Below are 162988 nucleotides of genomic sequence, written 5' to 3'. Positions count from 1 at the left end.
TTCGCCTACGGCCTCGCCGGCCTCTACCGGATCGCCCCCGGGATCGGCTTCGTCGAGACCTACGTCTTCGTCGCCCTCGTCAATGCCGGTCTGATGGCGGCGGCCGTGCTCTGGCTGGCCCGGGCGGCCCGGGACACGTTCGGCGGGGGCGGACTCGGCGTCGTCCTCGTCGCCCTGTCGGCGGGGGGGCTGCACCTCGTCGGCTTCCCCATGGAATCCTGCCTCGTCATCGCCGCCTCCGCCCTGTCGTACCGGCTCGCCGCCGGGGCGGCACGGGGCGACGCCACCCCGGCACTCATGGCCGCGGCCGTCGCCACGGGGATCGTCGGCGTCCTCGCCCGGTCGGACTACGCCGTGCTGCCGTTCGCGCTCCTCGCCGGGTTCGCCGCGCACGCCCTCCGGCACCGGCGCTGGCCCGCCCTCCGCGTGCCCGCGATGCTGTGCCTCGGCGCCCTCATCGGCATCGGCCTCGTGACCCTGCACACCCACCACTTCACCGGTGGCTTCGTGCAGCGCAGCGCCAGCATCAAGCATTTCTGGGCATCGGTGTCGGGCTACACCCCGTGGCCGGGCGTGGCGCGGGTGGTCGAGCTGTTCGGCCCCTACGGCCTGCCGCGGGTCCTCGTCCCCGTGATCCTCGCCGGCCTCGCCGCCTGGATCGCCCTGCGCGGGCGCCTGCGCGCCCTCCTCGACCATCCCCTCAGCCTCGGCTCCCTCGCGGCGGTCCTCGCCTACGTCGCCGTCTACAGCCTCAACGGGGCGGTGCAGTACTGGTACGCCGCGACGCTGTTTTCCGCCGTCGCCGTCCTGGCCGCCGGCCTCGCGGCGAACCTTCCGTTGCGCGGGGCGGCGGTCCCGCTCCTCATCGGGCTCTACGCCGCCGGGGGCGCCTGGCGGGTCGCCAACCCGCCGTGGCCGTGGCAGGTCGCCACCATGGAGGCGGGGTTGATGCTCCGCGGCGAGCCCGGCCTCGCCCCGGTGGCGGCCTGGAACGCCGGCATCGTCGCCTATTTCGCCGCGCGCCCGGTGACGAACCTCGACGGCCTCGTCAACGACGACGTCTATCCGGCCGTGGTGCAGGGGCGCCTCGCCCCCTACCTCGCCGACCGGGGCATCCGCTATCTCGTCGATTTCCCGACCCTGTTCTCGGAGTCCGGCGGGCGGCGCGGCGGCTACGCCGACGGGACCCTGGCCCGCTGCGCCGTGCCGGAGCGGACCATCCGGCCGGATCTCCCCTTCGACGGCACGGCCCTGACCCTCTACGGGATCGCGCCGGCCTGCCTCACGGCGGCGCCGCGAATGGAGGCCGGAATGCCATGATTTTCTTCGCTGTGGTTCCCTCCGTCCCGATGGCCGCCGCCGCCGCGCGCGCCGCACGCTTCGAGGTCTAGCGCATGCTCGAACGGTCCCTCGTTCAGGACGGCCCCCATGACGGCCCCGCCGCCGTGGACGGCCCGCGCAGCGTCGCGCCGGAAAGCCCTGCACTGGGCCTGCCCCTGGTGGTCGACCTCGACGGCACCCTGATCCGCTCCGACCTCCTCATCGAGAGCTTCTTCGCCGAGATCGGCGGCGACCCGCGCGGAATCCTCGCCCTGGCGCGAACGGTCCCGCGCGGCAAGGCGGCGATCAAGCACCACCTCGGCACCGCCGCCCTCGACGCCGCGCGGCTGCCCTACGACCCGGCGGTGCTGGACTGCATCGCCGCGGCGCGGGCGGCGGGGCGGCCGGTCTACCTCGCCTCGGCCAGCAACGCCGTGCTGGTGGAGAAGGTCGCGGACCATCTCGGCCTGTTCGACGGCTGGTTCGCCTCCGATCACGCCCAGAACCTCTCCGGCGCCGCCAAGGCGGCCCGCCTGGTGGCGGCCTTCGGCGAGCACGGGTTCGACTACATCGGCAACCACGCCGACGACCTGCCGGTCTGGGCCCGCGCCCGCCGCGCCGTCGCCGTGCGCCTCGCGCCGGCGGCGCGCCGGCGCCTGCTGGCGCGGATGCCCGACGCCGTCTTCCTGCCCGAGGCCGGGACCGGCCCCGCCGCGCGGGTGCGGATTTGGGCCCGGCTCCTGCGGGTGCACCAGTACGCCAAGAACACCCTGGTGTTCGTGCCCCTGCTGATGGCGCACCGCTTCGACGGGCCGGCCTTCCTCGCGGCACTCCTGGCCTTCGTGGCGTTCTCGCTCTGCGCCTCGAGCGTCTACCTCATCAACGACCTCATCGACATCGAGGCCGACCGGGCCCATCCGACCAAGTGCCGGCGGCCGCTGGCGAGCGGCCGGGTGCCGCTGCCGCAGGCCATGCTGGCGGCGCCGCTGCTGTTCGGGGCGGCCCTCGCCGTGAGCCTCGCGGTGTCGGGCGCCTTCACCGCCGTGATCCTCGGCTACTTCGCCCTCACCAGCGCCTACTCGGTCTCGCTCAAGCGCAAGATGCTCGTCGACGTGGTGACGCTCGCCGGCCTCTACACCATCCGGGTGGTGGGCGGCGGGGTCGCCGTCGGCGCGGTCCTGTCGGACTGGCTGCTGGCCTTCTCCCTGTTCATGTTCATGGCGCTCGCCCTGATCAAGCGTTACACCGAACTCACGAGCCGCCTCGACCGCGGCCTGCCGAGCCCGACCAACCGCAACTACGAACTGTCCGATCTGCCCATCGTCGCCGCCCTCGCGGCGGCCGCCGGCTACAACGCCGTGGTGGTGCTGTCCCTCTACCTGTCGTCGGAGGCGGTGACGCAGCTCTATTCGCGCCCGAAGCTCCTGTGGTGCGTCGGCCCGGTGATCCTGTACTGGATCTCGCGGGCGCTGCTCATGGCGCACCGCCGGATGATGCACGACGACCCCATCGTCTTCGCCCTGCGCGACCGGGTCAGCCTCGTGACGGCGGCCACCGTCGGCGCCCTGGTGCTCGCCGCCATATGAGCGCGCCCGCCGAGTTTGAACCCATGATCGAGGCCGATTCCACGATGACCCGTCCCGGGCCCGTCGCCCTCGGCCTGCGCTACGTCGGCTTCGCCGTGCTCGCCACCGCGGCGAACCTCCTGGCGCAGGAGGCCACCGTGCGGATCGCCCCGTGGGCGCCCCTCCTCGTCTCCGTCGTCATGGGCACGGGCATCGGCTTCGTGGCGAAGTACGGCCTCGACAAGTATTTCGTGTTCTTCGACGCCTCGGCGAGCCGGCGCGAGGAAGCGCGCAAGATCGGCCTCTACGGCCTGTTTAGCGTCGTCACCACCCTGGTGTTCTGGGTGTTCGAATTCGGATTCTTCGCCCTCTGGGGCACGAGCACGGCGAAGTACACCGGTGCGATCCTCGGGCTCGCCGTCGGCTACGCGGTGAAGTACGGCCTCGACCGGCGCTTCGTCTTCACCGGGCGCGCCCCGTGAGCGCCGACACGCAGACGATCGCCGGCTGGGGCCGCTATCCGCGCCGCGCCACGCGGCTCATCGCCGTCCGCGAAGAGGCCGCCGTGGCGCCCCTCCACCGGGCCGAGACCGGGCTCATCGCGCGGGGCAACGGCCGGGCCTACGGCGACGCCGCCCTGGGCGACACCACCACCCTGGCGCTCGGCGGCCTCGACCGGATGATCGCCTTCGATCCGGAGACGGGCCACCTCGCCGTCGAGGCCGGGGTGCTGCTCGCCGACATCATCGACGCCTTCCTGCCGCGGGGGTTCTTCCCCGCCGTGGTGCCGGGCACGCGCTACGTCACCGTCGGCGGCATGATCGCGGCGGACATCCACGGCAAGAACCACCACGGCGCCGGCGGCTTCGGCGCCCATGTCGAGAACCTCACCCTCGCCCTGCCCGACGGCACGGTCCGCACCTGCGGGCCCGGCGCCGACCTGTTCGCCGCCACCGTCGGCGGCATGGGCCTGACGGGGACGATCCTGCGGGCGACCCTGCGCCTGCGCCGGATCGAGACCGGCTGGATCCGCCAGCGCACCGTGGCGGCGGCCGACCTCGACGCCGCCATGGCGGCCCTGGAGGCCGCCAACGGCTCGACCTACGCGGTGGCCTGGATCGATTGCCTCGCCCGCGGCGCCGCCCGGGGCCGCGCCCTGGTCTATGGCGGCGAGCACGCCACCCGGGCCGACCTCGCGGAACTCGCCCCCGGTGCGCCCCTGAACCCGCCCGCGGGCGGCGGCGCCCTGGCGGTGCCGTTCGACCTGCCGGCCCTGACCCTCAACCGCCTGAGCGTCGGCGCCTTCAACGCCCTGTACTATGGCCGCGGCCGCGCGGGCGCCGGGCGGGACAGCCTCGTCGGCTGGGCGCCGTACTTCTTCCCCCTCGACGGCATCCGCGACTGGAACCGCATCTACGGCGCGCGCGGCTTCCTCCAGCACCAATGCGTGATCCCCAAGGCCCGCAGCCGGGCGGCCCTGGCCGAGATCCTCGACCGCGTCGCCCACGCGGCCCCGTCGTTCCTCGCCGTGCTCAAGCTGTTGGGGCCGGGGGGGGGCGTGATGTCGTTCCCCCTCGCGGGCTACACCCTCACCCTCGATTTCCCCGCGAGCCCCGCCAACCTCGCGCTCCTGGATGACCTCGACGCCATCGTGCGGGCGGCCGGCGGCCGGCTCTACCTCGCCAAGGACGCCCGCCAGAGCCGCGACACCTTCGAGGCCGGCTACGGCGACGCCGCGACCCGGTTCCGGGCCCTGCGGCGCGACCTCGGCGCGGAAGGCAGGATCGCCTCCGGCCTGTCGCGGCGGTTGGGGCTGTGAAGGCCCGCCCGGATGCGTTCGGTGAATGGGTCGAGGGCGCGCGCGCCCGGCGATCCGCCCTGTTTCTCATGGGACCGGTGGTCGGCGCCCGGCACGACCGGCTCCCCCTCCCAAAAGGCTTTCGTCTCCACACCTCTCGCGGGATGCTCGGGTCCCCTCTCTTGAAAGGCTACGGCATTCACACATCTCGCGGGCAGCGCGGGTCCCCTCTCCTGGAAGGAGAGGGACAGGGTGAGGTGTGTGACTTATTCGGAGAGCCCACACACCTCACCCCAGCCCTCTCCTTTCAGGAGAGGGAGCACAGGTGCGCCTCCCGCCCGCATCCGGATGCCGTCTGCCCTGTCTCCGAACGAGATTGCCCCGCCGCCCAGGGGAGCGGCGCCGCCGCGCCTCACTCCGACATTCCTCCGGGGAAGCCGATCCGGCCGTTCCGGCCCCACCCAACCCGTCCGAGGCCGCATGACCCAGAACGCTCCCACCGTGTCGCGAAAACTCGTGCTCCTCGTCGGCGCCACCTCCGACATCGGCCACGCCACGGCCCTGGCCTACGCGCAGGCCGGATGGGACGTGATCCTCGCCGCCCGCGACCCGGCGGCGGCGGCCCGCAACGCCGCCGACCTGACGGCGCGCACGGGGCGGCCGGTGCCGGTCGTGGCCCTCGACATCACCGACACGCCGGCCTTCACCGCCTTCGTCGACGGCCTGCCGCGCCTGCCCGACACGGTGGTGAGCGTGGTCGGACTCCTCGGCGAGCAGGCCCGCGCCCAGTCCGACCTCGGCGCGGCCGCCGCGGTGATGCGCGCGAATTTCGAGGGGCCGTCCCTGCTGCTCGGCCTGTTCGCCGAACGCTTCGCCGCGCGGGGCTCGGGCACCCTGGTGGGGGTCTCGTCGGTGGCGGGCGAGCGCGGCCGGGCCTCGAACTACGTCTACGGCGCGGCCAAGGCCGGCTTCACCGCCTTCCTGTCGGGCCTGCGCAACCGGCTGGCGGCGAACGGCGTCCACGTGCTCACCGTGAAACCGGGCTTCGTCCGCACCCGGATGACGGCGGGGATGCCCCTGCCAAAGCCCCTCACGGCCGAGCCGCACGAGGTCGGCGCCGCGATCTTTCGCCATGCGGAGGTGAAGCGCCGCGACGTGGCCTATGTCCGCCCGGTCTGGGCCCTGGTGATGCTGGTGATCCGGGCCATCCCCGAGCCGGTGTTCAAGCGGCTGAAGCTGTAGCGCGACCTCCGATCGCGCGTACCGATCGCTGAAGGAGGCGCTGAAGCGTCGGCTCCCTCTCCCCTGCGGTCCCGCGGCACGCACGCCGAACGAAAAAAGGGCCCCGCGAGGGACCCTTTCCGTCTCGATCGCGACGCGATCGATCACATGCGGCGCATCATCCGGCGATGCATCATCTTGCGGTGCATGTGCCGACGCTCCATGCGGCGCTCCATCCGGCGATGCATCATGCGGCGCTCCATCCGACGCTCCATGCGCATCTGCACGGTGGACACGGTCTCGGGAGCGGTGACGCCCATGGGCGCGCCGGGGGCGGCCGAGGCGGAGGTGGCGAGGCTGGCGCCGCCGAGCGAGGCGAGCACGGCGATGGCGAAGGTCAGTTTCCTCACGTGGAACTCCCGTTGTCTTGTCCGAGTGCGGTGCCCGGTCTGCGCGTCCGGCCCTCGAGGGTGAAGGACACGTGGCGCGCACCGGAGTGAGCGGCGGGCCCCGCAGAAGCCCGCCGCTGATAACCCGCGACTCAGAGATTCGTTTCCTCGAAAGCCCGCACCCAATCAGCACAAATTCCCGAACGCACGATATCGTCCAGGGTGAATTCCACCACGGGGATGGGCATCATGCGGCTCTTGATGAGATGGATCACCGTGCGCAGGCCCGACGTCTCGCGCAGATCCGTCTGCGACACGTCGCCGTTGATGATCACCTGGCAATCGTCTCCGATGCGGGTGAGGAACATCTTGATCTCGGCGGTGGTGGTGTTCTGCGCCTCGTCGAGGATCACGAGGCAGTTCTTGAAGGTGCGCCCGCGCATCACCTCGAAGGGCACCACCTCGATGTCGCCGGTCTTGACCGCGATGTCGAAGGCCGCCGCGCCCATGCGCTCCTTCATGGTCTCGGTCAGGGGCGCGACCCAGGGGGCGATCTTCTCCTCCAGGGTGCCGGGGAAGTAGCCGAGGGACCGGCCCGACGGCACGTTGGGACGGGTGATGATCACCTTGCCGATGCGGCGCTGGCGGAGCTGGTCCGCCGCGCGGGTGCCGGCGATGTAGGTCTTGCCGGTGCCGGCGGGGCCGAGCACGATCACCTGCTTGTGAAGGGCCAGGGCGTCGAGGTACTGGGCCTGGCGGTCGGTGAGGGGCTGGATCGGGCTGAGGTTGCGTTCCTCGTCGAAGCGGGTCCGGTGCAACCGGACCGGGCGATCTTCCACCAGTTCAAGTCGTGTGCGCCGTCTCTTCATCGATCAATACTCCACCTGGACTTGGCCAACCGGACTCAATCTGAACTGCACCTGCTGAACGTGACGCGCCGAAAACCCTCTGCCTTGAACGCTCTTACGCTCCCTCGACCGGACGCCAGTGTCCGCCACCAGCCAATTCGGCCGCAAGTGGGCGGTTCCCGCCGGGAGGACCTTGCCTGTGGATGGCCGGTCCGCCGTCTTCGTCCGCCCCTCGATGGTTGCACGCACCATGCCGCGCCGGAAGCGACGGCGGCATGACGATCAATTATTCCCGTGCATTGATGTAGAAAGTCCGCACGGTTCCGGACTTGGGCGACGCGGGAGAGATTTCTTGTCGCGGTGCCGATGCGTCCCCGGAAAGCGCAGGGCGATCGCAGATGACCGCCGGTGTCATTCCGGGGCGCCGCAGGCGAACCCGGAATCCAGAGCCGCCGACAGCGCAAAACCTTGCAAAACCGGTGTTTCTGGTTCCCGGGTTCCGCTGCGCGGCCCCGGGATGACACAGCGTTGCGGAAGGTCCCAACGCCCCAAACGCCATCTGCGATCGCCCTGGCTGGAAGGAGAGGGTTGGGGTGAGGGTCGTGAACTTTCCGGAGAGTTCGCACACCTCACCCTGTCCCTCTCCTTCCAGGAGAGGGGACCCGTGCTGCCCACGCGATGGGTGGATGCCGTCATCCCGAGAAAGACGGGGCCGCTCGCGATTCAAATGCGATTGCCCTGCCTGGAAGGAGAGGGGACCCGTGCTGCCCGCGAGATGTGGGAATGCCGTAGCCTTCCAGGCGAAACGGCCCGAGGCCTCTTCTTCTTCTCTTGGCAGGTCTTCTTCTCTTGGCAGGTCTTCAGCCGAAGCGGGTGTCAGCATGCGCGGGCTTGGTCGCTCACGCCGGCTGAATGAAGCTATCCAAGACCATCTTCTGCCCGGCCTTGTCGAAATCGACGGTGAGCTTGTTGCCGTCGACCGCCGCGACGTCGCCGGGGCCGAACTTGGTGTGGAACACCCGCATGCCGACGGAGAAGGCCGAGGGGGCGCCGGTGGATTTCGCGATGAGCTCGCCCTCGATCTGGCGCGGGCCGGACCGGTTGGCCGGGTTGCGGGAGGGGCCGCCCCCGAAATTGCCGGTGTTGGCGGTGGCGGCCTGGGCCCGCTGCCAGCCCGGCGTGCCGTAGGACGAGCCGAACGGCGTCGGGTTGCGGTCGAAGCGCGAGGCGCCGGCCGAGAAATGCGCGGGGGCGTCGATGACGTCGACGCTGCCTTCCGGCAATTCGTCGATGAACCGGCTCGGCACCGTGGACGACCACAGGCCGTGGATGCGGCGGTTGACGGCGAAGGACAGTTTTGCGCGCTTGCGGGCGCGGGTGAGACCCACATGGGCGAGGCGGCGCTCTTCTTCGAGGCCGGCGCGGCCGCTCTCGTCCAGGGCCCGCTGGTTCGGAAACAGGCCGTCCTCCCAGCCGGGCAGGAACACCGTGTCGAACTCCAGGCCCTTGGCGGCGTGCAGCGTCATGAGCGAGACCCGGTCGGCGCCCTCCTGCTCGCTCGCCTCCATCACCAGGGAGACGTGTTCGAGGAAGGCCGCCATGTCGGGAAACTCCTCCATGGAGCGCACGAACTCCTTGAGGTTTTCGAGGCGCCCGGCGGCGTCGGCGGATTTGTCCTTCTGCCACATCTCGGTGTAGCCGGATTCCTCCAGGATGGTCTGGGCCACCTCGGAATGCGGCTTGGTCCCGACCATCCGGGCCCACCGCGAAAAGCTTTCCACCAGGGCGCGGACGCCCGTGCGGGCGCGGGGCTTGAGCTCGTCGGTCTCCGTGAGCAGGCGCGCCGCCTGGAGCAGGGGCACGCCCTGGCCCCGCGAATAGCCGTGCAGGATCTGCAGGGTGGCGTCGCCGAGGCCGCGCTTCGGGGTGTTGAAGATCCGCTCGAAGGCGAGGTCGTCGGACGGATTCATCGTGACGCGGAGATACGCCAGGGCGTCGCGGATCTCGGCGCGCTCGTAGAAGCGCGGGCCGCCGATGACCCGGTAGGGCAGGCCGAGCTGGACGAAGCGGTCCTCGATCTCGCGCATCTGCGCCGAGATCCGCACCAGCACGGCGATCTCGGACAGGGGATGCTGCTTGTGCTGAAGCGACTCGATGGCCTCGGCGAGCTGGCGCGCCTCCTCCTCCGAATCCCAGGCGCCCGCCACCGTCACCTTCTCGCCCGGCACGTCCTCCGTGCGCAGGGTCTTGCCCAGCCGGCCCTCGTTCTTGGCGATGAGGCCGGAGGCGGCGGCGAGGATGTGGCCGGTGGAGCGGTAGTTGCGCTCCAGGCGGACCACGGTGGCGCCGGGAAAGTCGTGCTCGAACCGCAGGATGTTGTCGACCTCGGCGCCGCGCCAGCCGTAGATCGACTGGTCGTCGTCGCCGACGCAGGCGACGTTGCGGTGGCCCTGCGCCAGCAGGCGCAGCCACAGGTACTGGGCGACGTTGGTGTCCTGGTACTCGTCGACGAGGATGTAGCGGAAGCGCTGCTGGTAGTTCTCCAGCACGTCCGGGTTCTCGCGCCACAGCTTGAGGCAGAGCAGCAGGAGATCGCCGAAATCGGCGGCGTTGAGGGTGAGCAGCCGGGCCTGGTAGGCGGTGTAGAGGGCGCCGCCCTTGCCGAAGGCGAAGGCCTGGGCCTCCCCCGGCGGCACCTGCTCGGGCAGGAGGCCGCGGTTCTTCCAGCCGTCGATGGCCGAGGACAGGGCCCGGGCCGGCCAGCGCTTCTCGTCGATGTTCTGATCGACGATGACCTGCTTCATCAGGCGTAATTGATCGTCCATGCCCAGGATCGTGAAGTCCGAGCGCAGGCCGACGAGTTCGGCGTGGCGGCGCAGGATCTTGGTGCCGATGGAGTGGAAGGTGCCGAGCCACGGCATGCCCTCGCCGGCCGGGCCGATGAGGGCGCCGATGCGGTGCTTCATCTCCCGCGCCGCCTTGTTGGTGAAGGTCACCGACAGGATGTCGAAGGGGCGCGCCTTGGCCGTCGCGATGAGGTGGGCGATGCGGGTGGTGAGCACCCGGGTCTTGCCGGTGCCGGCCCCGGCGAGCACAAGGACGGGGCCGTCCGTGGCCTCGACGGCGCGGCGCTGCTCGTCGTTCAGGCCCTCGAGGTAGGGCGAGCCCTGCGGCCTGAGGGAGGCCATGGCGCGGGCGGCGATGGAGGTGGGCGCGTCGGGCACCGGCCGCGAGGCCCCCGCCGTGTCGGGGTGTTGGGTCATGCCGCATCCCTGGACCAAAACGCGAACGGCGTCGAGGGTCGGGCGCGCGCGGGCGGCCCGCGACGCGCCATCGCGGGAACCCGGCTTTCGCCTCGGGCGTCGTCCCCGCACACGCATCGCCCCACAGGGAGGCCTCGCCATGACCGCTTCGCCCCGACTCCCCTCCGCCCGCGCCCTGGCGGGCCTCGCCCTGCTGGCGGCGGGCGCCGGCCCGGCCCTCGCCCAGCCCTCGGGCAACCCCAACAGCCTCAGCAACATGAACGAGCGCCTCGACACCCAGAGCCAGATCCGGGGCGTCCAGACCCAGCAGCAATTCGACAACAGCCAGAACCGGATGCAAATTCAGCGCAACGAGCTGTTCCGCCCGGAGCCCAACGCCGGGCCGGGCATCGTCGCCCCGCGGCGGTAGGGGCCGCCCTCACGGGTCCCGTCGATCGGTCGCCCGACCCGGCGACCGATCGACGGCCTCGGTGCACACAACCCCGGCCGGTGTGATATGCCGCCCCTCGGACGGGACCAGTTCCCGTGGGAACGGCCCCGCCTCCGGGGGCGCGGGGGAACGAGACGAGCGTGCGTGACATCCTGACCGCGCTGGCGGGACTCGTCGTCCTCCTCCTCGTCGCCGCCCTGGCGGTTCCGCCCTTCGTGGCGTGGGAGGGCCAGCGCGGCCTCATCGACGGCGCCGTGTCCCGGTCGCTCGGCCTGCCCGCCCGCAGCGAGGGCCGCATCGAGGTCCGGCTCCTGCCGTCGCCGCGCCTGCGCTTCGACCGCCTGCGCCTCGGGGACCAGCCGGCCCAACCCGGCCTCGATCTGCATTTCGTGAAGGCGGAGGTGGCCCTGTCGCCCCTCCTCACCGGCGCGGTGCGGTTCACCGAGACCCGGATCGGGCGGGCCGAGCTGCGCCTGCCGGTGACGGAGGGCGAGGCGATCCTGGTGCCCGCCGACCTCGCGGCCGGCCTGACCGGGCGCGATCTCGCCATCGAGGACCTCCAGGTCCGCCAGCTCCTCGTCACCACCCAGGTGCCGGCCACGGGCCGCACCGACCAGATCTACGCCGAGGCCGTGCGGCTCTCGGCCCCGCGCCTCACCGGGCCGTGGCGGGCGGAGGGCACCAGCCGGGGCGTCCCGTTCCGGGTCAGCACCGGCGAGCCGACGCCGGAGGGAATTCTGCCGGTCAAGCTCTCGGCCGGCGGCGACACCCGGCCCTATGCGGAGATCGACGCGACCCTCTCCCTCGCCGACGTCGCCGGGGCCGCCGGTCCGGCCGAGCGCGCGGTGATCCCCCAGGCCGAGGGCACGGCCCGCCTCGTCGTCGGCCCGCCGTCCCAGGCCGCCGGCGCCTACCTGCCGGTCTCCGTCGGCGGCGCGTTCACCGCGCGGGGCGCCGTCGCCCGGTTCAAGTCCCTCGACCTCGACATCGATCCGGGCGGGCGGGCCCTGCGCCTGTCGGGCACCGGCCGGGTCGACCTGCGCAACGGCCGCGCCGCCCTGGCGCTCGGCGCGCGCCGCCTCGACCTCGACGCCTTCCTGCTCTCGGCCGCCGGCCAGGCCCTCCTGGCCCGCGGCCCGCCGAGGGCCGGCCTCCACCTGCCCGTGAGCGTCGACGTCGAGCTCGCCATCGAGAGCCTCGCCCTCGGCCTCGACGACTGGTCGAACCTGGCGCTCGCCGGCACCCTCGAGCGCTCGGGCGGCCTCGTGCTGAAGCGGTTCTCCGCCACGGCGCCGGGGGCCGCGACCCTGAGCGCGTCCGGCGAGATCGACGCCGAGCCGGCCCCCCGCTTCACCGGGACCCTCGCCCTCGACGCCCCGGCCTCGGACGGGTTCGGCCGCTACCTCGGCAAGCTCGGCCTGGAGGGGCCGGGCATCGCCCTCATGGACGGGCGCCCGATCCGGGCCTCGGCCGACCTGTCGGCGGCGCCCCCGTCCGTGTCCCTGCGCAACCTCCGCCTCGACCTCGGCCCGGCGCGGGTCACCGGCAACGCCCGCTACCGCGCCCCCGAGGCCGGCACCCGCGGGCGCGTCGACGCGCAGCTCGCCGCGCAGGGGATCGACATCGCCGCCCTGCCGTCGTTCAGCGGGGCCCTGGCCGACCTCCGGGGCCACGATTTCGGCCTCGTGCTCCAGGCCCGCGACGTCCGCCACGGCCCGGCGGGGTCCGGCAACGGCACCATCGCGGCGAGCATCCAGTCGGACGGGGCGAGTCTCGCCATCGACAGCCTCGACGTCACCGACCTCGCCGGGGCCAAGGCCAGCCTGTCCGGCCGCATCGGCGCCGACGGGGCCGGGCGCATCGCCGGCCGGGTCTCGGCGCCCGTGGCGGCGCCCCTGCTGGCCCTCCTCGACAAGGTCTGGATCGCCGAGGCCCGCCTCGTGCCGCAGGCGTTCCGCGACGGCGGCCTCGACCTCGGCGTGACCCTGGAGCGCGAGGCGGGCGCCGCCGACACCCTGCGCACCACGGCCAAGGGGACGGCGGCGGGCGGCAGCCTCGACCTCGACCTCGTGAGCCGGGCCGGCCGCATCGGCCAGCTCGACCTCACCCTGGCGGCCCCCTCCGCCGCCACGTGGTTCGGCCGCGCCGGCGGGGCGGGGCTCGCCGGACCCGCCCGCCTCCACCTCTCCGGCACCCGTGCCGCCGGAGCCGAGGGCGACGCGGCGGGCCTCGCCCTCCGGGTGACCGGGACGGTGGCCGACCTCACCCTCGCCACCACCCGGCCGATCCTGCTGGAGGGCGAGGCCGGACTTGGCCTTCCGCGCACCGGCGAGATCCGCCTCGGCAGCCCCGACCTCGCGCCGTTCCTGCGGGTCCTGGGCGGCACCGCGCCGATCCCCGCGACCCTGCCCGCCGACCTCACCCTCGGCCTGTCCCGGGCCGGCGACGAGGCCCGCGTGGCGGTGGCCGGGCGCCTCGCCGGCGGTGCCGTGTCGGCCGAAATCGGGATCGCCCCCGGGGGCGAGATCACCGGCCGGGCCGGCCTCGGCCGCCTGTCCGTGCCGGCCCTCGCCGCCGCCCTGGTGATGCCCGAGGGGCGATCCGGCGCCGACGCGGCCTTCGCGCGCTTCGCCGCCCCGCCCGCCCTCCGCCCGCGCATGGTCCTCGCCCTCGGCGTCGAGAGCCTCGACCTCGGGCGCGGCCACGTCGCCACGGGCACCACCCTGACGGCGCGCCTGGAGGACGGGACCCTGGGCCTGACCGACCTCGCCGGCACCCTGGCGGGCGGGCGGCTCACGGGCGCCGTCACCCTGTCGCGCCAGGGCGGGGCGGCGTCCATCGCCGGGGAGGGCACCCTGAGCGGGGCGGCCCTCGCCGGCCTCGTCGGCCCCGGCCCGGTCTCCGGCCGCCTCGGCGCGAGCCTGCGCTTCGGCACCTCGGGCGAGACCCCGGCCGCCCTGGGCAACAACCTCGGCGGCAGCGGTTCCCTCACCCTGGCGGACCTCGCCCTGCCGGGCGCCGACCCGGCCGGCCTCGCCCGCGCCCTCGACCGGGCGCTGGCCGAGGACGATCCCCTGCGCGACGGCCGGCTCCAGGCCCTGGTGGCCGAGGAACTCGGCGCCGGGCCCCTCACCGCCGCCGGCCCCGTCACCACCCCCGTGACCGTGGTGGGCGGCACCCTCCGCGGCGGGCCCCTGACCCTCGACCTCGGGCCGGCGCGCTGGACCGGCACCCTGGGCCTCGACCTGCGCGGCGGCCGCCTCGACGCCCGCGGCACCCTCACGGCCGCCGCCGCCCCGAAGGCCTGGACGGGCGGGCCGCCCGCGATCCAGCTCGGCTTTTCCGGACCGGTGGCGACGCCCGAGCGGCAGGTCGATGCCGGCCCCGCCACCAACGGCCTCGCCGCCCTGGTGCTGCAGCGGGAGCTGGAGAGCATCGAACTGCTGGAGGCCGACCAGACCGAGCGCCTGCGCCGGCGCGCCCGCATCGAGATGGACAAGGCCCGCGCCGCCGCCCTCAAGGCCGCCGCCGACAAGGTTTTGGCCGAGAAGGTTTTGGCCGACAGGCTCGCGGCGGAGGAGGCGGCGCGTCAGGCCCGCCTGCGGGCCGAGAAGGCCGCGGCGGAGCGCGCCGCCGAGGCCGCCCGCCAGGCCCGCGCCGCCGAGGACGCGGCCCGGCGCCAGGACGCGCCCGAGCCGCAGGCCGCCCCTCAGCCCTGACGTCCCTTGAGAGATCAGGCGGCCGGGTTGAGTCCTTCCACCCCGTTGCGGGGGAGGACGATGCCCGATGGAGTTCACGGCTTGGAACGCACGTGAAGACGGGTGAAGACGTCGTGTCCCGGTTGCGCATCCCCTCGCCCCGCTTGCGGGGAGAGGGACGCGTCTCTCCCCTGCCGGGGAGCGCGTCGAGGCGGCAGCCGAAGGTGAGGGGGCGAATCCGGAAGAGGCTCCTCCGACGCAGCCCCCTCACCGTCGCTGCGGCTTCGCCTGCGCTCGCCGCCGGCACGACGGGGTGCCGGCGGCCCTCTCCCCGCAGGCGGGGAGAGGGGAATGCGCTCGGATCGTCCGCGTTCTCGTGCGGGAACGCGTAACCATCGGCCATCGCCCTGCTCGAAGGGGTCGGCGAGAGCCGGACCGAAGCGGGGCGGTCGAGGCCGATCGGCCCTAGCGCTCCGCCCGGCCCACGGCCATGAGGGCGAAGGCGTAGATGAGGGCGACTTCCTCCAGGCGGTCGAAGCGGCCGGCGGCGCCGCCGTGGCCGGCCTCCATGTTGATGCGCAGGAGCACCGGGCCGCCGCCCGTCAGGGTGGCGCGCAGGCGCGCGACCCATTTGGCCGGCTCCCAGTAGGTCACGCGCGGGTCGGTGAGGCCGCCGAGCGCCAGGATCGCCGGATAGGCCTTCGCGGCGACGTTGTCGTAGGGCGAGTAGGACAGGATCGTCTCGAAGGCCGCGATGCTCTCGGCCGGGTTGCCCCATTCGGGCCATTCCGGCGGGGTCAGCGGCAGGTCGGCGTCGAGCATGGTGTTGAGCACGTCGACGAAGGGCACGTCGGCGACGATGCCGGCGAACAGCTCCGGCGCGAGGTTGGCCACCGCCCCCATGAGCATGCCCCCGGCCGAGCCGCCATGGGCGACGATGTTGCCCTCGGCGGTGTAGCCGGCTTCGATGAGCGCCCGCCCGCAGGCGACGAAGTCCGAGAAGGTGTTGGGCTTCTTCTCCCGCTTGCCGTCGAGGTACCAGTTCCAGCCCTTCTCGGTGCCGCCGCGCACGTGGGCGATGGCGTAGACGAAGCCGCGGTCGACCAGCGACAGCAGGTTGGTGCGGAACGCCGCCGGCATCAGGGTGCCGTAGGAGCCGTAGCCGTAGAGCAGCAGGGGCGCCGCGCCGTCGAGGACGAGGTCGCGACGGTGCAGGAGGGAGATCGGCACGGTCTCGCCGTCCGGCGCCGTGGCGAACAGGCGGCGGGTGACGTAGTCCTCCGGCTTGTGGCCGCTCGGGATCGCCTGGCGCTTGCGCAGCTGCCGCGAGCGGGTGACGCAATCGTAGTCGTAGGTCTCGGCCGGCGTCGTCATCGACGAGTAGGTGAAGCGGATCACCGCCGTCTCGAATTCGTGGCCGGGCTGCAGCGAGAGCGAGTAGGCTTCCTCGGCGAAGGCCACCACGTGCTCGGAGCCCGCCATGTCGCGCACGACGATGCGGGGCCGGGCGTTCTCGATCTCCAGGCGCACGATGTGCTCGGCGATGATGTGCTGGTGGCGGATCATCACGCCGGCCCGGTGCGGCACCACGTCGCTCCAGTGGGCGAGGCCCGGCGCCTCGATCCGGGCGGTGGCGATCTTGAAGTCCACCGCGCCGCCGGCGTTGGTGAGGATGAAGAGGTGGGGCCCCCAGTTCTCGACGGAGTAGATCAGCAGGGGGGTCCGCGGCTGCACCACCACGGGCACGGCGTCGGCGGCGCCCCGGTCGACGAGGCGGACCTCCGAGGTCTCGTGGTCGCTCGCCGTGATGGCGAGGTAGTCGCCCGACTGGGTTTCCTCGATGTGGACGAAGAAGCCCGAATCGGCTTCCTCGTAGACGAGGGCGTCCTCGGCCTGCGCCGTGCCGAGGCGGTGGCGCATGACCCGGGCCGGGCGGTGGTTGTCGTCGAGCTGCACGTAGTGGAAGGCGCCGCCGTCCTTGGTCCACACCACCTCGCCCGTGGTCGCCTCGATGCGGTCGGGGCCGTCGAGGCCGGTGTCGAGGTCGCGCACCCGGATGGTGTGGAGCTCCGACCCGTTGGTGTCGGCGCTCCAGGCCAGCCGCGCGTGGTCGTCGGAATGGACCGCCGCCGCGATCTCGAAGAAGGCGAGGCCCGCCCCTTCCGTGTCGCCGTCGAGGAGGATCACCTCGCCCTCCTCGGGCCCGCCCTCGGCGGCGGTCTCGGCGCCCTGACCCGGGATCACCACGACGGTGCGGGGCCGCCGGCACACCAGGGGATGCTGCCCGCCGTCGCGGTGGCGGGTGTAGTAGGCGAACGGCCCGTCGGGCTCGGGCACGCCGCTGTCGTCCTCGCGGATGCGGCCGCGCATCTCGGCCACCAGGGTTTTTCGCAATTCGGCGACGGGCGCGAGGGCCGCGTCCGCGTAGGCGTTCTCGGCCTTCAGGTACGCGCCGATGTCGTCGGGCAGGGCGGCCGGGTCCTTGAGGACGGCGCGCCAGTTCTCCGCCTTGAGCCAGGCATAATCGTCGGTGATCGTCCGGTCGTGGACCGTGAAAGCGTGGGGCCGCGCCTCGGCCACCGGTGCCGCTGACGGAACTGTGATGGGAAGACGGTCGGATGCCATGGCCAAAATCCTCGGATCGGGCTGGCGCGGGACCGGGCGGAGGTGCTTGGCACGGTCCGGCCGGGTTCCGCACGCCATCGTCCCCGCCGTGTGCCGTGTCGGCGCCCGGTCGGCAAGGCGGAAGTCCCGGGCCGGCTCGGGAAACCCGCCCGGTCCGGCCGACCGCTTCGCGGCCAAACTCCTGTGCGGCCAAGCCCCCTTGCGGCAAAGCCGCCCGGGCCGCAATCGACTGGATCGATAGTACCTTGTCGCACCGGGCCGAAGCTTAGGGGTGCCACCCGTGCCGGGCCGCACGACGGAAACAAATGAATTATCGTTCAAACCAGTGTCGCACGGGGCGATGGGGTCGAATGCCTTGTTTCTCGACTTCGAACTGTCTATCTCACCAGTGCGCCATAGCATTGGACGCCGTCATAGATTACACTCCTGCGGGAGGGCGGCATTCAATGCTGTAAACCAGCATCAACCCATGAACGCATAGGCCACGGGATCGATTGTTCTGCATCGGTTCCGCGACGAGGGCGCATGGAAGGAAACCTTAAGTCTATGAGCGAAATCGAAAATTCGGTGGATTACGTGGAATTGACGGTCGATATCGTCTCGGCCTACGTGAGCAACAATCCGGTTCCCTCCGCCGAGCTGGCACAGCTCATCGCCCGGGTCCACGGTTCGCTGGTCCAGATCGGCAGCGGGCAGGAAGAGCCCAAGGCGCCCTCCGCCCCGCAGCAGCCGGCGGTGTCCGTGAAGAAGTCCGTGACCGCCGACCACATCATCTGCCTGGAAGACGGCCGTGTCTTCAAGTCGCTCAAGCGCCACCTGCGCGCGAAGTACGACATGAGCCCCGAGCAGTATCGCGCCAAGTGGGGCCTGCCGCCCGAGTATCCCATGGTCGCGCCGAACTACGCCAAGGCGCGTTCGGACCTCGCCAAGGCCATCGGCCTCGGACAGACCCGCAACGGAAACTACGACGAAGCCGCCTGACCGCGCTTCGATCCTCGATGAAGACGGGCGCCGCCGTTCCGGGTTCGGACGGGACGGCGCCCGGACCGGATGGACGTGCGGGGCCCATCCCGTCCCGCGGTCCCGCGGTCCGGCAATCGGTCGAGCGGCGTCGAACGGGGCTTGATTTAGGATTTATGTCCTTTACCATGGGTTGCAGGGCGGCCGGCGCCGCCCGCGCCGCTTATGGAACAAAACATGAACAGAATTCGCTCCGTCCCATCGGGGTCCCGCCTCCCGGCCCGTCCCGGCGGCCTCGCGCCGGTCCTCGGACGCGAGGCGGTGCGGTTGCTCGGCGCCCTCGCGGCGGAGGGGGCCTACGCCCTGCCGGACCCGGCGGCGCCGGGGGACGGCCTGATCATGCGCAGCGGCGGCGGCGGGATCTCCCTCGGGGCCGGACGCTTCGCGGCGGCGGCGGGCGCGGCGCTCCTGTCGGCCGACCTCGCCGAACGGACCACGGGCCGCCACGCGCGCCTCACCATCAGCCCGGCGGGGCGCGCCCGCCTGCGGCGCGAGCGGGCGGGGGCCCAGCCGCCCTACCTCGCCCAGCACCTCGACCTCGTCGCGGAGGGCGGGCGCGACGCCCCCGCGAAGGCCGGGGCCAAAGCCGGGGCCAAAGCCGGCGACCGGCCCGACCGCACCGAAGCCCGCCCCCTGCGCGACGCCGCCGAGAGTCCGCTGGCCTGGATGGCCCGGCGCCGGGACCGCGACGGCGTGCCCCTCATCGACGCGGCCTGCTACGAGGCCGGCGAGCGCCTGCGCCGCGACCTGACCCAGGCGGTGATGCTGCCGCGCCTGGGCCCGGACTGGAGCGGGATGAAGGTCGACGGCTCGGGCGCCCGCGATCCGTCGAGCGCCTCCGACGCCATGCTGGCGGCGCGCCAGCGCGTGCGCGCGGCCCTCGCCGCCGTCGGCAACGACCTGTCGGGGCTGCTCATCGACCTGTGCGGGTTCCTGAAGGGGCTCGAGCGGATCGAGGCCGAGCGGCGCTGGCCGGTGCGCTCGGCCAAGGTGGTGGCCCGCATCGCCCTCGGGCGCCTCGCCGAGCATTACGGCCTCGAGCGCGAGGCGGTGGGGCCGGACCGGGGCCGGATGCGCCTGTGGCGCGACACCCCAGCGGCCGGGCGCCCCTGACGGCGATGAAGTACGGAATCATACGACTGCGAACGGGCCGACCTTGTGCAGAGACAGCGCACCGGATGGCATCCGGATACGGGCGTGAAGCGCACGGGTGCTCCCTCTCCTGGAAGGAGAGGGCTGGGGTGAGGTGTGAGAACTTTTCGGAGAGTCCACGACCCTCACCCCAACCCTCTCCCAAACAGGCTACCGGATTCACACAACTGCGAATGGGCTGATTCCATGCAGCGGCAGGCATCCGGATGCGGGCGGGAGGCGCACCGGGGCTCCCTCTCCTGGAAGGAGAGGGTTGGGGTGAGGTGTGCGAATTCTCCGGAAAGGTCACACACCTCACCCTGTCCCTCTCCTTCCAGGAGAGGGGACCCGAGCATCCCGCGAGATGTGTGAATGCCGTAGCCCAAACAGGAGAGGGGGCCCGTCGCGGTTCATCTGCGATCGCCCTGCCGGCAAGGAAAGGGGACCCGTGCTGCCCGTGCGAGATGTGAACGTCGTCGCCGCGATGGGACCGGTTCGGCTCAGGCCGCCAGGAGCCGGGCCGCGTCGCGGTGGATGCGCTCGGCCATGGCCCGGACCCCGTTGGCCCGCTTCGACGTGAGGTGGGAGCCGAGGCCGATCTCCTTGAACACCCCGAACACGTCGACGTCCGCGATCTCCTGCGGCGTCCGTCCGTCGTGGAGCGCCATCACCAGGGCGATCAGGCCCTTGGTGACCACGGAGTCGCTGGTCCCGCGCAGGTTCAGCCGCGGCGGCGCCTGCGCCTCGTCCATGTGGGACGCCACCCAGACCTGGCTCTCGCAGCCGTGGACGCGGTTGGCCTCGGTCATGAGCGCGTCGGGGAAGGGCGGCAGGGCACGGCCGAGCTCGATCAGGTACTCGATCTGGTCCGGGCCCTCGTCGAGGATGCCGAAATTCTCGATGATGGTCGCGATGGGCGGCAGCATGGGCGGGAACGGTCTCGTGGCCGGCGGGAAGCCCCCGATATAGGGGACCGGCCGCCGGATGCGACCCCTCGCGAGGCCGCCGCCTACTCCACCGGATGCACCAGCACCTCGGGCAGCTGGAGGTGGAGGGGCTCGGCCCGGGTGCCGATGCCGCGGGCGGCGATCTCGGCCTGGGCGGCGTAGGCGGCGATGAGGCGGGGGCCGAGATTGGGCACCTCGGCCTTGCCGGAGGGGGCGGCCTCCGCGTCGCTGCCCGAGACGACGGACAGGCGCACGGGGGCGCCCGCCGCCGCGTCGATGGTGATGCCGATGGCGCAGGCGACGCTCTCGGCCGTGGTGTCGAGGCACTCGGAGACCACCTCGGCGACGATCATCCCGAGGGCGTTGGCCGTGCGCGGCTCGACGAGGCTGGTGCCGGACCCGTCGATGGTGACGCTGATGCGGCCGGCCCGGCGGAGCTGGCCGAGGCCCGAGGCGAGGCGGTGCAGGTAGTCGCGCAGGTCGATGGAGGCGATGTGGGGCGCCTCGTGCAGGTGCTGCTGCACCAGGGCGATGGCCCGCACCCGCTGGCCCAGGGCCTCGAAGCTGCCCCGGCACGGCGCCGGCGCCGCCCGGCCATAGAGGCCGATGAGGCTGACCATCACCTGAAGGTTGTTGCGCACCCGGTGGTAGACCTCGGCCAGGAGGGCTTCCTTCTCGACGAGCGCCCGTTCGGACTGGTCCTCGGCCAGCTTGCGGTCGGTGATGTCGAAGCTGGCGCCGATGAAGCCCTGGAACGCCCCGCCCTCGTAGACGGGCTTGGCGGTGTCGAGGAGCCAGCGATAGGCGCCGTCGTGCCGGCGCAGGCGGAACTCCACCGTGAAGGGTTTTCGCGCAAGGCGGGCGTCCTCGACGATCCGGGTGAAGGCGGCGACGTCGTCGGGATGGAGGCCCCGGAGCCAGCCTTCGCCGCGTTCCTCGGCCGGGGTGCGGCCGGTGAAGCGGAGCCAGGCTTCGTTGTGATGGATGGCGCGGCCCTCGGCGTCCGAGCGGCACATCATCACCGGTACGAGGTCCGAGAAGTGCCGGAACGCGTCGCTCAACGGAGTGTCCGCGGCCATATTGCTCCCGATCTGCGCTGTCGCCCGGCCCACCACATGCCGGACGCCCGTCAACGTGCCGTGTCCCGGCCCGTTCCGAGGTCAACCGCAGGTTCGGACCTTGTCCTCAGAGCATGCTGGGCAGGATGCGATCGGGCGGCCGGTGGCCGTCCATGAAGGTCTTGATGTTGATGATGACCTTCTCGCCCATGTCGATGCGGCTCTCGTGGGTGGCCGAGCCCATGTGCGGCAGGAGTACGACCTTGCCGGCGCGCGCGAGCTTGATCAGGCGCGGGCTCACGGAAGGCTCCTGCTCGAACACGTCGAGGCCGGCGCCCGAGACGTCGCCGGCCTCGATGAGGCGGGCCAGCGCGCTCTCGTCGATGACCTCGCCGCGGGCGGTGTTGACCACGATGGCCTCGGGCTTGAGCAGCTTGAGGCGCCGGGCCGACAGCAGGTGGTAGGTCGCCGGCGTGTGCGGGCAGTTCACCGAGACGATGTCGACGCGCGCCAGCATCTGGTCGAGGGATTCCCAGTAGGTGGCGTCGAGGTCGCGCTCGATGGTCGCCGGCACCCGGCGGCGGTTGTGATAGTGGATCTGCAGGCCGAACGCCTTGGCGCGGCGGGCCAGGGCCTGGCCGATGCGGCCCATGCCGACGATGCCGAGGCGCTTACCGGTGATGCGCCGCCCCAGCATCCAGGTCGGTGACCAGCCCGAATCCCAGGCGTCGTCGGGGATGATGCGCGCGCCCTCGGTGACCCGGCGGGCCACCGCCAGGATCAGCGCCATGGTCATGTCGGCGGTGTCCTCCGTCAGCACGCCGGGCGTGTTGGTGACGGTGATGCCGCGCTCCAGGGCGGCGGCGACGTCGATGTGATCGACGCCGTTGCCGAAATTGGCGATGAGCCGCAGGTTCGGACCGGCCTGAGCGAGCAGCCCCGAATCGATCTCGTCGGTCACCGTCGGCACGAGGACGTCGGCCTCGCGCAGGGCGGCGGCGAGGGCCTCCTGCGCCAGGGGCTTGTCGTCGGGGTTGAGGCGGATCTCGAAGAGTTCGCGCATGCGGGTCTCGACCACCTCCGGGAGGCGGCGGGTGACCACAACGAGCGGCTTGCGCTTGAGCGACTGCATGCACCCTCCTCGACGCGAACGATCCCCGGTTTCGCCCCGTCGGGGTCCGGCCAGGGTTTCGGCTCGCCCTTTGTTCGTTCCCGGGATGACGGGCTCGCCGGGATGGCGTGGCGGCTTACGGCGCGTTAACCACCATCGGCCAAGACAGATCGGGACAACCGGATCGACCCGGGGCCGAAATCGGCGGCGATGCGCTGCCCGTCTCCGGCCCCGGTGGCTTCTCTACCAGAGGGGCGCCGGAACACAATGCACGCCGCGCAAGGCCGGGCATGCCGGCCCGGATCGGCATGCCCCGCGCGGAAGGACCCCGGACGATGGCGCCTGATCTGCCCTCCCGATCGACCCTGGCCCCGACCCTGGCCCTCGCCCTCGCCCTCGCGGCGACCGGGGCGGTCGTCCCGGTGGCGCCGGCGCGGGCGGCGCCACCGGTGGCCGTTCCCGGCGCGTCCGTCGGCGCCAAGACCGGGCTGCCCCTGCCGCGCTACGCCAGCCTCAAGACCGACCGGGTGAACCTGCGCGAGGGGCCGTCGAAGGATCACCGCACCCTGTGGGTGTTCCAGCGCGCCGGCCTGCCCGTCGAGATCGTGGCCGAGTTCGAGACCTGGCGCCGCATCCGCGATTCGGAGGGCACGGAGGGCTGGGTGCTGCACTCCCTGCTGTCGGGGCGGCGCACCTCCATCGTCACGGCGCCCAGGGCGGGTGGCAAAGGGGACGGCAAGGGGGACGGCAAAAGTGAGGTGAAGGCCGAGACCTCCCTCTACGCCCGCGCCGACGACGCGTCGGCCGAGGAGGCGCGCCTCCAGGCCGGCGTCATCGGCAGCGTCAAGAGCTGCAGCGGCACCTGGTGCCGGGTCATCGTCGCCCTGCCGCAGAAGCGCGGCGACGTCGACGGCTACGTCCGCCAGGAGCGCCTGTGGGGGGTCTACCCCTACGAGAAGGTGGAGTGATCCCGGCCGAGCCCCGGCCGGACGGCGCCGGCGGTCACGCCGCGTCGTTGATGGTCCGCAGGCTCGCCACGAGGTCGGAGAAGCGGTCGCCCTGAACGATCACGTGGGCGCGCAGGAGCTCGGACGCGCCGGTCTCGTCCCCCGCCACGATGGCCGCCACGATGGCCTCGTGCTCGGCCAGGGACTGCCCGAGGCGGTGGCGCGCCCGCAGCTGCATCCGGCGGAACGGCGCGAGGCGCCGGTGCAGCAGCCGCGCCTGCTCGGCCAGGAAGGCGTTGCGGCAGGCCCGGTAGACCACCGTGTGGAAGACGTAGTTCTCTTCGTAGTAGCGCTCCGGGTCCTGGGCTTCCGCGGCCGCCCCGCAGGCGGCGAGCGCCGCCTTGAGGGCGGCTTCGTCGGCCGGAACCAGGCGGCGCGCGGCGAGGCGCCCGCAGGCGGCCTCGATCTCCGCCATGGTCTCGAACATGGCGATGAGCAGCTGCGGGTCCGGCGCGCTCACCAGGGCGCCCCGGCGCGGCTTGATCTCGACGAGCCCCGTCATCGCCAGCTGCAGCAGGGCCTCGCGGATCGGCGTGCGCGACACCCCGAACCGCTCGGCGAGCTCGGTCTCGTCGAGGCGGGCGCCGATGGCGAGGCGGCCGTCGACGATCTCCGTCTCGATGGTCTGGCGCAGGCGCAGGGACTGGTTCACGCGCTCGGGTTCCATCGCTCCGGTTCCTCTGCCACGGCCTCGCCCTCCGCCAGCCCGTTTACTTACCCCCACCTTATGCGGCCCGGTTGACAAAATATACAAGCCGTCGTTCTCTGGTATAAATAGCGGGCATCGCAGTATAAATGCTGCACCGCAAAAACCGGGTGGGCGGCCAGCCCGCCGAAGGAGGAAGACGCCATGACGTTGACACGCCGCACCCTCGTCGCCGCCGGCCTGGCCGCGCCCGCCATCCTGTCCCTCGGGTCGCGGGCCCGGGCCGCCACCACCCTGAAGATCTCGCACCAGTTCCCCGGCGGCACCATCGACGAGGGCGACTTTCGCGATCGGGCGTGCCGGAAGTTCGCCGCGGCCCTCGCCGAGCGCTCGAAGGGCGCCCTGGAACTCCAGGTCTATCCCGGCTCGTCCCTGATGAAGACGAACGCCCAGTTCGGCGCCATCCGCAAGGGCGCCCTCGACATGACCCTCTACCCGAGCCCCTATGCGGGTGGCGAGGTGCCGGAGATGAACATCGGCCTGATGCCGGGCCTCGTCACCTCCTACGCCCAGGCCACGGCCTGGAAGAGCGCCCCCGTCGGCCGCAAGCTCACGGAGATCCTCGAATCCAAGGGCGTCGTGGTGGTGTCGTGGGTGTGGCAGGCCGGCGGCGTCGCCAGCCGCGACCGGCCGCTGTTCACGCCGGGCGACGCCAAGGGCCTCAAGGTCCGGGGCGGCTCGCGCGAGATGGACCTGATGATGAAGGCGGCGGGTGCGGCCACCCTGTCGATCCCGTCGAACGAATCCTACGCCGCCATGCAGACGGGCGCGTGCGACGCCGTCATCACCTCCTCCACCAGCCTGATCTCGTTCCGCCTGGAGGAACTGTCGAAGTCCCTGACGTCGGGCGCCCAGCACACCTACTGGCTCATGTGGGAGCCGATCATGATGTCGAAGATCGTGTTCGACCGCCTGCCGAAGGACCAGCAGGACCTCATCATGACCATCGGCGCCGAACTCGAGACGTTCGGGCAGGCCGGCGCCAAGGAGGACGACACCCGCGTCGAGCAGGTCTTCGGCAAGGCCGGCGCCAAGGTGCAGCAGCTCGACGAGAAGACCCTGGGCCAGTGGCGCGACATCGCCAAGGACACCGCCTGGAAGGATTTCGCGGGCAAGTCCGCGAGCTGCGCCGAGCTCCTCAAGCTGGCGGAGCAGGTGTCGTGAGCCACGCCTTCGACGCGGCCTCGGCCGCCTCCGAATCGGCGCCCGCCGCGCCCGAACCCCGCGTCCCCGGCCTGCTCGGGGCCATCGACCGCGCGATGAAGGCCATCAACGGCGTGGTGATGGTCTTCGGCGGCCTCGCCCTCGTCGGGGCCTGCCTCGTGCTCAGCTACAGCGTGTTCGTGCGCTACTGGCTGAAGGAGCCCACGGACTGGCAGGACGAGATGGCGGTGTTCCTCATCGTCGGCGCCACCTTCTTCTCGGCCGCCGCCGTCCAGGCCCGGCGCGGCCACGTCGCCATCGAGGCGCTCAGCGGCCTGCTCTCGCCCCGGATCAACCGCGCCCGCCTGCTCATGGCCGACGTCATCAGCATCGTGTTCGTGACGTTCTTCGCCTGGAAAAGCTGGAGCCTGTTCCACGAGGCCTGGGTCGACGGGCAGGTGTCGCAATCGACCTGGGGGCCGCCCCTGTGGATTCCCTACGCCCTCATGGCCGTGGGCATGAGCTTCCTCGCCCTGCAGTTCCTGCTGCAGATCGCCGAGGCCCTGAACTACGGCCCCCGCGCCGCCGGCTGGGCCGATCCGAAGGTCGGGCTCGGGTCCGAGCTGAACTCCGAAACCCTCAAGACGAGCCCCCACCCATGAGCGTCGCGGCCATCGGCTTCCTCTATGCGGGTGCCACCCTCAGCGCCATGCTGGCCGGCATCCCCATCGCCTTCGCGCTCGGCTTCGTGGCGCTCGCCTTCATGTACTTCTTCATGCCGGGCGCCTCCCTCGATACGGTGGCGCAGAACGTCTACGAGGAGATGGCCTCCATCACCCTGCTGTCGATCCCGCTCTTCATCCTGAAGGGCGCGGCCATCGGCCGTTCACGAGCCGGCCAGGACCTCTACTCGGCCATGCACGCCTGGATGCACCGCATCCCCGGGGGGCTCGGCATCGCCAACGTCTTTGCCTGCGCGCTGTTCGCCGCCATGGCGGGGTCCTCGCCCGCCACCTGCTCGGCCATCGGTTCGGCCGGCATCCCGGAGATGCGCAAGCGCGGCTACTCGCCGGGCTTCGCCGCCGGGATCATCGCCGCCGGCGGCACCCTCGGCATCCTGCTGCCGCCCTCCATCACCATGATCCTCTACGCGGTGGCGGCCGAGCAGTCCCTGGGGCGCCTGTTCCTCGCCGGCATCGGGCCGGGCCTGCTCCTGGTCGGCCTGTTCGCCGCCTGGTCGGTCTACCGCTTCCGGGCGGAATACGCCGCCGCGAAGGCGGCCTACGAGCGCAACGGCACGACCTCGCCGATCCTCGCCGAGGACACCTACAGCATGCGCGAGCGCTTCTCGACGCTGCCGCGGGTGCTGCCCTTCGTGGTGCTGCTCACCGGCGTGATGGTCGCCCTCTACGGCGGCTACTCGACCCCCTCCGAGACGGCGGGCCTCGGCGGCCTCCTGGCCCTCGGCCTCATCGCCATCATCTACGGCGTCTGGCGCCCGAAGGATGTCAACCCGATCCTCGCCGCCACCCTGCGGGAATCGACCATGCTGATGCTCATCATCGGCATGTCCCTGCTCTACGCCTACGTGATGAGCTACCTGCACATCTCGCAATCGGCGGCCAACGCCATCGTGGCGATGCAGCTGTCGCCCTGGGTGCTGCTGGTGACGATCCTGGGGCTGGTGATCCTCCTCGGCTTCTTCCTGCCGCCGGTCTCGATCATCCTGATGACGGCGCCGATCATCCTGCCGCCCCTGAAAGCCGCCGGGTTCGACCTCGTCTGGTTCGGGGTCGTCATGACCATCACCATGGAGATGGGCCTGATCCACCCGCCGGTCGGCCTCAACATCTTCGTCATCAAGAACATCGCCCCCGACATCCCGCTCAAGGACATCATCTGGGGCACGCTGCCCTTCGTGATGCTCATGGCGGTGGCGATCCTGATCCTCTGCCTGGTGCCCGGCATCGCCCTGTGGCTGCCGAACTGGCTGCTGCCGTCGACGCGGTAGGGCGGGCCTGGAGCTGGCGACGCGCGGCCCGGACCCCTGGTTCGGGCCGTTCGCTTGCGTGCGACCGACGATCGATACCATTGTGTACCATCAAATTTGTCGTTACATTCGGATATGACGATTCGCTTCGCATGGGATCCGGCCAAGGCCGAGAGCAACCGGCTGAAGCATCGCATCACCTTCGAGGTCGCATCCCGCGTCTTTGCCGATCCCTACGCGTCGAGTTTGCAGGATCGGATCGAGGACGGCGAGCACCGCTGGCAGACCATCGGCCTCGTGGACGGCGTCACGATTGTGCTGGTTGCTCACACGATCCTCGACGCGGACGACGGAACGGAAATCGTTCGCATCATCTCGGCCCGGCGGGCCGACCGGCAGGAGCGCAGGCGCTATGAACAAGACCGATCCCGTCGTCTTTGAGCTCGATCTGCACCGGCCCGCCGCCCTCACGCCGGAGCAGGGCGCGGAGCTGGCGGCCCTTGCCGCCGCTCCGGACGCCGAGATCGACTACGGCGATATCCCGCCGCTCACGGATGCGTTCTTCGCCAATGCCCAGCGCAATCCATTCTATCGTCCAATCAAGGCCCAGGTCACCGTCCGCCTCGACGCGGATGTGCTGGCCTGGCTGAAGACGGGCGGGCGCGGCTACCAGACGAAGCTGAACGCCATTCTTCGCCGCGCCATGCTTCAGGATGCCGGGCCGAAATGATCCGGCCTCACCGCCCGGTCCAGTCCGGCGCGCGCTTGCCCAAAAACGCCTCCATCCCCTCGCGAAAATCGGCGCTGGTGTAGCAGAGGCGGATGAGGTCGTCGCCGGGGCGCTCGCCTTCCGTGTCGTCGGCATCCTGGATTCGGCGCAGGCCTTCCTTGGTGGCCTGCAGGGTCAGGGGGGCGTGGCCGGCCATGAGGCCGGCGAGTTCGGTGGCGCGGATTGCGAGGGCCTCGGCGTCCGCCACCACCTCGCCGACGAGGCCGATGGCGAGGGCCTCCTCGGCGCCAATAAGGCGGGCGGTGAAGATCATGTCCTTGACCCGCGCCGGGCCGACCAAGGCGGAGAGGCGCTTGAGGTTGGCGAGCGACAGGCAGTTGCCGAGCGTCCGCGCGATGGGAAAGCCGAAGCGAGCGTCGCGGGTGGCGATCCGGAGGTCGCAGGACGCCGCGATGGCCGCCCCCCCGCCGGTGCAGGCGCCCGCGATGGCCGCGATGACCGGCACGCGCAGGCGTTCCAGGGCGCCCATGACCCGGTCCATGAACCGCTCGTAGTCGAGGGCGTCCTGGGCGGACGAGAAGCCACGGAACTGGGCGATGTCGGTGCCGGCGGCGAACGCCTTGTCGCCGGCCCCGGTGATCACCAGCACCCGCACGGACGGGTCGGCGGCGATGCGGGCGCAGTGGTCGATGATCCCCTGGTACATGGCGAAGGTGAGGGCGTTGCGGGCCCGGGGCCGGTTGAGGACGAGGCGGGCGATGCCGGCCCCGTCCTGGGTGAACAGGATCTCGTCGGCGGCGGTCGGGGCGGCACTCATGGCGGGTCCGGGGTGGCGTGGGGGGTGCCCCCGGCATGCCCAGCCCGGCCGCCCGAATCAACCCGGCCGGGAACGCCCGCCGGACGCGTCCGTTGATGTCGGATTTGGCATTCGGCGCGCGACGGCGGCGCCCTCGGGAGACGATTCATGCGCGGATGGATGCGACACGCGGCCGGCGTCGCCGCGCTCGGGCTGGCCCTCGGCACGGCGCAGGCGGCGCAGGCCGGCTGCACCCGCCAGGTGATCAACCGGACGGTCCACGACGTGGTGTTCAGCCAGGATGGCGGCCCGGCGATCACCGTGCAGCCGCGCCGGGCCCGCACCATCCTCTACCGCCAGTCGGGGCGGGTCGACGTCGCGGTCTATTGCCGGTCGCGGCTCGCCGGCCTCGAACCCGTCCCGCAAGAGCCCGCGTTCCAGGCCGCGTTCGACACCGTGGCCGTGTTGGACCGGTGCTACGTCGCCGTCGGCCGCGGCGGCACCCAGCCCATCGCCCTCAACAACCCGCGCCAGGGCGACATCGTGGTGGCGCCCTACGGGCTCGCCTGCCCGTAGGGGCGGCAAGCCTCCTCCAGAACACCGCCTCAGAACACCGCCGGCACGAACATCTCCGGCGGCACCGGCTGGCGGGCGTAGTCGTTGTGGCGCTCGCGCTCGGGCAGGTGGACGGGCGGATGCTCGACCTCGCCGTAGGGGATCTGCGACAGCAGGTGGGCGATGCAGTTGAGGCGGGCCTTCTTCTTGTCCACGGCCTCCACCACCCACCACGGCGCCTCCGGGATGTGGGTGCGGGCGAGCATCACCTCCTTGGCCTTGGTGTAGTCCTCCCACAGGCGGCGCGACTGCACGTCCATGGGCGAGAGCTTCCATTGCTTCAGCGGGTCGTGGATGCGCATGGTGAAGCGCAGTTCCTGCTCCTCGTCGGTGATGGAGAACCAGTATTTCAGCACGATGATGCCTGAGCGCACCAGCATCCGCTCGAATTCCGGCACGGAGCGGAAGAACTCCTCGACCTCGTCGGGGGTGCAGAAGCCCATCACCCGCTCGACGCCGGCGCGGTTGTACCAGGAGCGGTCGAACAGCACGATCTCGCCGCCCGCGGGCAGGTGGCTGACGTAGCGCTGGAAGTACCACTGCGTGCGCTCGCGCTCGCTCGGGGCCGGCAGGGCGGCGACCCGGCAGACCCGCGGGTTGAGGCGCTGGGTGATGCGCTTGATGGCGCCGCCCTTGCCGGCGGAATCGCGGCCCTCGAAGATCACGACGACACGCAGCTTCTGGGTCTGCACCCAGTCCTGCAGGCGCACCAGTTCGTGCTGGAGCCGGAACAGCTCGCGAAAGTAGCGCTTGCGGTCCATCTGCGGCGGGCGCGGCGCCCCCCCGACGGCGTCGGCGAGCTGTTCGAGGCGCTCCTCGTCCAGCTCCATCTCGAGCTCCTCGTCGAAATCGTCGGCGACCTCCCGCCGGATCGCCTCGAGGTCGAAGCCGCCCGCCCGCTGCCCGTGATCCATGCCCGCCGTCCCGTCCGTCGCTCGAAGTCCCGATCGCGTTAAAGCAGCCGCATGTGACAGTCCTGATACGGCCGCCTGATACGGCTACCCGCGTCACGACACTGTCGCGCGGCTTTGCCATGTGCCGGAGGGGAATCCGGCATTTTGCCGGCACGGGACACGGCCAAAACCGATGCCGCGCCTTCTCACCGACGAGGCCGTCCTGCCGGGCGTGCTGTTCGCCCTGCGCTTCGACGGGGAGGGCCGCGCCGTGCCCATCGCGTCCGCCGCAGACCTGCCGGCACCGGATGCGGCGGGCGCGGGCTTCGTCTGGCTCCACGTCGATCTCATCGACGCCCGCGTCGCCGGGCTCATCGAGGCCGGGCGGTTCGGGCCGCCGCGCCTGTCGGCCGCCACCTTCGGGCGCGACGAACACCAGCGCGTGGTGGTGGAGGGCGCCTGCCTCGGCGTGGTCATCGCCGACCGCGAGCGCGCCTTCGACGGCGCCATCGGCGAGGAACCGACGGGGCGCCTGCACTGCGTCCTCGGCCCGAACGTCCTCGTCAGCGGCCGGCGCCACGCCACCGCCGGCGCCGAGGCCGCCCGCGACGCGGTGCTGGCCGGCGCCCGCGTGACCTCGCCGGCCCGGCTGCTGGAGCGCCTCGTCGAGGGCGTCGTCGCGTCCCTCGATGCCTGCGCCAAGCGCTTCTCCGACGAACTTGATATCATCGAGGACCGCGTCCTCGACGAGACCCGCGCCGCCGATCCGAAGCCCCTGGCCCCCATCCGCCGGCAGGCCGTGCGCCAGCACCGCCAGCTCTCGGGCCTGGCCGCCGTGTTCCACCGCCTCGAAGCCGAGACCGACGAGGACGACGACGCCCTGCCCGAGGCGGTGGTGACCATGGCCGCCCGCGTGGTCCAGCGCCTCGATTCGCTCCACCGCGACATGCACGTCCTGTCCGAGCGCACCCGCCTGCTGCAGGACGAGATCGCCGGCCGCACCGCCGCCGAGACCAACCGCCAGCTCTTCACCCTGTCGGTGCTCACCGCCCTGTTCCTGCCCCCGACCCTGGTGACCGGCGTGTTCGGCATGAACACCAAGGGCCTGTTCCTGGGCGAGTTCGAGAACGGCTCGTTCCTGGCGCTGGGGATCTGCGGCCTCGCGGCCCTGGCGGTCTACGGCGTGATCCGCCGCCTCGGGCTCGTCAAACGCCGCGCCCGGTCGTAAGCCGGCGTCCTGTCGCGCGGCGGAGCGCCTGAAATCCCCGCGCCCCGCCCACGTCCGTCATCGAAGCGTCACCTCCCGGCGCGAACGGTGCGCCCAACCCCGTCTGGAGCCTTCCCCGCATGGACTTCTTCCGCCGCTTCACCGTGCTGATGTGCGCGCCGAACTTCGATCCGGACGACCTCGAGGGCGTGCGCGTCCAGCAGATCCTCACCTCCATCGAGAAACTCGGCTTCGAGGTGGTGCGGGCCCGGCGCGTGGAGGACGCGGCCATCGCGGTCCAGACCGATTCCGCCATCGGCTGCATGGTGGTGGATTGGGGCAAGCGCGGCCTCGACGGCAAGGCGGCGGCGCTGATCAACCTCATGCGCAAGCGCGGGCTGGAAATGCCCATCGTGATCATGGTCCGCCGGAAGCGCCTGGAGGACATCCCCGTCGAGGTGCTGGACTTCATCGACGGCTACATCTTCCTCGCCGAGGAGACCCCGGACTACATCGCCCGCGGCCTCGTCAGCCGGGTGAAGCAGTACGCCGAGACCCTGAAGACGCCGTTCTTCGGGGCGCTCGTCGACTACGCCGAGCAGGGCAACCAGCTCTGGACCTGCCCCGGCCACAACGGCGGCATCTTCTACAACCGCTCGCCCATCGGCCGCATCTTCGTCGAGCACCTCGGCGAGGCGGTGTTTCGCGACGACCTCGACAACTCGGTCCTCGACCTCGGCGACCTCCTGGTCCACGAGGGCCCGGCCCTGAAGGCGCAGAAGGAGGCCGCCGTCATCTTCGGGGCGGAGAAGACCTACTTCGTCCTCAACGGCACCTCGGCCTCGAACAAGATCGTGCTCTCGGCCCTGGTGGCGGAGGGCGACCTCGTCCTGTTCGACCGCAACAACCACAAGGCGGCCCATCACGGCGCCCTGTTCCTCGGCGGCGCGATCCCGGTCTTCCTCGAGACCGACCGCAACTGCTTCGGCCTCATCGGGCCCATGTACCACGAGGCCCTCGACGAGACGCTGATCCGCGAGAAGATCCGCGACAACCCCCTGATCACCGACCCGGAGGCGTGGAAGCGCGAGCGCCCGTTCCGAGTGGCGGTGGTCGAGCAGTGCACCTACGACGGCACCATCTACAACGCGCAGATGATCGTCGATAAGATCGGACACCTCTGCGACTACATCCTGTTCGACGAGGCCTGGGCCGGCTTCATGAAGTTCCACCCGCTCTTCGCCGGGTGCTTCGCCATGGGGCTCAAGGGTCTCGACGAGACCTCGCCGGGCATCATCGCCACCCAGTCGACCCACAAGCAGCTGGCGAGCTTCTCCCAGGCGTCGCAGATCCACACCAAGGACAGCCACATCCGCGGCCAGACCCGGCGGATCGAGCACCGCCGCTTCAACGAGACCTTCCTCGTCCACGCCTCGACCTCGCCGTTCTACCCCCTGTTCGCCTCCCTCGACGTCGGCGCCCAGATGATGAAGGGCCGCTCGGGCGTGGTCCTGTGGGACGACACCATCCGCCTCGGCATCGAGTGGCGCAAGAAGGTCCGCGCCATCCGCCGCGAGTTCGAGGAGAAGGAGGGCGATCCCCAGAAGCGCTGGTTCTTCGACCCGTTCGTGCCCGACACCGTGAAGGGCCCGGACGGCAAGGTGCCGTGGGAGAGCCTCTCCACCGACGAGCTCGCCGGCAACGCCAAGTACTGGGAACTGACCCCGGGCGCGGCCTGGCACGGCTTCACCCACGTGGCGCCCGACTACGCCATGACCGACCCGAACAAGCTCACGGTGCTGACACCGGGCTTCGACCGGCGCACGGGCGAATACGCCGACCACGGCGTGCCGGCCCCCATCGTGGCGCAGTACCTCCGCGAAAACCGCATCGTGCCGGAGAAGAACGACCTCAACTCCCTGCTCTTCCTCCTGACGCCCGGCGTCGAATCCTCCAAGGCCGGCACGCTGATCTCCGGCCTCGTCGGCTTCAAGCGCCTGCACGACGAGAACGTGCCCCTGGAGGACGCCATGCCCGAGTTCGTCCGGCGCCGGCCCAACCGCTACAAGGGCGTGCGCCTGCGCGACCTCTGCGCCGACTTCCACGCCTTCCACCGCGAGGCCGGCACCAGCGCCCTGCAGCGCAAGCAGTTCGAGCCGGGCCACCTGCCCGAGATGGTGATGACGCCGAAGGAAGCGGTGCAGCAATTGACCCGCAACAACGTCGATTACGTGCCCATCGCGGAAGCCGAGGGCCGTGTGGCGACGACCTTGCTTCTGGTCTACCCGCCGGGCATCGGCACGGTGCTGCCGGGCGAGCGATTGGACGAGCGGGCCAAACCCATGCTGGACTACTTCAAGATGTTCGAGCGCTCGGCGAACCTGTTCCCCGGCTTCGAGGCCGAGATCCAGGGCGTGTTCCGCAACGTCGATCCCGACGGCACCATCCGGTTCCACACCTACGTCATGCGCGAGCCCCGCGTCATGCGCGAGACCCGCTGATGCCGGCGCGGGCCGCACCTTTGAGCGATCCCGACCTCGTCATCCGGCCCTCGTCGGATGCCGACGTGCCCGACATGGTGGACATCTACGCCCACCACATCCGGCGCGGGGTCGGCGACGTCGGCGACTTCGAGGAGGACCCGCTCCACCCGGACGACCTCAAGAAGCGCCGCAAGGCCATGCGCAAGAAGCGCCTGCCCCACCTCGTCGCCGACCGCGACGGGGTCGTGGCCGGCTACGCCTATGCCGTGCCGTTCCGCAAGCGTCCGGCCTACCGCTACACCCTCAAGCACTCGATCTACGTCCACCACGAGCACCTCAGCGCCGGCATCGGCCGGCGCCTGCTCCCGGCCCTCATCGAGGCCTGCGCGGCGGGCGGCTACCGCCAGATGATCGGCTACATCGACGCGAAGAACGAGGCGTCCTTACGCCTCCACGAGGCCTGCGGGTTCGTGCGCGTCGGCCTGCTGCCGGCGGTGGGCTACAAGTACGGCCGCTGGAGCGACAGCGTCATGGTCCAATGCGCCCTCGGCTCGGGCGCCACCGACCAGCCGGGCACGTGGACCCGCCCCGTGGAGGCGGTGGTGGCCGGGCACGACTGGATCGGGAAGTAAGGCGCGCTGCCCCCTCCGGCGGGCTACGGCATTCACACATGTCGCGGCCAGCACGGGTCCCCTCTCCTGGAAGGCAGGGCGATTGCAGATGAGGGTCGCGGCCTGAAGCCGCCGCCGAAGGGGCTGTCGAGGAAGCGGAGGCCCCGGTGCGCATCCCCTCGCCCCGCGTGCGGGGAGAGGGACGCGTCTCCCCCCTGCCGGGGAGCGCGTCGAGGCGGCAGCCGACGGTGAGGGGGCGAATCCGGATGAGACTCCTTCGACGCAGCCCCCTCACCGTCGCTGCGGCTTCGCCTTCGCTCGCCGCAGGCACGACGGGGTGCCTGCGGCCCTCTCCCCGCAGGCGGGGAGAGGGGGATGCGCGCAGACGCTCTGCGTCGCCGCAGGCACGACGGGGTGCCTGCGGCCCTCTCCCCGCAGGCGGGGAGAGGGGGATGCGCGCAGACGCTCTGCGCGAACGGGCAAGGGCCGGCCCGAACGCATGCACCCATCTGCGATCGCCGTGCCTGGAAGGAGAGGGAGCACCCGTGGGCCTCACGCCCGCATCCGGATGCCGTCAGCCCCGTCTCCGCACGAGATCGGCCCGTTCGCGATTGTGCGAATGCCGTAGCCCGCAAAGGGGAGACGGGCATGCGCACGGGGCGCCCGCGGAACGACTATTCCGCGTCCCGCCAGCCGGTGCCGTGCCACAGCCGCACCGTCACGGTGGCGGCGCCGTCCGCGATGACGATGCGGTTGTAGGCGTTGGGCTCCGAGCCGCGCAGGCGCGTCGAGGTGGCCGAACCCGCCTGGACCGCGAGCAGGTGCCCGCGCCGGCCGCGCATGACGCCCCGGTCCACCGTATCGTTCTCAGGCCCCGCCCCGTCGGCTTCCGCGAAGCGGGCGTAGTGGCGGTGGAGGTGGCCGGCGAGCGTCAGCCCGACGCCCTGGCGCCGGAAGGCGGCGAGCGCCAGGTCGGCGCGGCCGACGAGGCGGGCTTCCTCGTCCCAGGGCGGCGGCATGAACGGGTGGTGGCCGACCACAATCCGGAACACGCCCTTGGGCATCGCCCGTAGCCGCGCCTCCGCCTGGACAATCTGGCGATGCCGGATCTTGCCCTGCGACCAGTCGGCCTCGGGCGCCCAGGTCCGCACGGTGTTGAGGCAGACGATGCCGATCTCGTCGTCGAGGTGGGTCGGCTCCGTCGAGGCCGCGATGTAGCGGCGGTAGCGCGCGAACGGCCGCAGGAAGCGCTGCACCAGGTGGAACGGCGAGATGTCGTGGTTGCCCGGCACGGCGATCCAGGGCGCGTCGAGGCGGGCGAGGAAGGCGCGGGCGGCCTCGTACTCGACCTTGCGCGCCCGCATGGTGAAGTCGCCCGACGCGATGATGAGGTCGGGCCGGTCGCGGTTCAGCTCGGTGACGAGGCCCTCGACCACGGCCGGATCGGTGCGGCCGAAATGCAGGTCGGAGATGTGGGCGAGGCGCCGCAACGCGGGTCTATTGCTGCGCGCGGTTGATGATCGCCTGGAGCGCCCGGGCCACGGGCTCGGTGACGGTCTTGCGGTACTTGCGGTGGACGAGCTGGCCGTTGTGGTAGATGTCGTGCTCGACATAGAGCTTCTCGCCGTCCCAGCGGACGACGTTGTCGGTCTCGGTGGTCTCCTCGACGCCGAGATCCTCGCGAAAGGTCACGCCACCGGCTTGCGCAAACATGGTCGGTCCTGGGCTCGATACGGCTGGCGTCGCCGCGCCTCAGTGTAGGCATCCGCCGCGCCGGGCGCTACCCGCCGCGCGCCCTCAACGCACGGTGACCTGATCCTTGATCCGCTCGTAGGTGCTCCGGCTCAGGACCCGCTTCGACAGGAGCTGATCCACGGACGCGTAGGGGCGCTTCTGGACGATGGCGCGCCCGATCATGCCGCCGCCCTTCAGGCCGTTGAGGTCGGCGACGCTGGCGCTGTTGAGGTCGACGATGGCCATGGCCCGCGGACCGGCATTGTCGGAGGCGCTGGCGACGTCGTCCTCCCCGGCGGCGATGGAGGGCTCGAACGTCAGGGGCGCGGGCGCGGCGGGTGCGGCCGGGGCGGGGGCAGCGGGCGCGGGTGTGGCGGGCGGCGCGGCGGGCGGGATCGCCTGGGGGGCCGGCGCGGGCTGGACCGGGACCGGCGCGGCGGGCGGCGCCGGTGCGGGCTCGGCCCGGCGCACCGGGCGCGACGGCTCGGCGGTGGTCGCCACGGGCTCCGGATCGGCCTCCACCGGGGCGGGCGACCGGTAGAGCTGGACGATGCCCGCCAGTCCGGCCGCCACGATCAGGAGGACCACGACCCGCAGGAAGGCTGAACCGCTGAGCATCGAGGCGGACTCACGCACGAGAACAAGGCGTTTCGCTTACCATGGGGGACGAATCGGAGTCTCGACGCCGCCGCCGCCGGCCGCAAGCTCCTGTCGATAAGATCGCTTTTCCGTCGCCGGCGGGTTGTCCGGAGAAAAGTCCGCCCGAATCCCGCGCGCCGTGCGGGGCCTGCGACAGGCGCACGCGGCCGGGCGGGATCGACGCTCGCGCCCGCCGCCGCCATGGTCCGCGCCGATGCCCGCACCCCGCCCCGACCCATTCACTCCCCTGCCGGGGGCTGCCACTCCCCCGCCTGGGGCTGCGCCGCCGGGCGGCGCCCTCGCCGAGCGCTTCGGCGCCCTGCGCCACCTGCCGGCGCTGGCCCGCCTCGTCTACGCGGCGAGCCCGCGCCTGCTGCCGGCGAGCCTCGCCCTGCGCCTGGCTCGGGCGAGCCTGCCCGTCCTGATGCTCTACGTGGCGAAACTCATCCTCGACGCCATCGTGGCCGAGCACGCCCGCCCGCACCCCGTCGGCCTCGGCCTCGACGCCTGGACCTCCGACCCGGCGCTCGGGCGCCTCGCCGGCCTCGTCGCCCTCGAATTCGGCCTCGCCATCCTGTCCGATCTCCTCGGCCGGGCGAGCGGCCTCGTCGACGGGCTCGTCGCCGACCGCTACGGCAACGCCGCCAGCCTCCGCCTCATGCGCCACGCCGCCGCCCTCGATCTCGCCCAGTTCGAGGACGCGGCCCAGCAGGACCGCCTCGAGCGGGCCCGCCGGCAGGTCACCGGCCGCTCGAACCTGCTGTTCCAGCTGTTCGGCCAGGGCCAGGACCTCATCACCCTCGCGGCCTTCGCCATCGGGCTCGCCGCCTACGCGCCCTGGCTGATCCTCCTCGTGGCCCTGGCCCTGGTGCCGGCCTTCCTCAACGAGACCCACTTCAACCGCCAGGGCTACCGCCTCGCCTGGACCCGCACGCCGGAGCGGCGCCAGATCGACTACCTGCGGACCCTCGGCGCCAGCGTCGAGTCGGCCAAGGAGGTGAAGCTGTTCGGCCTCAACGGCTACATCGCCGAGCGCTACGCCGTGCTCGCGGAAAAACTCATCGCCGACAACCGCGACCTGGCCCTGCGCCGCGCCGCCTGGGGCGGCGGCTTCGCGGCCCTCGGGACGCTCGCCTACTACGCCGCCTACGCCACCCTGGTCTGGCGCACGGCGGCGGGGCAGTTCTCCATCGGCGATCTCGCCTTCCTCGCCGGCTCGTTCCAGCGCCTGCGCGCCCTCATCGAGGGCCTGCTCCAGGGCGTCTCGCAGATCGCGTCCGGGGCGCAGTACCTCGACGACCTGTTCGCCTTCTTCGCGCTCGTCCCGGCCATCCGCTCGCCGGCCGCCCCCGTGCCGTTCCCCACCCCCGTGACCCACGGCATCGTCTTCTCGGATGTGGGCTTCCGCTATCCGGGCACGGACATCTGGGCCGTGCGCCACCTCGACTTCCATCTCCGCGCCGGCGAGGTCCTGGCCCTGGTCGGCGAGAACGGCGCCGGCAAGACCACCATCGTCAAGCTGCTGACCCGGCTCTACGACCCCACCGAGGGACGCGTCCTCCTCGACGGCCGCCCCCTCGCCGACTACGACCTCGACGACCTGCGCGGCCGCATCGGCGTGATCTTCCAGGACTTCGTGCGCTTCAACCTCACGGCCGGCCAGAACGTCGCCGTGGGCCGCATCGAGGCCCGCGACGATCCCGAGCGCATCACCCGCGCCGCCGGGCGCAGCCTCGCCGACGCGGTCATCGACCGCCTGCCGCTGGCCTACGACCAGCCCCTCGGCAAGCTCTTCGCCGAGGGCGTCGATCTCTCCGGCGGCCAGTGGCAGAAGATCGCGCTGAGCCGCGCCTACATGCGCGAGGCCGAGATCCTCATCCTCGACGAGCCGACGGCGGCCCTCGACGCCCGCGCCGAGTTCGAGGTGTTCCGGCGCTTCCGCGACCTCGGTCGGGGCCGCACGGCGGTGCTCATCTCCCATCGCTTCTCGACGGTGCGGATGGCCGACCGCATCCTCGTGCTGGACGGGGGCCGGGTGCTCGAATCCGGCACCCATGCGGAGCTGCAGGCGAAGGGCGGGCGCTACGCGGAACTGTTCGAGCTGCAGGCCGCCGGGTACCGTTGAGGGCGCGGCGTCACGCCCGCATGTTCTCCCACTGCGCCCGGTAATCCGGCGCCAGGGTCAGGCCCAGGGGGGCTTCCATTCCGGGCGGCGGGTTGTGCACGCAGGCTTCGAGATACGCCATGGTGTCGAGGATCACCGCCTCGGTGAACGGCTTGGCGATCACCCCGGCCGCGCCCTCGAAATCGTCGGTGAAGCGGCGGGCGTTGGCGGTGACGAACACCAGCATGGCCGCGGACTCGTCCCGCAGGGCCCGGACGATGTCGAGGCCGGACGAGCCGTCGCGCAGCTGCAGGTCCACGAGCACGATGTCGGGGCGGGTCTCGCGCGCCAGGCGGATCGCCTCGTCCGCCGTGGCGGCCGTGCCGACGACCACGTGTCCGCCATCCTCGAGCAGGAACTCGAGCTGCATCAGGATGAGCGCCTCGTCCTCCGCGATCAGGACCCGAAGGGGTTCACTCACGCTGTCTCCCTGCTGGTGGCGGTCTCGAGGGGCAGTCGGATGTCGATCCGGGTTCCGGGCCGCGGTCCGGACCCGGCGGGTTGCCAAGCGATACGCGCGTTCAACTGGCGTGCCAAGCTTTCCACCAGGCGCTTGCCGAAGGAGCGATGGCCCAGGATGTCGGGCGGCATGCCGACGCCGTCGTCGACGATCCCGATCCCGAAGTGATCGCCGTCGGGCTTGACCGTGATCGAGAGCCGTCCGGGCGCGTCGCCCGGAAAGGCGTGCTTGAGGGCGTTGGTGATGAGCTCGTTCATGATCAGGGCGATGGGCGGCGCCTTCTCGACGGGGACCTCCACCGCTTCGAGGTCGCAATGCAGGCGGAGGCCGGCCCGGCCCGAGCCGCGCACGAGGTCGGAGGCGAGCTCGCGGGCGAACTCCGCCACGTCGAAGCGCTGGACGTCCTGCGACTGGTAGAGCCGCTTGTGCACCGTGCCCAGCGCCTCGATCCGGGTCAGCATGGTCTTCATCGCCGCGCGCGCCGTGGGATCGGCGATGGCGCGGGTCTGCATGGTCAGGAGCGAGGCGATCATCTGGAGGTTGTTCTTCACCCGATGGTCGACCTCGTGGACCAGCATGGTCTTCGCCGCCAGCGCCTCCGTCAGCTCGCGGGTGCGCTTGGCGACCTCGCGCTCGAAATGCTCCTTCTCGTCCCGAATCCGCGCCTGCGCGTCGACGCGGTCGGTGATGTCGAGCTGCGAGGCGAAGAAGTAGAGCAGCTCCCCCTCCTCGTTCGTCACCGGGCTCATGTAGAGCGCGTTCCAGAACGAGGACCCGTCCTTGCGGTAGTTCAGGATGTCGATGGCGATGTCGCGCCGCGCCGCGACGGCCTCGCGGATCTGCCGCACGGCGCCGCGATCGGTGTCGGCCCCCTGCAGGAACCGGCAATTGGTGCCCATGATCTCGTCGCGGCCGTAGCCCGACAGCTTCAGGAAGGCGTCGTTGACGAACACGATGGGGTTGTCGTCCCGGCGCGGGTCGGTGACGATCATCGCCATGCGCGTCGCCCGGATGGCGGCGGCGAAGGGATCGCCCTTGCCGTGCTCGACCATGAGGTCGTCCGTGAGGTGCCAGGCGTCGTCCCGTTCCATCGTCCTGCCTTCCGCCTGTGGCCCCAGGGCCGCAGGGCAATCCCATCCGTGCCGTTCGATCGCGTGCCGCACCCGCCCGGGACCGGCCCCTCGCGGGACGCTCCGACGTCGCGCTCCGTGGGAGGGAGCGGCTGAGGGTTTCGGGAGGGCACCGGACCTTAACCGTTGCCGTACCCCGCTTCAAATGCCGGAGGCGTGAAGAAGTTCAATTCGCACAGGGGTCCGGCGAAGGGGGTTCCGCGCCGGAATCTCCGGTGATCGTTCCAGCATCCGGGGATCATCTGTGACCGCGATGCAACGTGACCGCACGGAAGCTTTCGGCGGGTGGAACACCCGAACGGCCAAGCTGGTTTTTCGTGCTAGGCATGGGCCGTTGGGTCGGGCGGTTTTTTTAGGAAATGTCGATGTCTCGTCTCGGATGGTCGCGCGGTGTGCTGGCCCTGCTCGTGGCCGGTCAGCTCGGTGCCTGCGGCTCGACGCCCCGGATCGCGTACAGCGCCGGCGAGGCCGCCGCCGCCACGGTGCCGGGCATGGACCTCGCCGTGCGCGCCTACGCGGACGCGGCGGAGACGACCTTCACCGAGATGGCCGCGCGGCCCGAGAACAAGAAGGTGCCGTTCGCCTACCTCGCCCTCTCGGGCGGCGGCGGCGACGGGGCCTACGGCGCCGGAATCCTCAACGGCTGGACGGAATCCGGCAAGCGCCCGGAATTCTCCCTGGTGTCGGGGGTCTCCACGGGCGCCCTCATCGCGCCCTTCGCCTTCGTCGGGCCGGAATACGACGCGGTCCTGAAGGACATCTACACCAGCGGCGTCGCCTCGACCCTGGTGCAGTCGCCGAGCGTCGCCAACGTGCTGTTCGGCTCCGGCCTGTTCGGCGACGGGCGCCTGCGCGGCCTCGTGCGCCGCTACGTCACGCCCGAGCTCCTGGCGGCCGTCGCCGTCCAGCACGCCAAGGGCCGCCGCCTCCTCGTGGTGACCACGAACCTCGATTCCCAGCGCGCCGTGATCTGGAACATGGGCGCCATCGCGGCCAATGGCGGACCCACCGCCCTCGACCTGTTCGCCGACGTGCTGACCGCCTCGGCCAGCATTCCGGCGGTGTTCCCGCCCCAGCTCCTCGACGTGCAGGCGGAGGGCCGCGCCTTCCAGGAGATGCACGTCGACGGTTCGGTGGTGACGCCGGTGTTCACCCTGCCGCAATCGTTCCTCCTGCGCGACGGGCGCTTCAAGGCCGGCGCCAAGTCGGACATCTACGTCATCATCAACGGGCGCCTGGAGCCGGAATTCGATCTCGCGCAGAACAACACCCTGTCCATCGTCGAGCGCGCGTTCACCACGGCGAGCCGCGCCCGCAGCCGCGCGACCATGGCGACCACCTACGCCTTCACCCGCGCCAACGGCATCGGCTTCAACCTGACCTACATCGACGAATCCGCGCCCAACACCACGGCGGCGAAGGGCTTCGACACCGGCTACATGCGGGGCCTCTACGAGAGCGGCTACGCCGCCGGCCGCACGGGCACCTTCTGGCGCAAGAGCGTGCCGACCTCGCCCCTGCTGAAGACCGTGGCCGAGGCGCGCTGACGGGCGGACCGCGCGAACGAGGGCCATCCTTGCGGGGGTGGCCCGAAAATCCCAGCCCAAGAACGGGGGCCACCCCTGCGGGGGTGGCCCTCGTGTCCGATGCTGCAATGCGGTAGGAAGCCGTTCCCCGTGGGTCGCTCGTGAGCCCGCGCCCCCTCGGCGAACCGTGACCCCGCAATGATCCAGATCGAAGACCTCACCTTCAGCGCCTGGGGCCGGCGCTTCTTCGACCGCGCCAGCGTGGCGATCCCGCCCGGCTCCAAGGTCGGGCTGGTGGGCCGCAACGGCGTCGGCAAGTCGACCCTGTTCAAGATCATCCTCGGCGAGTTCCAGCCCGACGGCGGCGCGATCCTGCTGCCGAAGACCGCCCGCGTGGCGAGCGTCGACCAGGAGCACCCGGCCACCCCCATCAGCCTCATCGACACGATTCTGGCCGCCGACACCGAGCGCGAGGCCCTGAACGCCGAGCTCGAGACCGCCGAGCCCGAGCGCATGGGCGAGATCTACGGCCGCCTCATCGAGATCGACGCCGACCGGGCCCCGGCGCGGGCCGGCGAGATCCTGGCCGGCCTCGGCTTCTCCGTCGCCGACCTCGAGCGGCCCATGGCCGAGTTCTCCGGCGGCTGGCGTATGCGCGTGGCGCTGGCCGCCGCCCTGTTCGCCGAGCCCGACATGCTGCTCCTCGACGAGCCGACCAACTACCTCGACCTCGAGGGCGCCCTGTGGCTGGAGGCGCGGCTCAAGCGCTACCCGCACTCGGCCCTCATCATCTCCCACGACCGCGAACTCCTGAACAATTCCGTCGACGCCATCCTGCATGTCGCGGGGGAGAAGCTCGAACTCTACACCGGCGGCTACGACGACTTCGAAAAGCGCCGGGCCGAGAAGGCGCGCCTGCAGGCCTCGACCAAGGTGAAGCAGGAGGCCGAGCGCGCCCACCTCCAGAGCTTCGTCGACCGGTTCAAGGCCTCCGCCTCCAAGGCCGCCCAGGCCCAGTCGCGGATGAAGCGCCTCGCCAAGATGGAGCCCATCGCCACCACCATCGAGGAGCACGTGGCGCCGTTCCACCTACCGTCCCCGAAGCGCCCCCTGGCGCCGCCCCTGATGCATCTGACCGACGCCAGCATCGGCTACGGCGACGACGCGCCGATCCTGCGCGACCTCAACCTCACCCTCGATGTCGACGACCGCATCGGCCTGCTCGGCGTCAACGGCGCCGGCAAGTCCACCTTCGCCAAGATGGCGGCGGGTGCCCTGTCCGTGCGGGACGGCCGGATGGTGCGCGAGGGCCGGGTCCAGGTCGGCTGGTTCCACCAGCACCAGATCGAGGCCATGGACCCGAAGGACACGCCCCTGGCCATCATCCGCCGCGAGCGGCCGGACGACAGCGAGTCGGCGCGGCGGGCCAAGCTCGCGAGCTTCGGCCTCGCCTTCGACAAGCAGGAGACGACGGTGGACGCCCTGTCGGGCGGCGAGCGGGCGCGGCTGCTCCTGAACCTCGTGGCCATGCAGGCGCCGCACCTGCTCATCCTCGACGAGCCGACCAACCACCTCGACATCGACAGCCGGCGGGCGCTCCTCGACGCGCTCAACGATTACGCCGGCGCCGTCATCCTCATCACCCACGATCGCTCGCTGATGGAACTCGTCGCCGACCGCCTGTGGCTGGCGGCGGACAACACCGTCAAGCCGTTCGCCGGCGACATGGACGACTACGCCCGGTTCGTCCTCGACCGCACCCGGGCCGGCCAGCGCGCGCCGGGGCAGGGACGGGAGAAGAAGGGCAAGCGCCGGGCGGCCTGAACGGCGTCCTTTGGCGATGCAAGGCTGTCATTCCGCCGGGACGCGGAAAGCCGCGCCGCCGTCCTCAGGGGCGGCGGCGCTCCGACAAGGCGTTACTTGCGCAGCAGCTTGGTCACGAGGCGGCCGATGGGGCTGCTCGACTCGTAGTTGCGCTCGTCGCGCACCACGGGGCGGTCTTCGTTGCCGAGGATCTTGGTGACGAGGCGTCCGATGAGGCTCATGGCTGGCTCCGGGTGTGAGGGCGCCGACGACAACGGCGCAGCTTGACCCATCAACACGCGGGGTCCGGCCCCTGTTCCCGCGGATGCGCGCGGCGGCCGGCATCGACCCTACCGGCACGCCTCGAACCCGGCGGGGCCGTTCGCCGCCGCCCGACACGTTTTTCGCGCGGGGTGTGGTTCACACCCCGCGCGCTTCGGAACCACCGATCCGGGCTCAAGCCGCCTTGCGGGCCACCAGGGGGACGGGGAGTTCGATGTCGACGCCCAGCGTCGAGACGTCCTTGCCCCGGTCCAGGCGGATCTGGACCTTGTCCTGCTCGACGATGACGTGCTTGGCGATGACCGCCAGGATCTCCTCGCGAAGAATCATCACCAGGTCGGAGCCGCCGGCATTCCCGCGCTCATGCGCGAGGATGAGCTGAAGGCGGTCCCGCGCCACCGGCGCGGACCCCCGGCGGTTGAACATCTTGCGAAGGCTCATGCCGCCCTCCGGGTGAACAGCTTGTTGAGGAGGGATTTCTTGTCCGAGGGGACCGCCATCGGCACCGTGTCGCCCTTGAGGCGGCGGACCGCGTCGATGTAGGCGCGGGACGGGGCGCAGAGCGGGTTGTTGAGGGTCACCGGGCAGCCGACGTTGGAAGCGCGCAGGACTTCCATGCTCTCGGGGATGATGGCGAGCAGGGGGATCGAGAGGATCTCCAGCACGTCGTCGATCTTGAGCATGTCGCCCCGGTCGGCCCGGGCGGCGTCGTAGCGGGTGAGGATGAGGTGCTTCTCCATGGTCTCGCCGCGCTCGGCCTTGAGGGTCTTCGAGTCGAGGAGCCCGATGATCCGGTCGGAATCGCGCACCGAGGAGACCTCGGGGTTGGTCACCACCACGGCCAGATCGGCGTGGCGCATGGCCAGGGTCGCGCCGCGCTCGATGCCGGCGGGGGAATCGCAGATCACCCAGTCGAACTTTTCACGCAGCTCGTTCATCACCCGGGCGACGCCCTCGTCCGTGAGCGCGTCCTTGTCGCGGGTCTGCGAGGCCGGCAGCAGGGAGAGGTTCTCCAGGCGCTTGTCGCGGATGAGGGCCTGGTTGAGCTTGGCGTCGCCGTTGACCACGTTGATGAGGTCGTAGACCACGCGCCGCTCGGCGCCCATCACGAGGTCGAGGTTGCGCAGGCCGACGTCGAAATCGACCACCGCCACGCTCTGGCCCGCCTGCGCGAGCGCCGCACCGAGGGCCGCCGTCGTCGTCGTCTTGCCGACGCCGCCCTTGCCTGATGTCACGACCAGAATTTTGGCCATACGAGCTGTCTCCCTCAATCCAAGGATGCGAATTTGATGGCGCCGCCATCGAGCCAGATCTGCACGGCCTGGCCGCGCAGGTGGGTGCCCATGTCCTCGGCCGTGCGGACGAGGCGGTCGATGCCGAGGAGTTCGGGCTCGAACTTGCGGCAGCAGATGCGGGCGCGGGGGTTGCGGGCGGCGCCGGCAATGGCGCGCCCCCGCAGGGCGCCGTAGACGTGGATGGACCCGCCGGCGAGGATCTCGGCCCCCGAAGAGACCGAGCCCATGACGGTGACGTCGCCGGTGGGGTGGACGATGGACTGGCCCGACCGCACGGACCCCTCGATGGTGAGGGAGGTGGTGGCGGGCTCCGGGGGCGCCGGCGGCTCCTCCGGCACGGTGGGGATCTCGAGGGTCGAGACCGGTCGTCCCGCGTTCAGCAGGGGCGGGCGCCCCGGTCCGACGAGGGGAAGCGCCGTACCCTCGATGCCGAGGATGCGGATGCGACGGCTGCCGAGATCGGACAGCAGCGTGTCGAGGCTGGGGGCGTCCGGCGCCAGGGCCGCGACGTCGAGGATCAGGGCGCGCCCGTCGAACAGCGTCGGCGAGCGCTTGAGGGCTTCGTCCAGATCGGCGAACCAATCGGGAAGCGGCAGCTCCGGGGCCAGGACGAGCGCCTTGAAGGCACGGCCGCGAAGCTCAACGGATCGGCGGGGAGTGGGGGCGCTGGTCACGGCGTCTCGCGATTCCTTACCAGACCATTGATGCCCGGTATGGTTACCGCTTCGTTAACGACCCGTGTTCAAAGGATGAATGATTGCCCCTGTCCCGGGATACCGTGATCCCGGGACCACAGATCGCTCAGTCGAGCGCCGCCACCTTGATGGCGTCGCCGTCGAGGCGCACCTGCGCCGGCAGGCCGCGCTGGACGGGGCCGAGGTCGTCGGCCGTGCGGTAGAGCCCGTCGATGGCGATGAGTTCGGGCTCGAACTTGCGGCAGGTGATGCGCGCCTCCGGGTTGCCCGCCGCCCCCGCGATGGCGCGCCCGCGCAGGGCGCCGTAGACGTGGAGCGAGCCCCCGGCGATGACCTCGGCGCCCGACGCCACCGAGCCCATGACGGTGATGTCGCCCTCGAGGTGCAGCACCGTCTGCCCCGAGCGCACGGGGGCGTCGAGGATGAGGGAGCGGGCCGGCGCGGGCGCCGGGGCCACGGACATCCGGCCCTCGGGCGCCTCCGCCTCCGGGGCGGCGACCTCCTCCACGGGGCGCCCGCCGGCCAGGGGCGGCGGCAGGCCGTCGCCGAGGAGGCCGGGGCCGGCCCCCTCGATGCCCATGACGGTGACGGCGCGATCGGACAACGCGGCCACGAGGGCGCGCAGGCTCTCCCGGTCGAGGCCGGCCCCCGAGACCTCCAGGATCACCGGACGCCCGACGAAGAAGGCCGGCGAGCGCCGCGCCAGGGCGTCGAGTTCCTCCAGCCAGTCGGCCACGGGCGGCACGGGGGCCAGCACCAGGGCCATGAACGAGCGGCCGCGGAAGCGGATCGGGGGGCGGGCGGGGGTCGCGGGCGTGGGGGCGGAGCTTGCGGTCACGGCATCGATCTTCTGACGAGAGGGGCCGGGGTCCGTCCTCGACGGCAACCCCGCAGCATGTCCGGGCAGGTGTCTCTGTAGGCGTCGCTTGAGGCGTCTCGGCCGCCATCGTAGCCCGGAGTGGGACCGCACGTGGACACCCATTCGGGCCGTCAACACGATTTGGCGTGAGCGCCCCGGTGAAAGACCTGTCCCGCCGGAAAGTACCGCGACGGGAGATGTCAGCATGGACCATGGCACCGTGCGACAGCAACCTTGGAATGATTCCACAACATAGCGATTGCCGGCCGAAGACGCGGATCGCTATAGCGGGGCCGATCTCTTCCGTGACGGTGCGGCGTTTCCATGGGAATGCGCCCGGCTGCCGTCCCGCCCCGAGAAGGTGCCGCGATGCCGGACGAAGCCGCCCTGCGAAACCCCGGCCGAGGCCTCGGCTGGCGCGTCCGCGCCGCCGTCGCCGGCCGCGTCGTGCTGGCCACCTTCGGCGCCTACGGCGTCGCCGCCCTGTCCACGGCGTTCCTGTCCCTCGTCCTGCCCATGGTCCGCTCCGAGGCCGTGGCGACGGCGACGCTCCTCAGCTTCGCCATCATGGTCGGCGCCGTGGTCTGGGTGTTCGCCGCCCGGACCCTGGCCCGGGCCGCCCTCGGCCTCGCCGTGCCCGCGGCGCTCCTGGCCGGCGGCCTCTGGCTCGCCCTCGCCCTGGTGGATACGGCGCCCCCGGCATGAGACGCGGGTTTCGCCAATCCATGGCGTGGCTGCACACCTGGTCCGGCCTCGTGACCGGCTGGGTGATGTTCTGCGTGTTCGTGACCGGCACGGCGACCTACTACCGGACCGACATCTCCCTGTGGATGCGGCCCGAACTGCGCGCCGCCGCCGTCGCGCCGGGCGTCGCCGCCGAGCGGGGCGCGGCCTACCTCAAGGTCCATGCGCCCAAAGCCGTGTCGTGGTTCGTCTCCCTGCCACAGGAGGACCGCCCCCTCATCGGCGTGTACTGGCTCGACAGCTTCGAGGCGCCGATCCGGCAGGCGAGCCTGGATGCCGAAACCGGCCAGCCCACCACGGCGCGGGCGACGCAGGGCGGCGATTTCCTCTACCGCTTCCATTACGAACTCCAGATGATGCCGATGCTCGGCCGCTGGATCGTCGGCGCCAGCGCTCTGGTGCTGCTCGTCGCCCTCGTCTCCGGCATCGTCACCCACCGGCGCATCTTTGCCGACTTCTTCACCTTCCGGCGCGACCGCTCGGCCCAGCGCGGCTGGCTCGACGCCCACAACGTCACCGGCGTCCTCGCCTTGCCGTTCCACCTCATGATCACCTATACGGGCATCGTCACCCTCGCCTTCACGCTCATGCCCTGGGGCATCGCCTCGGCCTACAGGGGCGACGAGATGCGGTTCTACGTCGAGGCCGGCCAGACCCCGGCCTGGCGGGCCGCCGCCGGGCGCCCCGCCGAGGCCCTGCCCCTGGCGCCCCTCGTCGACCGGGCGCGGGCGGAGGTCTCCGAGCCCCTGGAGATGGTCATCGTCAACAATCCGGGCGACGCCGCCTCCACGGTGGTGGCGGTGTTCGAGGAACCGAAGGGCCTGGCCCACCGCCACCCCCAGGTCGCGTTCGAGGCGGTCTCGGGGGAGGTCGTCGCCCGCCTCGGGACCCTGAAGCCCGCCGCCCACGCCTTCACCAGCTTCCTCGGCCTGCACGAGGCGCATTTCGCCGGGCCGGCCCTGCGGGGGCTGTTCTTCCTCTGCGGCCTCATGGGCTCGGCCACCATCGCCACGGGCCTCGTCCTGTGGAGCGTGGCGCGGGCGCCGAAGCCCGGGCTAGCGCCCGGATTCGGCCTGCGCCTCGTGCGCGGCCTCAACCTCGGCACCGTCCTCGGCCTGCCCATCGGCATCGCGGCGTTCTTCCTCGCCAACCGGCTCCTGCCCGTGGCCCTGGAGGCGCGCGCCGCCTGGGAGGGCGGCGCGTTCTTCGCCGCCTGGGGCCTCGCCGCCCTGGTCGGGTTCGCCCGGCCGCACGGTCGGACCTGGCGCGAGATGGGTACGGTGGCCGGCCTCCTGTTCCTCAGCCTGCCCCTCGTCGGCGCCCTGACCACGGATCGCGGCCTCGACTTCGTCTGGTTCGACCTCGCCATGGTCGCCATCGCCGCCGGCCTCGGTTCCGGCGCCTGGACGCTGTCGCGGTACGAGGACGTGCGGCGGACCCGCGTCGCCCGCACCGCCCAGACATTGGCCCGCGCATGACCCCGTCTTCCGTCCTCCTCAACCTCGCCCTCAGCTTCGCCGGGCTCAGCGCCCTGTGCCTCGCCATGGACCGCCACCACCGCGCCATCTTCCACGGGTCCCCCTCGCGAAAACGGGCGCGGGCCCTGCGCTGGACCGGCTGGTGCGGGATCGCCGTCTCCTTCGCCGCCGCCATCCTCACGGCGGACTGGAATTTCGGGCCGGTGCAGTGGCTCGGCTCCCTGACGGGGGCCGCCCTGGTCCTCGTCGGCCTCGTCTCGTACCGGCCCGGCTGGGTCCGCCCCGCGGCCATCCTCGCCCTGCCGCTGGCCGCCGTCGCGGCCTTCCTCGCCTGAGGCCGCTCCGGCGTCGGGCGACCCGACGGCGCCTGCGGGGCGATTCAGGCGGTCTGCGCACTCGGCCCATGTGGATGGCGGGGGCGGCCCCGCGCTCCGCACTGTCGCGTCCGGCATCCGCGCGCTACCACGCCGGATTGTGACACAGCTCCGCTTCCGACCGCCCTCGCCCCGTCCCGCGCGCCACCGCATGACCCGGGCGCTCCTGCCCGTCGCCGCGGGCCTCGCGCCGTGGGCGATGCCCGTCGCGGCCCAGGCCCCCGATCCGGCCTGTTTTCCCACGGCCGGCGGCGCCCTGGAGATCTGCCGGGGCGGCGAGGCCGAAGGCGTGTTCTTCGCACCCCGTGCCTGCGAATCGGCGGCGAACGTCCAGATCGTCCGCACCGCCGGGCGCGCCGGCCGGCTCCGGGTGGTCTATCAGGCCGAGGCGCCGGCGGGCGGCCGCCGGGGCGACGCCTGCCCGGCGCGCCGGGCCACCAGCCCCCTCGACGGCGGCTCCGTGCGCACGGGGGCGATGCCCGAGCAGCTCGCCACGCTGATGCCGCCGACGCAGGCGCGCCTGTGGGAGATGGCCCGGGCCGTGCGCCCGGAGGGGCGCAGGCGCGGGCGCGCGCGGAGTCCGGAGGCGGCGGAGGCGGCGCCGGAGGGGATCGCCGCGCGCCATCCCATGGTGGTGGCCGGGCGGGACTGGAGCGGGGACGACTACACCTACGTCTTCCTCCTCACCACGGTCCCGACCCCGAGCGGAAACCGCCATGCCCTGATGCAGGCCCGCACCGCCGATTTCGAGCGCTTCGACATCCGCGGCCGGGCGGCGGACGGCCCCGCCTGGGTGCCGTTCACCCCCGAGGGCGGCCGGCGCCGGTCGCGGCGCGGCGGCGACGCCCCGGCCCCGAGCGCCGTCCTCGACGAGACCGGCGCGCCCATCGTCGGCAACTGCCCCGGAGAAGGCTTCGACCGGCACGACCTCGTCGGCTCCATCAGCGTGCTCGACCGGGTCTACCACTACTTCTACACGGACGTGCTGCCCGCCGATTGCGCCGCGCCCCCCGCCCGGCGCCGCCTCGGCCTCTACCTGCGCACCAGTCCGGACCTGACCGCCGACCGGCCGTGGTCGTCGGCCCGCCTCGTCGCCGAGCCCCTGCCGGGGCAGGCCCTGGTCCGCGTCGCCAAGGCTAAGGGCATGGACCGCTGGGCCGTGGCCTACAGCTGCAACCGCCCGGCCAACACCATGGACGGACCGGTGGCGGATCTCTGCGTCCAGTATACGGGCGACCTGTCCATCGGCTCGCTCGCCGGCCTCGTCTGGTATTCCGAGCCCGTGGCGATCATGCGCTCCCCGGCCTATCTCGGCCTGCGCTCGGGCGGCGACGGCGGCGGCCGGTTCGGGCGGGCGCAGCATGCCTGGATGACCGACCGCTACGGCAACCTCGACACCCCGGCGAGCTACTCGGCCAAGGCCGGATTCGTCACCTGGCTCGACCGCCTCGCCCCGGGCTACGAGGAACGGGGCGCCTCCTCGGTCTTCGGCCGGCCGGTCTACTGGGGCACGTGGTCCGTGCGGCCGGTGGAGGGACGGTGACCCCCGCCGCCGGACACCGACCCCCGGAATCCCTGGCCGCGCGCCGCCGTCCGTCCTAGACCCGGAGGGTGTCGCCCAACGCGCCGACGCCCGCGGTGGCGGCCTTCCGCCGGAGGGATCGTGATGGATCGTCGAAATGTCCTCGCCCTGCTGGCCCTGGCGGGTGCCGGGTCCCTCGGACGGCCGGCCGGGGCGGCGCCCGGGCCGGCGGCCCGCAACGTCGTCCTCGTCCATGGATTGTTCGCCGACGGGTCGTGCTGGTCCGACGTCATCGCGCGCCTGCAGGCGGCGGGGCTCAACGCGACGGCCGTGCAGAATCCCCTGACGACCTTCGACGAAGCCGTGGCCTCGGTGCAGCGCGTGCTCGCACGCCAGGATGGTCCGACGGTGCTGGTCGGGCATTCCTTCGCGGGCATGATCATCAGCGAGGCCGGGATCGACCCGAAGGTCTCGGCCCTCGTCTACGTGGCGGCCCGCGCCCCCGAGGCCGGCGAGGATTACGCGGCCCTCGCCAGGACGTTTCCGACCCCGCCCGCCAGCGCCGGCATCGTCTTCGACGGCGAATACGGGCGCCTCGGCGAGGCGGCGTTCCTGCGCGACTTCGCCGGCGACCTGCCGGAGGCGCGGGCGAAGGTGCTCTACGCGGTGCAGCAGCCCTTCGAGAAAGCCCTGCTCGCCGCCAGGACCACCCAGGCGGCGTGGCGCACCAAGCCGAGCTTCTACGCCGTCTCGACGGAGGACCGGACCATCGATCCCGACCTCGAACGCTTCATGGCCAAGCGCATGGGCGCCAAGACCATCGCGGTGAAGGCGAGCCACCTGTCGCTGATCTCGCAGCCCGACGCCATCGCGGCCCTGATCCTGGAAGCCGCCGGCAGGCCCTGATCCCGGAGGCCGCCGGCCGGCCCTGAATCCTCAAGGCCGCCGGCCGCGCGCGGCGATCCCGCGCGGGACGGGGAGGGGGCATGCCGACGCGACCCCTTGCCGGAACGCCCGACACCTTCTATTGCGACGCGATAGCTCGATCCCGTGACCCGGCGCAGCCGGCCGCATTCCTGCGGCCCGTCGCGTGACGGGCTCTTCTCGCTTCCGGATACCCTATGAAGCTTCGCAACATCGCCATCATCGCCCACGTCGATCACGGCAAGACCACGCTCGTCGACAAGCTGCTGTCGCAGTCCGGCTCGTTCCGCGAGAACCAGCGCGTCGAGGAACGCGCCATGGACTCGAACGACCTCGAGAAGGAGCGCGGCATCACCATCCTGGCCAAGGCGACGTCCGTCGTCTGGAAGGACACCCGCGTCAACGTCGTCGACACCCCGGGCCACGCCGATTTCGGCGGTGAGGTCGAGCGCATCCTGTCCATGGTGGACGGCGTGATCGTCCTCGTCGACGCCGCCGAGGGCCCGATGCCGCAGACCAAGTTCGTGGTCGGCAAGGCCCTCAAGATCGGCCTCAAGCCCATCGTCGCCATCAACAAGGTCGACCGCCCCGACGCCCGCATCACGGAAGTCGTGAACGAGGTGTTCGACCTGTTCGCGGCCCTCGACGCCACCGACGATCAGCTCGACTTCCCGATCCTCTACGGCTCGGGCCGCGCCGGCTGGATGGCGACCTCGCCCGACGGTTCGCAGGACGACGGCCTCGCGCCCCTGTTCGACCTCGTGCTCGCCCACGTGCCCCAGGCCAAGGTCGAGGAGGGCGCGTTCCGGATGCTCGGCACCCTGCTCGAAGCCAACCCGTTCCTCGGCCGCATCATCACCGGCCGCATCGCGTCCGGCACGGTCAAGCCGAACCAGGCCATCAAGGTCATGGACCGCACTGGCAAGCTCGTGGAGACCGGCCGCGTCTCGAAGATCCTCGCCTTCCGCGGCCTCGAGCGTTCGCCCATCGAGATCGGCGAGGCGGGCGACATCGTCTCCATCGCCGGCCTAGTGAAGGGCACCGTCGCCGACACCTTCTGCGATCCGCAGGTCGAGACCCCGATCCAGGCCCAGCCCATCGATCCGCCCACCGTCACCATGTCCTTCATCGTCAACGATTCGCCGCTGGCCGGCACCGAGGGCGACAAGGTCACGAGCCGCATGATCCGCGACCGCCTGTTCAAGGAGGCCGAGGGCAACGTCACGCTCAAGATCGAGGAGGCCGAGGACAAGGATTCGTTCTACGTCTCGGGTCGCGGCGAATTGCAGCTCGCCATCCTCATCGAGACCATGCGCCGCGAGGGCTTCGAGATCGCCGTGTCGCGTCCCCGCGTGGTGCTGTCGAAGGACGAGGACGGCGGCGTGCTCGAGCCCGTCGAGGAGGTCGTGATCGACGTCGACGAGGAGTATTCCGGCGTCGTCGTGCAGAAGATGTCCGAGCGCAAGGCCGAGATGATCGAGATGCGGCCCTCGGGCGGCTCCCGCCTGCGCCTCGTGTTCCATGCGCCCACCCGCGGCCTCATCGGCTACCAGGGCGAGCTCATGACCGACACGCGCGGCACCGCGATCATGAACCGCCTGTTCAAGGCCTACGAGCCCTACAAGGGCGAGATGATGGGCCGCCGCAACGGCGTGCTCATCTCCAACGACAAGGGCGAGGCCGTGGCCTACGCCATGTGGAACCTGGAGGATCGCGGCCCGATGATGATCGAGCCCGGCGCCAAGGTCTATCAGGGCATGATCATCGGCGAGCACAACCGCGAGAACGACCTCGAGGTGAACGTGCTCAAGGGAAAGAAGCTCACCAACATCCGCACCACCTCGAAGGACGAGGCCGTGCGCCTCACCCCTCCGATCCGGATGACCCTGGAGCGCTCGCTCGCCTGGATCCAGGACGACGAGCTGATGGAAGTCACGCCGAAGTCCATCCGCCTGCGCAAGACCTACCTCGACCCCAACGAGCGCAAGCGCTTCGAGCGCTCGGGCGGCGTCGCTTAACGCGGCACGCCTCACGGTTCGAATACGACGAAGGCCGGGCTCATCGCCCGGCCTTTTTCGTTTGGGAGCCGACCCGAACGATGTGCTTCGGAGCGGGAACGGCCATCGACCGAACCCGCCTAGAACTTTTCCTTCTTGGCCTGAAGGTCCTTGCCCGCGTTGATACGGTAACCCGCCACGCACTGCTTGATGAACGGCGCCCTCAGTTTCTGCCGCATCTTGTTGTGCTCGGCGCGTCCTTCGCATTTCCGCTGCCAATCGGCATGGGGCACGGCCGTGGACGGACGCGCGCCGGCCTCGGAACAGGCCAATGCAAGGGAGCCGACACCCAGGAGGGCCGTGGCGAGAAACCGTCGCCCCTGGGGCTTCGTCCTCCGGGGACCGACATCCGCGACGCCTGTCATTCGGATCATGTTGATCGGACGCATCCTCAAACCGGAACGCCGAAACGTTGGCCGAAGAAGTACAGGGCGCAGAACACGACGATGATCAGAACGGTCAGGAACCCCAGGATATAGAGGAGGTTCGTCGACTTTCTCTTCTGCTCGGAGCCGTAGTGGGGTTTGGCCGAAGTTTCCATGCGTTGCCGCCCTCTCGTTTCGATCTGTTCTGCCGCGAACTGCCGAGCGGTGTCCGGCATCACCGTCTCGGATCGCCGCTCGGCTCGCCGACCGTACGGAAGGACGGCGTCGGACGAAGAGACACCATCAAACACGCGTCTCCCGAGCCGGGGCGCCGCTTCGGGGCAGGTTCGGGACGAATTGTACGGCGCTTTCACGCTCGTGGACTCAAGCAAGACTTGAAACAAACGTTCCCGAGCGAATTTCACTTAAGTTTGATGGATTAAGTGTCTCTCTCAAAGTTCCGGTGATGCCGAAAACCGGACCGGTGGCGGTCGGGAGTCTTGCGAGGTTTCCTCGCCCCGACGCGGCCGCGTTGAGTTCGCATGCGTCCGGCCTCACTCCGCCTTCGCCCGTTCCCGCAGCAGATACTTCTGCACCTTGCCCGTCGCCGTCTTCGGCAAGTCTCCGAACACGATGTGGCGCGGCAGCTTGTAGCCGGCGAGGCGCTCGCGGCACCAGGCGATGAGGGCGTCGGCCGCCACGGTGGCGCCGGGTTTGAGCTCGACGAAGGCCATGGGGGTCTCGCCCCACTTCGCGTCGGGCCGGGCGACCACGGCGGCGGAGGCGACGGCGGGGTGGCGGAACAGGGCGTCCTCGACCTCGATGGAGGAAATGTTCTCGCCGCCCGAGATGATGATGTCCTTCGAGCGGTCCTTCAGCTGGATGTAGCCGTCCGGGTGCTTCACCCCGAGGTCGCCGGAGCGGAACCAGCCGCCCTTGAACGCGGCCTGCGTCGCCGCCGGGTTCTTGAGGTAGCCGCGCATCACCACGTTGCCGCGGAACATCGCCTCGCCCAGGGTCGTCCCGTCGGCCGGCACGGAGTCGCCGGTCTCGGGATCGCGGATGTCGAACCCCTCCAGCACGGGGTAGCGCACGCCCTGGCGCGCCATCTTCTCCGCGCGGGCGTCGGCGTCGAGGGCGTCCCAGTCCCGGTGCCAGGCATTGACCACGGCGGGGCCATAGGTCTCGGTGAGCCCGTAGAGGTGGGTGACGTCGAAGCCGGCCTCCCCCATGGCGGCGAGCACCGCCTGGGGCGGCGGGGCGGCGGCGGTCAGGAAGGCGACCCGGTGGGGGAGGGGGCGGCGCTCGGCGTCGGAGGCTCCGAGCAGGAGCTGCATGACGATGGGCGCGCCGCAGAGATGCGTGACGCCGTGCCGGGCGATTGACTCGTAGAGCGCCCCGGCCCGCACCTGCCTGAGGCAGACATGGGTGCCGGCCACCACCGACAGGGTCCAGGGGAAGCACCAGCCGTTGCAGTGGAACATCGGCAGGGTCCAGAGATAGACCGGGTGCTGGCCGAGATTGCCGGTGATGACGTTGCCCAGCGACAGCAGGGCGGCGCCGCGGTGGTGATAGACCACGCCCTTGGGGTCGCCCGTGGTGCCCGAGGTGTAGTTGAGGGAGATCGCGTCCCACTCGTCGGCCGGCATCGCCCAGTCGGCGTCCGGATCGCCTTCCGCCAGCAGAGCCTCGTAGGCGAGTTCGCCGACGGGGACGCCGGCGCCGGTGAAGACCGGATCGTCCACGTCGACGACCAGGGGCTTTGCCGCCGCCAGCGCCAGGGCGGACGCGACAATGTGCGAAAACTCTCCGTCGGTGATGAGCACCTTGGCCTCGCCGTGGTCGAGGCAGAAGGCGAGGCCGGCGGCGTCCAGCCGGGTGTTCAGGGTGTTGAGCACGGCGCCGGTCATCGGCACCCCGTAATGGCACTCGATCATCTCGGGCGTGTTGGCGAGCATCACCGCCACGGTGTCGCCCCGGCCGATGCCGCGGGCGGCGAGGGCCGCGGCGAGGCGCCGGCTGCGCGCGTAGAGCTCGGCGTAGCTCCGGCGCAGGGGCCCGTGGATCACCGCGACGTGGTCGGGAAACACCCGCGCCGCCTGGTCGAGGTAGCTCAGGGGCGTGAGCGGCTGGTGGTTGGCGGGATTCTTGTCGAGATCCCGGTCGTAGATCGAGGTTCCGGCCGTCGAAGCCGAAGCGGGGGCGTTCAGTTCGGGGGCGTTCATGGCGTGTCTCCCTCTGGCGACACAGTACCGGTCCGCCCCCGTCCGACAATGGCCGGCTCAGCCGCCGCCGGGGTCGGTCTCGTCGTCGGGCGTGCCGCCGCCCTTCGGGCCCTGGCCGGGCTTGCCGCCGGTCTTCTCGTTGGGGTCCTTCACCGCGTCGGGGGCGACGTTGGCGGGCTTCTTCGCCGTCCCGTCGGACTTTTCGTCGTGATCGTCGGCCATGGGCGTCCTCCTCGTGTCCGGTCTCAACGCGCCGCGCCGAACGCGGTGCCCGGCTCGTCGGCCTCCGTGAGGCGCAGGATCGTGGCACGCAGCCAGCGATGGGCCGGATCGTCGTCGTAGGAGGCGTGCCACAGCATCGAGATCGCCACGTCCTCGAGCGCCACCGGGGCCGGGCTGACGCTGAGCCCCAGCGCCCCGGCGAAGAAGGTGGCGAGGCGCGCGTGCATGGTGGTGATCACCGGGGCGCTGCGCACGAGGAACGGCACGGCGAGGAAGCGCGGCGTCGTCACCGCCAGCGTCCGGCTCAGGCCCCGTTTCGCCAGGGCATCGTCCACCACCCCGTGCGCCGTCTCCTTCAGGCTGGTGAGGATGTGGGGGAAGCGGACGTAGTCTTCGAGGGAGATCGGCGGCGTGATGCCGACGAGGTCGGCGTTGAACATGCAGAGGTAGTTGTCGCGGTAGAGCAGGCGGCGCTTGTGGTGGGTCTGCCCCTCCGTGAAGAAGCCGATGCCGAGATCGACCCGGTCGGCGTCGAGCTCCTGCAGGATGCGGATGCGGTCGATGGAGCGCAGCAGCAGGCTGATCCCCGGCGCCTCCGCCCGCAGGTAGGCGAGCAGCCGGGGCCCGAGCAGCACCTCGGCGCTGTCGGGCAGGCCGATGGTGAAGGTGCGGGTCACCGTGCGCGGATCGAACACCGCGTCGCGCCGGACCAGGGACTGCACCTGCCGCAGCAGGGTGCGGACGGGCTCGGCCAGGGCCAGGGCGCGGGGCGTCGGGCGCATGCCCTCGGGGGCCCGGGTCAGGAGTTCGTCGCCGAACAGGAGGCGCAGGCGGGCGAGCGACGAGCTCATGGCCGACTGGCCGATGCCGATGCGGGCCGCCGCGCGGGTGACGCCGCGCTCGGACAGCAGGGCGTCGAGGGCCACCAGCAGGTTCAGGTCGATGCGGGTGAGATCGACGTGATCAATAGTCATTATCGATACGTTCTGTTTGATCCATGCTGCACTGCACCGCATATTCGCTTCAACGCAAGGGCACACCGACCCTTCGCACACAGAGCGAGACCCGACACCATGACCTTCCGGACCTTCACCGCCGCCGCCGCCCTCGTCGTCGCCCTCACGGGCACCGCCTCGGCCGAGACCATCAAGCCCCTCGACGGCGGCAGCGTCAGCCTCGGCGACCTCGCGGGCGTCGCCTACTACACCGCCGAGCCCAAGGGCTACCGGGTCGTCGTGACCCTGGCCCGCACGGACGCCGCCCGCGCCGTCCGCTTCGAGACGGTCCTGGCCTCCGGCCAGAGCGTGACCCTCTCGACCCCGCAGGAGTTCGGCGCCGCCGCCGATGCCGTCGAGATCAGCCGCACCGGCGACACCGTCGCGGTGTCCCGCCCGCGCCCCGCTCCGACCCGGGAAGCGGCGGCCCTCAACTAGAGGTCCGCGGTTGCCGACCCCCGCCCTCTCGGCCGCACAGGCCGGGAGGGTTTTTTTGTGCCCGGCTCCCCGCCGGCCAGGACCGGCCGGCGAGGGGGTTTCGTTTCCGGTGACAAGCCGGGCAGGCTGCACCGGGAAAGGCGCGCAGCGCCGTCTTTTTCGCCTGGGCGCGGGCGGCCGCGCGGGCCACAATGGCCGCAGACCGCCACCGACGCAGGACCGATTCATGCGACGCACCGCACCGGCCACCCTCCTGGCCCTCATCCTGGCGGGAAGCCTCCCCGCCGCGGCCCTGGAAGGTCCGGCCCCGGCCGCCCCCGGCACCACGGCGCCGGCCGCCTCGGGCAAACCCCGCGTCGTCATCGTCGCCACCGGCGGCACCATCGCGGGCGCCGGGGCGGATGCCGCCAACAGCGCCACCTACCAGGCCGCGAAGGTACCGGTGGACAAGCTCATCGCCGCCGTGCCGGCCATCGCGGGGGTGGCGGAGGTGCGCGGCGAGCAGGCGTTCCAGATCGCCTCGGAGAGCTTCACCAACGCCCAGCTGATCCAGCTGGCGAAGCAGGTCTCGGCCCTGGTGAAGCGCGACGACGTCGACGGCGTCGTCGTCACCCACGGCACCGACACCGTGGAGGAGACGGCCTACTTCCTCGACCTCGTGGTGAAGACCGACAAGCCCATCGTCATGGTCGCCTCCATGCGGCCCTCCACCGCCATCTCCGCCGACGGCGCCCTCAACCTCCTCGACGCCGTCGTGGTGGCGGGCGCCAGGGACGCGCGCGCCAAGGGCGTGCTGCTGACCATGAACGACGAGATCCAGGCCGGGCGCGACAGCACCAAGCGCGTCAACATCAAGCCCTCGGCGTTCTTCAGCCAGTGGGGACCGCTGGGCATGGTGGTGGAGGGCAAGACCTACTGGTTCCGCGCCCCGGTGAAGCGCCACGGCACCACCTCGGAATTCGACATCGACACCATCGATGCCCTGCCGGACGTCGCCATCGTCTACGGCTCGGGCAACATGCACCCCGAGCCCTACACCACGGCGGTCGCGGGCGGCGCCAAGGCGATCATCCACGCCGGCACCGGCAACGGGTCGGTGGCCGGCTACCTCGTCGACACCCTGAAGGACCTCCGCCAAAAGGGCGTTCAGATCATCCGCTCGTCGCGCGTCGGCGACGGCTTCGTCCTGCGCAACGCCGAGCAGCCCGACGACAAGTACGACTGGGTGGTGGCCCACGACCTCAACCCGCAGAAGGCCAAGATTCTGGCTGCGGTCGCGCTCACCAAGACGCAGGATTCGAAGGAACTGCAGCGGATTTTTTGGGAGTATTGAGGGGGCTTGCGGTCGGAGGCTGGCGGCGGGTGCCCTCGGCACGGGCCCGTTGTCGACCCGTCATGCGAACTCCGGCCGACTCCGGCCGATTGGTTCGGACAATCGAGCGTGTCCGGCGATCTGAGGTGGAGCGCCGGTCCCCTCTCCTGGAAGGAGAGGGACAGGGTGAGGTGTGTGGAGTCTCCGGAGAGTTCGCACACCTCACCCCAACCCTGTCCCAAACAGGCTACCGGATTCACACAACTGCGAATGGGCCGATTCCGTGCAGCGGCAGGACACCGGACTGCATCCGGATACGGGCGTAAGGCCCACCGGTGCTCCCTCTCCTGAAAGGAGAGGGTTGGGGTGAGGTGTTTGGACTCTCCGAAAAGGTCACACACCTCACCCTGTCCCTCTCCTTCCAGGAGAGGGGACCCGTGCTGCCCGCGAGATGTGTGAATGCCGTAGCCCAAACAGGAGAGGGGGCCCGTCGCGACGCTACGATCCGGGGTGATCGAGCGAGAACAGTCTTCGATCTTCTCGCCGCCTCTCAATCGAACCGTAAGGCCTCCCGGCGCACCCTGCACCGCAGACGGCTGCCACGGGCCGCCCGGAGGCAGTCTTGAGACATCTCTTCCTCGTCGCGGGCCTGGCGGCCCTCAACCTCTTCGCCGCGTCGGCCCACGGCGCCGGCGAGATCCCGTTCGAGAAGGCCAAGGGGTGGGATATCGAGCGCTCGGCCCCGGGGACGAACGGCTCGACCTGCCTCATGAGCAAGTCCTACAAGGACCCCGACGACGGCAACGCCGTGAACGTCCTGGTCTTCGCGCTGGCCGACGACCAGGCCATGATGACGTTCATCTACGAGCATTGGACCTGGGACAAGAACGAGAAGGTCCGCGTTCCCCTGATGCTGGACAAGCGCGTCGCCCTCTCCAGGCACACCTGGACCGGCGACGGGACGAGCCTGACCACGACGGTCCCGGCGACGCTGATGCCGCAGATGCTCGCCGCCAAGAAGATGATCCTGAAGCTTGACGGTGCCGACGGCGATTTCGACCTCGCCGGCTTCCCCGAAGCCTACGAATCCCTGCGCCGCTGCGACGTGACCCCCGTCGCGCCGGCTCCATCGCCGTCCCTGCCGTCCGAGGCCCGGATCAAGAGCTACCACCTCGGCGCCCTGATGGAGGCGGCGATCAAGGAATGCGACGTCGCGACGACGGGCAAGCAGCGCACGGCCTTCGACGCGAAGATCCAATCCCTGCGCAGGGAGATGGCGGCCATCGAGGCCGAGATCGCCAAGGCGGTCGCCGGCCGCGCCGAGCCGCGCTGCCCCGGCGAGAAGGACAAGGCGAAGTTCCAGGCGGCCCTGGACGAGTTCCTCGACAAGTCGCCGGAGGACTTCGCCGCCGTCATCGACAAGCGCGCCGCCGACGACGCCCCCGGGACGGCCCCCCCCAAGCTGTGAGCGGCGCTTCGCCGTCGGGCGCTGACTTGCCGCCGGCGCGGTCGCTCCCTCACGTCAGCCAGTACCGCTCCGGCTTGAGCGCTGGCGGCGCCGGTTCGCCGAGGGCGTCGAGGACGATGCCGTCGAGGGTGTGCAGGAGGGCGTCGAGGGGCAGGTCGTTGGGCTCCGTCCCGAAGGGCTCCTCGAGTTCGTCGCCCAGCGCGTCGAGGCCGAAGAAGGTGTAGGCGACCAGCGCCACGGCGAGCGGCGTCGCCCAGCCGAGGGAGGCGGCGAGCCCGAACGGCAGCAGCAGGCAGTAGAGCCACGCCGTCCGGTACAGGAGCAGAGTGTAGGCGAAGGGCAGGGGCGTGCCGTGGATGCGCTCGCACACGATCTGGGCCTGGGACAGGGCCGCGACGCGCTGCTCCAGCACCCCGAACAGCACGTCCGTGAGGGCGCCCGATCGGTAGGCGCCGGCGAGGTCGGCGGTGAGATGCGCCAGCACCGCGTCGGCCGGGCTCGGCTTGCGGGCGATGGAATCGGCCTCCCCGGGCGGGAGCCAGGGCGCGGCCGCCGCGACCTCGTCGCCGCCCCGCACCTGCGCGTGGAGGGCGTGGGCGAACCCCGACAGCCGCCGCAGGACGCGCCGGCGCAGATCCGCCTGTGCCGGCTCCGGCAGGAGGGCGGCGAGCAGGCGGGCGATGCCCCGCGTCTCGACGATGAGCGCGCCCCAGGCCCGGCGCGCCTCCCACCAGCGGTCGTAGCAGGCGCCATTGCGAAAGCTCAGGAAGATCGACAGGGCCAGGCCGATGAGGGTGAACGGCCCGACCCCGGCGGTGATGGGAAACGCCTCGGGCCAGCGCATCTCCGCCGCCGTCACGCCGGCCGCCACGGCGGTGATGCCGAGGACCTTGGGCGCCACCTGCGGCAGGATCGAGCCGCGCAGGGTGAACAGGATCGTCAGGAGCCCCGGACGCGAACGGACGATCATTCTTTGGGGTGCTTCGGTATTCGAGCGCGAAAACCCTCCCCCCTTTGCGGGGGAGGGTGCCTGCGGAGCCGGCGGGAGAGGGGCCAGCTCAGGTTTTTCCGGAGAAAGCGGCGCTGCCCCCCTCCCGGTCGCTCCGCGACAACCCTCTCCCGCAGGGGGGAGAGGGTTTTTCTACGCCGCCGACGCGATGGCCGTGGAGGCGCGGCGGACCTTCTTGTCGAGGCCGTCGACGAAGGCGTGGGCGTCCTCCTTGCGCTCGAACACGTGGGGGGCGAGGCCGCGGCGGTTCAGCGCCTCCTCCATCTTGAGGCGCAGGAACGCGCTCGTGGCGTAGCGGGTGGTGGTCGCGTAGTAGTTCGCCGCCAAGTATTGGATCATGCTCGCGTAGTCGTCGTAAAGGTTCTCGTTGATGCGGAACCCGTCGTGGTTGACCACGGAGTTGACGCGCTGGCCGGCCTTCTTGCAGGCGCCGACCAAGACCTTGCGCAGGTCGTCGATGTCGCTCTTCACGCGGGCATGCCAGCCCTCGAGGTTGACGAACAGGATGTTGCGCTCGGAATCGTAGCTGACGCGCTCCGACAGGTTGAGGTTCAGGAGGTCGGCGAGCAGTTCCATCGGCTCGTCGCGGAACAGGCGCGCATCCATGAGCGCCGGCTGCTTGATGATGGGGGTGAACCCCATATGGGGCAGGATGTCCCGCGCGATGTCGATGCCCGGCGCCACCTCGATGAGCTCCAGCCCCTCGTCGGTGAGCTGGAAGACGCAGCGCTCGGTGACGTAGATCACCGGCTGCGAGCGCTTCTGCGCGTAGGAGCCGCTGAAGGTGACCTGCTCCACCTGCGGCAGGAATTTCTGCGCGCGGCCCTCGGTGACGATGCGGAGTTGGCCGTCCTCCACCACGGTCTCGAGGCCGCCCACCGTGAAGGTGCCGGCGAAGACGACGCAGCGGGCGTTCTGCGAGATGTTGATGAAGCCGCCGCAGCCGTTGAGGCGGCCGCCGAACATGCTGGTGTTGACGTTGCCGTGCTGGTCGCACTCGGCCAGACCCAGGCAGGTCATGTCGAGGCCGCCGCCGTCGTAGAAGTCGAACATCTGGTTCTGGTCGATGACGCAGTCGGCGTTCGTCGCCGCGCCGAAGCTCGACCCGCTGGCCAGCACGCCACCCACCGCCCCGGCCTCCGTGGTGAGGGTGATGTAGGGCGTCACCTTCTCCTCGTTGGCCACCGCCGAGATGCCCTCCGGCGCGCCGACGCCGAGGTTGACCACGCCGTTGGGCGGCAGCTCGAAGGCGGCGCGCCGGGCGATGATCTTGCGGGCATCGAGCGGCATCTTCTTCATGCCCGTCACCGGCACGCGGATCTGGCCGGCCAGCGCCGGATCATGCTGCACGCCGTAGTTCATGCGGTGCATCTCGGGCTCGGCCAGCACCACGCAGTCGACAAGGATGCCGGGCACCCGCACGTCCTTCGGCAGCAGGAAGCCGTCGTCGACGATGCGTTCGACCTGGGCGATGACGATGCCGCCGTTGTTGCGGGCCGCCATGGCCTGGGCGAGGCAGTCGAGGGTCAGGGCCTCCTTCTCGAAGGAGATGTTGCCGGCGGGATCGGCGGAGGTGCCGCGGATGAAGGCGACGTCGATCTTGGTGGCGGTGTAGAACAGCCACTCCTCGCCATCGACCTCCACCACCTTGACGATCTCGTCCTGCGTCAGGGTGTTGACGCGGCCGCCGCCGTGGCGCGGGTCGACGTAGGTGTGCAGGCCGACCTTGGAGAACAGCCCCGGCTGGCCGGCGGCGCAGGCGCGGTAGAGCTGCGAGATCACGCCCTGGGGCAGGTTGTAGCCGAAGATCTTGTTCTCCTGGGCCGCCTTGGCGACCTTCGGCATCCGGCCGAAATTGGCCGCGATGACGCGCTTCAGGAGGCCCTCGTGGTGCAGGCGCCCGGTGCCGAGGCCCTTGCTGTCGCCGGCACCCGCCGTCATGATCAGGGTGAGGTCGCGCGGGGCGCCGGTGTCGACGAAGCGCTTCTCCAGGGCGGCGTGCAGCGCCTCCGGAATGCAGCTCTGGACGAAGCCCGTGGTGGTCACGACGTCGTTCTGCCGGATGAGCGCGATGGCCTCTTCCGCCGAGATGACCTTATTTTTCTTCATGGCCCCGTGATCCTCCCCGTGCCTCCACTCTCGATGTCAGGCGGCAGGATTTATTCTGCCGGTTTCGGTGCCGTGGAAGTCTTGTTGGCTCGGGCGAGCGTAGAGATCGCGTCTCCACTTCGCAAGGGTGCCCCTGGCCGTGTTGCGATGCGTTTCCGTTCTGTTGCGGCGCACAGTTCAGGCCTGGCCGGACTGTCGCGGCGGCGTGTTTCGCCGCCGCAGACCGGGCCGGGGCGGTCACGGACCCCGGTCAGGACTGGCGAGATGGCTGTCCATCTTCGAATTATACATTATTCGCTGTGGGGGCGCCCGGCGCCGGCATGGCCCTGCAGCAGCCGGTCCTTGTCCACCCCGAGGGCTTCGGCGATCTCCGAGAGGGCCCCATGCTCGACGGTGCTGATGCCGGCCTGGTCGGCGACGTCGGCCGCGATGAGGAACACGGCCGCGCGCTGGCCGTCGTCGCGTTCGCGGATCGCCGCGACGTGGCGCAGGTTCTCGGCCCGCCCCGCGCGGGTGCGCGCCCGGTCGAGGCCCTCGAACAGTTCGCCCTCCAGCTTCAGGGTGTCGTAGCCCTTCTCGAGGATCGGGTTGGCCCGCATGCCGGCCAGCGCCGCCTCGACCTCCTCCTCGTCGATCTCGGAATCGGCCAGGATGACGTTGGCCGCGGCGGAGACCGCCGCCTCCATCAGCGTCCGGTCGCCGACATAGGCCGTCACGTTCTGGGTGAAGCGACCGACGAGGTCCTGGAACAGTCCCATGGTGTCTCCTGCGGAGGGCTCGGTGATCCGCACCCGTGATGCGGCGCTGCAACAGATGACCGGTTGGTGACCGGCGCCGGCCCTGCTTAACAAAAAATTAACCATTTCCTTAACAAAACGATACCACGAAACGGCGCCGAGCCGGAGCGATCTGCCGAGATAAATTCGAGTCTCGTCAGAGCCGCCCAAGTTCCTCTGCAGTTTCGCAAAGCGAGATCCAAGACAATCGAAGACTAAAGGGACGCGCGGCCATGATCGGCCGAACGAACTCCCGTGCGCGGAAAGAGACGGCGGCATGTACATCGTGGTCGATGAGCGGAGCAGCGTGGCGACCGAGACCGTCGCCGGCTTCGGTGCCCAGGGCGTGACGGCCCGCAGCCTCGCCGCCGACACGTTCCAGGCCTGGCTCGACACCACCCCGGCCGATGACCTCGACGCGGTCCAGGGCTTCGTGCTCGGCGAATCCGCGGGCCGGACCCGCTACACCGTCGCCATCCGCAGCCTGTCGCACGCCCCGATCATCGCCCTCAACGAGACCCGCTCCCTGGAGCAGACCCTCGATCTGTTCACCGCCGGCATCGACGACGTGGTGCGCCGCCCCGTCCACGTCCGCGAGATCCTCGCCCGCGCCGAGGCGATCCGCCGCCGCATGGGCCGGGGCGAGGTCCGGGTCCCCGCCCAGGACAAGGCCGGCCGCCTCAAGGTCTACGCCGACGGCCGCGACCCGGAGATCGACGGCGAGAACCTGACGCTGCCCCGGCGCGAGCGCCACATCCTCGAGTACTTCGCGCGCAACCGCGGCCGCCAGCTCAGCCGCGTCCAGATCTTCAACGCCGTCTACGCCGATCACGGCAGCGACGTGGAGGAGAGCGTCGTCGAGGGTCACATCAGCAAGCTGCGCAAGAAGCTGCGGCTGCGCCTCGGCTACGACCCCATCGAGGCCAAGCGCCTGGCCGGATACACCTTCATCGGTTGAAACCCCGCGTCGGCTGAGACTTCGCATCGGCTGAGACTTCGCGTCGGCAGAAACCCCGCGTCGGCCGAGACCCCGCGTCCCCCGGCTCCGACGAAAAAACCCGCGCTCCGGAGGGAGCGCGGGTTTTGGTTCGGCCGGTGCCGTCCCCGGGCCGGAGCCCGGGGAGGGCGGCGCTCTTACCGGAACAGCGTCAGGACGTTCTGGCTAGCGCTGTTGGCGATGCTGAGGGCCTGGACGGCCAGCTGCTGCTGGGTCTGCAGGGCCTTGAGCTTCGTCGACTCCTCCTCGATGTCGGCATCGACGAGGGTACCGATGGTGCGGTCGTTGGCCTTCATCAGGGTGTCGACGAAGGCCTTCTGGCCGTCGATCTGGGTCTTGCTGGCGCCGAGCTTGGTGCCGGCGTTGGTCACGGAGGCGATCGCCTTGTCGACGATGTCGATGTAGCTCTTGACGTCGGCGTCGGTGGCGGCGACTCCAGAGGTGAAGATCGACAGGGTGGCCACGGACGAGCCGGCCGGGCCCTTGTCGAGGATGCCGCCGGCGCCGGTGCCCGTCGCGGCCGTGCCCGCGCCCGAGTAGACCGTCGCGGGGGCGATGCCGAAGCCGATGTCGGTGCCGGCGGCGGTCTTGTCGTTGACCACGAGGGCCGCGGCCGCGCCCGTCGTGGTGGTCTCGAAGGTGATGCGGCCGGCCGAGTCGAGGGAGGCCTTGACGCCGGTGAGGGCCGCCGTGTTGGTGATCGTGGCGTTGATGGCCGAGAGCAGCTCTTCCTTGGTCACCTTGGTGAGATTGGCGGCGTGGGCCGTCAGGGTGGCGGCCGTCAGCACGATGTCGGTGGCGGCGGCCGCGCCGACCTTGACCGTCAGCGTGGCTTCGTTGGTGCCGCTGAAGTCGAGGGTTCCGGTCAGGGCCGTGCCGGCCACGACCTTGGCGGAGGTTGCGGCCGTCGCGCTGGGCGCGGCGTCGTAGAGCTGGATGCCGGCGACGTCGATCTTGACCATCGAGAACTCGATGTGACCGGTCTTGTCGCGGGCGAAACCGGCGACGACCTGCTGCTCGGCCTTGTACACGGTGGTGTCGGCGGAGTTCACCGACAGCCAGTTCTGGCCGCTGGCGATGGACGAGTCGGCCGTCGCCTTCATCTGGCTCTGGATCGTCACGATCTCGGTCTGGATCTTCGAGCGATCGACGGTCGGGCTCAGGGCCGTCTGCAGCTTCTGGCGCAGGTTCTGCAGGTTCGAGAGGATGCTGTTGACGCCGTTATAGGCGGTGTCGACGGACGACGAGCCGAGGCCGAGGGAGTCCTTCACGGCGCTGAGCGAGGCGTTGTCGGTGCGGATGGTGGTGGCGATGGACCAGTAGGCGGCGTTGTCCGAGGCGCTCGACACGCGCTGACCGGTGGAGACCCGGTTGCTGGTCATGTCGAGGCTAGTGCTGATGTTCTTGAGGGTCGTCAGCGCCGTCATCGCGGCGTTGTTGGTCAGCAGGCTGGTCATGGCGGGTGTGATCCGGAACTGGAATTCTGCGGGAGTTTTTGTAACTCGGCGTCTAGCCGAAGTCTCGCGAGCTTAGCCGATGAAGAGAGTCACCGATCACAGGTCGAAAGACATTACATTCCGGGTTTTCGCCGGACCAGTGGGACGACATCATGTCTGGGACCTGGAAAGATCCCTCCACTGCACTCGCATCGAACTCGCGCCGGCTCCGATGGGGAAGACCGTTGGTCGATGGAGGCACTATGACCCGCGCGCGTTAGCAAGCGCTTAAAGCGCGTCGCATCAGGTCGCGGCGTCGTCCGCCGTCGCGAACCGCACCCCGGCGACCTCGCCCCTCTGCCAGCGCAGGCGGACGGCGACGGTCCGGAGGTCGTGGGCGGCGATGACGAGGTCGAAGGCGTCCGGCAGGCGAACCGGGCGCGCCAGCACGATCTTGGCGCCCGCCGACGAGAGATCGCGCACCACGCAGGGGAGCAGGGTGTCCGGTCCGAGCACGATCCGGCCCTGCTGCATCACCCGGTGGCGCCGGCGCGCGCGCGGCGCCTCGGCGCCCCGGGCGGTTCCATTCGGTTCGTCGCCCATTCACCCCACCTCGCGCCGCCGGCGGCGGATATTAGCCTAGCACGTTAACGGTTTATCAGTGGAGAGGCCGTCCTGACTTTGGCGTTAACCATTTGTAAACCATATCCGGGCAAAACTGTCGGCACCAAGAATCTCTCCGCTCCAGGCGCCATGCCCGTCCGCCTCATCCCCGCTTCCGCCGCGCCCGCCCATCGCCGTCCCCTCGCCGGGGCGCAGGCCCTGCGGCGCGCCCGCGACGCCGCCTTCGAGCGGGCCGCCATCGGCATCTGCCTCGGGCTCGCCGTCGTCTCCGGCGCCTTCGCCGCCTACACCATTGCGGGCGGGGCGCGCGACTACGCCGTGCAGCGCTTCCTGCCGGCGTCCATCGGCGCCTTCGCCTGGAAGCAAGGCGTCGCGCCGAGCCGGACCGCCGCCCTCGACCTCGACCCGACGACCACTGGCGCGCTGGCCGACCGTCCGGCTCCCGTCGAAATCCGCCCCGGCGAGGCCCGCTCCGAGGCGGCGGACCGGACGGAGCCCGGCGTCGCGGCGCGCGGCTACGTCCTGCGCCGGGTCGCCGGCGACGGGGCCTGGGTGGAGGGCCCGAACGGCCTGAGGCAGATCGTGCCGGGCGCCGTCCTGCCCGGCGCCGGCCGGGTGATCTCGATCCAGCCGACGGGCGCCGGCTGGGTCGTCGTGACCTCCGAGACCATCATCGGGCCGACGCGGCTCTGAGCCGCGCCGGCCCAACACGGCCACGGCACCGATGACGGCCGGTGTCGGCCCCATCCGCCCCATCCGCCGCGCGCGAGCCCCCCGGGCCGCCGACCGGGAGCCCCTCGCGTGCTGAGCACCTTCACCAACTACGCGCTGATCACGAAGGACCTGCCGGCCACCCTGGCGCGCAAGGCCGCGTCCCCCGTGATCGCGCGCGAGACCGCGTATTTCGAGGCCAGGATCGGGGCCGTGAAGTCCATCGACGACTTCCTCGGCGACCGCCGGCTCTACGCCTACGCCATGAAGGCCTTCGGCCTCGAGGAGATGACCTACGCCAAGGCGTTCATGCGCAAGGTGCTGACGGAGGGGGCGGATTCGGCGACGAGCTTCGCCAACCGCCTCGCCGACGACCGCTACGTCGCCTTCGCCCGGGCCTTCGACTTCGCCGTGGGCGCCACCGCCAGCGGCCAAGCGGCCAAGGTCACCACCAGCGGCCTGAGCGCGCCGCAGCCGGCCCGGCTGAAGGGCACCCTGGACCTCTCCGGCCCCCTCGATTTCTCCGGCGCGAACGCCGTGAGCTTCCGGCTCTCCAGCCAGGTCGATGCCACGACGACGAAGTCGGCCACCATCGTCCTGTCGAAGCAGACCCTGGCGGCGGCCGTGCCGGACCTCAAGCGGGTCACCGGCGACGACATCGTGGACGCCATCAACGCCCAGATCGAGGCCTCCGGCGACGCCCAGCTCACGGGCAAGGTCCGGGCCGCCCTCGTCACCGAAACCGACCTCCTCACCAACACGTCGAAGCGCATCCTGACCTTCGAGACGACGGCCTATACCAGCCTGGGCGTCGACGGCGCGCCCGGCGGGACCGGTGCCGGTGCCGACGCCTACTACGATGCCGGGGGGGCGAACCGGACGGTGACGATCCAGAACGCCCCCCTGCCGGATGCGGGTCGGACCGCCCTCAACATCGGCTTCGGCACGAGCCTGCCCCCCGACGCGCGGGCGAAGAGCGTCACCGAGGCCTACCTGCGCCAGACCCTGGAGAGCGACGCGGGCAGCGAGGACACCGGGGTCCGCCTCGCCCTCTATTTCGCCCGCATGGCGGGCGGCGCCACGACGGGCTACGCGATCCTGGGCGACTCGGCCCTGTCGCAGGTGGTCAAGACCGTCCTGGGCCTGCCCGACGGCGGGACCTCGTCCGACGCCCTCGTCCGGCAGGCCGCCATCATCGAGCGCAAGGTCGATCTCGCGAGCTTCAAGGACCCGCAGAAGCTCGACGCCTTCATCAAGAGCTTCACCGCCATCTGGGACGCGAAGACCAACACCGCGTCCGATCCGATCCTCGCCCTGTTCGGGAACGCCTGACCCATGCAGAACGGGCTCTACGTCGCCCTCTCGGGCCAGATCGCCGTCGAGAAGCGCATGAACGCGGTGGCCAACAACGTGGCCAACCTCGCCACCTCCGGCTACCGCGCCGAGGACACCAAGTTCTCGGCCCTCCTCGCCCAGGCGAGCAAGGGTCCCATCGCCTTCGCCTCCTCGGGCGACACCTACATCCAGACCCGGTCCGGCCCGGTGACCAAGACCGACTCGCCCCTCGACGTCGCCATCCAGGGCGATGCCTGGCTCAGCGTCGGCGGCGCGAACGGGCCTGTCTACACCCGCGACGGCCGCCTGACGATGGACGCCACCGGCCGCCTGCGCAACGTCAGCGGCCTGCCGGTGCTCGACGCCGGCGGCGGCCCGATCCTCCTCGATCCCCAGCAGGGGCCGCCGACCATCGGCCGCGACGGCAGCGTCTCGCAGGGGGTGAATCAGGTCGGGTCCATCGGGCTGTTCACCCTCGACCCGAAGGGGACCCTGCGGCGGGCGGAATCGAACGCCGTCGCGTCGAGCCTGCCGGCCCGGCCCGTGCAGGACTTCACCCGCATCGGCATGGTCCAGGGCTTCGTCGAGGGCTCCAACGTCAACCCGATCCTGGAGATGACCAAGCTCATCACCATCCAGCGCGCCTTCGAGAGCGCGGCCACCCTCACCGCCGAGACCGAGACGTCGTTCCAGGGCGCCATCCGCTCCCTGAGCCCGCAGGGCTAGGACGATGCAGGGCGATTCGACCGGGCCCGACGTGCTCGACCGCCTCACGGCCGCCCTCGCGTCCGGGCGCGAGGCCCTGCCCCTGGTCCGGGTCTCGGGGCCGATCCAGGAGGTCACCGCCACCGCCGCCCGGGTCGGGGGCGTCGCCCCCTTCCTCAAGCTCGGCGACCGGATGGGGTTCTCCGCCGGCGGCCGCGATCAGGTCGGCGAGGTGGTGCGCATCGATGCCGGCGGCATCACCCTGAAGCCGTTCGAGGCCCGCATCGAGGCCGGGATCGGCACGCGGGCCCATCGCCTCGGCGACCCGACCCTGCGGCCCCATGCGGGCTGGAAGGGACGGGTCATCGACGCCCTCGGCCGACCCATCGACGGGCGCGGCGCCCTCGTCCCGGGGCCGCGCGCCGTGCCCGTCGACGCCGCCCCGCCGCCCGCCATGGCGCGCGGCCGGGTCGAGGCGCCGCTGCGCACCGGCGTCCGCGCCCTCGATCTGTTCACGCCCCTGTGCCTCGGCCAGCGCATCGGCATCTTCGCCGGCTCCGGCGTCGGCAAGTCGACCCTGCTCGCCATGCTGGCCGGGGCCACGGGCTTCGACAGCGTCGTCGTCGCCCTGGTGGGCGAGCGCGGCCGCGAGGTGCGCGAATTCCTCGAAGGCCCGATGGCGCCCAATCTCGACTGGGCCGTGGTGGTGGTCTCCACCGGCGACGAGAGCCCGATGATGCGGCGCCAGGCGCCCAAGGTCGCCATGGCCGTCGCCGAGGCGTTTCGCGATGGCGGCGAGTCCGTCCTCCTCATCGTCGATTCCGTGACCCGCTACGCCCATGCCGCCCGCGACGTCGCCCTGGCGGCGGGCGAGCCGGCGGTGGCGCGGGGCTACCCGCCGAGCGTCTTCTCGGACCTGCCGCGCCTCCTCGAACGGGCCGGACCCGGCCGCGACGGGGCGGGCTCCATCACGGGCATCTTCTCCGTGCTGGTCGACGGCGACGACCACAACGACCCCGTGGCCGACGCGATCCGCGGCACCCTCGACGGCCACGTGGTCCTCGACCGGGCCATCGCCGAGCAGGGCCGCTATCCGGCCGTCGATCTCCTCGGCTCGATCTCGCGCCTCGCCACCGCCGTGTGGACGCAGGAGCAGCGCGAACTCGTGCGCCGCCTCAAGGCGATGATGGCGCGCTACGAGGAGACCCGGGACCTGCGGCTCATGGGCGGCTACCGCGCCGGCGAGGATGCCGAGCTCGATCAGGCCATCCTCCTGGTGCCGCGCATCTACGAGGCCCTGCGCCAGGAGCCCGGCATGGCCCCGAGCGAGGACGCCTTCCTCGAGCTCGCCCAATCCCTGCGGAGCTGACGTCCCGCGGACGCGACCAGCCCCGCGCAAGCCATTCTCCCTCTAGTGCCGTCCAGCACGGCCCACCGTCTCAACCGAGGTGCCCCATGAGTCTCATCAGCGTCCTGCGCACCGGCGTTTCCGGCATGAACGCCCAGTCGAGCCGCATCTCGACGGTGGCCGAGAACATCCAGAACGCCAGCACCACGGGCTACAAGCGCACGGGCACCGAGTTCGCGTCGCTGATCCTCGATTCGAGCAGCACCGGCGACTACAATTCCGGTGCCGTCGAGACGGTGATCCGCCGGTCCGTCTCGGCGGGGGGGCCGATCTCCTTCACCACCTCGAAGACCGACCTCGCCATCCAGGGCAACGGCTTCTTCGTGGTGCGCGACAGCAGCGGCGCCACCTCGCTCACCCGCTCGGGCAACTTCGTCGAGGACGGCCCGACGGGCAACCTCGTCAATTCCGGCGGCTTCACCCTGATGGGCTACGCGGTCGGCGAGAACGGCGAGGGGACGCCGGCCCTCAACAGCACCGCCAACATGGTGCCGGTCAACGTCTCGACCCTCGGCATGCGGGCGACGCCCTCGTCGAAGGCGTCCATCGGCGGCAACCTGCCGTCGGAGGCGGCCGCCCTCACCGGAGCCCTGTCGGCGGCGAACTACACCAAGAAAACCTCGATGGTGACCTACGACAACCTCGGCAACAAGGTCACGGTCGATGTCGTCCTGGGCAAGACCGCGACCGTCGGCGAGTGGAAGGCGGAGGTCTACCCGCCCGGCTCCACCACCGCCATCGGCACGACGACCCTGACCTTCGACGCCAAGGGCAAGATCGCGCCGGCTTCGGCGGCGGCGGCCAAGACCGACCTCACCTTCGCGGACGGCCGCAAGATCGCCCTCGACATGAGCGGCATCACCCAGCTCGGCGGCATCTACGATCTCACGGGGACGGCCGACGGCAAGGCCCCCTCGGCGGTCACCGGCTCGGACTTCGCCCTAAATGGCTCGGTCTACGCCCTCTACGAGGACGGCAGCCGCATGCTCGCCTTCAAGGTCCCGATCGCCAGCGTCGCGAGCCCCGACAACCTCGAGCCCCGCGCCGGCAACATCTACGTGCCCACCGGCAGCTCCGGCGACCTCCAGATCGGCTTTGCCGGCCTCTCCGGCCTCGGCTCCATCAAGTCGAGCGCCCTGGAGCAGTCCAACGTCGACGTGTCGAGCGAGCTGACGGCCATGATCGAATCCCAGAGCGTCTACACGGCGAACTCGAAGGTGTTCATGACCGGCAACGAGCTCCTCGAGACCCTGATGAACCTCAAGCGCTGACGCTTCGGCCGACGCGTCCGCGCCGGCGCTCCGCCCGCTCCCCCAGGAACCCGACCATGGGCCTCTCCCTGGCGCTCAACAGCGCCCGAACCTCGCTCTCGGCCAATGCCGCGCAGATCGCCGTCACCGCGCGCAACACCGCCGGGGCGAACGATCCGTACTACGCGCGCCGCATCGCCAACGTCGTCACGGCCGGCGGCGGCAGCGCCGTCAGCGTGATCCGCGCCGCCGACACGGCCCTGTTCGGCCGCAAGCTCCTCGGCACCTCGGAGACGGCCGGCAGCGGGGCCGTCCTCGACGGGCTCCAGACCCTGAGCCAGACCATCGGCGACACGGATTCGACGACGTCCCCGGCCGCCCGCCTCGGCGCCCTCAACGCCGCCCTCCAGGCGGCGGCCAACAAGCCGGATTCCCTCGACCTGGCGCGCAACGCCGTCGAGGGCGCCCGCGACCTCGCGGACAGCCTCAGTGCGGCAGCCGCCGCCGTCCACACCGTGCGCCAGCAGGCCGATGCCGGCATGGCGACGGCGGTGGCGCGGATCAGCGAACTCCTGGTCTCCTACGAGACCGCCAACCAGACCGTCACCCGGGGCACGGCGCTCGGCGACGACGTCACCGACGCCCTGGACGACCGCGACCGCATCCTCACCCAGCTCTCGGAGGAGATCGGCATCTCCACCGTCGTGCGCGCGGGCAACGACGTCGCGATCTACACCGACAGCGGCGTGCCCCTGTTCGAGCGCGGGGCGCGCAAGGTCAGCTTCGCTCCGACGGCCGGCTTCAGCGCCGGCTCGACGGGCGGCGCCGTCATGGTCGACGGCGTGCCGGTCACGGGCGCGGCCTCGCCGATGCCCCTGCGCTCGGGCCGGATCGCGGGCCTGTCGACCCTGCGCGACGAGGTCGCCGTGCGCTACGAGACCCAGCTCGACGCCATGGCGGGCGGCCTCGTCGCCGCCTTCGCCGAGCCCGACACCAGCGGCGCGGGCGCCGCTGCCAGGGCCGGCCTGTTCACGGATGGGACCGCGACGATCCCGGCGGCGGGCGTGCTCGCCCAGGCGGGCCTCGCCAGCCGGCTCCGGATCAACGCCGCCGTCGATCCCCGGGCGGGCGGTTCCCTCGCCACCCTGCGCGACGGCGGCATGAACGGCCCCGGCTACCGCGCCAACGCCAGTGGCGACGCGGCCTATGCCGGTCGCCTGCGCACCCTCGCGTCGGCCCTGGGCACCGATCGGCCGTTCGATCCCGCCACGGGGCTGCGCGCCAACGCCAGCCTGCTGTCCTTCGCCACGGAATCGGCGGGGTGGCTCGAAGGCCAGCGCAAGACGGCCGCGTCGCTGGCCGATTACGAATCGACCCTGCTGGCGCGGACGAGCGAGGCCCTGTCCAACGCGGTGGGTGTCAACGCCGACGACGAGACCGCCCAGGCGCTGCAACTCGAACGGTCCTACACCGCCTCGGCCAAGCTGCTGACCCTGGTGAACGACCTCCTGAAGACCCTGATGGATGCGGTGCGATAGACGCCATGCGGATGAACGCCACCTCGACCCTGAGTCTCTGGAACGCGCCGCGCTCGAGCGTGCAGCGCATGGAGACGGAGATCGCCCGGGGGACCAAGGAACTCGGCACCGGCCGCTACGCCGATGTCGGGCTCCAGCTCGGCAGCGGGACGGGTCTGGCCCTCGGCCTGCGCCAGCAGAGTGCCGAGCTCCAGGCCCTGAAGGACGGCAACGCCAACGCGTCCCTGCGCCTGAGCACGAGCCAGGCCGCGCTCCAGCAGATCCAGGCGGCGGCGGATTCGACCCTGCAGGCCCTCGTCGGCGTGCCCTCGGCCAGCCGGGTCGGCGTCGTCAGGGACGCGGCCACGAGCCAGCTCGCGGCACTGACCGCCGTGCTCAACACCACCGCCGACGGCCAGTCCATCTTCGGGGGCACCAACACGGCCACGGCGCCGATGACCGCCTACGGCACCGGATCGGCGGCCAAGGCCGCCGTCGACGCGGCCTTCGCGATCGCGGGGGGCACCACCATGAATGCCGCGCAGATGAAGAGCTTCCTCGCCGACGGCGGTCCCCTCGACACCCTGTTCAGCGGTGCCGGGTGGCAGAACTGGTCGAAGGCCTCCGACACCACCCTCGACAGCCGGGTCTCCCTCAGCGAGACCGTCGAGACCTCGGCCACCGCCAACGCGCCCGCCGTCCGCCGCCTCGCCATGGCCTACGTCGTCGCCTCCGGCCTCGACCTGTCGCGCCTGCCCGCCGAGGTCCAGGACGTGGCCACCGACCGGGTCGCGAGCCTGCTCGGCGAGGCGAGCAAGGGCCTCGTCGCCATCCAGGCCAATCTCGGCCGCTCGCAGGCGCGGATCACCGACGCCAACACCCGCCTCGACGTGCAGAAGACGCTGCTTTCCAAGCAGGTCCTGTCGATGGAGGGCATCGACGAAGCCGAGACCAAGACGCGCATTGATCAGCTGTCCACCCAGGTGCAGATTTCCTACTCGCTGACCGCGCAGCTGCGCCAGCTCAGCCTGGTCGCCTACCTCTGACGTCGTCTTCCCCTTTCCGACGACGTTCTCTTCTCCAACACCCTTCATCTTCGACGCGGCGACACGACGGCCCCATTCGCGACCATGGCGCGGCGGGCCGGGGACAGGACGAGGCGGACCCGACATGTACCAGTTTTCCTACGCGGACATCATGGAAGACGCCCCCGAGATCGGCCGGGAGCGCGAGCGCGCCGCCTTCGACCGGGCGCTGGACCTCATGCGCATCGCCGACCGCCCCGACGCGGCGACGGCCGACCGGATTGCGGCGGCCCAGTTCGTCCAGAAGCTCTGGGCCGTCCTCATCGACGACCTCACCAGCCCCGAGAACGCCCTGCCGGAGGCCCTGCGCGCCGACCTCGTCTCCCTCGGCCTGTGGAGCATGCGCGAGTCCAACGCGGTCCTCAGCACGCCCGGCCACAGCCTCGCCGCCCTGATCGAGGTCAACGCCTCGATCCGCGACGGATTGCGGTGAGGTCCGGCATGCGCCTGTCCCTGCGTGCCGGCGAGCGGGTCTTCGTCAACGGGGCCGTCCTGCGCGTCGATCGCAAGGTCTCCCTCGAGCTCCTCAACGATGCGACCTTCCTGCTCGAGACCCACGTGCTCCAGCCGGAGGAAGCGACCACGCCCCTGCGCCAGCTCTACTTCGCCGCCCAGACCATGGTGATCGAGCCCGCCAACGCGGCCCGCGCCCGCGAGCTCTACCGCGCCCTCCAGGCCGGGATCCTCGACGCGGTGACCGACCCCGCCCTCCGCGACGGCCTCGCGGCGGCGGGGGCCTGCGTCGAGGCCGACCGGCTCATCGAGGCGCTGAAACTGATCCGGGGCCTCTACCGGTCCGAGGCCGCCCTGTTCACCGCCGCCCCCGAGCCGGCAATCCCCATCGTCGACCCGGCCGGCCCGCCCGGCCCCGGTGGCTCGCCCACCCGCGAACCCATCCCCCGCCCGGCCTGAAGGCCCTCACATCCGGAGACGCAGTCATCATGGCCGTCGGAAGCAGCACCAGCACCACCCCCACGCAGACGGCCGCCGCCGCCACCGCCGCGAAATCCGCGAGCGGCGTCGCCGCCTCGATGAATGCCGACACGTTCCTGACCCTGCTCATGGCGCAGCTGAAGAACCAGGACCCGACGAAGCCGATGGATTCCACGGCCTATGTCGGCGAGCTCGCCACCTTCTCGCAGGTGGAGCAGGCGACGAAGACCAACGCCAAGCTCGACTCCCTGCTGTCCTCGAGCTTCCTCGCGCAGGCCGACCAGATCCTCGGCCGCACCATCACCTCGGCCGACGGCAAGATCACCGGCGAGGTCCAGTCCGTGAAGATCACCAGCGAGGGCGCCCTCGCCCGCCTCACCAACGGCCAGGACGTGCTCCTGGCCCAGGGCATCTCCCTGTCGCAGTGAGTCTCTCGCCGCGCCCCGAAACGGTGTAGGCAGGGCCGGACGCGGCGCGCCGGCCGTCGACCGCTTTTCGAGAAAGGTCCCCGGATGAACGAGGTCGATGCCCTCGAACTCGTGCGCGCCGCGATCTGGACCGTGATCGTCGGCGCCGGCCCCGCCATCGGCGCGGCGATGCTCATCGGCATCGCCATCGCCCTGCTGCAGGCGCTCACCCAGATCCAGGAGGTGACCCTCACCTTCGTGCCCAAGATCGTGGTGATCCTGCTCGTGCTGCTCATCACCTCGTCGTTCATCGGCGCGCAGATCTCGGCCTTCGCCGAGAACACCTACGGGCGCATCGTCACGGGGTTCTGAGGGGCATCGGCGGGCGGCCTCGCGCTCCACCGGCCGGACCGCCGTCGACCGTCAGGAATTGTAGGTCACGAGGGCGACCACCCAGGAGCCGTGCTCGTGGACCAGGGCGTGGGCCTCGGTGTCGTTCGTCGTGGCGCGATCGGGGTCGGACGGTTCGATCTCGTAGACGTCGTAGCTCGCCGCCGTGCTGGCGGGTCCGACGTGGCCGAAGCCGCGCGGCGCCCGCCGGAACTGGCGATCGAACAGGCAGACCGCGTCGACGGGCGAGGCCACGTCGCCGGCCTGCCCGAACCGGGCGGTGTCGCCGTAGACCCGTCCTGTAATCTTCTCGATCGCGATGAAGCGCGGCATGCCGTTCCCTGGGTGTCCTGCTCCGGCCGAGGTGGTGCCGCGGGACGCCCGGCGCAAGCGAGCGGCAACGGGCCGGTGCGCCCGGGTGGGACGCGCGTGCCCTACGACACCGCCGCCAGCTTGTCGGCCATGGACTGGTCCTTGTCCCGGCGCGACGAGAACGTCATGGTGAAGAACACCCGTTCCACGCCGAGTTCGGCGAGCCGGGCCTCGCAGGCCTCGGCGAGGGCGCAGATCTCGCCGAGCTCGCCCTCGATGTTGGTGCCGTTGGCGTGCATCTCGGCGGTGAGCGGGCTGGCGTCGAGGATCGCCTTGATCTCCCGCACGTAGGGCGAGACCGACGGGCCGACCCCCATGGGGACGATGCACAGATCGGCGACGACTTTCATGGGCGTGTCTCCCGGGTGCCCGGATTTCGGGCGAGGGGGCTTTCTATCATGTCCGGCCGGGGCGGAGCGATGACGGGGCACGCCCCCATCCCCACGCAAGCTTGAACCGCGACAAGACCCCGTTCATTCACGGGGTAGGCATCCGCCATGGCGGCAAGCGACGCGATCGTCCTGGAGCGCAGGTCCCAGCGGGATATCGGGTTCGCGGCGGGCATCGTCGCCATCCTGGCGATCCTGTTCCTGCCCGTGCCGGCGATCCTCCTCGATATCGGGCTGGCCTTCTCCATCGCCCTGTCGGTGCTGATCCTGATGGTGGCCCTCTGGATCAAGAAGCCCCTGGAATTCTCGGCCTTTCCCACGGTCCTGCTCATCGCGACCCTCCTGCGCCTGGCCCTCGGCATCGCCACCACGCGGCTGATCCTGGCCAACGGCCAGCACGGGGTCTCGGCCGCCGGTCACGTCATCCAGGGCTTCTCGCAGTTCGTCATGAGCGGCGACTTCGTCATCGGCATCGTGGTGTTCCTCATCCTCATCACGGTGAACTTCCTGGTCATCACCAAGGGGGCCACCCGCATCGCCGAGGTCGGGGCGCGCTTCACCCTCGACGCCATCCCGGGCAAGCAGATGGCCATCGACGCCGATCTCAACGCCGGCCTCATCGACGACAAGGAGGCGCAATCGCGCCGGCGCGAGCTGGAGGAAGAGAGCGCGTTCTTCGGCTCCATGGACGGCGCCTCGAAGTTCGTGCGCGGCGAGGCCATCGCCTCCCTCATCACCATCGCCGTCAACGTGTTCGGCGGCATCATCATCGGCACCACCCGCCACGGCATGCCGCTGGGCCAGGCGGCCGACGTGTTCACCAAGCTCTCGGTGGGCGACGGCCTCGTCTCGCAGATCCCGGCCCTCATCGTGTCGCTGGCGGCCGGCCTCCTCGTCTCGAAGGGCGGCACCCGCGGCACCGCCGAGCAGGCGGTGCTCGGCCAGCTCGGCGCCTATCCGCGCGCGCTCGCGGTCGCCGCCGCCCTGATGTTCATGTTCGCCCTGGTGCCGGGCCTGCCCTTCCTGCCGTTCATGGTGCTGTCGGGCCTGATGGCGTTCACCGCCTATGCCATCCCGAAGAAGATCGCCGCCCAGAAGGCCGTGGTCGACGCCAAGGCGCTCGCCGTCGAGGACCAGAAGCAGCTCGCCGCCCGCGAGTCCCTGTCGGTGAGGGAGTCGCTCAAGACCCCCGAGATCGAGCTCTGCCTCGGGCGCCAAGTCTCGGCCCAGTTCGCCACCTCGCAATCGGAGCTGTCGCACCGGGTCGCCAAGATGCGCCGCAAGTTCGCGCGCCAGTACGGTTTCGTCGTGCCCGAGATCAAGCTCACGGACAGCGTGGCGCTGCCCCCGAAATCCTACCAGATCCTCATCCACGGCACCGTGGCGGCGACCCAGGACCTCCGCCCCGGCCAGCTCCTCGTCGTGGTGGGCGAGGGGCCGGTGCCGGACGTGCCGAGCGACGAGGTCCGCGAGCCGGCCTTCGGCATGAAGGCGCGCTGGGTGCTCGATTCCTACGCGGCGGAGGTGCGGCGCGGCGGCTTCGAGCCCATCGACGGCGCCTCGGTGCTCCTCACCCACCTGTCGGAGGTGATCCGCAACAACCTGCCCCAGCTCCTGTCCTACAAGGACATGCGCGGGCTGCTCGACCGCCTCGACCCCGAGTACAAGCGCCTGCTCGACGAGATCTGCCCGTCGCAGATCTCGTATTCGGGTCTCCAGGCGGTGCTGAAGCTGCTCCTGTCCGAGCGGGTCTCGATCCGCAACCTTCACCTCATCCTCGAGGCGGTGGCCGAGATCACCCCGCATGCCCGCCGCGCCGAGCAGATCGCCGAGCATGTCCGCATGCGCATCGCCCAGCAGATCTGCGGCGATCTCGCCGAGAACGGCACCCTGGCGGTCCTGCGCCTGGGCGGTGCCTGGGACCTGTCGTTCCACCAGAGCCTGAAGCGCGACGCCAAGGGCGAGGTCGTCGAGTTCGACATCGACCCGCGCCTCGTCGAGCAGTTCGGCACCGAGGCCGGTGAAGCGATCCGCAAGCACATGCGCGAGACCCGCAGCTTCGCCCTCGTCACCGCGCCGGACGCCCGCCCCTACGTGCGGATGATCATCGAGCGGCTCTACCCGACGCTGGCCGTGCTCTCGCACCTCGAAATCGCCCGGGGCGTCGAGATCCGGTCCCTCGGGACGATTTCGTAGGGCCGCCGCCCATGAACGCCGCCGCGCCCGAAAGCGTCCTGGCCGCCTTCCTGATCTTCTGCCGGGTCGGCGGCTGCCTCCTCGTGGTGCCGGGATTCTCCAGTCCGCGCGTGCCGGCCCAGGTCCGCCTCCTCATCGCCCTCACCGCGTCGCTGGCCATGACGCCCCTGGTGCTGCCCCTGTTCCAGGGCCGGCTCGCGGCGCAGGACCCGGCCACCACCCTGGCCTGGATCGCCAGCGAGACCATGACCGGCCTCGTCATCGGCTTCCTCGGGCGGATCTTCTTCACGGTGCTGGAGACGATGATGAACGCCGCCTCCACCATGGTGGGGTTCGGCGGCATGCCGGGCGCCGTGGCCGAGGGCACCGATCCGGTGCCGGCGGTGGAGGCCCTGATCATGATGGCGGCCACCGCCCTGCTGTTCGCCGCCGACCTGCACTGGGAGCTGTTCCGCGGCCTCGTCGAGTCCTACGCCCGCCTCCCGCCGGGCGAGGGCATCGGCACCCAGGCCGCCCTGGTGCGGATCGTCGACCAGATCGGCATCGCCTTCGTGCTCGGCCTGCGCATCACCGCGCCGTTCATCGTCTACGCGGTCACGGTGAACCTGGCGGCCGGCTTCACCAACAAGCTCGTGCCGCAGATCCCGGTGTACTTCATCGCCACGCCGTTCATCATGTTCGGCGGCCTGCTGCTGCTCTACTACCTCTCGAACGAGTTCATGACGCAGTTCCTCACGGGCTACGTCGACTACCTGCGGCGGGGCTGACGTGACCGTGCCGACATGACCGTACTGACATGACTGTGCCGCCATGGCCGTGACCACCCGCCAGCGCCTGGAGCGCGCCCGCCGCCTGCTCGCCGTGCAGGAGCAGATGCGGGGGATCGCCGAGCGCGACCTCGCGGCGACCCAGCGCGACCTCGCCCGCGTCGAGGCCGACCGGGCCGCCATGCTGACGACGCTCGCGGGCGAGACCATGCACGGCCTGTTCCTCGACGCCGCCGCCCGCCGCCTCCGGGCGCTGGCGGGGGAGGCGACGCAGCTCGACGCCACCGCCGCGCGGCAGGCCGGGGCCGTGCGCGAGCGGGGCCTCGCCGAGAAGCGCACCGAGCGCCATGTGGAGGGTCTCGCGACGGTGCAGGCGCACGAGCGGGCCCAGCGCGCCATGCTCGAGCAGCTCGACCTCCTCGCGGCCCGCGGACCCGCGCACGACGGGCAAGCGACCGTCCCGCCGACGGACGAACGGGGCGCGTGATCCGCCGCAACCGCGGCCCGTGTCAGTTCGGGGGCGGGGACAGCTCGTAGGTGAAGGAGCCGGCGACGGTCACGGTGTCGACGCCGCTGCCGCGCTGCTGGACGTTGCTGGTGACGCGAACGGAGTGGATTCGACACTCCATCTTGAAGATATCCAGCAGCATCGCGCATTCCCGCGTCGAGGCCTGATAGAGGGCCTTGCGGGCGTCCTCACCCTGTTTCAGTTGGTCTTCGGCACCCACGCCCGACGTCAGCGGGATCTGCAGGCTCATGGAACTCTCGATGCGCAGGGCGCTCGGGCGCGATGCGGCGTCCCGAAACCGGGCCAGGCCCGGGTCGGCCTGGGCCGCGTGGGAGAGGCAGAGGGCGAAAGCGACGAAAGCGCCGAGTGATGTGGTCCGCACTGCACCTGTCCTTGTCCGATCGTCGTCCCGGTCCCGGGCCATAAGCCGGCACGCAAGGGTCGATCGCAAGGGTCGATGGCAAGTGCGGGGTGCGGGGTTCGCGCGAAGTCTGACATCACGGTTGCCAATGCCCTGCCGGCGACGCTCGAATCGAGGTCGAACCGGAACGCCCCCGGCTCAAGCCTCCCGCAAGCCACGGGGCCTATCCCTCGACGCCGACGATCTTCCTTCGACCTCCGCGGCACCCATGAGCATTTCCACGCCCACCGACATCGTCCTCGACGTGGTCCGCGCCGCCGATCCGGCCCGGTATCAGGAGGCGACGGCCAAGCTCGGGACGCCGGGGGCCGCGGACCCGGCCGCCTTCGGCGATGCCTACCGCATGGCCGGAACCTCGGTGCACATGCCGCTGGACCCGCGCTCGACCCTCACGGCGCTCCAGACCGACAACGTGGTCTCCGGGGCGGGCAAGATCGGCGATCCGTACAAGCAGTTCGAGGCCTTCGTCCTGCGCCAGTTCGTCGAGACCATGATGCCCTCGAAGGCCGCCTCGGTCTTCGGCAAGGGCAATGCCGGCGGCATCTGGAAGTCGATGCTCGCCGATCAGATCGGCACCCAGGTCGCCAAGGCCGGCGGCCTCGGCATCGCCAGGATGCTGGAGACCGCGCGCCCCCTCGACAAGACCGCCCCCACCGCCGGCGCCGGCAAGATTCCGTCCGGCGTCTGATCCCCGTCCCGCTCCCCCGAGGCCCCCATGCTCATCGCGTCCCTGAAGCGGCTCGAAGCCACCGTCGTGGCGGAGACGGAGGCGCTGCTGTCGCACCGCCCGTTCGATCAGGAGGCGGTGAACCGGCGCAAGAGCCAGAGCCTCCTCGAACTCAGCCGCCTCACCCGCGGCCTCGACCCGGCCGAGGTCGCGCCCGACATCGCCGACCAGCTCGCCCGCCTGAGCCGGGCGCTCGCCCGCAACCAGGGCGTCGTCTCCCAGCACCTGCGCGCCGTCGAGGAGATCTCGGAGATCGTCACCCAGGCGATCCGGGATTCGGAATCCGACGGCACCTATTCGGGCCACCCGCGCGGCTGATCCTCCACCGGCACCAGGCGTGAGCGAAGGACAATCGTCGCACCATGAAAATTCTCGTCACCGGCCTGTGGATCTGCGCCGTCACCATCCTGTCCTGCTACGGTGCGGTGACCTGGGGCAGCGGGCTGTTTTCCAAGAAGGAAGAGCCCTATCTGGAGGGCCTGCAGTATCAGAAGCTGGCGCCCATCAACGTTCCCATGGTGGCCGACGGCAAGGTGCAGGGCTACATCGTGGCCGTGCTGGTCTTCACCGCCGATGCGCGGCTGATGCACACCCTTCCGGTGCCGCCGAACGCCTTCGTCATCGACGAGACCTTCCGCCAGATCTACGCCGACCAGCAGATCGATTTCAAACGCCTGTCGCGCTACAACGTCACCCAGCGCCTCGCCGAGGTGCGCAGGGCGGTCAACGAGCGCCTCGGCGCCGAGGTGGTGAAGGACGTCCTCGTCGAGGAGTTCAACTTCGTCGCCAAGCGCGAAGTCCGCTCCTGATGTGACGGTCTCCCCGGCGTCGGCCGCCGGAGAGACCCAATCCGAAAGAACTACTTCAGGCGGGCGGCGGCCCAGGCGATGTGATCGTCCATGAACGTCGAGATGAAGAAGTACGAGTGGTCGTAGCCCTCGCGCATGTTGAGGGTCAGGGGAATGCCCGCTTTCTTGCAGGCTTCCTCCAGCAGCCACGGCCGCAGGCCGTCCTGGAGGAAGCTGTCGCCCGTACCCTGATCGACCAGGAACTCCGAGAAGCGGTGGCCGTCGGCGATGAGCAGGGTGGCGTCGTGGGCGCGCCATGTGGCTTCGTCGGGGCCGAGGTACTTCTCGAGGGCCGGCTTCGACCATCCGGCCGTGGAGGGCTGGGCGATGGGGGCGAAGGCCGAGCAGGACTTGAAGCGGTCGGGGTAGGTCAGCGCGATGGTGAGCGCGCCGTGGCCGCCCATGGAATGGCCGAAGATGCCCTGGCGGCTCATGTCGGCCGGGAATTCCCTGGCGATGAGGGCGGGCAGCTCCTCGGTGACGTAGCTCCACATCCGGTAGTTCGTGGAATACGGCGCCTGGGTGGCGTCGACGTAGAAGCCCGCACCCGAGCCGAACTGCCAGTTGCCGTCCTCGTCGGGGATGCCGGGGCCGCGCGGGCTGGTGTCGGGCGCGACGATGATCACGCCGTGCTCGGCCGCCGCCCGGCGGTACTCGCCCTTGTCCATGACGTTGGCGTGGGTGCAGGTGAGGCCCGACAGGTACCACAGCACCGGCACCTTGCCGGCCTCGGCCTGGGGCGGCACGAACACCGCGAAGGTCATCGGGCAGCCCGTGGTCGTCGCGTCGTGCTTGTAGACGCCCTGCGTGCCGCCATGGGCGCGGGCCTTCGAGATGGTTTCCATGCGGCTCTCCTGGAAGTCTGGGCCTGTTTCGGGACTGAAATCGGTGCAGGCGCATCCCTCCCCCCTTTACGGAGAGGGTGGCCCGCGAAGCGGGTCGGGAGAGGACAGCGACATCTCCGGAAAGGGCGCTCCCCTCTCCCGACCCTCGCTGACGCGAGGCCCACCCTCCCCCGCGGAGGGGGGAGGGGAGGACGCGCGAGTCGGTCCTAGTAGACCACCACCGACCGGATCGACTTGCCCTCGTGCATGAGGTCGAAGCCGTGGTTGATGTCTTCCAGCGGCATGGTGTGGGTGATCAGATCGTCGATGTTGATCTTGCCCTCCATGTACCAGTCGACGATCTTCGGCACGTCGGTGCGGCCCCGCGCGCCGCCGAAGGCCGAGCCCTTCCAGACGCGGCCGGTGACGAGCTGGAACGGACGGGTCGAGATTTCCTTGCCGGCCTCGGCCACGCCGATGACGATGGACTCGCCCCAGCCGCGGTGGCAGCACTCGAGGGCCTGGCGCATGACGTGGACGTTGCCGGTGCAGTCGAACGAGAAGTCGGCGCCGCCGCCCGTCGCGTCGAGGATCGCCGCGACGACGTGATCGTTGCCGACCTCCTTCGGGTTGATGAAGTGGGTCATGCCGAACTTACGGGCCATCTCCTGCTTGTCCGGATTGATGTCGACGCCGATGATCTTGTCGGCACCGACCATCCGGGCGGCCTGGAGCACGTTGAGGCCGATGCCGCCGAGGCCGAACACCACGACGTTGGCGCCGGGCCAGACCTTGGCGGTGTAGATCACCGCGCCGATGCCGGTGGTGACGCCGCAGCCGATGTAGCAGATCTTGTCGAAGGGGGCGTCTTCGCGGATCTTCGCCAGCGCGATGGCCGGCAGCACCGTGAAATTCGAGAAGGTCGAGCAGCCCATGTAGTGGAACAGGCTGCTCGAACCGCCCGGGCTGCCGCCGGTGGAGACGCAGGAGAAGCGCGAGGTGCCGTCCGGCATCACGCCTTGGCCCTGGGTGGAGCGGATCGCCGTGCAGAGGTTGGTCCGCTGCGACAGGCAGGACTTACAGCTGCGGCATTCCGGCGTGTAGAGCGGGATGACGTGGTCGCCGACCTTCAGGTCGGTGACCCCGGCGCCGAGCTCGCGGACGATGCCCGCGCCCTCGTGGCCGAGGATCGCCGGGAACTTGCCCTCGGAATCGAGGCCCGACAGGGTGTAGGCGTCCGTGTGGCAGATGCCCGTGGCCATGAGTTCGATGAGAACCTCGCCGGCCTTGGGTCCTTCGATATCGATCGTCTCGATGGTGAGGGGCTTCTTGGCCTCCCACGCCACCGCTGCGCGCGTCTTCATACGTGTGTTTCTCTTGTGCTGGACGATCACGGACGGCGTCGAACTGCCGACTCTTCGGTTCGCGGCATCTTCACGATGGCGATCCGAACGGCCCGAGAATCTGGTTCGTGTGATGATGCTTCTGGCGCCGAGATGCAACGGTTTGATGGCCCGGTTTCGTCGGCCGGACGGCGTCGGGGCCCGCGCGGGCATCCCGCGCCACGATTCGTGCGGGCCTTGAGCCGTGCGCTCGCGCAACGAGACCGCGGCCGCGTCGTCGGCGAATCCTAGCCGAGCCGCGGGACGTAGGACCGCGCGGGCCGGTTCTTCAGGAACGCCGCCATGAAGGCGCCGACGCGATAGTGATGCCGCTCGAAGCAGAGATAGAACGCATACGCGAAAACGTGCGCGAAGATGCACGCCAGGATCATGGCTCCGACCGAGGGCGCTTTGACGATCTGGGTATAGATGACGATCATGATCGTGTTGTGGACCAGATAGAGACTGTAGCTGTAGCTCGCGACGAACACGATGGGTTTGGAGAGGAACTTCCATTCGCCCGCGTTGGCGCCCAGGATCATGAAGATTCCGAACAGGCACATGGCGATGAAGGCGATGGTCTGGAGTTCATAGGTCAGTTCCCCGGTCTTCAGGATGCGGCCGGCAAAGCCGACGAGCCCGACCAGGACGAGGATGTAGTATCGCCCGACGCCGTAATCGGATTTTCTGTTGGTGATGACGAAGATGTATCCGAACACCGACCCGATCAGCCACACCAAACTCAGGCACTGGCCGGCATTCGCGAACGAGCTGTAGATCACCACCGGAACGAAAATCATGATCGGAAAAATGATCAGCGGATTCGTGATCTTTTCCTTGCGGGCTCCGACGAAGAACGCCAGGGAGAAGGCGAAGTAGATCCAATACTCGATCGAGACGGTCCAGAACGGTTCCGCGGTGTTGTAGGAGTGGATGCGGAACGAATCGTTGTTCGTGAGCCGCGCCAGGATCTGGAACAGCGGATAATCTTCGAGCATCAACAGGTTGACGATGATGGTTCCCAGTCCCGTGTTGGTGCCGGGCTGCCCCCAATGCCCGACGGAGAACAGGGTGTTGACGGCGACCGCCAGGGCGATGGCGGGAACGTAGGGCGTGTAGATGCGCGCGGTCCTGTCGATCATGAACGGCACGAGCTGGGGACCGGGCAGGTAGATCCGACGGCAGGCCGCGACGGTGATCAGGAATCCGGACAGCAGGAAGAAGACCGTCACCGCCGAGATGCCGAGGAAGGAGACGGTCTTGATCCTGAAGATTTCGAGACCATGCTCGACCATGACCATCGTCGCGGCGACGGCCCGGAGAAAATCCAGATAGATTCGTTGCGCCGGCGAGATCCTGTAGGGCGTGTCCGGAGCGATATTCAGCAAGGTCTGTTCTCGGTTGACTGCCGGATGATGTGCTGGCGTCGGGTGCGTCTCAGGGAACGTGCAACCTCCCGCGTGCCGGACGACGTTTCCGGTGAGCCGCGCGCTTGTTCGTCGTCGGCAGTCGGACTGAGCCTCAATGCGATGACCGAATTCGGGTTCCGCGCCAAGAAGCGATCACCGACGCATCGAGAGGGACGTGGATAACACAGGTTTATAATTTTTGCGAAAAATCATCGCTTCGTTAAGTAGTTCAACTTCGAACGATCGATAAAGAAGCAATAACACGATCGTGTTCTCTCGGGAAAGTGATTCGGCGACTGATCGGCAGCAATCGTTTGTCGGGCCTTATGCCTGCGCCGGTGCGGATCGAGCAGGACCCTTCGCCGGAACCCGATCGGCGGCGAGGTCAGGTCCCCGCGAGCAGCCGTGCCATCGCCTCGCCGACCACGAGGCGGCCGAGCTGCGCTTCCCGCGCCGCGTCGGCGGCGATGAGCAGGCCGCCGCAGGCGCCGTCCCGGCCCGCGACGGCGTAGCGCAGGACGCCCGTCGGCTGGAGCGGGCCAGGGCCGCCCGAGACGAAGCCGCGCAGGGCGCCCGGGTGTTCGTTGCAGCCCATGGCCAGCGACAGGCCGGCGGGCCGGCCCGTCAGGGCCACGGGTACGAAGGAGAGCCGGGCGCGTCCCGCCTGCGCCACCGCCCGGCGCGGGCCCGCCAGCGCCACCACGATCTCCGGCCCGACATGCACCAGCCCCTCGAAGGTCACCGGCCGGTCCCCGGCGGTGAACCGGTCGAGGACCGCGAGGCCCGACAGGTCGTCGAGGAGGACGAAGACGCGGGTGTGGCGATAGTCCGGCCCGTGCACGGAGGTGCCGATGGCGTGGGCCTGGGCCCCGTCGAGGCGGATCGATCCGGCGGCCCAGGCCGCGCCGGCCCCCGGCTCGCGCCCGTCGGGCCAGGCGACGTTGTGGCCGTGGGCCGACAGGATGTGGTGGCGCGCCGCGCCCGTCTCGATCTGGCCCGAGCCCCCGGCCTCGACGATCCAGCGCACGCCCTCGCTGGCATGAACGAAGGAGGTGCAGTCGCGATGGGCCTGTCCCGAGAGGCCCTGTCCGGAGAGGCCCTGGCCCGCGAAGGTGCAGGCGAAGTGCGACCAGCCCCGCCCCGGCGCGTCGGAGCGCGCCGCGATCATGCCGGTGCCGGCCTCGGACCACAGGGGCGGGGCGCTCGCTTCGGGGCGCCCGCGCGGGTCGCGGCGCTCGACCACGAGGGCGCTGCCGGACCGGGCCATGAGGCGGCCGATCCAGCCCGCCGGATCGCCGCCGGGCGGGGTGTCGCCGAAGGGCGGCAGGCGTCCGCCGGGATCGAGCAGCCGCGCGAGCCCGGGCAGGGCCTTGGCGACCCGCGCCGCCAGGAGCGGGGCGAGATCGTCCGCCTCGAGGCCCTGGGCCAGCGCCCGCAGGAGCGTGACGCGTTCGAGGCGCTGATGGAGGGAGGGGTCCGAGAAGCGCCCCCCGGCGTCGAGCTGGGCCTCGAGGCCGGCGCGCAGCCCCCCTCGCGCGAGGCCGAGCCAGTGGGCCGCGAGGGGCAGGCGCGGCAGGGCGCGGGCGACGCCGACCAGCACCGCCGCCGCCTGGATCTGATGGAGCGCCTGCCCGAACGTGTTCTGGCCGACGATCTCGGCCAGGGCGAAGCCGTGGCGCACCACCTCGCCGGTGAGCACCAGGGAGGCGGGGCCGCCGGCCTTGCCGGCGCGCGCGAGGAGGTGGACGAGGGTCTCGGTCCGGGCCGCGAGGGCGGAGGGGTGCAGGGCGAGGCCGTCGGCGGGCGATCCCCACGGATTGGCCCGCGACCACGACAGGGCGAGGTTGAGGGCCGTCGCCGCCCCGCCGGGCGTGTTCGCCAGGGGCACGAGCCAGTCGAGCCCCTGGTACGCGATCCGCCACGCCACCGACCGGAACGGGTCCTCCGTCCAATCGGGCGCCTCGGGCACGGTCCAGGCCGGGTGTGAGCCGAGGCGCAGCACCCGGTCGAGGCCCGTGCGCGGGGCGCCGTCGCCGTGCTGCAGGCTTTTCGCGGTGGCCAGGACCTGCGGGATCGCGGCGGCCGCCTCCGGATTCGGGCACCAGCCGGCGAGGGCGGCGGCCGGCAGCCCGAGGCGCTCGGCGAGGCGGGCGAGGAAGTCGGGCGCCGCCAGGGCATCGTCGCCGCACAGGCTCTCCAGGCGCAGGCGGTCCTCCAGGGCGATCTCGGGGGCCGCGAGGAGTTCAGCCTCCGGGCCCCCGTCCTCCCAGGTGGCGAAGCCGACCTCGACCCGGTCGGCGCCGGGCACGGGCGCCAGTTCCAGGGTGAAGCGCCGGGCCTGCTGGTGGGCGGCGAGGTCGACGAGGGCGCCGAGCGCCGGCACCGCGATCGTCCCCGGATAGGGCGGCGGCAGCACGGCGCCGTGGGCGTCCCGGTAGACCACCCGCGCCAGGGCGGCGTGGGCGCCGGGGGCGGCGGTGAAGATCTGCCCGCGCAGGACGAGGCCGCAGCCCGGAACCAGGGCGTGGCCGATCCAGTCCGGCTCCGGCCCGAGGCGCCGCCGCGGCCTCGGAGCGGGGGAGGGGGCGCCCTGCGACAGGGTCGCCTGCGCCACGGTGAAGGGCTTCGTGTTGCGCCAGGACCGCACGGTCAGGGTGATCCCGGCGGCGGGGGCCGGCAGCAGGAAGGCGAAGCGCACGCGGCCGGTCCGGAGCGGCTGCGCGTCCGCCGGCAGGTAGGCCGGGCCGGAAATCCAGGTGCCGTGCGGGTCGAGCAGGGTCCGGTCGAGGCCCGGCACGTGGTCGAAATCGAGGCTCGATCCGTCCGGCGCCACGGCGTCGATGCCCGCCAGGGCGAAGTCGAGGGCGTTCGCGGCGGCCTCTTCCGCGTCCCAGGCGAGGCGGAACGCGACGCTGCACCACGCGTCCCCGACGAGGTCGGGAAAGGTGAGGACCACCCGCGAGAAGCGGTTCCGCGCCGGAATCCAGTGCTCGTCCTCGCCCGGTCCGACGGTGGCGCCCCCGGCATGGCGCACGGTCCGCGGGCGCCGGGCGCCGGTCTCGCTCAAGCGGACCGGCCGGATGCGCGGGACGGGGTCGGGATCGGCATGGGACGGCTCGAAGGTCGGGGTCGGGGCGGCGCGGGCGTTCCGGCCACTGAGGCGCCCGGGTCGCGCCTGTCAAGCTGACGGGGCCCATCACGCTTTCGTCAGCCTGGGACAAGATTGGTTCCCTAGGACACGACGATGGAATCCGATCGGAGCTCGCGGTGACAGGCGTCTATCTCTTCGACCTCGCCTCGCAGCAGGCACGCTACCTCGGCGTGCGGCAGGCGACCATCGCCAGCAACGTGGCGAACGCCAACACGCCCGACTACAAGGCGCGCGACGTGGTGCCCTTCGCCGACGTGATGGCCCGCACCGGCGCCACCGGCCTCACGATGACGGCGAGCGCCCACGTCGCCTCCGAGGACGGACGCATCCCGACGAAGGCCGTCACCGCGGCCGACGCCTGGGACGCCCTGACGACGTCGAGTTCCGTGCGGCTGGAGCAGGAGATGCTCAAGGCCGGCGAGGTCAGCCGCGACCACAGCCTCAACATGGGCATCGTGAAGGCGTTCGACCGGATGCTCAAGGCGGCGGTGCGGAGCTGATGATCGATCCCCTCGCCGCCTCGACCCGTTTCGCCAGCGCCGGCATGGAGGCGCAGTCCCTGCGCCTGCGCATCGCCGCCGAGAACGTCGCCAACAGCCAGTCCGTGGGCGATTCCCCCGGGGCCGACCCCTATTCGCGCAAGACCGTGAGCTTCACCGCCGCCCTGGACCGGGCCGCCGGCGGCGCCAGCGTCAAGCTGCGCCGCATCGGCACCGACGACGCCCCGTTCCGCATCGAGCGCGACCCGGGCAGCCCGGCGGCGGATGCCGAGGGCAACGTCAAGCTGCCCAACGTCAACACCCTGATCGAGATGGCCGACATCCGCGAGGCCAACCGCTCCTACGAAGCCAACGTGCAGGTGATCAAGCAGGCTCGCGCCATGGTCTCCGGCATCATCGACCTCCTGAGACCGTGAGACCCCGCCGATGATCGACGCCCTCGCCTCGCTGTCGGCCTTCGACAGGGCCGCCGGCCTCTCCGGCCCGAGCGCCGCCGCCCCGTTGCGGCCGGCGAGCTTCGCCACGATGCCGGCGGCGTCCGCGGGCGGCGCCCTGCCGGGTGCCGATTTCGGCGACGTCATGGCCCAGCTCGCCGCCGGGGTGCGGACCTCGCTCCGCACCGGCGAGGCCACCGCCATCTCGGGCATCCAGGGCAAGGCCTCGACGCAGCAGGTGGTGGAGGCGGTGATGTCCGCCGAGCAGAGCCTGCAGACCGCCATCGCCGTGCGCGACAAGGTCGTCGCCGCCTACCTCGAACTCAGCCGCATGCCGATCTAAGGATTCCCCAGCCGTGAGAGCACTCGCCATCGCCGCGACGGGCATGAACGCCCAGCAGATGAACCTCGAGGTCATCGCCAACAACATCGCCAACCTGAACACCACCGGGTTCAAGGGCGCGCGGGCCGAGTTCACCGATCTGCTCTACCAAGCCGAGCGCCAGCAGGGCGTGCCGAACCAGGCCGGCCAGGAGCCGGTGCCCGAGGGCGCCATGCTCGGCCTCGGCGTGCGCACGGCCGCCATCCGCAACCTGCACCGCCAGGGGCCGCTGGCCAACACGGCGAACCAGCTCGACATGGCCATCAACGGGCGCGGCTACTTCCAGATCACCAACCCCAACGGCGAGATCAACTACACCCGCGCCGGCTCGTTCAACCGCAACAACACCGGGCAGCTCGTGACCCTGGAGGGCTACACCGTCGAGCCGGCGATCACGATCCCGGCCAACGCCGTCGACGTGGTGGTCAACGGGTCCGGTCAGGTCTTCGCCAAGATCGACGGTCAGGTCCAGGCGCAGAACATCGGCCAGCTCTCGCTCGCCAACTTCGCCAACGAATCCGGCCTCGAGCCCCTCGGCAACGGCCTCTACCGCGAGACCGCCGCCTCGGGCGCCGCCGTGACCGGCGTCGCCGGCGACCTCAGCTTCGGCAAGATCCAGCAGGGGTATCTCGAGAGCTCCAACGTCGATCCGGTCAAGGAGATCACCAACATGATCACCGCCCAGCGCGCCTTCGAGATGAACTCCAAGGTGATCCAGGCGGCCGACGAGATGGCCGGCACCGTCTCGAAGGGCATCCGCTGACGTCAGCGGGCGCCGCCCTTCCGATTTCTCCCCGATCCCAGCGACACCGAACCCGGCCGGCGACGGCGGACCGGCCGCCCGCGGCGCCCCGGCTTTCACATCAAGGCACGACCACCATGGGCCACACGACCTTCGGAGGCGGACTCGCCGGCGGCCTCGCGGCCCTGGTGCTCGCGCTGGCCGGCGCCGCCCCGTCCCGGGCCACCGACCTGCTCCTGCCGGTGCCCACGGTGACGATCTATGCCGGCGACGTGATCAAGCCCGGGATGCTGCGCCTCCAGACCTATCCCGAGAGCTTCAAGGCCCGCACCGCCGTCATCGACGCGCCCATGGCCATCGCCGGGCGCACGGCGCGGCGGATGCTGCTGCCGGGCGAGCCCGTGCCGGTCAACGCCGTCGAGGACCCCCGCCTCGTCAGCCGCAACGTGGCGACGCAGATCGTGTTCGAGGAGCAGGGCCTGCTCATCACCGCCGTCGGCTCGCCCCTCCAGAACGGGGGCCTCGGCGAGACCATCCGGGTGCGCAACGCCGATACGGGGCGCATCGTCCTCGGCACGGTGATGGCCGACGGACGCATCCGCACCGGCGCCGGCCAGTGATGCGCCTCGGGTTCCTCGTCCTGGCCCTGATCCTCGCCGCCCTGCCGGCGCAGGCCATGGGCACGCGCATCAAGGACATCGCCAACCTCAAGGGCGTGCGCGACAACCAGCTCGTGGGCTACGGCCTCGTCACCGGCCTGCAGGGCACGGGCGATACGCTCCGCAACGCCCAGTTCACCGAGCAGTCCCTGCAATCCATGCTCGACCGCATGGGCATCAACGTCCGCGACGCCCGCCTGCGCACCCGCAACGTCGCCGCCGTGATGGTGACGGCCGACCTGCCGCCCTACACCGGCACCGGTTCGCGCATCGACGTCACCGTGACGTCGCTCGGCGACGCCACCTCCCTGAAGGGCGGCACCCTGCTGATGACGCCGCTCATGGGCGGTGACAGCCTCACCTACGCGGCGGCCCAGGGACCGCTCGCCGTCTCGGGCTTCGCCGTGGGCGGCGCGGCCGAGACCATCACGCAGGGCGTGCCCACCGCCGGCCGCATCCCCAACGGGGCCATGATCGAGCGCGAGGTGCCGGGCACGTTCCGCGATCTGCCCGAACTCGTGTTCGAGCTGAAGAACCCCGACTTCAAGACCGCCACCATGGTGGCCGACGCCATCAACGCCTACGCCCTGCAGCGCTTCCGCCGCCGGGTCGCCACCGCCCGCGACCAGCGCGCCATCGCCCTCGTCCGGCCGCCGCAGGTGACCCAGACCCGGTTCGTGGCCGAGATCGGCGACGTCACCGTCCAGCCCGACGCCCCGGCCCGCGTGGTGGTGGACCAGCGCACCGGCACCGTGGTCATCGGGCGCAACGTCCAAATCTCCACCGTGGCCGTGACCCACGGCAACCTCACGGTGCGGGTGACGGAAACCCCCGAGGTGTCCCAGCCGGCACCCTTCTCCAACGGCGTCACGGCGGTGGTTCCCCGCACGGAGGTGGCCGTCAACGAGCAGTCCGGCCGCATGGCGATCATCGGCGGGTCCGACCTCCAGACCCTGGTGCGCGGCCTCAACAACGTCGGCCTGAAACCCAGCGACATCATCTCGATCCTCCAGGCGGTGAAGACCTCCGGGGCCCTCCAGGCGGAGCTCGTGGTTCAATGAGTTCGACGAAACCGCCGCGCATCGCCGGCGAGGCCGCCCGGATGGTCGTCCCTGGCCGCGCACCGGCCGTCTCGTCGCGGTGGCTCGCCCTGATGGCCGCGCGGATGCTGGCGGTCCTGGGGCTCCTGGCCGTGGTTTCCCTCGGCCTCGGTCCGGTGCGGGCCCAGGGTGGCAAGTCGGAAAGCGGCAGGTCCGAGGGCGGCAAGCCGGCCGTGTCGGGCCTGAATCCCGGGCCGCTTCCGAAGGCCGCCGCGGCCAAGCCCAAGCTCGCCGAGACTAGGCCCGTCGAACCGACGCCCGAGGTCAGGCCCGTCGCCGAATCCAGCAAGCCCCCGGAGGTCGCGCAGGTGGCCGAGGCGCGGGCTCCCGAAGCCTCGCCCGAGCCCGCAAAACCCGCGGCAAAACCGTCGGCCTACTGCGCCAGCATCGCGGATGCGGCGGCCGATGCCCGCTTCGCCTGGCAGAAGGAGCAGCTCGCGACCCTGGAGAGGCAGGTCGACGAGCGCATCCGCCGCCTGGAGGAGAAGCGCGCCGAGTACGAGACCTGGCTCGCCCGCCGCAACGAGTTCCTCGCCAAGGCCGATACCGGCGTCGTGGCGATCTACCAGAAGATGCGCCCCGACGCGGCCGCCCTCCAGCTCGCCAACATGCCCGACGAGGGCGCGGCCGCGATCCTGACCAAGCTCAACGCCCGCACGGCGAGCGCCATCCTGAGCGAGATGGAGGCGGCCCGCGCCGCCCAGCTCGCCCGGATGATGACCGATGCCGGCAAGAAAGCCCGTGAAAGCGAGAAGTCCTGATGTCCGCCACCCGTCTGTGCGTCGGCTTCGTCCTGGCGGTCCTCGCGCCGGGCCTCGGCGCCTGCCGCGCGCCCCTGGACCCCCTGGGCCAGCCGCCGCTCCTCACCCCCATCGGCACGGGCCTGTCCCCGCCGCGCGAGGCCCTGCCGACGACCTTCGGGTCGCTCTCGCGCCGGACCTACCACTCGACCTGGTCGCCCTCGGGCGTCGACCTGTTCCAGGACCCGCGCGCGCGCAGCGTCGGCGACGTGATCACGGTGTCGATCCTCATCGACGACAAGGCCCAGTTCGGCAATTCGAGCGACCGCTCGCGCAGCCAGAAGTCGAGTCTCGGCTTCGATTTCGGCTACGGCGTCTCGGGCATGAAGGACGCGGCCACGGCGGATGCCGGCATCCGCTCGGGCACGGAGACCAAGGGCGCGGGCAACATCGACCGTTCCGAGGTGCTGCGCCTGTCGGTGGCCGCCATCGTCACCGAGCAGATGCCCAACGGCAACATGGTCGTCTCCGGCTCGCAGGAGGTGCGGGTCAACAACGAGGTCCGCGTCCTCAACGTGGCCGGCATCGTCCGCCCGCGCGACATCTCGCGCAAGAACACCATCGACTACGACAAGATCGCCGAGGCGCGCATCTCGTATGGCGGGCGCGGGCGCATCACCGACGTGCAGGGCCCGACCGTCGGCCAGCAGATCTTCGAGACCCTGGCGCCGTTCTGACGGCCCCCTTCTTCGGAAACCCACACGATGGCGGCCAAGGACGAGACGAAGACGGGCGGCGGCAAGGGCTGGATCGCCGTTCTGGCCCTGGTGAGCCTCGTCGCCATCGGCACCGGCGGCGGCCTCGGCCTGTACCTTCTCTCCACCGTGGAGAAGGCGGTGGACGTGAAGACGAAGGATGCGGAGAGCAAGGCGGTCAAGGTGCTGAAGTACACCGGCGACCTGTCGCTGCGCCCTGTCGGCTCCGTGGTGACCAACCTCGCGGATTCGGGCGACACCTGGGTGCGCCTCGAATCCTCCGTGGTGTTCAAGACCAGCGCGGTGCCCAACCCCGACGTGGCGCTCGCCGAAATCCGGGCCGACATCGTCGCCTACCTGCGCACGGTCTCCCTGCGGCAGATCGAGGGCGCCAGCGGCCTCCAGCACCTGCGCGAGGACCTCAACGAGCGCGTCGCCCTGCGCACCAAGGGCCAGGTGCGCGAACTCATCGTCGAGATGCTGGTGGTGCAGTAGCGGGCTGATCAGCACGGTCCATGGCGCGCATCCCCCCTCCCCGCGTGCGGGGACAGGGTCGCAGGCACCTCGCAGTGCCTGCGACGAGCGGGAGGCGAAGCCGAAGCGAAGGTGAGGGGGCGTGGCCGGATGAGCCCGATCCGGAGGCGCCCCCTCTCCGTCGGCTGCCGCCTCGTCGTGCCGACGACGAGGTCGGCACGACCCTCTCCCCGCAGGCGGGGCGAGGGGATGCGCAACGTTCGATGTGACCGACCGGAACCCCCATGAGACGCATCACCACCCTCGCCTTCGCCCTCGCCGCCACCCTCGCCCTCACGGGCGCGGCCGGGGCGCAGTCGGCCACGGGCCTGCCGGCCCTCGATGCCTTGCTGCCCGCCGGCAACGGCGCCGCGAGCGGGCGCATCCTGCAACTCGTCGCCCTGCTCACGGTGCTGTCCCTGGCACCGGGCCTCCTGGTGATGGTGACGAGCTTCACCCGGTTCGCCATCGCGTTCTCGTTCCTGCGCTCGGGTCTCGGCCTCCAGAGCACGCCGGCCAACATCTTCCTCGTGTCGCTGTCCCTGTTCATGACGTTCTACGTCATGTCGCCGACCTTCGACCGCGCCTGGAACGAGGGCCTGCGCCCGCTCACCGAGAACAAGATCACCGAGCTCGAGGCGATACCCAAGATCGTCGAGCCGTTCCGCGAGTTCATGGTGGCGCATGTCCGCCCGAAGGACCTCCAGACCTTCACGGATCTGGCCAGCCGCACCATTCCCAAGGCCGAGGGCGGCGAGACCGTCGACCTGCGCATCCTCATCCCGGCCTTCATGATCTCGGAGCTGCGGCGCGGCTTCGAGATCGGGTTCCTCATCGCCCTGCCGTTCCTCGTCATCGACATGATCGTGTCCACGGTGGTGATGTCCATGGGCATGATGATGCTGCCGCCGACCGTCATCTCCCTGCCGTTCAAGGTGCTGTTCTTCATCCTCATCGACGGCTGGAACATGCTGGTGAGCGGGCTGGTGCGATCGTTCTTCTAGGGAATCTGCCTTCATCGATCACAACCGAAGGTCGGGATCGATGAGGTCCGGCGGACGACCGCCGCCGTGCCGTCGCACGGGCGGATCTCCCCGAGCCCTGCTCACGGAGATCCGGTCGGCGCCGAAGGTTCCCGCCCGGCATCACGTTTTCACGATGCGGCGCAATCTCCGCGCAAGGCAGCCTCGTGAAAAGGGCTTCATCAGATCGCGGGTCTGAAGCGGAGCAGCCCACCGAATGTCCGGTCTCCAACACGCCGAAAGGCTCTGGAACAACATCCTCGCCCTCGGAGGCCGGCGCATCGCCGCCCTCTCCCTCATCGGCGTGGTGGTCTTCCTCGCCGTCGGGCTCGGGGCGTACTATCTCAGCCGCCCGGCCCAGGAGACCCTCTACACCGGCCTGAGCCGCGAGGATGTCGGGCGCATCGGCTCCGTCCTGAAGGACGCCAACATCCCGTTCGACGTCAGCGCCGACGGGGCCGCCGTCCTCGTCGCCTACGGCAACACCGCCACGGCCCGCATGCTGCTCGCCGAGAAGGGCCTGCCGCAGAGCGCCAAAGCCGGCTACGAGCTGTTCAACGATCTGGGGTCGCTCGGCATGACCTCGTTCATGCAGGAGGTGACCCGCGTCCGCGCCCTGGAGGGCGAGATCGCCCGCACCATCCAGGGCATGAAGGGCGTGAAAGCCGCCCGCGTCCACATCGTCCTGCCCGACCGCGGCTCGTTCCGCCGCGACCAGCAGCCGCCCTCGGCCTCCGTGGTGGTGCGCACCGAGCCCGCCGACGACGTCAGCGGCGCTCAGTCCATCCGCCACCTCGTCGCCTCGGCGGTGCCCGGCATGAAGCCCGACCGCGTCACCGTCATCGGCTCGGACGGGTCGCTGCTCCTGTCGGGCGACGACGCCAACGCCCAGCCCACGGGCAAGATGGCGACCCTGGAGAAGACCATCGGCCACGAGGTCCAGGACAACATCCGCCGGACCCTGACGCCCTATCTCGGCGTCGGCAACTTCGAGGTCAGCGTCGCCGCCCGCCTCAACACCGACAAGACCGTGAAGAACGAGACCATCTTCAACCCCGACCAGCGCGTCGAGCGCTCGACCCGGGCCGTGCGCGAGACCGAGAACGCCCAGAACCGCAACGCGAACAAGACCACCTCGGCCGCGCAGAACCTGCCCGACGCCCGCACCCGCTCGGACGGCAACGATTCCTCCAGCAACGAGACCCAGAAGCGCGAGGATCTCACCAACTACGAGATCTCTTCGCAGACGATTCAGACGGTGAGCGACGGCTACGCCATCCGCCAGATCTCCGTCGCGGTCCTCGTCAACCGGGCGCGCCTCGCCTCCCTCGCCGGCCCCGACGCCACCAAGGCCCAGATCGACGCCCAGGTCGCCGAGATCGAGCAGCTCGTCGGCTCGGCCGCGGGCTTCAACAAGGAGCGCGGCGACAACGTCAAGGTCGCGGCCGTCGGCTTCGTCAACGACGGCCAGCCCCTGGAAGCCGTGCCGCCCCTCGGGCTGACGGACGTGCTGATGCGCCAGTCGGCCACCCTCATCAACGCCGGCACCATCCTGCTGGTGGCCGGCCTGCTGATCTGGTTCGGCCTGCGCCCGGCCATGCGCGCCATCCTGGAGATCCCCGCCGCCCAGCAGGAAGAGGTCCTGGCGCTCGCCGCCGCGACGGCCGCCGCCAACGGCAACGCGGCCCTGGCCGACGGCACCGCGCCGGCCCTGGCCCTCGGGGCCGCCGGCGACGTCCCGAGCCTGGCCGCCCCCGCCGGCGGCGTCGCCGGCATGATCGAGGACCTCGCCGACAAGCTCGCCCGCTCGCCCCAGAAGCGCCTGGAGCAGATGATCGAGACCGACGAGGCCCAGGCCGCCGAGATCCTGAAGCGCTGGCTCCTGCGTGAGGCCGCGTGATGGCCGCCGCGATCGCCCGCCTGCTGCCCGACTTCTCCGTCGCCCCCGCCGGCCACCGCCCCCCGGACGGCCTCGCCCTTCTCCTGCGCGCCGCTTCGCCGCCCGCTCCCGCGCCCCCGCCGGAGGATCGCGCCGCCCTCCTGGCGGAGGCCGCGTCCCGCGGCCGGGCCGAGGGCCGGGCCCAGGCGCAAAGTGAATCCGCCGCGGCGCTCGCCTTCGCCCAGGCCGATTTCGACGCCCGCCTCGCCGCCGCGCGCGGGGAATGGTGCGCCGCCGAGGGCGATCGCCTCGCCGCCGGATTCTCCGCCGCGCTCCAGGCCCTCGGGGGCCAGCTCACCGACCGCGTCGGCACCCTGCTGGTGCCCGTGCTGACGGCGGGCCTCCGGCGCCAGGCCGTGGACGACCTCGCCCTGACCCTGGCGCAGCTCCTCGCCGACCCCCGCCACGCCCCCGTGCGCATCAGCGGACCGGCCGACCTCCTCGACGCGCTCGCGGGCAAACTCGGCGCGGGCGAATCCAGCGTGGCCTTCCACCCTTCCGAGGCCGTCGAGGTCACGATCCGGGCGGACCAGACAATCATCGAGACGCAGCTCGGCGCCTGGGCCGGCCTGCTCGCCGCCGCCGTCGAAGGAGCCTGACGCGATGGCGGACGACCACCACGAGATCATCATCATCAAGCGCCACAGCGACCACGAGGAAGCTCACCACGGCGGCGCCTGGAAGATCGCGCTGGCCGACTTCATGACGGCGATGATGGCGCTGTTCCTGGTGCTGTGGCTTATCGGCTCCACCACCAAGGAGACGAAGAGCGCCATCGCCCAGTACTTCAACCCGGTGAAGCTCGCCGACGTCACCTTCGACCGCAAGGGCGTGCGCGACCCCACCAACACCCCCGGCGAGCCGATCCCCGAGGAGGGCAAGCCGGAGGACGGCAAGGGCGAGGGGAGCGGCAGGGGGGATGGCAAGGGCGACGGCAAGGGCGCCGACGCGGCCCCCGGCAGCCGTGCCCGCGAGGCCGCCCTGTTCCAGGACCCCTACGCCGTGCTGGCCAAGCTCGCGGCGGAAGCCGAATCCGAATCCGCCAGTGCCGACACCGTGGCGTCCGAGACGGGCGAGCCCGGCTTCAAGGGCGGCGAGGCCGCGCGTGATCCGTTCGATCCGCTCTACTGGCAGGTCGCCCCCGTGACGAAGGCCCGGACGGAGCAGCCGGGCTCGACCGCCACCGTCAGCCCCCTGCCGCAGGAGGCCCGCCTCGACGCCCGCGCCGCCACCGTGCCGTCGAAGGGCGCCGGATCGGCCGGCGCGCCGAAGGCCGCCCCCGTCCAGCTCGCCTCGGCCCTGCCCGAGGACGGCGAAATCCGGCTGCCGGCGAACCTGACGCCGAAGCCCGCCGAGGCCGCCGAGTCGAAACCCGCGGAGTCGAAAACCGCCAAGGAGACACGGGACGCCAAGGAGGCGAACGCGGCCAAGGTCGCGGAGGCCGCCGAGACGGCCGCCGTCGCTGCGATCAAGGCCGAGATCGCCAAGGCGGTGCCGTCCCAGGGCGCCGCGCCGGCGCCGCATGTCGAGGTGCGCCGCACGGGTGAGGGCATCCTCATCAGCCTCACGGACGACATCGGATTCAGCATGTTCGGCGTCGGCTCCGCCGAGCCCCAGGCCAAGGTGGTGCGCGCCCTCGAACAGGTGGCCCGCATCCTCAAGGACCGGCCCGGCCAGGTCGTCGTGCGCGGCCACACGGACGGCCGGCCGTTCCGCTCGGAGACCTACGACAACTGGCGCCTGTCCTCGGCCCGCGCCCAGATGGCCTCCTACATGCTCGTGCGCGGCGGCCTCGCCGATGCCCGCCTGGAGCGGATCGAGGGCTATGCCGACCGCCAGCCGCGCAACCCCGCCGACCCGAAGGCCGCCGAGAACCGCCGCATCGAGATTCTTCTGCGCGGACGGCCGGAGTGAGCCCGTTCCGGTGGAATCTCTGGGGGGGGCGTGATCGCGACCGGCCCCCTCTCCCGAAAGGAGGGGGACCTGCGCCCGGATCGACCCGGTGGGCGACCGCGGCACGGTGGTCGCGTCTCGCCGTCCTCATCGTGGCCATGACCCTCGCGGAATCAGCCCGCGCCGCCGAGTCCCACGACGCAGGCGGGCACGCCGCAGCACCCGCCGCCGCCATCGAGCCCCTGCCGGTCAAGCCCTACACCCTGCCCGTCGAGATGGTCCGCACCCTGCAGTTGCTGCAGGACCGCATCGCGCAAGGCTCGGGGCCCGCCCATACGGGCCAGCGCGCCCTCCTGGCCCATGCGGAGGACCGCATGCGCGCCCTCGAGCCCGACGCCTGGGCCGACCCGGTGAACATCCGCGCGGCCGTGACCTTCGCCCTCGGCGGCGGCGGGCCGGCGCTCCTGCGCCACATCCTCGCTTCCGCCAAGGTGCCGGCGGAGAGCACGCCCCTGGTGCTCGGGTCCCTCGCCTTCCTCGAAGGCCGCGAGAAGGAGGCCCGCACCCTGCTCACCAAGATCGACGCCGCGTCCGTGCCCGTCGGCCTCGGGGCGCAGCTCGCCCTGACCCAGTCGGCCCTGGTGGTGCGCGACGATCCCGCTCAGTCGATCCGCCTGCTCGATCTCGCGCGCCTGCTGGCGCCCGGCACCCTGGTGGAGGAAGGGGCGCTCCGCCGGGAGATCTTCGTCCTGGCCCAGGGCAACGATCTGGCGAAGTTCGAGGCCCTGGCGATCCAGTACCTGCGCCGGTTCCGCCACTCGGTCTACGCCGGCAACTTCCGTCAGCGCTTCGCCGCCGCCCTGACCCGCCTCGATTTCGGCACCGATGCGGGCCGCTTCGCCCGGCTCCAGGCCATGCTCGACGAGATCGAGCCGGATGGCCGGCGCGACCTCTACCTGCTGGTGGCCCGCGCCGCCCTCGACCAGGGCAAGAACGCCACCGCCGTCTTCGCCGCCGAGCGCACCGTCACCCTGACCGAGCCCGGCACCGTCGCGGCGGTCCGGGCCCGCCTGTACCGGGCCGCCGCCCTCGTGGTGGTGGACGGCCGGTTCGAGGAGAGCGTCGAGACCCTGCGGATGACCGACCGGTCCGTGCTGGCGCCGGCCGATCGCGACCTCCTCGACGCGGCCCTGGCCACCGCCCGGGAGATCCGCGACGTGCCGGGCGTGCCGGCCGTCGCCCCGCTCCCGCCGGTGCCGACCCAGGTGGTGGCCCGCGAAGTCCCGACCCCCTCCGCCATCGCCCGGGCGCAGGGGGCGATCGATCAGATCGACGACTTGATGAGGAAGAGCGGCCGATGAACACGTTCGCTGCGACGATGCCGGCCCCGCGCCCCCCGGACGCCGTGGCGCCCCGGGGCGGGGCGGAGGCCGCCGAGGCGTCCCCGGAGGCCGCCGCGGGGGCGTTCGGCGCCGTGCTCGGTGCCCTCAAGGAGGGGCGCCCGGCCAAGGATGCGGCCCGCCGCGACGCGAAGACGGCGGACGATGCGGCCGCCGAGGCGGCCAAACCCCTTCCCGACGCCGTTGGGCCCGTCGAGGCGGGCACCGTCCCGCCGGCGACCGCCCTGGACCCGGCGGCCCTACTGGCGCTCATCGCCCGGGCGGTGCCCGGCGCGTCGGCCGCTCCCACCGGCGCGGCCGCGACGGCGGCCGGGCCAACCGCGTCGGAACAGGCCCCGTCGGGGCGGGGCGCGGCCGCCGCGGCCGGGGTGGCGGAGCTCGCCGCCGGAATCGTCCGCGCGGCCGGGGAGACCGGGCGTGCGCAGGACGGCGTTCGGGGACTGCCGGTCGGGGGCGTCCTCGGCCAGGGCCTCCCGTCTGAGGGCATCCCGGCCCAGGGCGGCCCCGGGTCGCCGGGCGTCGTCGAGGCCCGCCCCCAGGTAACGGTCCTCCAGCAGGAAACCCACTTCGCACCGGTCAAGCCGAGGCTGGTCTCCGGTCAGGCCGCCGCGATCCCGGCCGCCACGAACCCGGCGGTCGCAGGGCTCGCCGGCGCCCCGGCCTCCATCGCCGCCGCACCGGCCCTGGCTGCCGCGACGGAGGCTCCGCGCGACGGAACGTCGCCCCGGGACGTCGCGCCCGTCGCCGGCCCATCCGCGCCCGCCGCCGCGACCCAAGCCGGCGTTGCCGCGACCCAGGCCGGGGTTCCGGTGACGGCGGCCGGATCGCCGCGCGCCGCCGCGGCGGAGCCGTCCGGACGAGCGCGCCGGGCCGAATCCGGGGCGGCGGCCCAGGAGACCGCCGTGGCTTCGCCGTCTGCCCAGCGCATCGCCGGACAGGCGGCGCCCGTCGAGGCCGCCGGCCCGTCCCCGGGGGAGGTCGCCACCGCGGAGTCCGGCCCGAGCGAAGCCCTCGCGCCCGCCGCCCCGGCGCCGGGCGGCGCGCCGCCGTCCGGCGCGCCCCTCGGCACGCCGGCCCGCCAGGTCGCCGAGGCGGTGGCCGCCGAACTGGCCGGCCCGTCCGCCACGGCCGGCGCCGCCGCCACGACACCGGGCGGCGAGGGACCCCTGCGGCTCCTCACCATCCAGCTCCGGCCGATGGACCTCGGCACCGTCCTCGTGCGGATGCGCCTGCGCGACGGCCAGCTCGAGATGAGCCTCCACGCCAGCCGCGCGGAGACGGCCGCCCTCCTGCGCCAGGACGGCGCCCTCCTCGCCGACCTGCTGCGCCAGTCCGGCTACCAGCCGGACGGCGTCACCATCGGGGCGAACGAAGCGGGCGGTGCCCCCCAGGGTGACGGCGGCCGGCAGAATTCCGGCGCGCCGTTCCAGGCGGGCGGTCAGGCCGGCGGTCAGGCCCAGGCTGGCGCCGACCCCGACCAGGCGTCCCGGCGCCCCGGCGCCCCTTCCGCGGACGACCGAACCGACCTGACGAGCGAGCGGACCCATGAGACGAATGCTTCCGGCCCTGACCGCAGCGGCCTGTACCTTTAGCGGGATCGCCGTCGTCTGCGGCACCGCCCTGGCCGGCGTTCCCCCGGCGGCGAGCAAGGTCTGCGAGCGCGAGATGGCCAGTGCCGCGACGAAGCACGGCGTGCCCCTCGGCGTGCTCTACGCCGTCGGACTGACGGAGAGCGGCAACCGCGGCTCGCTCCAGCCCTACGCCATGAACATCGCCGGCAAAGCGTATTTCGGCACCAACGCGGCCGACGTGCTGGCCCGCCTCGCCGAGGCGCAGCGCGGCGGCGTGAAGCTCGTCGATCTCGGCTGCATGCAGATCAACCACCATTACCACCGGGCGAAGTTCGCCTCCCTGGAGGGGATGATCGACCCGGCCCAGAACGTCGAGTACGCCACCCGCTTCCTCAAGGAGCTGAAGGCCCGCGAGGGCAGCTGGACCCTGGCGGTCGCCCGCTACCATGCCGGCCCCAACAACAACCCCGCCCAGAAGACCTATGTCTGCCGGGTCATCGCCAACATGGTCGCGTCGGGCTTCGGCACCTGGACGCCGGGGGCCAGGAGCTTCTGCCAGTCCTGATTGACCGCCGGTGGCGGAGGCCCGTGGGCCCGCCGGGGACCTTGTCGGTCCGGTGGCCGGGGAGGGGATTCGGGACGGCGCGGCGCTCGGCGCAGTCCGGTCCCGACAGGCCGCGCCGGTCGCGGTCCCCCCGTTCCCCGCCTCGAAACGGGGGCGGACTTTTGCGGAGCGCGGCCCGCCCCACCGCCGGCGCGCGCGCGGCAAGGCGGAACGGCGCGCGCGGGGATGGGACGGGCCGCGCCGTTCCGTCCGCGGTCGCCGCGGACCGGCGCACGCCGGGGGGCTGGACCGGCGCGGCGCCGGCCCGGGACGGCGCGACGGTCCCGTCCCGGGCGGCCGGATTTGTGATGTTTCGGCAACGCCGGCCCGCCGGTTTTGCACACCCTGCGAAACCCGGCGGCCGGAACCCAAGAATCCCCTTGCGGCGGTATATAGGTCGCTGTATCCGGTGTTCCACCGAAGGTCGAAGCGTTAGCGAAGATCACGGGCGGACCGGCGCCTTAGCCGGGCTGATAACCACCAGGAGATGCCCCATGGCTCTTTCACGAGCACAGATTCAGGTAGCGTTCCAGAATTCTCTGGGTCGCGCTGCTTCGGCCAGCGACGAGAATTCCTACTTCTCCGTGTCCCAGTCCGGCGCCCTCACGGACGCCCAGATCTTCTCGACCATCTCGAACTCCCGTGAGGCCGACCAGATCGCCGATCCGGTCATCCGCTTCTACCAGGCCGCCTTCGGCCGCGTGCCCGATCAGGCCGGTCTGCAGAACGCTGAGAACTTCGTCCGGGCCCTCGGCCCGTCGGCGGCGACCTACCAGAACCTGTCGAACATGTTCGCGCAGTCGACCGAGTTCACCAACCGCTTCGGCACCGGCACCGCCGTCGACGCCGCCTACGTCCAGGCCCTCTACAGCACCATCCTCGGCCGCGCAGCGTCCTCCGGTGAAGTCGATGGCTATGTTAACTCCGCTGGCATCACCCGTGGCAGCGCGCTTTATCTCGTCTCGCAGTCGCAGGAAGCCATCTCGGTCTCCGACGCGGCCGTGAACGGCTTCCAGCTGAACGCCGCTCAGGGTACGGCTGTCTACACCGGCTCGATCTACACCGCTCAGAACGGTCAGCCGAACACCCCCGGTAACACTGGTTCGACTTTCGCTCTGACCACCGGTATCGATACCCTTACGGGCACGGCTGGTAACGACACGTTCCTTGGCACGGTCGATGGAACGACCCCCGCCTCTCGACCTCGACCCTTGGCGACTCGATCAACGGTGGCGCTGGTACGGACACTGTCCGCATCATCTCGACCGCTGGAACCACGAACGTTCCGACTCTTACGAACGTTGAGAACCTGATCATCGTTGACACCGTTCAGGAGTCGCGTGACGTGTCCGGCATCGCTGGCCTGACCTCGTTCACCCTTGAGGGTGGCACGACGATTGCTGCCGGTACGGTCACTGCTACGGTTGGTGCCAACCAGTCGCTTACCCTCCGTAATATCACCGATGGTGATAACACTGCGGATACTGCTAACACGGGTGGCGTAGCTATCGCTTCTGCTGCTTCCGTTACTTCTCTGTCGCTGAACATTGAAGGTGTTGGTGCTGCTGCTACTTCCACTGTCTTGGGCTCGCTCAACGACCTCGACATCGACGTGACGGGCACTGGCGTTGCTACCTTGAACCTCGGTTCGACCGGCAACAACTTCATCAGCCTTGCCGATACCGGTACTGCGCTTCGCACCGTCAACATCACTGGTGGCGGCGCTACCACGATCACTGCTGCTCCGGCTGGCCTCACCACCGTGAATGCGTCTGCTGCAACTGGTGCGGTGAACTTCAATGCGACCGGCATCACTGCCGCTGCATTTGCTTTCACTGGTGGCGCCGGCAACGACACGCTGACGCTGGGTGATGATGCTTTTGCTACGCTCACTGCTGGTACGCAGCTGAACGGTGGGGCAGGTATCGACAAGATCGGCATCTTCGACACCGTTTTGACCGGTACTGAAGCTGCCCGACTCAATGCCGTCACCGGCTTTGAAACCCTTGGCCTTAACGCCAACATCACTCTCGATGCGTCCACCGTTTCGAACTTCAAAGCCTTCTCTATCGATACTGCCGCCACGACCTCGACGATCAGCCAGCTGCAGACCGGCAGCAGCGTTGGGTTCACGGCTAGCACTGCTTCACTGACGCTCTCGCCGGCCATCGGCACGAACTCAGTGGACGTGTCGCTCGCTGGCGGTGTGACTGTGGGTGCGCTCGTAACCACCGGCATCGGCACCATCAACGTTGCGTCCAACGGCACCACCGCCAACGTGCTCTCGCTGACCAACAGCGATAACTCGTCGGTCAACATCACTGGTGCTGACGCTCTCACCGTCAATCTCGCTGCCGGTACGGCATCGGGTAGCTTGGTGAACGGCGCGGCGGCTACTGGCATCCTGACCATCAATGGTTCGGGCCAGAACGATGTCATCCGCGGTGGTACCGCTGCTGACATTCTCACGGCTGGTGCTGGTGCAGACACGATTACCGGCAATGCTGGTAACGACGTGTTCGCTTTCACCACTCGCGCAGACACGAAGGGTGCAGGCTTCGCTGGCACCAACACCACGACTGCAAACATCGACAAGATCACTGATTTTGCCGGGAATGGCACGGCCGCTGGTGATAGCATCCAGCTGAGCGGTACTGCCGGTGCCTTCGGTACGGGCCTCACCTTCACTGCTGCAACCGTTGCTAACGTCACCGCCGTGACTGTCGCGACGGCTGCTGACTTCGACACCCTGACGGCTGCTGTTCAGGGAGCGAGTGCTGGTGTCGTGTCTAACGCCACGACCGCTCAGATCTATGACGTGACGGTTACTGCCGGTGCGCTGGCTGGCCGCTACGCCATCGTGAATGATGCAACGAACACGATCCAGGCGACTGACACCATCATCGCTATCACGGGCGTGACGGGTGCTCTGAACAACCAGGACTTCACTTTCACGACCGTCTAACGTTCGTGTAAAATAAGTCGATTAATTGGCGGGAGGCTTATGGCCTCCCGCCTTTTTGTTTGGGATAGACCCACCTTAGAAGTTCTCATGCGGCCTACGCCCTTCGACTTGCGAAAGGCACAGAAGATTATGGTGTTTTAGATTACGGGCTTCAAATCTTTTGGCTTATTTATTCCGAGGAAGCTTTGATGAGCAGCATTCAACCTGTCGCCCGCTCTCGCCACGGAAAGCTGAAGTGGCACCGTTATACCGATTTCACTTTTGCTGCGAATACCACTGTCGCCCCACTTGCGGCTGCGGAAGTCGCTAAAGCAGCCCTTGCGCTCCCTTTAGCGTTCGTCGAGTCGAATGGAGACTGGACGCTCGTAGCCCTTTTTGGTTTAGTGCAGGGGCAGAACTATTACGTTGCCGACAATGGTCAGTGGATTGCTGCTTACGTCCCAGCGTTGTTCCGGGCATACCCTTTCCGGATTGGACCAAATGAAGCCGGCGAGATGATCCTTGGCATCGACGAGGCAAGCGGCCTAATCGTTGATGGCGTCGAGGGAGAGAGCTTCTTCGAGGAAACAGGTGAACCCAGTCCAGCTGTCCAGCAAGTTTGGGACTTTTTGCAGGAGACTACGAAAAGTGAGGCGATCCTCGCGAGGGCTTGCAAAGAGCTGTATTCGGCTGGTGTGATCGAGCCATGGCCGATCTCCATACAGGAAGAGGCCGGAACCAAGGAAGTTGCTGGTTTAAGCCGCATCAACGAAGCCGCCTTGAACGGGTTGGAGGACAACGTCTTCAATCAGCTTCGCCGAGCGGGGGTTATCGGCGTCGCCTACGCCCAGCTCCTCTCCATGGGCAACCTCGCCGATCTCGGCAAGCTCGCCCAGGCCCGCGCCCAGGCCGAGGCCGCCGAACGGGCCAGGGCCGAAGTCAAGCCGATGATCGCGCTGCCCGACGACAGCACCATCGACTGGGACTGGAGCAAGGTCGGCAAGACCTGACCGGTCGCCCGCCTCCGCACGCAGATCTTAAAAAAGAAAACCCAAGGCGCCCATGGCCCCCACCCTTCCCATCGTCGCCGCCAGCCTGCGGTTCGCCTATGCCGAGGCCGAGGACCGGCTGACGCTCCTCGCCGCCGATGCGCGGGGCCAGGCCGTGCACGTCGCCCTGACGCGGCGGCTGACGGACCGGCTGTTCAACGGGCTCGCCCAGCTCCTGGAGCGGTCCAACGCCCTCGCGGTCCAGGCCCCGGCGGAATTGCGCGACGACATCGTCCTGATGGAGCACCAGGACGCCCTCTACGGCCAGGGGGCGGCCCCGCAGGCCGAGGCCGTGGCGCTGCCGGACCTGCCGGCGCCCCGCCTCGTCGGCGCCATCGACATCACCGTCACGCCCGCCTCCTTCGAGATCGGCCTGCGCGACGCCGGGCCCCTCGTCGCCCTCAGCCTCGACCGGCGCCAGGTCCACCGCATCGTCGAGGCCCTCGGCCAGCACGCGGAGGCCGCCGGCTGGAACATCGCCGTCGCGGCGGCGTGGCTCGAACCGGGACAGACGGAAATCGTCCTCAACTGACACAACCGTGTGCCGCGACGCGCGGCCGCGGCGGATAGATCGTCCCCGCGAAAACAAAGGGGAGGACTTGCTCGCCTTTGTCATACGCGTGGCATGGTTTTCCGCCTTGGCGCATGGTATGGATTTCGCGTAACTCCTGCGGCGCGCCACGCGCTGCGAGCCGGTACCCGAGCGATGTATGCCCATCAAACCAAGCTGGTGACGGAAGACGTCCTCGAACTGCGGCGCGAGGGCGGTCGCTACGTGCGCGAGCTGCGCGAGGCCGCGGGGCTGACGCAACGCCAGCTCGCCGCCCTGATCAAGGTGGAGTTCTACACCTTCGTCTCCCAGATCGAGACGGGCCGCGGCCGTATTCCCCCGCACAGCTACCAGCTCTGGGCCGATGCCCTCGGTGTCGACGTCAAGGATTTCGTCCTCGACCTGATGCAGTTCTACGATCCGGTGACCTACAACATCCTGAACACCGACGTCATCGCCCGCCGATGTTTGGGCGAGGCGGTGCGGACCGGCCTCTGAGCTTCGGCTTGCCCGGTCCCGTCTAGGGGAAGGGCAAGAACCTCCTTTCCTCAGCTTGGAACGCACAAAAACCTTCCGGATGTCGTCCCGGCTTTGGGGGGGGATGGCTTGCCAGGGGTATGGTTTGCGCTAAACTGAGCCGCCGACAAATCAGGCGGATTTTTCTCGAGACCGTGACGATCGATGTACGCCCACCAGACCAAGTTGGCCTCCGAGGAGGTCCAGGAACTCCGGCGTGAGGGCGGGCGCTACATTCGCGAGCTGCGCGAGGCCGCCGGCCTGTCCCAGCGCCAGCTCGCCGCACTGATCCAGGTGGAGTTCTACACCTTCGTCTCCCAGATCGAGACCGGCCGCGGCCGCATCCCGCCGGACAGCTACCGGGTCTGGGCCGAGGCCCTCGGGGTCGACGTCAAGGATTTTGTCCGCAGCCTGATGCGGTTCTACGATCCGGTCACCTACGGCATCCTGTTCGTCGAGGCCGACGCAGCGATCCCCGCCAACGCGGCCTGAGCCGCGGCCGTAGACCCTCGGTCCTACACCTTCACACGACGCGACGGGCCGATTTCGGCCGCATGCTATGGGGCCGGTTCCGGATCACGCATCCGGTTCGCGGCTAGGGACGGGCGATGACGATTCTCGTGGGTGGCGCCAGCACGACAAGCCCGTTCCGCGCCGTGGCCTTCATCACGGCGACGTTCGCCGACGGCTACACCCAGACGGCCTCCGGCGCCGTCGTCGGCGTGAACGACGTCCTCACGGCGTCGCACGTGGTCTGGAACGCCGTCCGGGGGACGGCCACGAAGGTCACCGTGGCGCCGGGCTACGACAACGGCGCGAGCCCGTTCGGGACCTACGAGGCCAAGCTGCTCAACTACTACCTGTGGGACGCCAACCGCGACGGCCTGGTGTCGACGACGGAGGCCGACGAGGATGTGGCCATCCTCGGCTTCGCCGAGCGCCTGAGCGACAGGACCGGGTCCTTCGGCCTAGACCCCGCCTACGCGAGCGGCGACGTCCACGTCACCGGCTATCCCGGCAAGTACAGGGGCACCAAGGGCATCCAGCTCACCGACGACACCGGCAGCGGCTACGAGCGGGACGGCGTCTTCCACTTCAACGCCGATGTCGAGGCCAATCCGGGCAACAGCGGCGGGCCGGTGTGGTATCAGGGCGCTTCCGGCCCCACCCTCGTCGGCGTCGTCTCGACGGCGATCTTCGCGGCCGACGTCTCCGGCCATTGGGGGCAGCTCCAGACCTGGATGTCCGCCAACGATTATCTCATGCCGGCGGCGGCCCCGATCGTGCCGGACTACATCGTGAAGGTCGCGCGCCTCTACGAGGCCGGCCTCGATCGCAGCTTCGACCGCGGCGGCCTGAACAACTGGATCGACCAGTACGAGGGCGGGATGTCGTTCACCGAGATGGCGCGGCAGTTCCTCGACAGCGAGGAGTTCACCACCCGCTTCGGCGACGACGACGTCATGGCCAACGGAACCTTCGTGACCCGGATGTACCTCAACGTCCTCGACCGCGCGCCGGAGGCGGCCGGTTTCGAGCACTGGACCAACACGATGAACGCCGGCATGAGCCGCGAACAGGTCCTGATCCATTTCTCCGAGAGCCCGGAGAACCTCAACCAGTCCGCCTACCTGAACAAGCTGCGCGAGATCTCGTCCAGTACCTGGGACATCTGAGCGGCGCGCCGCTCGCCGCCGCGTCGCATCTTCCGGGCCCGGTCACCTTGACGCTCGACGAGCGCCCGTGGTTGATGCGATCCGCCGAGCGCGCGAGCGCTCAACCGTATGGAACGTGACCGATGTCCACTCAGGAACTGGCGCAGCTCGCGACCGAGCACGGCTCCGACAAGTGGAACGGGCATTGGTATGCCGGGCCCTACGCCACCCACCTCGAAAGCCTGCGCCAGCAGCCGATCACGCTCCTCGAAATCGGGATCGGCGGCTACGGCGACCCGGAGGCCGGGGGCGCGTCCCTTCGCATGTGGCGGGACTACTTTCCCAACGCCCAGATCGTCGGGCTCGACTATTACGACAAGTCCCCGCACGCGGGCGAGCGGGTCCGGGTCTATAAAGGTTCGCAGGCCGACCCCGTCGCGATCGCCCGGATGCTCAACGATTTCCCGGGGGGCTTCGACGTCATCATCGACGACGGCAGCCATCAGAACGAGCACGTCATCGCGTCGCTCTACATGCTGTGGCAGTACGTGAAGCCCGAGGGCTGGTACATCGTCGAGGATCTGCAGACGGCGTACTGGCCCAACCATGGCGGCCGGATCTCGGACCTCAACTCGCCCCAGACCTCGATGGGCGTGCTCAAATCCCTCGTCGATGCCCTCAACTGGGAAGAGCGCCACCAGCCGACCTACCAGCCCTCGTCGTTCGACACGACCCTGACGGGCCTGCACTTCTACCACAACCTTGCGTTCCTGAAGAAGGGCAACAACCGCGAGGGCAGCACCGAGGTGAAGGCCAACCGCATCACCGGTGTCTGACCGGCGCGCCACCGAGCTCCGAAGGCCCGCAGGGATACACGCATGATCGGTCTCGTCCTCGTCACCTACGCGCACTGGCCGGAGAAACTCCTGGCCAGCGTCGATGCGGCGGGCCTCGATGTCTTCTGGTCCATCCACCATCACGGATCGGACCCCGCCTTCACCGCGCGGGTGGCCACGCTGGCCGAGCGGCCGCGCACGGCACTCCACATGCACTGCGAGAACCGCGGTCTCTCGCGCAGCTGGAACGACGGCGTGCACGAGGTCCTGGCGGCTGGCGCCACCCACGCGATGCTCGTCAACGACGACCTGCACTTCGTCGAGGGCGGCTTTTCCGCCTTCGTGAAGTTCGTGGAGGCGAACGTTCCGCTGTCGGTCGCCTTCCTTCAGGGACTCGAGACCGGGGGCAGCCCCTATGCGGGGCAGGTGATGCAGCAGGGCTTTGCCTGCTGCACGGTGACCCCGGCGGTGATCGAGCGGGTCGGCTGGTTCGACCAGAACATCACCCCGGCCTATTACGAGGACTACGACTACTACCGACGCTGCGTCCTGTCCGGCGTCGCGTTCGTGACGGCGCCCGATGTGCTCGCCGAGCATGAGCGCTCGAAGACGACGCGCGACAACCCCGAGATCCAGATCGAGCATGAAGCGATCATGACTCGCAACCGGGACTACTACACCCGGAAATGGGGCGCGCCCGGCGCCGAAACCTTCGCGTCGCCTTTCGACGATTCGGCCTGGACCAATCACATCGGCTGGGAGGATCGGGCCGATCCGTACCCTCCTAAAGCTTCGGCGGAGACCCATTCCGAGCCGAAACGGTTCTGGCCGGCCCTCACCCATCGGCTCGCTACCCTGGCTGACCGTTACGGCTTGCGCAGACCCTGAAGGCGCTGCCCGGCCGGGCGCGCCGGGCGCGCGCGGTCGTTCGCATCGGTTGGCGTGACCTGCAGGGCCGGGAGGTGCTCCAGGGTGTCGACGGCCGGATGGACCTCCGCATCCTTCTTGCGCGTGGCTTCCGCCTGGCCGGCCTGCGCGCCGCTTTCGGGCATCGAGCGCAGGGTCCGGCTGTCGAAGACGGATTCGCTCGGAACTCCGGCCGGGGGCCACGCGCCGAAGCGCACCCGCAGATCGTCGACGGGTGCTCGAAGCCGCCGCCCGCCGGCCAGCGCCGGGCTTGCCGGTAGACAGCGTCCCGGGGCGGGAGGTCTCGGGCCGGCGGCGCCGCGCGCGCCTTCGTTGCGTAGGGCAGCCCGTCGAGCACGCTCCGGAGCGTGTGCTCGCGCAGCCCCGAAATTCTCCCGCAACAGCGTCAGGTAAGGCGCGACCGACGCCCATTCGTCATCGGGAACGGGGGAGGGGTCGGCGGCGCGCGAGGAGGGCGTGCGTCCTCACCTGAACCCCCGGCGCCACGGCGTCATACGGCCTCTAGGCCAGGCGCCCCGGTTCGAACGTGACGACGAGATCGTTGACGCAGCCGTACTTCATCAGGTTGTCGTGCAGGATTCCGCTCATGTCGGTTCGCGCGAACCGCTCGAGGATGCCTCCTTTTCGAACGATGAAGGTCTCGGGAAAAATGTCGAGGATCCAATCGAGGAAATCGAGGGGCTGGGAGCGGGAGTGATGCAGCAGACACCAGGAGTTGAATTCGAGATGGACCAGCGCGTTGCTGCGCCAGATCAGGTCCGCGGCATGCCTGAGAATGATTGGCTCGAACCCCTCACAATCGATCTTGATGAAGTCCGGAAGCCGGTCCCCACTGCGCTTGAGCAGCGTCTCGGGCGTGATGACGGTCACCGGCGTCTGCTTCGGGTCTCCGGTGAGATGACCGTAGGCGGAGATTTCATTGAAGAAGGCTCGGCCGTTGCGATCTCCGATCGCGACATGGTGCGGTGTCACGTTGCTGATGTTGTTGCGCGCGAGGTTTTCGCACAGAAGCGCGTGGACCGTTCCGTTCCCCTCAACGGCCTCGATACGGCCATCGGGACAAAGCCCGGCCATCATGAGGGCGGTCACACCGATATTGGCACCAAGATCCCAGCAGACGTAATCGGGTTTGAGATGACGGGCGCAGAAAGCCTGTAGATCTGCCTCGAAAGGATCGATGATGCTTGCGTAGTAAGGGTCCTCATCGGACAGACCTGTGATCTGCCGTACAGTACCGTTCAGCGTGACCGATTTGGTGGGTGTTGTCATTTCAACCACATGCACGTTTTCGGGTATGACCATGACACAATCTGAGCACGAAATCGTTAACGATGCCAGGCGCGTGCCGGGGCTGCGCGCGCATCCCGGTGTCCGGCCGTTTCACGCCCGGCCCGGTGCGTCCGAGATCGCAGCCGGCAAAGCTCGGTCCCAACGCGCGGGAACCGCGCAGGGTGTCCGGTCGCGGGCGGTGATGCGGCACCGTCGCGACGGGCACGACCAGCCCAACGGTCCGACCCGTAGCGGCCCGAAACCCCGACGCAACCGTCCGGTCGGTCGGGTTGCCATCAAGCCGCGAACAGGCGCTTCTGCATCCAGCGCGCCCGCTCCGGAACCTCGCCCGGCATGGGCGCGATCGGTGTTGCCGCAACGGGCTCGGATGCGGCGATCTCGGAAGGGGGATGAGGCGCGTGCGCGGTTTCGACGATCGGCTCGGGCGGCAGGGCGCGTACGAGCGGACGCGCTCGGCTTGCGGCCCGGAGGGCAGATCCCTGCAAAGGGCGGGTAAGGCGCCACAGGCGGCTCCCGACCAGGGTGGCGTGCGCCGTGCGAAAGCGTTCACGGTCCAGGGACAGCCAGCTGATCTTGTCGTCCTGGAATGCCAGTCGGCGGGCCCTGCGCTCGGCAAGGGCCTCGAGCGCCCCGATACGCGCGTCCCGCAGCCCGTTTTCGCCCTCGAGGAAGCGGGTGTGGGCTTCGCTGCGCCCGAGCGCCTCCCCGAGCTCGTCGATCCGGGACTGGAGCCCCTGATGATGGGCGGTCGCTTCCTGCTCCCGGCCCTCCGCCGCCCCGAGCGCCGCGGCGATGCGCCCGATCTCGGCCTGAAGCGCTTCCGCCCGGGCGGCGGCCTCTGCGATGAGGTTGAGATGATGCGCGATCGTCTCCTGCTCGCGGACCGCGCCCGTTTCGAGGAGTTGGGCGAGGCGCTCGATCTCAGCCTGCTGGGTCCGCGCGCGCTCGGCGGCGTCTTCGACCAGGCGGAGATGGTGCGCGACGACCCCCTCCTTCTCGGTCAACATCGCGGAAAGCGACTCGATCTGACCCACATGCGCGTCGAGCGCCGCCTGTCGGCGCGCGCATTCCGCGTCCATCTCGCCGATGATCTTCAGGTGGTGGGCGAGATTCTCGGACCAGCGCGTTTCGGCGCGCTCATCGGCCCGCACCTCGCTGGCGCGCACGAAGCGGTCGAAGTGGTTGGGCGGCAGGGCGAAGTGCGGGGCGAGGTCGGCGTGCTCGTCGGCGAGGTAGAACCGGTTGAGCCCGTCGGCGTAGACGAAGCGGTAGCCTCGCTCGGTCAGGAGCGGCTCCCAGTGCGCATAGTACGGTTCGGGCGAGTTCGGGTGCGTCGCTTCGAGGAGGACGATCCAGGGGCGGACCGCCTCGAAGCGGGTCCCGCGCAGGACGAGGTCTTCGGCGCCCTCGACGTCGATCTTGAGGAAGTGCACCGTCGTGATGCCGTAGGCCGCGCAGGCGGCGTCGAGCGTCGTCATCGGTACGGTGTGGGGGGTGCGCGCCTCCGAGGTGGCCGCGCTCACCGCCTCGACGATCGTCGAGAGGCCGGTGCCGTCCGCCTCGTAGAAGGTTACGGACCCCGGATGGTCGCCGACGGCGCAGCGCAGGTTGAGGTCGCGCGGACGGACCGCCTCGAGGCGGGCGTGGTACTGCTCGGACGGCTCGAAGTTGAGTCCGTGCCAGCCGCGGTCGTAGAAATGCTTGGTGACCGAGTCCTCGTCCGGATCCTGCGCCCCGACGTCGATGTAGAAGCCGTTCTCGACCGCGCCGAGCGCGCGGGCGAGCATCACGTCCTCGTAGTTCTGGGCGTAGGAAATGAACACCATCGGGCGCGGATCCTTGCGGTCGATCAGGGCTGATGCGGGACCGCACGCACGACGTCCATCAGCTGACGCGCGCTCTCGGCCCAGGTGAGCGGTCGGATGCCGGCCTGATCCGGCGTCTCGCCCCGGGCATGGGTCGCGAGCCAGGCCTCGATCGCGTCGGCGAGGGAACGCCCGTCGAAGCCGCCGAAATAGGTGGCGTGTGCGCCACCGATCTCGCGGAAGACGGGCAGATTGCGCGCCAGGATCGGCAGGCCGACATGGGCCGCCTCGACGAGCGGCAGGCCGAACCCCTCGCCTTCCGAGGGGAGGAGCGCGGCCGTGCCAGCCCGGTAAACCTGGGCCAGCACCGCGTCGTCGACCGCTTCGAACCATCGCAGACGCCGGCCGAGCTCGGGATGGGTCGTGATCCGTTCGATCAGCGGATCGACGAGCCAGCCGCGCTTGCCCACGATGGCGAACACCGCCGGGTTCCCCTTCGCCCAGAGAAGCTCGGCGGCGTCGAGGAGCTGGGCGTGGCCCTTGCGCGGCTCGAGCGTGCCGACCGTGACGAAGACGGGCGTATCCGGCTCGAACAAGGCAGGCATCTCGGCAGCCAGTTCCGGATCCACGTCCGCGGCCGACTGCGCCGCGTCGAGGTCGGCACCGAGATGAAAGGCGCCCAGGCGTGGGGTCCGTCCCTGCAGGAAGCGGCGCTCGACCATCACCTGCGCCAGATCGTCGGCGACCGCCTGCGAGATGCAGGCGATCCCATCGGAGATCTCGGCGAGCCCGTGCAGCCACTGGGTGTAGACGCCCAGCATGCCCATCCCGAACCAGTCCGGGCGGTGAAGCGGCAGCGTGTCGTAGAGAACATTGATGATGCGCACGCCGCGCAGGTGCTGGCGCCGCAGCACGGCGAGCGCCTCGGCGGGAATCGAGGCGTCGAAATCGAGGGCCAGAAACGTGTCGCTCGGCTGGAAGTCGAGGAGCGGATCGTCACCAAGCTCTGCCCGGTCGAGGAAGCGTGCCGTGAACGCGCGGGCGTAGCGATACGTGGCCTGTTCCCGCCGGACCGCCACGACCTCGAACCCGGCGGGCTCCTGAAGCAGCGCGCCGAAGATGTTGCGTACCACCCGTTGAATGCCCGAGCGCGCGTCGCGCTGGGCGAGTTCCGTGACGTCGACGAGCAGGCGCGGGCGGGCGCAGGCGGGCGCGTGGTTGTCGGCGAGCGCCTGCGCAAACGCATCGCGCTCCGGGCCCGGCAGGTCGCCCTCCTGCGCCAGGGCTGTGAGCCGTGCGAGGGGGCGGATCGCTTGCAGGAGCGGGTGGTAGCCGCCGACGCGCGCGAGGGCGGAGGACAGACTCGCGTAGCGCTCCGGGTCCGGCGCATGGGCGCGGGTGCGCGGCCAGCTCGACCAGGTCAGCTGCCAGGAGGCGGGGGTGTCGGAGGCGGTCTCGAGGGGATCGGATGCGAGCCGGGCGACGAGGTGGGGATGGGGGGGCGCGACGTCCCGCGAGGACATCGCCGCGGTATCGTCCTGCTCCGCGCGGACGGCCGTGTCCGGTTCGCCCCCCTCCAGGGTGGTGCCGGCCTGCGAAAGGTCGATCAGGAGGCAGGGACCGACGGCGTCGAGGGCGGCCGCGAGGATTGCGGGCTCGTCCGGGCAGCGGGACAGGGGCCCCGGTTCGTGCGTGTCGAGATCGCCCGCGAGCGGCAGGAGGTATCGGCCCGGCGTCAGGCCGGTGAGCGGGGGCGGAGTGGGCGCAGGGGAGGGGGGGCGGCCGCGCCGTTCGACGGCTTGGGTGAAGGCCTGGCAGGCCTGCTCCGCGCTCACGGCCCACGAAAAGCGTGCCTGCTGGACAGCCGCATGGGCGATGGCGCCGGCACGGAACTCCGTGTCCGTGAGCATCCGCTCGAGGCGCTCGGCGATGTCGGCGACCCGCAGGGGGTCGAAGGTGAGGTCGGCCCGCCCGATCACCTGCGGGATGCTCGTGGTGTTCGAGCCGAGGACCGGGCAGCCGCAGCGCATGGCTTCGAGGAGGGGCAGACCGAACCCCTCGTTGAGCGACGGCATCACCGTGACCCGCGCAAGACTGTAGAGGTCGGCAAGGTCCGGATCGGGCACGAACCCGGGCAGCACGAGGGCGTCCGGCGGCAGGCCCTGATCGGCGACCAGCCGCGCCAGGCTCTCGGCCTGCGCGTCCGTCACCTTCGTGGCCAGGACGATCTGGTGGTGCGCGCGCACGGTCTCCGGCAGCCGGGCGAACGCCTCGATCAGGCGGGGGACGTTCTTGCGCGGTTCCGGGATCCCGACATGGAGGACGAACGGCCGGGTGATGCCGTGGCGGGCGAGCAGCGCCCGGGTCGCCTCGGGCGCGAGCGTGCGGGGGGCAAAGATCGGATCGACGTCCGCCCCGATCGCGACAACCCGCTCGGGCCCCATGCGCAGCCGCCGCCGGCCCATCCGGGCACTATGCTCGGAGATCGCCAGGACGTTCTCGGCCCGCATCAGGGTCTGAAGACGGCGCTCGAACCAGCCGGCGACCTCCGGCGTCGGCAGGAACAGGTCCGGCTCCTCGAACGGGATCAGGTCGTAGAGGGTCGCCGCGAACGGGGTCGCCCGATCGGGGGCGATGTCGAGGACCGTCTCGTCGCTCCAACCGTCGAAGGGGCTGGCCACATGCACGAGATCGACGGCAAGGGCCTCGATGAAGCCGCTGTAGAGCGCCTCGGCGGCGCGCGCACGGGGTCCCGCGTCGGTGTCGCATCCGCGGATCGGACTGAGGCCGTGCAGCACGTGGATGCGCTCGGGCCCGACCCGCTCGCGGGCCCAACTCAGCGCGGGGCGCAGAGTGTCGGGCATCGCATCCGAGAGAAGAATGTGCCACGCGACGTCGTCGCGCCGCAGCAGGGCGTCGGCGAGCCCGCGCGAGTAGTTCCCGATGCCGCGATGGCGGGATGCCGACTGCAGCGTCTGCAAGTCGAGGAGAATATTCAGCATGGTCGTCGCACGCACTCTCCGCTCCGGGCCCGCCTGACGGGCGGGGCGGGCACGCCCGGCATGTGCACCAGCTTGACCGCTGAAGGCAACTGCCGCCCGGCGCCCGGTCGCACAATCGGCGGCCCATTCATGGCCCGGAGGGCGCGGCGACGGACAGAGGCGTCAGTTCGCGGACGGCTGTCCGGCCGACGGGGCCGCGTGCCGCGACGGGCCCCCGCCCGTCGCATCGTCAGAGGTTGTGTGGGCTGTCCGCCGCGATCCCGATGATGCTGATCTCGACATCGTGGCCGATGCTCCAGGTCCGCACGGAGAAATCCGGGTTGCCGTAATGACTCGCGTCCATGTCGATCATCACGAACGACCGCTCGCTCACGAAGGTTTGAACCTGCGTCGTCGACTCGAGGAATCGTGCAATCAGCTGACGGCCCTGCTCGTCCAGGGATTGGGGGGCGATCGTCGGGGCCGGATGCGTCAGCGTCGCGGTGTCCAGGGTCGTGCCACCCGGGTGCTTGGTCGCGGCCTCGACGACCTTGTCGGTGATCTTCGTGGCGCCCTCGGAGGACGGGGCGGCGTCCTTCGCAGCGGTCCCGGCCGTGCTCTCGCCGGGGTTCGTCTTGGCGACCTCCACGGCTGGGAGCTTGGTCGCGGCCTCGACGACCTTGTCGGTGATCTTCGTGGCGCCCTCGGATAACGGGGCGGCGTCCTTCGCACCGGTGCCCGTCGCGCCCTCGCCGGGGCTCGCCTTGGCGACCTCCACGGCTGGGAGCTTGGTTGCGGCCTCCACGACCTTGTCGGTGATTTTCGTGGCGCTTTCGGAGGACGGTGCGGGCTCTTTCGCGACGGTACCGGTCGCGCCCTCGCCGAGGCCCGTCTTGGTGACCTCCGCGCCCGCGAGCTTTGTCGCGGCCTCGATGACCTTGTCGGTGATTTTCGTGGCACCCTCGGAGGACGGGGTGGCGTCCTTGTCCTTGACCGCCCCGATCTGCGCCGCCGTGCCGCTCAGGACGGCTGAGCCCTGAAGCAGGGTGCCGGGCGTGGTGCCACCGAGTGCGCCATCGAGTGCGGCCACGCCCTTGATCGGGTCGATGGCCGGATCGCTCGTCGATGCGGTGACGAGCTTCGACGCGGTGACGCTGCCGCCATAGGCGGTGAAGCTCGACAGGAACTCGGAAACGGCGCCCGTTCCGATCAGTTTGGCGAGCGAGGTCAGGGCCATCTCGCCGAGCTTGGTCGTCGCGGCCGTGTCCGAACCGAGCGCGCTCAGTTTGGTCGCGCTGGCATACTGCTCGAGGAAACTGTTGAGGGCTGTCCGAACCGTAAGGTTTGCCGCAGCCGCGACAAACTGCGTGGCGGGCGTGGTCGCGCTCGGCGCGGATAGCTTCTCCGGGGGGCTCGCTGTCGCGCCCGCGGCGGCCGCCTGGCCCTGCACGCTGGCCTGGCTCGGCGCGGAGGGAGATGCACCCCCACCGCCCGCGGAATGGCCACCACCCGTCTCCACCGTGCCGACCGCCAGGAAGGTCGTCATGGCGGCGGCGCTGGCTGGCGCCGCGGTGGTTCCCCCCACCACGACGGTGGCCGGGCTGGGTGCGGGCGATCCTGCCGCCGGGGCGGGGGTCGCCCCGCCGGACGGCATCGGTGCCGATCCCCCGGCCGGAACCGGTGCCGCAGCGGCCGACGCCTTCTCGACCGCCACCGGCACCGCGTGTGCGGCCACGCGGCCGACCAGGATCGCCGTCATCGGCGGGGCGCTCTCGGCGGCCCGCATCACGGCAATTTCCTGACCACCCGCGGCCCCGAGCCCCAGGACGTTGAGGCGGACCAAATCGATGTTCCCGAAGATGGCGGGTCCGCTTGCGGTGCCGGTCAGGACCGCGCTGACTTGGACGAGTGCGCCCCCTCCGGCCACGGCATGCTCGGCGGCCGCGTCCAGGGCAGCCTCGTCCCTGCCCTGAGAGCGCCGGCCTTCCGCTGCGGCCTGGCTCACTTCGACGACCGTGACGGGAACGGCCTTGCTCCGCGCTCCCCCCGCCGGGCTCTCGCCCAGGATGCCGCCGGTGGCATCGACGGCCTGATCGGCCGGCAAGGTCGTGCTGATCAGGGCGATCGCCGAGAGGACGAGGGCGTGGCGGGCATGGCGTCCCTCGTCCTCGCCCGTGAGACGGCCGAGTTCGTCATGCGCGGAATGGGGATGCGGATCCGGGCCGGGCATGACGGAGTTCGTGTCGCGTGCATGCCCCTCGGTGCCGGGCTGGTGCATTGCCGCCGCGGGCTCTTCGCTCGCGAGCTCGCCCGCCATCGCGTCCCCACCCGCGAGCTGGAACGCCACCGTGGCGACGATCGCAGCCAGGAGCGCGGCTGGGTGCAGAACGAGATTGCCGGCCTTGCCCTGCGCGTTCTGGCGCGGAATCGGTACGAGGGTCGGGTGCTCCGATGCGACCGCGTTGAGCAAGGCGCGGAAATCCGGGCCCTGCAGCGGGCGCTCGAACGCCTCGGAGGCCACCACGTAGAGATCGTCGATCCGCGCGAAGTGCAGGATCACGTCGCCGTCGAAGCGGCAGAAGACGAACCAGGGGTCGCCCTCGTCGGTCAGGCCCCGGTCGGTGGTGATGCGCAAGCCGGCCTGCGTGAGGGCGGCTTCCACGCGGTAGAACTCGGCGATCTCCTGCTGGGACCAGTCGCCGCGGGCGACCGGAGCCGGACGGAAGAACGAGAGAATGGCGCCCATCTAACCTGACCCTGCCCCAAACCCGCGCGAAGTGCGCCTTGCCCGATTGTGCGGCCGGGTCGACCGTAGACCCGGTCAGGTCAATGTTCGTTGAACGAACGGCCGAGCGCCTCGAAGAAGGGTGAAACGATGTAGCTCAGCGCGGTGCGCTCGCCCGTGGTGACGACGATCTCCGCCGGCATACCGGCCACCAGCCGGCCCTGCATCATCTCGGGGATCTGCAGCTTGCTGATCTGTACGATGCCGAGAAAATACGGCTGGCGCGTGGTTTCGTCGATGAGTCGGTCGCGGGAGACCGATTCGAGGTTGCCCAGGATCGTCGGAATGCGCCGCGAATGGAAGCTCGGGAACTTGATCTCGGCCGGCATGCCGGCATGCACCGTCTCGAGGTCGTTGGGCGCGAACTGCACGTGCACGACGAGCTTGTCGTCGTCGGGCACGATCTCCATCAGGGCCTCGCCCGAGCGCACGACCTGACCGATCGTGTAGACCTTCAGGCTCTGCACGACGCCGGAGCGGGGCGCACGCACCTCGAGGCGTCGCAGGACGTCCTGGGCGACGGCGAACTTCTCGCGGAGCTCGGCGCTTCTCTGGCGAGCCTCGAGGAGCTGGCCGGCGATGTCTTCCTGCAGCTTCTGACGCAGCTGCGTGATCTGCAGGCCGGTCTCGTTGATGCCGTTCTCGGCCTTGGCCGTGTCGGCGACGGAGCGGCCGATGACGCCCTCGAGACGGGTGCGCTCACGCTCCATCACGAGGAGGCGGCTCACCGGGATCAGGTTCTTCTCGCGGAGCTGGCGCAGGCCGACGAGTTCCTGGTTGATGAAGCCGACCTGCTGCTCGGTGGCCGATTTCTCGACGCCGAGCCCCGAAATTTCGTTCTTGAGCTGCCGCACCCGCGACTCGAGGAGCTCGATCTGACCGACGAGGGAGCCGCGCCGCTCCTTGAGCTGCGCCGTCTGATCGCCGATCACCCGCGCGACGGCGGGCTCCGTCTGACGCGCCTGGATCTCCGGCGGAAGCTCGAGGCTATCCCGGCTGTCCCGTTCGGCCAGCAGGCGCGCCTCCTGGACCAAGGTGGCGTCGAGCTGGGACCGGAACAGGTCGACGCTGGCGGTGGCCTGGATCGGGTCGAGCCGCAGCACCAATTCGCCTTCGCGCACGGTCTGGCCTTCCTTGACCAGGACCTCGCGCACCATGCCGCCCTCGAAATGCTGCACGATCTTGCGGCTGTTCTCCACCGCGATCGTGCCGGGGCTGACCACGGCCCGGTCGAGCCGGGCCACTGCCCCCCAGGCGCCCATCACGCCGAAGGTGGAGAAGATCAGCACGTAGCCGGCGATGGCGTGGTGCTTCCACGTGGTCAGGTGGGGCGGGGGCGCCGGACGCGGGCCGGCTTCCGTCGCATCGTCCGCCGCATCGCCGGCGGCCGTCATCAGGCCGGTGCGGGTCAGACCCTGCCGGACCCGGGCCGTGGTGCTGGAGAGATGGGCGCGCAGTGCAGGAAGGTTCATGCTCATGGTCGTCTCGTCAATCCTGTCGCCCGGTGCCGTGTCGTCCGCCCGCAGCCTATCCGGCCGCGCGCTGGCCCTGCATGCCGAGGCGGCCGGTCGTGGGCGCTGCCACGGATGCGGTGCCGGGGGACGGAACGGGACGCGGGCCCGCCACTTGGCCGAGGATCTGGTCGCGCGGTCCATAGGCCTGAACCGTGCCGGCATTCATCACCAGCACCGTGTCGACGGCGGTCAGGATGTTGACCTTGTGGGTCACGATCAGGATCGTGGTGCCCATCTGCTTCAGCTCCTGGACGGCCCGCATCAGGGCTTCTTCGCCCGCCGCGTCGAGGCTGGCATTCGGCTCGTCGAGGACGATGAAGCTCGGGTTGCCGTACATGGCGCGGGCGAGGGCGATGCGCTGGCGCTGGCCGCCCGAGAGCGCATGGCCGCCGCCGCCGATCTGGGTGTTGTAACCATCGGCCAACCCCTGGATCAGTTCGTGGCAGCCCGCCTTCTTGGCAACCGCGATCACCGCTTCCTCGTCGATGGTGTCGAAGCGGGCGATGTTCTGAGCGACCGTGCCGGCGAACAATTCGACGTCCTGGGGGAGGTAGCCGATATGGCGGCCGAGCGCCTGGGGATCCCAGTGCGAGATCTCCGAGCCGTCGATGCGCAGGGCCCCGCGGGCGATGGGCCAGACGCCGGTGACGGCGCGGGCCAGGCTCGACTTGCCGGCCGCCGACGGGCCGACGACGCCCACCACCGTGCCGGGCTCGAGCTTGAAGCTGACGCCCTGGAGGATCGCCTGCGTCTTGCCGGGGGCGGCGACGACGAGGTTTTCGGCCTCGATCTGACCGGCGGGCCGGGGCAGGTTCATGCGCTCGGGCTCGGGACCGGCGATCTCGATGAGCCTCTGCAGGCGCGCGTAGCTCGCCCGCACCGCGTTGAAGCCCTTCCAGTTCGCGATGAGCAGTTCCACCGGGGCCAGGGCCCGCCCGATGATGATCGAGGCGGCGATCATCGAACCCGGTGAGATTTCCCGGTGGATCGCAAGATAGGCGCCGACGCCCAGGATCAGGGTCTGCAGGAACATGCGGACGAACTTCGTGCCCGCGACGATCAGACCGGCCCGGTCGCTCGCCAGGGCCTGGAAGGCCAGCACTTCCTCGTGGCGCTGGCCCCAGAGGCGACGCAGCGCCCCCAGCATGCCCATGGCCTGCAGCACCTCGGTGTTGCGCAGGGTCGCTTGCGCGTACTGGCTGGCGGCGTTGCCGGCCTGGCTCGCGGCGGCGAGCTCGCGCTTGGTGGCGACTTCGTTAAGGAGGGTCAGGCCGAAGATGATGACGCCGCCCGCGATGGCCATCCAGCCGAACCAGGGGTGGAGGATGAAGCAGGCGAGCAGGAAGACCGGCGTCCACGGCGCGTCGCAGAAGGCGAGGAGGCCGCTGCCGGTGAGGAATTCGCGCACCGTATCGACATCGCGCAGGGCGATGCCGTGGCCGCCTTCGGGGTTGCGCAGGTTGCCCCGATGGACGGCCGAGAAGATCGGGCTCGCGATCTTCTCGTCGAACAGGATGCCGGCGCGCACGAGGAGGCGCGAGCGCAGCATCTCGAGGAGGGCGTAGACCACGAGCGCGAAGGCCGCGATCAAGGTGATGCCGATGAGCGTCGTCTCATTGCGGCTCGACAGCACCCGGTCGTAGACCTGGAGCATGTAGAGCGGGCTGACGAACATCAGAAGGTTAATGAAGAAGCTGAACACAATCGCTGTCACGAAGACAGGTCGCGTTGCTTTGATCCCCTCCTTCAGGACCGAGGACTCACCGCCCACACCCCTCATGCTCATGCCCGATGGCCCTGTTCTCTGGCGACTCGCCGCCGACCTACGCGCGCACGGACGCAATTGTCTATCACAATCATCCGGTCGATGCAGCCGCCGGAATGGGCGCCGTCGATTCGATTACAGAAATCGCCTGCCCGGATCGACAGTGTGACACCGTTGAAAACGGCTCTGGTTGGCATGCGGAGCTGTCTCCGCACCGAACGTCCCGCGATCATATTTGAGCTGTCGACCGTTCGATACAGCCTTGGGAGGCGGGCCGTCCTTTGTCGGAGGGGTGTGGCCGAATTGAGAGCGCTTGCGACCCACGCGGCATAGGCGCCCGGACGGGTTGCCCGCGATCAGCCGCGGTCGATCTGCCAGCCGGAGCGGCCCTCGGCGAGACCCGTATCCCAGAAATGCACGAGGGGGTTCACGCCGGCGGCGCGGACGTCCGGATTGTGGGCAAGATACCCTTGCGTGCTGAAGGATTCGCAGGGGTCTCGGCCCTCGCGCCAGCCATGCTCCAGATAGTGGCGCATCGGATCGATCCCCTGGGCAGCGACGTCAGGGTACTTCCAGAGGTAGAACGCCTCGTTGAAGCCGCCGATCCCGGCCGGTTTGGCGGGGCGGCGGGCGGATTTCTTACGGAATGGAAACATGCCGCCTCTCCTGCTCACCTGACCGACGGTCGATCCCGCGCAACTCTCCGCGACGGAGGGGCGGGGCAACGCGCCGGTGCGGTTGCCCGTCCGCAGCCGTCCGACCGGAGCGCTGCGGCTCCATACCGTGGTGCCGGGCCCAAGGCTAGCGGCGCCGTTCAACGCTTGACGCGCCGGGTCAATCGACCTAGCCGCGGCGGTAGCTTCTTCCAAATCATTCGAGAGACGAGGGCCACCACATGACCGGCAAGCGCGCGCTGATCACCGGCATCACCGGGCAAGACGGGGCCTATCTCGCCCAACTCCTCCTCGATCAGGGCTACAGCGTCCATGGCGTGGTGCGGCGCTCGAGCCATGCCGGCGTGTTCGATCACCGCCTCAAGTGGCTCGGCATCGTCGACGCGGTCACGTTGCACGACGGCAACCTCCTCGACCTGTCGAGCCTCGCCCGCATCGTGCAGGAGGTTCAGCCCGACGAGGTCTACAACCTCGCCGCCCAATCCTTCGTGACCGCGTCCTGGCAGCAGCCGGTGCTCACGGGCCACATCACGGGCCTCGGCGCCGTCAACCTGCTCGAATGCGTGCGCACGCTGCGCCCGCAGGCGCGCTACTACCAGGCCTCCTCCTCGGAGATGTTCGGCCTGATCCAGGAGACGGTCCAGAGCGAGACCACGCCGTTCTACCCGCGCTCCCCCTACGGTGTGGCCAAGCTCTATGCCCACTGGATGACGATCAACTACCGCGAGAGCTTCGGGCTGCACGCCTCGAACGGTATCCTGTTCAATCACGAGAGCCCCCTGCGCGGCGTCGAATTCGTCACGCGCAAGGTCACGGACGGAGTCGCCCGGATCAAGCTCGGCCTCGCCCAGGACCTGCGTCTCGGCAACATCGACGCCAAGCGCGACTGGGGCCACGCCCGCGACTACGTCCGGGCGATGTGGATGATGCTGCAGCAGGAGAAGCCCGACGACTACGTCATCGCGACGGGGCGCACCACCACGGTGCGGGCCATGTGCGAGATCGCCTTCGCGCATGTGGGCCTCACCATCGACGACCACCTCGTCATCGACCCCAAGCTGTTCCGCCCGGCCGAGGTCGACGTGCTGCTCGGCGATCCCGCCAAGGCCAAGGCCGCCTTCGGTTGGCAGGCCGAGACCTCCCTCGAGACGATGATCCAGGAGATGGTCGAGGCCGACCTCGCGCGCCTCGGCGGCCTGAAGGCCGCCTGATGTCCGCGCCCGTCCGACGCGTGCTCGTCACGGGCGCGGCCGGCTTCGTCGGCCGGCACGCCCTCGCGGCGCTCGCCGGGGCGGGCACCGAGGCGCTCCTCGGAATCGGGCGCGGGACGATCCCCGCCCTGCCGGAGGGCGCCGACTTTCGGACCCTCGATCTCGCCGACCGGGAAACCCTGGCGGCCTGCCTGCGGGACTTCCGGCCGAGCCACGTCCTGCATCTGGCGGCCCAGGCCTCCGTCGGGCAGGCCGCCGGCGCAGGCCTGGAGACCTGGCGCACCAACGTCGCGGGCCTCCTGAACCTCGCCGAAGCCCTCCGCGCCGAGGCCCCCGCCGCCACCCTCGTCTTCGCGAGTTCGAGCGAAGTCTACGGGCGCGCCTTCCTCTCCGGCCGGCCGGTGGACGAGGACGTCGTGCCCCAGCCCGTCGGGGTCTACGCCCGCACCAAGCGCGTCGGCGAGGAGATGCTCGCCGACGTGCTGGCGGGAAGCGCGGTCCGCCTCATCGTGGTGCGGCCGTTCAACCACACCGGTCCGGGCCAGGACGAGCGCTTCGTCGTGCCCGCCTTCGCGCACCAGATCGCCCGGATCGAGGCGGGCCGCATGCCGCCCCGCCTCGCCGTCGGAAACCTCTCGGCGCAGCGCGAATTCCTGGACGTGCGGGACGTGGTGCGGGCCTACGCGCAGGTGATCGCGGCCAGTGAGGAACTCGCCTCCGGCACGGTGCTGAATGTCGCCTCGGGCCGTCCCCACGCGATCGCGAGCGTGCTGGAGGATCTGACGCGGCTGGCGCGCGTCCCGTTCGAGGTCGTGGTCGATCCCACCCGCATGCGGCCCTCGGAGATCCCGGTGGCCTTGGGCGACGGCCGTCGCATCCACGCGGCGACGGGCTGGGCCCCGCAGGTGCCGTGGTCCGAAACCCTGGCCGCCGTCCTGGCCGACGCGCGGGCGCGCAACGTCGCCTGAAGGCGCTCCCCCGTGGGGGGCCGGGTTCGATACGCTCCGCGCCACTTATCCGGACGGGTCTCCCGCGAAGTCCCACCATCCGGCACGGTGGGGAGCGCCCGCAACCGCGTCGGTCCGGCCTTGGAGGGCGACCCGGGCACCGTCGGTCCTCGCCCCGGGCCCGACGGTGCAACGGGCGTTCGATGCGGGACGCTCAGCGTCCGTAGATGTCCTCGACGCGAATGATATCATCCTCTCCCGTGTAGGAGCCGACCTGCACTTCGATGAGCTCCAGGGGAATTCTGCCGGGGTTGGCCAGGCGGTGCATCGAACCGATGGGCAGGTAGACGGCTTCGTTCTCGTGCACCAGCACGACGCGCTCGTCGACCGTCACCTCGGCGGTGCCCTTCACCACCACCCAATGCTCGGCCCGGTGATAGTGCTTCTGCAACGAGAGCCGCCCGCCCGGCGTCACCATGATCCGCTTCACCTGGAAGCGCGCGCCGACGTCGATGCGCTGGTACCAGCCCCAGGGCCGGTACATGCGCAGATGCGCGTCCGCCTCGGGATGCGCCCGGGCGCGCAGCTGACCGACGAGTTCCTTCACCCGACCGGACTGCGCCTTGGAGGCCACCAGCACCGCGTCCCGGGTGGTCACGACCACGACGTCCTCCAGGCCGACCACGGTCGTCAGCCCCTCGCCCTCGCTGTGCACGAGGCTGTTCCGCGTCCCGATCAGCTCGACCCGGCCGCGCAGGGCGTTGCCCTCCGTATCGTGCTCGAGGACGCCCCAGACCGCGTCCCAGGTCCCGACATCCGACCAGGGGAACGAGACCGGCAGCACGGCGGCCCGGGTCGTGCGCTCCATCACCGCGTAGTCGATGGAGATCTTCGGGGTCTGCCCGAAAGACGCGGCGTCGAGGCGGACGAAGTCGAGGTCGGTCACGGCCGCGTCGAGCGCTGCGCGGGCGCCCGCCAAGACCTCGGGGGCGAATGTCTCGAGTTCCGTCAGCATCACGTCGGCCCGGAACAGGAAGTAGCCGGAATTCCACAGGGCGCCATCCGCGATGAGCCGCTGGGCCCCGGCCGCGTCGGGCTTCTCGACGAAGCGCTCGACGGCGCAGGCGCCGTCGCCCCCGCCCTCGGCCTCGCTCAGGGGAGCGCCGCGGCGAATGTAGCCGTAATCGGTGGCGGGCCGTGTCGGTTCGATGCCGAGGGTCATCGTGTAACCGGCGCGCGCGCCGGCGGCCGCGGCGGCGACCGCCCGGCGGAAGGCTTCGGTGTCGCCGATGACGTGGTCGGCGGCCATGATCAGCACGATCGCCTGCGGGTCCGTCCGAGCGGCGTGGAGCGCGGCGACCGCCACGGCGGCGGCGGAGTCGCGCGCCGTCGGCTCCAGCACGATGTCGGCGGACAGGCCGGCCTGCACGAGTTGCTCGGCCACGATGAAGCGGGACTCGGCCGCCGCGATCACGGTGGCGCGCGCGAACAGGCCGGGCTCGTCCACGCGCCGGGCGGTCGCCTGGAAGGTGGACTGCTCCGGATCGACGAGGCGGGCAAATTGCTTGGGCATGCTCTCGCGCGAGGCCGGCCACAGCCGCGTGCCCGAACCGCCGCACAGGATCACGGGGCGGATGAGGCAGGGCGTCGAATCGGGCATTGAGGGCGTCTCCGCGTTGAAGGTGGGCTGCCGGACGGGTCCGCCCCCGCGCCGGCGGCGTCGAGGGGCCGATGGCGGGGACGAGGCTGCGCGGCGGTCGGGGATCATGGCCGTGCGGCGCCCGTGAGCCCGGCACCGGCCACGATCAGGACACCGGGGTCGCCGCGATCCGGAGTGCGTGGACGGCGGCTTGGCCGACCTGATCGGCCAGGCCGATCCCCTCCTCGGTATCGGGGAAACCCGCGATGAAGGTCGGCCCCAGGCTGGGATGGCCGAGGACGACGACGTGGGTCAGGGCGAGGCTGAGATCGCTGCGGACGAGCCGGACCACCTGGAGCGGGCCGATCTGCCCATAGACCGTCTGCTCGGCGTAAAGCTCGCTGCCGGGCTGAAAGGAAGGTTTTGTCATCGGGTACCCTTGGCCCCTCGGCGCTTGGGCTGGAGAGAGCGACCATCTAAGCGTTGTGATGCAGCCTGTCAGCCACGGCGGGGACACAGGATGAGGCGGACGGTGCCGGGGCGGCGGCGAACGAGGCCTTGCACGACCCGCTCAGGCCGGCTCGACCTTCTCGGAACGCGACGGGACCGCCCTGCGACGGGCGGGGTTTTCCGTTTATGGCGCGATCGACCGTCGCGGCGGCCCGCACTACGCACCGAGCTGCGCCTCGATGGCGTCGAGCCGGGCCGCGTAGCGCCGGCCGATGGCGGCCGGGCTGAACGCCCGGGCGACCTGCTGCGCCGCCGCTTCCGCGCGCGCCTGCGCCTCCGCCGGGTTCTCGTAGACCGCCCGCATGGCCGCCGCGGCCGAGGGCAGTGACGGCTCGGCCCAGCGGCTGCCGGGCTCCACCGCGATGTAGGCCTCCGGCCGAACCGGCACGAGGGTGTAGTCGACGAGGAACGCCGTCTCGGGCGTGCAGAACGCGAGATTGCCCGAATAGGCCGTCGCGATCACGGGGCGCTTGAGCTGCATCGCCTCGATCATCCCGATGCCGAGGCCCTCCGAGCGGTGCAGCGAGACGTAGGCATCGCAGGACTGCTTGAGGCCCAGGAGATCGATGTAGGGCAGGGTCCGATCGATGATCCGGATGCGCGGATCCCGTGCGATCAGGGCATCGATCGTCCGCCACAGCCCGACCTGATGGGGATCATCGACACTCGTTCGGTTCTGGGTCTTCAGGACGAGATGGACTGGCTCCGGCGAGCCCTTCGGGAAGGCTGCCAGGAAGGCCCGGACGAGCCCGAGCGGGTTCTTGCGCTCGATGAACGAGAAGGCGTCGAAGGTCGCCAGATACACGAAGCCGGTTTCGGGCAGTCCATATGCGGCCCGCGAGCCCGGGATCGTCTCGGGGAGGGGCTCCACCGCCAGGCCGACATCGTGAACCGGCACGTCGCAGGCGCCCTCGTAGATCGCCCGGTTGTACGCCGAAGCGACCCAGACCTCGTCGAGGAGGTCGAGCCCCAGCCGATGGGCGCGGGGCACCTGGTCGAGCTCCCAGAAGACGTAGCCGATGTTGTAGGAGCGCGCGAACACACGGGCATCGATCTCGGCGAGGGCGAGCGGCAGCGTATCCGCATTGAGGTGGACGAGGTTGATCGTCCGCGGCCGGCGCAGCTCCGGCGTGGCGATGTCCGGCCCCCCGAGCGGTGAGGGGAAATCCCCCCGGTAGTCGAGGATGGCGGGGTGCCGGCCCGCGGCCCTGAGGGCCGCGAGGGACTGGCGGGTGGCCTGCCCGATGCCGGAGGCCGCGCGCACCGGACCGATCACGGCGATGCCCGGCTCGAGCCCCGAGCTGATTCGAGGATCGCGCGCGAGCGCCGGTGCGGTGCCCGGATGCCCGGCGGGCGGGCGGGGACTCGCGAGCGCGAGGCCCTGGGCCGCGAGGCTTTCGGTGAGCTGTCGGCTGAGGGCCTGCGCCGGCTCCGGTCCGCCCTCGAGGGCCAGGGCGAGGAGCGCCTCGAACCGCGAGCCCGCATCCGTCCCGGCCGGAGCCAGGATCTCGGCGGTCGCGGCGGCGGGCAGGAATCGCGCGAGGGCGGGTGCGCGTGCGCAGTGCAGGATCAGGATGCAGAGGGCGAGGGCCCGTTCCAGCATGCCCCCGCCCGTGACCGGCGCGAGGGCGGGGTCGCGGCTGAGATAGGTGCGCAGGAAGTCGTTGAGGGGGTAGGAGGCATTCGGTGTCGCGCCCCGCGTCAGGAGGCGGACCTGTGCTTCGGTGATGAGCGAGCCGTCCGGCGCGAGGGCCGGCGCGCCCTCGGTGCACCACCAGAACAGGGCCTCGCGCAGGGCCGCCGGGTCGGCGAAATCGCTCGCCTCCGGCCTCGCGTCGACGATGGCGTTGTAGGCCGCCACGCTCACTTCCGGCGCGAGCCCAAAGCGCGGCATCGGGGCGTTGAGGAACGCGATCTGCGGGGGCGAGAGGGGCAGGCCGCCCGGTCGATGGCCCTCTGCCGCGAGGTAGCGCTGCAGGGCGGCCAGGGACCCGGCCGGATCGCCGGGCGGAACGGGGCGATGCGCGAGCTCGGCTCGGTAGGCGAGGTAGCGGGTGACGAGATGGACCGGCTCGTACTCCGACGCGTCCGTCGCGAGGAGCGTCTCCAGGCGGGCGCGCGTCGCATAGCCGGGCCGGGCCGGCTCGGCCCCTTCGTCCGGCTCACCGAGGGCGAGACGCGCGTGCTCCGCCTCCGCCCGCAGGAGCGCGCGCGCGCGCCGGTTGCCCGGCAGGCCGAGGAGATGCAGCGGGTCGAAGCAGAGGGGCGAGCCCGGGAGCATTGCGCCGGTTGCGGCATCGCGGACCTCGACGGGGCCGATCCCGCGCAGATCGAAGCAGACCTCGAAACCGTGGCACCCGTCGCCCTTGCCGGCCACCCGCAGGTCCGCCCGGTCGCGATCGGCGACCACGCGCGCGCGCCGCTCCCCGCACGCGACCTCGATCACGACCCGGCGCTCGGGCATCGCGGGATCCCATGCCCATCCGACGATCCGCTCGTCGTCGAGGATGTCGATGAAGCCTTCGATCTGGGGCGGTGGGTCGGAGGTCTCCGACGGGGGCTGCGGGTCGGAGATCTCAGACGGGGGCTGCGGGTCGAAGGTCTCCGACGGGGGCTGCAGGTCGGATGTCTCCGACGGGGCCTGCGGAGTGGGGATCTCCGAAAGGGGCTGCGGGGCAGAGGTCTGCGACTGCAACCGTTTGCCGATCTTGAACAATGCCATCTCGCCTTCCCCAGCCGCGCACGCGGCGCAGGCGCCGTATACGCGGCTGATGTTTACGAAGGGAGGGACGCTGACAACTCGTATCCGTGCGAAATCTCGGAAAGCGTGGCCGCAAACGCGAGATCCGCCATGACGAACGCCGCTCTCGCAAGGGCCGGCGCCTCGCGGCCGGCTTCCGCCGCCTCAAGGACTTCCGGCGCCTCGCCACGCGATACGACAGGTTCGCCCGCCACGGGGCCTCGGCCATCGTGCTCGCCGCCGGCACAGCTCCCCGGTGCCGATGGAGTCGAGCCCCTGGGAACCGTGCCGCATCGCTCGACCTCGCCGGCGACCGACGACGCCCCGCCGCCCGATCTGATCACGGGCTGGCGGGGCGGGACGTTCATGTCGCGGCTGATACCCTAGGTTCCCCGAAGACAATCCGGGTCACGCGACTCCATAATCGAGAAGAATGCCATTCTGCAGCTGATGGTCCGTGTTGTTGTGGTTCTCAGCGCTCTCCGAGAACCCGAGAAGCACGTCGCCCCGATCAAGGATCTTGTTCGCCAAGGCGTTGGTCCAGTTCTGAAATCCTTGAGCGTCCGGCGCACGATGAAGCGTATTCGCGTAGAGGTTGGTGACGAACTGTGCGTCGCTGACGGTGGGGCCGTAATGGCTGACAGACTCCGCAGAACCTACGAACGCATCTGCCATATCGCCGAGACTGATGGCGCCGCTGTCCACGAGGTTCACATTGTGGGTGAGGCCGGGCGTATCGGGAACCCGATTGAATTCCGCCTGATACAGCCGGTAGACTTGGCCGGCGTTACCATTGAAATCCAACGCGAGGGTCTGGTCCTGGAAGCTGACGCGTTCGACGCCGGTCAGGAACGACGTCGAGCCGGTCGTGGTGCTGTGGAACCCAATGACGCCGTTCTGGGATGCGGCCGTGTACTGAGCAATCGATCCGGAGAAGACCACCGTATCGCGACCGGCGCCGCCATTGATGATGTCATTGCCGCCGTTGCTGTAGATCAGGTCATTGCCGCCGAGGGCGGTGATCGTATCGTTGCCAGCTGTGCCGCGCAGGAGGTCAACGCCCTCCGTGCCGGTGATGATTGCTCCCGGCGTACCCGGATTTGCGGGGGGCCCACCGGGCGTGCCGCCAGCGCCGGTCCCGAGCAGAACGCCGGTCAGACTCCCGACCGTTCCAAGGAGCGCATCGACCGTCGATGGGATCAGCCCATCTCCCGCGCCGGCTGAGCCTCCCCCGAGCAGGCCGCCGAGCAGGCCGCCATTCCCCCCTGTGGTTCCCGTACCGAGATCGACACCGAGATTGATGACCGGAGACGCCGAAGCCGAGGTGGCCGTCGTGCCACCGACTGCAGCATCGACTGTGAGAATGGAGGTCGATCCACCAGCGCCGACATTCAGATTGACGAGTCCCGTCAGATCGAGATTGAGGACACTTGAGGGTGTTGAAGTTCCGGCAGAGTTCCCTCCCAGGCCAAGAAGGCCACCAGATCCACCGAGACCTAAATTGATGCCAAGCAGAGCCATTTGTCGTCTCGCAGTTGAAATTTATACAGTGGCCGCTTGCTGCGGTACCTAATAAGCGCATTATGACGGCCCTTGTTCAACCTACAGGCGACACTGTCCCCATTTCTTCGAAATCTGTGGTTACAAATCAATGAATTGTCGCTTTGCAATGCAAGTTATGAAGCTTTGCGCGGGTATCTAAGCGAACAGTTCGCCCTTCAGGTCGATGCCGTGAGCAACCGGAGGAATGCATTCTGGAACCACCGCTCCGCGCGTGCCTGGACGCAGGCGAAGGCTCCCCAAGCAGGCGGTGATGTGCGGGTCGAGGTGGGTGGCTCAAGCGGTCGGCGCGCTTCCGGTCCGCCGCGACGGGTCGGCGCAAAAGCCGATTGGCACCCGCTCCGGGGAACCCGTTCGGCTGGTGCGCGAGGCGCGCACCTCGGGCGAGCGCAGGTTCTGCCCCTGGAACCTGCTATCCGATGCCATCCACAAACAGCTCGCCGTCATGATCGAGGCGTGCTGGATCCGCGAGCGGGCGCATCAGCGGATGTCAGGACGAGCTTGGCCCCGACCACACCGAGGGCGGCTCGTGGACCGGGCTGCATCGACACGCGCCGATGATGGCCGACGCCTTCCTCCGGTTCCGGCGCCTCGCCGCGGCGGATCGGAGAAAGTATCGGCTGCTCACGCCCCGGCCGTCGATCGGCCACGAGGAAAGCGCTCCGCCGAAATCCTGCTAGATCCCGGTCTCAAACGCCCATTGTTCCATCCCGACCGTCTGCCCGCCGGTCACGGCCCACTGGCCCGACGTGACTTTGCCGCCGCTCACCTGGAAACTCGCGACGCCTCCGGACCCGGGAGCGCCGGCCGCCTGGAAGACGACCGACAGGACGGAGCCGGTGAGGATTCCGGTTCCGATCTGACGCGCGGATCCGATCTGCCAAACGATGCTGTAGGTGTCGCCGAGCTTCTTCACGGCAGCCTCGCCGCGATAGACCTGAGACTGGCCGGGGTTTCGCCCTTTGATCTTGTAGCGCCCCTCGATGGCCGCGGCCGGAAAGCTCGTGGCGGCCATGGCGGCAAGTGCCAATGCGATTCTCATGGGCGTCCCATCCCTGTCGTGTCGGACGCAACGTAGGGCCCCATCCACCCTGCACCAAACCCGTCGCGACGGCGGGGCAACGCCGCTCTACCGCAGGTGCCCGGCCTGCCGCAGGGCCTTCTCCACCTCCTCGCAGACCCGGTGCATCCCGTCGTCGTTTCGGGCCGGCGGCGGCTGCCGCGGCACCATCGTTTCGAGCCGCGACGCGTCTTCCGGAAGCTCCCCCGGCCGACGCGCGACGCCGACCTTGTCGTCCGACCCGCGAGAGACCGCGGAAAGCAGCTTCCTGATCATGGGCGCCTCCTGATCCTCTAGCCCAAACAGTATCCGCACCGCGCACACATCGTTCCATCACATCGGAAACCACCAGGGTCGTCGCTGAAATCCAGCGTGCGTCCTGGGCGCGCCGGTATGACTTCGGGCCGAAGGGGCCTGACGGTGATGCCGGGCCCCGCGCCATCGGGGCCGTGACGGCCTTCCCGCGTGCGGTCGGCCTCGGGCCCGGCGGCATCGCCGGGCCGCTGAATCGTTCAACGATGTCGAGCAAGACTCGACCGGCCCGGCTCCGGCCACGGCGGGACTATGCGTGAGGCCCGCACGCGCCAAGACCCGCGAGGCTCGACAGAAACAAATGCTGGAGCGGAAAAGCCAAACAGCGTAATGATATTATGCGCTGATGAACCGAGTGAACAACATGAGACTTGTGCGAGCCTTTTCTGTTGCCGTGGCAATCTATTCAGTGTCCAGCTCAGCCATGGCCGGGTGTACATGCGCTTGTGTTGAGGGAGAAGCGCGAAACATATGCACTGATCCGAGGGACATGCACATCATATGTCAGCGGATTTGCATCCAGCCGATCTATCCGAAAGGGTTTCAGCCTTCTGGCGGCGGGGGCGGTATCGATAGTCGGTCTGGCGGGCAGCAGCAAAACGGCACTGATATTGGATCAGGTCGAAATTGATCTTGCCACACAAGACGGCAATCTGATCGAAGTTGTAATTGCTTTTCCCGTCTCCGATCACATCAACTGCCGGAACGCCTTCGGAAACCTTGCCCATGACCGCCCGAACAGGCAGCTCGGCGCCGGCCGAACCCGGGCGGTGCCGACCCGCGTGTGGACCCCCCGAAAGGTTGGGGGGTGATCTCGGGTCTGGATGCCAGGGGGCCTGGGACGTGGGGACCGGAGACGATCGGCGGGCACGGGGCCATGCCGCAAATGTCACAGCCGGGCTGTCCGCCGGAACGTGCGCGGGGCCAATCTTGTTGGGAGCTTTGGAAAACCTCGGAGAAACCAATGAAGAACGTCTGCACGATCGCCGTCGCCGCCACGATCCTGTTCGCCGCGGGGTCGGCAGCGATGGCCGCGCCCTGCGCGGTCGGCACGACCACGAACGCCCAGGGCCAGGGCGCCGCGACCGACAAGAGCTCCAAGGCGGACGGCACGTCGGATACGAAGGTCACCCCCGGCGCCAAGGCCGAGTCCCCCGGTACCGTCGGCGCCATGAACAACGTCGGCGGCAACACCCAGCCCGGCGGCGACGAGAAGAAGCCGGCCGAGGGTCAGGTCGTCAAGCCGGGCAGCAACGACTGCTGATCCGCAGGCGGGCGGTGATCCGCTCGATTCTGCCGACACGAAGCCCGGCGCCGTCACTGGCGACCGGGCCTTTCCGGTTGTCTCCGATCGTTCGTTCCTTGCCCTTCCCCCAGCGATCCAACGCGAACGCGCTCGAATCAGCGGTTGCGAGCAGGCGATGAGCAGCGTGCCGCGGTCCGGACAGCCTCCCTCACCTCGACAGCCGCCCTCCAGCGGCGACCTCGGAGGAATGCCCCGGTCGTCCGAGCGTCCGCCGAAAGGCATCCACGATGTCGGTTTTCGGGACGACCGCGACTGGAATGCCTTCCGCCTGTTCGGGGGGCCGCGCGTCCTTCATCGTCGCTGGGATTTCTACGCCACGCGCGACGTCGAGCCGGGCGATACGGTCATTTTCGCCGAGGGCGATGAAACCCAGCCGGTGGCCGAACGAAACGCGACCGACCTCGACGAGCGCTGGCTGTCGCCCGAGGTCGCTGCGCAGACCGGCGCTGCCTTCGCCGCCGGTTGAGCGGCGTGAACGCCACCCCCTTTGCCCTGTCTCATCCGCAGTGCCGAAGCCGTTGTCGCGCCGGCGTCATGGATGGATGCGGATCGGCGAGACGTCCGGGGGCCAGGGTCTCCTCGCCGAAGAACGCGGAGGCGGCGGGCCTGCGGCGGCTCCGGGGGGGGGGGCGGCAGATCGCACGCCGGAAAAGTGTCCGCTGAGGCTCTCGATTGCGACGAGGGCAGGAACACACCCGCACGCTGCGGCTTGGTCCCCTGCATTTCGACAGGGATCAAAGCCATGAGCCAAGCCAGCGTGCCGAATGGGTCGGATCCGAAGCCTGAGGAAGCACCGGTTCCCGATCAGCGAGCTCCGAAGGTCGGACCGGAGCCCTCAGTTCCTCAGGAGGATGATCCGGAGATCGAGAAGACCGAAGAGCAGCCGAGCTGAGGCCGTCGTCGGACACCGCGAACAGGAGACGGGCCATGAGCAGCGCACCCGACGGGTCGGTCATCCGCCGCGATTCACCGCGGCCGGACCTCCTCGCTTTCGAGATCAAAGACAAGATCTCCAAAGCCGACATCGAATGGATGTCGTCTCTAACCGACGAGGCCATGCAGTCCCTCGACAAGATCGACATGCTGATCATCATGTCGAACTATGAGGGATCGGATCTCGGTGCCACCTTCGACGGCTATGCGGCCAGCGTGAAAGCGCGCTCGGTCGCGCACATCAGGCGCTATGTCGTCGTCGGCGCCCCAACGTTCGCCAAGACGATGATCAACCTGTCCGGTTTCGTCATGCCCGTCGAAACCAAGACGTTCGATCTGGAGGACGAGGCGGCGGCGTGGGCCTGGCTCGCGCGAGACCTATCGGCCGCCGACTGATTCGAGGGACGGCGATCTGCCGACGTCGCGCTCGGATCGTCCGGGCCGCGACGCTGGTCCGGAAACGGCGTGCGGGTCGAGCGCGCGCCGTTTCCCATCAGCGCGCCGACGACGCCTCGGCGTCCGCAACCACCTGCACCGCGCGGACCGGGACGGTCGGCTTGGCTGCGGTCGTCAGGGTGGGCGTCGTGGTCAGATCACTGACGCTGCGAACCTTCTGAGTGTCACGCGCCTGCTCGCGGAAGAGCGGCGGGGTCAGATAGGTCGCCTCACCCGCCACGGCGACGCCGGAGGTGGCGGACAGGATGGCGGCGAGGACGAGGAAGGACGTATTGCGCATGGGACAGATCCGGCTTGCGCGGCTGGGAGCCGCTCGATGGACGGATTAGAGCACGCTTATGTTGCGATGCGGCATGCTACTTTTGCATCGCAGCATAATGCTGCCGCCAGACGGTTTGTCCACTATAACGCAAGTTCGACAGGGCCTGACCCGGTTACGACAGTTTCGAGGTATGCTCCCCACGCATTTCGAAGCTTTCGATGACCGCGTGGCGTAAAAATAACTTTCCGAAGACGAATAAATTTCTTGATGCCGTCGTTTCGGATCGGGAGGTCACCGCCTGCTCCGGTCCGTCACCAATCCTTGCGTCAACCCACGATCGGGATGAACGGGGCCGACCATGCCGTTCGGCTCGCAGGTGAGGAACGGGGACGGGCGATGCTTTTCCGCGATGGCGCCGTCGCCCGCCTCCGCCGGCACCGTGCCGAAGCGCAGACCGATGGCGTTGTTCAGGCGATCGAGTCCCGACGGCTCGACCTCACCCTCGCTCCATGGCGCGGTCGGAGCTCAGGCACGCCGGTCTGCACGCGACATCCTTCGCGCCTGAGCCGGGCCGGAACTCGCGCAACGCCATATTTACGATGCATCCCCAACCTATCGCCATCGCGGGACAAGGCAGGGATCCACCGGATTCCATGCTGATGCGGGGGCATCTTGAGACTGATCAGAATCTTGTTCGTCGCCGCGGTCGGCCTTACGAGCCTGTCCGCCTGTGTCGGCACCGATCCGCAGGCACGCCTGCGCGCGGGAGCCGGCACATCCTTCGCTTCCGCAGGCCCGCCCATGCCGGAAGCCGTCGAGCCCGCACAGCGCCTGACGGCCGTCATGCCGGGCGAGCTGCTCTTCGAGCCGGGACGCGGGGGTGGCGGCATCAATCCGCAAGCTGTTCTCACGCGCACCAACAACCGCGTCGCGGACTCCTCGGCGCCGCCCCGGCGCATGGTCGCCCATGCGGCCCATCTCAGTAAGGCGCCTATCTCTGCTGCGACGGCGGATTCGGGCGCCGTCCCGCAGACCTCCCCGTTCCTGGCCGCACGTCTGGGTCCGACCGACGCCCCCACGGGAACGCCCCCGGCCGTACGGTCGACGATGATGCCGCTCGCCGATGTCGAGGCGCACGCCGAAGTCGAGCAGCGCGCCCAGGCAAATCGGGATCGCCGCTTCGACGCCCAGGTCCGGCGCGCGAGCAGCAGCGTGTGCAGCGGATGTATTCCAGCGGCGGGTCGCAGACCCTCGCGGGCCAAACCATCGGCCGGCGCGATGGACGATTAGACCGATGCTCAAACGGCCCCGCACGTCAGAGGTCGTTCTGAACCGCCCGCCGGTCGCGCGGTCTGTTCGAGCATGAGAGGGACGAAGGCGACCATGCGGAGATCTGCGAGCGTGCCGGGACAACGCTCGTAATCTCGGCATGATTGTCCGAGCGCAGGCCGAAAGCCTGTCCGAAGGCTGCATCCCCGTTTCCTGAAGCACGGTTACGCCGATCAACGAAGCGATCGGGCACCGCGCTTCCGCCACCGGCTTCACGCTGCAAGCGCCGCCCCCGATCGGGTCCGCTCCGGGTCTGTTGTCGGTGGCCATTCGGTCTATACGCCTGATGCCTGTGCTCACTCGGTTGCACGGTGTTCGGGCGTTCGGGGGTCCCATGCGCGTTTTTGACTGCCTGCTCTACAACGGCGAGATCGACACCCTCGAGATCCGGCTCCACGAGCTTGCGACCTCGGTCGATGCCGTGGTGATCGTCGAGGCGACACGCACCTTCAGCGGCCGGCCCAAGCCGCTGCGTCTTCGAGCGCAATGGGCACGTATTCGCAGTTTCGCACACAAGATCCGCTACGTGGTCGTCGACGATGATATCGAGACGGGTGATGCGTGGGCACGCGAGCGGTTCCAGCGCAACACCATCCTGCGCGGTCTCCTGGACGCGGCGGACGACGATCTCATCGTGATGTCGGACGTCGACGAGATCCCCCGGGCTTCGGTGATCGCGGCGATCCGCGCAGCCGATCCTGAAAGTTACGGCCTCGTCCTCGACCTGAGCTATTTTGCCCTGAACTACGTCCATCAGGCCGGCCCAGAGGTCGACCTCATCACGGCCATCGTCTGTCCCTATGCTCGGCTCAAGACCGATACACCCGACGCACTGCGCTACGCTTTTCGACATGGGACGGAGCCCGTCCAGCGGATCAGCGACGCGGGCTGGCACTTCTCCTACCTCTCGGACTTGGCCGGCATTCGCGCCAAGATACGCGATTTTTCGCATCAGGAGTTCAACACCTCCGCGTTCCTCACCGCAATCGATCCCCTGGCCCTCATCGCCGCTCGCCAGGACCTGTTCGGCCGGCCCGATTATGTCTGGGCAATTGGAGCCGAGCATAGGCTGCCCGCCTATGTCCGGGCGCAGCGCGCGCGATTCGCACATCGGATCCTGACGCCGCTCGGGGGCTTCGTCGCCGACGCGCCCGAGGATGCATGGCCTGCCGAGGCCAGCCGGCCCGAGCCGATCATCCTGTGTCCCTACGTTCACGAGGATGATCGCGCCCGTGTGGTCGCCGCCTTCGGCCTCGATACGGAGCGGGGCCGTCACCTCCCGTTCCATCTCTGGCAGGATCACGACCGCCTCGGACCCGAGCGCGCCTACGAACAGGGCTGGCGGGCGTTTCCCGACCGCGACGTCATCATCGTCCACACGGACATGGCACCAATGCCGGACGATACCGGGAACGCCTGGTACGCGCAGCTTCTCGCATGGGTCGAGACGCTGCCGGGAGCGGGGCTGATCGGCTGCGACCTGCTCTACCCGCTTCAGAACCCGACAGGGGGCTGGTACGTCCAATGCGCCGGCGGCGCCTTCGATCACGGTCGGATCAGTCATGTCGGCGGCGGTGTGGATCTTCGCGCCGGGCAGGCTGGTGCGGGCGCTTACCGCTACGACACGCGCTACGAGGCTGCGCGTCCGGTCGACTGGATCACCTTCGGAGGCGCTTATATCCGCCGGGAGGTGATCGACATGGTCGGCAACTTCGACCGCGGCTACCGCTGGGCCTACGTCATGGATGCCGATTATGCCCTCGAAGCTCGGATCCGCGGCAGCCGCTGCTGGCAAGTTCCCGTGACGCTCCTCCATGAGGAAAATGGCTCGACCCGGTCTTTGCTGCAGGACCCGGATTACACCGAGAAGGTCCAGTTCAACTATGCGTACTTCGCCAGCAAGTGGCAGGCCCTGTTCGCTGCGACGCGTGTCGGCACCTGGCTCGGCGCTCGCCGGGTGTCCTCGCCTGCATCGAAACCAACGCCCTCAGCCGCACCGGACGAGACGCCGGCCGCACGCTGGCTGGCGGTTCACCAGACCGCCCTGCTGGCCGAGGCTCGCGCCCGCGGCGCGGATTTCGCCATTGCCGCCTACACCCGGGCCATCGATCATCCGGACGATCGCGCCATCACGATCGCAGACGTGCAGCGGGCCTACCGCCTGATCCTTGGTCGTGCCATCGACGAGGGCAGTAAAATTCAATGGGAGCATCACATCGCCCAGCAACCCTTGCGCATCGACACGGTGGTGCGCACGCTTTGCCAATCGCCTGAATATGGTCAGCTCGCCGGTTCAGCGGTATGATGCTCAAGTGTCGTTGATCCGCGCTGATCGATGAGGACCCTCACGGATGGAAGCGCGACCGGCTTGCCTTTGTGGCGGCAGGCCGGGGGCGACGGAGTTCTGAGGGCTGATACGGCCTCCGCTCGATCGGAGCGGTGGCTGGATCGGGCAAGCCTGCGTGGCGTCTGAGCAAAGCCCCAATCCGCCATCCCGAAGGCATCGACCGGATTCGGTAGGAACCGAACCAAGGTCTTGCCGAGACTTTGGTCTTTATGATGCCCGCGCGCCGGTTGCAGCATCGAGGCGGCGGTGGCGGATCTGGCTTGGCGCTTTCACGCGGCGTGGGCGGTGATGCAGCGGTTCATGCCGATCAAGCAACCGGAGGCCGAGCGCAGGGACGGCCGGATGATCCTTTCGGGCAACCGAGACGCTTGGGCAGGCATGCGCCATGCGGCGCTCGGATCACGCCGCGGGCTGTGAGCGCGTAGAAGCGAGGACCCCGGAGGATGAGGCGCCCTGGCTCCACCCGGCCTCGGTCCGGCCGCGCCCTGTTCCGACCGCGAGCCCAGGGCGTCAGCGGTCCCTCGCGCGCAGGATCCAGATGACGCCGACCACGGGCACGATCAGCCCGAACAGGGTGAAAAAGAGAAAGCCGAAGTTCATCGCGCGCCGATTGCCGTCATCCGTTCCCGCCTTATCGCTTACGCGCAGGCCGCAATCCAGACCAGCGGGATCGGTACCCGTGTGGCGGGGCGCTTTTTGCGGGGGAGCGTGGCCTGCGGAGATCCACGGCGCATATGGGAGGGGGATGCAAAAGACATCGTGCCAACGGCCACACCGGCGATGCCGCAGCGGTCGATGGCCTGAGCGAAGCCATGGATTCGATGAATGTCCGGGGCCGGGCTCGATCGGTGCCGGAGGGCAAGGACGGCAGCGAGCGCGATGGCTGACGGGCAGGGTAAGCGCTCGGTGACGGCTGCCTTGTCATGCACGCCGGCTGGCTCGGCCATCGCCGACCGCCCGCTCCGCCATCGTCACGCGACCGACGAAGACCGACCCTCCAGCTTCGGTGACCCATTGGGGACAGGCCAATCCTCCTACCCCCATGGGGATCGGGAGCGAGACAAACGCTGGGCGGCTGCACACCGCGAGATGGGGCCAAGGCAACCGTCGAGCGCTCCTGTCGCGCCCCGGTTGCGCGTCATCCCGGACATCGCACCGACCGACAGGATCACCGTCCTGTCATGGGACGGCGAGAGGCCCCCGGTGATCCCGGCGGCACGGTTGGCAGCAGGGGTGACTGGCTTGAGCATGAGCGCGTCAGGACTCAAAAAGATCCGACACCCGGGAGACGGCGTCGGCTCGATGCTTCATATGCCTAAGCGGGACAATCGCCCCACGACATTCACCGGTCTGATGAGGGTGGCACCGTCGACACGGCCTCGCCCTGCCAAGCCGAGTTTGGTACTCAACGCGCTGGAACTCGATTTCATGACAATGGATCGTAAGGCATTACAGACTGATGTCGCGACGGCCTATCAGATGCTCCTCGGCCGAGGTCCAGGAGATGTGTCAGCCGACGAGCATCCGACCCTTACCGTGTCTTCGCTGCTGAAGATGATCGTCGGATCACCCGAGTATCAGAAGGCGGTCCGGGAGCGATGCCGCGCTGCTCTCGAACAATCGACCGAAAAATTTATCGAGCAACTGGCCTTGGAGCAAATGGCGCCTTGGCGGATTTGCGGTGCCGATAAATCTACGCTTCAAGACGACTTGATCGATATCAGCACTCGATTTCCGAGCGTGTTTTTATTCGATATCAGAAACTCGCTCGTCACCTTTCGAAATGATGTCATAAGCCAGCATCAGAATGAGTATGGGGAAATTATCCTCAGCAGAGCCGTGTCATACCAGCGGATGATAGAGGGTGCTATCGCGATCCGCCCGCTGCGCGACATGACGATTGCAATTGATCTCACCGACGGAGCCGAAGAGCATCTGGAGCTGCCAATCTTCACGTTTCAACGAAATACGGATCAGCTTTCTCCGCTTCTGCCCGACTTTGAATTATATGATACATCGTTCCTGGAGTATGCTCCCGTCGACAACGTCAACTTCGAGCAGAAAAAGGTGCATGCCGTCTTTGCGGGGTCGACCACTGGGGCGAACATAACCCTCGAAGCGGCGATGCAACGGACACCGACACGAATCCGGGCCGCTTTCGCATTTAAGGGCCGCGAAGACGTTACCTTCCGACTGCCGAACCTCGTTCAATGTACGCCGGATGCCGAAGCGTATCTGACGCAACAAGGCTTCGGTACGGGCCGCATCGAATGGCACGAGACGTATGGAAGCAAGTTCATCATTTCGGTTGATGGGAACGGTGCCACCTGCACGCGATCGCATCTCGCGCTCAAAAGCAACAGTGTATTCATGAAGTATGACTCACCGTTCTGTCTTTTTTATTCAATTGCATTGACGCCTTGGGAGCATTTCGTTCCAATCCACAAAGATGAGGACGTTATTTCGGCGGTTGCCGAGGAGCGTGCGGAGCCTGGTCGGTTCGAGCCGATCGCGCGCGCCGGACGGTCATTTGCGGGCCGATTGCTTACGCGCGAAGCCATACTCGCCTACGTCTCCACAATCCTTTCAATTTATGGCGAGCTTATCGAATGAATTTCCCGGAAATTTCATCCGTCCGAAGCAAAACTCCCGTCCGAGCTCGATGAGGTGCAATCCCGCGGTGTGGTGATACGGCTGCTCACCATGCCGCGACGGATGCGCGATGGGTCAGGCTCGCCGCGCAAGCGCCACTCCGTGTCGACGCCCGTGGCGCGTCGCTTGGCGTGGTCCTGACCGGGACCAGCACCCCGCGACAGCACTCACCCTGTTGCCAGGCTCAGCGCGACCCGGCCGGTGCGCTGCGGACGCCCCCGCCGCCGCTCGGCAAGCTCGAGATCGGCTCCGAACGCCGCACGGACATCCAGCTCGTCTCCATGAACCCTGGCCTGCATGAACCCTGGACTTCGCGCTTCCTCACCCTCAACCAGCGCCAACGGTTCTGCTAGACGGTCTTGGTCCCCACCTGAGCGGCCGGTGGCCGCCGTGCCGTTCGCATCATCCCGGGGATGGGGTCATGGTGGTCCTCATCGCGCGTCGGCGTCGGAGCGCCCGGCCCCGGTCGGCGCGACCTCACGACGTCGGTCGCCGGTCGAGCGTCGTGAAACCCCCATCTCGGGTAGATTCTCAAAAGTGGAAATCCCATGAGCAGTTTGAAGTTCGGAACGAGCGGCCTGCGCGGCCTGGTGACGGATCTCGTCGGATGGCCGAGCTACGCGTATGCCACGGCGTTCTTCCGCGCTCTCGCCTCCGAAGCCGTCGCCGTCCGTGAGGTCGTGATTGGGCGCGACCTGCGCGACAGCAGCGCCGGCATCGCCGCGACCGTCGCGTCCGCGGCGGCGGCCGCCGGCCTCACGGCAATCGACTGCGGCGCCGTGCCGACCCCCGCCCTGGCGCTGGAGGGAATGCGGCGGGGGGCGTGCGCCGTGATGGTGACGGGGAGCCACATCCCGCAAGACCGCAACGGCTTGAAGTTCTACCGGCCCGAGGGTGAGATCACGAAGGCCGACGAAGCCGCCATCCTGGCCATCCTCGGCGATGTCGCGACGGTCGGATCCATGGGGCCGGACGTCGCGGCCACGCCGGAGCCGGGAGCGCTCGATCGCTACCAACGGCGCTACCGCGATGCCTTCGCTGCCGAAAGTTTGGCGGGCCTGCGCATCGCCGTCTATCAGCAGAGTTCCGTCGCCCGCGATATCCTCGCCGACCTGCTCGCCGCCTGCGGTGCCGAAGTCGTGACGCTCGGCCGCTCCGAGACGTTCGTGCCGATCGACACCGAAGCGCATCGCCCCGAAGACATCGCCTTCATCCGGGACGTGGCGGCATCGGCGCGATTCGATGCGCTCGTGACCACCGACGGCGATGCCGACCGGCCGTTGGTCGCCGAGTCCGATGGTCGAATCCTGCGGGGGGACGTGCTCGGCCTCATCACGGCGCGTTATCTGAGCGCCGACGTGGTGGTGGTCCCGGTGACGGCGGGTTCGGCCATCGAGCGGGCCGGAGGTTTCGAGCGCGTGCTGCGCACCAGGGTCGGCTCGCCCTTCGTCCTCGCCGGCATGGACCAGGCCCGCCGGGACGGGGCGAAGGCCGTCGTGGGCTTCGAGGCCAATGGTGGGTTCCTGCTTGGATCGGATGTCGTCGTCGACGGTCGGGCTCTGTCGGCCCTCCCGACCCGCGACGCGATGCTGCCGATCCTCGCGACCCTGGCGGCGGCACGGCGCATGGGGGTCGGGCTGGCGGATCTCGTGGCCGGGCTCGATGTGGGCGAGACCGCGAGTGACCGCCTCCCCGACACGCCACCGGCACACAGCAGCCGCTTCCTGCAGCGGCTGGCGGACGCCGAGTTTCGTCGTGCGTTCTGCAGGCCCGTCGGCGAGGCCGATGCGGTCGACATGCAGGACGGCACGAAGATCGCGCTGGGCGGTGGACGAACGATCCACTTCCGTGCGTCGGGCAACGCCCCGGAACTGCGGTGCTATGCGGAAGCCGGAACGGTCGGGGAGGCCGAGGATCTGGTCCGGTGGGGCCTCACGGAGGCATCGGCCGCCATGAAAGACGGGCCTGTCCTGCGAGAATGAGGACGTCGCGTTCACTCGGATCGGGGCTGAAGGCTCATGGAGATGGGGGGCGCAAGGTTGGCGAGGTCAGAGGCATCGAGCTTCTTCACCTGATCCTTGAAAGCGGCACGCTCTTCGTCGGGCGTGCAGCGGTCTCGCACCCAACCATTCGGTGTGGGTAACGGCGATGGTGCGATCCGCGCCCCCATCTGCCCACGCGGCATAGGGGTGACCCGACAGGGCGACGGCTTGGCGGTGGCTCAAGCCGACCGGGCGGTCCGTGCGCAATGCGGCCCAGGTGATCTCAAGGTACGCGCAGGCTTGGGCTTGCCGCGCCTTGGCCTTGCTCGGGTTTCGGGTGCGCAGGGAGAAGCGGATGGCCTCCGTGCTCGCGGTGATGGTCACGCGAACGGTCCCAGCGCCCTGCGGGATTATCAGCGTCCGGCCAACGGCGCGGTCTCGCACATCAACGGGGATGCGCTGGGCAAACTGCGAGTGAGAGGAGTCGGTGCGCTTCACCGGATGGACTAGCCGAAAGAGCATTCGTGACACGCCAATGTATCACGGTCATCTCGGCGTAACTGCTTCGCGGAACTTAAGTTTCTGAGGCGCAACGGCTTCTCAGAAAATTGGTGCCCAGGAAAGGCAAAAAGGCATAAGGCACCCTATGCTAAGTAGTTGTTTTAATACAGATATATGCCGATCTCAAGGAAATTGTATCACCTGATGTAACACCGTTAACACATGTGCTCTGGGGCTGGCTCGATGATACCTCTGTTGCGCACCAATCGGCTCCACCGAGCCAGTAACACCGCCGCTATTTAAATCTTTCTGACGCGGTGGGAATATGTAGAGTGTGTTCCAACCGGCTTTCTAACGGAGTTATGGTCGTGGACGGGGCGAAAGAACAGATTGATAATCTCTACAATGCCGGAAGCTCATTCGATTTCGAAAACTTCTCATACAAAAATTATCGTGGCATGCCAAATAGCTATACCCCCGCTTGGATAGGCTGGAAAGCACGTGTTAATAGCACAATTTCTCGATTGTTCGACAGTAAATCAGCTGCAATGAAGATGCTGCAGGCAGCAGAAAGAAAATATCCTTTGGGGGAGGGCCCTCAAATATTCGAACAAACTAAGACATACTACATGTCGGCGCTTTCTGCTGCAAGCGAGGCGTTGGAGGCGGATACATTCCGCGAGGTAACACAAAATACGGATACTGCAACAGCGCCTTTAGCCTATACAAACAAGGTTTTTGTTGTTCATGGGCATGACGAAGTAGCAAAACAGGAACTCGAGATTTTGCTGACAGAAATGGGTCTTGAGCCGGTAGTTCTCCACAGGCAGCCTGATGGCGGTCGGACAATCATTGAAAAGTTCGAACACTATGCAGATGTCGGATATGCATTTGTGCTTATGACGCCTGATGAAATTGCATATTTGGTCAGTGAAAACGAAAAACCAGATACGGATAGGGTCAAAGAGCAACGCTCTAGACCAAATGTTATTTTTGAATTCGGTTTTTTTGTAGGACGGCTAGGACGAGGTAGGACGTGCTGCCTCTATCGAGGTGATGTAGCTATACCAAGTGATTTGAGCGGCCTGATCTATAAAAGGTTTGAGCGGTCTGTCGAAGAAACGGCATGGAGTGTATCAAAGGAACTTAAAGCGGCGGGTTATTCTCTAAAATAGCTTTTGAAAATTGCTAGATCTATGGGGAATTAATCATCGCCCATAGTTAAATTTATTACTTATTTAACGATGCAGGGGGAAGATATGGAAAACAAAGAAAAAAATAGAATTAGCATTCGCTTAAGGAGAGTTTTCAGTGTTAGCCCAACGCAAATATATAAGGCTTATAATGATTATGCAGAACGAATAATATCGTCTAGCCCTTTTAAGAGAACGACGACAACCGGTTTATCCTTGATGGGCGCCGCAATAAGCCTGTCACTTGCTTCGTCGGTATCTGCGGTCACGCCATTCCTTCTAAAAATTTCATTCTCGGATGGAATGTCGATAACTATGATGGTGGTGGGGGGATTCCTGTTTGGCCTGGGATCGGCAGGAGAGGCATACATACAGCTTGCGAATCTTAGAAATTTGTCGAAACAATCTGAGGCGGCGACCTCTGAAGTCATGGCTCGAAAGGAGCAAATCATCGATCGAATGTTGTCATCTTATTCTGGGAATGGCGCTGATCCGAAACAACTACCAAAAGAATAACTTTTAACAAATACGCGGATTTTTTAAAATTTAGCTGATATAGGAGAAGGCTTTGGAAGGGGCAAAGAACATAATACAAGAGCTTATCCATAGCGGAGAGAGGTTTAACTTCCAAAATTTTGCTTCTCACTCTAGCTATGGGTATCCCATGGCTTACACAATCCCGTGGATTGCCTGGAAAACACGAGTCAGTGGCGCAATTGAAAGGCTTTTCGAAGCGAATTCCCCGGCAAGCCGATTGATAAAATCTGCGCAAGCAGAGGTCGTCATTGGCAATGATGCTGATCATTTTGAAAGAGCAAAATCGTGTTACATTGGAGCTCTAACGACTGCGCTTGAAATTATTGAAAAAGACACATTTGGAGAATTGATTGTGAGTAGTGACGCCGCATCAGGACCTCGCGCTTTTTCAAACAAAATATTCGTAGTGCATGGGCACGATAATGTTGCGAAACAAGAACTCGAAATCATTCTTGCCGAAATGGGTCTTGAGCCAGTGGTTTTGCACAGGCAGCCTGACGGAGGTCGAGTGCTAATTGAAAAATTCGAACATTACTCAGACGTGGGGTACGCTTTTATTCTTATGACCCCTGACGAAATTGCCTATCTTGCTGAGGATGAGGTTAAGTCTGACGCAGACAGGAGAAAAGAGCGACGAGCTCGACCAAATGTCATCTTTGAGTTTGGTTTTTTTGTAGGACGTTTGGGCCGCGGTAGAACATGCTGCTTGTATCGCGGTAATGTTACTATACCGAGCGATTTAAGCGGACTGATTTACAAAAAGTTTGAGAAAACAATTGAAGAAGTGGCCTATGGCATCAGAAGAGAGCTGATTGCTGCGGGGTATGTATTAAAGTAGTTGCGCCTTAATTTGCTTGATATTTAAATTCTTTTGGGTGACGGTGGTGTTTCATTACCAATAAATTATTTTTAGATGAGGAAACTTAAGCGCACGAGCCCCGTTTTTCAGTTCGAGATGGCAACTAATAAATGCTAAATGAAATATCCATTTCTGGTTCACACGGGACAATTAAAATCAGAGTGTTACTTGGATGGTTAATACTAAAATCTTGACGTCATTTCTCAGGGTCTTATTTTTGATCTACTTTCACTGCGAAGATTTTGATACGTACTGAGCGATCTTATCGACGCTCCGTTTGCATGAATCGCCTATTGCCGAAATAATTGCTTTTTAGGCTAAATCGATGCAGAATGATTAAACATAGCATTAGTTGTATTCTTTTCGATCCTTAGTGCGTCCCGGTCTTCCCCCGGACAACCTCGACAATCCTACGGGCTAACTCATCCTCCTCAGGCGTAAGGGTGTATTGAACCTGGCGGTGGCATTCTGGGTCAGTCCTGCGCTCCAATAGGCCCAGGTCTTCGCGGTCCCTACCGTATGCCCCCAGGTCGAGCAGCCAGCGGCTGGCGATGGGCTGAATGGTCCCGAGAGCTTTGGCGTATTCGATGGGGCCGTAGCCCGGAGTTATAGCCACTGCCAGGAAAGCTGAGACCTGCCGGAGGGTCGCCTTGGGATACACCTCCCGGAATCGATCCAAGGCCCAGAATAAGCGAATCAGCGCACGTGTGTCTGTAGGTACAAGGCCGTCAGAGGAAGCTATCTTCAGCATCAAATGAATACCTGTCCGATGGAAATGGGCATGCGTCGGGACAAAAAGACCCGGAATGGGCCTCCCCTTAGTTACATAGTTATCGTCATGAAGCTGTCGGGGATGCTGTTGACGATTGCAGCGAGGTGTTCGAGGGATGCCACCGTCAGCACATCATTGGCCCACTCTCTAGGGGACTGTGCACTACATCATAGGCGTGCTGCCCGAGTGACTGGATAGATTGCGGCGGGGGTCTGAAAGCTTCCAGCGAGGACGAATATGTCGATGATCTGCATGACCAAGCCTGAGATGCGCCGTCTGTCTATCCAGCGGCCAAGCATTGGATGTCCGTGAGCTTGCTAGGTGTCAAATATAGAAGGGCGTATACCTTAGAAACGCGTATGTTTAGGCTGCCAGCCCCTGGGGTACATCAGCGGCATCGCTTGAACCTTGTAGCCCCATTGTTTCCGGTGCGACATCAGAGGGCTGGCTGAGATTGTCGCTCAGGGAGGACCCGTTAGATGGAGCCTCAGCAATTTCCTATGGCGTCACTCGACAGCCGAAGGTCCAACAACAACTCGACCTTTAGCCGATATTTTGAAGTGGGGTGGCGGGGGGGGGCTGTCCCAGAAAATGAGCTGAGAGAGGACCCGCCCAGGAGTCCCAGGGTGGATTCCCTAGGTTCCCGTGTCCGACCGGAGGGCACACTAGCCGCCTAGCCCCCAGAGCGGAGACAGCCCCGAGACCATCCATCAGGACAAATCACGGGGCATCACCGGGGTCATTGGGCCTAGCCCAGCGACATGCCGATGGTCTTCAGCGCAACGCCGAGAAGGGCGGTAATGCAGAAGGCGATGCAGCCAAAGCCGATGATTGTTAGGGGGTTGCCCCAGGCCTTCTGCGAGAACGACATGAGGGCGAAGGCAATCCCGAGTATGACAAACCAGAACATGATGATGGTGTTCCTCTCAGGCAGCCTTAGGGTTCAGGACCCGGTGGACGGACATGCGGCTGATCCCAAGGGCCTTGGCGATAGCTGAGGGGCCACTGCCTGCCGCGTGCATCTCACGGACCCTATCCGCTGGAATGGACGCTGGACGGCCTTTGCCTTCGTACACCCCCGCTGCCTTGGCCTTGGCGATCCCCTCAAGCTGACGCTCCCGGCGAAGGTTGGTCTCGAACTCAGCGAACACCCCGAGCATCTGAAGGAAGCACCGACCGGCAGCCGTGGATGTGTCGATGGGCTGCTCCGTGGCCCGCAGGATCACACCCTTCGCTTCCAAGGCGTCCACCAGGGACGCAAGGTCGGCAATAGAGCGGGCTAGGCGGTCGATACGAGTGACGATGATCGTGTCCCCCTTCCTAGCAAAGTCCAAGAGCGTCTGAAGCTCCGTGCGCCCCGTGGTGGTGGTGCCGGATTTCTTCTCGGAGCGGATGACCTCACAGCCAGCAGCCTTAAGGGCGGCCTCCTGAAGGCTCAGGTCTTGGTCGGTGGTGCTCACGCGGGCGTAACCGTAGACGGCCATTTGGGCAGGTCCTGTAACAGAACGATCTAGACCCAATCATCCTGGTGTATCAGAAGGCCACGGTCAACCGTTTTGTGACGTGCATCGCTGTAACATCGGGATGTATCGTGGCGGTGTACCCTTCTGCGACTGACGGCCTGCTACTCGATTAGATTCACCTATGTTACCCTCGGACTTGGGATGCAGATGGCCATTCTGTGGGGACTGCATGCAGTCGAAAGAACACTCAGTGACCACCTCGATCCGTGATGAAATCACTTTCCGGGGCCGAGGCCGTGCAATTCGGAGAGGAAACAGGTTCGTCCTCAAAGTCTGCCCGGAGTGTTCGCAGCACAACGCTCGACAAGCGGCCGATAATGGGCACTGCGCATGGTGTGCCTACGTCCCATCGCTTGACGATGCGGAGCTGGTGGGGCGCCAAGGATGAAGCAAGCTGGGGCAAATCATCCCCACTGAGGCCCTACTCATAAGCTCAAGGAGGTGCTGGCCCAGACAAGCTCTCGTGAGCGAAGTCGGGAGAGGTCGAGGGGGGCTTGAGTTGAGCCCGAGGGGAAATCGTTCCGACAGTCCAAGGTCTTAACCCTAGCTGACACTACCCCGACGCTAGGTTTGGTAGTGGTGATAATTTTTATTGTCAGGACGCTCAGTGGCTTGGGGTCAAACCGCAGAGGACCACACATCCTCGTACCCTAGAGCCGTTTGACACATAGTCGTTCGCTTGGATACGAAACGATTGTCCCGCCAGACACACAGCAAGACGGCGGATATCCTATCCATCCAAGCAAGGTCTAGAGGCTTCCCCGGGAATACTAGGGGGCGCCCACGATGACCTATGGGAGAAGGACCAGCATTGACGATAATCGACCCAACACAGAGAACCCCCCAGCAGTCGAGACTACCGGACGCCAGCGATCTCGGATTCATGCTCGGGCTCAGACGTCAAGGCATCCAGACAGCTTGGCAACACAACGACCTCTTAGACGCCCTTATGGGTGTCAGACCGGCAGTCGAAACCGATCAGGACCTGAGCAAGTGGGCATTCCTCAAGGACGACGGATCGTTCGGTCAATGGGCGGCACCAAGGAATGAACATGAAGGGGCGCTGTTCAATACCGTTCGGGAGCATGAGAAAGCCCTAGCGGCCGACTACGCTCAGGCAGAGGGGCAAGCCCAGGAACACATACAGTCCCAGGAGGACCTTGAGGCGATGGCTACGGCCCCCCAGTAGGCACCGTCAGCCCCGATCCTCAGCGACTTGGCTCGTGAGGCCCAGGTACGACGAGTGACGCTACAGCGGGCCGCAGGGGGGCTCAGGACAGCCCAGGGGGTGGGCTCGGGCTTCGTAGGATGCTGGGATACTCACAGCGGCTCAAAGGGCGTCCAGGGCAATCTCTCCAGCATCCCTGAGGGACCGCTGAGTAGGATGGCTCACAGTCTAGCCCCGCTGTCCTTATCGGCTTGCCTTATAGTAGCCAAAGGGGACTAGGTTCAACCTACATCCATCTATGGACATCCAAGGAGACTGTAGGTCCTCCTTCAATGATATTCATTGCTAGTACATATACATAGATAACCAAGGATAACTATGAACTCAAACTCTAATAAACACAAGAAACCTAAGGATCGCTGGCTTGACCATTGGCTCATTGCTCAGGGGGAGCCTTTGAAGCGCCTAGTGTCCACTCATGCGCTCAAGGTAGCTAACACTGAGAAGCGCAAGCGCAAGCGCAGCCTCAAACACCAAGCCGCCTTCGACAGAGCTATAGAGGTTCTAGTCGTCAATCTGGCCTATCTAGTGGTCCGTCCTAGCAACACTGGATGTCTCGCGCTTATCCAAGACGATGCACATGGGCTCACACGCTATGAGCACCCATCGCTGACCATCAGCACTATCAGGAAGGCACTAAGACTCCTTAAAGGCGATGTCCTGACTGTTCGTGGCGGACGATGTGGCATCCGAACCTCCACTATAAGACCTACTGAGGCCTTCATAGGTGAGGTGGAACGCTGTGGCATTGAGCCAAGTGACTTTGGCAGAGACCTAGACGAAGAAGTTGTTATCCTGGGCATCACATACAGGTACATAGTTAGGAGGGATGAGGCCCCCATCAAACGCAGACACCAAGTGAACTATAAGACGGACGATGCATGTGTAGCTCATGACCGGGCATGGGTTCGTTCACTCAATGGGCTCCTAAATTCATCCGATCTTGCGTTTATCGATGATGGACTTGCCCCTAAGGTTTGCACTGAGGATCGGACCATGTGCCGTATATTCACAACTATGGATGCCCTCGATATCCGATGGGACCTGAATGGCCGGCTATTTGGTGGCTACTGGCAGAACCTTCGGAAGGATCGCAGACAGCACCTCCGGATTAACGGAGAGCCTATCTCTGACTTGGACTACAAGAACGCTTTCGCCCGTCTCGCGTACATCCACATGGATCAGAAGCCTCCTGAGGGCGATCTATATGATCTGACAGGCATCCTTGCTGGGTATGATATGGAGCATCCAACACACCGGGATGGGGTCAAGGCGGGCTTCAATGCACTGCTGAATAGTGGTGCTGCGGACGTGCCTGAAATCCTACAGGACCTGCCTGAAGGCACCACAGCGGAAGCTTTACGGAAAGCCCTAGCAATCAAGCACCCGGGCCTTGTGGGCGCATTCAGGACTAATCTCGGTCTCAAGCTGATGTTCACCGAGAGCACGATCCTAATGAACGCTCTAGATAAGCTGATGGCTCAGGGGATTGTGGCGCTAGGAATGCACGATGGTGTCATGGTCGCTGAGAGCAATCAGGAGGCCGCTAGGAAGGCCATGGAGGCTGCTTCAGAGGAGGTCTTGGGGATTGCGCTAGTCGTAGTGTCGAAGGCTCCCTTGGGGCTCCTAGGGCACCGGGGGGTGCTGTTGGCTGCATAAGCCAAGCTGGTCCGACATAGGATGCTGAGATGGTGAGAATATATTCTTGTTAATGCCTCAAAGCCGTTAGGGCATGCATTCCGAAACACTCGCATTCCAACCCTATGCGCTCCCAAAGATCGGCCAGACATCGCCCCAGCCTTCATAGTCTTGAAGTCGATCCTTGGGGGCCACTATGCCCCATATCATCAGGCCGCGACCGAACCGTGTGGCAAACACAAAGAGTCCTTCGGTTTCGCCCGACCAATAGCAGAACCTATTGCCGTACTCCTTGATCGTTCTTCGGGTTGCCCTCGTGAAGCTTGGGAGGGCTTGTTCGAGATATTGCGTTACGTCTGCCATATGAGGATTCTGGGTTTGGTGCCAGCTAATCAGCAGGCCGTAGCAACCAGGCGCGATCTTTCCAGTTTCCCGATAGTACAGTGCGCACCCGAGTTTCCTCCCTGTGGTAACTATCGAGTCCCTCGCTGCTGTCGTGATGAGGACGACTGGCACGTCCTTCAGCGGCATTCCCGGGGGCTTGGAGATACCTGCGTGTCGCAGCGCCGAACGAGCTTCATTGGCGCTCAAGTTCAACTTGGGTAAGGCCTCACGATAGTTGTTATTGATTCCAGAGTGGAGCTTTCGGGCATCCTTGACGCTGAGATTGCGGGGGTCGTAATCCATCAACATCGAATGGTATGCGAATATCTGATCGGCATCCTTGGTGGACGAGTTGCAGTCAAAGCACGCAGGGAACTCAAAGGTCTCCGGCCAGTGCCCCTCGGGAAAGCAGGCTTTGGGAGGCACATGGTCCCAGGTCTCAGTGATCTTCGAGCCACCACAGAAGCAGCACACTGGGTGGTCCCTCAGAAAACGTACCTTGCGCTTCTCCTTCGTCTTGCTCTGGGACACACCTAACCCCCTCAGACTGACTGACTACACCACCTTCCCAATTTGCTCCCGAATCTGCCTGAGGAGATACCCAGAGCCGTACCCTTGCCCAATGGTCCGTGAGCCCCATCCACCGATGAGGTTCTGAAACTCCTCCGGTACTCCGGCATGCCTCAAACGGTCCCTCATGGCGTGCCTGAAGCTGTGGGTGGTCTTCCCGAGCTTCATGGTCTTGGACAGCCATTTGTTGACCGTCTGAGAGGCGTTGTTGGCCTTCACGTTGCCGTTCTCAGCGTACCGGGGGAACAACCATGCGGAGCCCTGGGATGCCTTCACAGCCCTCTCAGCGGCCCACAGGGACACACCAACCAGGGGCACATCCCGCTCACTGTGGACGGTCTTGAGGGTACGCCCAAGAGCCACATGGGGCCTGATACGGATGTGTGGGGTTTCGTGTTCCAACACCACGTCTTCCGCTCGCAAGCCTACGATCTCTCCAAGGCGTGCCCCGGTGTCAGCCTGTAGGGCGACTATATGGCGGATATCATCATCCTTGATGCGGCAGGCCTCAGCGATGACCTTTAGTTCATCCAAGGTGAAGGGTTCCCGCTCCTTAGCGTCCTGAGCTTCCTTCGCGATCGTGAGCTTCTCGAATGGGTTTCGATGAGCCCCCATGTTGAACTCAATAAGTCCCTTATTAAAAACGGCCTTGATGGTATTGAGCCTCCGACGTGCCGTAGCTGTCTTATTGCCCCCCTTCAGCAATCCGTCTCGCACTGACACTGCATGATCACGGCGGTACGTATTTAGGGGGAAGTCACCTACGATGGAGAAGACGTGGCCAATTGCACGCTCAGTGTCCCCGGCAAACTTCGGGAGACCACCTTTGTCGTGCTCCTTCAGATAGACCGCCAGGGCATCGCTGAGTAGCCTACGAGGCTTGGTAGGGTCGTCTTTGAGAATCCTGAAGGCTTCATGCTCCACGGGACTCCAAAAGGCCTCATGGGCCTCCCTTGGCATCCTATGGTCATGCCGGATGTCCTCGTAGGCGGTCCCGTGACGCTTCGCGAGATAGTCCTCCATGACCTCCCCGGCGTCAGGCCCATTCATCCAAGTGCTCTGCTTGGTTAGGTCGCCAGAGGATAGCCCCAGGGAGGCCAGGAGAGCCCTTGCAGCCTCACGGACTTGAGGAGTGGTCAGGCGAGCCCGCTGTCCTTCCTCAGACCTCAGGCTGGCCCACAGGGCATCATCCTCAGCGGCGAGCTTGGCAGCTTTGGGGGCAGCTACGGCAATGTCACGGGTACCGAGGCTGACACGGCGAAACTTCTTGCCCGCGTAGTGGGACTGAAGCGCATCAGGGATACGGCGATGATAGAAAAGGGAACTGCCCTGCCGATTGGTTCTAACGTGGCGGACTGTCACTCGGAAAACACCGGTATCAAGCAGGATCGATGGCACTGTAACACCCTGTGTATCACCACCAGGGTCGCCTATCGATACCTAACTGCTTGATTTCACTGCGGAACCCGCCGTAGCGGTGGTGCCCAGGAAAGGACTCGAACCTTCACCTCTTGCAAGACTGGTACCTGAAACCAGCGCGTCTACCAATTCCGCCACCTGGGCTCGCCGGAGCCGCTCGCGGCGCCGACGTGGGTTCGTTTAGGCGGAGCGGGGGCACCCGTCAATCGGGATTTTCGCGAGCCCGCTCCGCGGTGTCGGGCTCAGGCGTTCGGCCAGTCGCGGATGTCGACGAAGTGCCCCGCCACCGCCGCCGCCGCCGCCATGGCGGGGGAGACGAGGTGGGTGCGGCCGCGGTGGCCCTGGCGGCCCTCGAAGTTGCGGTTCGAGGTCGAGGCGCAGCGCTCGTCGGGGCTGAGGCGGTCGGCGTTCATGCCGAGGCACATGGAGCAGCCCGGCTCGCGCCAGTCGAACCCCGCCGCCTTGAGGATGCGGTCGAGGCCTTCGGCCTCGGCCTGGGCTTTCACCACGCCGGAGCCCGGCACCACCATGGCGGAGACGTTGGCGTGGACCTTGCGGCCCTCCACCACCTTGGCCACCGCCCGCAGGTCCTCGATGCGGCCGTTGGTGCACGAGCCGATGAACACCCGGTCGATGGCGATGTCGGTGATCTTCGTCCCCGGCACCAGGCCCATGTAGTCGAGGGCCTTCTCCTTCGACTGGCGCTTGTTCTCGTCGAGGATCCGGGCCGGGTCCGGCACGGCGCCGGAGATCGAGACCACGTCCTCGGGGCTGGTGCCCCAGCTGACGATGGGGGGAAGGTTCGCCGCGTCGAGCCGCACCTCGCGGTCGAAATGCGCGCCCTCGTCCGAGACCAGGGTCTCCCAGTAGGCGCGGGCGCGCTCGAACGCCTCGCCCTGCGGCGCTTTCGGTCGGCCCTTCACGTACGCGAAGGTGGTGGCGTCGGGCGCGACCAGGCCGGCGCGGGCGCCGCCCTCGATGGACATGTTGCAGATGGTCATCCGGCCCTCCATCGAGAGGGCGCGGATGGCCTCGCCGGCATACTCGATGACGTAGCCGGTGCCGCCGGCGGTGCCGATCTCGCCGATGATGGCGAGGATGATGTCCTTCGCCGTCACGCCGGGCGGCAGGGTGCCGTCCACGGTGACGCGCATGTTCTTCGCCTTCTTCTGCAGCAGCGTCTGGGTGGCGAGGACGTGCTCCACCTCCGAGGTGCCGATGCCGTGGGCCAGGGCCCCGAAGGCGCCGTGGGTCGAGGTGTGGCTGTCGCCGCAGACGATGGTCTGGCCCGGCAGGGTGAAGCCCTGCTCGGGGCCGATGACGTGGACGATGCCCTGGCGCCGGTCGAGGGCGTCGTAGAACTCGATGCCGAACTCGCGCACGTTCTCGGCGAGCGCCTCCAGCTGGATGCGGCTCTCCGGGTCCTCGATGCCGAAGCTGCGGTCCGAGGTCTGGACGTTGTGGTCCACCACCGCCAGGGTCTTTTCCGGGTGGCGCACCCGGCGCCCGGCCACGCGCAGCCCGTCGAACGCCTGCGGGCTCGTCACCTCGTGGACGAGGTGGCGGTCGATGTAGAGGAGGCTGGTGCCATCCGGCTCGACATCGACCACGTGGTCGTCCCAGATCTTGTCGTAGAGGGTGCGCGGCGCGGTCATGATTGGGTTGTCTTCGCGTTTCTCGGCGGGCCTCGAGGCCCAGGTTCCCTTTAGTAATGTTCCAGACCGTTCGGCGAAAGTGGGGCGTGCGGCCCCCGTCGGATGGCTGCGGCGAGGTTTTCGCATGGCGAGGCCCGGTGTGGGGGGCGGCGCCACCTCACTGGACCGGCCCCCGGTCCTCGGCTTAAAGCGGACGGGCGGCCTCCGGGGCCGCGTACCGGCGTCCCGAAGGCCCGCCAGAAGGTCCCCCATGCTGCCCGTCGATCTGCTGCTGCTCAAACCCCTGCAGCCGAGCGTCATGGAGGCCCTGGCCGAGCGGTTCACCCTGCACCGGGCCGACACCGCCCCGGACCGCCCGGCGTTCTACGCCGCCATCGGCCCGCGCATCCGCGCCATGGCGACGGGCGCGCAGGCGCCCGTGGACGCCGCCCTCCTGGCGCACCTGCCCAACCTCGAGATCGTGGCGAGCTTCGGGGTCGGCTACGACACCATCGACACGGCCTGCGCCGCCGCGCGCGGCATCGTGGTGACGAACACCCCCGACGTCCTCTCCGACGAGGTCGCCGACCTCGCCCTCGGCCTGCTGCTCGCCACCCTGCGCCAGATCCCGCAGGCGGACCGCTACCTGCGGGCGGGCCACTGGCCGGGCAAGCCTTATCCCCTGACCCCGACCCTGCGCGGGCGAACCGTCGGCATTCTGGGCCTCGGGCGCATCGGCCGGGCCATCGCCACCCGCCTCGAAGGGTTCGGCGTCGCCATCGCCTATCACGGTCGCCGCCGGCAGGCGGAGGTGCCCTACGCCTACCACGCCTCCCTCGTGGAGATGGCGCGGGCCGTCGACGTCCTCGTGGTGGTGGCGCCGGGCGGCCCGGAGACGGACGGCCTCGTCGGGGCCGCGGTGCTGGAAGCCCTCGGGCCGCAGGGCATCCTCGTCAACGTGGCGCGCGGCAGCGTGGTGGACGAGGCCGCCCTCGTCGCGGCCCTGCGCGACGGCACGATCCTCGGGGCCGGACTCGACGTGTTCGCCCGCGAGCCGCACGTGCCGGCCGACCTCGTCGCCATGGACCATGTCGTGCTCCTGCCGCATGTCGGTTCGGCCTCGGTCCACACCCGCGAGGCCATGGGCCGCCTCGTCGTCGAGAACCTCACCCACTGGTTCGCCGGCCGCGGACCGCTGACCCCGGTGCCGGAGACGCCCGTGCCGGTCCGGAGCGCCGGAGCGTGAGCGCCGCCGCATCGGCCCGCGCGCTGGCAGTCTGCGCGGCCCTCGCGGTGGGCGGCCTCGCCGTGGCGCAGGAAGCCCAGCCGCCCGGGGCCGTTCCGGCGCCGACGGACGCGCCTGCGTCCGAGACCGTCCCCCCGACGCCGTTCGTCGAAAGCCTGCCCAAGGACATCGCCGGGGTGCCGGGCACCTGGGACCTGTCCCGCGACGGCAGCACCCGGCGCTGCGTCATGACCCTGTCGAGCGAGAGCGGCGAGGCCGGGCGGCGCCTGTCGTTTCCCGCCGGATGCCGCCGCGCCCTGCCGGTGCTGAACGGCGTCGCCGGCTGGCTGTTCACCGACGGGACCCTGCGCTTCGTCGACAAGAACGTCCGCCCGGTCCTGCCCTTCACCCGCCGGCCGGACGCGCGCAGCCTCGTGGCGCAGACGGAATCCGGCGAGCACTACAGCCTCGTGCCCCTGCAGATCGTCGCCATGGTGCCGCCGGCTTCGGCGGTGCCGCCGGTGCCGCCGCCGGCCCCGGCGACTCCCCCGGCGGGCACACCGGCATCCGCGCCGCTGGCGGCCGAAACGGATCTCGGCGGCGAGGCGCCCCCGGCCGGCCTCTACACCCTCGACCGCTACCGCGACCAGGATGTCTGCCGCCTGGAGCTGACGCCCGCGCCCGCGCCCGCGCCCGTGCGGCTCCTCGACGGCTGCCGCGACAGCGGCCTCAGCGTGTTCGATCCCGTGTCCTGGCAGTTCGCGCGGGGGCGGCTCGTCCTGAACGCCCGGCGCGGGCACACGGTCAACCTCATCCCCACGGGGGACGGTCGCTGGCGCCGCGATCCGGAGGTGGGCGTCACCTTCGTCCTGCGCCGGATCCCGGCGCCCTCCCGGTAGGGATCGCCCGTCTCGTTTGCCCCTGGCACGCCCCCGGATTATGCCGTCGCGATGCTCACCGTCGCCGCCCTCTACCGCTTCGTCGATCTGCCGGATGCCGCCGCGGTCCGCGCGCCCGTCGAAGCCCTGTGCCGGGATCTCCGGATCACCGGCACCCTGCTGCTGGCCCGCGAGGGGATCAACGGCACGGTGGCGGGCGAAGCCGGCGCCGTCGCGACGTTCCTTGATGCCCTCCGCACCGGGCCGCTGTTCGGCGGACGCCTCGGCGACCTCGACGTCAAACTGTCCTCGGCCGACGCGCCGCCGTTCGGGCGCCTCAAGGTCCGGGTGAAGCCCGAGATCGTGACCTTCGACGGCGGCGCCACCCACCCGGCCCTGGCCCCGGCGACGCCCGTCGCCCCCGAGGCCTGGAACGGGCTCCTCGACACGCCGGGGCTGCTGCTCATCGACACCCGCAACGCCTTCGAGGTGGCGCTCGGGAGCTTTCCCGGGGCCGTCGATCCGGGCACGAAGCGCTTCGGCGACTTCCGCGCCTACGTCGACGGGCTCGACCCGGCGGCGCACCCGAAGGTGGCGATGTTCTGCACCGGCGGCATCCGCTGCGAGAAGGCCGGGGCCTACATGCGCGCCCGCGGGTTCGCCGAGGTCCACACCCTGGCGGGCGGCATCCTGCGCTACCTCGAGACGGTGCCGGACTCCGAAAACCGCTGGACGGGCGACTGCTTCGTCTTCGACGGCCGCATCGCCCTCGGTCCCGCCCTCGTGGAGCGGCCCGACCACGCCCCGGAGACCCTGCGATGAGCGACCCTGCGA

Annotated in this window: 151 protein-coding genes, 1 tRNA gene and 2 pseudogenes (1 of these 154 cut by a window edge); 93 read left to right on the top strand and 61 right to left on the bottom strand. The window is 69.0% G+C overall.

The window, feature by feature from the left end:
* The 5 genes from ASF28_RS03830 to ASF28_RS03810 all read left to right on the top strand — a co-directional run.
* Window positions 1-1320: the 3' portion of a hypothetical protein gene (locus ASF28_RS03830; RefSeq protein WP_056087886.1), read on the top strand. Its footprint begins 210 nt before the window's first position; only the last 1320 of its 1530 coding nucleotides appear in the window; its start codon lies off the left edge, out of view; the stop codon is at window positions 1318-1320.
* 74 nt (window positions 1321-1394) lie between these two features.
* Window positions 1395-2906 (top strand): UbiA family prenyltransferase, encoded by a 1512-nt coding sequence (locus tag ASF28_RS03825; RefSeq protein ID WP_082475981.1) that lies wholly within the window; start codon window positions 1395-1397, stop codon window positions 2904-2906.
* 23 nt (window positions 2907-2929) lie between these two features.
* Complete coding sequence (locus ASF28_RS03820) at window positions 2930-3367, top strand: GtrA family protein (protein ID WP_244474876.1); 438 nt, start codon at window positions 2930-2932, stop codon at window positions 3365-3367.
* On the top strand, window positions 3364-4704 hold the full coding sequence (locus ASF28_RS03815) for an FAD-binding oxidoreductase (RefSeq protein WP_244474875.1): 1341 nt from the start codon (window positions 3364-3366) through the stop codon (window positions 4702-4704). The genes ASF28_RS03820 and ASF28_RS03815 overlap by 4 nt, the downstream gene beginning before the upstream one ends.
* Window positions 4705-5163: 459 nt before the next feature.
* Complete coding sequence (locus ASF28_RS03810) at window positions 5164-5925, top strand: SDR family oxidoreductase (RefSeq protein WP_056087883.1); 762 nt, start codon at window positions 5164-5166, stop codon at window positions 5923-5925.
* 143 nt (window positions 5926-6068) lie between these two features.
* On the opposite strand, the gene ASF28_RS03805 is transcribed toward ASF28_RS03810, so the two are convergent.
* The 3 genes from ASF28_RS03805 to ASF28_RS03795 form a co-directional block, all read right to left on the bottom strand.
* The gene (locus ASF28_RS03805) at window positions 6069-6314 is read right to left on the bottom strand and encodes a hypothetical protein (protein ID WP_056087880.1); all 246 of its coding nucleotides are present in this window, start codon (window positions 6312-6314) and stop codon (window positions 6069-6071) included.
* A gap of 131 nt (window positions 6315-6445) precedes the next feature.
* A complete protein-coding gene (locus ASF28_RS03800; protein ID WP_056087875.1) occupies window positions 6446-7162 on the bottom strand; it encodes a PhoH family protein in 717 nt (238 codons plus the stop codon).
* Window positions 7163-8040: 878 nt separating this feature from the next.
* Window positions 8041-10404, bottom strand: a complete 2364-nt coding sequence (locus ASF28_RS03795; RefSeq protein ID WP_056087872.1) for an ATP-dependent helicase — start codon at window positions 10402-10404, stop codon at window positions 8041-8043.
* A 139-nt stretch (window positions 10405-10543) separates the two neighbouring features.
* Between ASF28_RS03795 and ASF28_RS22255 the strand changes: the two genes are divergently transcribed.
* Window positions 10544-10813, top strand: a complete 270-nt coding sequence (locus ASF28_RS22255; protein WP_056087867.1) for a hypothetical protein — start codon at window positions 10544-10546, stop codon at window positions 10811-10813.
* 161 nt (window positions 10814-10974) lie between these two features.
* Complete coding sequence (locus tag ASF28_RS03785; RefSeq protein ID WP_056087865.1) at window positions 10975-14553, top strand: AsmA family protein; 3579 nt, start codon at window positions 10975-10977, stop codon at window positions 14551-14553.
* Window positions 14554-14997: 444 nt separating this feature from the next.
* On the opposite strand, the gene ASF28_RS03780 is transcribed toward ASF28_RS03785, so the two are convergent.
* On the bottom strand, window positions 14998-17157 hold the full coding sequence (locus tag ASF28_RS03780; protein WP_056087862.1) for a S9 family peptidase: 2160 nt from the start codon (window positions 17155-17157) through the stop codon (window positions 14998-15000).
* A gap of 546 nt (window positions 17158-17703) precedes the next feature.
* Here ASF28_RS03780 and ASF28_RS03775 point away from each other — a divergent pair.
* Complete coding sequence (locus ASF28_RS03775) at window positions 17704-18138, top strand: MucR family transcriptional regulator (RefSeq protein ID WP_056087860.1); 435 nt, start codon at window positions 17704-17706, stop codon at window positions 18136-18138.
* 216 nt (window positions 18139-18354) lie between these two features.
* Window positions 18355-19290, top strand: a complete 936-nt coding sequence (locus tag ASF28_RS03770) for a DUF6456 domain-containing protein (RefSeq protein ID WP_244474874.1) — start codon at window positions 18355-18357, stop codon at window positions 19288-19290.
* A 518-nt stretch (window positions 19291-19808) separates the two neighbouring features.
* Here ASF28_RS03770 and ASF28_RS03765 read toward each other — a convergent pair.
* The 3 genes from ASF28_RS03765 to ASF28_RS03755 all read right to left on the bottom strand — a co-directional run bounded on the left by ASF28_RS03765 (window position 19809) and on the right by ASF28_RS03755 (window position 22445).
* Window positions 19809-20234, bottom strand: coding sequence for a SufE family protein (locus tag ASF28_RS03765; RefSeq protein WP_056087857.1), 426 nt, complete (start codon window positions 20232-20234; stop codon window positions 19809-19811).
* 83 nt (window positions 20235-20317) lie between these two features.
* Window positions 20318-21367 (bottom strand): sensor histidine kinase, encoded by a 1050-nt coding sequence (locus ASF28_RS03760; RefSeq protein ID WP_370692847.1) that lies wholly within the window; start codon window positions 21365-21367, stop codon window positions 20318-20320.
* A gap of 73 nt (window positions 21368-21440) precedes the next feature.
* Window positions 21441-22445, bottom strand: a complete 1005-nt coding sequence (locus tag ASF28_RS03755) for a 2-hydroxyacid dehydrogenase (RefSeq protein ID WP_056087851.1) — start codon at window positions 22443-22445, stop codon at window positions 21441-21443.
* A 314-nt stretch (window positions 22446-22759) separates the two neighbouring features.
* On the opposite strand from ASF28_RS03755, the gene ASF28_RS03750 reads away from it, so the two are divergent.
* Window positions 22760-23392, top strand: coding sequence for an SH3 domain-containing protein (locus tag ASF28_RS03750; RefSeq protein WP_056091136.1), 633 nt, complete (start codon window positions 22760-22762; stop codon window positions 23390-23392).
* Between the two features lie 34 nt (window positions 23393-23426).
* Here the strand turns inward: ASF28_RS03750 and ASF28_RS03745 are convergent, their stop codons facing one another.
* Entirely contained in the window at window positions 23427-24098 is a 672-nt protein-coding gene (locus ASF28_RS03745; RefSeq protein ID WP_370692846.1) for a GntR family transcriptional regulator, read from the bottom strand.
* A gap of 183 nt (window positions 24099-24281) precedes the next feature.
* Here ASF28_RS03745 and dctP point away from each other — a divergent pair, with 183 nt between their 5' ends.
* The 5 genes from dctP (at window position 24282) to ASF28_RS03720 (ending at window position 28000) form a co-directional block, all read left to right on the top strand.
* On the top strand, window positions 24282-25301 hold the full coding sequence (gene dctP / locus ASF28_RS03740; RefSeq protein ID WP_056087848.1) for a TRAP transporter substrate-binding protein DctP: 1020 nt from the start codon (window positions 24282-24284) through the stop codon (window positions 25299-25301).
* Entirely contained in the window at window positions 25298-25942 is a 645-nt protein-coding gene (locus ASF28_RS03735; RefSeq protein WP_056087845.1) for a TRAP transporter small permease, read from the top strand. Before dctP ends, ASF28_RS03735 begins: the two co-directional genes overlap by 4 nt.
* Window positions 25939-27291: a TRAP transporter large permease gene (locus ASF28_RS03730; protein WP_056087842.1), complete on the top strand. Its 1353-nt coding sequence runs from the start codon at window positions 25939-25941 to the stop codon at window positions 27289-27291. Before ASF28_RS03735 ends, ASF28_RS03730 begins: the two co-directional genes overlap by 4 nt.
* Window positions 27292-27405: 114 nt before the next feature.
* Window positions 27406-27711, top strand: coding sequence for a BrnT family toxin (locus tag ASF28_RS03725; protein ID WP_056087839.1), 306 nt, complete (start codon window positions 27406-27408; stop codon window positions 27709-27711).
* Window positions 27683-28000 carry a BrnA antitoxin family protein gene (locus ASF28_RS03720; RefSeq protein ID WP_056087836.1) on the top strand — a complete coding sequence of 106 codons (318 nt, stop codon included), beginning with the start codon at window positions 27683-27685 and terminating at the stop codon, window positions 27998-28000. The genes ASF28_RS03725 and ASF28_RS03720 overlap by 29 nt, the downstream gene beginning before the upstream one ends.
* A gap of 7 nt (window positions 28001-28007) precedes the next feature.
* Here the strand turns inward: ASF28_RS03720 and ASF28_RS03715 are convergent, their stop codons facing one another.
* The gene (locus ASF28_RS03715; protein ID WP_056087834.1) at window positions 28008-28817 is read right to left on the bottom strand and encodes an enoyl-CoA hydratase/isomerase family protein; all 810 of its coding nucleotides are present in this window, start codon (window positions 28815-28817) and stop codon (window positions 28008-28010) included.
* A gap of 147 nt (window positions 28818-28964) precedes the next feature.
* On the opposite strand from ASF28_RS03715, the gene ASF28_RS03710 reads away from it, so the two are divergent.
* Window positions 28965-29372, top strand: coding sequence for a hypothetical protein (locus tag ASF28_RS03710; protein WP_157085337.1), 408 nt, complete (start codon window positions 28965-28967; stop codon window positions 29370-29372).
* 29 nt (window positions 29373-29401) lie between these two features.
* On the opposite strand, the gene ppk2 is transcribed toward ASF28_RS03710, so the two are convergent.
* On the bottom strand, window positions 29402-30325 hold the full coding sequence (ppk2, locus tag ASF28_RS03705; RefSeq protein ID WP_056087831.1) for a polyphosphate kinase 2: 924 nt from the start codon (window positions 30323-30325) through the stop codon (window positions 29402-29404).
* Window positions 30326-30497: 172 nt separating this feature from the next.
* Here ppk2 and ASF28_RS03700 point away from each other — a divergent pair, with 172 nt between their 5' ends.
* The 3 genes from ASF28_RS03700 (at window position 30498) to ASF28_RS03690 (ending at window position 34626) form a co-directional block, all read left to right on the top strand.
* Window positions 30498-31532 (top strand): CorA family divalent cation transporter, encoded by a 1035-nt coding sequence (locus ASF28_RS03700; RefSeq protein ID WP_056087828.1) that lies wholly within the window; start codon window positions 30498-30500, stop codon window positions 31530-31532.
* A gap of 119 nt (window positions 31533-31651) precedes the next feature.
* On the top strand, window positions 31652-34012 hold the full coding sequence (locus ASF28_RS03695) for an Orn/Lys/Arg decarboxylase N-terminal domain-containing protein (RefSeq protein ID WP_056087826.1): 2361 nt from the start codon (window positions 31652-31654) through the stop codon (window positions 34010-34012).
* Entirely contained in the window at window positions 34012-34626 is a 615-nt protein-coding gene (locus tag ASF28_RS03690; protein WP_056087823.1) for a GNAT family N-acetyltransferase, read from the top strand. Before ASF28_RS03695 ends, ASF28_RS03690 begins: the two co-directional genes overlap by 1 nt.
* Window positions 34627-35279: 653 nt before the next feature.
* Here ASF28_RS03690 and ASF28_RS03685 read toward each other — a convergent pair.
* The 3 genes from ASF28_RS03685 to ASF28_RS03675 all read right to left on the bottom strand — a co-directional run bounded on the left by ASF28_RS03685 (window position 35280) and on the right by ASF28_RS03675 (window position 36957).
* The gene (locus ASF28_RS03685; RefSeq protein WP_056087821.1) at window positions 35280-36095 is read right to left on the bottom strand and encodes a metallophosphoesterase family protein; all 816 of its coding nucleotides are present in this window, start codon (window positions 36093-36095) and stop codon (window positions 35280-35282) included.
* A gap of 7 nt (window positions 36096-36102) precedes the next feature.
* Entirely contained in the window at window positions 36103-36318 is a 216-nt protein-coding gene (locus ASF28_RS03680) for a hypothetical protein (RefSeq protein WP_056087818.1), read from the bottom strand.
* A gap of 84 nt (window positions 36319-36402) precedes the next feature.
* Window positions 36403-36957: a helix-hairpin-helix domain-containing protein gene (locus ASF28_RS03675; protein WP_056087815.1), complete on the bottom strand. Its 555-nt coding sequence runs from the start codon at window positions 36955-36957 to the stop codon at window positions 36403-36405.
* 235 nt (window positions 36958-37192) lie between these two features.
* Between ASF28_RS03675 and ASF28_RS03670 the strand changes: the two genes are divergently transcribed.
* Complete coding sequence (locus ASF28_RS03670; protein ID WP_056087812.1) at window positions 37193-39103, top strand: ABC transporter ATP-binding protein; 1911 nt, start codon at window positions 37193-37195, stop codon at window positions 39101-39103.
* 10 nt (window positions 39104-39113) lie between these two features.
* Here the strand turns inward: ASF28_RS03670 and ASF28_RS03665 are convergent, their stop codons facing one another.
* On the bottom strand, window positions 39114-39563 hold the full coding sequence (locus tag ASF28_RS03665) for a response regulator (RefSeq protein ID WP_056087811.1): 450 nt from the start codon (window positions 39561-39563) through the stop codon (window positions 39114-39116).
* Window positions 39560-40693 (bottom strand): histidine kinase dimerization/phosphoacceptor domain -containing protein, encoded by a 1134-nt coding sequence (locus tag ASF28_RS03660; protein WP_056087808.1) that lies wholly within the window; start codon window positions 40691-40693, stop codon window positions 39560-39562. The genes ASF28_RS03665 and ASF28_RS03660 overlap by 4 nt, the downstream gene beginning before the upstream one ends.
* A 404-nt stretch (window positions 40694-41097) precedes the next feature.
* Here ASF28_RS03660 and ASF28_RS03655 point away from each other — a divergent pair, with 404 nt between their 5' ends.
* Both ASF28_RS03655 and ASF28_RS03650 read left to right on the top strand, forming a co-directional pair.
* Entirely contained in the window at window positions 41098-42279 is a 1182-nt protein-coding gene (locus tag ASF28_RS03655) for a patatin-like phospholipase family protein (protein ID WP_443189706.1), read from the top strand.
* A 177-nt stretch (window positions 42280-42456) separates the two neighbouring features.
* Window positions 42457-44082 carry an ABC-F family ATP-binding cassette domain-containing protein gene (locus tag ASF28_RS03650; RefSeq protein WP_056087803.1) on the top strand — a complete coding sequence of 542 codons (1626 nt, stop codon included), beginning with the start codon at window positions 42457-42459 and terminating at the stop codon, window positions 44080-44082.
* Window positions 44083-44174: 92 nt separating this feature from the next.
* On the opposite strand, the gene ASF28_RS03645 is transcribed toward ASF28_RS03650, so the two are convergent.
* The 5 genes from ASF28_RS03645 to minC (ASF28_RS03625) form a co-directional block, all read right to left on the bottom strand.
* Window positions 44175-44303, bottom strand: coding sequence for a hypothetical protein (locus ASF28_RS03645; RefSeq protein ID WP_056087800.1), 129 nt, complete (start codon window positions 44301-44303; stop codon window positions 44175-44177).
* Between the two features lie 214 nt (window positions 44304-44517).
* The gene (gene minE / locus ASF28_RS03640; protein WP_056087796.1) at window positions 44518-44784 is read right to left on the bottom strand and encodes a cell division topological specificity factor MinE; all 267 of its coding nucleotides are present in this window, start codon (window positions 44782-44784) and stop codon (window positions 44518-44520) included.
* On the bottom strand, window positions 44781-45596 hold the full coding sequence (minD, locus tag ASF28_RS03635; protein ID WP_056087793.1) for a septum site-determining protein MinD: 816 nt from the start codon (window positions 45594-45596) through the stop codon (window positions 44781-44783). The genes minE and minD overlap by 4 nt, the downstream gene beginning before the upstream one ends.
* Window positions 45597-45610: 14 nt before the next feature.
* On the bottom strand, window positions 45611-46312 hold the full coding sequence (gene minC, locus ASF28_RS03630; RefSeq protein WP_056087790.1) for a septum site-determining protein MinC: 702 nt from the start codon (window positions 46310-46312) through the stop codon (window positions 45611-45613).
* Window positions 46313-46439: 127 nt separating this feature from the next.
* Window positions 46440-47099 carry a septum site-determining protein MinC gene (minC, locus tag ASF28_RS03625; RefSeq protein ID WP_056087788.1) on the bottom strand — a complete coding sequence of 220 codons (660 nt, stop codon included), beginning with the start codon at window positions 47097-47099 and terminating at the stop codon, window positions 46440-46442.
* A 462-nt stretch (window positions 47100-47561) separates the two neighbouring features.
* Between minC (ASF28_RS03625) and ASF28_RS03620 the strand changes: the two genes are divergently transcribed.
* From ASF28_RS03620 to typA, 6 genes are all read left to right on the top strand, one after another.
* Complete coding sequence (locus ASF28_RS03620; protein WP_056087784.1) at window positions 47562-47897, top strand: hypothetical protein; 336 nt, start codon at window positions 47562-47564, stop codon at window positions 47895-47897.
* A complete protein-coding gene (locus ASF28_RS03615; RefSeq protein WP_056087781.1) occupies window positions 47894-49414 on the top strand; it encodes a PepSY-associated TM helix domain-containing protein in 1521 nt (506 codons plus the stop codon). The genes ASF28_RS03620 and ASF28_RS03615 overlap by 4 nt, the downstream gene beginning before the upstream one ends.
* On the top strand, window positions 49411-49749 hold the full coding sequence (locus ASF28_RS03610; protein WP_056087778.1) for a DUF3325 domain-containing protein: 339 nt from the start codon (window positions 49411-49413) through the stop codon (window positions 49747-49749). Before ASF28_RS03615 ends, ASF28_RS03610 begins: the two co-directional genes overlap by 4 nt.
* A gap of 190 nt (window positions 49750-49939) precedes the next feature.
* Entirely contained in the window at window positions 49940-51331 is a 1392-nt protein-coding gene (locus tag ASF28_RS03605; RefSeq protein WP_056087776.1) for a hypothetical protein, read from the top strand.
* Between the two features lie 123 nt (window positions 51332-51454).
* A complete protein-coding gene (locus tag ASF28_RS03600) occupies window positions 51455-52216 on the top strand; it encodes an alpha/beta hydrolase (protein WP_157085335.1) in 762 nt (253 codons plus the stop codon).
* A 215-nt stretch (window positions 52217-52431) separates the two neighbouring features.
* Window positions 52432-54252: a translational GTPase TypA gene (typA, locus tag ASF28_RS03595; RefSeq protein ID WP_056087769.1), complete on the top strand. Its 1821-nt coding sequence runs from the start codon at window positions 52432-52434 to the stop codon at window positions 54250-54252.
* 119 nt (window positions 54253-54371) lie between these two features.
* Here typA and ASF28_RS03590 read toward each other — a convergent pair whose 3' ends face one another.
* From ASF28_RS03590 to ASF28_RS03580, 5 genes are all read right to left on the bottom strand, one after another.
* Entirely contained in the window at window positions 54372-54665 is a 294-nt protein-coding gene (locus ASF28_RS03590) for a hypothetical protein (RefSeq protein ID WP_147711481.1), read from the bottom strand.
* A gap of 17 nt (window positions 54666-54682) precedes the next feature.
* On the bottom strand, window positions 54683-54892 hold the full coding sequence (locus ASF28_RS22250; RefSeq protein ID WP_147711482.1) for a hypothetical protein: 210 nt from the start codon (window positions 54890-54892) through the stop codon (window positions 54683-54685).
* Between the two features lie 318 nt (window positions 54893-55210).
* Window positions 55211-56881: an acyl-CoA synthetase gene (locus tag ASF28_RS03585; protein WP_056087763.1), complete on the bottom strand. Its 1671-nt coding sequence runs from the start codon at window positions 56879-56881 to the stop codon at window positions 55211-55213.
* Between the two features lie 57 nt (window positions 56882-56938).
* Window positions 56939-57103 carry a hypothetical protein gene (locus ASF28_RS22910; RefSeq protein WP_187273090.1) on the bottom strand — a complete coding sequence of 55 codons (165 nt, stop codon included), beginning with the start codon at window positions 57101-57103 and terminating at the stop codon, window positions 56939-56941.
* A 23-nt stretch (window positions 57104-57126) separates the two neighbouring features.
* Window positions 57127-58077, bottom strand: a complete 951-nt coding sequence (locus ASF28_RS03580) for a LysR family transcriptional regulator (protein ID WP_056087760.1) — start codon at window positions 58075-58077, stop codon at window positions 57127-57129.
* Window positions 58078-58176: 99 nt separating this feature from the next.
* On the opposite strand from ASF28_RS03580, the gene ASF28_RS03575 reads away from it, so the two are divergent.
* The 3 genes from ASF28_RS03575 (at window position 58177) to ASF28_RS03565 (ending at window position 61316) form a co-directional block, all read left to right on the top strand.
* Entirely contained in the window at window positions 58177-58536 is a 360-nt protein-coding gene (locus tag ASF28_RS03575) for a hypothetical protein (RefSeq protein ID WP_056087758.1), read from the top strand.
* A gap of 226 nt (window positions 58537-58762) precedes the next feature.
* Window positions 58763-59869, top strand: coding sequence for a type II asparaginase (locus ASF28_RS03570; protein WP_056087754.1), 1107 nt, complete (start codon window positions 58763-58765; stop codon window positions 59867-59869).
* A 601-nt stretch (window positions 59870-60470) separates the two neighbouring features.
* Window positions 60471-61316: a hypothetical protein gene (locus ASF28_RS03565; protein WP_056087752.1), complete on the top strand. Its 846-nt coding sequence runs from the start codon at window positions 60471-60473 to the stop codon at window positions 61314-61316.
* A 49-nt stretch (window positions 61317-61365) separates the two neighbouring features.
* Here the strand turns inward: ASF28_RS03565 and ASF28_RS03560 are convergent, their stop codons facing one another.
* The 3 genes from ASF28_RS03560 to ASF28_RS03550 form a co-directional block, all read right to left on the bottom strand.
* Window positions 61366-62286 (bottom strand): bestrophin family protein, encoded by a 921-nt coding sequence (locus ASF28_RS03560; RefSeq protein ID WP_056087751.1) that lies wholly within the window; start codon window positions 62284-62286, stop codon window positions 61366-61368.
* Between the two features lie 171 nt (window positions 62287-62457).
* Window positions 62458-64434 carry an acyl CoA:acetate/3-ketoacid CoA transferase gene (locus ASF28_RS03555; protein ID WP_056087748.1) on the bottom strand — a complete coding sequence of 659 codons (1977 nt, stop codon included), beginning with the start codon at window positions 64432-64434 and terminating at the stop codon, window positions 62458-62460.
* A gap of 290 nt (window positions 64435-64724) precedes the next feature.
* Window positions 64725-65192 (bottom strand): tellurite resistance TerB family protein, encoded by a 468-nt coding sequence (locus ASF28_RS03550; protein ID WP_056087746.1) that lies wholly within the window; start codon window positions 65190-65192, stop codon window positions 64725-64727.
* Between the two features lie 295 nt (window positions 65193-65487).
* Between ASF28_RS03550 and ASF28_RS03545 the strand changes: the two genes are divergently transcribed.
* The gene (locus ASF28_RS03545) at window positions 65488-66168 is read left to right on the top strand and encodes a response regulator transcription factor (protein WP_056087743.1); all 681 of its coding nucleotides are present in this window, start codon (window positions 65488-65490) and stop codon (window positions 66166-66168) included.
* Window positions 66169-66344: 176 nt separating this feature from the next.
* On the opposite strand, the gene ASF28_RS03540 is transcribed toward ASF28_RS03545, so the two are convergent.
* On the bottom strand, window positions 66345-67664 hold the full coding sequence (locus ASF28_RS03540) for a flagellin N-terminal helical domain-containing protein (RefSeq protein ID WP_056087741.1): 1320 nt from the start codon (window positions 67662-67664) through the stop codon (window positions 66345-66347).
* A gap of 282 nt (window positions 67665-67946) precedes the next feature.
* The gene (locus ASF28_RS03535; protein WP_056087738.1) at window positions 67947-68246 is read right to left on the bottom strand and encodes a PilZ domain-containing protein; all 300 of its coding nucleotides are present in this window, start codon (window positions 68244-68246) and stop codon (window positions 67947-67949) included.
* A gap of 150 nt (window positions 68247-68396) precedes the next feature.
* Between ASF28_RS03535 and ASF28_RS03530 the strand changes: the two genes are divergently transcribed.
* From ASF28_RS03530 to ASF28_RS03480, 11 genes are all read left to right on the top strand, one after another.
* Window positions 68397-68960 carry a hypothetical protein gene (locus tag ASF28_RS03530; protein WP_056087735.1) on the top strand — a complete coding sequence of 188 codons (564 nt, stop codon included), beginning with the start codon at window positions 68397-68399 and terminating at the stop codon, window positions 68958-68960.
* A gap of 108 nt (window positions 68961-69068) precedes the next feature.
* The gene (locus tag ASF28_RS03525; RefSeq protein WP_056087730.1) at window positions 69069-70310 is read left to right on the top strand and encodes a DUF1217 domain-containing protein; all 1242 of its coding nucleotides are present in this window, start codon (window positions 69069-69071) and stop codon (window positions 70308-70310) included.
* A gap of 3 nt (window positions 70311-70313) precedes the next feature.
* A complete protein-coding gene (gene flgF / locus ASF28_RS03520; RefSeq protein WP_056087728.1) occupies window positions 70314-71039 on the top strand; it encodes a flagellar basal-body rod protein FlgF in 726 nt (241 codons plus the stop codon).
* A gap of 4 nt (window positions 71040-71043) precedes the next feature.
* Window positions 71044-72387 carry a flagellar protein export ATPase FliI gene (gene fliI, locus ASF28_RS03515; RefSeq protein ID WP_056087727.1) on the top strand — a complete coding sequence of 448 codons (1344 nt, stop codon included), beginning with the start codon at window positions 71044-71046 and terminating at the stop codon, window positions 72385-72387.
* An 86-nt stretch (window positions 72388-72473) separates the two neighbouring features.
* Window positions 72474-73697 carry a flagellar hook protein FlgE gene (locus ASF28_RS03510; RefSeq protein ID WP_056087723.1) on the top strand — a complete coding sequence of 408 codons (1224 nt, stop codon included), beginning with the start codon at window positions 72474-72476 and terminating at the stop codon, window positions 73695-73697.
* Between the two features lie 56 nt (window positions 73698-73753).
* Window positions 73754-75214 carry a flagellar hook-associated protein FlgK gene (gene flgK / locus ASF28_RS03505; protein ID WP_056087720.1) on the top strand — a complete coding sequence of 487 codons (1461 nt, stop codon included), beginning with the start codon at window positions 73754-73756 and terminating at the stop codon, window positions 75212-75214.
* A 5-nt stretch (window positions 75215-75219) separates the two neighbouring features.
* Window positions 75220-76239: a flagellar hook-associated family protein gene (locus ASF28_RS03500; RefSeq protein ID WP_056087718.1), complete on the top strand. Its 1020-nt coding sequence runs from the start codon at window positions 75220-75222 to the stop codon at window positions 76237-76239.
* Window positions 76240-76363: 124 nt separating this feature from the next.
* Window positions 76364-76711: a flagellar biosynthesis regulator FlaF gene (flaF, locus tag ASF28_RS03495; RefSeq protein ID WP_056087715.1), complete on the top strand. Its 348-nt coding sequence runs from the start codon at window positions 76364-76366 to the stop codon at window positions 76709-76711.
* Window positions 76712-76719: 8 nt separating this feature from the next.
* Window positions 76720-77190 carry a flagellar biosynthesis repressor FlbT gene (gene flbT / locus ASF28_RS03490; RefSeq protein ID WP_056087712.1) on the top strand — a complete coding sequence of 157 codons (471 nt, stop codon included), beginning with the start codon at window positions 76720-76722 and terminating at the stop codon, window positions 77188-77190.
* A 29-nt stretch (window positions 77191-77219) separates the two neighbouring features.
* On the top strand, window positions 77220-77639 hold the full coding sequence (flgD, locus tag ASF28_RS03485; protein ID WP_056087709.1) for a flagellar hook assembly protein FlgD: 420 nt from the start codon (window positions 77220-77222) through the stop codon (window positions 77637-77639).
* Between the two features lie 84 nt (window positions 77640-77723).
* Entirely contained in the window at window positions 77724-77990 is a 267-nt protein-coding gene (locus ASF28_RS03480; RefSeq protein ID WP_056087705.1) for a flagellar biosynthetic protein FliQ, read from the top strand.
* 51 nt (window positions 77991-78041) lie between these two features.
* Here the strand turns inward: ASF28_RS03480 and ASF28_RS03475 are convergent, their stop codons facing one another.
* Together ASF28_RS03475 and ASF28_RS03470 are read right to left on the bottom strand one after the other, a co-directional pair.
* Entirely contained in the window at window positions 78042-78341 is a 300-nt protein-coding gene (locus ASF28_RS03475; RefSeq protein ID WP_056087702.1) for a hypothetical protein, read from the bottom strand.
* A gap of 101 nt (window positions 78342-78442) precedes the next feature.
* Complete coding sequence (locus ASF28_RS03470; protein WP_056087699.1) at window positions 78443-78730, bottom strand: MTH1187 family thiamine-binding protein; 288 nt, start codon at window positions 78728-78730, stop codon at window positions 78443-78445.
* Window positions 78731-78877: 147 nt separating this feature from the next.
* Between ASF28_RS03470 and flhA the strand changes: the two genes are divergently transcribed.
* The 3 genes from flhA to ASF28_RS03455 are packed head-to-tail and all read left to right on the top strand — an operon-like array spanning window position 78878 to window position 82219.
* The gene (flhA, locus tag ASF28_RS03465) at window positions 78878-80965 is read left to right on the top strand and encodes a flagellar biosynthesis protein FlhA (protein WP_056087696.1); all 2088 of its coding nucleotides are present in this window, start codon (window positions 78878-78880) and stop codon (window positions 80963-80965) included.
* An 11-nt stretch (window positions 80966-80976) separates the two neighbouring features.
* On the top strand, window positions 80977-81732 hold the full coding sequence (gene fliR / locus ASF28_RS03460; protein WP_056087693.1) for a flagellar biosynthesis protein FliR: 756 nt from the start codon (window positions 80977-80979) through the stop codon (window positions 81730-81732).
* A 43-nt stretch (window positions 81733-81775) separates the two neighbouring features.
* A complete protein-coding gene (locus tag ASF28_RS03455) occupies window positions 81776-82219 on the top strand; it encodes a hypothetical protein (RefSeq protein WP_200912639.1) in 444 nt (147 codons plus the stop codon).
* 22 nt (window positions 82220-82241) lie between these two features.
* Here ASF28_RS03455 and ASF28_RS03450 read toward each other — a convergent pair whose 3' ends face one another.
* The gene (locus ASF28_RS03450; RefSeq protein WP_056087690.1) at window positions 82242-82622 is read right to left on the bottom strand and encodes a hypothetical protein; all 381 of its coding nucleotides are present in this window, start codon (window positions 82620-82622) and stop codon (window positions 82242-82244) included.
* Window positions 82623-82869: 247 nt separating this feature from the next.
* Between ASF28_RS03450 and ASF28_RS03445 the strand changes: the two genes are divergently transcribed.
* From ASF28_RS03445 to ASF28_RS03435, 3 genes are read left to right on the top strand one after another with little or no spacing between them, the layout of a single operon-like run.
* A complete protein-coding gene (locus tag ASF28_RS03445; RefSeq protein ID WP_056087689.1) occupies window positions 82870-83349 on the top strand; it encodes a rod-binding protein in 480 nt (159 codons plus the stop codon).
* A gap of 27 nt (window positions 83350-83376) precedes the next feature.
* Window positions 83377-83706: a hypothetical protein gene (locus tag ASF28_RS03440; protein WP_056087686.1), complete on the top strand. Its 330-nt coding sequence runs from the start codon at window positions 83377-83379 to the stop codon at window positions 83704-83706.
* Window positions 83707-83750: 44 nt separating this feature from the next.
* Entirely contained in the window at window positions 83751-84197 is a 447-nt protein-coding gene (locus tag ASF28_RS03435) for a hypothetical protein (protein ID WP_056087683.1), read from the top strand.
* Between the two features lie 50 nt (window positions 84198-84247).
* Here ASF28_RS03435 and fghA read toward each other — a convergent pair whose 3' ends face one another.
* The 4 genes from fghA to ASF28_RS03415 form a co-directional block, all read right to left on the bottom strand.
* Window positions 84248-85081: an S-formylglutathione hydrolase gene (fghA, locus tag ASF28_RS03430; RefSeq protein WP_056087680.1), complete on the bottom strand. Its 834-nt coding sequence runs from the start codon at window positions 85079-85081 to the stop codon at window positions 84248-84250.
* 206 nt (window positions 85082-85287) lie between these two features.
* Entirely contained in the window at window positions 85288-86424 is a 1137-nt protein-coding gene (locus tag ASF28_RS03425; protein ID WP_056087677.1) for an S-(hydroxymethyl)glutathione dehydrogenase/class III alcohol dehydrogenase, read from the bottom strand.
* Window positions 86425-86690: 266 nt separating this feature from the next.
* A complete protein-coding gene (locus tag ASF28_RS03420) occupies window positions 86691-87830 on the bottom strand; it encodes an acyltransferase family protein (RefSeq protein ID WP_056087673.1) in 1140 nt (379 codons plus the stop codon).
* Between the two features lie 406 nt (window positions 87831-88236).
* Window positions 88237-90918: a heparinase II/III domain-containing protein gene (locus ASF28_RS03415; protein ID WP_056087670.1), complete on the bottom strand. Its 2682-nt coding sequence runs from the start codon at window positions 90916-90918 to the stop codon at window positions 88237-88239.
* Between the two features lie 200 nt (window positions 90919-91118).
* Here ASF28_RS03415 and flgB point away from each other — a divergent pair, with 200 nt between their 5' ends.
* From flgB to ASF28_RS03290, 25 genes are all read left to right on the top strand, one after another.
* Window positions 91119-91502, top strand: a complete 384-nt coding sequence (gene flgB / locus ASF28_RS03410; RefSeq protein WP_056087669.1) for a flagellar basal body rod protein FlgB — start codon at window positions 91119-91121, stop codon at window positions 91500-91502.
* Window positions 91502-91918, top strand: coding sequence for a flagellar basal body rod protein FlgC (gene flgC / locus ASF28_RS03405; RefSeq protein WP_056087666.1), 417 nt, complete (start codon window positions 91502-91504; stop codon window positions 91916-91918). Before flgB ends, flgC begins: the two co-directional genes overlap by 1 nt.
* A 10-nt stretch (window positions 91919-91928) precedes the next feature.
* Window positions 91929-92279, top strand: coding sequence for a flagellar hook-basal body complex protein FliE (locus tag ASF28_RS03400; protein ID WP_056087663.1), 351 nt, complete (start codon window positions 91929-91931; stop codon window positions 92277-92279).
* 13 nt (window positions 92280-92292) lie between these two features.
* Entirely contained in the window at window positions 92293-93081 is a 789-nt protein-coding gene (flgG, locus tag ASF28_RS03395; RefSeq protein WP_056087660.1) for a flagellar basal-body rod protein FlgG, read from the top strand.
* A gap of 116 nt (window positions 93082-93197) precedes the next feature.
* Entirely contained in the window at window positions 93198-93680 is a 483-nt protein-coding gene (gene flgA, locus ASF28_RS03390) for a flagellar basal body P-ring formation chaperone FlgA (RefSeq protein ID WP_056087657.1), read from the top strand.
* A complete protein-coding gene (gene flgI, locus ASF28_RS03385; protein ID WP_056087654.1) occupies window positions 93680-94780 on the top strand; it encodes a flagellar basal body P-ring protein FlgI in 1101 nt (366 codons plus the stop codon). The genes flgA and flgI overlap by 1 nt, the downstream gene beginning before the upstream one ends.
* Window positions 94781-95127: 347 nt before the next feature.
* A complete protein-coding gene (locus ASF28_RS23660; RefSeq protein WP_443189724.1) occupies window positions 95128-95580 on the top strand; it encodes a MotE family protein in 453 nt (150 codons plus the stop codon).
* Window positions 95580-96296 (top strand): flagellar basal body L-ring protein FlgH, encoded by a 717-nt coding sequence (flgH, locus tag ASF28_RS03375; protein WP_056087651.1) that lies wholly within the window; start codon window positions 95580-95582, stop codon window positions 96294-96296. The genes ASF28_RS23660 and flgH overlap by 1 nt, the downstream gene beginning before the upstream one ends.
* A gap of 27 nt (window positions 96297-96323) precedes the next feature.
* Window positions 96324-96809 (top strand): flagellar basal body-associated FliL family protein, encoded by a 486-nt coding sequence (locus ASF28_RS03370; RefSeq protein ID WP_056087648.1) that lies wholly within the window; start codon window positions 96324-96326, stop codon window positions 96807-96809.
* A 263-nt stretch (window positions 96810-97072) separates the two neighbouring features.
* On the top strand, window positions 97073-97831 hold the full coding sequence (gene fliP, locus ASF28_RS03365) for a flagellar type III secretion system pore protein FliP (protein WP_056087646.1): 759 nt from the start codon (window positions 97073-97075) through the stop codon (window positions 97829-97831).
* Between the two features lie 235 nt (window positions 97832-98066).
* Window positions 98067-99749, top strand: a complete 1683-nt coding sequence (fliF, locus tag ASF28_RS03360; RefSeq protein WP_056087644.1) for a flagellar basal-body MS-ring/collar protein FliF — start codon at window positions 98067-98069, stop codon at window positions 99747-99749.
* On the top strand, window positions 99749-100387 hold the full coding sequence (locus ASF28_RS03355) for a hypothetical protein (RefSeq protein ID WP_056087641.1): 639 nt from the start codon (window positions 99749-99751) through the stop codon (window positions 100385-100387). Before fliF ends, ASF28_RS03355 begins: the two co-directional genes overlap by 1 nt.
* A 4-nt stretch (window positions 100388-100391) precedes the next feature.
* Complete coding sequence (locus tag ASF28_RS03350) at window positions 100392-101702, top strand: MotB family protein (RefSeq protein WP_056087637.1); 1311 nt, start codon at window positions 100392-100394, stop codon at window positions 101700-101702.
* Window positions 101699-103042, top strand: coding sequence for a chemotaxis protein MotC (locus tag ASF28_RS03345; RefSeq protein WP_274533106.1), 1344 nt, complete (start codon window positions 101699-101701; stop codon window positions 103040-103042). The genes ASF28_RS03350 and ASF28_RS03345 overlap by 4 nt, the downstream gene beginning before the upstream one ends.
* Window positions 103039-104673, top strand: coding sequence for a flagellar hook-length control protein FliK (gene fliK, locus ASF28_RS03340; RefSeq protein WP_056087633.1), 1635 nt, complete (start codon window positions 103039-103041; stop codon window positions 104671-104673). The genes ASF28_RS03345 and fliK overlap by 4 nt, the downstream gene beginning before the upstream one ends.
* Window positions 104627-105217 carry a transglycosylase SLT domain-containing protein gene (locus tag ASF28_RS03335; protein ID WP_082475977.1) on the top strand — a complete coding sequence of 197 codons (591 nt, stop codon included), beginning with the start codon at window positions 104627-104629 and terminating at the stop codon, window positions 105215-105217. Before fliK ends, ASF28_RS03335 begins: the two co-directional genes overlap by 47 nt.
* A gap of 533 nt (window positions 105218-105750) precedes the next feature.
* The gene (locus ASF28_RS21415) at window positions 105751-106569 is read left to right on the top strand and encodes a DUF4214 domain-containing protein (protein ID WP_162239976.1); all 819 of its coding nucleotides are present in this window, start codon (window positions 105751-105753) and stop codon (window positions 106567-106569) included.
* Between the two features lie 32 nt (window positions 106570-106601).
* Complete coding sequence (locus tag ASF28_RS03325; RefSeq protein WP_157085331.1) at window positions 106602-108221, top strand: beta strand repeat-containing protein; 1620 nt, start codon at window positions 106602-106604, stop codon at window positions 108219-108221.
* A gap of 188 nt (window positions 108222-108409) precedes the next feature.
* Window positions 108410-109210, top strand: coding sequence for a SapC family protein (locus ASF28_RS21410; RefSeq protein ID WP_082475975.1), 801 nt, complete (start codon window positions 108410-108412; stop codon window positions 109208-109210).
* Between the two features lie 52 nt (window positions 109211-109262).
* Window positions 109263-109781: a hypothetical protein gene (locus tag ASF28_RS03315; RefSeq protein ID WP_056087621.1), complete on the top strand. Its 519-nt coding sequence runs from the start codon at window positions 109263-109265 to the stop codon at window positions 109779-109781.
* 174 nt (window positions 109782-109955) lie between these two features.
* A complete protein-coding gene (locus ASF28_RS03310; protein ID WP_056087617.1) occupies window positions 109956-110297 on the top strand; it encodes a helix-turn-helix domain-containing protein in 342 nt (113 codons plus the stop codon).
* Between the two features lie 183 nt (window positions 110298-110480).
* On the top strand, window positions 110481-110807 hold the full coding sequence (locus ASF28_RS03305) for a helix-turn-helix domain-containing protein (protein ID WP_056087614.1): 327 nt from the start codon (window positions 110481-110483) through the stop codon (window positions 110805-110807).
* Window positions 110808-110923: 116 nt separating this feature from the next.
* On the top strand, window positions 110924-111991 hold the full coding sequence (locus ASF28_RS03300) for a DUF4214 domain-containing protein (RefSeq protein WP_056087611.1): 1068 nt from the start codon (window positions 110924-110926) through the stop codon (window positions 111989-111991).
* A 122-nt stretch (window positions 111992-112113) separates the two neighbouring features.
* On the top strand, window positions 112114-112806 hold the full coding sequence (locus tag ASF28_RS03295) for a class I SAM-dependent methyltransferase (protein ID WP_056087607.1): 693 nt from the start codon (window positions 112114-112116) through the stop codon (window positions 112804-112806).
* A 42-nt stretch (window positions 112807-112848) separates the two neighbouring features.
* Window positions 112849-113694: a glycosyltransferase family 2 protein gene (locus ASF28_RS03290; protein WP_056087605.1), complete on the top strand. Its 846-nt coding sequence runs from the start codon at window positions 112849-112851 to the stop codon at window positions 113692-113694.
* Here the strand turns inward: ASF28_RS03290 and ASF28_RS03285 are convergent.
* The 8 genes from ASF28_RS03285 to ASF28_RS03250 all read right to left on the bottom strand — a co-directional run bounded on the left by ASF28_RS03285 (window position 113673) and on the right by ASF28_RS03250 (window position 126529).
* Window positions 113673-113858, bottom strand: a complete 186-nt coding sequence (locus ASF28_RS03285) for a hypothetical protein (RefSeq protein WP_210166742.1) — start codon at window positions 113856-113858, stop codon at window positions 113673-113675. The two genes, ASF28_RS03290 and ASF28_RS03285, sit on opposite strands and share 22 nt — an antisense overlap.
* A gap of 376 nt (window positions 113859-114234) precedes the next feature.
* Entirely contained in the window at window positions 114235-115035 is an 801-nt protein-coding gene (locus tag ASF28_RS03280) for an FkbM family methyltransferase (RefSeq protein ID WP_082475974.1), read from the bottom strand.
* Between the two features lie 263 nt (window positions 115036-115298).
* Window positions 115299-116849 (bottom strand): FkbM family methyltransferase, encoded by a 1551-nt coding sequence (locus ASF28_RS21405; protein ID WP_244474872.1) that lies wholly within the window; start codon window positions 116847-116849, stop codon window positions 115299-115301.
* A 23-nt stretch (window positions 116850-116872) separates the two neighbouring features.
* A complete protein-coding gene (locus ASF28_RS03270; RefSeq protein WP_056087598.1) occupies window positions 116873-119830 on the bottom strand; it encodes a glycosyltransferase family 4 protein in 2958 nt (985 codons plus the stop codon).
* Between the two features lie 229 nt (window positions 119831-120059).
* Window positions 120060-122471 carry a hypothetical protein gene (locus ASF28_RS03265; protein WP_157085329.1) on the bottom strand — a complete coding sequence of 804 codons (2412 nt, stop codon included), beginning with the start codon at window positions 122469-122471 and terminating at the stop codon, window positions 120060-120062.
* Window positions 122472-122635: 164 nt separating this feature from the next.
* Window positions 122636-123988, bottom strand: a complete 1353-nt coding sequence (locus tag ASF28_RS03260; protein ID WP_082476115.1) for an HlyD family type I secretion periplasmic adaptor subunit — start codon at window positions 123986-123988, stop codon at window positions 122636-122638.
* Between the two features lie 133 nt (window positions 123989-124121).
* A complete protein-coding gene (locus ASF28_RS03255) occupies window positions 124122-125888 on the bottom strand; it encodes a type I secretion system permease/ATPase (protein ID WP_147711121.1) in 1767 nt (588 codons plus the stop codon).
* Window positions 125889-126229: 341 nt separating this feature from the next.
* Complete coding sequence (locus tag ASF28_RS03250; RefSeq protein ID WP_056087587.1) at window positions 126230-126529, bottom strand: hypothetical protein; 300 nt, start codon at window positions 126527-126529, stop codon at window positions 126230-126232.
* Window positions 126530-126768: 239 nt separating this feature from the next.
* Here ASF28_RS03250 and gmd point away from each other — a divergent pair, with 239 nt between their 5' ends.
* Together gmd and ASF28_RS03240 are read left to right on the top strand one after the other, a co-directional pair.
* Window positions 126769-127758 (top strand): GDP-mannose 4,6-dehydratase, encoded by a 990-nt coding sequence (gene gmd / locus ASF28_RS03245; protein WP_056087584.1) that lies wholly within the window; start codon window positions 126769-126771, stop codon window positions 127756-127758.
* Window positions 127758-128726, top strand: a complete 969-nt coding sequence (locus tag ASF28_RS03240) for an NAD-dependent epimerase/dehydratase family protein (RefSeq protein WP_056087581.1) — start codon at window positions 127758-127760, stop codon at window positions 128724-128726. The genes gmd and ASF28_RS03240 overlap by 1 nt, the downstream gene beginning before the upstream one ends.
* A gap of 193 nt (window positions 128727-128919) precedes the next feature.
* Here the strand turns inward: ASF28_RS03240 and ASF28_RS03235 are convergent, their stop codons facing one another.
* The 3 genes from ASF28_RS03235 to ASF28_RS03225 form a co-directional block, all read right to left on the bottom strand.
* On the bottom strand, window positions 128920-130365 hold the full coding sequence (locus ASF28_RS03235) for a mannose-1-phosphate guanylyltransferase/mannose-6-phosphate isomerase (protein ID WP_056087578.1): 1446 nt from the start codon (window positions 130363-130365) through the stop codon (window positions 128920-128922).
* A 145-nt stretch (window positions 130366-130510) separates the two neighbouring features.
* Window positions 130511-130774 carry a hypothetical protein gene (locus ASF28_RS03230; protein ID WP_056087576.1) on the bottom strand — a complete coding sequence of 88 codons (264 nt, stop codon included), beginning with the start codon at window positions 130772-130774 and terminating at the stop codon, window positions 130511-130513.
* Window positions 130775-131011: 237 nt separating this feature from the next.
* On the bottom strand, window positions 131012-133576 hold the full coding sequence (locus ASF28_RS03225) for a glycosyltransferase (protein ID WP_157085327.1): 2565 nt from the start codon (window positions 133574-133576) through the stop codon (window positions 131012-131014).
* Window positions 133577-133674: 98 nt separating this feature from the next.
* On the opposite strand from ASF28_RS03225, the pseudogene ASF28_RS23155 reads away from it, so the two are divergent.
* Window positions 133675-133854: pseudogene (locus ASF28_RS23155) on the top strand (IS5/IS1182 family transposase); the annotation flags it as partial.
* Window positions 133855-134002: 148 nt separating this feature from the next.
* Here the strand turns inward: ASF28_RS23155 and ASF28_RS22815 are convergent.
* The 4 genes from ASF28_RS22815 to ASF28_RS22240 all read right to left on the bottom strand — a co-directional run bounded on the left by ASF28_RS22815 (window position 134003) and on the right by ASF28_RS22240 (window position 137254).
* On the bottom strand, window positions 134003-135115 hold the full coding sequence (locus tag ASF28_RS22815) for a DUF4214 domain-containing protein (RefSeq protein ID WP_082475973.1): 1113 nt from the start codon (window positions 135113-135115) through the stop codon (window positions 134003-134005).
* Between the two features lie 715 nt (window positions 135116-135830).
* On the bottom strand, window positions 135831-136196 hold the full coding sequence (locus ASF28_RS03210; RefSeq protein WP_157085325.1) for a hypothetical protein: 366 nt from the start codon (window positions 136194-136196) through the stop codon (window positions 135831-135833).
* A gap of 87 nt (window positions 136197-136283) precedes the next feature.
* Window positions 136284-136490, bottom strand: a complete 207-nt coding sequence (locus ASF28_RS03205) for a hypothetical protein (RefSeq protein ID WP_157085323.1) — start codon at window positions 136488-136490, stop codon at window positions 136284-136286.
* Window positions 136491-137023: 533 nt separating this feature from the next.
* Window positions 137024-137254 carry a hypothetical protein gene (locus tag ASF28_RS22240; protein ID WP_157085321.1) on the bottom strand — a complete coding sequence of 77 codons (231 nt, stop codon included), beginning with the start codon at window positions 137252-137254 and terminating at the stop codon, window positions 137024-137026.
* Between the two features lie 236 nt (window positions 137255-137490).
* Here ASF28_RS22240 and ASF28_RS03200 point away from each other — a divergent pair, with 236 nt between their 5' ends.
* The 3 genes from ASF28_RS03200 to ASF28_RS03190 all read left to right on the top strand — a co-directional run bounded on the left by ASF28_RS03200 (window position 137491) and on the right by ASF28_RS03190 (window position 139161).
* Window positions 137491-137790, top strand: a complete 300-nt coding sequence (locus ASF28_RS03200; protein WP_056087560.1) for a hypothetical protein — start codon at window positions 137491-137493, stop codon at window positions 137788-137790.
* 229 nt (window positions 137791-138019) lie between these two features.
* Window positions 138020-138298, top strand: a complete 279-nt coding sequence (locus ASF28_RS03195) for a hypothetical protein (protein WP_056087556.1) — start codon at window positions 138020-138022, stop codon at window positions 138296-138298.
* A 461-nt stretch (window positions 138299-138759) separates the two neighbouring features.
* A complete protein-coding gene (locus ASF28_RS03190) occupies window positions 138760-139161 on the top strand; it encodes an STAS/SEC14 domain-containing protein (protein ID WP_056087554.1) in 402 nt (133 codons plus the stop codon).
* A gap of 97 nt (window positions 139162-139258) precedes the next feature.
* Here the strand turns inward: ASF28_RS03190 and ASF28_RS03185 are convergent, their stop codons facing one another.
* On the bottom strand, window positions 139259-139501 hold the full coding sequence (locus tag ASF28_RS03185; RefSeq protein WP_056087550.1) for a hypothetical protein: 243 nt from the start codon (window positions 139499-139501) through the stop codon (window positions 139259-139261).
* 672 nt (window positions 139502-140173) lie between these two features.
* Between ASF28_RS03185 and ASF28_RS03180 the strand changes: the two genes are divergently transcribed.
* The 5 genes from ASF28_RS03180 to ASF28_RS03170 all read left to right on the top strand — a co-directional run bounded on the left by ASF28_RS03180 (window position 140174) and on the right by ASF28_RS03170 (window position 147793).
* A complete protein-coding gene (locus ASF28_RS03180; protein WP_056087547.1) occupies window positions 140174-140773 on the top strand; it encodes a hypothetical protein in 600 nt (199 codons plus the stop codon).
* Window positions 140774-141098: 325 nt separating this feature from the next.
* On the top strand, window positions 141099-143117 hold the full coding sequence (locus ASF28_RS03175; protein WP_082475972.1) for a hypothetical protein: 2019 nt from the start codon (window positions 141099-141101) through the stop codon (window positions 143115-143117).
* Between the two features lie 288 nt (window positions 143118-143405).
* On the top strand, window positions 143406-143576 hold the full coding sequence (locus tag ASF28_RS22235; RefSeq protein ID WP_157085319.1) for a hypothetical protein: 171 nt from the start codon (window positions 143406-143408) through the stop codon (window positions 143574-143576).
* Between the two features lie 462 nt (window positions 143577-144038).
* Entirely contained in the window at window positions 144039-145772 is a 1734-nt protein-coding gene (locus ASF28_RS21395; RefSeq protein WP_162239975.1) for a glycosyl transferase family 90, read from the top strand.
* Between the two features lie 587 nt (window positions 145773-146359).
* On the top strand, window positions 146360-147793 hold the full coding sequence (locus ASF28_RS03170; protein WP_056087542.1) for a phosphomannomutase: 1434 nt from the start codon (window positions 146360-146362) through the stop codon (window positions 147791-147793).
* Between the two features lie 66 nt (window positions 147794-147859).
* On the opposite strand, the gene ASF28_RS22230 is transcribed toward ASF28_RS03170, so the two are convergent.
* Window positions 147860-148177, bottom strand: coding sequence for a hypothetical protein (locus ASF28_RS22230; protein ID WP_157085317.1), 318 nt, complete (start codon window positions 148175-148177; stop codon window positions 147860-147862).
* A 485-nt stretch (window positions 148178-148662) separates the two neighbouring features.
* Here ASF28_RS22230 and ASF28_RS21390 point away from each other — a divergent pair, with 485 nt between their 5' ends.
* From ASF28_RS21390 to ASF28_RS21385, 3 genes are all read left to right on the top strand, one after another.
* Window positions 148663-149469 (top strand): TIR domain-containing protein, encoded by an 807-nt coding sequence (locus ASF28_RS21390; RefSeq protein ID WP_200912638.1) that lies wholly within the window; start codon window positions 148663-148665, stop codon window positions 149467-149469.
* An 84-nt stretch (window positions 149470-149553) separates the two neighbouring features.
* Window positions 149554-150003: a hypothetical protein gene (locus ASF28_RS22225; protein ID WP_157085315.1), complete on the top strand. Its 450-nt coding sequence runs from the start codon at window positions 149554-149556 to the stop codon at window positions 150001-150003.
* 52 nt (window positions 150004-150055) lie between these two features.
* Window positions 150056-150862, top strand: a complete 807-nt coding sequence (locus tag ASF28_RS21385) for a TIR domain-containing protein (RefSeq protein ID WP_200912637.1) — start codon at window positions 150056-150058, stop codon at window positions 150860-150862.
* 1541 nt (window positions 150863-152403) lie between these two features.
* Here ASF28_RS21385 and ASF28_RS22220 read toward each other — a convergent pair.
* Window positions 152404-152565 carry a hypothetical protein gene (locus ASF28_RS22220; protein ID WP_157085313.1) on the bottom strand — a complete coding sequence of 54 codons (162 nt, stop codon included), beginning with the start codon at window positions 152563-152565 and terminating at the stop codon, window positions 152404-152406.
* Window positions 152566-152581: 16 nt separating this feature from the next.
* Complete coding sequence (locus ASF28_RS03160; RefSeq protein WP_056087535.1) at window positions 152582-153139, bottom strand: recombinase family protein; 558 nt, start codon at window positions 153137-153139, stop codon at window positions 152582-152584.
* 850 nt (window positions 153140-153989) lie between these two features.
* Between ASF28_RS03160 and ASF28_RS03155 the strand changes: the two genes are divergently transcribed.
* The gene (locus ASF28_RS03155; RefSeq protein ID WP_157085311.1) at window positions 153990-154367 is read left to right on the top strand and encodes a hypothetical protein; all 378 of its coding nucleotides are present in this window, start codon (window positions 153990-153992) and stop codon (window positions 154365-154367) included.
* A 357-nt stretch (window positions 154368-154724) separates the two neighbouring features.
* On the top strand, window positions 154725-156065 hold the full coding sequence (locus ASF28_RS22215) for a hypothetical protein (RefSeq protein ID WP_157085309.1): 1341 nt from the start codon (window positions 154725-154727) through the stop codon (window positions 156063-156065).
* 102 nt (window positions 156066-156167) lie between these two features.
* Here the strand turns inward: ASF28_RS22215 and ASF28_RS22210 are convergent, their stop codons facing one another.
* From ASF28_RS22210 to leuC, 5 genes and pseudogenes are all read right to left on the bottom strand, one after another.
* Window positions 156168-156959, bottom strand: coding sequence for a hypothetical protein (locus ASF28_RS22210; protein ID WP_157085307.1), 792 nt, complete (start codon window positions 156957-156959; stop codon window positions 156168-156170).
* 24 nt (window positions 156960-156983) lie between these two features.
* Complete coding sequence (locus ASF28_RS03145; protein WP_244474870.1) at window positions 156984-158021, bottom strand: tyrosine-type recombinase/integrase; 1038 nt, start codon at window positions 158019-158021, stop codon at window positions 156984-156986.
* A 201-nt stretch (window positions 158022-158222) separates the two neighbouring features.
* A pseudogene (locus ASF28_RS23655) lies at window positions 158223-158360 on the bottom strand (DUF6538 domain-containing protein); the annotation flags it as partial.
* 116 nt (window positions 158361-158476) lie between these two features.
* Window positions 158477-158561: transfer RNA gene (locus tag ASF28_RS03140), tRNA-Leu, on the bottom strand.
* 98 nt (window positions 158562-158659) lie between these two features.
* A complete protein-coding gene (gene leuC, locus ASF28_RS03135) occupies window positions 158660-160072 on the bottom strand; it encodes a 3-isopropylmalate dehydratase large subunit (protein WP_056087523.1) in 1413 nt (470 codons plus the stop codon).
* 250 nt (window positions 160073-160322) lie between these two features.
* On the opposite strand from leuC, the gene ASF28_RS03130 reads away from it, so the two are divergent.
* Genes ASF28_RS03130 through trhO form a run of 3 tightly spaced genes read left to right on the top strand, consistent with a single transcriptional unit; the run spans window position 160323 to window position 162976 of the window.
* A complete protein-coding gene (locus ASF28_RS03130; RefSeq protein WP_056087518.1) occupies window positions 160323-161297 on the top strand; it encodes a 2-hydroxyacid dehydrogenase in 975 nt (324 codons plus the stop codon).
* Entirely contained in the window at window positions 161294-162175 is an 882-nt protein-coding gene (locus tag ASF28_RS03125) for an AprI/Inh family metalloprotease inhibitor (RefSeq protein ID WP_056087517.1), read from the top strand. Before ASF28_RS03130 ends, ASF28_RS03125 begins: the two co-directional genes overlap by 4 nt.
* Before the next feature lie 51 nt (window positions 162176-162226).
* On the top strand, window positions 162227-162976 hold the full coding sequence (gene trhO, locus ASF28_RS03120) for an oxygen-dependent tRNA uridine(34) hydroxylase TrhO (protein WP_056087514.1): 750 nt from the start codon (window positions 162227-162229) through the stop codon (window positions 162974-162976).
* The last annotated feature ends 12 nt before the right edge of the window (window positions 162977-162988 follow it).

This window comes from Methylobacterium sp. Leaf99 (assembly GCF_001422375.1).
In the GTDB taxonomy this organism is placed as follows: Bacteria; Pseudomonadota; Alphaproteobacteria; order Rhizobiales; family Beijerinckiaceae; genus Methylobacterium.
The sequence above is the reverse complement of the archived record's forward strand: the minus strand, read 5'-3'. Positions and strand labels throughout refer to the sequence as shown.

Excerpts from the sequence above, each read along its gene's own strand:
- gmd (WP_056087584.1), top strand. The coding sequence starts at position 126,769 with ATGACCGGCAAGCGCGCGCTGATCACCGGCATCACCGGGCAAGACGGG.
- ASF28_RS03570 (WP_056087754.1), top strand. The coding sequence starts at position 58,763 with ATGCGACGCACCGCACCGGCCACCCTCCTGGCCCTCATCCTGGCGGGA.
- ASF28_RS03560 (WP_056087751.1), bottom strand. The coding sequence starts at position 62,286 with ATGATCGTCCGTTCGCGTCCGGGGCTCCTGACGATCCTGTTCACCCTG.
- ASF28_RS03820 (WP_244474876.1), top strand. The coding sequence starts at position 2,930 with ATGATCGAGGCCGATTCCACGATGACCCGTCCCGGGCCCGTCGCCCTC.
- ASF28_RS03355 (WP_056087641.1), top strand. The coding sequence starts at position 99,749 with ATGGCCGCCGCGATCGCCCGCCTGCTGCCCGACTTCTCCGTCGCCCCC.
- ASF28_RS03400 (WP_056087663.1), top strand. The coding sequence starts at position 91,929 with ATGATCGACGCCCTCGCCTCGCTGTCGGCCTTCGACAGGGCCGCCGGC.
- ASF28_RS03825 (WP_082475981.1), top strand. The coding sequence starts at position 1,395 with ATGCTCGAACGGTCCCTCGTTCAGGACGGCCCCCATGACGGCCCCGCC.
- ASF28_RS03445 (WP_056087689.1), top strand. The coding sequence starts at position 82,870 with ATGAGCATTTCCACGCCCACCGACATCGTCCTCGACGTGGTCCGCGCC.
- ASF28_RS03210 (WP_157085325.1), bottom strand. The coding sequence starts at position 136,196 with ATGAGAATCGCATTGGCACTTGCCGCCATGGCCGCCACGAGCTTTCCG.
- ASF28_RS03690 (WP_056087823.1), top strand. The coding sequence starts at position 34,012 with ATGCCGGCGCGGGCCGCACCTTTGAGCGATCCCGACCTCGTCATCCGG.
- flaF (WP_056087715.1), top strand. The coding sequence starts at position 76,364 with ATGTACCAGTTTTCCTACGCGGACATCATGGAAGACGCCCCCGAGATC.
- ASF28_RS03260 (WP_082476115.1), bottom strand. The coding sequence starts at position 123,988 with ATGACGGCCGCCGGCGATGCGGCGGACGATGCGACGGAAGCCGGCCCG.
- ASF28_RS03605 (WP_056087776.1), top strand. The coding sequence starts at position 49,940 with ATGACCCGGGCGCTCCTGCCCGTCGCCGCGGGCCTCGCGCCGTGGGCG.
- ASF28_RS03660 (WP_056087808.1), bottom strand. The coding sequence starts at position 40,693 with ATGGAACGGGACGACGCCTGGCACCTCACGGACGACCTCATGGTCGAG.
- ASF28_RS03205 (WP_157085323.1), bottom strand. The coding sequence starts at position 136,490 with ATGATCAGGAAGCTGCTTTCCGCGGTCTCTCGCGGGTCGGACGACAAG.
- ASF28_RS03470 (WP_056087699.1), bottom strand. The coding sequence starts at position 78,730 with ATGAAAGTCGTCGCCGATCTGTGCATCGTCCCCATGGGGGTCGGCCCG.
- ASF28_RS03425 (WP_056087677.1), bottom strand. The coding sequence starts at position 86,424 with ATGAAGACGCGCGCAGCGGTGGCGTGGGAGGCCAAGAAGCCCCTCACC.
- flgA (WP_056087657.1), top strand. The coding sequence starts at position 93,198 with ATGGGCCACACGACCTTCGGAGGCGGACTCGCCGGCGGCCTCGCGGCC.
- ASF28_RS03540 (WP_056087741.1), bottom strand. The coding sequence starts at position 67,664 with ATGACCAGCCTGCTGACCAACAACGCCGCGATGACGGCGCTGACGACC.
- dctP (WP_056087848.1), top strand. The coding sequence starts at position 24,282 with ATGACGTTGACACGCCGCACCCTCGTCGCCGCCGGCCTGGCCGCGCCC.
- ASF28_RS03315 (WP_056087621.1), top strand. The coding sequence starts at position 109,263 with ATGGCCCCCACCCTTCCCATCGTCGCCGCCAGCCTGCGGTTCGCCTAT.
- ASF28_RS03235 (WP_056087578.1), bottom strand. The coding sequence starts at position 130,365 with ATGCCCGATTCGACGCCCTGCCTCATCCGCCCCGTGATCCTGTGCGGC.
- ASF28_RS03480 (WP_056087705.1), top strand. The coding sequence starts at position 77,724 with ATGAACGAGGTCGATGCCCTCGAACTCGTGCGCGCCGCGATCTGGACC.
- ASF28_RS03310 (WP_056087617.1), top strand. The coding sequence starts at position 109,956 with ATGTATGCCCATCAAACCAAGCTGGTGACGGAAGACGTCCTCGAACTG.
- flhA (WP_056087696.1), top strand. The coding sequence starts at position 78,878 with ATGGCGGCAAGCGACGCGATCGTCCTGGAGCGCAGGTCCCAGCGGGAT.
- ASF28_RS03500 (WP_056087718.1), top strand. The coding sequence starts at position 75,220 with ATGCGGATGAACGCCACCTCGACCCTGAGTCTCTGGAACGCGCCGCGC.
- ASF28_RS03455 (WP_200912639.1), top strand. The coding sequence starts at position 81,776 with ATGGCCGTGACCACCCGCCAGCGCCTGGAGCGCGCCCGCCGCCTGCTC.
- ASF28_RS03655 (WP_443189706.1), top strand. The coding sequence starts at position 41,098 with ATGTCTCGTCTCGGATGGTCGCGCGGTGTGCTGGCCCTGCTCGTGGCC.
- ASF28_RS03285 (WP_210166742.1), bottom strand. The coding sequence starts at position 113,858 with ATGCCCGAAAGCGGCGCGCAGGCCGGCCAGGCGGAAGCCACGCGCAAG.
- ASF28_RS22250 (WP_147711482.1), bottom strand. The coding sequence starts at position 54,892 with ATGCCGGACACCGCTCGGCAGTTCGCGGCAGAACAGATCGAAACGAGA.
- ASF28_RS03335 (WP_082475977.1), top strand. The coding sequence starts at position 104,627 with ATGAGACGAATGCTTCCGGCCCTGACCGCAGCGGCCTGTACCTTTAGC.
- ASF28_RS22910 (WP_187273090.1), bottom strand. The coding sequence starts at position 57,103 with ATGGCCGACGATCACGACGAAAAGTCCGACGGGACGGCGAAGAAGCCC.
- fliK (WP_056087633.1), top strand. The coding sequence starts at position 103,039 with ATGAACACGTTCGCTGCGACGATGCCGGCCCCGCGCCCCCCGGACGCC.
- ASF28_RS22215 (WP_157085309.1), top strand. The coding sequence starts at position 154,725 with ATGAACTCAAACTCTAATAAACACAAGAAACCTAAGGATCGCTGGCTT.
- ASF28_RS22815 (WP_082475973.1), bottom strand. The coding sequence starts at position 135,115 with ATGGCTCTGCTTGGCATCAATTTAGGTCTCGGTGGATCTGGTGGCCTT.
- ASF28_RS03795 (WP_056087872.1), bottom strand. The coding sequence starts at position 10,404 with ATGACCCAACACCCCGACACGGCGGGGGCCTCGCGGCCGGTGCCCGAC.
- ASF28_RS03550 (WP_056087746.1), bottom strand. The coding sequence starts at position 65,192 with ATGGGACTGTTCCAGGACCTCGTCGGTCGCTTCACCCAGAACGTGACG.
- ASF28_RS03670 (WP_056087812.1), top strand. The coding sequence starts at position 37,193 with ATGCCCGCACCCCGCCCCGACCCATTCACTCCCCTGCCGGGGGCTGCC.
- ASF28_RS21405 (WP_244474872.1), bottom strand. The coding sequence starts at position 116,849 with ATGGTGTTCATTTCCTACGCCCAGAACTACGAGGACGTGATGCTCGCC.
- ASF28_RS03800 (WP_056087875.1), bottom strand. The coding sequence starts at position 7,162 with ATGAAGAGACGGCGCACACGACTTGAACTGGTGGAAGATCGCCCGGTC.
- ASF28_RS03590 (WP_147711481.1), bottom strand. The coding sequence starts at position 54,665 with ATGATCCGAATGACAGGCGTCGCGGATGTCGGTCCCCGGAGGACGAAG.
- ASF28_RS03575 (WP_056087758.1), top strand. The coding sequence starts at position 58,177 with ATGACCTTCCGGACCTTCACCGCCGCCGCCGCCCTCGTCGTCGCCCTC.
- minE (WP_056087796.1), bottom strand. The coding sequence starts at position 44,784 with ATGAGCCTTCGCAAGATGTTCAACCGCCGGGGGTCCGCGCCGGTGGCG.
- ASF28_RS03730 (WP_056087842.1), top strand. The coding sequence starts at position 25,939 with ATGAGCGTCGCGGCCATCGGCTTCCTCTATGCGGGTGCCACCCTCAGC.
- ASF28_RS03810 (WP_056087883.1), top strand. The coding sequence starts at position 5,164 with ATGACCCAGAACGCTCCCACCGTGTCGCGAAAACTCGTGCTCCTCGTC.
- ASF28_RS22240 (WP_157085321.1), bottom strand. The coding sequence starts at position 137,254 with ATGGGCAAGGTTTCCGAAGGCGTTCCGGCAGTTGATGTGATCGGAGAC.
- ASF28_RS03710 (WP_157085337.1), top strand. The coding sequence starts at position 28,965 with ATGCGCGGATGGATGCGACACGCGGCCGGCGTCGCCGCGCTCGGGCTG.
- ASF28_RS03580 (WP_056087760.1), bottom strand. The coding sequence starts at position 58,077 with ATGACTATTGATCACGTCGATCTCACCCGCATCGACCTGAACCTGCTG.
- ppk2 (WP_056087831.1), bottom strand. The coding sequence starts at position 30,325 with ATGGATCACGGGCAGCGGGCGGGCGGCTTCGACCTCGAGGCGATCCGG.
- ASF28_RS03745 (WP_370692846.1), bottom strand. The coding sequence starts at position 24,098 with ATGGAACCCGAGCGCGTGAACCAGTCCCTGCGCCTGCGCCAGACCATC.
- ASF28_RS03780 (WP_056087862.1), bottom strand. The coding sequence starts at position 17,157 with ATGGCATCCGACCGTCTTCCCATCACAGTTCCGTCAGCGGCACCGGTG.
- ASF28_RS03270 (WP_056087598.1), bottom strand. The coding sequence starts at position 119,830 with ATGCTGAATATTCTCCTCGACTTGCAGACGCTGCAGTCGGCATCCCGC.
- ASF28_RS03510 (WP_056087723.1), top strand. The coding sequence starts at position 72,474 with ATGAGTCTCATCAGCGTCCTGCGCACCGGCGTTTCCGGCATGAACGCC.
- ASF28_RS21410 (WP_082475975.1), top strand. The coding sequence starts at position 108,410 with ATGAGCAGCATTCAACCTGTCGCCCGCTCTCGCCACGGAAAGCTGAAG.
- ASF28_RS03250 (WP_056087587.1), bottom strand. The coding sequence starts at position 126,529 with ATGTTTCCATTCCGTAAGAAATCCGCCCGCCGCCCCGCCAAACCGGCC.
- ASF28_RS03170 (WP_056087542.1), top strand. The coding sequence starts at position 146,360 with ATGAGCAGTTTGAAGTTCGGAACGAGCGGCCTGCGCGGCCTGGTGACG.
- ASF28_RS03695 (WP_056087826.1), top strand. The coding sequence starts at position 31,652 with ATGGACTTCTTCCGCCGCTTCACCGTGCTGATGTGCGCGCCGAACTTC.
- ASF28_RS03530 (WP_056087735.1), top strand. The coding sequence starts at position 68,397 with ATGCCCGTCCGCCTCATCCCCGCTTCCGCCGCGCCCGCCCATCGCCGT.
- ASF28_RS03700 (WP_056087828.1), top strand. The coding sequence starts at position 30,498 with ATGCCGCGCCTTCTCACCGACGAGGCCGTCCTGCCGGGCGTGCTGTTC.
- ASF28_RS03680 (WP_056087818.1), bottom strand. The coding sequence starts at position 36,318 with ATGTTTGCGCAAGCCGGTGGCGTGACCTTTCGCGAGGATCTCGGCGTC.
- fliI (WP_056087727.1), top strand. The coding sequence starts at position 71,044 with ATGCAGGGCGATTCGACCGGGCCCGACGTGCTCGACCGCCTCACGGCC.
- ASF28_RS22255 (WP_056087867.1), top strand. The coding sequence starts at position 10,544 with ATGACCGCTTCGCCCCGACTCCCCTCCGCCCGCGCCCTGGCGGGCCTC.
- ASF28_RS22220 (WP_157085313.1), bottom strand. The coding sequence starts at position 152,565 with ATGTTCTGGTTTGTCATACTCGGGATTGCCTTCGCCCTCATGTCGTTC.
- ASF28_RS03195 (WP_056087556.1), top strand. The coding sequence starts at position 138,020 with ATGCCCCGGTCGTCCGAGCGTCCGCCGAAAGGCATCCACGATGTCGGT.
- ASF28_RS03725 (WP_056087839.1), top strand. The coding sequence starts at position 27,406 with ATGACGATTCGCTTCGCATGGGATCCGGCCAAGGCCGAGAGCAACCGG.
- flbT (WP_056087712.1), top strand. The coding sequence starts at position 76,720 with ATGCGCCTGTCCCTGCGTGCCGGCGAGCGGGTCTTCGTCAACGGGGCC.
- flgD (WP_056087709.1), top strand. The coding sequence starts at position 77,220 with ATGGCCGTCGGAAGCAGCACCAGCACCACCCCCACGCAGACGGCCGCC.
- ASF28_RS03370 (WP_056087648.1), top strand. The coding sequence starts at position 96,324 with ATGGCGGCCAAGGACGAGACGAAGACGGGCGGCGGCAAGGGCTGGATC.
- ASF28_RS03225 (WP_157085327.1), bottom strand. The coding sequence starts at position 133,576 with ATGGCATTGTTCAAGATCGGCAAACGGTTGCAGTCGCAGACCTCTGCC.
- ASF28_RS22225 (WP_157085315.1), top strand. The coding sequence starts at position 149,554 with ATGGAAAACAAAGAAAAAAATAGAATTAGCATTCGCTTAAGGAGAGTT.
- ASF28_RS03585 (WP_056087763.1), bottom strand. The coding sequence starts at position 56,881 with ATGAACGCCCCCGAACTGAACGCCCCCGCTTCGGCTTCGACGGCCGGA.
- ASF28_RS03475 (WP_056087702.1), bottom strand. The coding sequence starts at position 78,341 with ATGCCGCGCTTCATCGCGATCGAGAAGATTACAGGACGGGTCTACGGC.
- leuC (WP_056087523.1), bottom strand. The coding sequence starts at position 160,072 with ATGACCGCGCCGCGCACCCTCTACGACAAGATCTGGGACGACCACGTG.
- trhO (WP_056087514.1), top strand. The coding sequence starts at position 162,227 with ATGCTCACCGTCGCCGCCCTCTACCGCTTCGTCGATCTGCCGGATGCC.
- ASF28_RS03715 (WP_056087834.1), bottom strand. The coding sequence starts at position 28,817 with ATGAGTGCCGCCCCGACCGCCGCCGACGAGATCCTGTTCACCCAGGAC.
- flgH (WP_056087651.1), top strand. The coding sequence starts at position 95,580 with ATGTCCGCCACCCGTCTGTGCGTCGGCTTCGTCCTGGCGGTCCTCGCG.
- ASF28_RS03535 (WP_056087738.1), bottom strand. The coding sequence starts at position 68,246 with ATGGGCGACGAACCGAATGGAACCGCCCGGGGCGCCGAGGCGCCGCGC.
- ASF28_RS03610 (WP_056087778.1), top strand. The coding sequence starts at position 49,411 with ATGACCCCGTCTTCCGTCCTCCTCAACCTCGCCCTCAGCTTCGCCGGG.
- ASF28_RS03190 (WP_056087554.1), top strand. The coding sequence starts at position 138,760 with ATGAGCAGCGCACCCGACGGGTCGGTCATCCGCCGCGATTCACCGCGG.
- ASF28_RS03645 (WP_056087800.1), bottom strand. The coding sequence starts at position 44,303 with ATGAGCCTCATCGGACGCCTCGTCACCAAGATCCTCGGCAACGAAGAC.
- ASF28_RS03350 (WP_056087637.1), top strand. The coding sequence starts at position 100,392 with ATGGCGGACGACCACCACGAGATCATCATCATCAAGCGCCACAGCGAC.
- ASF28_RS21415 (WP_162239976.1), top strand. The coding sequence starts at position 105,751 with ATGGCTCTTTCACGAGCACAGATTCAGGTAGCGTTCCAGAATTCTCTG.
- fliF (WP_056087644.1), top strand. The coding sequence starts at position 98,067 with ATGTCCGGTCTCCAACACGCCGAAAGGCTCTGGAACAACATCCTCGCC.
- flgC (WP_056087666.1), top strand. The coding sequence starts at position 91,502 with ATGATCGATCCCCTCGCCGCCTCGACCCGTTTCGCCAGCGCCGGCATG.
- ASF28_RS03185 (WP_056087550.1), bottom strand. The coding sequence starts at position 139,501 with ATGCGCAATACGTCCTTCCTCGTCCTCGCCGCCATCCTGTCCGCCACC.
- ASF28_RS03295 (WP_056087607.1), top strand. The coding sequence starts at position 112,114 with ATGTCCACTCAGGAACTGGCGCAGCTCGCGACCGAGCACGGCTCCGAC.
- flgF (WP_056087728.1), top strand. The coding sequence starts at position 70,314 with ATGCAGAACGGGCTCTACGTCGCCCTCTCGGGCCAGATCGCCGTCGAG.
- fliP (WP_056087646.1), top strand. The coding sequence starts at position 97,073 with ATGAGACGCATCACCACCCTCGCCTTCGCCCTCGCCGCCACCCTCGCC.
- ASF28_RS03280 (WP_082475974.1), bottom strand. The coding sequence starts at position 115,035 with ATGGTCATACCCGAAAACGTGCATGTGGTTGAAATGACAACACCCACC.
- ASF28_RS03650 (WP_056087803.1), top strand. The coding sequence starts at position 42,457 with ATGATCCAGATCGAAGACCTCACCTTCAGCGCCTGGGGCCGGCGCTTC.
- ASF28_RS03435 (WP_056087683.1), top strand. The coding sequence starts at position 83,751 with ATGAAAATTCTCGTCACCGGCCTGTGGATCTGCGCCGTCACCATCCTG.
- ASF28_RS03620 (WP_056087784.1), top strand. The coding sequence starts at position 47,562 with ATGCCGGACGAAGCCGCCCTGCGAAACCCCGGCCGAGGCCTCGGCTGG.
- ASF28_RS03765 (WP_056087857.1), bottom strand. The coding sequence starts at position 20,234 with ATGCTGCCGCCCATCGCGACCATCATCGAGAATTTCGGCATCCTCGAC.
- ASF28_RS21395 (WP_162239975.1), top strand. The coding sequence starts at position 144,039 with ATGGCTGACGGGCAGGGTAAGCGCTCGGTGACGGCTGCCTTGTCATGC.
- ASF28_RS03750 (WP_056091136.1), top strand. The coding sequence starts at position 22,760 with ATGGCGCCTGATCTGCCCTCCCGATCGACCCTGGCCCCGACCCTGGCC.
- flgI (WP_056087654.1), top strand. The coding sequence starts at position 93,680 with ATGCGCCTCGGGTTCCTCGTCCTGGCCCTGATCCTCGCCGCCCTGCCG.
- ASF28_RS03440 (WP_056087686.1), top strand. The coding sequence starts at position 83,377 with ATGCTCATCGCGTCCCTGAAGCGGCTCGAAGCCACCGTCGTGGCGGAG.
- ASF28_RS03130 (WP_056087518.1), top strand. The coding sequence starts at position 160,323 with ATGCTGCCCGTCGATCTGCTGCTGCTCAAACCCCTGCAGCCGAGCGTC.
- ASF28_RS03145 (WP_244474870.1), bottom strand. The coding sequence starts at position 158,021 with ATGGAGGACTATCTCGCGAAGCGTCACGGGACCGCCTACGAGGACATC.
- fliR (WP_056087693.1), top strand. The coding sequence starts at position 80,977 with ATGAACGCCGCCGCGCCCGAAAGCGTCCTGGCCGCCTTCCTGATCTTC.
- ASF28_RS03770 (WP_244474874.1), top strand. The coding sequence starts at position 18,355 with ATGAACAGAATTCGCTCCGTCCCATCGGGGTCCCGCCTCCCGGCCCGT.
- ASF28_RS03160 (WP_056087535.1), bottom strand. The coding sequence starts at position 153,139 with ATGGCCGTCTACGGTTACGCCCGCGTGAGCACCACCGACCAAGACCTG.
- flgK (WP_056087720.1), top strand. The coding sequence starts at position 73,754 with ATGGGCCTCTCCCTGGCGCTCAACAGCGCCCGAACCTCGCTCTCGGCC.
- fghA (WP_056087680.1), bottom strand. The coding sequence starts at position 85,081 with ATGGAAACCATCTCGAAGGCCCGCGCCCATGGCGGCACGCAGGGCGTC.
- ASF28_RS03300 (WP_056087611.1), top strand. The coding sequence starts at position 110,924 with ATGACGATTCTCGTGGGTGGCGCCAGCACGACAAGCCCGTTCCGCGCC.
- minD (WP_056087793.1), bottom strand. The coding sequence starts at position 45,596 with ATGGCCAAAATTCTGGTCGTGACATCAGGCAAGGGCGGCGTCGGCAAG.
- ASF28_RS03555 (WP_056087748.1), bottom strand. The coding sequence starts at position 64,434 with ATGAAGAAAAATAAGGTCATCTCGGCGGAAGAGGCCATCGCGCTCATC.
- ASF28_RS03305 (WP_056087614.1), top strand. The coding sequence starts at position 110,481 with ATGTACGCCCACCAGACCAAGTTGGCCTCCGAGGAGGTCCAGGAACTC.
- ASF28_RS03615 (WP_056087781.1), top strand. The coding sequence starts at position 47,894 with ATGAGACGCGGGTTTCGCCAATCCATGGCGTGGCTGCACACCTGGTCC.
- ASF28_RS03600 (WP_157085335.1), top strand. The coding sequence starts at position 51,455 with ATGGATCGTCGAAATGTCCTCGCCCTGCTGGCCCTGGCGGGTGCCGGG.
- minC (WP_056087788.1), bottom strand. The coding sequence starts at position 47,099 with ATGGCCCTGGTGCTGGCCCCCGTGCCGCCCGTGGCCGACTGGCTGGAG.
- ASF28_RS03230 (WP_056087576.1), bottom strand. The coding sequence starts at position 130,774 with ATGACAAAACCTTCCTTTCAGCCCGGCAGCGAGCTTTACGCCGAGCAG.
- ASF28_RS03290 (WP_056087605.1), top strand. The coding sequence starts at position 112,849 with ATGATCGGTCTCGTCCTCGTCACCTACGCGCACTGGCCGGAGAAACTC.
- typA (WP_056087769.1), top strand. The coding sequence starts at position 52,432 with ATGAAGCTTCGCAACATCGCCATCATCGCCCACGTCGATCACGGCAAG.
- ASF28_RS03755 (WP_056087851.1), bottom strand. The coding sequence starts at position 22,445 with ATGCAGTCGCTCAAGCGCAAGCCGCTCGTTGTGGTCACCCGCCGCCTC.
- ASF28_RS03545 (WP_056087743.1), top strand. The coding sequence starts at position 65,488 with ATGTACATCGTGGTCGATGAGCGGAGCAGCGTGGCGACCGAGACCGTC.
- ASF28_RS03720 (WP_056087836.1), top strand. The coding sequence starts at position 27,683 with ATGAACAAGACCGATCCCGTCGTCTTTGAGCTCGATCTGCACCGGCCC.
- ASF28_RS03175 (WP_082475972.1), top strand. The coding sequence starts at position 141,099 with ATGCCTGTGCTCACTCGGTTGCACGGTGTTCGGGCGTTCGGGGGTCCC.
- ASF28_RS03240 (WP_056087581.1), top strand. The coding sequence starts at position 127,758 with ATGTCCGCGCCCGTCCGACGCGTGCTCGTCACGGGCGCGGCCGGCTTC.
- ASF28_RS03675 (WP_056087815.1), bottom strand. The coding sequence starts at position 36,957 with ATGCTCAGCGGTTCAGCCTTCCTGCGGGTCGTGGTCCTCCTGATCGTG.
- ASF28_RS03775 (WP_056087860.1), top strand. The coding sequence starts at position 17,704 with ATGAGCGAAATCGAAAATTCGGTGGATTACGTGGAATTGACGGTCGAT.
- ASF28_RS03255 (WP_147711121.1), bottom strand. The coding sequence starts at position 125,888 with ATGAGGGGTGTGGGCGGTGAGTCCTCGGTCCTGAAGGAGGGGATCAAA.
- ASF28_RS03200 (WP_056087560.1), top strand. The coding sequence starts at position 137,491 with ATGAAGAACGTCTGCACGATCGCCGTCGCCGCCACGATCCTGTTCGCC.